General features: G+C 43.7%; 259 protein-coding genes, 1 other RNA gene, 4 pseudogenes and 3 riboswitches (1 of these 267 only partly in view). Of the genes and pseudogenes, 48 read left to right on the forward strand and 216 right to left on the reverse strand.

The annotated features are described in order from the left end of the window. The 13 genes from M1M80_RS10990 to cgeC all read right to left on the reverse strand — a co-directional run. On the reverse strand, positions 1 to 82 hold the start of the coding sequence (locus M1M80_RS10990; protein WP_003241576.1) for a hypothetical protein. 599 nt of this gene lie to the left of the window's left edge; the window shows 82 of its 681 coding nt (coding positions 1-82); its start codon is at positions 80 to 82; the stop codon falls past the left edge of the window. Between the two features lie 150 nt (positions 83 to 232). Continuing rightward, positions 233 to 457 (reverse strand): YozE family protein, encoded by a 225-nt coding sequence (locus tag M1M80_RS10995; RefSeq protein ID WP_003241575.1) that lies wholly within the window; start codon positions 455 to 457, stop codon positions 233 to 235. Between the two features lie 86 nt (positions 458 to 543). After that, the gene (locus tag M1M80_RS11000) at positions 544 to 822 is read right to left on the reverse strand and encodes a YokU family protein (RefSeq protein WP_060398846.1); all 279 of its coding nucleotides are present in this window, start codon (positions 820 to 822) and stop codon (positions 544 to 546) included. Then, complete coding sequence (gene kamA, locus M1M80_RS11005; protein ID WP_003241571.1) at positions 819 to 2,234, reverse strand: lysine 2,3-aminomutase; 1,416 nt, start codon at positions 2,232 to 2,234, stop codon at positions 819 to 821. The genes M1M80_RS11000 and kamA overlap by 4 nt, the downstream gene beginning before the upstream one ends. A gap of 12 nt (positions 2,235 to 2,246) precedes the next feature. After that, positions 2,247 to 3,074 carry a putative beta-lysine N-acetyltransferase gene (gene ablB / locus M1M80_RS11010; RefSeq protein WP_060398847.1) on the reverse strand — a complete coding sequence of 276 codons (828 nt, stop codon included), beginning with the start codon at positions 3,072 to 3,074 and terminating at the stop codon, positions 2,247 to 2,249. Then, positions 3,052 to 4,362: a peptidase gene (locus M1M80_RS11015; protein ID WP_080429027.1), complete on the reverse strand. Its 1,311-nt coding sequence runs from the start codon at positions 4,360 to 4,362 to the stop codon at positions 3,052 to 3,054. The genes ablB and M1M80_RS11015 overlap by 23 nt, the downstream gene beginning before the upstream one ends. A 7-nt stretch (positions 4,363 to 4,369) precedes the next feature. Beyond that, positions 4,370 to 5,023: a 3-oxoacid CoA-transferase subunit B gene (locus M1M80_RS11020; RefSeq protein WP_060398849.1), complete on the reverse strand. Its 654-nt coding sequence runs from the start codon at positions 5,021 to 5,023 to the stop codon at positions 4,370 to 4,372. Then, a complete protein-coding gene (locus tag M1M80_RS11025) occupies positions 5,008 to 5,697 on the reverse strand; it encodes a CoA transferase subunit A (RefSeq protein WP_060398850.1) in 690 nt (229 codons plus the stop codon). The genes M1M80_RS11020 and M1M80_RS11025 overlap by 16 nt, the downstream gene beginning before the upstream one ends. Before the next feature lie 6 nt (positions 5,698 to 5,703). After that, complete coding sequence (locus tag M1M80_RS11030) at positions 5,704 to 7,038, reverse strand: aspartate aminotransferase family protein (protein WP_060398851.1); 1,335 nt, start codon at positions 7,036 to 7,038, stop codon at positions 5,704 to 5,706. Positions 7,039 to 7,168: 130 nt separating this feature from the next. Further along, positions 7,169 to 7,282: a YjcZ family sporulation protein gene (locus tag M1M80_RS21710; protein ID WP_032732322.1), complete on the reverse strand. Its 114-nt coding sequence runs from the start codon at positions 7,280 to 7,282 to the stop codon at positions 7,169 to 7,171. A 79-nt stretch (positions 7,283 to 7,361) separates the two neighbouring features. Continuing rightward, positions 7,362 to 8,141 (reverse strand): GNAT family N-acetyltransferase, encoded by a 780-nt coding sequence (locus M1M80_RS11040; protein WP_060398852.1) that lies wholly within the window; start codon positions 8,139 to 8,141, stop codon positions 7,362 to 7,364. Positions 8,142 to 8,169: 28 nt separating this feature from the next. Then, positions 8,170 to 9,450, reverse strand: coding sequence for a glycosyltransferase family 2 protein (locus M1M80_RS11045; protein ID WP_060398853.1), 1,281 nt, complete (start codon positions 9,448 to 9,450; stop codon positions 8,170 to 8,172). 65 nt (positions 9,451 to 9,515) lie between these two features. After that, positions 9,516 to 9,821, reverse strand: a complete 306-nt coding sequence (cgeC, locus tag M1M80_RS11050; RefSeq protein ID WP_003218185.1) for a spore maturation protein CgeC — start codon at positions 9,819 to 9,821, stop codon at positions 9,516 to 9,518. 206 nt (positions 9,822 to 10,027) lie between these two features. On the opposite strand from cgeC, the gene cgeA reads away from it, so the two are divergent. Together cgeA and M1M80_RS11060 are read left to right on the forward strand one after the other, a co-directional pair. Beyond that, entirely contained in the window at positions 10,028 to 10,414 is a 387-nt protein-coding gene (gene cgeA, locus M1M80_RS11055; RefSeq protein WP_003241549.1) for a spore crust protein CgeA, read from the forward strand. A gap of 6 nt (positions 10,415 to 10,420) precedes the next feature. Beyond that, positions 10,421 to 11,374 (forward strand): CgeB family protein, encoded by a 954-nt coding sequence (locus M1M80_RS11060; protein ID WP_060398854.1) that lies wholly within the window; start codon positions 10,421 to 10,423, stop codon positions 11,372 to 11,374. A 70-nt stretch (positions 11,375 to 11,444) separates the two neighbouring features. Here the strand turns inward: M1M80_RS11060 and M1M80_RS11065 are convergent, their stop codons facing one another. Continuing rightward, positions 11,445 to 12,593: a phytase gene (locus tag M1M80_RS11065; RefSeq protein WP_060398855.1), complete on the reverse strand. Its 1,149-nt coding sequence runs from the start codon at positions 12,591 to 12,593 to the stop codon at positions 11,445 to 11,447. A gap of 422 nt (positions 12,594 to 13,015) precedes the next feature. Here M1M80_RS11065 and alr point away from each other — a divergent pair, with 422 nt between their 5' ends. Beyond that, a complete protein-coding gene (alr, locus tag M1M80_RS11070) occupies positions 13,016 to 14,200 on the forward strand; it encodes an alanine racemase (RefSeq protein WP_060398856.1) in 1,185 nt (394 codons plus the stop codon). Between the two features lie 471 nt (positions 14,201 to 14,671). Here alr and msrB read toward each other — a convergent pair whose 3' ends face one another. Continuing rightward, positions 14,672 to 15,106, reverse strand: a complete 435-nt coding sequence (msrB, locus tag M1M80_RS11075) for a peptide-methionine (R)-S-oxide reductase MsrB (RefSeq protein ID WP_060398858.1) — start codon at positions 15,104 to 15,106, stop codon at positions 14,672 to 14,674. Further along, on the reverse strand, positions 15,107 to 15,640 hold the full coding sequence (gene msrA / locus M1M80_RS11080; protein ID WP_060398859.1) for a peptide-methionine (S)-S-oxide reductase MsrA: 534 nt from the start codon (positions 15,638 to 15,640) through the stop codon (positions 15,107 to 15,109). Positions 15,641 to 15,771: 131 nt separating this feature from the next. Between msrA and M1M80_RS11085 the strand changes: the two genes are divergently transcribed. Continuing rightward, the gene (locus M1M80_RS11085; protein ID WP_003241533.1) at positions 15,772 to 16,197 is read left to right on the forward strand and encodes a MarR family transcriptional regulator; all 426 of its coding nucleotides are present in this window, start codon (positions 15,772 to 15,774) and stop codon (positions 16,195 to 16,197) included. A gap of 50 nt (positions 16,198 to 16,247) precedes the next feature. On the opposite strand, the gene M1M80_RS11090 is transcribed toward M1M80_RS11085, so the two are convergent. From M1M80_RS11090 to ilvA, 7 genes are all read right to left on the reverse strand, one after another. Then, on the reverse strand, positions 16,248 to 17,585 hold the full coding sequence (locus M1M80_RS11090) for an MATE family efflux transporter (RefSeq protein ID WP_060400034.1): 1,338 nt from the start codon (positions 17,583 to 17,585) through the stop codon (positions 16,248 to 16,250). Positions 17,586 to 17,655: 70 nt separating this feature from the next. Continuing rightward, on the reverse strand, positions 17,656 to 17,850 hold the full coding sequence (ypmT, locus tag M1M80_RS11095) for a protein YpmT (protein WP_003241529.1): 195 nt from the start codon (positions 17,848 to 17,850) through the stop codon (positions 17,656 to 17,658). A 12-nt stretch (positions 17,851 to 17,862) separates the two neighbouring features. After that, positions 17,863 to 18,426 carry a YpmS family protein gene (locus M1M80_RS11100; RefSeq protein WP_003241527.1) on the reverse strand — a complete coding sequence of 188 codons (564 nt, stop codon included), beginning with the start codon at positions 18,424 to 18,426 and terminating at the stop codon, positions 17,863 to 17,865. Between the two features lie 9 nt (positions 18,427 to 18,435). Then, the gene (locus tag M1M80_RS11105; RefSeq protein WP_060398860.1) at positions 18,436 to 19,203 is read right to left on the reverse strand and encodes an SGNH/GDSL hydrolase family protein; all 768 of its coding nucleotides are present in this window, start codon (positions 19,201 to 19,203) and stop codon (positions 18,436 to 18,438) included. Between the two features lie 77 nt (positions 19,204 to 19,280). Next, entirely contained in the window at positions 19,281 to 19,862 is a 582-nt protein-coding gene (gene scuA, locus M1M80_RS11110; RefSeq protein WP_060398861.1) for a cytochrome c oxidase assembly accessory protein ScuA, read from the reverse strand. A gap of 149 nt (positions 19,863 to 20,011) precedes the next feature. After that, positions 20,012 to 20,263, reverse strand: a complete 252-nt coding sequence (locus M1M80_RS11115; protein ID WP_003218212.1) for a YpmP family protein — start codon at positions 20,261 to 20,263, stop codon at positions 20,012 to 20,014. An 85-nt stretch (positions 20,264 to 20,348) separates the two neighbouring features. After that, positions 20,349 to 21,617: a threonine ammonia-lyase IlvA gene (gene ilvA, locus M1M80_RS11120; protein ID WP_003241521.1), complete on the reverse strand. Its 1,269-nt coding sequence runs from the start codon at positions 21,615 to 21,617 to the stop codon at positions 20,349 to 20,351. A 247-nt stretch (positions 21,618 to 21,864) separates the two neighbouring features. On the opposite strand from ilvA, the gene M1M80_RS11125 reads away from it, so the two are divergent. Next, positions 21,865 to 22,860, forward strand: coding sequence for a sigma 54-interacting transcriptional regulator (locus tag M1M80_RS11125; protein WP_060398862.1), 996 nt, complete (start codon positions 21,865 to 21,867; stop codon positions 22,858 to 22,860). Between the two features lie 20 nt (positions 22,861 to 22,880). After that, entirely contained in the window at positions 22,881 to 23,522 is a 642-nt protein-coding gene (trhA, locus tag M1M80_RS11130) for a PAQR family membrane homeostasis protein TrhA (protein ID WP_060398863.1), read from the forward strand. A 32-nt stretch (positions 23,523 to 23,554) separates the two neighbouring features. Here the strand turns inward: trhA and M1M80_RS11135 are convergent, their stop codons facing one another. From M1M80_RS11135 to M1M80_RS11185, 11 genes are all read right to left on the reverse strand, one after another. Then, positions 23,555 to 24,175, reverse strand: a complete 621-nt coding sequence (locus M1M80_RS11135) for a lysophospholipid acyltransferase family protein (protein WP_060398864.1) — start codon at positions 24,173 to 24,175, stop codon at positions 23,555 to 23,557. Beyond that, positions 24,176 to 24,682, reverse strand: a complete 507-nt coding sequence (dfrA, locus tag M1M80_RS11140; RefSeq protein WP_004397873.1) for a dihydrofolate reductase DfrA — start codon at positions 24,680 to 24,682, stop codon at positions 24,176 to 24,178. After that, the gene (locus M1M80_RS11145; RefSeq protein ID WP_060398865.1) at positions 24,679 to 25,473 is read right to left on the reverse strand and encodes a thymidylate synthase; all 795 of its coding nucleotides are present in this window, start codon (positions 25,471 to 25,473) and stop codon (positions 24,679 to 24,681) included. Before M1M80_RS11145 ends, dfrA begins: the two co-directional genes overlap by 4 nt. Positions 25,474 to 25,556: 83 nt before the next feature. Beyond that, positions 25,557 to 26,090 carry a phosphatidylglycerophosphatase A family protein gene (locus M1M80_RS11150; RefSeq protein ID WP_019258702.1) on the reverse strand — a complete coding sequence of 178 codons (534 nt, stop codon included), beginning with the start codon at positions 26,088 to 26,090 and terminating at the stop codon, positions 25,557 to 25,559. A gap of 17 nt (positions 26,091 to 26,107) precedes the next feature. Beyond that, positions 26,108 to 26,722 carry a YpjP family protein gene (locus M1M80_RS11155; RefSeq protein ID WP_060398866.1) on the reverse strand — a complete coding sequence of 205 codons (615 nt, stop codon included), beginning with the start codon at positions 26,720 to 26,722 and terminating at the stop codon, positions 26,108 to 26,110. Positions 26,723 to 26,981: 259 nt separating this feature from the next. Continuing rightward, on the reverse strand, positions 26,982 to 27,767 hold the full coding sequence (locus M1M80_RS11160) for a class I SAM-dependent methyltransferase (protein WP_060398867.1): 786 nt from the start codon (positions 27,765 to 27,767) through the stop codon (positions 26,982 to 26,984). 41 nt (positions 27,768 to 27,808) lie between these two features. Then, positions 27,809 to 28,243 carry a bacilliredoxin BrxA gene (gene brxA, locus M1M80_RS11165; RefSeq protein WP_004397896.1) on the reverse strand — a complete coding sequence of 145 codons (435 nt, stop codon included), beginning with the start codon at positions 28,241 to 28,243 and terminating at the stop codon, positions 27,809 to 27,811. Between the two features lie 106 nt (positions 28,244 to 28,349). Further along, the gene (ilvD, locus tag M1M80_RS11170) at positions 28,350 to 30,026 is read right to left on the reverse strand and encodes a dihydroxy-acid dehydratase (RefSeq protein ID WP_019258705.1); all 1,677 of its coding nucleotides are present in this window, start codon (positions 30,024 to 30,026) and stop codon (positions 28,350 to 28,352) included. Between the two features lie 286 nt (positions 30,027 to 30,312). Continuing rightward, positions 30,313 to 31,446: a conserved virulence factor C family protein gene (locus tag M1M80_RS11175; RefSeq protein ID WP_060398868.1), complete on the reverse strand. Its 1,134-nt coding sequence runs from the start codon at positions 31,444 to 31,446 to the stop codon at positions 30,313 to 30,315. A gap of 59 nt (positions 31,447 to 31,505) precedes the next feature. Next, entirely contained in the window at positions 31,506 to 32,123 is a 618-nt protein-coding gene (locus M1M80_RS11180) for an HD domain-containing protein (protein ID WP_060398869.1), read from the reverse strand. A 13-nt stretch (positions 32,124 to 32,136) separates the two neighbouring features. Next, positions 32,137 to 32,619, reverse strand: coding sequence for a glutathione peroxidase (locus M1M80_RS11185; protein ID WP_019258708.1), 483 nt, complete (start codon positions 32,617 to 32,619; stop codon positions 32,137 to 32,139). Positions 32,620 to 32,957: 338 nt separating this feature from the next. Between M1M80_RS11185 and metA the strand changes: the two genes are divergently transcribed. From metA to cspD, 4 genes are all read left to right on the forward strand, one after another. Then, a complete protein-coding gene (gene metA / locus M1M80_RS11190) occupies positions 32,958 to 33,863 on the forward strand; it encodes a homoserine O-acetyltransferase MetA (protein ID WP_060398870.1) in 906 nt (301 codons plus the stop codon). Between the two features lie 230 nt (positions 33,864 to 34,093). After that, positions 34,094 to 35,242 (forward strand): diglucosyl diacylglycerol synthase, encoded by a 1,149-nt coding sequence (locus M1M80_RS11195; RefSeq protein ID WP_060398871.1) that lies wholly within the window; start codon positions 34,094 to 34,096, stop codon positions 35,240 to 35,242. 99 nt (positions 35,243 to 35,341) lie between these two features. After that, positions 35,342 to 35,470 (forward strand): hypothetical protein, encoded by a 129-nt coding sequence (locus M1M80_RS11200; protein ID WP_142394361.1) that lies wholly within the window; start codon positions 35,342 to 35,344, stop codon positions 35,468 to 35,470. 15 nt (positions 35,471 to 35,485) lie between these two features. Next, positions 35,486 to 35,686 (forward strand): cold-shock protein CspD, encoded by a 201-nt coding sequence (gene cspD, locus M1M80_RS11205; protein WP_003153604.1) that lies wholly within the window; start codon positions 35,486 to 35,488, stop codon positions 35,684 to 35,686. A gap of 43 nt (positions 35,687 to 35,729) precedes the next feature. Here cspD and degR read toward each other — a convergent pair whose 3' ends face one another. Then, complete coding sequence (gene degR / locus M1M80_RS11210) at positions 35,730 to 35,912, reverse strand: transcriptional regulator DegR (RefSeq protein ID WP_004397939.1); 183 nt, start codon at positions 35,910 to 35,912, stop codon at positions 35,730 to 35,732. Positions 35,913 to 36,067: 155 nt separating this feature from the next. Here degR and M1M80_RS11215 point away from each other — a divergent pair, with 155 nt between their 5' ends. Beyond that, the gene (locus M1M80_RS11215) at positions 36,068 to 36,337 is read left to right on the forward strand and encodes a DUF2564 family protein (RefSeq protein ID WP_019258711.1); all 270 of its coding nucleotides are present in this window, start codon (positions 36,068 to 36,070) and stop codon (positions 36,335 to 36,337) included. Between the two features lie 28 nt (positions 36,338 to 36,365). Here the strand turns inward: M1M80_RS11215 and M1M80_RS11220 are convergent, their stop codons facing one another. Next, a complete protein-coding gene (locus M1M80_RS11220; RefSeq protein WP_004397944.1) occupies positions 36,366 to 36,548 on the reverse strand; it encodes a zinc-finger domain-containing protein in 183 nt (60 codons plus the stop codon). Further along, complete coding sequence (locus tag M1M80_RS11225; protein WP_004397945.1) at positions 36,541 to 37,221, reverse strand: ribonuclease H family protein; 681 nt, start codon at positions 37,219 to 37,221, stop codon at positions 36,541 to 36,543. The genes M1M80_RS11220 and M1M80_RS11225 overlap by 8 nt, the downstream gene beginning before the upstream one ends. 82 nt (positions 37,222 to 37,303) lie before the next feature. Between M1M80_RS11225 and M1M80_RS11230 the strand changes: the two genes are divergently transcribed. Genes M1M80_RS11230 through sspL form a run of 3 tightly spaced genes read left to right on the forward strand, consistent with a single transcriptional unit; the run spans position 37,304 to position 38,560 of the window. After that, entirely contained in the window at positions 37,304 to 37,993 is a 690-nt protein-coding gene (locus tag M1M80_RS11230) for a queuosine precursor transporter (protein WP_004397946.1), read from the forward strand. Beyond that, complete coding sequence (locus M1M80_RS11235) at positions 37,993 to 38,391, forward strand: reverse transcriptase-like protein (RefSeq protein WP_004397948.1); 399 nt, start codon at positions 37,993 to 37,995, stop codon at positions 38,389 to 38,391. The genes M1M80_RS11230 and M1M80_RS11235 overlap by 1 nt, the downstream gene beginning before the upstream one ends. A gap of 40 nt (positions 38,392 to 38,431) precedes the next feature. Next, positions 38,432 to 38,560 (forward strand): small, acid-soluble spore protein L, encoded by a 129-nt coding sequence (gene sspL / locus M1M80_RS11240; protein WP_004397949.1) that lies wholly within the window; start codon positions 38,432 to 38,434, stop codon positions 38,558 to 38,560. A gap of 8 nt (positions 38,561 to 38,568) precedes the next feature. On the opposite strand, the gene exnP is transcribed toward sspL, so the two are convergent. The 14 genes from exnP to kdgR form a co-directional block, all read right to left on the reverse strand. Beyond that, positions 38,569 to 39,459 carry a 5'-3' exonuclease ExnP gene (gene exnP / locus M1M80_RS11245; protein WP_060398872.1) on the reverse strand — a complete coding sequence of 297 codons (891 nt, stop codon included), beginning with the start codon at positions 39,457 to 39,459 and terminating at the stop codon, positions 38,569 to 38,571. A gap of 99 nt (positions 39,460 to 39,558) precedes the next feature. Next, a complete protein-coding gene (locus M1M80_RS11250; RefSeq protein WP_003230761.1) occupies positions 39,559 to 39,705 on the reverse strand; it encodes a hypothetical protein in 147 nt (48 codons plus the stop codon). A gap of 75 nt (positions 39,706 to 39,780) precedes the next feature. Continuing rightward, positions 39,781 to 40,038 (reverse strand): YpbS family protein, encoded by a 258-nt coding sequence (locus M1M80_RS11255; protein ID WP_004397958.1) that lies wholly within the window; start codon positions 40,036 to 40,038, stop codon positions 39,781 to 39,783. A gap of 64 nt (positions 40,039 to 40,102) precedes the next feature. Continuing rightward, positions 40,103 to 43,684, reverse strand: coding sequence for a dynamin GTPase (gene dynA, locus M1M80_RS11260; RefSeq protein WP_060398873.1), 3,582 nt, complete (start codon positions 43,682 to 43,684; stop codon positions 40,103 to 40,105). A 174-nt stretch (positions 43,685 to 43,858) separates the two neighbouring features. Next, positions 43,859 to 43,948, reverse strand: coding sequence for a Fur-regulated basic protein FbpC (gene fbpC / locus M1M80_RS11265; RefSeq protein WP_100069434.1), 90 nt, complete (start codon positions 43,946 to 43,948; stop codon positions 43,859 to 43,861). Between the two features lie 70 nt (positions 43,949 to 44,018). Then, positions 44,019 to 44,525, reverse strand: coding sequence for an alkylpyrone methyltransferase (gene bpsB / locus M1M80_RS11270; RefSeq protein WP_004397961.1), 507 nt, complete (start codon positions 44,523 to 44,525; stop codon positions 44,019 to 44,021). A gap of 3 nt (positions 44,526 to 44,528) precedes the next feature. Next, on the reverse strand, positions 44,529 to 45,626 hold the full coding sequence (locus M1M80_RS11275) for a type III polyketide synthase (RefSeq protein ID WP_060398874.1): 1,098 nt from the start codon (positions 45,624 to 45,626) through the stop codon (positions 44,529 to 44,531). Positions 45,627 to 45,698: 72 nt separating this feature from the next. Then, positions 45,699 to 47,015, reverse strand: coding sequence for a xanthine permease PbuX (gene pbuX, locus M1M80_RS11280; protein WP_060398875.1), 1,317 nt, complete (start codon positions 47,013 to 47,015; stop codon positions 45,699 to 45,701). Next, on the reverse strand, positions 47,012 to 47,596 hold the full coding sequence (xpt, locus tag M1M80_RS11285) for a xanthine phosphoribosyltransferase (RefSeq protein WP_004397964.1): 585 nt from the start codon (positions 47,594 to 47,596) through the stop codon (positions 47,012 to 47,014). The genes pbuX and xpt overlap by 4 nt, the downstream gene beginning before the upstream one ends. A gap of 90 nt (positions 47,597 to 47,686) precedes the next feature. Continuing rightward, positions 47,687 to 47,786, reverse strand: a riboswitch (purine riboswitch). A 141-nt stretch (positions 47,787 to 47,927) separates the two neighbouring features. After that, entirely contained in the window at positions 47,928 to 49,433 is a 1,506-nt protein-coding gene (gene ypwA, locus M1M80_RS11290; protein WP_019258718.1) for a carboxypeptidase, read from the reverse strand. 112 nt (positions 49,434 to 49,545) lie between these two features. Continuing rightward, on the reverse strand, positions 49,546 to 50,538 hold the full coding sequence (gene kdgT, locus M1M80_RS11295) for a 2-keto-3-deoxygluconate transporter (RefSeq protein WP_060398876.1): 993 nt from the start codon (positions 50,536 to 50,538) through the stop codon (positions 49,546 to 49,548). 44 nt (positions 50,539 to 50,582) lie between these two features. Further along, positions 50,583 to 51,173 carry a bifunctional 4-hydroxy-2-oxoglutarate aldolase/2-dehydro-3-deoxy-phosphogluconate aldolase gene (eda, locus tag M1M80_RS11300; protein WP_060398877.1) on the reverse strand — a complete coding sequence of 197 codons (591 nt, stop codon included), beginning with the start codon at positions 51,171 to 51,173 and terminating at the stop codon, positions 50,583 to 50,585. A gap of 1 nt (position 51,174) precedes the next feature. Beyond that, positions 51,175 to 52,149, reverse strand: a complete 975-nt coding sequence (kdgK, locus tag M1M80_RS11305; protein WP_060398878.1) for a 2-dehydro-3-deoxygluconokinase — start codon at positions 52,147 to 52,149, stop codon at positions 51,175 to 51,177. A gap of 37 nt (positions 52,150 to 52,186) precedes the next feature. Beyond that, on the reverse strand, positions 52,187 to 53,206 hold the full coding sequence (gene kdgR, locus M1M80_RS11310) for a pectin utilization transcriptional regulator KdgR (protein ID WP_060398879.1): 1,020 nt from the start codon (positions 53,204 to 53,206) through the stop codon (positions 52,187 to 52,189). 220 nt (positions 53,207 to 53,426) lie between these two features. On the opposite strand from kdgR, the gene kduI reads away from it, so the two are divergent. Continuing rightward, the gene (kduI, locus tag M1M80_RS11315; protein ID WP_004397970.1) at positions 53,427 to 54,254 is read left to right on the forward strand and encodes a 5-dehydro-4-deoxy-D-glucuronate isomerase; all 828 of its coding nucleotides are present in this window, start codon (positions 53,427 to 53,429) and stop codon (positions 54,252 to 54,254) included. Between the two features lies 1 nt (position 54,255). Continuing rightward, positions 54,256 to 55,020: a 2-dehydro-3-deoxy-D-gluconate 5-dehydrogenase KduD gene (kduD, locus tag M1M80_RS11320; protein WP_060398880.1), complete on the forward strand. Its 765-nt coding sequence runs from the start codon at positions 54,256 to 54,258 to the stop codon at positions 55,018 to 55,020. 42 nt (positions 55,021 to 55,062) lie between these two features. On the opposite strand, the gene M1M80_RS11325 is transcribed toward kduD, so the two are convergent. After that, positions 55,063 to 56,988: an ATP-dependent DNA helicase gene (locus M1M80_RS11325; RefSeq protein ID WP_060398881.1), complete on the reverse strand. Its 1,926-nt coding sequence runs from the start codon at positions 56,986 to 56,988 to the stop codon at positions 55,063 to 55,065. 103 nt (positions 56,989 to 57,091) lie between these two features. Next, a complete protein-coding gene (locus tag M1M80_RS11330) occupies positions 57,092 to 57,283 on the reverse strand; it encodes a hypothetical protein (RefSeq protein WP_004397973.1) in 192 nt (63 codons plus the stop codon). A 162-nt stretch (positions 57,284 to 57,445) separates the two neighbouring features. On the opposite strand from M1M80_RS11330, the gene M1M80_RS11335 reads away from it, so the two are divergent. Next, positions 57,446 to 57,598: a YpzG family protein gene (locus M1M80_RS11335; protein ID WP_010327933.1), complete on the forward strand. Its 153-nt coding sequence runs from the start codon at positions 57,446 to 57,448 to the stop codon at positions 57,596 to 57,598. Between the two features lie 52 nt (positions 57,599 to 57,650). Here the strand turns inward: M1M80_RS11335 and M1M80_RS11340 are convergent, their stop codons facing one another. The 9 genes from M1M80_RS11340 to M1M80_RS11380 form a co-directional block, all read right to left on the reverse strand. Then, the gene (locus M1M80_RS11340; protein WP_060398882.1) at positions 57,651 to 58,808 is read right to left on the reverse strand and encodes a THUMP domain-containing class I SAM-dependent RNA methyltransferase; all 1,158 of its coding nucleotides are present in this window, start codon (positions 58,806 to 58,808) and stop codon (positions 57,651 to 57,653) included. A gap of 100 nt (positions 58,809 to 58,908) precedes the next feature. Then, an RNA gene (gene rnpB, locus M1M80_RS11345) (RNase P RNA component class B) lies at positions 58,909 to 59,290 on the reverse strand. 65 nt (positions 59,291 to 59,355) lie between these two features. Then, entirely contained in the window at positions 59,356 to 59,652 is a 297-nt protein-coding gene (gpsB, locus tag M1M80_RS11350; protein ID WP_003225629.1) for a cell division regulator GpsB, read from the reverse strand. Positions 59,653 to 59,730: 78 nt separating this feature from the next. Then, positions 59,731 to 60,276, reverse strand: a complete 546-nt coding sequence (locus M1M80_RS11355; protein WP_060400035.1) for an SLOG family protein — start codon at positions 60,274 to 60,276, stop codon at positions 59,731 to 59,733. 89 nt (positions 60,277 to 60,365) lie between these two features. Continuing rightward, a complete protein-coding gene (gene cotD, locus M1M80_RS11360; protein ID WP_080010830.1) occupies positions 60,366 to 60,593 on the reverse strand; it encodes a spore coat protein CotD in 228 nt (75 codons plus the stop codon). Between the two features lie 83 nt (positions 60,594 to 60,676). Further along, positions 60,677 to 60,805, reverse strand: coding sequence for a hypothetical protein (locus M1M80_RS11365; protein WP_003230707.1), 129 nt, complete (start codon positions 60,803 to 60,805; stop codon positions 60,677 to 60,679). 100 nt (positions 60,806 to 60,905) lie between these two features. Beyond that, complete coding sequence (locus M1M80_RS11370; protein WP_060398883.1) at positions 60,906 to 62,159, reverse strand: ribonuclease H-like domain-containing protein; 1,254 nt, start codon at positions 62,157 to 62,159, stop codon at positions 60,906 to 60,908. A 15-nt stretch (positions 62,160 to 62,174) separates the two neighbouring features. Then, complete coding sequence (gene mrfA, locus M1M80_RS11375; protein ID WP_060398884.1) at positions 62,175 to 64,424, reverse strand: ATP-dependent helicase MrfA; 2,250 nt, start codon at positions 64,422 to 64,424, stop codon at positions 62,175 to 62,177. A 101-nt stretch (positions 64,425 to 64,525) separates the two neighbouring features. After that, positions 64,526 to 65,032, reverse strand: a complete 507-nt coding sequence (locus tag M1M80_RS11380; RefSeq protein WP_060400036.1) for a PTS sugar transporter subunit IIA — start codon at positions 65,030 to 65,032, stop codon at positions 64,526 to 64,528. 137 nt (positions 65,033 to 65,169) lie between these two features. Between M1M80_RS11380 and M1M80_RS11385 the strand changes: the two genes are divergently transcribed. Then, positions 65,170 to 65,589 carry an Hsp20/alpha crystallin family protein gene (locus M1M80_RS11385; protein WP_060398885.1) on the forward strand — a complete coding sequence of 140 codons (420 nt, stop codon included), beginning with the start codon at positions 65,170 to 65,172 and terminating at the stop codon, positions 65,587 to 65,589. 20 nt (positions 65,590 to 65,609) lie between these two features. Here the strand turns inward: M1M80_RS11385 and M1M80_RS11390 are convergent, their stop codons facing one another. After that, complete coding sequence (locus M1M80_RS11390) at positions 65,610 to 65,978, reverse strand: YppG family protein (protein ID WP_060398886.1); 369 nt, start codon at positions 65,976 to 65,978, stop codon at positions 65,610 to 65,612. Positions 65,979 to 66,164: 186 nt separating this feature from the next. Here M1M80_RS11390 and M1M80_RS11395 point away from each other — a divergent pair, with 186 nt between their 5' ends. Then, positions 66,165 to 66,353 (forward strand): YppF family protein, encoded by a 189-nt coding sequence (locus M1M80_RS11395; RefSeq protein WP_060398887.1) that lies wholly within the window; start codon positions 66,165 to 66,167, stop codon positions 66,351 to 66,353. Between the two features lie 38 nt (positions 66,354 to 66,391). Here the strand turns inward: M1M80_RS11395 and M1M80_RS11400 are convergent, their stop codons facing one another. Then, positions 66,392 to 66,763: a YppE family protein gene (locus tag M1M80_RS11400; RefSeq protein WP_060398888.1), complete on the reverse strand. Its 372-nt coding sequence runs from the start codon at positions 66,761 to 66,763 to the stop codon at positions 66,392 to 66,394. A gap of 45 nt (positions 66,764 to 66,808) precedes the next feature. Then, positions 66,809 to 67,054 carry a DUF5446 family protein gene (locus M1M80_RS11405; RefSeq protein ID WP_060398889.1) on the reverse strand — a complete coding sequence of 82 codons (246 nt, stop codon included), beginning with the start codon at positions 67,052 to 67,054 and terminating at the stop codon, positions 66,809 to 66,811. A gap of 198 nt (positions 67,055 to 67,252) precedes the next feature. Here M1M80_RS11405 and sspM point away from each other — a divergent pair, with 198 nt between their 5' ends. Next, complete coding sequence (sspM, locus tag M1M80_RS11410; protein ID WP_003225606.1) at positions 67,253 to 67,357, forward strand: acid-soluble spore protein SspM; 105 nt, start codon at positions 67,253 to 67,255, stop codon at positions 67,355 to 67,357. A gap of 25 nt (positions 67,358 to 67,382) precedes the next feature. Here sspM and M1M80_RS11415 read toward each other — a convergent pair whose 3' ends face one another. Next, complete coding sequence (locus M1M80_RS11415) at positions 67,383 to 68,345, reverse strand: DUF2515 domain-containing protein (RefSeq protein WP_004398006.1); 963 nt, start codon at positions 68,343 to 68,345, stop codon at positions 67,383 to 67,385. A 40-nt stretch (positions 68,346 to 68,385) separates the two neighbouring features. Between M1M80_RS11415 and recU the strand changes: the two genes are divergently transcribed. Continuing rightward, positions 68,386 to 69,006, forward strand: a complete 621-nt coding sequence (gene recU / locus M1M80_RS11420) for a Holliday junction resolvase RecU (protein ID WP_004398007.1) — start codon at positions 68,386 to 68,388, stop codon at positions 69,004 to 69,006. 22 nt (positions 69,007 to 69,028) lie between these two features. Further along, positions 69,029 to 71,782 (forward strand): transglycosylase domain-containing protein, encoded by a 2,754-nt coding sequence (locus M1M80_RS11425; RefSeq protein WP_060398890.1) that lies wholly within the window; start codon positions 69,029 to 69,031, stop codon positions 71,780 to 71,782. Between the two features lie 71 nt (positions 71,783 to 71,853). On the opposite strand, the gene M1M80_RS11430 is transcribed toward M1M80_RS11425, so the two are convergent. The 18 genes from M1M80_RS11430 to M1M80_RS11515 all read right to left on the reverse strand — a co-directional run bounded on the left by M1M80_RS11430 (position 71,854) and on the right by M1M80_RS11515 (position 88,078). Continuing rightward, a complete protein-coding gene (locus M1M80_RS11430) occupies positions 71,854 to 72,348 on the reverse strand; it encodes a YpoC family protein (protein WP_004398011.1) in 495 nt (164 codons plus the stop codon). Beyond that, on the reverse strand, positions 72,345 to 73,004 hold the full coding sequence (nth, locus tag M1M80_RS11435) for an endonuclease III (RefSeq protein ID WP_003225594.1): 660 nt from the start codon (positions 73,002 to 73,004) through the stop codon (positions 72,345 to 72,347). The genes M1M80_RS11430 and nth overlap by 4 nt, the downstream gene beginning before the upstream one ends. An 18-nt stretch (positions 73,005 to 73,022) precedes the next feature. Then, on the reverse strand, positions 73,023 to 73,721 hold the full coding sequence (dnaD, locus tag M1M80_RS11440) for a DNA replication protein DnaD (protein WP_004398016.1): 699 nt from the start codon (positions 73,719 to 73,721) through the stop codon (positions 73,023 to 73,025). Positions 73,722 to 73,814: 93 nt separating this feature from the next. Further along, positions 73,815 to 75,107, reverse strand: coding sequence for an asparagine--tRNA ligase (asnS, locus tag M1M80_RS11445; protein WP_029316846.1), 1,293 nt, complete (start codon positions 75,105 to 75,107; stop codon positions 73,815 to 73,817). 141 nt (positions 75,108 to 75,248) lie between these two features. Beyond that, entirely contained in the window at positions 75,249 to 76,430 is a 1,182-nt protein-coding gene (gene aspB / locus M1M80_RS11450) for an aspartate transaminase AspB (RefSeq protein WP_060398891.1), read from the reverse strand. Between the two features lie 22 nt (positions 76,431 to 76,452). Continuing rightward, positions 76,453 to 76,938: a cell wall elongation/penicillin-binding protein regulator TseB gene (gene tseB, locus M1M80_RS11455; protein ID WP_019258735.1), complete on the reverse strand. Its 486-nt coding sequence runs from the start codon at positions 76,936 to 76,938 to the stop codon at positions 76,453 to 76,455. Positions 76,939 to 76,946: 8 nt separating this feature from the next. Continuing rightward, complete coding sequence (locus tag M1M80_RS11460; protein ID WP_004398025.1) at positions 76,947 to 77,117, reverse strand: YpmA family protein; 171 nt, start codon at positions 77,115 to 77,117, stop codon at positions 76,947 to 76,949. A gap of 141 nt (positions 77,118 to 77,258) precedes the next feature. Continuing rightward, positions 77,259 to 80,054, reverse strand: a complete 2,796-nt coding sequence (gene dinG / locus M1M80_RS11465) for an ATP-dependent DNA helicase DinG (protein ID WP_060398892.1) — start codon at positions 80,052 to 80,054, stop codon at positions 77,259 to 77,261. A gap of 125 nt (positions 80,055 to 80,179) precedes the next feature. Next, positions 80,180 to 80,563, reverse strand: coding sequence for an aspartate 1-decarboxylase (gene panD / locus M1M80_RS11470; RefSeq protein ID WP_019258737.1), 384 nt, complete (start codon positions 80,561 to 80,563; stop codon positions 80,180 to 80,182). A 1-nt stretch (position 80,564) separates the two neighbouring features. Beyond that, positions 80,565 to 81,425, reverse strand: coding sequence for a pantoate--beta-alanine ligase (panC, locus tag M1M80_RS11475; protein WP_004398030.1), 861 nt, complete (start codon positions 81,423 to 81,425; stop codon positions 80,565 to 80,567). Position 81,426: 1 nt separating this feature from the next. Continuing rightward, the gene (gene panB, locus M1M80_RS11480) at positions 81,427 to 82,260 is read right to left on the reverse strand and encodes a 3-methyl-2-oxobutanoate hydroxymethyltransferase (protein WP_060398893.1); all 834 of its coding nucleotides are present in this window, start codon (positions 82,258 to 82,260) and stop codon (positions 81,427 to 81,429) included. 245 nt (positions 82,261 to 82,505) lie between these two features. Next, a complete protein-coding gene (locus M1M80_RS11485; protein WP_060398894.1) occupies positions 82,506 to 83,483 on the reverse strand; it encodes a biotin--[acetyl-CoA-carboxylase] ligase in 978 nt (325 codons plus the stop codon). Continuing rightward, positions 83,468 to 84,661, reverse strand: coding sequence for a CCA tRNA nucleotidyltransferase (locus M1M80_RS11490; RefSeq protein ID WP_004398033.1), 1,194 nt, complete (start codon positions 84,659 to 84,661; stop codon positions 83,468 to 83,470). Before M1M80_RS11490 ends, M1M80_RS11485 begins: the two co-directional genes overlap by 16 nt. A 4-nt stretch (positions 84,662 to 84,665) precedes the next feature. Continuing rightward, positions 84,666 to 85,799, reverse strand: a complete 1,134-nt coding sequence (gene bshA, locus M1M80_RS11495) for an N-acetyl-alpha-D-glucosaminyl L-malate synthase BshA (protein ID WP_019258741.1) — start codon at positions 85,797 to 85,799, stop codon at positions 84,666 to 84,668. After that, positions 85,796 to 86,506 carry a bacillithiol biosynthesis deacetylase BshB1 gene (bshB1, locus tag M1M80_RS11500; RefSeq protein WP_004398041.1) on the reverse strand — a complete coding sequence of 237 codons (711 nt, stop codon included), beginning with the start codon at positions 86,504 to 86,506 and terminating at the stop codon, positions 85,796 to 85,798. The genes bshA and bshB1 overlap by 4 nt, the downstream gene beginning before the upstream one ends. After that, positions 86,499 to 86,912 (reverse strand): methylglyoxal synthase, encoded by a 414-nt coding sequence (gene mgsA / locus M1M80_RS11505; RefSeq protein ID WP_019258743.1) that lies wholly within the window; start codon positions 86,910 to 86,912, stop codon positions 86,499 to 86,501. Before mgsA ends, bshB1 begins: the two co-directional genes overlap by 8 nt. Before the next feature lie 15 nt (positions 86,913 to 86,927). Next, a complete protein-coding gene (dapB, locus tag M1M80_RS11510) occupies positions 86,928 to 87,731 on the reverse strand; it encodes a 4-hydroxy-tetrahydrodipicolinate reductase (protein WP_004398043.1) in 804 nt (267 codons plus the stop codon). Positions 87,732 to 87,742: 11 nt separating this feature from the next. Next, complete coding sequence (locus M1M80_RS11515; protein WP_004398044.1) at positions 87,743 to 88,078, reverse strand: nucleotide pyrophosphohydrolase; 336 nt, start codon at positions 88,076 to 88,078, stop codon at positions 87,743 to 87,745. Positions 88,079 to 88,217: 139 nt separating this feature from the next. On the opposite strand from M1M80_RS11515, the gene M1M80_RS11520 reads away from it, so the two are divergent. After that, entirely contained in the window at positions 88,218 to 89,090 is an 873-nt protein-coding gene (locus tag M1M80_RS11520) for a YitT family protein (protein WP_004398045.1), read from the forward strand. A gap of 40 nt (positions 89,091 to 89,130) precedes the next feature. Here the strand turns inward: M1M80_RS11520 and ypjB are convergent, their stop codons facing one another. From ypjB to M1M80_RS11700, 36 genes are all read right to left on the reverse strand, one after another. Further along, positions 89,131 to 89,925, reverse strand: a complete 795-nt coding sequence (gene ypjB, locus M1M80_RS11525) for a sporulation protein YpjB (RefSeq protein ID WP_004398047.1) — start codon at positions 89,923 to 89,925, stop codon at positions 89,131 to 89,133. A 68-nt stretch (positions 89,926 to 89,993) separates the two neighbouring features. Next, complete coding sequence (gene lhaT, locus M1M80_RS11530) at positions 89,994 to 90,587, reverse strand: lipoprotein heptaprenylglyceryl N-acetyltransferase LhaT (protein ID WP_060398895.1); 594 nt, start codon at positions 90,585 to 90,587, stop codon at positions 89,994 to 89,996. A 111-nt stretch (positions 90,588 to 90,698) separates the two neighbouring features. Next, entirely contained in the window at positions 90,699 to 91,466 is a 768-nt protein-coding gene (locus M1M80_RS11535) for a menaquinol-cytochrome c reductase cytochrome b/c subunit (protein WP_004398051.1), read from the reverse strand. Between the two features lie 34 nt (positions 91,467 to 91,500). After that, entirely contained in the window at positions 91,501 to 92,175 is a 675-nt protein-coding gene (gene qcrB / locus M1M80_RS11540; RefSeq protein WP_003225560.1) for a menaquinol-cytochrome c reductase cytochrome b subunit, read from the reverse strand. A 1-nt stretch (position 92,176) separates the two neighbouring features. After that, positions 92,177 to 92,680, reverse strand: coding sequence for a Rieske (2Fe-2S) protein (locus M1M80_RS11545; RefSeq protein ID WP_004398062.1), 504 nt, complete (start codon positions 92,678 to 92,680; stop codon positions 92,177 to 92,179). A 142-nt stretch (positions 92,681 to 92,822) separates the two neighbouring features. Next, positions 92,823 to 93,269: a YpiF family protein gene (locus M1M80_RS11550; RefSeq protein ID WP_060398896.1), complete on the reverse strand. Its 447-nt coding sequence runs from the start codon at positions 93,267 to 93,269 to the stop codon at positions 92,823 to 92,825. Between the two features lie 54 nt (positions 93,270 to 93,323). Beyond that, entirely contained in the window at positions 93,324 to 93,863 is a 540-nt protein-coding gene (locus M1M80_RS11555; protein WP_003225551.1) for a ReoY family proteolytic degradation factor, read from the reverse strand. A 71-nt stretch (positions 93,864 to 93,934) separates the two neighbouring features. Continuing rightward, the gene (locus tag M1M80_RS11560; protein ID WP_060398897.1) at positions 93,935 to 95,206 is read right to left on the reverse strand and encodes a tetratricopeptide repeat protein; all 1,272 of its coding nucleotides are present in this window, start codon (positions 95,204 to 95,206) and stop codon (positions 93,935 to 93,937) included. A gap of 348 nt (positions 95,207 to 95,554) precedes the next feature. Further along, positions 95,555 to 96,841, reverse strand: coding sequence for a 3-phosphoshikimate 1-carboxyvinyltransferase (gene aroA / locus M1M80_RS11565; protein WP_060398898.1), 1,287 nt, complete (start codon positions 96,839 to 96,841; stop codon positions 95,555 to 95,557). 11 nt (positions 96,842 to 96,852) lie between these two features. Further along, positions 96,853 to 97,968, reverse strand: a complete 1,116-nt coding sequence (locus M1M80_RS11570) for a prephenate dehydrogenase (protein WP_060398899.1) — start codon at positions 97,966 to 97,968, stop codon at positions 96,853 to 96,855. A 48-nt stretch (positions 97,969 to 98,016) separates the two neighbouring features. Continuing rightward, entirely contained in the window at positions 98,017 to 99,099 is a 1,083-nt protein-coding gene (hisC, locus tag M1M80_RS11575; RefSeq protein WP_060398900.1) for a histidinol-phosphate transaminase, read from the reverse strand. Between the two features lie 11 nt (positions 99,100 to 99,110). Next, a complete protein-coding gene (trpA, locus tag M1M80_RS11580) occupies positions 99,111 to 99,914 on the reverse strand; it encodes a tryptophan synthase subunit alpha (RefSeq protein ID WP_060398901.1) in 804 nt (267 codons plus the stop codon). After that, entirely contained in the window at positions 99,907 to 101,109 is a 1,203-nt protein-coding gene (gene trpB / locus M1M80_RS11585) for a tryptophan synthase subunit beta (RefSeq protein ID WP_060398902.1), read from the reverse strand. Before trpB ends, trpA begins: the two co-directional genes overlap by 8 nt. After that, positions 101,090 to 101,737: a phosphoribosylanthranilate isomerase gene (locus M1M80_RS11590; RefSeq protein ID WP_060398903.1), complete on the reverse strand. Its 648-nt coding sequence runs from the start codon at positions 101,735 to 101,737 to the stop codon at positions 101,090 to 101,092. The genes trpB and M1M80_RS11590 overlap by 20 nt, the downstream gene beginning before the upstream one ends. A 4-nt stretch (positions 101,738 to 101,741) precedes the next feature. Further along, positions 101,742 to 102,494 carry an indole-3-glycerol phosphate synthase TrpC gene (trpC, locus tag M1M80_RS11595; RefSeq protein ID WP_060398904.1) on the reverse strand — a complete coding sequence of 251 codons (753 nt, stop codon included), beginning with the start codon at positions 102,492 to 102,494 and terminating at the stop codon, positions 101,742 to 101,744. Further along, positions 102,487 to 103,503, reverse strand: a complete 1,017-nt coding sequence (trpD, locus tag M1M80_RS11600) for an anthranilate phosphoribosyltransferase (RefSeq protein ID WP_060398905.1) — start codon at positions 103,501 to 103,503, stop codon at positions 102,487 to 102,489. Before trpD ends, trpC begins: the two co-directional genes overlap by 8 nt. Further along, complete coding sequence (gene trpE / locus M1M80_RS11605; RefSeq protein WP_060398906.1) at positions 103,475 to 105,022, reverse strand: anthranilate synthase component I; 1,548 nt, start codon at positions 105,020 to 105,022, stop codon at positions 103,475 to 103,477. The genes trpD and trpE overlap by 29 nt, the downstream gene beginning before the upstream one ends. A 214-nt stretch (positions 105,023 to 105,236) precedes the next feature. After that, positions 105,237 to 105,620, reverse strand: coding sequence for a chorismate mutase (gene aroH / locus M1M80_RS11610; protein WP_004398096.1), 384 nt, complete (start codon positions 105,618 to 105,620; stop codon positions 105,237 to 105,239). Continuing rightward, positions 105,617 to 106,705 (reverse strand): 3-dehydroquinate synthase, encoded by a 1,089-nt coding sequence (gene aroB, locus M1M80_RS11615; RefSeq protein WP_060398907.1) that lies wholly within the window; start codon positions 106,703 to 106,705, stop codon positions 105,617 to 105,619. The genes aroH and aroB overlap by 4 nt, the downstream gene beginning before the upstream one ends. Beyond that, positions 106,705 to 107,877, reverse strand: coding sequence for a chorismate synthase (gene aroC / locus M1M80_RS11620; RefSeq protein WP_019258758.1), 1,173 nt, complete (start codon positions 107,875 to 107,877; stop codon positions 106,705 to 106,707). The genes aroB and aroC overlap by 1 nt, the downstream gene beginning before the upstream one ends. A 74-nt stretch (positions 107,878 to 107,951) precedes the next feature. Continuing rightward, positions 107,952 to 108,722: a protein-glutamate O-methyltransferase CheR gene (gene cheR, locus M1M80_RS11625; protein ID WP_004398101.1), complete on the reverse strand. Its 771-nt coding sequence runs from the start codon at positions 108,720 to 108,722 to the stop codon at positions 107,952 to 107,954. Between the two features lie 237 nt (positions 108,723 to 108,959). Beyond that, positions 108,960 to 109,409 carry a nucleoside-diphosphate kinase gene (ndk, locus tag M1M80_RS11630; protein WP_010886554.1) on the reverse strand — a complete coding sequence of 150 codons (450 nt, stop codon included), beginning with the start codon at positions 109,407 to 109,409 and terminating at the stop codon, positions 108,960 to 108,962. Between the two features lie 115 nt (positions 109,410 to 109,524). After that, a complete protein-coding gene (hepT, locus tag M1M80_RS11635; protein ID WP_004398107.1) occupies positions 109,525 to 110,487 on the reverse strand; it encodes a heptaprenyl diphosphate synthase component II in 963 nt (320 codons plus the stop codon). Positions 110,488 to 110,512: 25 nt separating this feature from the next. Beyond that, on the reverse strand, positions 110,513 to 111,214 hold the full coding sequence (menG, locus tag M1M80_RS11640; protein ID WP_060398908.1) for a demethylmenaquinone methyltransferase: 702 nt from the start codon (positions 111,212 to 111,214) through the stop codon (positions 110,513 to 110,515). Positions 111,215 to 111,220: 6 nt separating this feature from the next. Then, positions 111,221 to 111,976, reverse strand: a complete 756-nt coding sequence (hepS, locus tag M1M80_RS11645; protein WP_004398111.1) for a heptaprenyl diphosphate synthase component 1 — start codon at positions 111,974 to 111,976, stop codon at positions 111,221 to 111,223. A gap of 163 nt (positions 111,977 to 112,139) precedes the next feature. Beyond that, positions 112,140 to 112,367 carry a trp RNA-binding attenuation protein MtrB gene (gene mtrB, locus M1M80_RS11650; protein WP_003225517.1) on the reverse strand — a complete coding sequence of 76 codons (228 nt, stop codon included), beginning with the start codon at positions 112,365 to 112,367 and terminating at the stop codon, positions 112,140 to 112,142. A 21-nt stretch (positions 112,368 to 112,388) separates the two neighbouring features. Further along, on the reverse strand, positions 112,389 to 112,961 hold the full coding sequence (gene folE / locus M1M80_RS11655) for a GTP cyclohydrolase I FolE (RefSeq protein ID WP_003225516.1): 573 nt from the start codon (positions 112,959 to 112,961) through the stop codon (positions 112,389 to 112,391). A gap of 187 nt (positions 112,962 to 113,148) precedes the next feature. After that, the gene (hbs, locus tag M1M80_RS11660; RefSeq protein ID WP_003153447.1) at positions 113,149 to 113,427 is read right to left on the reverse strand and encodes a non-specific DNA-binding protein Hbs; all 279 of its coding nucleotides are present in this window, start codon (positions 113,425 to 113,427) and stop codon (positions 113,149 to 113,151) included. 372 nt (positions 113,428 to 113,799) lie between these two features. Next, a complete protein-coding gene (gene spoIVA / locus M1M80_RS11665) occupies positions 113,800 to 115,278 on the reverse strand; it encodes a stage IV sporulation protein A (RefSeq protein WP_004398133.1) in 1,479 nt (492 codons plus the stop codon). A 182-nt stretch (positions 115,279 to 115,460) separates the two neighbouring features. Further along, positions 115,461 to 116,195, reverse strand: coding sequence for a hypothetical protein (locus M1M80_RS11670; RefSeq protein WP_060398909.1), 735 nt, complete (start codon positions 116,193 to 116,195; stop codon positions 115,461 to 115,463). 21 nt (positions 116,196 to 116,216) lie between these two features. Next, positions 116,217 to 116,420 (reverse strand): DUF2768 domain-containing protein, encoded by a 204-nt coding sequence (locus tag M1M80_RS11675; RefSeq protein ID WP_060398910.1) that lies wholly within the window; start codon positions 116,418 to 116,420, stop codon positions 116,217 to 116,219. 338 nt (positions 116,421 to 116,758) lie between these two features. Then, complete coding sequence (locus M1M80_RS11680) at positions 116,759 to 117,796, reverse strand: NAD(P)H-dependent glycerol-3-phosphate dehydrogenase (RefSeq protein ID WP_019258762.1); 1,038 nt, start codon at positions 117,794 to 117,796, stop codon at positions 116,759 to 116,761. A gap of 17 nt (positions 117,797 to 117,813) precedes the next feature. Then, on the reverse strand, positions 117,814 to 119,124 hold the full coding sequence (der, locus tag M1M80_RS11685; protein WP_003225506.1) for a ribosome biogenesis GTPase Der: 1,311 nt from the start codon (positions 119,122 to 119,124) through the stop codon (positions 117,814 to 117,816). Positions 119,125 to 119,277: 153 nt separating this feature from the next. After that, positions 119,278 to 119,472, reverse strand: a complete 195-nt coding sequence (locus tag M1M80_RS11690) for a capping complex subunit for YIEGIA (RefSeq protein ID WP_004398137.1) — start codon at positions 119,470 to 119,472, stop codon at positions 119,278 to 119,280. Next, positions 119,469 to 120,362, reverse strand: coding sequence for a YIEGIA family protein (locus M1M80_RS11695; RefSeq protein WP_060398911.1), 894 nt, complete (start codon positions 120,360 to 120,362; stop codon positions 119,469 to 119,471). Before M1M80_RS11695 ends, M1M80_RS11690 begins: the two co-directional genes overlap by 4 nt. Beyond that, positions 120,359 to 120,958 (reverse strand): YphA family membrane protein, encoded by a 600-nt coding sequence (locus tag M1M80_RS11700; RefSeq protein ID WP_004398139.1) that lies wholly within the window; start codon positions 120,956 to 120,958, stop codon positions 120,359 to 120,361. Before M1M80_RS11700 ends, M1M80_RS11695 begins: the two co-directional genes overlap by 4 nt. A gap of 77 nt (positions 120,959 to 121,035) precedes the next feature. Between M1M80_RS11700 and M1M80_RS11705 the strand changes: the two genes are divergently transcribed. After that, positions 121,036 to 121,167 carry a YpzI family protein gene (locus M1M80_RS11705; RefSeq protein ID WP_004398140.1) on the forward strand — a complete coding sequence of 44 codons (132 nt, stop codon included), beginning with the start codon at positions 121,036 to 121,038 and terminating at the stop codon, positions 121,165 to 121,167. Between the two features lie 41 nt (positions 121,168 to 121,208). On the opposite strand, the gene fni is transcribed toward M1M80_RS11705, so the two are convergent. The 17 genes from fni to M1M80_RS11790 all read right to left on the reverse strand — a co-directional run bounded on the left by fni (position 121,209) and on the right by M1M80_RS11790 (position 137,100). Continuing rightward, entirely contained in the window at positions 121,209 to 122,258 is a 1,050-nt protein-coding gene (gene fni / locus M1M80_RS11710) for a type 2 isopentenyl-diphosphate Delta-isomerase (protein ID WP_004398141.1), read from the reverse strand. A gap of 12 nt (positions 122,259 to 122,270) precedes the next feature. Then, positions 122,271 to 123,419 carry a 30S ribosomal protein S1 gene (rpsA, locus tag M1M80_RS11715; protein ID WP_003225495.1) on the reverse strand — a complete coding sequence of 383 codons (1,149 nt, stop codon included), beginning with the start codon at positions 123,417 to 123,419 and terminating at the stop codon, positions 122,271 to 122,273. 233 nt (positions 123,420 to 123,652) lie between these two features. Next, a complete protein-coding gene (gene cmk, locus M1M80_RS11720) occupies positions 123,653 to 124,327 on the reverse strand; it encodes a (d)CMP kinase (RefSeq protein ID WP_004398144.1) in 675 nt (224 codons plus the stop codon). Positions 124,328 to 124,405: 78 nt separating this feature from the next. Continuing rightward, positions 124,406 to 124,582 (reverse strand): YpfB family protein, encoded by a 177-nt coding sequence (locus M1M80_RS11725; protein ID WP_004398147.1) that lies wholly within the window; start codon positions 124,580 to 124,582, stop codon positions 124,406 to 124,408. A gap of 44 nt (positions 124,583 to 124,626) precedes the next feature. Further along, positions 124,627 to 125,283 (reverse strand): flagellar brake protein, encoded by a 657-nt coding sequence (locus M1M80_RS11730; protein ID WP_060400037.1) that lies wholly within the window; start codon positions 125,281 to 125,283, stop codon positions 124,627 to 124,629. A 95-nt stretch (positions 125,284 to 125,378) separates the two neighbouring features. Further along, complete coding sequence (gene ypeB, locus M1M80_RS11735) at positions 125,379 to 126,731, reverse strand: germination protein YpeB (RefSeq protein WP_060398912.1); 1,353 nt, start codon at positions 126,729 to 126,731, stop codon at positions 125,379 to 125,381. Positions 126,732 to 126,766: 35 nt separating this feature from the next. Then, entirely contained in the window at positions 126,767 to 127,678 is a 912-nt protein-coding gene (gene sleB, locus M1M80_RS11740) for a spore cortex-lytic enzyme (RefSeq protein WP_004398152.1), read from the reverse strand. Between the two features lie 153 nt (positions 127,679 to 127,831). Continuing rightward, positions 127,832 to 128,488 (reverse strand): glutamic-type intramembrane protease PrsW, encoded by a 657-nt coding sequence (gene prsW, locus M1M80_RS11745; protein ID WP_004398155.1) that lies wholly within the window; start codon positions 128,486 to 128,488, stop codon positions 127,832 to 127,834. A 119-nt stretch (positions 128,489 to 128,607) separates the two neighbouring features. Continuing rightward, positions 128,608 to 129,582 carry a YpdA family putative bacillithiol disulfide reductase gene (locus tag M1M80_RS11750; RefSeq protein WP_004398157.1) on the reverse strand — a complete coding sequence of 325 codons (975 nt, stop codon included), beginning with the start codon at positions 129,580 to 129,582 and terminating at the stop codon, positions 128,608 to 128,610. Positions 129,583 to 129,691: 109 nt separating this feature from the next. Then, on the reverse strand, positions 129,692 to 130,966 hold the full coding sequence (gene gudB / locus M1M80_RS11755) for an NAD-specific glutamate dehydrogenase (protein ID WP_004398159.1): 1,275 nt from the start codon (positions 130,964 to 130,966) through the stop codon (positions 129,692 to 129,694). Positions 130,967 to 131,122: 156 nt separating this feature from the next. Continuing rightward, entirely contained in the window at positions 131,123 to 131,707 is a 585-nt protein-coding gene (locus M1M80_RS11760; RefSeq protein WP_060398913.1) for a genetic competence negative regulator, read from the reverse strand. Positions 131,708 to 131,865: 158 nt separating this feature from the next. Continuing rightward, positions 131,866 to 132,645, reverse strand: coding sequence for a metallophosphoesterase (locus M1M80_RS11765; RefSeq protein ID WP_060398914.1), 780 nt, complete (start codon positions 132,643 to 132,645; stop codon positions 131,866 to 131,868). A gap of 83 nt (positions 132,646 to 132,728) precedes the next feature. After that, positions 132,729 to 133,172, reverse strand: a complete 444-nt coding sequence (locus M1M80_RS11770) for a YpbF family protein (protein WP_004398163.1) — start codon at positions 133,170 to 133,172, stop codon at positions 132,729 to 132,731. A 63-nt stretch (positions 133,173 to 133,235) separates the two neighbouring features. After that, complete coding sequence (locus M1M80_RS11775) at positions 133,236 to 133,979, reverse strand: LysM peptidoglycan-binding domain-containing protein (protein ID WP_060398915.1); 744 nt, start codon at positions 133,977 to 133,979, stop codon at positions 133,236 to 133,238. Beyond that, the gene (locus tag M1M80_RS11780) at positions 133,930 to 134,532 is read right to left on the reverse strand and encodes a CPBP family intramembrane glutamic endopeptidase (RefSeq protein WP_060398916.1); all 603 of its coding nucleotides are present in this window, start codon (positions 134,530 to 134,532) and stop codon (positions 133,930 to 133,932) included. The genes M1M80_RS11775 and M1M80_RS11780 overlap by 50 nt, the downstream gene beginning before the upstream one ends. Before the next feature lie 26 nt (positions 134,533 to 134,558). Then, positions 134,559 to 136,049, reverse strand: a complete 1,491-nt coding sequence (locus M1M80_RS11785) for a RecQ family ATP-dependent DNA helicase (RefSeq protein ID WP_060398917.1) — start codon at positions 136,047 to 136,049, stop codon at positions 134,559 to 134,561. Continuing rightward, the gene (locus tag M1M80_RS11790) at positions 136,042 to 137,100 is read right to left on the reverse strand and encodes a YpbB family protein (protein ID WP_060398918.1); all 1,059 of its coding nucleotides are present in this window, start codon (positions 137,098 to 137,100) and stop codon (positions 136,042 to 136,044) included. Before M1M80_RS11790 ends, M1M80_RS11785 begins: the two co-directional genes overlap by 8 nt. Positions 137,101 to 137,365: 265 nt before the next feature. Between M1M80_RS11790 and M1M80_RS11795 the strand changes: the two genes are divergently transcribed. After that, positions 137,366 to 137,614, forward strand: coding sequence for a ferredoxin (locus tag M1M80_RS11795; protein WP_003225461.1), 249 nt, complete (start codon positions 137,366 to 137,368; stop codon positions 137,612 to 137,614). Between the two features lie 38 nt (positions 137,615 to 137,652). On the opposite strand, the gene fmnP is transcribed toward M1M80_RS11795, so the two are convergent. Then, positions 137,653 to 138,225, reverse strand: coding sequence for a riboflavin transporter FmnP (fmnP, locus tag M1M80_RS11800; protein ID WP_004398177.1), 573 nt, complete (start codon positions 138,223 to 138,225; stop codon positions 137,653 to 137,655). 152 nt (positions 138,226 to 138,377) lie between these two features. After that, positions 138,378 to 138,512, reverse strand: a riboswitch (FMN riboswitch). 206 nt (positions 138,513 to 138,718) lie between these two features. Between fmnP and serA the strand changes: the two genes are divergently transcribed. Next, positions 138,719 to 140,296, forward strand: coding sequence for a phosphoglycerate dehydrogenase (gene serA / locus M1M80_RS11805; RefSeq protein WP_060398919.1), 1,578 nt, complete (start codon positions 138,719 to 138,721; stop codon positions 140,294 to 140,296). 42 nt (positions 140,297 to 140,338) lie between these two features. On the opposite strand, the gene aroD is transcribed toward serA, so the two are convergent. The 15 genes from aroD to scpA form a co-directional block, all read right to left on the reverse strand. Continuing rightward, a complete protein-coding gene (gene aroD / locus M1M80_RS11810) occupies positions 140,339 to 141,106 on the reverse strand; it encodes a type I 3-dehydroquinate dehydratase (protein WP_060398920.1) in 768 nt (255 codons plus the stop codon). Positions 141,107 to 141,218: 112 nt separating this feature from the next. Further along, the gene (locus M1M80_RS11815) at positions 141,219 to 142,328 is read right to left on the reverse strand and encodes a GerMN domain-containing protein (RefSeq protein ID WP_060398921.1); all 1,110 of its coding nucleotides are present in this window, start codon (positions 142,326 to 142,328) and stop codon (positions 141,219 to 141,221) included. Next, a complete protein-coding gene (gene sigX / locus M1M80_RS11820) occupies positions 142,264 to 142,848 on the reverse strand; it encodes an RNA polymerase sigma factor SigX (protein WP_004398184.1) in 585 nt (194 codons plus the stop codon). The genes M1M80_RS11815 and sigX overlap by 65 nt, the downstream gene beginning before the upstream one ends. 203 nt (positions 142,849 to 143,051) lie before the next feature. After that, complete coding sequence (gene resE, locus M1M80_RS11825) at positions 143,052 to 144,821, reverse strand: sensor histidine kinase ResE (protein WP_060398922.1); 1,770 nt, start codon at positions 144,819 to 144,821, stop codon at positions 143,052 to 143,054. Then, entirely contained in the window at positions 144,818 to 145,540 is a 723-nt protein-coding gene (gene resD, locus M1M80_RS11830) for a DNA-binding response regulator ResD (protein ID WP_060398923.1), read from the reverse strand. The genes resE and resD overlap by 4 nt, the downstream gene beginning before the upstream one ends. 81 nt (positions 145,541 to 145,621) lie before the next feature. Further along, positions 145,622 to 146,797, reverse strand: a complete 1,176-nt coding sequence (gene resC, locus M1M80_RS11835) for a cytochrome c biogenesis protein ResC (protein ID WP_060398924.1) — start codon at positions 146,795 to 146,797, stop codon at positions 145,622 to 145,624. Between the two features lie 19 nt (positions 146,798 to 146,816). Beyond that, positions 146,817 to 148,445: a cytochrome c biogenesis protein ResB gene (gene resB / locus M1M80_RS11840; protein ID WP_060398925.1), complete on the reverse strand. Its 1,629-nt coding sequence runs from the start codon at positions 148,443 to 148,445 to the stop codon at positions 146,817 to 146,819. After that, positions 148,442 to 148,981 carry a thiol-disulfide oxidoreductase ResA gene (resA, locus tag M1M80_RS11845; RefSeq protein ID WP_019258785.1) on the reverse strand — a complete coding sequence of 180 codons (540 nt, stop codon included), beginning with the start codon at positions 148,979 to 148,981 and terminating at the stop codon, positions 148,442 to 148,444. The genes resB and resA overlap by 4 nt, the downstream gene beginning before the upstream one ends. Positions 148,982 to 149,075: 94 nt before the next feature. After that, positions 149,076 to 149,810 carry a 23S rRNA pseudouridine(2605) synthase RluB gene (rluB, locus tag M1M80_RS11850; RefSeq protein ID WP_004398195.1) on the reverse strand — a complete coding sequence of 245 codons (735 nt, stop codon included), beginning with the start codon at positions 149,808 to 149,810 and terminating at the stop codon, positions 149,076 to 149,078. A gap of 90 nt (positions 149,811 to 149,900) precedes the next feature. Beyond that, on the reverse strand, positions 149,901 to 150,437 hold the full coding sequence (spmB, locus tag M1M80_RS11855) for a spore maturation protein SpmB (RefSeq protein ID WP_003223896.1): 537 nt from the start codon (positions 150,435 to 150,437) through the stop codon (positions 149,901 to 149,903). A 4-nt stretch (positions 150,438 to 150,441) separates the two neighbouring features. Then, positions 150,442 to 151,032 (reverse strand): spore maturation protein SpmA, encoded by a 591-nt coding sequence (gene spmA, locus M1M80_RS11860; RefSeq protein WP_004398197.1) that lies wholly within the window; start codon positions 151,030 to 151,032, stop codon positions 150,442 to 150,444. After that, entirely contained in the window at positions 151,020 to 152,168 is a 1,149-nt protein-coding gene (locus M1M80_RS11865) for a D-alanyl-D-alanine carboxypeptidase family protein (RefSeq protein ID WP_060398926.1), read from the reverse strand. The genes spmA and M1M80_RS11865 overlap by 13 nt, the downstream gene beginning before the upstream one ends. 121 nt (positions 152,169 to 152,289) lie before the next feature. Then, complete coding sequence (locus M1M80_RS11870) at positions 152,290 to 152,829, reverse strand: YpuI family protein (RefSeq protein ID WP_004398199.1); 540 nt, start codon at positions 152,827 to 152,829, stop codon at positions 152,290 to 152,292. Positions 152,830 to 152,883: 54 nt separating this feature from the next. Further along, the gene (gene scpB, locus M1M80_RS11875; protein WP_003223904.1) at positions 152,884 to 153,477 is read right to left on the reverse strand and encodes an SMC-Scp complex subunit ScpB; all 594 of its coding nucleotides are present in this window, start codon (positions 153,475 to 153,477) and stop codon (positions 152,884 to 152,886) included. Beyond that, entirely contained in the window at positions 153,467 to 154,222 is a 756-nt protein-coding gene (scpA, locus tag M1M80_RS11880; protein ID WP_004398201.1) for a segregation/condensation protein A, read from the reverse strand. Before scpA ends, scpB begins: the two co-directional genes overlap by 11 nt. 301 nt (positions 154,223 to 154,523) lie before the next feature. Between scpA and M1M80_RS11885 the strand changes: the two genes are divergently transcribed. Further along, the gene (locus M1M80_RS11885) at positions 154,524 to 155,048 is read left to right on the forward strand and encodes a DUF309 domain-containing protein (protein WP_060398927.1); all 525 of its coding nucleotides are present in this window, start codon (positions 154,524 to 154,526) and stop codon (positions 155,046 to 155,048) included. 13 nt (positions 155,049 to 155,061) lie between these two features. On the opposite strand, the gene ribT is transcribed toward M1M80_RS11885, so the two are convergent. From ribT to ribD, 5 genes are all read right to left on the reverse strand, one after another. Then, on the reverse strand, positions 155,062 to 155,436 hold the full coding sequence (gene ribT / locus M1M80_RS11890; RefSeq protein ID WP_003223910.1) for a GNAT family N-acetyltransferase RibT: 375 nt from the start codon (positions 155,434 to 155,436) through the stop codon (positions 155,062 to 155,064). A 112-nt stretch (positions 155,437 to 155,548) separates the two neighbouring features. After that, positions 155,549 to 156,013: a 6,7-dimethyl-8-ribityllumazine synthase gene (gene ribH, locus M1M80_RS11895; RefSeq protein ID WP_003223915.1), complete on the reverse strand. Its 465-nt coding sequence runs from the start codon at positions 156,011 to 156,013 to the stop codon at positions 155,549 to 155,551. Between the two features lie 32 nt (positions 156,014 to 156,045). Beyond that, positions 156,046 to 157,242: a bifunctional 3,4-dihydroxy-2-butanone-4-phosphate synthase/GTP cyclohydrolase II gene (locus M1M80_RS11900; RefSeq protein ID WP_004398206.1), complete on the reverse strand. Its 1,197-nt coding sequence runs from the start codon at positions 157,240 to 157,242 to the stop codon at positions 156,046 to 156,048. Between the two features lie 14 nt (positions 157,243 to 157,256). Next, positions 157,257 to 157,904, reverse strand: coding sequence for a riboflavin synthase subunit alpha (gene ribE / locus M1M80_RS11905; RefSeq protein ID WP_060398928.1), 648 nt, complete (start codon positions 157,902 to 157,904; stop codon positions 157,257 to 157,259). A gap of 10 nt (positions 157,905 to 157,914) precedes the next feature. Next, positions 157,915 to 159,000: a bifunctional diaminohydroxyphosphoribosylaminopyrimidine deaminase/5-amino-6-(5-phosphoribosylamino)uracil reductase RibD gene (gene ribD, locus M1M80_RS11910; RefSeq protein WP_060398929.1), complete on the reverse strand. Its 1,086-nt coding sequence runs from the start codon at positions 158,998 to 159,000 to the stop codon at positions 157,915 to 157,917. Positions 159,001 to 159,130: 130 nt separating this feature from the next. After that, a riboswitch (FMN riboswitch) is annotated at positions 159,131 to 159,275 on the reverse strand. A gap of 197 nt (positions 159,276 to 159,472) precedes the next feature. On the opposite strand from ribD, the gene M1M80_RS11915 reads away from it, so the two are divergent. Further along, positions 159,473 to 160,623 (forward strand): IS3 family transposase gene (locus M1M80_RS11915; protein ID WP_134981034.1). Its coding sequence is split into 2 segments (ribosomal slippage): positions 159,473 to 159,746 and positions 159,746 to 160,623, totalling 1,152 coding nucleotides; the frame shifts between segments, so codons are not numbered across the junction. A gap of 61 nt (positions 160,624 to 160,684) precedes the next feature. Here M1M80_RS11915 and M1M80_RS11920 read toward each other — a convergent pair. The 3 genes from M1M80_RS11920 to M1M80_RS11930 form a co-directional block, all read right to left on the reverse strand. Next, the gene (locus M1M80_RS11920) at positions 160,685 to 161,029 is read right to left on the reverse strand and encodes a hypothetical protein (RefSeq protein ID WP_003236697.1); all 345 of its coding nucleotides are present in this window, start codon (positions 161,027 to 161,029) and stop codon (positions 160,685 to 160,687) included. Between the two features lie 250 nt (positions 161,030 to 161,279). Then, positions 161,280 to 161,834: a signal peptidase I sipS gene (gene sipS, locus M1M80_RS11925; protein WP_060398946.1), complete on the reverse strand. Its 555-nt coding sequence runs from the start codon at positions 161,832 to 161,834 to the stop codon at positions 161,280 to 161,282. Positions 161,835 to 162,316: 482 nt separating this feature from the next. Continuing rightward, positions 162,317 to 162,523, reverse strand: a complete 207-nt coding sequence (locus M1M80_RS11930; RefSeq protein WP_003236703.1) for a zinc ribbon domain-containing protein — start codon at positions 162,521 to 162,523, stop codon at positions 162,317 to 162,319. A 299-nt stretch (positions 162,524 to 162,822) separates the two neighbouring features. Between M1M80_RS11930 and M1M80_RS11935 the strand changes: the two are divergent. After that, a pseudogene (locus M1M80_RS11935) lies at positions 162,823 to 163,034 on the forward strand (spore germination protein). Here the strand turns inward: M1M80_RS11935 and M1M80_RS11940 are convergent. Both M1M80_RS11940 and M1M80_RS11945 read right to left on the reverse strand, forming a co-directional pair. Further along, positions 162,991 to 163,143 carry a hypothetical protein gene (locus tag M1M80_RS11940; RefSeq protein WP_154599142.1) on the reverse strand — a complete coding sequence of 51 codons (153 nt, stop codon included), beginning with the start codon at positions 163,141 to 163,143 and terminating at the stop codon, positions 162,991 to 162,993. The pseudogene M1M80_RS11935 and the gene M1M80_RS11940 overlap by 44 nt on opposite strands. Before the next feature lie 42 nt (positions 163,144 to 163,185). Beyond that, entirely contained in the window at positions 163,186 to 163,617 is a 432-nt protein-coding gene (locus M1M80_RS11945; protein ID WP_003223931.1) for a peptidylprolyl isomerase, read from the reverse strand. Positions 163,618 to 163,874: 257 nt separating this feature from the next. Between M1M80_RS11945 and M1M80_RS11950 the strand changes: the two genes are divergently transcribed. Continuing rightward, complete coding sequence (locus M1M80_RS11950) at positions 163,875 to 164,747, forward strand: DUF1002 domain-containing protein (protein WP_019258801.1); 873 nt, start codon at positions 163,875 to 163,877, stop codon at positions 164,745 to 164,747. A 27-nt stretch (positions 164,748 to 164,774) separates the two neighbouring features. Here M1M80_RS11950 and lysA read toward each other — a convergent pair whose 3' ends face one another. The 23 genes from lysA to ansA all read right to left on the reverse strand — a co-directional run bounded on the left by lysA (position 164,775) and on the right by ansA (position 184,644). After that, positions 164,775 to 166,094, reverse strand: a complete 1,320-nt coding sequence (lysA, locus tag M1M80_RS11955; protein ID WP_060400038.1) for a diaminopimelate decarboxylase — start codon at positions 166,092 to 166,094, stop codon at positions 164,775 to 164,777. A gap of 106 nt (positions 166,095 to 166,200) precedes the next feature. After that, the gene (gene spoVAF, locus M1M80_RS11960) at positions 166,201 to 167,682 is read right to left on the reverse strand and encodes a spore germination protein SpoVAF (protein WP_060398948.1); all 1,482 of its coding nucleotides are present in this window, start codon (positions 167,680 to 167,682) and stop codon (positions 166,201 to 166,203) included. After that, a complete protein-coding gene (gene spoVAEA, locus M1M80_RS11965; RefSeq protein ID WP_060398949.1) occupies positions 167,627 to 168,244 on the reverse strand; it encodes a stage V sporulation protein SpoVABEA in 618 nt (205 codons plus the stop codon). The genes spoVAF and spoVAEA overlap by 56 nt, the downstream gene beginning before the upstream one ends. A 7-nt stretch (positions 168,245 to 168,251) precedes the next feature. Continuing rightward, on the reverse strand, positions 168,252 to 168,602 hold the full coding sequence (gene spoVAE, locus M1M80_RS11970) for a stage V sporulation protein AE (protein ID WP_003236718.1): 351 nt from the start codon (positions 168,600 to 168,602) through the stop codon (positions 168,252 to 168,254). Between the two features lies 1 nt (position 168,603). Then, the gene (spoVAD, locus tag M1M80_RS11975) at positions 168,604 to 169,620 is read right to left on the reverse strand and encodes a stage V sporulation protein AD (RefSeq protein ID WP_003236720.1); all 1,017 of its coding nucleotides are present in this window, start codon (positions 169,618 to 169,620) and stop codon (positions 168,604 to 168,606) included. A 12-nt stretch (positions 169,621 to 169,632) separates the two neighbouring features. Continuing rightward, a complete protein-coding gene (gene spoVAC, locus M1M80_RS11980; protein ID WP_003236723.1) occupies positions 169,633 to 170,085 on the reverse strand; it encodes a stage V sporulation protein AC in 453 nt (150 codons plus the stop codon). A gap of 12 nt (positions 170,086 to 170,097) precedes the next feature. Continuing rightward, entirely contained in the window at positions 170,098 to 170,523 is a 426-nt protein-coding gene (gene spoVAB, locus M1M80_RS11985; RefSeq protein WP_003236725.1) for a stage V sporulation protein SpoVAB, read from the reverse strand. Next, complete coding sequence (gene spoVAA / locus M1M80_RS11990) at positions 170,513 to 171,133, reverse strand: stage V sporulation protein SpoVAA (RefSeq protein ID WP_060398950.1); 621 nt, start codon at positions 171,131 to 171,133, stop codon at positions 170,513 to 170,515. Before spoVAA ends, spoVAB begins: the two co-directional genes overlap by 11 nt. Positions 171,134 to 171,259: 126 nt before the next feature. Continuing rightward, on the reverse strand, positions 171,260 to 172,027 hold the full coding sequence (gene sigF / locus M1M80_RS11995) for an RNA polymerase sporulation sigma factor SigF (protein WP_003236728.1): 768 nt from the start codon (positions 172,025 to 172,027) through the stop codon (positions 171,260 to 171,262). An 11-nt stretch (positions 172,028 to 172,038) separates the two neighbouring features. Next, positions 172,039 to 172,479 (reverse strand): anti-sigma F factor, encoded by a 441-nt coding sequence (gene spoIIAB, locus M1M80_RS12000; RefSeq protein WP_003236730.1) that lies wholly within the window; start codon positions 172,477 to 172,479, stop codon positions 172,039 to 172,041. Beyond that, the gene (gene spoIIAA / locus M1M80_RS12005) at positions 172,476 to 172,829 is read right to left on the reverse strand and encodes an anti-sigma F factor antagonist (RefSeq protein ID WP_003223957.1); all 354 of its coding nucleotides are present in this window, start codon (positions 172,827 to 172,829) and stop codon (positions 172,476 to 172,478) included. The genes spoIIAB and spoIIAA overlap by 4 nt, the downstream gene beginning before the upstream one ends. 95 nt (positions 172,830 to 172,924) lie before the next feature. Continuing rightward, the gene (gene dacF / locus M1M80_RS12010; RefSeq protein ID WP_060398951.1) at positions 172,925 to 174,094 is read right to left on the reverse strand and encodes a D-alanyl-D-alanine carboxypeptidase DacF; all 1,170 of its coding nucleotides are present in this window, start codon (positions 174,092 to 174,094) and stop codon (positions 172,925 to 172,927) included. A gap of 156 nt (positions 174,095 to 174,250) precedes the next feature. After that, positions 174,251 to 175,066: a purine nucleoside phosphorylase I, inosine and guanosine-specific gene (locus M1M80_RS12015; protein ID WP_060398952.1), complete on the reverse strand. Its 816-nt coding sequence runs from the start codon at positions 175,064 to 175,066 to the stop codon at positions 174,251 to 174,253. A 12-nt stretch (positions 175,067 to 175,078) separates the two neighbouring features. Further along, entirely contained in the window at positions 175,079 to 176,263 is a 1,185-nt protein-coding gene (gene deoB, locus M1M80_RS12020; protein ID WP_060398953.1) for a phosphopentomutase, read from the reverse strand. 160 nt (positions 176,264 to 176,423) lie between these two features. Further along, entirely contained in the window at positions 176,424 to 177,314 is an 891-nt protein-coding gene (gene xerD / locus M1M80_RS12025) for a site-specific tyrosine recombinase XerD (RefSeq protein WP_060398954.1), read from the reverse strand. Between the two features lie 7 nt (positions 177,315 to 177,321). Beyond that, positions 177,322 to 177,549 carry a YqzK family protein gene (locus tag M1M80_RS12030; RefSeq protein WP_003236745.1) on the reverse strand — a complete coding sequence of 76 codons (228 nt, stop codon included), beginning with the start codon at positions 177,547 to 177,549 and terminating at the stop codon, positions 177,322 to 177,324. 123 nt (positions 177,550 to 177,672) lie between these two features. Then, positions 177,673 to 178,122, reverse strand: a complete 450-nt coding sequence (gene fur / locus M1M80_RS12035) for a ferric iron uptake transcriptional regulator (protein WP_003236746.1) — start codon at positions 178,120 to 178,122, stop codon at positions 177,673 to 177,675. Between the two features lie 112 nt (positions 178,123 to 178,234). Further along, complete coding sequence (gene spoIIM / locus M1M80_RS12040) at positions 178,235 to 178,879, reverse strand: stage II sporulation protein M (RefSeq protein WP_060398955.1); 645 nt, start codon at positions 178,877 to 178,879, stop codon at positions 178,235 to 178,237. Between the two features lie 100 nt (positions 178,880 to 178,979). After that, on the reverse strand, positions 178,980 to 179,195 hold the full coding sequence (locus M1M80_RS12045) for a hypothetical protein (protein ID WP_060398956.1): 216 nt from the start codon (positions 179,193 to 179,195) through the stop codon (positions 178,980 to 178,982). 101 nt (positions 179,196 to 179,296) lie between these two features. Beyond that, a complete protein-coding gene (locus tag M1M80_RS12050) occupies positions 179,297 to 180,616 on the reverse strand; it encodes an NAD-dependent malic enzyme (protein WP_003236751.1) in 1,320 nt (439 codons plus the stop codon). Positions 180,617 to 180,633: 17 nt separating this feature from the next. Beyond that, complete coding sequence (gene mleN, locus M1M80_RS12055) at positions 180,634 to 182,040, reverse strand: malate-H+/Na+-lactate antiporter MleN (RefSeq protein ID WP_060398957.1); 1,407 nt, start codon at positions 182,038 to 182,040, stop codon at positions 180,634 to 180,636. A gap of 141 nt (positions 182,041 to 182,181) precedes the next feature. Beyond that, on the reverse strand, positions 182,182 to 183,609 hold the full coding sequence (gene aspA, locus M1M80_RS12060) for an aspartate ammonia-lyase (RefSeq protein WP_003236755.1): 1,428 nt from the start codon (positions 183,607 to 183,609) through the stop codon (positions 182,182 to 182,184). 45 nt (positions 183,610 to 183,654) lie between these two features. Continuing rightward, positions 183,655 to 184,644, reverse strand: coding sequence for an asparaginase (gene ansA / locus M1M80_RS12065; protein WP_060398958.1), 990 nt, complete (start codon positions 184,642 to 184,644; stop codon positions 183,655 to 183,657). Positions 184,645 to 184,825: 181 nt separating this feature from the next. Here ansA and ansR point away from each other — a divergent pair, with 181 nt between their 5' ends. After that, a complete protein-coding gene (gene ansR, locus M1M80_RS12070; RefSeq protein ID WP_003236759.1) occupies positions 184,826 to 185,176 on the forward strand; it encodes an HTH-type transcriptional regulator AnsR in 351 nt (116 codons plus the stop codon). 8 nt (positions 185,177 to 185,184) lie between these two features. Here ansR and M1M80_RS12075 read toward each other — a convergent pair whose 3' ends face one another. Both M1M80_RS12075 and nudF read right to left on the reverse strand, forming a co-directional pair. Then, positions 185,185 to 186,348 (reverse strand): TIGR00375 family protein, encoded by a 1,164-nt coding sequence (locus tag M1M80_RS12075; protein WP_060398959.1) that lies wholly within the window; start codon positions 186,346 to 186,348, stop codon positions 185,185 to 185,187. Next, positions 186,345 to 186,902 carry an ADP-ribose pyrophosphatase gene (gene nudF / locus M1M80_RS12080; RefSeq protein WP_003236762.1) on the reverse strand — a complete coding sequence of 186 codons (558 nt, stop codon included), beginning with the start codon at positions 186,900 to 186,902 and terminating at the stop codon, positions 186,345 to 186,347. The genes M1M80_RS12075 and nudF overlap by 4 nt, the downstream gene beginning before the upstream one ends. A gap of 73 nt (positions 186,903 to 186,975) precedes the next feature. Here nudF and mciZ point away from each other — a divergent pair, with 73 nt between their 5' ends. Next, on the forward strand, positions 186,976 to 187,098 hold the full coding sequence (gene mciZ, locus M1M80_RS12085; RefSeq protein WP_003236763.1) for a Z-ring formation inhibitor MciZ: 123 nt from the start codon (positions 186,976 to 186,978) through the stop codon (positions 187,096 to 187,098). Positions 187,099 to 187,161: 63 nt separating this feature from the next. Then, on the forward strand, positions 187,162 to 188,082 hold the full coding sequence (locus M1M80_RS12090) for an aldo/keto reductase (protein WP_060398960.1): 921 nt from the start codon (positions 187,162 to 187,164) through the stop codon (positions 188,080 to 188,082). A 32-nt stretch (positions 188,083 to 188,114) separates the two neighbouring features. Here M1M80_RS12090 and M1M80_RS12095 read toward each other — a convergent pair whose 3' ends face one another. Continuing rightward, entirely contained in the window at positions 188,115 to 188,339 is a 225-nt protein-coding gene (locus M1M80_RS12095; protein WP_003236765.1) for a YqkE family protein, read from the reverse strand. A gap of 163 nt (positions 188,340 to 188,502) precedes the next feature. Here M1M80_RS12095 and M1M80_RS12100 point away from each other — a divergent pair, with 163 nt between their 5' ends. Beyond that, complete coding sequence (locus tag M1M80_RS12100) at positions 188,503 to 189,420, forward strand: alpha/beta hydrolase (RefSeq protein ID WP_060398961.1); 918 nt, start codon at positions 188,503 to 188,505, stop codon at positions 189,418 to 189,420. Between the two features lie 40 nt (positions 189,421 to 189,460). On the opposite strand, the gene M1M80_RS12105 is transcribed toward M1M80_RS12100, so the two are convergent. The 7 genes and pseudogenes from M1M80_RS12105 to M1M80_RS12135 all read right to left on the reverse strand — a co-directional run bounded on the left by M1M80_RS12105 (position 189,461) and on the right by M1M80_RS12135 (position 193,649). Further along, on the reverse strand, positions 189,461 to 189,700 hold the full coding sequence (locus M1M80_RS12105; RefSeq protein WP_003236767.1) for a YqkC family protein: 240 nt from the start codon (positions 189,698 to 189,700) through the stop codon (positions 189,461 to 189,463). Positions 189,701 to 189,713: 13 nt separating this feature from the next. Then, a complete protein-coding gene (locus tag M1M80_RS12110) occupies positions 189,714 to 190,037 on the reverse strand; it encodes an iron-sulfur cluster biosynthesis family protein (protein ID WP_003226552.1) in 324 nt (107 codons plus the stop codon). Beyond that, positions 190,034 to 191,065, reverse strand: a complete 1,032-nt coding sequence (locus M1M80_RS12115; RefSeq protein WP_060398962.1) for a bifunctional GNAT family N-acetyltransferase/GrpB family protein — start codon at positions 191,063 to 191,065, stop codon at positions 190,034 to 190,036. The genes M1M80_RS12110 and M1M80_RS12115 overlap by 4 nt, the downstream gene beginning before the upstream one ends. Beyond that, a pseudogene (locus M1M80_RS12120) lies at positions 191,058 to 191,403 on the reverse strand (antibiotic biosynthesis monooxygenase family protein). Before M1M80_RS12120 ends, M1M80_RS12115 begins: the two are co-directional and overlap by 8 nt. A 10-nt stretch (positions 191,404 to 191,413) precedes the next feature. Then, positions 191,414 to 191,884 carry a GNAT family N-acetyltransferase gene (locus M1M80_RS12125; protein WP_060398963.1) on the reverse strand — a complete coding sequence of 157 codons (471 nt, stop codon included), beginning with the start codon at positions 191,882 to 191,884 and terminating at the stop codon, positions 191,414 to 191,416. Positions 191,885 to 192,075: 191 nt separating this feature from the next. Then, a complete protein-coding gene (locus M1M80_RS12130) occupies positions 192,076 to 192,414 on the reverse strand; it encodes a YolD-like family protein (protein WP_003236771.1) in 339 nt (112 codons plus the stop codon). After that, the gene (locus M1M80_RS12135) at positions 192,411 to 193,649 is read right to left on the reverse strand and encodes a DNA polymerase IV (protein WP_080429031.1); all 1,239 of its coding nucleotides are present in this window, start codon (positions 193,647 to 193,649) and stop codon (positions 192,411 to 192,413) included. Before M1M80_RS12135 ends, M1M80_RS12130 begins: the two co-directional genes overlap by 4 nt. Positions 193,650 to 193,816: 167 nt before the next feature. Between M1M80_RS12135 and M1M80_RS12140 the strand changes: the two genes are divergently transcribed. After that, a complete protein-coding gene (locus tag M1M80_RS12140) occupies positions 193,817 to 194,023 on the forward strand; it encodes a YqzH family protein (protein WP_003226541.1) in 207 nt (68 codons plus the stop codon). Positions 194,024 to 194,144: 121 nt separating this feature from the next. Here M1M80_RS12140 and M1M80_RS12145 read toward each other — a convergent pair whose 3' ends face one another. Continuing rightward, the gene (locus M1M80_RS12145) at positions 194,145 to 194,387 is read right to left on the reverse strand and encodes a hypothetical protein (RefSeq protein WP_060398965.1); all 243 of its coding nucleotides are present in this window, start codon (positions 194,385 to 194,387) and stop codon (positions 194,145 to 194,147) included. 238 nt (positions 194,388 to 194,625) lie between these two features. Here M1M80_RS12145 and M1M80_RS12150 point away from each other — a divergent pair. Together M1M80_RS12150 and M1M80_RS12155 are read left to right on the forward strand one after the other, a co-directional pair. After that, a pseudogene (locus M1M80_RS12150) lies at positions 194,626 to 195,858 on the forward strand (MDR family MFS transporter). A 51-nt stretch (positions 195,859 to 195,909) separates the two neighbouring features. Continuing rightward, complete coding sequence (locus tag M1M80_RS12155) at positions 195,910 to 196,068, forward strand: hypothetical protein (protein WP_003236781.1); 159 nt, start codon at positions 195,910 to 195,912, stop codon at positions 196,066 to 196,068. A gap of 25 nt (positions 196,069 to 196,093) precedes the next feature. On the opposite strand, the pseudogene M1M80_RS12160 reads toward M1M80_RS12155, so the two are convergent. From M1M80_RS12160 to M1M80_RS12180, 5 genes and pseudogenes are all read right to left on the reverse strand, one after another. After that, positions 196,094 to 196,204, reverse strand: a pseudogene (locus M1M80_RS12160) (VOC family protein); the annotation flags it as partial. A gap of 4 nt (positions 196,205 to 196,208) precedes the next feature. After that, positions 196,209 to 197,168, reverse strand: a complete 960-nt coding sequence (gene coaA, locus M1M80_RS12165) for a type I pantothenate kinase (protein WP_060398966.1) — start codon at positions 197,166 to 197,168, stop codon at positions 196,209 to 196,211. 71 nt (positions 197,169 to 197,239) lie between these two features. Further along, positions 197,240 to 198,574, reverse strand: a complete 1,335-nt coding sequence (gene dsdA / locus M1M80_RS12170; RefSeq protein ID WP_060398967.1) for a D-serine ammonia-lyase — start codon at positions 198,572 to 198,574, stop codon at positions 197,240 to 197,242. Between the two features lie 78 nt (positions 198,575 to 198,652). Next, the gene (locus M1M80_RS12175; RefSeq protein WP_019258824.1) at positions 198,653 to 199,432 is read right to left on the reverse strand and encodes an SDR family NAD(P)-dependent oxidoreductase; all 780 of its coding nucleotides are present in this window, start codon (positions 199,430 to 199,432) and stop codon (positions 198,653 to 198,655) included. A 5-nt stretch (positions 199,433 to 199,437) separates the two neighbouring features. Beyond that, positions 199,438 to 200,397, reverse strand: a complete 960-nt coding sequence (locus tag M1M80_RS12180) for an MBL fold metallo-hydrolase (RefSeq protein WP_060398968.1) — start codon at positions 200,395 to 200,397, stop codon at positions 199,438 to 199,440. Positions 200,398 to 200,798: 401 nt separating this feature from the next. Between M1M80_RS12180 and proC the strand changes: the two genes are divergently transcribed. Further along, positions 200,799 to 201,635: a pyrroline-5-carboxylate reductase gene (gene proC / locus M1M80_RS12185; RefSeq protein ID WP_060398969.1), complete on the forward strand. Its 837-nt coding sequence runs from the start codon at positions 200,799 to 200,801 to the stop codon at positions 201,633 to 201,635. A 48-nt stretch (positions 201,636 to 201,683) separates the two neighbouring features. Here the strand turns inward: proC and M1M80_RS12190 are convergent, their stop codons facing one another. Next, positions 201,684 to 203,318 carry a M20/M25/M40 family metallo-hydrolase gene (locus M1M80_RS12190; RefSeq protein WP_060398970.1) on the reverse strand — a complete coding sequence of 545 codons (1,635 nt, stop codon included), beginning with the start codon at positions 203,316 to 203,318 and terminating at the stop codon, positions 201,684 to 201,686. A gap of 172 nt (positions 203,319 to 203,490) precedes the next feature. Between M1M80_RS12190 and namA the strand changes: the two genes are divergently transcribed. Beyond that, the gene (gene namA, locus M1M80_RS12195) at positions 203,491 to 204,507 is read left to right on the forward strand and encodes an NADPH dehydrogenase NamA (protein ID WP_060398971.1); all 1,017 of its coding nucleotides are present in this window, start codon (positions 203,491 to 203,493) and stop codon (positions 204,505 to 204,507) included. A gap of 110 nt (positions 204,508 to 204,617) precedes the next feature. After that, positions 204,618 to 205,379, forward strand: a complete 762-nt coding sequence (locus tag M1M80_RS12200) for an alpha/beta fold hydrolase (protein WP_060398972.1) — start codon at positions 204,618 to 204,620, stop codon at positions 205,377 to 205,379. Between the two features lie 41 nt (positions 205,380 to 205,420). Here the strand turns inward: M1M80_RS12200 and rpmG are convergent, their stop codons facing one another. Further along, a complete protein-coding gene (gene rpmG, locus M1M80_RS12205; RefSeq protein ID WP_003226511.1) occupies positions 205,421 to 205,570 on the reverse strand; it encodes a 50S ribosomal protein L33 in 150 nt (49 codons plus the stop codon). 77 nt (positions 205,571 to 205,647) lie between these two features. Next, a complete protein-coding gene (gene rnz / locus M1M80_RS12210; RefSeq protein ID WP_060398973.1) occupies positions 205,648 to 206,571 on the reverse strand; it encodes a ribonuclease Z in 924 nt (307 codons plus the stop codon). Positions 206,572 to 206,796: 225 nt separating this feature from the next. Between rnz and zwf the strand changes: the two genes are divergently transcribed. Then, entirely contained in the window at positions 206,797 to 208,266 is a 1,470-nt protein-coding gene (gene zwf / locus M1M80_RS12215; protein ID WP_060398974.1) for a glucose-6-phosphate dehydrogenase, read from the forward strand. Between the two features lie 131 nt (positions 208,267 to 208,397). Here zwf and gndA read toward each other — a convergent pair whose 3' ends face one another. Next, complete coding sequence (gene gndA / locus M1M80_RS12220) at positions 208,398 to 209,807, reverse strand: NADP-dependent phosphogluconate dehydrogenase (protein ID WP_003236806.1); 1,410 nt, start codon at positions 209,805 to 209,807, stop codon at positions 208,398 to 208,400. A gap of 109 nt (positions 209,808 to 209,916) precedes the next feature. Then, positions 209,917 to 211,161 (reverse strand): DNA polymerase IV, encoded by a 1,245-nt coding sequence (locus M1M80_RS12225; RefSeq protein ID WP_060398975.1) that lies wholly within the window; start codon positions 211,159 to 211,161, stop codon positions 209,917 to 209,919. Positions 211,162 to 211,234: 73 nt separating this feature from the next. Between M1M80_RS12225 and mifM the strand changes: the two genes are divergently transcribed. From mifM to M1M80_RS12240, 3 genes are all read left to right on the forward strand, one after another. Next, on the forward strand, positions 211,235 to 211,522 hold the full coding sequence (mifM, locus tag M1M80_RS12230; RefSeq protein ID WP_080010842.1) for a membrane protein insertion/folding monitor MifM: 288 nt from the start codon (positions 211,235 to 211,237) through the stop codon (positions 211,520 to 211,522). A gap of 29 nt (positions 211,523 to 211,551) precedes the next feature. After that, complete coding sequence (locus M1M80_RS12235) at positions 211,552 to 212,379, forward strand: membrane protein insertase YidC (RefSeq protein WP_060398976.1); 828 nt, start codon at positions 211,552 to 211,554, stop codon at positions 212,377 to 212,379. A gap of 163 nt (positions 212,380 to 212,542) precedes the next feature. Further along, positions 212,543 to 213,271 carry a YqjF family protein gene (locus M1M80_RS12240; protein ID WP_060398977.1) on the forward strand — a complete coding sequence of 243 codons (729 nt, stop codon included), beginning with the start codon at positions 212,543 to 212,545 and terminating at the stop codon, positions 213,269 to 213,271. A gap of 48 nt (positions 213,272 to 213,319) precedes the next feature. Here the strand turns inward: M1M80_RS12240 and M1M80_RS12245 are convergent, their stop codons facing one another. The 3 genes from M1M80_RS12245 to mce are packed head-to-tail and all read right to left on the reverse strand — an operon-like array spanning position 213,320 to position 216,391. After that, on the reverse strand, positions 213,320 to 214,435 hold the full coding sequence (locus tag M1M80_RS12245) for a tripeptidase T (protein ID WP_003236816.1): 1,116 nt from the start codon (positions 214,433 to 214,435) through the stop codon (positions 213,320 to 213,322). Positions 214,436 to 214,452: 17 nt separating this feature from the next. Then, on the reverse strand, positions 214,453 to 215,976 hold the full coding sequence (locus M1M80_RS12250) for an acyl-CoA carboxylase subunit beta (protein ID WP_080429110.1): 1,524 nt from the start codon (positions 215,974 to 215,976) through the stop codon (positions 214,453 to 214,455). Further along, the gene (gene mce / locus M1M80_RS12255) at positions 215,969 to 216,391 is read right to left on the reverse strand and encodes a methylmalonyl-CoA epimerase (protein WP_003236820.1); all 423 of its coding nucleotides are present in this window, start codon (positions 216,389 to 216,391) and stop codon (positions 215,969 to 215,971) included. Before mce ends, M1M80_RS12250 begins: the two co-directional genes overlap by 8 nt. A gap of 89 nt (positions 216,392 to 216,480) precedes the next feature. Between mce and prli42 the strand changes: the two genes are divergently transcribed. Continuing rightward, positions 216,481 to 216,573 carry a stressosome-associated protein Prli42 gene (prli42, locus tag M1M80_RS12260; RefSeq protein ID WP_019258837.1) on the forward strand — a complete coding sequence of 31 codons (93 nt, stop codon included), beginning with the start codon at positions 216,481 to 216,483 and terminating at the stop codon, positions 216,571 to 216,573. Positions 216,574 to 216,593: 20 nt separating this feature from the next. On the opposite strand, the gene M1M80_RS12265 is transcribed toward prli42, so the two are convergent. The 6 genes from M1M80_RS12265 to brxB form a co-directional block, all read right to left on the reverse strand. Continuing rightward, positions 216,594 to 217,127: a L,D-transpeptidase gene (locus M1M80_RS12265; protein ID WP_003236823.1), complete on the reverse strand. Its 534-nt coding sequence runs from the start codon at positions 217,125 to 217,127 to the stop codon at positions 216,594 to 216,596. Between the two features lie 51 nt (positions 217,128 to 217,178). Beyond that, positions 217,179 to 218,147: an aromatic acid exporter family protein gene (locus M1M80_RS12270; RefSeq protein WP_060398979.1), complete on the reverse strand. Its 969-nt coding sequence runs from the start codon at positions 218,145 to 218,147 to the stop codon at positions 217,179 to 217,181. Between the two features lie 72 nt (positions 218,148 to 218,219). Then, on the reverse strand, positions 218,220 to 218,942 hold the full coding sequence (artM, locus tag M1M80_RS12275) for an arginine ABC transporter ATP-binding protein ArtM (protein ID WP_003236827.1): 723 nt from the start codon (positions 218,940 to 218,942) through the stop codon (positions 218,220 to 218,222). Continuing rightward, on the reverse strand, positions 218,935 to 219,594 hold the full coding sequence (gene artQ, locus M1M80_RS12280) for an arginine ABC transporter permease ArtQ (RefSeq protein WP_003236829.1): 660 nt from the start codon (positions 219,592 to 219,594) through the stop codon (positions 218,935 to 218,937). Before artQ ends, artM begins: the two co-directional genes overlap by 8 nt. An 80-nt stretch (positions 219,595 to 219,674) precedes the next feature. Further along, positions 219,675 to 220,442, reverse strand: coding sequence for an arginine ABC transporter substrate-binding protein ArtP (gene artP / locus M1M80_RS12285; protein ID WP_003236831.1), 768 nt, complete (start codon positions 220,440 to 220,442; stop codon positions 219,675 to 219,677). A 268-nt stretch (positions 220,443 to 220,710) separates the two neighbouring features. Next, positions 220,711 to 221,148: a bacilliredoxin BrxB gene (gene brxB / locus M1M80_RS12290; RefSeq protein ID WP_003226477.1), complete on the reverse strand. Its 438-nt coding sequence runs from the start codon at positions 221,146 to 221,148 to the stop codon at positions 220,711 to 220,713. Between the two features lie 160 nt (positions 221,149 to 221,308). On the opposite strand from brxB, the gene M1M80_RS12295 reads away from it, so the two are divergent. The 3 genes from M1M80_RS12295 (at position 221,309) to bmrR (ending at position 224,387) form a co-directional block, all read left to right on the forward strand. Then, a complete protein-coding gene (locus M1M80_RS12295) occupies positions 221,309 to 222,202 on the forward strand; it encodes a YegS/Rv2252/BmrU family lipid kinase (protein ID WP_003236833.1) in 894 nt (297 codons plus the stop codon). A gap of 106 nt (positions 222,203 to 222,308) precedes the next feature. Then, positions 222,309 to 223,478 carry a multidrug efflux MFS transporter Bmr gene (bmr, locus tag M1M80_RS12300; RefSeq protein WP_060398980.1) on the forward strand — a complete coding sequence of 390 codons (1,170 nt, stop codon included), beginning with the start codon at positions 222,309 to 222,311 and terminating at the stop codon, positions 223,476 to 223,478. Between the two features lie 72 nt (positions 223,479 to 223,550). Next, complete coding sequence (gene bmrR, locus M1M80_RS12305; protein WP_060398981.1) at positions 223,551 to 224,387, forward strand: multidrug efflux transcriptional regulator BmrR; 837 nt, start codon at positions 223,551 to 223,553, stop codon at positions 224,385 to 224,387. The last annotated feature ends 44 nt before the right edge of the window (positions 224,388 to 224,431 follow it).

Genomic DNA, 224,431 nt, shown 5'->3' on the forward strand with positions numbered 1-224,431 from the left:
CTTTTGTGATGGTGCCGACTGTTCCATACATAATGACGACTACGATATCCCCTACTTGGAATTTCGGTTTATTTTGCTTCACGGTGTCTCCCCCTCGCCGCAACATTTCTCATACGCTATCGTATGCCGGGTGACGCCAATTCGCATGGGCATGAAAACCAAAGGAAATATCCAATTCTGGTATGGGTGAGGACATAAAAAAATCCGCAGTGATCTGCGGATGAAACAGCTATTATCTGCCGTGCACTTCAGCCTCGTATTGATCCCAAGCTTCATCAAATGTAGCCATCGTGTGAAGGTAATCAGCGTTCAGCTCTAAATATGAACTGATTTCATGATAATCGGTTGAGGTTTTCGGAAAGCTGTGATCCTCATACGCCTGATTGGCAAATTCACTGATGCTGTCCTTCGGCTTAGGGTGCCTGTATTTCAATAAATAGTGATAAAAGGATTTCATGGGTTTCCCCTCCTGGTGTCTGTCTTTTGTTGTTCTATTATACAGTTCAAGTGTAAAATTACAACAAAAGAATACCGAAACATCATTCAGGAGAAGTCAAAATAGTTGCGTTTCAGAATCCTTTCTGTCTCCATGAGCTGCTGGTACGTCAGGCTTTCAGGCAGTTTTTTTGTTTGAATCAAAAGCAGCTGATCCTCAATCTCCTTAATCGTGGTTTCCTCTTGATAGGTCATTCCGCAGGAAGCACACACCATGGCGGGGGTGTCTGTCAGTTCTATGGCTCTTGTTCCGTCAGGGAGCTCCCAGTACACCGTGTTCCTGCCGGGTACTGCTTCAAGCTCGCCGCACCATTCGCATGTTTTCATGAAGAATCCCCTCCGATTTCAGCCTCTTTCTGTTTTTTCTGCTGCGCCAAAAATTTCTTTTCTTTTAGCTGGTCTCTTTTCTCACGCCGGTCTTTTAATGTTTCATGCTCGGGATTCGCTGTGTATGCCTCTCTCCTTTTGATTCTGGCTACATTTTCCGGTGTAAAAGAAACCTCTTTGTCGGCAAAAATGGCACTCAGCCCGATCGGTTCCTTTTTGTCAGCGATTTCAGGGAAAACGGACTCAAAATAGGCGTCAGCCTGGTTAGGGATATAATTCTCCGGTTCCGGATATGATGTAATGACGCCTTCAAAATTTCTTAAGATGACTTTGTCAGGGCTTTGCGACAGTACATAGTTTGGCTGCAGGGCGATTTTCCCCCCGCCGCCTGGCGCGTCAACGACAAAGGTAGGAACCGCATAGCCTGAGGTATGGCCTCTCAGCCCTTCAATGATCTCCAAACCTTTGGAAACGGGGGCTCTGAAATGTCCGATACCTTCTGACAGATCACATTGATAAATATAATACGGACGGACTCTGATTTTTACCAAGTCGTGCATGAGCTTTTTCATGATTGGAACTGAATCATTAATACCGGCTAACACGACTGCCTGATTTCCGACCGGCACTCCTGCGTTCACCAGCTTTTCACAGGCCTCAACGGATTCCTCTGTCATTTCGATGCTTGTGTTGAAATGAGTGTTCAGCCAGACCGGATGATATTTTTTCAAAATCTCGCACAGTTGATCGGTAATGCGCTGTGGAAAGACGACCGGCGCCCTTGTTCCGATTCTGATCACTTCCAGATGCGGAATGCTGCGAAGCTCTTTTAAAATGTATTCTAAAATTTGATCATTGATTAGCAACCCGTCACCGCCTGAAATTAAACAATCGCGGATTTCAGGTGTTTCCCGGATATAAGCAATCGCAGCATCAAGCTGTTTTTTGGGGACTCCCATTCCGATTTGTCCGGAAAAACGCCTTCTTGTGCAGTAGCGGCAGTACATGGAACATTGATTAGTGACAAGAAACAGCACACGGTCGGGATAGCGGTGCGTCAGACCGGGTACCGGTGAATCTTCATCCTCATGGAGCGGGTCTTCCAGATCGTATTTTGTTTTGTGCATTTCTTCAGAAAGCGGTACAGACTGCATGCGGATCGGGCATCTCGGATTATCGGGATCCATTAATGAAGCATAGTAAGGTGTAATATTTAGGGGGATCGTTTTGGTCGAAATTCTGACGCCTTCCTCTTCATCCTCGGTCAGATTAATGACTTTTTTTAAATCATCTACCGTTCTTACCGTATGTGTCAGCTGCCAAAGCCAATCGTTCCATTTCTCTTCCGGAACATCCTTCCATAACTCGATCTCCTTCCAATGCCGTTTCGGTTTATGCCATTTGTTTGCCAAATGAATTCCTCCTTACAGGTGCTTGCACCAAATATTCATGTTTTCAAGACCTTCGGCTATATAGCAATTGTTGATCAGTCTTCCGCCGTACTGATAGCCGGAATGGTACAACACAGCATTCATCCCAAAAGACGCAGCACGGGCGAGAGAAAATACATGAAAGATATCCTTCTCGGCCATTTCTTTTTCTAAAGCCTCGATTAAAATGCTTGTCAGCGAACGGCCCCGATATTCCGGAAGCACAGCGCAGTCGGTTATTTCCGCATGCCCCAGCCCTGGATTGCTATCTGCGCTTGCTGCACTGATCAGACGATCATGATCAAACATGACATAATACATCGTATTTTCATTCATCGTCTTTTCAATATAAGCAGGATCAAATACGGGGGTCGGGTACGTACGGAATACTTTTTTATACAGCATGGATAGCTGGTACATGTCGTTTGTTTCTGCTTTTCTCATCGTAAAAACGGGTGTAGTTTCGCTGCGGTGGTGAGGTGCTGTGCGATATAAGGCTTCGATGGTCTCCTGTTCTTCTATATAAGAATCTGTTTGTCTCCGTTTCTCTGTGAGGTAACGGACCATGAGGCAAGCCGGGTGGCCGAGATAATAGCCCTTGAGAAAACCCTCCGGCACAAATAAGTGTTTGGCAAGCACTGCCTCATCATGCTGTTTCGTATAGACGATGATTTTTTCCGCATCCTCTACTTTTGCCGCTGCCACGATATCAGGCAGCGCCTTCTCAATGGCTCCGTCATAACGAACTACTCTGATTCGTTTGTTAAAGTCGTCATGGTCCAAAACCGCTGTGACACCGTTACTCTTTATTGACTTGAGCATCCGCATCCTCCCCGTCTGTATGAAGCCCGCACCAATCCATAACAAAAAGTGCAATAATTTTAGCAGATTCTATCATGGCTTCAACCTCAATATATTCGTTTGCCTGATGAGCTGTTTTTGTTTCTCCAGGCCCGAAGACGATCACTGGCGTATCTCCTGCATGGTATAAAAGCCCTCCGTCTGTTCCCCATGGCGAGGCTTCGATCATTGGCTCTGTCTGTTTCATTTTTTGATAGGCTGATTGCAGCACTGAGATTAAAGGATGGTCATCTGGTAAATCATTCGGAAGCCATTGAGCGCCAAACCATTCTACTTTAATCGGATGATGTTTAAACCATTCGTCACGGTATTCTAAATCCCTCAGCCAGTTTTCCAATTCTATTTTTACAGCTTCAGGCTTTTCATGGGGAGCAATTCCGCATCTCCCTTCTATGACGACACGGTCTGCAACTGAAGATGGCCACGCACCGCCTGAGATGGTGCCGATATTCACCGGTACCGGTATTGGGACATTGTCATACAGCGGATCTGAAATTCTCGCATTGCGGGCTTTCTCCAGCTCTTGTATGGCTGTGATCACGTGCATGCTTTTTTCAATCGCGCTCACACCTTCATAGCGTGTGCCCCCATGTGCCGCTAATCCTTTCACTGTGATCCGAAACCACATCGAGCCCTGCTGCTTTATAAAAAGTTTCATATTCGTCGGTTCCGGAATCAGCGCGCCGTCAGCACGGTAGCCTCTCATAATGGCAGACAGTGTTCCAGCGCCGCCGCACTCTTCATCTACAACACTTTGAAACAATACATCTCCCTTCAATTTGACATCGCAAGCGTGCAGGGCTTCTAAAGCAAAAAGAAGGGCTGTATTGCCTCCCTTCATATCCGTTGAGCCGCGGCCGTATATTTTACCGTTTTCTTCGACAGCTTGAAACGGTTCATACTTCCAATCCTTTACGCTTCCTTCAGGCACAACATCGATATGACCGTTTAAAATCAGCGACCGGCCCCCGCCCGCTCCCGTTTTTTTTGCAACGATGTTCGGGCTCTCATGAAAATCGGAACGGTCTGATTTAAAGTAGGGATGCTGTTTTAATTGCTTTAGGCTTGGCTCCCACACGTCTATGTCCATATGAAATTGCCGCAGCTTTTCAAGCACAACAGCTTGGGCGTTAAATTCTGAGCCTAATGTGCTTTTTTCTCCAATCAGCCTTTTGAGAAGACGAATGGCTTTGGCCGAATGCTGATCAAGCCACTCGATTACTTTTCTCTCAATACCCTGCATCCTCATTCCCCCTTTAAGACAAAGGCATATCTATTTTGATTTCAGCTTCAGTCAACCTCGTCACCTCGTCGATTGTCGAGCCATTCATCAGCTCTTTTAATATGAAATGATGGCCGTCGACCTCAAGAACGGCTTTTTCAGTAATGATCATATCTACACAGCCTGCTGCAGTTAATGGAAGCGTGCAGGTTTCTGTTAATTTAGGCCTCCCCTTTTGATCTGTATGACTCATGACGACAACCACTTTTTTCGCTTTTTGGGCCAGTTCCATCGCACCGCCCATGCCCGGCACCTTTTTTCCCGGGACAAGCCAATTTGCCAAATCGCCTGACTGGCTCACCTGCAGGGCGCCTAAAATCGTAATGTCAATTTTGCCTCTTCTGATCATCGCAAAAGACATCGTTGTATCAAAATAAGACGCTCCTTTTACAGCCCGGACCGGAAATCCCGCTGCGTTGCATAAATTTTCATCCTCATCTCCCTTTTGAGGGCTTTCGCCAATGCCGAGCACACCGTTTTCCGCCTGCAGCATGACCTGCATGTCAGGCGGCAAAAAGTTCGGCACCAAGGATGGAATGCCGATACCGAGATTCACAATCATGCCCGGCTTGATTTCAGAGGCGGCCCGTTTTGCGATCTGTTCTCTCTCTGCTACTCCCAAGCCCATTTCCACTTCACTCCTTCGCTTCTCACAACCCCCTCGACAAAAACCCCCGGTGTAACAATCATTTCTTCAGAAATCTCTCCCATCGGGACGATCTGCTCAGCTTCGGCAAAGGTTCTACTGGCGGCCATTGCCATAAGCGGATTCATATTGCGCGCTGTTTTGTCATACGTTAAATTGCCGAATTCATCTGCAATGCGCGCATTGATCAAAGCAAAATCAGCCGTCAGCGCCTCTTCAACCAAATATCGCTTTCCAGCCACAGACACGATGCCCTTTTCCTCACAAACCATTTGATTATCAATACCGACGTCGGTTAAAATGCCGCCGAGTCCCGCTCCGCCGGCACGAATCCGTTCTGCAAGCGTTCCCTGTGGTGAAAATTGAACCTCTAACGTCCCGTCAGTCATCTGTTTACCTGCTACAGGATTGGAACCGATATGCGATGCGATCAGGGTTTTGACTCGTTGATTGACAATAAGCGGACCGATTCCTATTTCCGGAAACCCGGCATCGTTGCATATGACGGTTAAATCCGTTACACCGCTGTCCAATATAGCTTCAATCAATGATGGAGGCGATCCGACTCCGCCAAAACCGCCGAACATGAGGACCGATCCGTCCTGAATATCTGCAATTGCTGTTTCGATGCTGATTGTTTTTTGAAATGGCGCCATTTGATTTCAATCCTTTTTCAGTATTTTTTCGACCGCTACAACTGTTTCTGAAAAAATAGATATAAGCTCTTTAGCCTCACCGTCTGAAATGGTAAAAGGAGGAGCAATAATGACAGCATCTCCTTCCCCGCTGTCTATTCCCGCTTTGGCAGGATAAACAATCAGCCCGCGTTTTTTCGCCTCGCCGATCATGCGCTGGGTAACCGCCTGCTCTGGTGGAAAAACGTTCTTCGTTTTCTTGTCAGATACAAATTCAATGCCTAATAGCAGTCCTTTACCGCGCACATCACCAATGATCTCGCTTTGAGATGCTGCCTCAACAAGCTGCTTTTTCAGCGCCGCCCCCTTTTTTTCTGATTGCTTGATCAAGTCATGCTTTAACACATATCGCAAAACTTCAAGAGCAGCTTTGGCAGAATAGGGGTGTGCACTATATGTGTGGCCGCTCATAATCACACCTGAACCTTGTTTTATCGTCTCAATAATAGAGTCAGATACAACGGCAGCGGCAATTGGCGCATACCCGGCACCGAGGCCCTTCCCCAGTACAGCAATATCTGGAACGGTGTGCCAATGTTCTGTCGCAAGCATCCTTCCTGTTCTTCCAAGCCCTGTCATCACTTCGTCTGCAATAAAGAGCACTTCGTGTGTGCGGCATACCTCACTTAATCTTTCATAATATCCCGGAGGCGGAGTGATCGCTGCTCCTGCGGCTCCGATGATAGGCTCAGCCACAAAGCCGGCGATAAATTGGCTTCCGATTCTTTTGATGGCCGTTTCGAGTTCATCAGCGGCAGCCTGAACAAAATCCTCTTCCGTCTTATGATTCTGCCGATAAACATGAGGAGCTGAGATAGCGGGATATCGTTCAACTAGATGGGTGAACCGGTATCTCCTTTCATAAAAACCAGATAATGAAAGCGCTCCCAAAGTTATTCCGTGGTAACTGCTCCATCGCGACAAAAAGATGGATTTTTGCGTTTGTTTTTTTTCCTGCCAATATTGAATGGCGATTTTCATAGCGGTTTCTATTGCTTCTGAACCGCTGTTGACAAAAAAAGACCAATTCACATCTCCCGGAAGCTCCTGCGCCAAGAGAGCGGCTAATTGCTCGGCGGGCTCACTCGTAAACTGTGAGCGGTAAGCAAAAGACACCTGATCAAGCTGTTCTTTCAGCTTCTCAGTCACATCACGAACCCCGTGGCCGATGTTGCATGTCACCGCACCTGATGAGCCATCAAGATATCTTTTTCCAGTTTGATCATATACATATGAACCCCTCGCATAGCTGACAACCGGATAGGCCGAACTAAGCTCCGGCTTAATCAAATAACTGCTCATGCTCCCACCTCAAAAACCCATTTGCTATATTGTATGAGTGTTCAATTTGCGGCATGACGTTCCCCGCAAAAACTTTTTCACACAAAAAAGAGCCTTCCTGAACGGAAAGGCTCTTTTTGAATTTCACCTTCTAGCAAATAAAAGCGGCTCCGACAATAATTAATAAAATGAACAAGACAACAATCAATACAAACGTATTTTTCTCGCAACCAAATCCGTAACCGTATCCAGGGTATCTATGCATGCTGTTTTCATCCTTTCTTATCACGATATACGGCATTTTATGCGGGCCAAGTCCCAAATGGTTTGTGCGAACGCCTATTTCATGTAAGGAAATAATGAAAAACAGTATGCACCCGCTCATATTTTTTAAACGTCAGCTTTTCGTAAAAATGGGTTGCGCCGTCAATGCTTGTAGCCACTAAATAGGCCGCTTCCATTCCTAGTGATTTGGCGATGGACAGCATTTCTTTCACTAAGATACTGCCATAGCCCTTCCTTTGAAACTGATCCAAAATTGCCACTTCTTCGATTTTGGCCGTTTTCTCTTGCGGATGAATGAACAGCTCCCCGCACCCAATGGGAATCTTCTGTTCCTGGTCGCTGTAACAAACAACAAGGATAATCGTACCCGCTTTGTAAAAGGGATATTTTCTTTTTAGTTTTTGTTCAGCGATCGCTTCTCCAATATAAATGGAATCGTAAATTTTCATGATAGAAGATCCGTCGCTAAGGCTTTTTGCCGTCCCCCATGCCGTTAACGGATGTCCCGTCTGCCCCTTCCAGTCATCAAGCTTCATGTCATAAAACAGCTCATCCTCGACAACAAATCCGCTTTTTACAAGCGATTGCTTCAAAACGAGCGGAAAAACATGCTGCGGGGACGCTTTTAAATGAAGATAATTCGCATCAAGAAGCTTTGGTACGGATGGCAAAAAATCCAGTAACCGCTCCAATGGAAACGTATCATGGAGCTGAACAAAGTTATGAGAAAAAATTTGCGGAAGCTCCGGATCTCTATATACGCTGTAATGATCAAACGATGCTGATTCAGACGTTAACAATATATATTGATGTTCCGTTTTTGAATAATGTCCTGTCATGAACGTCTCCTTTTTATGACCTATACCTTTACTCAGTTGCAAGATTCAATTTCTTTATAATCTCATCGTACACCGGATAAAACGGCTTTCCAATTGGAAATTGCTGAATATTTCGGAAAGAAGCGGATATTGGCTTCTGATGTAAAAAGAATTTCCTTGCTACTTGCTCACTAATCGGGTGAAAAACGCCGTTTAGAAACAAAAACGGCTCACGTTCTATAAAAAACAGCCTTCGCCCAGGCGGATTTTCGATCCATCCAGATCGTTCCCGCGTAATTGGCAGCCCTTCTGGCAGCGCCTCCAGTTCTTCTTTTTCAATTGTCAATATGTCTTTTCTTTTAAATTGATAAAACTGAAAAGCATACTGGCCCTCAATCCGTCTTTTTTTTCCGGCTTCGATATAAAATATTGCTGGATGGTCAGCTTCCTTTACTAATATATAATTCGGAATGTTTAAAATCTTCCCAATGTTATATTGGAATAAATACGGGTCCGGAACAGCCACAGTCCGATTTAGATACAAAGAACCCCACCTTTCCCCGACAGGATGCCTTACACCCTGATCAAGAAAATACACGTTTTGATCTGAACCTTTTACAAATGAACCGTCAATCAAATCAGCGGGCAGAAACCGATATGCATTTTGAAATGAATCGGGGGTTTTATAGGTTGTATCTAATACTTCATTTATCGGCAGAAATGGGGCAAAGTTGTTGATCCTGGCCCAAAAAATTGAGTCGCCATGATTCCAATGCGTCATATCATCATCCCAATAGCTTCCATATTTATGTTGAATACGATCAAGTAGCGAACGGCGATGCATAACTGAACAATGATCAACTTGAAAAGCGGCCTGATCAAGCACTGCATTGGCATTTCTATAGAAATGGGAAATTTCCTCTCCCCTTTCGTTTACATGTACAACTTTTTGTTTTGAATAGACAGCCTGTGCCTCAGGCTTATGTGAAAACGTCTGCACCATACGGCTCAGCCGCTCAGGATGATAAACAGTGTCATCGGTGAGATAGGAAATGTAATCGCCGTCGGCATATGGGAGCGCGCTGTTAATTAATGTGGCATAACGGGTTGTTTTTAGTCGTTCTGCGGGATGTACGAAACTGTTTTGATAACGAATGCGCTGGTCATGAAGGTACTTTTGAATCACCGCAGTTGTTTCTTCATTAGAATGATCATCCATGATAAATAGCTCCCAGTGATCATATGTTTGCTTCATGACGCTTTCAATCGCTTTTTGCAGATAATTAGGTTTGTTGTAACTCGTTAAAATAATGGACACTTTCTCTCCCATCTATACAGCCCCCCTATCGTCAAACATAAAAACGGCTCCGCAGCAAGCAGAGCCTCTGTCATCATTTAAAAAGCACCCCAGCTTACAATACTTGAGAGTGCGACATTCGATCTCGTGTTATTTAACGGGTTTTGAAAAATAACCAAATCAGTCAGAACCTCTTTTACGATGACGTTTTGAAGCGTATCCCCATTCGACAGATGAACTGTTGAAACCGGTACGCCAAGCTCTTTTGCAAATACGAGCTGCCGTCTGAGATCAGATGGATTTCCTTCAGAAGATGATTGACGTATGAGCAGAATCAGCAAAAGCAGAATAAAATGCAGTTCATCTTGATTTTCTTCTTGATTCACGTGTTTCTCTAAATCCAAACAATCCCTCTCCCTTATCCTTATACTCTATTTCACAATATGAACTGACTTTGATTTATGGTATAGGCTATGTCCACTCATTTAAAAAATCAGCATTTTCCTTAAATGTAAGAAAAATAGATCAGGTACGGCGTTCGACTCATACCAATTGGCAATCCGAAGAATATGATTAACGTGAGTTCACTATTGGATAGGAGGTGTGTGTAATGAGCTCTGAAAATGCACAGTTAAAAAAGGATTTGATTAAAACCCTTTTAAGCCCTTTATTCTCAACAGAAGGAGGAGTAAACGTGGATAATAATCTTAAAGACATGCTTGAAGCTGCCATCGATCAAAAAGTAGATGAAAGTGATATGATTACGGCTGAATCTACTTCCCTTCCGGCAAGATGGATTTTTGCCAGAGTTACGCCAGGCACTACAATCAGTATTGTGACTGATTCCGGTGACATGATCGGCCCGGTTGTCTTCGTTGCTTTCGATCAAGTTCACGGTATCGTATTTGTAACACAGGAAAGCTCCGTCACTCCGGCAGGTCAAGCTACAACATTAATTGATGTAGACAAAGTAGAAAGCGTTACGTTCTTTTCGTAACATCTGATGAAAGTCTTGTATATCCAGTCGGGATACGGAGGAATATACAGTTATTTTGACCGCTGGGCTGAAGAATGTTTTCGGAACACTCATACAGAGTATATGTCTGCAGATACACCGGAGGCAGAATCTCTGGTGAAGATCGAAACGTTTCAGCCGGACTTCGCACTTATGATGGTAGGAGACCGCGTTCCTCACGACTGGCTGACCTGGTTAAAGGGTAAGGGTATCCCCGTGTATGTTTGGCTAACCGAAGACCCATTTTATATTGATATCAGTCTTCAGGTGATTAAGCACGCTGACGCCATATTAACGATTGAACAAAATGCCGCTCTCTATTACCGGGAGCTTGGCTGCCAGCACGTCTATTATGTTCCGATTCCAGTTAATCATCGGCTGTTTAGAAAAATGGACACAGAACATTCTTTTCATTCAAATCTGCTTATCATCGGCTATCCTTACCCTAATCGGGTTCAGCTTATGAAAGAAGCGGTACATCTGCCTTTCACGGTTCGAGTAATCGGAAAGGAATGGAGAAAATATCTGCCTAAAAAAGTGCTCAAACAGCCGCATATCGATGTCGTCAGCACGTGGGTTCCGCCCGAACAGGCCGTTCATTATTACAATGGGGCAGACATCGTGATCAATGCGCATCGGCCCTATCATTTTGCTTTCAACAAAAATCATATCCGCATCAAAAATGCCAGTTTTAATAACAGAACGTTTGATATCGCTGCATGTGAAGCATTTCAATTAACAGATTTACCCGCGGCACATCCTTTTTCATCCTTTATTTCTTATCACAACATCAACGATTTTAAGGAAAAAGCCGCTTTCTATATCAACCATCCTGAGGAACGGCATAAAGCAGCAGCAGCCAATTACAAAGAGACCGTACCCGCAAATACGTATGATGAGCTTCCTGCAAAACTAAAGGCGATTCATCTGGCGCTTTCTTGAAAAATCGTTCATTGATATGAACGATTTTTTGATCTGCAGAAAAAAGCAGCTTACTCAGCTGCTTTCTTTTTTAGCCGTCAGAACGGTCCTTCAGCTTCCTCGGATTCACCTGCTTATGAAGATCAGGCTTTCCGCCGAGATGCTTTGCAATCTGTTCCCACGACACAATTTTGAAGTTTTGATTGACGGCTTGTCCATTTTCAATATTTTCGCCGTCCTGCGCCACAAAAATCCCGTACGGATATTTTGGGCCAAGCCCGAAGCCGAGAACATCAATACCATCTGTATCACTAGTACCGTCTATCTTCTCGCCATCTGTAATGTCAAAGTTGGCTACATAGCGATTGCTTCCCTGCCGTTCATACATTGCATAGCTGTTACTTCCTTGACTTGAAGCCATGAGATATCCTTTGCCGTCTGGCGCATAATAGATCGTCAGTCCCTCAATATCAGCTGTCAAATGTTCTCCTGTCGCAACGTCGACAACCTGCCCCTTTGATCCTCCGCCAGGCTCAGCATTAAATTTCCAGATGGCTTCATCTTCCTCTGCTATGTACAGGTTCCCGTACTCATCATCCGCAACAAGGCCTTCGGTTTGAGAATTCAATTTAAATTCACGCACTTTTTTCCCTGTCACATAACCCTTTCCATTATCAACAATTTCATACTGCTCAAATTCTCCTTGTTTGCCTGTCACTAATGCGTAAAATGCTCCTGTTTTCTGGCTGTGATACAGGCTGAATCCGTATACCTCAGAAATATCAGTGGCTATAGGATAGTTCGGGTCTGTAATGCTTTTCAATATTCCTTTATCCCCGTCAATTGCATATACTTCAATTGTATTCTTTCCTTCAGACCGGTTGGAGGCGGCAGCTATGTCAATTTTTTCGCCGCTAAATGGAAAATCATAGCGCAGATCGACATTATTGAGTTTGCCAAACTCGAAAGAATGAATCTGTTTGCCGTCCAAATCATACACGACTAGACCTGATTTCTTATTTGTCGTGATCAACTTGCTTTTTTCCGGATGCTTTTCATTGACCCAAATGGCCGGGTCATCCGCTGCGTCATCACCAGAAGCGACTGGATCTGTCTCCGTTTGCGCCGTCACTTTAAAATGCTGTTCCTCATTCACATGATGTGCCGACACCGAGTTTGCTGTCAGGCTAAGAAATAAACCCGCGGCAGTGCTTAGCAGCATTGTTTTTGAAACCTTCATTTGAATACCCTCCTTTTTATCACTATCACTCTCTATTGTAAAATATATACAGGTCTTTAACTGTGAGGAAAATGAACCCTTTTTTTATAGTGTTTCTGACTCATAAATCGCTTTTCCTTACGATGTACGTGAAAATGACTCCGTCAGATTTGCTTTTGCGGCGCGAAATAAACCGAAATGAATAATTAGTACATTGTTTATTTAGTTAGAATATTCTCATGATCATTCCCCTAAATTTTTTTATTGGTTGCTTTCATTAACTCGAGCATCGATGAGCACCTTCTCGTAAATCCTGGATTTGCTGTTGAATGATTTCAGTTAAAGTTGAATAAAAATAAAATTGGAATCATCCAACAATTAACATTAAGATTATTGCGGCTAAATGCGGTTTGTACTATTCCATAAGAAGGAAGGAATCGTTGATGACAAAGCTTTGCCGAGAAGTTTGGATCGAAGTCAATCTTGACGCCATTAAAAAAAATTTGCGAGCCATACGCCATCATATACCAAAAAAGAGCAAAATTATGGCTGTTGTAAAAGCGAACGGTTATGGTCATGGGTCTGTAGAAGTAGCGCGCCATGCACTGGAACACGGGGCGAGTGAGCTCGCTGTTGCCAGCGTGGAGGAAGGAATCGTTTTACGAAAAGCAGGGATTACAGCACCTATCCTTGTGCTTGGTTTTACATCCCTTAGTTGTGTGAAAAAGTCAGCAGCTTGGAATATAGAGTTATCCGCATTTCAGGTTGATTGGATTAAAAAAGCTAGCGAAATATTGGAAAACGAAGCAAGTACTAACCGATTGGGTATACATATTAATGTGGATACTGGTATGGGCCGATTAGGTGTACGTACAAAAGAAGAACTTTTAGCAGTAGTGAAAGCACTAACAGCAAGTAAATCCCTAAGATGGGCAGGTATTTTTACACATTTCTCAACAGCTGATGAACCAGACACCACACTAACCAAGCTGCAGCACGATAAATTTGTCAGTTTTCTCAGCTTTTTAAAGAAGCAAGGCATTGAGCTGCCCACCGTGCATATGAGCAATACGGCTGCCGCTATCGCTTTCCCTGAATTTAGTGCTGATATGATTCGTTTAGGTATAGGCTTATATGGTTTATATCCTTCAGCATATATAAAAGAACTTAATCTCGTTAGGCTTACACCTGCATTAAGTTTAAAGGCGCGTATCGCTTATGTGAAAACCATGCGAACAGAACCGCGGACCATTAGTTATGGTGCTACATACATCGCGGAGCCTGAGGAAGTAATCGCTACACTCCCGGTCGGCTATGCTGACGGTTATTCCCGTGCACTTTCCAATCGCGGATTTGTTCTTCATCGCGGAAGACGAGTGCCGGTAGTGGGAAGAGTGACAATGGATATGATAATGGTTAGTTTAGGAGAGAGCGGTGAAGGTAAACAAGGAGAAGAAGTCGTGATTTATGGTCAGCAAAAGGGAGCTGAGATACCCGTTGATGAAGTTGCTGAAATGCTCAACACGATTAACTATGAAGTGGTGTCTACATTAAGCCGCCGCGTCCCTCGTTTTTATATAAGAGATGGCGAGATTTTTAAGGTATCAACTCCAGTAATGTACGTGTAGATGTTCACTTATTTTTTTACAAACACGAGGTTGTTCATCTTAAAATCTTCTTTTATGCAAAATCAAGGTTCCTCATATGAGAGATTTTGATGATGTATAGAAATCTTCGACAAATTTCGAAATCTATCCGCTGTCATCCAAGTTGTCCGACAATTGGACTAGACAGGGATTTGGATGCTGGTGGAAAGCCAGAAAAGAAGAACCTACAAAGTCAAATAAAAAAACCGAAATCATTGTTTATACAACAAAACCTAAAACAATTAACATCCCCTCATGAAATTGAATCACTGTATGAATGGGGCAATCTTATATGCCCCTTCCAGTTCGCAATGTCAGTCTGCCTGGGTATCAATCAGATCAAGCCCCACTTATTACAAAAGACAGAATTGCCCAGATATTGAAGATTTGCATCAAGAAAAAAAGGCATAAAAACAAGCCTGTCTATCCATTAGGCAGGCCTGTTTTTTTGATTTATTTATCAAAGAGATGCAGATAGCTTTCGTACCCTTCTTCTTTCAGTTTAGCCTTCGGCACAAAACGCAGCGCCGCTGAATTTATGCAGTAACGCAGCCCGCTTGGCCCCGGTCCGTCATTAAATACATGGCCAAGATGAGAATCAGCAGTGCGGCTTCTCACTTCTGTGCGAATCATGCCGTGGCTCGTATCTAGTTTTTCTTCCACTTCTTCTTCTTCAATCGGCTTTGTAAAGCTTGGCCAGCCGCAGTGGGAATCAAATTTATCCTTGGATGTAAACAATGGCTTGCCTGACACAATGTCTACATACAGCCCTTCCTCTTTATGATCCCAATATTCATTTTGAAACGGCGGCTCCGTGCCGTTATTTTGCGTCACCTCATATTGCATGCGATTTAGTGACTTCATTTTTTCTTCTTTATTGTACGCCATTTATTTCGCCCCCCAATGCTCGCTGATAAATCCGGCTCGTCCAGAACCTGTCCGGTAGCGCTGATAATGTCCTGGATTCTTTTTATAAAAATGCTGATGGTAGTCTTCCGCTTCATAGAAAGGTTCAGCTTTTAAAATGTCCGTTACAATCGGGTCTTTAAAGACGCCGCTTTCTGCCAGGCGCTGCTTAGAAGCTTCCGCAAGCTCCTTTTGTTTTTCATTATGATAAAAAATGGCTGCACGGTAGGAACTGCCGCGATCTGCAAACTGGCCGCCGGCATCTGTCGGGTCGATTTGCTGCCAAAATAATTCAAGCAGTTTTTCATAAGGGAACACATCAGGATGAAACGTGATTTGAACCGCTTCACGATGACCTGTCGTTTCACTGCACACCTCTTCATACGTAGGGTTTTCAGTATGGCCGCCTGTATACCCGGACACCACTTTTTCAATTCCCGGCTGTTCGTCAAAAGGTTTAACCATACACCAAAAACAGCCTCCTGCAAATGTGGCGATTTCTTTTTTTTCAGACATACTGGTGCCTCCTTTGTTAATACGTGGTATTATTATATTATAGCATGTAATAATAGAATGAAAATGATTCTGCTTTTCAATAAAATCTATAGGTTTTAAGCAATATGCTTATGTAATGGAGGTTCACAAATTTGAAAGTAAGAACACAGATGATGTACGATATGGAAACTTTACTCCGTAAAGTCTTTAAACAAATACGCAACGAAATCAATGAAATTCTAGATAAAGAGCTGTCACGGAATGAATTTACGATTCTGCGGATCCTCAGTGAACAAGGGCCCAAAAAAGTTACTGAATTTGCGCCTATTTTAGAGGTATCGGCAAGTCACATTACGGCTGTGACTGATGCGCTGGTAGAAAAGGAATGGATTACGAGAATCAGATCGAAGGAAGACAGACGCATCATCCGCATTCATATCACTGAAGCGGGTGAAAAAGTCCTTCAGCATTTCAACGAGAAAAAAACGGAATATTTCTTTAAACGCTTTGACTGCTACAGTGATGCCGAACTTGCCTCATTAATCGAGCTCTTCAGCAAACTTGATAAAAAACGGTGAAAAAAAGCACATACCGCTATATATGGGTATGTGCTTTTCACAGCGCTCACTTATTTTGCAGTGAACAGTTTCATTGTTTTCCAGCGGCCGTATCTGTAATACAAAAAAGCCGCACAGCTGCTTAATAAAAAACTCATTCCGATTCCGAGCCCGATTCCTTTCTGTCCAAGCCAAGCTGAAAATAGAGCTGTGAAAGGATATCTCAAAACCCAAAACGATATCAAATTTAAAACCAGCACCTGCAGCATCGCTCCCGCTGCCCTGACGATTCCGTTCAGTACGAAATTAATTCCGATAAAAGGATAGAAAAACGCGATCCAGCGCAAATATTGTTCACCAAACGCGACAGCATCAGGCTCGCTGATAAATAACCTCATGAGGTATTTACCAAATACCCAAAGTATAACTGCAATCACCAGCATGCAAGAAATAACAGCCATCACACCAAGCCTCGCAATGGTTCCCACTCTTTTAAAGTTTCCGACTCCGATATTTTGCCCTGCCATACTGTTGACCGCCGTACCGGCAGCCATAGCCGGAAGCGTGATGAGGCTGTCGAGCCGCTGCACCGCGCCGAAGCCTGACACAACGTGCTCTCCGTATGAGTTGACAACACTCATAATCGCCATCATGCCGCCTGTAATCACCATCATCTGCAGACCGGCTGGAATCCCGAGTTTTAAAATCAGCGCGGACTCTTCCCATTTAGGCATGCGCGGAATAGAGAACGGCACAAGCTTATGATTGATGACATAAAACAACCCATACAGAAACGCAATGCCCTGTGACAAAATCGTCGAATAAGCAGCTCCCGCTATTCCCATGCGGAACACAGAAATAAAGAGCGGTGCCAACACTGTATTCAGCACAACGGCAAACGCAATAAACCGGAGAGGTGTCTTGCTGTCGCCAAGCGCACGAAGCACAGTACTGATAAAGTTATAACCAAACAAAAATAAAATGCCGATAAATTGAATCTGTAAATAGGTCTCAGCAAGCGGAATCATCGACTCCGGCGTTTTTAGAAGACGAAGCAAAAGCTCTGACAGAAAAAAACCAGCCGCGCCGAATCCGATGCTTAGGCCTGTTAATAAAACAACAAATGCGTTAATATACGACGCCATTCCTTTTTCATCATCTTTTCCCTTTTGCTGTGACAAAATCGTTAACGTCGCATTGTTAAGGCCCAAAATAAAAGACAGCACGGTTAATACAATCGTGCTTGATACCGCGGCTGCCCCAAGGGCCTTTGCCCCCAGTAAATTTCCGATCCACAAACTGTCTATAAATTGAAAGGAAACCTGCAATGCGTTTCCGAGCATAATAGGCATTGAAAACAGCACAAGCTGTTTCAGCACGTTCCCCTGTGTAAAATCGTATGCTTTCATTTTTTCTCCTCGTGTTCTCAAATTTTCTTCAGGCGCACGAAAAAAGAGACGTTGTTTCATGTCTCTTTTTTCATGATTTATCGGTTTTTTTCCGGTCTCTCATACCAAATGTAAACACCATCACACTTAGGAACAAGGCACAATAGGAAACGTTCAAATACATTTGATCCATATCTTCAGTGGCCAGATGATGATAAGCAAGCCAGCCAAAATACAGGGAAAATATAAAGGATAATAAACTGAAATACTGGTAAATCCGTTTCATTTTCAGTCACCTCTATTGTTTAGGATGGTAATAGGAAAACTCAATTTCATCTTTTTCTAAATTTATTTTATCCGCTTTGACATACATTCCATTCGTTAAAGGCATTTCTGACAGACGCACTTCAATGCTTTTATCGCCGGGATGAACGTGGACAAATGACGGCAATTCGTAAAAGCTGTCCATATAATTTAACACAAAGCTAATCGGTATACTCAATTTCCCTAACGAAAATTTCGTGACATTCAACTCCACATCGCCATTTTTTTTCACAGTCGGTTCAAAAGCGACAAACGCATCAATGGACGTGGAAAAAGCCTTGATTTTCCCTGCGACATGAACATCATCATCTATCTCTACTTTATAATCAAGCTTGTTTGCTGCTTTGTCGTTTAAATATGAGTTGACAAACGCAGCTAATGATTCTTTTGTGCTTGTCACTTGAAATCCATACTCACTCTGAGATGAATCCTTCACCTGAGCTTGTTCTCCCGGCAGCATAACAAGTGTCACAAACCCAGCGGCGAGGACAATATTGATTGCAAGCAATATAAAAAACAGTCGTTTCCACTTATTCATGATGTCACCCTACTCTTTCGGTAATCCTTCTTTTTTAATGGCTTGATAGACCCGCTTCGCGATAAGGGAATAGCCCGTACCATTAGGATGAAAATCATCTTCCTCAGAAATTCGGTTGCTGTCACTTTTTTGATTGAACAAGTCTTCAATTTGAATGATTTTTGCATGTTTATCTTTTTTCAGCTCTTTTTCAGCAATATGGTTCCAATCAGTGACGACTCCGTTTATTTCATTTAATTCAGATAACGTGAACGTAAACGGATTATACATGCTGACATAAATCAGCTCAGCGTGATCATTCAGCTCCCGGATTTCAGAAATGATTTTTTCAAAACGCTTTTCATACGGCTTTTCCGCTTCCTGAAATGGTTCAACGGTTAATTGCAGAAAGTTTTGGCGAAGGACTTTCATCAAATCATTACCGCCAATGGTAAAAAAGACATAATCTGCGTCCTTTATGCCTTTTTGAACCTTTTTATCTTTTAGTTTCTCTAACAAATCATCCGAACGGTTCCCTTTCACGGCATAATTCTTTACGTCTACCGTTTTGACTTGTTTATCTGACCGGATAGAATCCGCCACCTTGCCGACGTATCCCTTTCCGTCAGGATCTCCGACACCTTCTGTCAGCGAATCTCCGACAGCCGCAATGACAATGTGCTCTTTCGTTTTCGTTTCATGGGTTTTTTGTTTTCCCTCAGATGCTGTACGTATGCTCGTACAAGCAGTAAGAAGCAAAATCAAACTGGCCATGAGTGAAAAAATGCGCAGCTTCAATCTTGTTGCTCCTTCCCATTCTACTAGTGGAAAGTGTATCATGTTTTAGAAGATTTGCAAATGCCCAGTCTCCTAGCTTACTTGAGTGTACTGGCTGTCTTCACATCCGCGATGATATCATCGTACGGTGTATTTTCCACTCCATTGTAATCTTTCAGCACCTTACCGTTGGGGCCTACCAAATAAAAAGAAGATTGATGAATGACTTGGTCCTCTCCCTCCGGTTTCTTCACAATTGCTTTAAAGCTCTTAAGCGTGAACGCTTCAATGTCACTCTGGCTGTATCCCGTGAGGAAATCCCAGTTATCAAAAGATAATGGATAATTTGCGGCAAATTTCTTCAGCTGTTTTGGCTTATCGTTTTCTGGGTCAACACTAAAGGATACGATGCGGACATCTATATTCTCAGCCTTCAGTTTTTTTTGCAGCTCGGTCATATGAGCGGTCATTGGCGGGCATATAGTTTCACAATTGGTAAAAATAAAATCCGCCAGCCATACTTCTCCTTTTAAACTCTCTAAAGAAACGTTCTTGCCGTCTTGGTTTTGAAATGTAAAAGGCTCCACCTCGTAATTGAGCGGATCTTTAATCTGTTGTCCTCCGCAGGCACACAAAAACAGAAAAAACAGCCCTGCCGTTAAACCCTTGATAACCTTCATGACTTTCACCCTTTCCAGCCAGCATAAAAACGCTTTCCAAAACAGTCCTTACCTGCTGCGTCCCATGTTTGTATTCGATACCGGTCAAAAAAAATCCTGCATGCCTCCCATACAAATACAAAGGGGGACACACAGGTATAAACACCATATCACGCGTTGTGCTTTAACACCTCTTGATGAAAAACAGCCTGATAATCTGCCCATTTCATCCGGCGCTTCATATAATGTCGGAAAGAATACACTTTTGCCCTGCTGTTTGATGAAAACACTTCTTTTAAGTAGAACTGCAAATGGTGATGTAACATAAAGAAATAGTGCTCATCTTCCTTTAAAACAGGTATTTCTGTCACTTTCACCTGAATCCCGTCACTGCGTTTGAACTCTAGGCTTTTGAGTAACAAGCTATCAATCCTCTTTTTTTGTTTTCTTCTATTATATACAATGCCAGCCAGGCTGTCTGTCATTTTGCGCGGTTGTGTGAAAAAATTAGATCAGCAAATGAAATAAGTCCTCATCCTTATTCACCTCTACATAATGAAACGCTTTTCTATTCATCCGTTCAATCAGCGGTCCATAGTCTGCCTTGTTCTGCAGCTCGATGCCGACAAGAGCAGGTCCGTTGCTTTTATTATTTTTCTTCGTATATTCAAACCTTGTAATGTCATCATTAGGCCCGAGGACTTCGTCAAGAAACTCGCGGAGCGCCCCCGCTCTTTGCGGAAAATTGACGATAAAATAATGCTGAAGTCCCTCAAAAATCAAGGACCGCTCCTTCATTTCCTGCATTCTTCCGATATCGTTATTGCCCCCGCTGACCACACACACTACATTTTTGCCTTTAATTTCATCCTTGTACAAATCAAGCGCGGCAACAGAAAGAGCTCCAGCCGGTTCAGCAACAATCGCACATTCGTTATATAATTCAAGAATGGATGTACATACTTTCCCTTCAGGCACAAGGAGGATGTCATCCACGACCGCTTCCAGCGTCTGGAACGTTTCCTCCCCAATTTTTTTAACAGCGGCTCCATCTACAAATTTATCAATTTTATCAAGTGTGATGACATGCCCGGCTTTGTTTGATTCAAAATAGGATCCCGCACCCGCCGGCTCAACAGCAATTACCTTTGTATCAGGGGACACATTTTTCAAATATGTACCTACCCCTGAGAGAAGGCCGCCGCCTCCGACACTTGCAAACAGAAAATGCGGTTCTGTATCAATGTCGTTTAAAATCTCGACTGCCAGCGTTCCCTGGCCCGCCATCACATCCGGATCATCGAACGGATGGATAAACGTCCGGGATTCCGCCTCACAGCACTCAACAGCGCTTTTATACGCATCGTCAAACGTATCACCTGTCAAAATAATATCGATAAATCCTTTTCCGAACAGTTCAACTTGAGACACTTTTTGTCTCGGTGTTGTAGACGGCATAAAAATTTTCCCGTGAATGCCGAGATGTTTACATGAGAACGCCACACCTTGAGCATGGTTTCCGGCACTTGCACACACAACTCCGTTCTCAGTCTGCTCGCTGGAAAGCTGTTTCATTTTATGATAAGCCCCTCTGAGCTTAAAAGATCTGACAACTTGCAAATCTTCACGTTTCAAATAGATATTGCATTCATATCTCTCAGAAAGTCTGTCATTCCTTTGCAAAGGTGTGTGAATCACAACATCCTTCACGTTTTGATGAGCCTTTAAAATGTCTTTCACTTGGATGAGAGAGTTTTCTTTAAGCAACGGTTTCATGTACAGATTCCTTTCTTGTTTTAAATCCCTATTTAATATGCCATTATAACACGAATATTCAAAAAATAAGACAATTATTTTTATTTAATAATTAAAAAAATACAGACTATATTCACCACATCCTGTTGTAACATCTGCGTCATCAGTATCCTGCTGACCCAAGAAAAAAGATGATCGTAAATAATAGGTGTTTTCAGCCAAAAGACATGATATAATAAAACCAATTAGAACCAAAAGGAGCCAATTGATGAATACCGCACCAACACTCAACACATTTCATAACCTAATCGGAGAACATCAAACATTTTTGGAAGCGAAGCGAATCGCTAAGCAGTTCTCATTATCGGAGCTTCCCGTCCTGATCACAGGAAAAATCGGAACAGGGAAAGATCATTTCGCACAAGCCATACACCAGAGATCTTCGAGAAACAACGAACCTTTTATTAGCGTCAATTGCAGCGCCCACTCGGAAGAAAGCCTTATGCATGAGCTTTTTGGTCCTAACGGAAACTCAGGAGCGTTTCAAAAAACGGCACGAGGAACCCTTTTTATTGATGAAGTATGGCGTATGCCTGCTTCTGTACAAGCTCAGCTGCTAAAAGCGCTTGATTCAGACACGGAAAAACCGCGAATGATCTGTGCTTCCGCAGACGGATGCGCGGAACATACATTCAGACAAGACTTATTCTACAGACTGAATATTTTAACGCTCACACTTCCCGAATTGTCTGAACGAAAAAGCGATATACCGCTTTTGACACAGTATTTTCTCTCAAATTCAGGTCAGCAATTGTTAATTGATCCCTCAGTCTTTCCGATGCTTGAGCAGCACACATTTGAAGGCAATGTCAGAGAATTAAAAAACGCCGCAGATTATATGGCAGCAGTGTCAAGCGGAGGAACAATTCATTCATATGACGTCCCGCCATACATTAGGGGCGCAATAGACGGAAAAGCGTCGAAGAAAAAAGCGAAGCTGCTGACTTTAATGGAAAAAGCGGAGTTTTTGTTTATTTTGGAAACAATAAAAGCGTTAAACGAAAAAGGAGAGCCAGCCAGCAGACGGATCATTTCCGAACACAGCAAAAACACCCAAACGTCGTTAACTCCTCAGCAGGTCAGAAGCCGACTCGACTATTTGGAGAAAAAAGATTATGTCACAAAAAGCCGCGGACGCGCCGGCACTAAAATTACGTTAGAGGGCTTGAGCTTTTTAGAAACGCTGAAAAATCAAATGATCTAGCGATCGAAAGGAGAATGCACTTGTTTACAATCAAAGAAGAGATCGCCAATGCAATTACACATGGCATCGGTGTACTCTTATCCATACCCGCACTAGTGTTTCTGATCATATTTGCAGCTAATTACGGCTCCGCATGGGATATTGTCAGCTTTACGATATTCGGTGTCTCTATGCTGCTGCTTTATCTAAGCTCCACACTGCTTCACAGCATCACACATAAAAAAACGAAGGATATTTTGGAGATTATTGACCATAGCGCCATTTACGTTCTGATCGCCGGAACCTATACGCCTTTTTTGCTGGGCCCGCTGAAAGGCACGCTCGGCTTCACCCTGCTGGTTATCGTATGGTCACTCGCCCTAGGCGGAATCGTTTTTAAAATTTTCTTCGTGAAACGCTTTATCCTATTGTCAACCTTAGTGTATTTGATCATGGGGTGGCTGATGATTATCGCGGTTAAACCTTTATATGCTTCGCTGAGCGGAGCGGGATTCAGCCTTCTTTTTCTCGGCGGCATTTTATACTCTGTCGGAACCATCTTTTACATTTGGAAAAAGATCCCCTTCCATCACGCCATTTGGCACAGCTTTGTATTAGGCGGAAGCGCTGCGATGTTCTTCTGCGTGCTGCTTTATTGTGTGAAGGTGCCGTTCATGTCGTAACAGAAAAGCGCAGTCTTAAAGACTGCGCTTTTTTATGCACGTAATTGCTTTTCATTTGCAGGTATATAAGCTTTTGAAAATGACAATTCAATGTCTGCCGGTTTTAAACGTTTAAAAATCGATCCCTTTTGCAGTTCATCTGTCCCTTTCGTTTCCACCATCACCAACGGAAGATGATAGCGGGCCGCAAGTTCAACAGGATCTATAGAACCATCTAATGAAAGAATCAGGCTTTGTCCTTTTTCAAGCTGTTTCGTCACATCTTCATATACCTTTTCTGAACTGCCGTCTGCAATCACATCCATCCGATTAAGCCATTGCCCGATAAAAGGCAAGCGAAATACTTTTGGATTAGCGATAAAGCCGGCCGGTTCCTCAATATATCCAGCAATTAAGGCCAGTTCAGCTAAACGCAAACGGGGATGCACATACAAAACAGGACCGCGCGGTATTGGTTCAAGCTGATGGATCGTCACAACTGAACCGGTGATGCCGATGCAGCCTTCCATAAACGCCTTTGGCTGTTCATAGACAAGAGTCATCTGTTTTTTGTATGACAGACGGGGGTCAAGCATCGTTTGATTAAATAATTGTTTCATATTTTTTAACAGCATATACACAATATAAACTACTAGCAAGCTGTAACGAACCAATTAAAATCCTCCCGCTTCAGAAGAATTCTTTTTTTCATACATTAGAAATTCGTAATCGTACGGGTTTTTTTCGTCCTTGATCCCCTGCTCAGAAGAAACCAGCTTCCAATTGGTTTCATCAAATTCAGGGAAGTGACGGTCACCCTCAAACTCGTGATGAATTTTGGTCATATACAGTCTGTCCGCATAAGGGAACAGCGCTGTATAGAGCTGAGCCCCTCCGATCACAAAGCATTCCTCAGAACCTGAACAAATGTCCAGCACATCCTTTAATGAACTGACAACCGTGCATCCCGGAAATTCTGAAGCCGGCGCTGAAGTGACAACAATATTTTTCCGGTTTGGAAGCGGACGTCCAATGGATTCATATGTTTTTCGGCCCATAATGATTGAATGGCCCGATGTTACTTTTTTAAAGTACGCAAGATCATTGGGTAAATGCCACGGCAAATCATTGTCTTTGCCGATAAGCCTGTTGGCATCCATCGCAAAAATGAACGAAATCATACGCTTACCGCTCCTTTGATATGAGGATGCGGATCATAATCCTCGATGATAAAGTCCTCAAATGCAAAGTTGAAAATAGAATCAATCTCCCTGGCGAAACGAAGCTTCGGAAGCGGGCGAATGTCTCTTGTCAGCTGCAAATTGACTTGTTCAATATGGTTTTGATAAATATGGACATCGCCAAATGTATGAATAAACTCTCCCGGTTCAAGCCCAGTCACATGAGCAATCATCATGGTTAGCAGGGCATAAGAAGCAATGTTAAACGGCACACCGAGGAAAACATCGGCAGAGCGCTGATACAGCTGACAGGACAGCTTGCCGTCAGACACGTAGAATTGGAACAGGCAATGGCACGGCGGCAACGCCATTTTATCAATTTCAGCAACATTCCAGGCACTGACGATTAAGCGTCTGGAATTCGGATTTGTCTTAATATCCTCAATAAGACGGGAAATTTGATCAACGGTTTCCCCGTCAGCTCCCCGCCAAGAACGCCATTGTGAACCGTATACAGGCCCGAGTTCACCGTTTTCATCAGCCCACTCATTCCAGATCCGCACTCCATTTTCCTGCAGATAGCGTACATTGGTATCCCCTTTTAAAAACCAAAGCAATTCATGTGCAATTGATTTAAAGTGGAGTTTTTTAGTGGTCAACATCGGAAAGCCTTCCTGTAAATTAAATCTCATTTGATACCCGAAGGTGCTAATTGTTCCGGTCCCTGTCCGGTCTCCTTTTTTTTCGCCATGCTCTAAAACATACCTGCATAAATCCTTATACTGTTTCATTTTTTTCATCCTTTAAAAGTAGTCTTCTAGTAGTGTAACACAATAAAAAATCATTTCTGAACCCAGAAATGATTTTTTTATAGTCAGCTGACGACAGGCTTTTCATCCTGTTCTTTTTCTTCATCTTGCAGATCCTGATGCGTATGGGCAATCCTGCTCGCCGCTGCTGCCGCAAGTGCTGCCACAATATCATCCAAAAAGGTATGGATACCGTCTGGACTTTCATCAAGTTCCTTAATAATTCCAATCTTCTCTTTATCTAGATAACCGAAGTTAGTCAAACCGATCGACCCGTACACATTGACGATTGAAAGCGGGATAATTTCATCTATGCCGTAAAGCGGTTCATCCGTTTCAACAAGGTGCTGCAGCGGTTCAGGAAGCAATTTCTGCTCAGCAAGCTGATCAAGCGCAAGTCCTGTTAATACAGCATGAATAATTTCACGTTTGTTCAGCACTTTTTCTACATTCTCCATACATACACTGAGCGGCAGATTTGGATTATATTTTTCCTGAAGCTTTTGAACAATCTGCGCAATATCTTCTATCATAACGCCCCGTTTGTTCAGCATATCTTTTGTTATATCGACCATTTCATTCATTGTGTACTTTTTCATGTCTAATGGCATCTCCTTTACGCACTCATCCAGTTGGGAGGCGTGTTGCGGTCCCAGTAAATGCTCCCAAGCTCATGATGTGATTGAAATCCATCTTCTGCTGTATGATAGTGAAAATTAAACCAGTAGCCGTCATGAGGCGGGTGGTCTCTTCGCACGTGGAATCTGAGGAGATCCTCTCCAGTCGTCCGATTGTAAACGTTGAAAATTTTTTCTGTTTTGCCCGCTGAAGGCTTGCTGGAGATCACAACATCTTGATACGCCTCATCATCTTGCAATGTTGCTAAAAATTCACTAATCACATTTTCGATTTTCGGCAGGATCTCATTCCGATAGTCATCCTCAATGACAGGAGCGATTTTGCTGCCGAATTTCAAAAAGGACTGATCCTCAACGCTGTCAAGGAGCTGTTCCCTGTACGATTGAAAAAGCAGTTCAGGATCGCGCCTGTCTTCCGACTCATAATCATCGTACAGGTCATGCTCATCATAAAAAGCGGTGTAATCATTCTGCTCAAGACTGCTCGGCTGTCCGGAGGGCTTGTCCGCCATAAGAGCAGCCGGAGGAGATACGAGCCCGAACGTTACGATGGTAAATAAAACCACAAGGGTCTTTCTCATCCACAATTTCATGACTGCTTATTCCTCTCTATTTTATTGTCATGTTTCTCTTATTTTAGCACACCCGAAACATGCAAGTCATGTACTATATGAAACTGATATGGAAATTAGGAGATTCGTTGCTTTGCCGCATGTGTAAAAACGCTTACAATATACTATGAAAGGAGGCTTTCCGCATGATTGACGCTTTGTTTGCCACAGTTTCACTCTTAACATTGTTATACTTTGTCGTCATGGAAGTCACCGATTAACAGAAAGCCCGTGAGAGTAATCACGGGCTTGTTTTACTTGCAGCTTGAATAACGCCATAATGAAACAGTGCTGTTTTTCTTTTCATGACGTGAAAACCAAACTGTTCAAATCGCGGGCTTTTCCAGTGGTCTTTAAGCACTACGCTTTTTCTGGCAACGCGCACCGCTTCTATGATACACCCTTCATGCAAAACTGAATCCTCTGCCAAATCCCGTAAAGGTGCGATGCCGTCAGATGTCTCTACAGGCTCATGAAACATTGGATCGAAATAAATTACATCAACAGAGTCGTCAGGAAGCTGCTTGATATATTCAAAGCAATCCCCATTCTCCACTTGGATTCTTCTCATTGCAGCTTGAAGCTCTTCTATGTCCGTTTCCCATGAATGCAGTCCCGTCCTCACCAAAACGGATACAAGATGGTTTTTTTCGATCCCAATCACAGAGCCCGTTTCGCCTACTGCCATACTTGCGATAATGGCATCCGAACCCAGTCCGAGTGTGCAATCTAAAAACGTATCCCCTTCCGATAAACCAGTTGCCTGAAGCATCGGCTCTTGCTCCCCCCGTAAGAAGCGTTTGGCTCTAAACATCGCTGTATTCGGATGAAAAAAGAATTTGGCACCTTGTTTCGTATAAAGTTCAAACCGCTCTTTGCCGACCACAAGCAAATCACGTTTAGCTGACTTCAGCAGGTTTTCAACGGTTTGTTTATTTCGGCCGCAATATGGCATGCCCAGCTCTTTAGAAAGCTGCTTTGCGGTTTTTATGGTGTGTTCAGTCGGTCTATAGCTTGTTGTTATCATCTTCTATACTCCCAAAAAGAAAATGCCCGGAAAACGGGCATTTAGCAGTGTGCATCGAAGGCAGAGGTCAGATTTTTCATGATCTCTTCCATATCGTGTCCTTCAATTTCATGACGCGGAATAAAATGTACGACTTCTTTGCCTTTCAAAAGAGCCATTGACGGTGAAGAAGGCTCCTGGCCAGTAAAATACTCACGCATTTTTGCAGTAGCTTCTTTATCTTGGCCCGCAAATACAGTCACTGTATTGTCAGGTGTTTTATCGTGCTGGAGGACTGCCTGTGTTGCCGCAGGACGCGCAAGGCCTGCCGCACAGCCGCACACAGAGTTAACCACTACAAGAGTTGTGCCCTCTGCCTTTTCCATAAAGTTTTCTACTTCTTCCGCTGTTGTTAATTCTTCAAAACCTGCTCCAGTCAGCTCGCGGCGCATCGGTACGACAAGCTGGCGCATGTATTCTTCATAAGCCATTGACATAAAAAAAGCCCCCTCTATTATCCTTCATCTGATGTAAAGGATACTATAGAGAGGGCCGGATTTCAAATGTTCACGACTTAAAATAGGAGAAAGTGATTCCCGCTGTCTAGATTTTCATGATACCGCCGGTGTTGGCGCTTGTCACCAGTTTAGAATAACGGGCCAAGTAGCCAGTTTTCACCTTAGGCTCAAAACCTTTCCAGTTCGCTTTCCGTTTTTCCCATTCTTCCTCTGGAACTTGTACATCCAAGATACGTTTTTCAATATCAACGATGATATGGTCTCCGTTTTCAACAAAGGCAAGCGGTCCTCCCTCTGCGGCCTCTGGTGATACGTGGCCGATCGAGAGGCCTCGAGAGGCTCCGGAAAAACGCCCGTCCGTAATCAATGCCACTTTTGGCCCGAGTCCCATTCCAACGATCTGGGAAGTAGGCGCCAGCATTTCCGGCATTCCAGGTCCGCCTTTTGGCCCTTCGTATCGGATGATGACGACGTCGCCTTCTTTTACTTTCCGGTTGATTATGCCGTCAAGCGCCTCATCCTGAGAATCAAATACGACAGCCGGACCTTCGTGTCTCGTAATTCCGTTCTGTACGCCGCCCGTTTTAATGATAGCGCCGTCTGGAGCCAGATTGCCAAATAAAACAGCAAGGCCGCCCTTTTCAGTGAATGGTTTATCCAGCGGATGGATGACGTCATAATCCTTCACTTCATGTCCGGCAATGGTTTCTCCAAGTGTTTTTCCTGTAACAGTCAGCGCATCTAAATGAAGCGCTCCTTCTTTCTTGGAAAGTTCATTCAGCGCCGCTGACACGCCGCCCGCTTCATGAAGATCTTCAATAAACACATCTGATGCAGGAGCCAGCTTGGCCAAATGCGGCACGCGCTCAGCGACTTCGTTAATGCGTTCTAAAGAGTATTCAACGCCGGCTTCGTTTGCTAGAGCAAGCGTATGAAGAACGGTATTTGTTGAACCGCCGAGCGCCATATCGAGTGCAAAGGCGTTATCAATCGCTTTTACTGTGACGATATCACGCGGTTTGATATCCTTGCGAATTGTTTCCATTAATTGCGCAGCCGATTTTCTGACAAACTCTTTTCGTTCCGGTGATGTCGCGAGAATGGTTCCATTACCCGGCAAAGCTAGTCCAAGTGCTTCGGACAGACAGTTCATTGAGTTTGCTGTAAACATTCCAGAGCAAGACCCGCACGTTGGGCATCCAAACTGCTCTAGTTCTTGAAGCTCGTTTTCATTGATTTTTCCGGCTTGGTAAGCGCCTACCCCTTCGAATACTGAGGAAAGGGAGATTTTGCGCCCGTCACTTGTTCTTCCTGCCGCCATCGGCCCCCCGCTGACAAAAATCGTTGGAATATTGATGCGCATTGCCGCCATAAGCATTCCCGGCGTGATTTTGTCACAGTTCGGAATACAGACCATTCCGTCAAACCAGTGCGCGGATACGACCGTTTCCACAGAGTCGGCAATGATTTCACGGCTCGGCAGCGAATACCTCATACCGATATGCCCCATCGCGATGCCGTCATCTACTCCGATGGTATTAAATTCAAACGGTACGCCCCCGGCTTCTCTGATTGCTTCTTTTACGATTTTCCCAAACTCCTGCAAGTGAACATGACCGGGAACGATATCAATGTATGAATTACAAACCGCAATAAACGGTTTGCCGAAATCCTCTTCCTTTACACCTGCTGCACGAAGCAAACTGCGGTGCGGAGCTCTATCGATTCCTTGTGTGATCATGTTACTGCGTAATTCTGCCATGGTGATCCTCCTAAATACTTTCAATTGTTAGACTGGATTTTATTTTAACAATTTTCAGTTTATTTGTGGGCTGTTTTTGCAAAAAGATAAAATACAGGCCGCCCTCGCCTTAATTGTTTCCTTCATGTTTTTATATTTATATAGTTTTCTGTCGATGTGAACCCTCCAACTATTAATATTGTTACTTACTATAAATAGTTTTCGGGCATTTTTCAACAATATTCGAAATAATTTTTATAAAAAGTGAATTCACAAAAAAAGGTGCATGATCTGCACCTTTTTCTTTCTAGTCTCCTTTTTTTCTGCTCTCTGTCATTTGTTTCCAAACCGAACCTTTTGCTTCTTCTCCATGCTCAATACGCTCAAGCGCCATTTTCACTTGAAGGCTGACCTCAAATTCGGGATCATCTTCGGCAGCGCGCAAAGCTTCAATTGCACTTTCATCGCCGACTTCGTACAGGAACATAGCCGCACGCCAGCGAACAAGCTTGCTGGAGTCGCTTAACGATTTGATCATAGCAGGAATAGCTTGAGGGTCGCCGATATCAGACAGGCAGTCTCCGGCCGTTCTTCTCACTGAGACAGCTTTGTCCTCAAGTGCCTTATACAATAAAGGAAGAACATCAGGTGTTTCAATCATTCCTAAATACACAACAGCCTGTCTTCTAATGGACACCTTGGGATCATCCAATGCCTTCTGTAAAACCGGGATATCCTCCTCTTTCGGATCCATCTGCTCGAGATGTGCATAACGCTTTTTCCAGTCCTCATCATCCAGCATATCAAGCGTTACTTTATACGCTTTGCGCTGTACAGCTTGTTTTGCTTCGCCCTTTCCCTGAGCGGCTGCTTCTGTCAGCCGTTTCAGCCGTTCATCACTGTATGCGGCCTGAAGCTCTTCTGTCACGTCATGACCGATTTCATTAAAGTCGCCGAATCTGACGCCTTGTTCTTTCCAGGCCCGCTCAAACACAACATTTGAAGCTTCAGATCTGAGTTTTAAGATCGCCTGCTGAAAGCGTTCAGGTAACCCGAAGCGCTCTTCACGCTCCCCATCCGTCAATTTGACCTGCATAGGAATGCCGCTGAACATCTGCACAAAAACTTTCACCTCTCCAAAAGACTCTTGATCAGAGCGGTTTTCTTCTGCACTTTCAGCACTTTCCATCCCAAATGCAGAGCGGACTTGCGGTAAAATGTCTTTCCAGTCGTATCTTGCGTTCCGTTCAACAGCAAGAAAATCAGCGACGTGGTAGACACCTCTAACCCCTTCTATTTTAAGGATTTCCGCTATAACAGGCGGTGCGCCTTCTGCTTGATCCGGTTTATAGTTATTGCTTTTGCCCGCCGGAAGCTCTTCCGTTAAGATGACCTTCATTGTATTCGGGCTTGGCGTAGGTTCAATTGATTTTATCTTCATGATCGTCCTCCTATAGCATATCTGTGACTTATTCTATCATAGTCACAGCAAGCCTTCTATTACGACGTTTTGGCATCAATCCCGGGTATGTCTTTTTCTAGTTGGCGGACAAAATGGATCATAAAATCATGTCTTTCTTCTGCCAGTTCCCGTGCAGTGTCTGTATTCATCATATCTTTCAGCCGCAGCAGCTTATGAAAAAAATGAGCGTAGGCGCTTTGATCATCTCCATAAAGGCTGTGGCCTTTTGCGCCCGCAAACATAAAAGTTCTCGCAATACCGACAGCACCGATCGCATCAAGCCTGTCAGCGTCCTGTACGGCTTTCCCCTCAATTGAGAGCGGCTCTTCCGCCAGCTTTTCCCTGTCCCGAAAGGACATCCTTGTGATAATATCAATCACTTTGTCAGTAGCCTCTTTTCCAACTCCGAAAAAAACGAGCTGTTCATAAACTTCACTCACTGAAAGCCTGACCGTGTCAGGCAGCTTGACATCAATTAAATCATGAACCAAAGCCGCCGTTTCAACAATGAACAAATCCGCATTTTCCTTTTCTCCAATATACACAGCAAGATCTGCAACTCTTGATACATGATGCCAATCATGTCCAGAGCTTTCGCCGGTTAGGACAGATTGAACCCATGTCCTGATTTGCTCTGTCTGCTTCAATTCCTTCACAAAAACACCCTCTTTATTGCCCTAATAGCTTCACGATAACGTCTTCCAGCTCTTTCGGATTTGTATTGGGAGAATATCGGCCAACGATTTCTCCATTTCTGTCCACAACAAATTTTGTGAAATTCCACTTGATCGCCTTAGTTCCCAGCATTCCTTTCGCATGCTCTGTCAAATACACAAACAGCGGGTGGGCGTTTTTCCCGTTTACTTCTACTTTTGAAAACATAGGAAACGTAACACCGTAATTTGTTTCGCAAAAATCCTGTATGTCTGCCTCGTCACCAGGCTCTTGGTTCATAAATTGATTGCAGGGGAACCCTAAGATCTCCAGGCCCTCCTGCTGATATGTATCATATAACTCCTGAAGCTGCTTCAATTGCGGAGTAAAACCGCATTTACTCGCTGTATTCACGATCATCAATACCTTTCCGGCAAAAGGCTGAAGTGTCATGTCTTTCCCTTTTATTGTACGTACCTTCATATGATATATAGACATGTAAGTCCCTCCTATGTCCCTGGTGCTGATTATTTTACCTTTTTTATATCTCAATTCAAAATGCAAACATCATTTATCACAACTCTTAAGAAAAGAGTCGAATGAACCTTAAAGTCAGGTGGCTCATTTTTTATCTTATCATTCTATAAAACATTACATTTACCTTCTGAGATACATCATGGAAAATCATTTTACAGTGAAACCAAAAGGCGTATCTATGCGTTTTATTTAAAGAGTTTTCCGTTGTTTCCCCATCAACCCTTATAGATAGATTGAAAATTGGCGTGAAAATTCCTATAATGAAGAAAATTAAACGGGGAAATGATGGAGGTGGCACGTTGCCTATTAATATACCAACACACCTGCCGGCAAAACAGGTGCTTGAGAGTGAACATATATTTGTAATGGATGAAAGCAGAGCATTTCATCAGGATATCCGGCCGCAAAAAATTATCATATTGAATTTGATGCCGAAAAAAATCCAAACAGAGACTCAGCTTCTCAGATTGCTTGGAAATTCGCCTTTACAGGTTCATTTTACATTTTTAATCCCAAGCACACACACGCCGAAAAATACTGCAAGAGAACACCTTGACGAATTTTACACGACTTTTTCCAATATCCGTCACAAGAAGTTTGACGGCATGATTATCACCGGTGCGCCGATCGAGCATTTGGCGTTTGAAGAGGTTTCTTATTGGGAAGAGCTCAAAGAGATCATGGAGTGGAGCAAAACAAATGTCACTTCAACCTTGCATATTTGCTGGGGCGCTCAAGCAGGTTTGTACTACCATTACGGTGTGGAAAAAATTCAAATGCCGAAAAAGATCTTCGGTGTGTTCGAACATTCCGTTCTTTCAAAACACGAAAGATTGGTAAGAGGTTTTGACGAGCTATACTACGTGCCGCATTCCCGGCATACAGATATAAATATGGAACAGCTTCAAGCAGTGCCCGAGTTAAATATTCTATCCGCATCAAAGGAAGCTGGGGTTTGCTTAATTGTGTCAAAAGACGAAAAACAAGTCTTTTTAACAGGGCACCCCGAATATGATACAAATACGCTTCTTCAAGAGTATGAAAGAGATCTGGAGCGAAACCTTTCTACTGTCGAGGCGCCTAAACATTATTTCGCAAAAGACAGCGAAGAGCCAGTGAATCGCTGGAAAGCGCATGCGACATTATTGTTTATGAACTGGCTGAATTATTACGTTTACCAAGAAACTCCTTACGAATGGGACTAATTTTTCTTTTTTTAGTGATACGCTGAGCAAAAAATATGATAAAATACATCTGATTCAGTCTGCGTATAACAAAAATTTAAAATACTGGAATCCAAATCATTTAAAATTAGCTTAATTTTTTCACTGCATTAATAATTCAATTATGTATTTGTGTTATGTTTATGTATAGACAATAACTCCTTACGATGCATGAAGCTTGCTTGTTGTTGATTACATTGAGGTGAATTTACTTGAATACCAATAAAAGAGTATTAATTTTGACTGCAAATTACGGAAATGGACATGTGCAGGTAGCCAAAACGCTTTACGAGCAATGTGTACGTCTCGGCTTTCAGCATGTAACAGTTTCTAATTTGTACCAAGAGTCAAATCCGATTGTTTCAGAGGTAACTCAGTACCTTTATTTAAAAAGCTTCTCAATCGGGAAACAGTTTTATCGTTTGTTTTATTACGGAGTTGACAAAATCTATAATAAACGTAAATTTAATATTTACTTTAAAATGGGTAATAAACGATTGGGCGAACTTGTCGAGGAACATCAGCCCGATATTATTATTAATACATTTCCGATGATCGTCGTGCCGGAATACAGACGCCGAACAGGAAGAGTCATTCCTACCTTCAACGTTATGACTGATTTTTGCCTTCATAAAATTTGGGTTCACGAAAACGTGGATAAATATTATGTGGCGACAGATTATGTGAAGGAAAAACTGCTGGAGATCGGCACTCATCCAAGCAACGTGAAAATCACCGGAATTCCAATCAGGCCGCAATTTGAAGAATCCCTGCCGGTGGAGCCGATATATAAAAAGTACAATCTTTCACCAAACAAAAAAGTGCTTCTTATTATGGCAGGCGCCCACGGTGTACTAAAGAACGTAAAAGAGCTGTGCGAAAATCTTGTCAAAGATGATCATGTGCAAGTGGTTGTCGTGTGCGGGAAAAATACGGCTTTAAAAGAATCTTTAAGCACGCTTGAAGCAGAAAACGGTGAAAAATTAAAAGTTCTTGGCTATGTGGAGCGCATTGATGAGCTGTTCCGGATCACAGATTGCATGATTACAAAACCTGGGGGCATTACTTTGACAGAAGCAACTGCCATCGGTGTGCCTGTCATTCTGTACAAACCCGTGCCTGGCCAGGAAAAAGAAAATGCAAACTTCTTTGAAGATCGCGGAGCTGCCATTGTCGTGAACCGTCATGAAGAGATTCTCGAGTCAGTCACTTCTCTTCTCGCAGATGAAGATACCTTACAGCGCATGAAGAAAAACATTAAGGAGCTTCATTTAGCAAACTCCTCTGAAGTGATCTTAGAGGATATCCTGAAGGAATCAGAAATGATGACATCCAAACAAAAAGCCAAAGCGCTATCTTAATGATGTTCATAGAGAGCACACGAAAATCGTGTGCTCTTTTTATTTATATTCACCCATCTATAAAAGCGGTTACATTTTTTTGCGAAATTTGCCCTTCTTTTGAAAAATAAGCAGTTTCGCAACTTGACGGGTGCTCCCAGATGGTGTATAGTTGAACCATCATTTAACAATGAATCAACGTTAAATGATGACAAAATTTTTTTTAGCACACGGGTGCTACAGTACTAGGAGGAATTAAGCAATATGCAAAACGGTAAAGTAAAATGGTTCAACAACGAAAAAGGATTCGGCTTCATTGAAGTTGAAGGCGGAGACGATGTATTTGTTCACTTCACAGCTATCGAAGGAGAAGGATACAAATCATTAGAAGAAGGACAAGAAGTTTCTTTTGAAATTGTCGAAGGTAATCGTGGACCTCAAGCTTCTAATGTTGTAAAACTCTAAACTCAATACATGACGACAAATAGAGGAGAGGCATTTGCCTCTCCTATTTGATTTTCATCTGAATTTCAATAGCCAAAATATTTTGTTTGCACCTCTGTTCAATCTCTGCAACATGCTTTTCCATTGACGGCTTCCCTTTTTTCGCGATATCCGCCAGTTCTTCTAAATCACTGTATATTTCTATAAATGTTTTGTGAAGGATCGACTTCAAGTCTTTATCATCCATAGCTGCGTTCCCCTTCTCTGCCAAGATACCTCAAATAGTAAAGCAGACCTATTTATTCTGGTTCAATAGTTATATCGGCTTATTTTCGTTTTATTTTCTATTTTGGTACATAAATTTCAAAAAAACTCTGCAAAATAGTTGCGGAGGTGTTTTTTGTGACATCAGAATTTCATAAAGAGGATCAGACTGGATTTACTGATAAGCGGCAGCTGGAACTAGCGGTGGAAACAGCGCAAAAAACGACAGGAGCTGCGACGAGAGGCCAAAGCACAACATTAGTCGATTCCGCATACCAAGCTATTGAGGATGCAAGAGAACTGTCACAATCTGAAGAGCTGGCAGCTCTCGATGATCCTGAATTTGTTCAGCAGCAACAGCAGCTGCTGGATGATAGCCAGCATCAGCTTGATGAATTCAAAGAATAAAAACCGCAGCTTCTGCGGTTTTTATTCTTTAGTGATTGGTTAAAACATCGCCGTATGCTTTCAGCTTTTCACCCACCGTACATTTATTAATGCAAAATGAATGCGCATAGGTTTTGCCAAATTCCTTGCGAAATTGCTTCTTAATAAAACAATCCTTGCAGTATTCATCGTGCAGTTCTGTCAGTTCTTTAAAAATCATTTTCTTATCCAATATCGTCATCTCCGTTACGGTCTAATTTCGTGTGGCTTTCTACGAATTGATGGGATAGAATTTTTTTAGCGAGGCCGTCAGCTTCCTGGTTGTCTTTCCGCTGTATGGTTTCGTAGGTTGGGGTAAGCTTCAGCGATTCAAGGAGTGCTTCTATTTTGTCCAGCCATTCATTATGCGACGGATCATAGCAAGGCCAGCTGCCGTCAAGCTGATTCAGCACAACAAGTGAGTCCCCTTTGATCGTAATTGAATTTCTGCTTGCCCCAAGCTCTCTTACTTCTCTTATTGCTTCATATAGCGCCGCGTATTCAGCTTCATTATTGGTTTTCAGCCGGAAGCTTTTATTTTTTCTCAAGCGATGCCGGATTCCTCCCAATGAATAATAAATGACGATTCCGAGTCCGGCCAGTTCGCTCTCCTTATCGAAACTGCCGTCAAAGTAAACAGTAATATCATCAGGCTCTTGAGCAAGCTCCTCGGTTAGCTTTTCCAATTCCTTCAGCGTCCAGCTGCCGCCTTTCTCGTCTTCAAACTCGAGCTCTTTCATGTATGGAAAACGGCTGAGTTCTCTGGCTAGCATACGTGCTTGCTGAGCAGTCAGCCAGTCTTCACCCAAAAATGAGACGGATCCCGTCCCTTTTGCTTCTATTTTCATATGCGGTCTGAGCTTCATTACGATCACCTTACCATTCATTAGTTGCCGGGCTTGTGCTATAATCAAACCAATCTAATCCCGGAAAGGAAGCTTTTTCATTTTGTTTAATAATTCGTTTTGGATCATTTTTGCGATCATTCATTTTATCATTGTTCTTTTATTTTATAAAGGATTTGGCAAAATGGGACTGTTTGTTTGGATCGGTTTTGCGACAGTCTGCGCCAACCTTCAAGTCGTCAAGACAGTCGAACTGTTTGGCTTAACAGCAACGCTCGGGAATGTGATGTACGGCACAATCTTTTTTGCGACAGATGTGCTGAATGAAAAATACGGACCGGCTGAAGCTAGAAAAGCGGTATGGCTCGGATTCTCAACGCTCCTGACGCTGACATTTGTCATGCAGGGCGTGCTGCTTTTTGAACCGGCTTCCAGCGACATATCACAAACTGCGCTGGAAACAATTTTCGGATTCCTTCCACGAGTCGCGTTAGGAAGTCTGCTTGCCTTTATCTTCAGCCAAACGCTGGATGTTTATGTATATTCGGCAATTAGAAGGATATTTCCTTCTGATCGGCTTTTATGGCTCAGAAACGGCGGCAGTACAGCAGTCAGCCAGCTGTTTGATACACTGATATTTACTGGTGTCGCTTTTTTCGGCATTTATCCGGCAGGCGTTTGGCTTCATATTTTTATTTCTACATATTTGATTAAGTTTGCGGTATCTTTGATTTCATTGCCTTATGCTTATGCAGCGAAAAAAATGATACCAAATGATGAAAGGAGTTCATAATGCCTACAGAAATTTATGTAGACGGCGCAAGCGCCGGTAATCCCGGGCCTTCCGGTGTCGGCATTTTTATCAAACATGAAGGAAAAGCAGAATCTTTCTCTATTCCAGTCGGAATGCATACAAACCAGGAAGCGGAATTTCTTGCATTAATTGAAGGGATGAAGCTATGTGCAGAGCGCGGTTATCAATCTGTTTCCTTTCGAACCGATTCAGATATTGTGGAACGGGCCGCTGAGTTTGAAATGGTCAAAAATAAAACATATCACCCGTATGTAGAAGAAATCATCCGATTAAAAGCGGCCTTCCCTCTTTTTTTCATCAAATGGATACCGGGCAAGCAAAACCAAAAAGCCGACCAGCTGGCAAAAGAAGCGATTCGGCTGAATGATAAGAATTAAATCTCGATCAATGGTCATCCTAATGACGAGGTGAACAAACATGAAAAAGAAAGATAAAGGCCGGCTGACCGGCGGTGTGACTCCGCAAGGCGACCTGGAAGGCAATACACATGATGACCCTAAAACAGAGCTTGAGGAAAGAGCCAAAAAAAGCAATACAAAACGCTAGAGAAGATCTTACACGATCTCTCTAGCGTTCAGCTTTTCGAGCATACGCTCAATTCCTTTGATTTGGTGGCGGCGAAGCATGTCAGCCGCCTGCTCCATTTGCAGTGTAAATAGAGCGTCTTTCAGTGTGCAGACCAGCGGCACAGAGCAATGAATTTCCGCAAGCTTCCTCGACATCTCCAAATCGCTCAAACCTTGCTGAATTTTCCCCTGCTGCCCCTTCGGAAGCAAAGAAAGATTTTCTAATAAACGGTCAATCGTTTCGTATTCACGAATCAGTTTGTAGGCTGTTTTTTCTCCAATCCCTTTGACACCAGGATAGTTATCACTGGAATCACCCATAAGCGCTTTAATATCAATCAAAGCTTTCGGCAGGACGCCTGTTTCTTCATAAAAAGTCTCTTTTGTATAGACTTTATAATTTCCGATTCCTTTTTGGAGCAAGGCCACACTCACTTCATCCGTTAACAGCTGAAGTAAATCTCTGTCCCCTGTTACGATTGTAATGTCAGCTTCATTTGCAAATAAACCGGCAAGAGTTCCGATACAATCATCCGCTTCATACCCGGCAAAGCCGATGTTCATAATCCCAAGCTCAGCGGCCGCTTCCTTTGCCAAATCAAACTGCGGAATAAGCTCTACAGGCGGTGCACTGCGGTTCGCCTTATAATCTTGGAACAGGTCATTTCGATACGTTTTGCTCCCCATGTCCCAGCAGCAGACGACATGTGTCGGCTGGAATGTTTCCACAGCTGTGATCAAATGCTTTAAAAACCCGTTGACGCCGTTCGTCGGCACCCCGCTGTCATTTATCATAAAGTTGCGATGCACGGCCGTGGCAAAAAACGCCCGGAATAAAAGAGCCATGCCGTCAACTAGCAATAGTTTATTATTATTCATAAGATAACTCCCTTTTCTTTCATTCTTTCTATTTTACCATAAAGCAGCCTAAAAATAAAAAACAGCATCTCTTCGATTAGAGATACTGTTTTAATAACATCAGTCGTTGTGTCTTTTGTTGCTGGCGATCAGCTTTTCAGCTTCGCGTCCTGCGTAAGAGTCAAAATGGGTTTGAAATCCGTTTTTCTTTTTGGCATTGTTATTCGCCTGTGCATTTCTGTTTCCCAGCTTTGTTCTGCCCAACATGAATCCCCCCTTACGTCGGATACACATAGTATATGCTTCCGGCAGGAGATTCACTCGCGACAGGATCATCCAGCTTTACATACGGCTTACGTATTCTCTGACCATTTCCGTTGATACAAGGCGTCTTGTCGGTACGATCCCTTTTTTGGCGAGCTGATTGATCTGCTCGGTAATTTCATTAATCGCATCTGTAGTAAAAGGCTCATCGTTTTTGCATTTTGAAACCGCTTCTTCAATGGCCAGTTCACGCATGTTTTCAAGACGCATAAATGCTTTGATATGCTCGTGCTGTTTTGATGAATGTGCTGAAATTGCTTTATGTACCTCTGACATGAATCGTTCATCTCGCTTTTTTCTATTTAGTCTATCATGACTTGAAATACAAGCCAACTGAATTTTACATTTTTATTGTATTGTCTGATCTTTTCCAGGAGATGCATGCTTGGTATGCCTTTTCAATTTCTTTCGCATGTTCCCCTTCCCCATATCCTCCTAAATACGTATCTTTTTGATCTTTTATTTGTGTCATTGCTTTTTCAGCCATATCTTCCTGCAAGCGCCTGAGGTGATCTGTGTAATGAGAGATAAGGCTTTCTTCTTCATTTTTCACCCAATCCTCTGTGATTTTCGTGAGCTTCATCCGTACAGCTTCGATGAAGGCCGCTTTTCCTTTTTGTTCAAAAAAGTGCTTCGGTGATTTGACCTCTTTTTGTTCCTGCTCGAAGGCACGTACATCTATTTTCGGTTCAACTTCCTTCAGCTGTATGCCGGTCGAATGCTGATCACCCGCATAAATGGAAAAATAACCGTCCGCGTTTAATGTTTTTTGAAAGCTTTCCAGCCACTCTTCGGTGATATGCCGCTCGATGAAACCGCTCATACGAACATCAAGTGTTTTGATTTCCTGAACATATTCAAACTGATACTCATGTAAGGCGATTTTCATTGCCTTCCCGACGTTCTTTTTCCAATCCCCGTTCTGAAGCCCCGGATGAAATGCTGATTTTAGTAAATCATTCGCAAAAAAAGATAGTCGCTGTGTTATGTGATAAAGCTGCTCTCTTGTATCTTTTTTTACCTTCTCAATGATGGTTTCTGAGTTCCGCCGTTTCTCGATTTCGGCTGCTGTCCGCTCAAATGACAGCATAAGGCGCTGTTTCTGCGCTTCCTTTTCTTCCTTGGACTGATGCTGTGATTGGTGAAGCTGGAAAACAGTTTCGCATAGTTTGTCTGCTTCCGAACTGAGTTGTGCAGCTGCGGCTTTTTTTACATCAACTTCGATAAACCGGTCTAAGTGCGTTCTTACTTTCGGGAACTGGTTATAAAATGATTCCGATTTTCCCAGCAGTTCCTCCTTACTTGATACGGTAAAGAGCTGCGGACTATGAATCCCTTCTTTTACAAGCTCTGTGCTGACATAATCGGTCACTGTTTCCAGCTCTGATTTATCTTTCGCAAGGTCTGATGCATTAATGACGAAAAACATTTTATCCATGCTGAGCGATTCTTTCACCAGCCCGAGCTTGCGCAAAAACGAACGGTCTCCTTTCGAGAAGGAGTGCTGATAATAGGTCATATAAAAAAACGCATCGGCATCTTTAATATATTGGAACGCCAGCTCTGTATGCCGTTTATTCATGCTGCTCGCGCCGGGCGTATCAACTATTGTAATCCCTTTTTCAGTCAGCGGGCATGTATAATAGACCGTTACCTCTTTCACAGCGCAGGCCGTTGCCTCCTCTGCCACATACGGCTTTAATTCAGACAGCGGAATCGTTAATTTCTTTTGTTCCTGTATATATTGGTGATACTTTTCGTATGCAAGCAGGAAGTTGCTGATTAATTTAATATGTTCTTCCTGCATCCGGCTTTTTTTGACTGCCTTTTCCCACTTCTCTGTGAAAGAACGGCCTGTCGGTTCTTCTTGTATCCCGGTGAGCTGCAAAATGTCAGCCGTTATGTCATCCTCCGTCTTAAACACCACATCCGCTGTTTTGTTGATGTTGCCATTGGCTGGTTTTGTGATTTTGTTAATTGTGGCTGTGGTTGGCGTTGGTGAGGACGGCAGCACCCTTTCGCCGACAAGCGCATTGGCAAATGATGATTTCCCCGAGCTGAATCCTCCAAAAAGCGCAAGTGTAAATTTCCGTTCCTCAAGCCTTTTAATCCTTTCCCGAAAGGCTGAGGTTTGCTTTGACAGCATACTGTACTCGCCTAAACGGTCAGATAATGTGTAAAAACGTTTGATCTGGTCTTGAAGCGGCAGTTCTTGTTCCATTTTGATTTCTGGTTTCTGTATTGGCTGCTGTGTCTGCTGGCCTTGACTTCGTTTCTGTTCTGGAGCCGCCACTGTTTTTTTCTTCGTTTTAAACCAGTCAGTGTCTATGTGCATTGGGCATGCTGACTCTTCTTCCCAAATGGCCCATAAGCGATCGGCTTTCTCGCGGGCATTATTCTCTAAACGGGCCTGTTCTTGGAGAAGGACAAGTTTTTCTGATTCCTGAATGAGCCGGCCATTGATCGTTTGCACGTCTTCGGAAACACGCTCTTTCAGCATCGCGGCCAGCGCCTTTATGATGTCTGCCGCTTCTCTCTTCGCCTCTTTGCGGATAAGCTCTGCCAAGTCTTTTGTATATTGCAATACATATTCAGAAGAAAAAGCTGCACCATGCTTGACCGCGCGTTCAATGATATCAATTTCAAGCGGAGTGCGATAGGCCTGAATCAGCTGTTCACTTTCAACTGTATGAACATCATATGTCTTGGCGAGTTTATGGAACGTGTCTATCATATGCCAATCTGCTTCGGCCTCTGTTCGTTTTGTCACATCAGAGAATAAAGCATTCCGTCTTCTATCTCTTTCCTGTGCAGTTTTTGCTTTAGAAAAGAAAAAGCCGGTTTTAAAAGAAGGCTCTCGCGATTCTAGAAATGCAGCTGCCAATTCACGCATTTCAAAAGGCGTCAGGTTGGCGTTTTTTAAAATTCGATTGATTTCTTCCTGCATCCTGTTTTCTGCCTCAGTCGCTTGTTTTGCCGCCTCATCCAATTGATTACCCAGCGATTGGACCAGATCAGTTTGTGTATCAAGCTGTTCAGCAAAGCTTGGACCGTCTGTTTCGTCTTTCAAAAGCATTTCGGTATGTTCCTTCAGCAGATTGCGGACTTTTTGTTCTGTTAAAGCCTGCAAATTGCTTTTTGATTGTTGTTTTATTCTTTTTAATTCTTCTCTCAGGCTCCCAATCTGATTGAACGGATGATTTGGTTCTGTTACTGACGTAAAATAAAGTGATTCCTTTGAAATGCCTTCATTGCAAAGCATCTCCTCTACCTGTGTTTTATAGTCTTCAAAGTGTGTCTCCTTCTCATCATGCCGGTCAATTTGATTAACGATAAAATACACATTCGGAATGCTTTCTTTTATCGACCTGAGAAACTTAACATTTTCCTCAGAGTGCACGTGATTATAGTGAACGACGTAAAACAGCGCATCCGCCTGATGGAGTATAGACGCCGCCGACAGAAAATGCGCATCATCTGTTGAGTCAATCCCGGGGGTGTCAATATACGCAACTCCGGAGTCGATCTCAGTATACCGGTCAAAAATTTCAACGCTTTCAATTTGCTCGCCGTCTTTGCAATATTGCTGCACCTTGTCTTTCTGATAAGCCCCCTTCAGCTCAGCGTATGCTCCGTCTGTTGTATGAAGCCGAACACGCTTTTCCCCGTTTCTGATCACAACAAGGTTAGCACTTGTCGGAATCGGGCTTGTCGGCAAAATATTCTCCATTAACAGGCAGTTCAGCAGTGAAGATTTCCCCGCTGAATAATGCCCGGTAAATGCGATATAAACCTCTTCATCAGCCGCTTTTTTCATGACTGCTGCCAGTTTAGCAGCCCTTTGTTCATCTTGATTCTCGATGAATTGCTTATAAATTTCACCTGTTTTGTGCAAAAGCTCTTTTCTGTTATGTTCTGTCATAAATCTGAACCCCTTTGTGCCGTTTCAATTGTGAATATTTTTCGAAAGATCTGAATACATTCCCTTTCATTTTACACAAGAATGAGCCAAATTTCTTTAAGAGAATAGAAAAAAGCCGCCATTACGGCAGCTTCTATAAAAGAAAATCTGCAACTTTGACAAGTTCCAGATTCATTAAACAGATTTATTAGAGATTCCTTTTAATACAAAACCAATTAATACACTATATGTACAAACCGCCCCAAGCAAAAACAGCATTGTCATTTGCTTCACCATCCTGATTGAGAATCTTTTTCAAATTCATTTTAACATGAATGAAAATGATTTTCAATCGCTATTTTATGCTGTATTCCTCTAATGCTTTGTCTTCTGCACGAATTCTGACGGTTAACAAAACGGCATTTAAAATGGAAAACAGACACATGGTGACGTACGCTTGATATAGCAGCGGAATCAATAAGATTTCTAGTATAACAACAGTATAGTTTGGATGCTTCATCCATTTATAAGGGCCTTTTTTTACAAGCTCCACACCTGGAACGACAAGGATTTTCGTATTCCAATATGCTCCTAAGGAACAAAGCGCCCAATACCGCACTGCCTGCACGATTAAAATAACCGCAGCGATACCGATCCACCAGCTTGACGGCTGTTTGTTCATCAGCAGCACTTCCGCAATTAAAGACAGGAAAAAAAGGATGTGCATGATGATGATATACGGATAGTGGCTCTCACCGAATTCGATCGCCCCTTGTTTCTTTACCTTTTGTTCGTTTTGTCTGGCTACTGCCATTTCAGCTGCTCTTTGAGCGATGAGAATGGCGATCAACAACCAAAACATAAATCAAGCCCCCTTTTCCCAGCTGAATAACAGCAGCTCTGATGAAAATCCCGGCCCTAATGCGCCAATCAGTCCCCGTTCTGCTTCCTTTTTATGTCCGTTCAGCAGATGGTCTTTGATCACATACAAGATTGTGGCAGAAGACATATTTCCGTGCTTTTGCAAAATGCTTTGTGCAGATGAAAGCTTTTCCGGTGAAAGCTCGAGACTTTTGATGTATGCTTCAATCACCTTTTTTCCGCCAGGATGTGCCAAAAAAACACTGATATCAGTAAATGACAGCTGATGTTTGTCTAAAAAAACCTGTAGATTTTTTTTGAGCCATTTTTCTACCAAAGTAGGAATATCTCTTGAGAAAATGACTTTGAATCCTTGATCAGTAAAGTCCCAGCCCATAACATCTTCTGATTGTTTCATCAAAACAGATTGGGAATCCATTAACTTCGGCACAAGCTTTAGTTTTGACATTCTGCGGTCTGCCTTCTCCCCACATAATAAGGCTGCAGCAATGCCATCGCCAAAAAGTGAGGTGCCGATAAGATTGCTTTTCGTTTTATCTTCCGGCTGGAATGTCAGGCTGCATAGCTCAGCAGCAATGACAAGCACGAAAGCCTCAGGATATGCTTTGCAGTATTCGGCTGCGCGTGCAAGTCCGCTGGCCCCTCCTGCGCAGCCTAGGCCCCAAATCGGAATCCGCTTCGTATATGGAGAAAATGGAAGTTCATTCATCAGCCGCGCCTCAATGCTCGGTGTGGAAAGGCCCGTGCTGGAGACGAAAAAAACAGCATCCACTTTCTCATAAGGGATGGCTTCTTGAAAAAATCCAGGATGAGAGAGGCACTCGCGAACAGCCTCTATGCTGTGCTTAAGTGTTTCTTCTATGTATATTTGATTTTTTTCTTCGAAGTTGTGACCCTCTTTATACCATTCAATCGGCTTGACAAATTGCCTCGATTGAATTTGCCCGTTTTTAAAGGAGGTTAACAGCCGGTCAATATCTTTAAAGGAATGCTGAAACATATACCGGGCAAACTCAGCCGCTTTCTCTTGGTTTACATCGTACGCAGGAAGACTTGTTCCGATGGATAAAATAAACGCCATGCGATCACCTCTTTGCATACATTGTTCCGCAACGATCTTTTTTATATGCAAAAAACTCCGCCGCGGCGGAGTTTAGACTGCTGTTTTTTGCTCAGTGATGTCAGCTGTTTGTTCTGTTTTTTTGGCTTTAGAAAATACGTTATATACAATATTTAGAACTACTGCAGTGAAGCTGCCGGCAACAATACCGTTTGTTGTAAGGAGCGTTAAGGCGCTCGGAAGCTGCTTAAAAATATCCGGCACAACTGTCACACCGAGACCCAGTCCCACTGAGCAGGCAACGATCAGCAGATTTTCCTGTTTCGCAAAATCAATGCGGCTGAGCATTTTGATTCCATAAGCGATCACCATTCCAAACATCGCCACCATTGCTCCGCCCAAAACAGCAGATGGAATAATGGTCGTAAAAGCAGCGATCTTCGGAAACAGCCCAAATGCCATTAAGATCACACCCGTGACAACAATTACGGCATTTTTCTTGATTCCTGTGAGCTGTACGAGCCCGACATTTTGAGAGAATGCCGTGTAAGGAAAAGCGTTAAAAATACCGCCCAGCAGCACAGCCACCCCTTCAGCGCGATAGCCTTTTGATAAATCTTTCTCTGTCAGACGGCGGTTCGTCAGGTCACCTAAGGCAAAGTAAACACCAGTTGATTCTACAAGGCTGACAATTGCAACAATGGACATCGTAATGATAGGCGCTGCGTAAAAAGACGGCGCTCCGAAGTAAAACGGCTGAATCATTTGAACAACTGCCGCGTCCGAAACGTTATCAAATTGAACTTTTCCCATAAAATAAGCAATGAAGGTGCCGATCAAAATACCGATCAAAATCGAGATAGATTTGATAAAGCCCGTTGTAAAACGGTATAGAAGCACAATAATACTCAAAACGATAAAAGCGAGAGCAAGATTGGAGAGATCTCCGAAATCTGCACTTCCTTCTCCGCCGGCCATGTTATTCATGGCTACCGGCATAAGTGTAATTCCGATAATCGTAACAACTGAGCCTGTCACGACGGGCGGGAAAAAAGATACGAGCTTCCCAAAGAAAAATGAAATGAGAATGACAAGAATACCTGACGAGATAATACTTCCGTAAACCGCTGAAACCCCGTACTCAGACCCAATCGCAATCATCGGCGATACTGCTGTAAATGTACAGCCAAGCACAACCGGAAGCCCGATCCCGAAAAATCGGTTGCTCCACACTTGCAAAAGTGTAGCCACGCCGCACATAAAAATATCAATCGATACTAAGTAGGTCAGCTGTTCGACAGTCAGGCCCATTGCTTTTCCGACAATCAGAGGAACGACAATGGCACCGGCATACATGGCGAGCACATGCTGTATCCCTAAAGACAGCGTTTTGCCAAATCCGTTTTTCATGAATGAACCTCCTGTACGAAGGACACTTTTCCTTCTTCTAATGATTGAATTCTTGCCAAAGATTCCACCCGGTAGCCTAGCTTCACAAGTTCATCTCTTCCCGGCTGAAACGACTTTTCGATGACAATGCCAAGTCCCGCAATAGAGGCTCCCGCCTGCTTCACAATCGACACGAGCCCGTGCGCTGCTTGTCCATTTGCCAAAAAATCATCGATAATCAGAACATGATCCTGATCCGACAGGTGGGTTCCTGAGACCGCAATTTGGCTTTCTGTTTGCTTCGTAAAGGAATAAACAGACGCTGTCAGCAAGTTGTCGGTGAGTGTTAAAGATTTATGTTTTCTCGCGAAGACAACCGGCACACCCAACTGCAAACCCGTCATCACAGCAGGAGCGATTCCAGATGATTCGATTGTCACAATTTTAGTAATACCGTCTTTTGCAAATCTGGCGGCAAATTCGTCACCGATTTTCTGCATAAGCAGCGGATCAATTTGGTGATTCAAAAAAGAATCCACTTTCAATACCTGATCAGATAATACGACGCCTTCTTCCTCTATTTTCCGTTTCAGTGCTTCCATCCTGTCTTACCTCCGTTATGAGAATAAAAAAAGCATTGCCCGCTCAAAAAAAGAGCAAGCAATGCTGATATAACAAAAAACCGTACACGTGCGGTCTCATTGCTCACTCATAGTCGAACATTTACGGTGTCCGGTAGAAACTTGCGTGCCATATCCACGCGATTATATGAGTGTTCCTATGATATTGTAATAAATTATATCAAGATTCTAATCTCTTGCATAGACAAAAAAACAAAATTTCCGAACTTTATTTTTATTTTCTTGATAATCATTCGTCTTTTATGTATTTTGATTCTAAAAAAGCCTGACGGCCGCACCGCCAGGCTTTTGATTACGACAGATAGAGATTTGAATATTTGTTTGACAAATAGTCAATCAAATAACGTACATTCAGCTCTTCTCCTGTTGCATCTTTAATAATGTCTAACGGCTTTTTCCGTTTTCCGTGAATGTGCACCTTTTCCGTCAGCCATTGTTTTATCGGATGAAATTCCCCTCTTTCCAAAAGAGTGTCAAACTCAGGCAGATCCTCGAGCATTTTTTGTTTCAGCTGAGCCGCATACATGTAGCCAAGCGCATAGGATGGGAAGTAGCCGAAATCTCCTCCTGCCCAATGGACGTCCTGTAAAATCCCCTCTGCGTCCGTCTGTGGTGTAATCCCTAAGTAATCCTGGTATTTTTGATTCCAAAGCGACGGCAGTTCTTCTACAGACACTTCATTGCTGAAAATCGCTTTTTCAATTTCATATCGGATGATAATATGAAGAGGATACGTTAATTCATCCGCTTCAACCCTGATGAAGGAAGGTTTTGATTCATTGATTGCACGGACAAAATCATCCAGTGAGATGTCCTTGAACTGTTTAGGTGATGCTTCTTGAATCTTCTTATAGTACGGTGTCCAAAAATGCTTGTTGCGGCCGATAAAATTCTCGTAAAATAATGATTGAGATTCATGGATTCCCATCGATGCACCGTCTGACAAGTTCGTGCCGCTCAGTGCTTCGTCAATATTTTGCTCGTATATCGCGTGACCGCACTCATGAATGGTGCCAAAGATCGCCGTACGGAAATCTTTTTCATCATATCTCGTCGTGACCCTAACGTCTCCGCGGTTCATCGTGGTCGCAAACGGATGAACAGTTTCATCAAGCCGTCCGCCATCAAAATCGTAGCCGAGCTCCTGTAAAAAATACAGGCTGAGCTCTTTTTGCTTTCCTTTAGGGAACTCTCTTGTGATAAAGCTTGTATCTGGTTTATTTCCGGAAGCTGTCACCTGCGCAACAAGAGGAATAATCGCTTCCTTGAGCTCGGAAAACAGCTGATCAAGCACCTTTACCGTGACACCCGGCTCAAACAAATCAAGCAATGCATCATAAGGATGCTCTTGATAACCCCAATATGTAATAAAACGTTTATTGAATTCAATCAGCTGCTCTAAATATGGGGAAAACAAGCTGAAATCAGATTTCCCTTTCGCTTCTTCCCACGCGGTTTCTGCCTTTGAACACAGAATTACGTATTCCTTGTATTCAGCCTCAGGGATTTTTTTATTCTCTTCATACTCTTTTTTCGCTAGCTCCACTGCCTTTTTCGTATCTTCAGATAAGTCATCAAATCGTTCATACAGGGCATCAATAAGCTCCTTCATCCGATCTGATGTTTGGATATTGAATATATCTGTTGAAAGCTGTCCGATACTTTCGGCACGGTCCTCTGAGCCGTTTTTTGGCGCACCTGTTCTGGAGTCCCAGTGCATTAACGCAACTGCTTCGCTGTAATGTGAGATTCTTTTTAAAAGATCAAAAAATTCCTTTTCATATGTATGTATCTCCATATCCATTCCCTCCCTATTCTAGCCGTTCCATTACAGGCTAATGGAAGGGGGTATGAAAGTCAAATTGTTTGTATAAGAGGCTGCCGGTATTTTTGGCGGCAGCCTTCTTTGTTCAGTTGATCGTCATTTGATTTTTTGGCGGCGGTGTTTTCCGCTTTTTCTCATTGATTTTTTTATCCACCCACACTGTTGCCAGCGGGGTTAGCAGCGAGGTGACAATAACGCTTGTCGCTATGATTGCCGTTGCTGATTCAGCAACTGGCGCAAACGAAGCATTCGCTTCCGCTAATGCGTATGGCACGGCTACAGCCGCCCCCGCCGTAGAGGAAGCTGCCACTCCCGCGACGCCGTCTCCCCGCGCGACAAAACGATCAAGCAAAAACAAGGAGCCGCCCGATAAAATAACGACAGAAACACCGATAAAAATGCCGAGCAGCCCTGATTGGATCAGCATTCCAAAATTCAAGGTGTTGCCGAGCGAAAAGGCAAAAAACGGGATGATCGCGGGTACAACCTTGCTGAATAAGTCTCTGAGATCATGATCAAGATTTCCAAGTATACAGCCGAGTAAAAACGGGATGACAGTCGCTGCCAGCGTTTCCCACGGGAATGCCGCAAGTCCTGTCACACCAAACGTCACCATGGTCATAAAAGGACCTGATTCTGTACTGATAAACGCGAAAGCGCCCGCATCCTCTTTTCTTCCCATATGGTTCATAAGCGCCAAATACAGGCCGCCGTTCGTTTCATTCATTACCGCGACAATTGCTAAAACAGAAAGACCTGCAAAAAAGCCGGATTGTATGCCTTCATCAGGTATAAATTGCGCTGCGATCACGCCAAGCAGCGCCGCAAATCCGACCTTCCCCAATAATAATGTGATTCCTTTCCTTGCGATATAGCCTGAAGAACGAAAATCAATCGTCGCTCCTACGCAAAAAATAAAAACACCCAGTATCGGCAGCGTTCCGGTAATCAAAGCACCCGTAAACCCTCCAAAGAACTCCGCTGTTCCAGGCGCAAACGTATTGAGCGCCGCTCCCAGAAACAGCGGAATAATCATCATTCCGCCAGGTACCCGTTCAATTGTCGCTTTGATTTTCATATGTGGATTCTCCCATCCTCCGGTTATGAAAAAAACAATACCCCTTACACTTGGAAAACAGCCTGCAAATCTTCTTTTGAACAGCTGCCCAGCTGGCTGCCGACACCGACGGCGCCAGCTCCGGCTTTGAGCCAATCCGGCACTTCAGACGGATGTATCCCGCCTGTCGGAATAAAGGTCACCTGCGGGAAAGGGCCCGCTAAATTTTTCATAAACGGGATGCCAAACACACCGCTAGGGAACAGCTTCAATGTAGTAAAACCGCATGTCAGCGCTTCCATAATTTCGCTCGGAGTCAATACGCCGGGGATATAATGTGTCTTTAAAAAAGAAAGATGTTCAGCAAGGTCTGCTGAAAAACCCGGACTGACAATAAACTGCGCGCCAGCCTCAGCAGCTTCTCCCGCTTGCTGCGCAGTGATGACCGTGCCCGCCCCGATTAAAATATCTTCTCTATTACGGAAGGATTCGATAATATCTGATGCCCCAGGCGTCGTATAAGTCACTTCAACCGCACGAACCCCTTTATCAAGTAAACTCTCAATCTGCTGACAGGCCTCCTGTTTATCCTTTGAGCGAATGACTGCAATCAGCCTTGCTTCTTTCAGACGGTTTTCAACGATTTTGGACTCCATATTAATAATCCCCTTTCTTTTGGTAAACCGTTCTTTGAGCAGATAAAAATGCAGCTAATTTCTCCCTGGTCGGCAGTCCGTCCATATCCCCCGGTGCCTGAACTTGCAAAGCGCCAATCGCATTTCCCCTTTGCACCGCATCCTTGTATGACAAACCGTCAAGGATGCCGCTGATCACACCGACTGCAAATCCGTCTCCGGCACCGACTGTATCAACCACCCGATCGACCCGGAAGCCTTCTGCAAATCCTTCACTTTCCCTCGTTTTAAAGTAAGCGCCTTCTTTTCCGAGTTTAATAGCGACAAAGCTGACCCCTTTTTTCAGATAATAGTCGGCAATGCCTTCAGGTGTTTTTTCTCCGGTCAATAGCTCCCCCTCTGCGATCCCCGGGAAAAACCAATCTGCAAGACCAGCCAGATCATTAATGGTATAGGCCATCGTTGCTTGATCTGGCCAAAGCGAAGGCCTTAAATTGGGATCTAACGATACCGTTTTCCCAGTATGTTTCATATCCTTCATTACGTGGTAGGTAAAATCTTTCATTTCAGCAGATAAGGCCGGCGGAATGCCTGTCACATGCAAATGGCCTGCGCCTTGAAAATACTCTCTCGGATATTCAGCAGAAGTTAGTGTGCTTGCAGCTGAGTTTTTCCTGTAATAGGTAACTTGCGGATCGCCTTCTTTCACTTTTGACTTCAGCAGAAGACCGGTGGGATTTCCGTCCTGCGATCGGATCACGCGGGACACATCCACTCCCTCTTTTTTAAGCGCCTCTAAAATAAATGTTCCGAGCTGATCATTACCGACCTTGCTCATCCATCCCATCTGAAATCCGAGTCTGGCCAGGCCGCAAGCAACATTGCTTTCTGCCCCGGCCAGCCCTTTAGAAAAAGTGGATGCTTCATGAAGGCCCCCGTACTCATTTGCGTAAAACATGGCCATCGATTCCCCGAATGTCACCGCATCAAGCTTCATCTTTTCCCAACCTCCTCTTAGTTGAGGGCACCTAGGATTAAAGTGACTTTCTCATGATGACTTCTGCCTCTAATTCAATGGTTTGAGGCGCTCCCTTGTCACCTTCAATCCTTTTTAATACACGTTCCATCGCCGTCCTGCCCATATCATGTGACGGCTGGGCGATCGTTGTAATGCCCGGACCGATCAGTTTGTACCATTCCGTATCGTCGAACCCTGCAATCCCTATATCTTGGGGGATGTGCAGTCCAAGCTCTTCCATACAGCTGATGATTTTCAGCATAATTAAGCCGTTCAAAGCCAGAATCGCTTTTTTTTGCTCTGGCATATCCTTTGAAAAAGAACGAAGCGCCGCCTTAAGCTGCTCCTTGTTTTTCACGTCAATTTCATACATTCTGACAAGCCCGTTCACATTTTGAGCCGAAGCCATTTCTTGATACACAGCTGCTCTTTCTGCACGAGGGCTGATAGATGAAATCGGTTCGGTAAACAGCGCGACATCAGTGTACCCTTTGCTGTAAATCTTCTGAAGAATCTCTTTTGTGATCCTTCTGTTGTCAGTCGTTACCGTATCCAGTTTCAGATCTGGAAGTTTCCGGTCAATTAATATCGTTGGAATGTGCTGTTCGGCAAAGGCGTTCAGTAGATCCTTATTTTCTCCGGTTGCGTTTAAGATCAGCCCCTCAACCGAATGGGCTTCAAGCTTTAAGAGCATTTCCCGCTCTTTTTCAGGACTGTTATCTGTGTTGCACACCATAATGCTGTAGCCATATTGATCACAAACCTCTTCGACTCCCCTGAAAGCCGCGACCGAAAAAGGATTTGTAATGTCAGCTACAACAAATCCGATTAATTTGCTTTTTTTTATTTTCAAACCTTGCGCCATTTTACTTGGCCGATAATTCAATTCTGCAATTGCCTTTTTAATATTTTTCACTTTTTCAGGAGAAATCGCATCAATTTTTCCGTTGATATAGCGGGAAACTGTCGATTTCGAAACTCCTGCACATTCAGCTACGTCTTTGATGGTCGTATGGCCTGTTGTTTTCTTTTTCATTCAAGTGCTCCTGTATCTCATATATTTGAAACCGATTTCAAAACCGTTACAACAAAAGAATACCATATTTTTAAAATTTGGAAAGAGTTTTTTTAATAATGTGCTTATTCACAATTTTTCCGTTGACTCTTTTCACTATTTATCCTAAAATTTTCTTTGAAACCGTTACCAAAATATTTTCATTCAAGTGAGCCGAAATCCTAACCAAGGGGGAAATATAATGGAAAATCGTTATTCTGTACACCCTGAACAAGTTAAACGCTTTACAACAGAGGAGCTTCGCAGCCATTTCTTAATGGATACTTTATTTACGGAAAATAAACTAACGATGTATTACTCACATGAAGACCGGGTTGTCATCGGAGGAGCAGCTCCGGGGCAAAGTGAACTGAAGCTTGATGCCGGGGATTTCCTTAAAACAGACTTCTTCTTGGAACGGCGTGAAATTGGGATTATTAATGTTGGCCAGCCTGGTGCTGTCAGAGTCGGCGATGATGAGTATGTACTTCAAACAAAGGATTTTCTCTATATTGGAATGGGCAATCAGGATGTAGCGTTTACAAGCCTGAACGGAGAAAAAGCTAAGTTTTACTTTATCTCCGCTTGTGCTCATCAAAGCTATCCGACGCAAAAAGCCGCTCTTTCTGAACTGACACCGGACCGCCTTGGTGATGATGCAGCGTCTAATGTCAGAAGCCTGTACAAAGTCATTCATCAAGATGGCATTAAAAGCTGTCAGCTTATGATGGGAATTACGATGCTTGATCAAAACAACAACTGGAACACCATGCCGGCACACGTCCATGATCGCCGGATGGAGGCTTATCTTTACCTTGATCTTGAGAAGGATTCGAAGGTGTTTCACTTCATGGGCCAGCCGGACGAAACACGCCATCTTGTTGTCGGAAATGAGCAGGCTGTCCTTTCTCCTGCCTGGTCTATTCACTCTGGCGCAGGAACATCAAACTACAGCTTTGTATGGGCAATGGCCGGAGAAAACTACACATTCACGGACATGGATGTCGTTCCGATGGATGGGCTGAAATAAGATGAGTTGTCTACATGATGCCTTTTCATTAGAAGGAAAAACAGCGCTGGTAACGGGACCGGGAACGGGAATCGGTCAAGGAATTGCCAAAGCACTGGCTGGGGCTGGCGCTGATATTATCGGCACATCACATAAAAGCAGTCTGTCTGAAACACAGCAGCTTGTCGAACAGGAAGGCCGAACGTTTACGTCTTTTACAATGGATATGAGCAAGCCGGAAGCGATAAAGGATACTGCAGCTGAGCTGTTCGAAAACCGGCAGGTCGATATCCTTGTCAATAATGCCGGCATTATTCACCGGGAAAAAGCGGAACATTTCCCAGAAGAGAACTGGCATCACGTACTGAATGTCAACCTAAACAGCTTGTTTATTCTGACACAGCTGGCAGGCGGACACATGCTGAAAAGAGGTTATGGAAAGATTATTAATATCGCCTCTCTTCTGTCTTTTCAAGGCGGGATCCTTGTTCCCGCATATACAGCGAGCAAACACGCTGTTGCCGGTTTGACTAAATCATTTGCAAATGAGTGGGCAGCGTCCGGCGTTCAGGTGAACGCAATCGCCCCGGGCTATATTTCTACAGCCAATACAAAGCCTATTCAGGACGATGAAAAGCGAAATGAAGACATTTTAAAGAGAATCCCTGCCGGACGGTGGGGCAAAGCGGATGACATCGGCGGGACTGCAGTCTTTTTGGCATCACGTGCTTCAGATTATGTAAATGGACATATTTTAGCAGTAGACGGCGGATGGCTATCCCGCTGACAAATAAAAAAGCTGACGAACACGATCGTCAGCTTTTTTCTATTACATCATATGCGGTTCAACAGGAAGTACCTTTTTGACCTCATCAATGATGCGTTGATTTTCTCCGCCAGCGTAAATGTGAATCGAGCCGCTGTCTTGATTCGAACGAATCAGACGCCCGATACCCTGCCGCACGCGTAATAACATATATGGCAGATCAACTTCTTCGAACGGATCTTTTTTCGCCCCGTTGCGTTTCGCTGTAAATACAGGATCATGAGGCGGGAATGGCAATGACCAAATGGTAACATTCTTCAATGCGTCTCCAGGAATATCGAGTCCTTCCCATAAGTGAACCGAACAAAGCACTGTTTCCTCTTCCTCTTGGAATTTCTCCACTAAGCTGCTGATTTCTTCATCACCTTCAAAGAAAATCGGATACGGCAGCTCCCAGGCCGCCGACAGCTGCTTAAACTCCTTTAATTCCTCAAAAGAAGGGAAAAGCACCAGCGTTCTGCCTTTATAACGCTTGATCGTTTCAATCGTTTCAGCTGTTTTTTGTTCAGCGGTCATTTCTGTTTTTGCATATAGATTAACGGTCATTTGCTCGTCATAATCATAAGGAGAATCAACGGTTAACGACAAATAATCATGAATCCCGAGACTGTCGGCAATATAATCAAATGAACCGCCTTCTGACAGCGTAGCAGAAGAGAAGATATAAGGAATTTTCTTAGAAAATACTTTTTCGCCAAGCACTTCTGCCACCGTTCTCGGCATTACAACAAAGGTTGATTCTGCTCCCTTTTTCTCCAGCCAGCTGATCGCATCCTTTTGATATAGAGATAATGAATACGCCATTTGTTCAACATATTCTTCCACAACTGACAGCTCGTATTGATCAATCGTGTACATCTCAGACTCGAACACGAGAGCCTCCCCGATTTTATCGAGCAAACGGCAAAGCTCGTCCGCCGCCTTTTTGACACGCTGGTCATTTTTTATTTCTAGACGGTGTGAACCGGCTACTTCTTTTGATTCTTCAGAAAGAACATAGAAAAATTCGTCGTTCGCAGCAAGCGCATCTTCAATCAGTTCAGCAAACTCTTCTCTGATGTCATTTTGAAGCAAACGTTCTAAAAACAATTCAAGAGTAGACTGCTTCACTCTGTAGGTTAACGCTTTTTGTGCGGCAAACTCTAACAGATGCCCTTCATCAAATACAACCGCACTATGATCAGGCAGCAGCGGCAGCTGGCCCTCTCGTTTGCGTGACTCTTCCGTCCACACATGCTCCATATAAAAATCATGGGAACAAATGATCAAGTCTGTAGACTTTCGGTAATAATCTCTGGAAAGCGTCAAACCGCATCTGTGTCTCATATCACAAGTCAGACAATCCTGAAACGAGTCGTAGCTTACTTCAGACCATTGTTCATTCGATAGATTTGCGTACTGCTTACGGTCGCCATACGGATAAAAGCGCTGCATCGCCTGTGATTCATGGACAAATGACGGTAATGACTCATAAAGATCCAGCCATTTATCATCATCAGAGCGCTGCATTGTTTTTTCAAGCTTCTTCAAGCATAAATATTGCTCATGTGACTTCGACAGCCTTGTATCTATTTTCAGATCCAAATGTTCCGCCAGCTTCGAAATATCGCCCTCTTTTTTCACAAGCTGTTCGATTAATGTTTCATCAGCACAAGCAATAATGGCGGGTTTGCCGACATATCTTGCATAGCTGATCGCGAAAAGAAGATAAACCAGCGTTTTCCCCGTTCCCACTCCAGCTTCGGCAAACATGACTTTTTTCTCTTTAAACGCCCGCTCCAGCTGAAAAGCCATAAATACTTGCTCATCCCGAAGATCAAACCCTTTTTCGGGAAGGATATCGTAAAACACGTCACCAATCCAATTGTTCAATTCTTCATAAAAATTCTTTGTTTTCGTTAAAGAAAAAGGCAAACGTGATGTTGTCACCTAGTTCCAACCCCCAACTATTCGACATTCAGACCACCAATAATATCATTTCCTACTGATGAATACAATAAAAAAACTTGGCAATGCCAAGTTTTTTTGCAGCTTACTTTCGATTGATCACATGCGACGATAAAAAAGGATGGTCTGTTGAATAAATATGTTCCACCGCTTTTTCTAAATCATTTTGCGCATGCGACATCACAGACGGAGACGAATCAGCCCCGAGCTCCTTCAGCTCGTTTGCTGTTGCGTCAAGCGCCCTTTGAATAAGATTAAAATGTTCGCTGTTTAGCATGAGATCACCTCTGATGGAAATAATCATCATTGTATGCGAACTTTTCATTTTATATACATGCTTTCCGCATGTTATTACCGAAACATGCACAAACTACATTCGATATTCCGTACCCGGATTATCCGTCTTATCAACAATATTCTATCAGGGAGTGATGTTGACATGAGTTATAGAAATCGATTAGATCAGCATTCTGAACTGTTTCATCACAATTGGACGCGGCCTAAACGTTCTAAGTCTCAAGTAAACGGTCACACTGAAATGTCCCAAACCAACATTATATTGAGAAGCAACGCGAAAGCTCACCGTTGGTAACGATAGAATATGGCTGAAAGATGAAAGAAGACGCATGCAGAGCGTCTTCTTTTTATGCGTTTTCTGTTTTCTTGCGCTGCGGTCTTACTTTTGACCAGTATTGATAATAATCCGTTTTAATAAATCCGTTAAAGAGCTTTCGTTTCTTCGTCGCTTTTCTGCCGTAAGCTTCCTCAAAATTCTCGTTTGATGTCAGCATATACACAGACCAGGTATCAAGCGGTTCGAACGCCTGTCCCATTTCTTTGTACATCTGCTCAACGGCTTTTTTCTCGCCGAGACGCTCTCCGTATGGCGGGTTACCGACAATTACGCCAAACTCCAGATTTGTCGTAAAGTCCTTGACCTGCATCTGCTTAAATTCGATTAAATCTCCCAAGCCTGCTTCCTCTGCATTCTCTTTTGCGATTTGAACCATGCGGTGGTCTATGTCGCTTGCGAAAATCGTAAGCGGCTGGTCATAGTTGGCCTTTTCTTCGACTTCAAGCCGTGCTTTGTCCCACAGATCTTTACCGATCCATTCCCAATCCTCTGAGACAAAATCGCGGTTAAATCCAGGGGCGATGTTTTGACCGATTAACGCGGCTTCAATCGCAATCGTTCCGGAACCGCAGAAAGGATCGACAAATGGACGGTCCGGGGTCCAATTGGTTAATTGCACTAAAGCGGCAGCAAGTGTTTCTTTAATCGGCGCGCCGCCCTGATCGACACGATATCCTCGTTTGTGGAGGCCTGTCCCCGACGAATCCAATGTAATAATTGCTTGATCTTTTAATAAAGAAATTTCCACCTTATACTCGGCACCTGTTTCTTCAATCCAGTCATTGGCTTTGCCTGACTGGAGCTTGAGCTTTTCGACAATTGCTTTTTTGACGATCCGCTGACAGTCAGGAACGCTTGCTAGTGTTGATTTCACCGATTTCCCGATGACAGGGAATTTCCCGTTTTCAGGTATAAATGAGCGCCAGTTAATCGCTTTCGTTTTTTCAAATAGTTCATCAAATGTTTTCGCTTTAAAAGAAGCAACCTGAACCTTTATGCGGTCGGCTGTTCTAAGCCAAAGGTTCGCGCGGCAAATGGCAAGCGCATCACCTTCAAAAATAACTTTTCCGTTATCAACCTTGCATTCGTATCCTAAATCTCGTACTTCCTTTGCGACAACAGCTTCAATGCCCATCGGCGCCGTTGCAATTAGTGTATACTTCTTCATCGTATCACCCTGTCTTTTAAAACTTTTCTTTTCTCAAGATAAAAGCTCTCCTTATACGGGAGAGCTTGTTTTCATCATTTTAAATGTAAGTGGTCTAACGTTCTGTAAGCCATGTTTTGTTCCGTCGTACTGCAAACGGCTCATCACCTCGTACTCAGGCGGCAATCATCTATCTACAGAAAGCATTCTGTCCTTCTCTCCGTTGAATTCCGTCAAGAAGGTTCCCCTACCAAAATTTGGGTTTCTCGCTCGAGGGGTTTACCGCGTTCCACTCTCACCATTTCTAGTGAGACTTCGTCACTGTGGCACTTTCAAGGATACTCAGCCATATCCAAAGGACGTAGGCTTTTTTCCTGCCGTCAGCCTATCAAGGCTGCCCTAGCTTATGACTTCGCTAGGCACGAACACTACGGGCATCTCAGCACCGTGCGAGCATGGACTTTCCTCTACAGATTCAAGATCTGCAGCGATTACCCGAACGTTAAGAACATGAATTATTATATAACAACTGATTGCAATTTACAAGCGCCATTTTTTTCAAGGGCAATCAATCATAAAGCTTGCTGCCAAACACGTGTTTTTCTAAGTTAGACAGCCGTTTTAAAATATCAAAGTTCGTTGTGTTAGATTGCACAGGCTGTTTTTTGCTGGCTTCTTCAAGCTGCTTTTTCAGCTGCAGATTTTCCTGCTGCAGTTCTTCGATTTCTTGATGGAAGGTTTCATAATCCTTAATAATCATATCTAAAAATTTGTCAACGTCTTCTTGCTTGTAGCCTCTAACGCCTGTTTTAAATTCTTTTTCCAAAATTTCTTTCGCAGAAAGCTTTACTTTATCAGCAAGCATCTTTTTCACCTCGTATCGTGAATCATCACCTTATATTTTTTCAGAAATCTGTACGGTTGTCAAATTTCTCTTTCTTTGTTACAAGTAGCTGTCTTCCTCTACCGTCACTCTCAGATCATCCATTGTAATAAAGTAGATGGGATAGCCATCCTGTTCGCGCCTTTTTTCCGCTGTCCCAAGCATATACTTAGGGGAGCCTTCCTTTTCCGGGTCATATAAAAGCAGAAGCCCATTGGACTTATCAATGAAGAACTGATTTTTTTGTTTAAATTGAAGCGGGCTTTCATACGGACGGTGAGTCAGGCTTGCTTCATAGTCTGCCTGAGCCAGAACTGCTTCATACAGTTCCTTATTCGGTTCTTTCCAGTTCTTTTCCTGCTCGTAAAATGGCGTAATGACAGCTACCTTTAAGTCAGGGTATTCTTCCTGCAAATCATATGCAGCTTCGGCAGCCCATAGTTCCGTCCCAAGCTGACCTGAAATTAAAATCCATTCTAATCCTTCATCCAAAAAAGCAATCAGCCGGTTCTTAATGGCTTTTTTTATGTAATACAGCGCCTTGTCATCCTGTTTAAATATCCCGAGTTCAAACGGTTTATAGCCCGTTATTGCCAATACTTTCATCATTTCACCTGCTTTAAAAAATGGGGCTCCCGTTGGGCCCCATTTGATGTGCTGCATTGTTTACACCATCAAGCTGCACGTTTTCCATACTAATAGTCGCAGCAAGGTTTTCCTGCTTGAAAATGCTGATGCGTAGCCGGATCAACATTTGAGAAAGTGTGTGGAAAGTAGTGAACGTGCTGAAAATGCTGGTGGTTTACGTTTGTTGTATGCTGTGGATGAATGTGCGGCACGATAGTCTTCGAAAACGTATGGTGTTCACAGCAATGAGTAGGATGGACAATTGGCGCCACCATATGCGGTCTGCAGTGATGCATGATAAAATCCCCTTTCCATAAACTTTATTACAATACTAAGCTATGAAAAATTAGGGGTACATGTTCTAATACAAAGACCTATTTTAAAAGTGTGCAATTAAGCTGTCTTTAAAGTTTGAAAACACAAAAGCAATCAAAAATACCACAACAAAGAACAAGTAAAAAACACCCTTATACATACCAACTCTCCCTTTAAAAATAACTAACGTCATTTTACAGGATTCGCCGCTATTCTACAACAAAATCGATGTGAATTCAGCAAAAAAAATTCATGGCGAAACAAGTCGTCTTTTGCGCTTTCCCGGGGAATATTTAAGAGGAATATTTCCTCTTCAGCCGGGCGATTCTCACATGCAGTTTTTCTGTTTCTTTTTCTGATAAGAATGCCACATCGCTAAGTAATTGTTCAGTTATATGCAATGCTTTCCCGAACGCTTTTTCCTTATGCTCAAAATATTTCGCAAGCTCTATCACAGCATCATATCTGCACTTCTGATTTTGGGAGCGGGACAGCTTTTCCCAAAGCGGCACTGCTTCTGCCAACCGGTTTTGTTTCTTGTACAGGAGCGATAAATCGAGCAGCGCTCTGTCCTGATCCTCAAACGGCTTTTCTTTAAGCGTTTCAAGCTGTTTGACCGCCTGATCCGTTTCTTTATGGGCCATAAACCATTTCGCCATTGCATAAGCTTCTCTGTGCTCTTTTGGCGAATGTGATTCTGAAAGAATTTTTTTAGACATATGAATGTACAATGAAATGAGCGATAGCACATCCATTTCATTATGATGCAGGACACCTTTTAGAAGATCCGGCTCTTGCGCCTTGATAAAATGAAAGTAAAGCATTGGCGCCAAATAGCCCGGTGTATCTTCTTGTCTGCGGATGCCGAGCTCCTCTTTTTCAACCGTGCCAAGTGATACACGGTCCATTTTGTGTTTCCACAGGCGTCTTGCCCCATGCAGAAGGTCAAAGTGGCCGAACTCCGGGAGCTTAGGAAGTCTGTCGCGGATCAATGTGTGCCTTGTTTTCACCTGTGGCCAATCGAAGGCTTTTCCGTTGTACGTAACAAGTGATGTAATGTCAACCTCGCTTAAAAAGCTTTGATACAAGGCGACTTCATTCCCCGGTTTGGGCAAAAGATGCTGTTTGACTGTCACTCGGTCTTCATATACTCTCGCATGACCAAGCAAAAAAATAGTATTTCCGGCTCCGCCTCCAAGACCGGTTGTTTCTGTATCAAAGAAAAAGAGACTGTTTTTCTTATACCCTTTTGCTGACAACGTATGCGACAGGCTGCTTTGATTCCACAATGTGATCACTTCATCAAGCTGAGAAAAACTGTACAACCCATGGCGGTGAGAAAGCGGATATTCTACTTCCCTGGTGAGGCAGTATTCATCTTCGAAGAAAAAAGGCTTCATGCCAAAAGCCTCCCACTCTTCTAAAAACGGAATTTCAGCATGGTTTTCAACGCGTTTGTTTTCTTGTTTACCCGCTTCTATTTTATGTTCCCCTTCATCAAGCATCATATGCTTTTTCATTCGCTGAAGTTTCCCTTTTAATGACATATCTGACCTCCCTCCTTACGACATTTGATCCAACAGCTGCAAAATTCTTTCCTTTGCTTTTATCCCGTCTATTTCGGTACCTATACAAGACGGACAGCCGTCATGGCAGGGACATTGTTTAATCAGCTGTTTCGCAGCTTCATTAATATCTGCAAATCGTTTGAAGACTTCATCCGCCAAACCGATACCGCCCGGATAATGATCATATAAAAATATGGTCGGCAATCCGGTATGGGCTGCTTTGATTTGAGAAACGACATGCACATCGTTTCGGTCACACATGATATACACAGGAACAATATGCTGCAGCACATTCGAAATGCCAAGAAGCAGCTGTTCCAGCGTCTTTTCCCCGATGTCTTCGTCTGCTGTTTTGATTTCGAGCCAAGCTGCACTTGTATGCAGTTCTTCTTCCGGCAAATGAATAGGACCAGAGCCAATATTTTCGAAAGTGGTCATTTTTATTTTTTTAAAAATGGTCGGCAGGGCATTGACAGTGACGTCACCATAGTGCAGTGACGTACGGCTGTTTTCTGTCGTTTTATCAACTTCTAATACTTTTAGCTGAACTGCCAGGTTGGCATCCGTATAATATTCAACATCGACTTTCCTGACATAAGCCTTTTTATGGTCCCAATCGAGCTTCTCTACTTGGTATTGGACCCCTTCATGCAAATAAATCGCTTCATCATGCAAAAGCGTCATCGCGCTAAATCGATCCATTTCACCGATAATCCTTACATTTGCAATATCTGACTGATCAACAATGACGACATTTTCTTGTGATGCGGAGCGCAAACTGATATTTGAAGCAGGGAACGATTCACTTGCCCAATGATACCGTTCGCCATTGCGGTGAAGAACAGCCTCTTCCTGAAGGTACTCAAGAATGTCACTGACATCCATCGGTCCAAACTCTTCATCAGCTCTAAAAGGAAGCTCATAAGCCGCACACTTTAAGTGGTCTACTAAAATAATCAAATTCTCAGGATTGATTCTTGCAGATTCCGGCGAACGGTTAAAGAAGTATTCTGGATGGCGTACAATATATTGGTCAATCGGCGTTGAATTGGCGACCATGATAATCAAAGACTCACCGTGTCTTCTGCCGGCTCGTCCCGCCTGCTGCCATGCACTTGCCACACTTCCAGGATAACCCGTCATCACACACACTTGCAGCTGTCCGATATCAACACCAAGCTCTAAGGCATTCGTACTGACAACTCCTAAAATCTCGCCTTCTCTTAACCCTCTTTCGATTTCTCTCCGCTCTTTCGGAAGATAGCCTCCCCGATAGCCTCTGATTGACTTTGTCCCGATCTCTTTTTTCACAAGCTCTTGAATATGGCTTAAAATAATTTCCACCCGGACTCTGCTTCTGGCAAAAACAATGGTCTGCACTTTGTTTTTCAGAAACTCTTTCGCCAGTTCATTCACTTCTGCTGTTGCACTCTTTCTGATATTCAGCGGTTTGTTCACAATTGGCGGATTATAAAACACAAAGTGCTTCCGTCCGCTCGGGGCACCGTTGTCATCGACCAGCCGCATCGGTTTGCCCGTCAGCTGCTCCCCCAATTCCTTCGGGTTGGCAATCGTAGCGGAAGTGCAAATAAAAATTGGATCACTTCCGTAAAACCGGCAGATACGCTTCAGCCGCCGGATCACATTCGCCACATGGCTCCCGAAAACACCGCGATACGTATGAAGCTCATCGATGACGATATACTTAAGGTTTTCAAACAAACTGACCCATTTCGTATGATGCGGAAGAATGGCAGAATGCAGCATATCGGGGTTTGTAATGACAATATGTCCTGCTTTTCTCACTTTTTGTCTGATTGCCGGAGACGTATCCCCGTCATATGTAAAGCTTTTAATATCAATGCCCATTTCATCAATGATTTCATTTAGCTCGCTCTTTTGGTCCTGTGCCAGCGCTTTAGTCGGAAATAAATATAGCGCCCGGTTTGTTTCGTCTTGGGCGATGGACTGCAGGACTGGGAGGTTATAGCATAACGTTTTTCCTGATGCGGTTGGCGTTACGGTAACGATGCTCTCTCCTTTTTGCACACATTGAAAAGCGGAATATTGGTGGGTATATAGTTCATCAATGCCCCTATTCGAAAGGGCTGTCTTTATTCTCTCGTCTATACTTTCAGGCATCGGCCTTGTTCTTGCTTCACGAGGCTCAATTTCATGCCAATTCACAACGTTTTCATTTCCTTTTAACTCAGAAATGAGCTCAGTTAGTGATTTCTTTTTCATACTTTACACCTCTTTGTCAAATACAGTTTACCGAATATTCGTTTGCATGGCTAGGTGCAAATTTTATACAATCAAACAAAAAAGCAAGGCATACGCCCTGCTTATTTCGCTTTTATTGTGAGGAGCTTTGTTTCACCTTTATGCGCAGCTTTTTCGCCTGCCGGCACAATTGATCCTACAGCTTCACCATTCATTATAACGATCGGGATGACTGTACTGCTCGCTTTTTCTTTTATTAATTCCAAATCACACGTAATCAGCGGGTCACCGACCTTCACTTTGTCCCCTTCTTTAATGTGGGCAGTAAACCCTTCTCCGTTCATATTGACCGTTTCCAGCCCGACATGAATTAACATTTCTATTCCCGAGCGAGTCCGAATGCCAACGGCGTGTTTGGTGTGGAAAATCTGAATCACTTCACCTTCAGCAGGTGAAACGATTTCACCGTTTGAGGGTTCCACCGCTATTCCCTCACCCATCATTTTCTGTGAAAAAACAGGGTCCGGCACATCCGTCAAGTCCATTACCGTACCGTCTGCCGGAGAATAAATAACCTCTTCTGTCACTTTTTCCTGAGTTTTGCCCATTCCGAATAATTTTTTCAGCAATGTGTTTTCTCCCTTCTCATTCACTTCAACCGCTATCCCTTCATTCATCACTATTTAACCACACTTTCAATTTTGCTTCAATTTATAACAACATCTGGCACAGGCGCATAATCTGGTTAAAAAAGGCGGTGGCAGATTTGGAATTCTTTGATGACAAAAAGAACGAACTGCAAAAGAAAGAAGAAATCATTACACAGGCAATAGACCATCTTTTTCAATCCTCAGCGTTCGGCAACCTTTTAAACGGATTTCAGAACCTGATCAACTCGAGTTTAAAAGATGTGCAGACGACCATACAGCTCAGAGAAAGAGATACAGGGCTGTATGTCGATATCACAATTCCGTCGACGTTTCGAGACGGCGACATCGTCGTTGATATTGAATCTAGGTATCTTCATGTCACACTTCAAGAAAAACAGCAACAGCAATATGAGGCCACTTTGACAACCATGACGAGAACGGTGCAGCTGCCTTATGAAGTTCGCCAAGAAGATATGGAAACATCTTGGAACGAGCAGACAATGACGCTTTTCTTTCCAAAAAATAAGCATGAATGAGCGATTCATTCATGCTTCTATCATTTGAAAAAGCTAGTAAATCCCTTTATTAAAGATCCGACCTGATTCATTGCACTCATCACTTGACCTGTCGTATCCATCATTTTATTAAAATCAAACTGCCCATTGTCTTTTTTGAACTGCGACATAATACTTTGAAATTGTGAGGGCTGCTGCTGATTTGGCCTTGGGATTGGATAAGGGTTGGAAAATACAGGCGGCTGCATTGGCATAGAATGGATCGGAGCATACGGCTGATAATAATCCGGCTGCCCATAATGCTGCTGCGGCAAGTATTGCCCAGGTGCAGCCTGCTGATAATATCCCTGCATTTGTTGAGGATAATAATAGCCCATTTGCCGAGGATAGCTTTGAGAACTCCAGTTCATTGCGATTCCCCCCAAACTCAACATGTTTCTCTTCTATATATGTATGAATGAAGTCTATTGTTTGTGTCACAGGTCCTGATCCGTGTTTGTCAAATTGTGTCGAAAGTTTAAATTTTTTAAAAACAGAAAAAAGTCGAATCATTGTGGTACCATTTCTTCAATACAGATGAGAGGGGATGCACCATAATGAACGTATCATACTTAAGCAAACGTTTTGCAGAAATGAAGAAATATGAAACAAACTGTATGAATAAACTGATGGACTTTGCCAAGTTCCTCTATATTCAAGGACATCTCAGCACAACTGAGTTTCGTAACAGTATGAAGGTTCTCGAAGCAAATGGAGCAGAAAGTCCGGCATATGAGCTGAATTAACGTCCGGCCCCCTATAACAAACGAAAAGAAGACAGCCTTTACCGGCTGTCTTCTCTTGCAATTTCATCCTTTACTGCGTGCAATGTGTAAAGGACTGACTCAGTGATATCCTTGAATCGTTTTTTATGAATATGATGAACATATGATTGAAGGACCAATTCCTGAAAATTATCCTTTGCGGTCTCGATCTGCTCTCTATGCACATATTTCGGGCGGCGGGCTTTTATCAGTTCAAGCGCCCCTTGCGCCCAGCGAGCTGCCAGAACATCATTCTCTTCAACTGCAGGCTTTATCGTCTCAAAAAAATCATAAGAAAGATCACTGTCTTTTCCTTCCTGATATCGATCAGCGCCTTTTTCAGCAGCTTCAATCATTTGCTCGGTCATTTCCAGTAATGTTTGTGATTGCAACACCCTTCACCTCAATGCATATCGTACCAAATTTTGCTCGCAAATTCAGCCGATGCGGTATACCTTTTCAAATGCATACCTGTGTTCAGGCGAGTGATACAGCTCATTTATACAAATATGAAGGTCCATGATTTCTTCTTCCAGCACACTCAGGCGCTCGTTTTCCGTTTCCCGCATCTCAGCCTCAAATGAGTTTAAAGAATAATTCAGGCTCTGCTCAGCTCGGGTTAATTCGTCTTCTATATCAGAAAGCATACGGAGAATATCTGTCTTGCTTACGTAACCGGACATTCGTGTACCTCCCTTTCCTCGTCTCTCCTGGTTAACATTCTTTGCTCTTCAGGCTCTTTCCTTCCTCATGACAAAACTAGAAGCAAATCGCCAAACAAACACGTATTCCACGAAAAGCTGAAGTTTTCGACAAAAACACCCGCAAAAATTGTATGATCCTCTCCCTTAATGCAAACGATACTTGTGAGGAGGTGCCGTATGAAAACAAGACCGAAAAAAGCCGGCCAGCAAAAAAAGACTGAATCAAAAGCAATCGATTCTTTAGATAAAAAACTAGGCGGCCCGAACCGCCCTTCTACGTAAGAAGCAAGGGATATCCCTTGCTTCTTTATTTTTTCAGCCAATGCTGCACCGCAAAAAGCGCATGAAGCTGGCGTTTTTTATGTAAATACCATTCTGTCAATTCAATCTGCTTCGGTAATTCCTCCCGCCTAAAGAACGTTTTCTTTATCTTTCCATGAAACCAATCTGTTTTCTTTCCGTCTAATGAGTGGATTAACTCAGGGTAGCATGTCCTTAGCATAGGAGATGTTCTTTTTGTAATCCCGATCATTTTTTCCATATCAAAACGGGAGCCTGTATGCGGCACTGTGTGCAGAAAGTGATAAAAAGAGGAGAACAATTCCGGACTGAACAGCAATTGAGACAGCTGCTTTCCAAGTCTTATCCTTTCCTCTGTCTTTGAAAAACGTTTCACTGAAATGCCGTAAAGAAACCCGTCTGCAGCTGGAAAAATAACGGTGTTGAAATGAAACCAGTCACTTAAATAAAAAGGAATCGTGTCAAAAACGTTCTTTTTAAACGAAGGATTTTGTATAATAGGTGTTTGGATAGTGTTTTGTTCATTTATAATGAGGGCATACATCAGCCGCTCCGTGTTTCGCTCATGCCAAAAACGGGCCCATTCTTCCGTCATAAATTGTGAGACGCCAAACACATGCAGATGATGAAACAGCGGTTTCCCGATTTTTTTTGACCAGTGATACAAAAGAAGCTGCGGATAGGCATCGGAAAAAATGAGCCAGTTCGCTCTTTCATAGGCTAAAAAGAACCACCTTTGCTGTCTCTCACGGAGTCCGAGCTGAAACAGACTGCCTTTTAAGTCAGTCATTGACCAGCCGGCATTGCGAGAAACGAAAGATGCCAAGAGCGACCATTTGATTTCCGGATGACGGTCATAAAATGATTTATACGCGTTCGTTCTTGAAATGTTATCTGCGTTTTTTGCTTTTGTCTGCCGCTCAATTCGGCTCAAAAGCTTTCTGATGGTCTGTTGTTCTTGCACGTTCATTCACTTCCGTCATGAATAGTTTAATAAGGAGGATGAGAAAGTGATTCGGTATCCTAACGGAAAAACGTTTCAGCCGAAACATTCGGTTTCATCCCAAAACAGTCAGAAAAGGGCCCCGTCTTACAGTAATCGCGGAATGACCCTCGAAGATGACTTAAACGAAACGAATAAGTATTATCTGACAAACCAAATTGCCGTCATACACAAAAAGCCGACACCTGTTCAAATTGTAAATGTCCATTATCCAAAAAGAAGCGCCGCAGTGATTAAAGAAGCTTACTTTAAACAATCATCGACAACAGATTATAACGGGATTTACAAAGGGCGGTATATTGATTTTGAGGCGAAAGAAACGAAAAACAAGACCTCTTTCCCCCTGCAGAATTTCCATGACCATCAAATCGAGCATATGAAGCAGGTAAAGGCTCAAGACGGTATTTGTTTTGTTATTATATCCGCTTTCGACCAGGTTTATTTCTTGGAAGCCGATAAGCTGTTTTATTTCTGGGACAGAAAAGAAAAAAACGGCAGAAAATCAATTCGAAAAGATGAGTTAGAGGAAGCTGCGTATCCGATTTCTCTTGGATACGCACCTAGAATTGATTATATTAGTATTATTGAACAGCTTTATTTTTCGCCTTCATCTAGTGCGAAAGGTTGATTAACGAAAGGTTGAGATGTTTATGTCAGATCAATTTAACAGCCGTGAAGCTCGACGAAAAGCGAACAGCAAATCGAGTCCTTCACCGAAAAAAGGCAAGAAACGAAAAAAAGGCGGATTGTTTAAAAAGACTCTTTTCACTTTACTCATTCTGTTTGTTTTAGGCGTAGTCGGCGGTGCCGTTACATTTGCCGTCATGGTTTCAGATGCGCCTTCACTAGACGAAAGCAAATTGAAGACGCCTTATTCATCAACAATATACGATAAAAATGGAAAAGAAATCGCTGAAGTCGGTGCCGAAAAACGGACCTACGTCTCGATAGATGAAATTCCCGATGTTGTAAAAGAAGCCTTTATCGCGACAGAGGACGCGCGTTTTTATGAGCACCACGGGATTGACCCTGTCCGTATCGGAGGCGCCTTAGTTGCCAACTTTAAAGACGGCTTCGGAGCTGAAGGCGGAAGTACGATCACCCAGCAGGTCGTCAAGAACTCCCTTCTTTCTCATCAGAAGACACTGAAACGGAAGGTGCAGGAAGTATGGCTTTCAATTCAGCTGGAGCGCAATTACTCTAAAGATGAAATTTTAGAAATGTATTTAAACCGGATTTATTTTTCTCCTAGAGCATACGGAATCGGAAAAGCGGCGGAAGAATTTTTCGGCGTCACAGATTTAAGCAAATTGACTGTAGAACAAGCTGCGACACTTGCGGGTATGCCGCAAAGCCCGACAGCGTACAATCCCGTTAAAAACCCGGATAAAGCGGAAAAAAGACGGAACATCGTACTCAGTCTGATGAAAAAGCAAGGATTTATTTCTGATTCTCAATATAACAAAGCGAAAAATGTAGCAATGAAAGACGAAGGCGTTGTGTCACAGAAGGAATATGAAAAAGCAAGTTCAAACAAATACAGCGCGTTTGTTGAAGAAGTCATGAAAGAAATTGATGAAAAATCTGATGTCGATCCATCTGCTGACGGATTAAAGATTTATACGACATTAGATACAAAAGCACAAGACAAACTAGATGAGTTAATGGACGGAGACACTGCCGGATTTACTGAAGGCATGCAGGGCGGCGTGACGCTTCTCGATACAAAAACCGGAGAAGTCCGTGCGATTGGTGCCGGAAGAGATTCTACGGTTGGCGGCTTCAACTATGCTACTCAAGGAAAAACTCAGCCTGGTTCTACTATTAAACCAATTTTAGACTATGGGCCAGTTATTGAAAACAAAAAATGGTCTACTTACGAGCAAATAGACGACTCGGCTTACACGTATTCAGATGGAACACCTATCCGTGACTTTGACCGCTCGTATAAAGGACTCATGTCTATGCGTGAAGCACTTGCCCAATCTCGTAACATTCCGGCTTTAAAAGCATTCCAAGCAGTTGGAAAAGATGCGGCAGTTGATTTTGCTAATGGATTGGGGCTCGGATTAAATAAAGAAAAAGTGTATGAATCGTATTCTATCGGAGGATTCGGCGACGACAACCCAGGTGTCTCTTCGCTGACTATGGCAGGAGCATACAGTGCATTCGGAAATAACGGAACTTATAATGAACCGCATTTTGTGAAGTCAATTGAATTCAACGATGGAACAAAGCTTGATTTAACACCTAAGTCAAAGTCAGCGATGAGTGACTATACAGCCTTTATGATTACAGATATGCTGAAAACAGCTGTTAAGACCGGTACTGGACAGCTTGCTCAAGTACCGGGAGTGGAAGTCGCAGGTAAAACAGGTACAACAAACTTTGATGAAGCGACTATACAAAAATACAATATCGCATCAGGCGGTGTACCAGATTCATGGTTTGTAGGATATACACCTCAATATACAGCTGCTGTATGGACAGGTGTAGATTCTCAAAATAAGATAGGAAAAAAATCTTTAAATCATACAGAACAGCAAGTTGCAAAACGTCTATTCGCCCAACTCATCGCCGATGTCGATGACGGAAGCGGATCATTCGAGAAGCCTGACAGCGTAGTGGAAGCCACTGTAGAAAAAGGCTCTAACCCTGCAAAACTGGCAGGACCTAATACGCCAAGCGATAAAAAGCTCACAGAGTACTTTGTAAAAGGCACAGCTCCTTCTACTGTTTCTAAAACATATGAGAAAGAAGAAAAAGAAGAAACAGAAAAACTGTCTGGTTTAAGTGTGAAATATGATAAAGACAATCAATCATTGACATTAAGCTGGAATTACGACGGAGATGCGACCTTTGCTGTTAAGCAATCTGTTGATGGCGGCAGCTACTCAGAAATTCAAAACAGCTCTGCAAAAGAGGCAGTCATTTCAGGCGTGCAGCCAGGATCTGTATACAAATTCGAAGTGACAGCCGTCAGTGATGATGGCAAAAGTACAGCTTCCACATCCTATGAAGTGCCGAAAGCTGAAGACGACGAAGATAAAGAAGATCAGCAACAAACGGATGATGAAAATCAAGATGATGAGAAGACTCAGGATGACACACAAACTGACGATTCTCAAACAGATGACAGCCAAACGGATCAAGATCAGACAGATGATTCAACAAACGATCAAGACAAAAAACAAGACAACACGAACACCAATCCGTCCGACAACAGTAACCAAGACCAATCTAACGATAACAGCAACAACAATAGCAACAATCAGGATACGTCGGATGATAATTCGAACCCAGATACAAATGATTCATCAGGTTCTGATCCAAATAAAAACAAAACAGACACTACCGACAAAACACAAACGAACTCATCATCAACAACCGAAAAAACAAATTAAACAAAAAGCCATCACCTTTAGGTGATGGCTTTTTTCTTTCAGAAAAAACCTCCCCTTTCAAGGGGAGGTTTTTATCGATTCATCGCATGATATTTATAAAAATGCTTTTTCATTTCAGTAAACAGCTCATCAAGCTGAATAAAGCAATGGTATTGAGTCGGCTTCAGGAGAATAAACTCCACCCGTTCAGCCCAATTGATCGGCTTTGCGGGAAATGATTTCTTCGTCAGTTCTGACCAATCGAGCGACTTCACCCGCTCGCCTGCTGTCCAGTGAAACGAAGCCAGCAAACACACAATGCCCTTTAGCATTTCGTTTTGGTCACATCTCGATTTTCGTGTTTGAAAGACTGGGAGAAGTGATGCTTTGATGTCATCCCACACTTCAAATAAATGCGGAACGTACTTGCCGCTGTCCTCCCATGGCAAAACGCCTTTAAATTCCGTGCAGAAATCAATATACACGGGGTTGATTCGCAAGGCTTCTTTCATATCCGAGGAGCTCATCTGGCCAAGACTGCGCAAGTATTGCTCATAGGAAGCCAACACTTCTTTTGCTTGCGTCATCGTTTCACCAGTCCTTTTTTATCTCTCTTCTGCCCCTCTCTGCACAGAGAAAGCAGCGGACATTCCGCACAGCGCGGAGACTGCGCCTTACAATGATATCTGCCGAAGAAAATAAGCCGGTGATGCGTAACGGACCAGTCTTCTTTTGGCACTTTGCGCATCAGCGTCTTTTCAACTTCCAGCACCGAGTCCTTCCACCGGCAGATTCCCAAACGCTTGCTGACTCTCTCCACATGGGTATCCACGGCGATGGCCGGCACGCCAAAGGCAACGGATACCACGACGTTGGCGGTCTTTCTTCCGACACCTGGCAGTTTGACAAGCTCATCACGGTCTCTCGGCACTTCTCCGCCGTAATCTTCAATAATCATTTTGCTCAGTTTTTGGATATTTTTCGCTTTATTACGGTACAAACCGATTGATTTAATATCCTGCTGAAGCTCTTCCAGTGAAACAGCCAAATAGTCTTCCGGCCGTTTATATTTTTGAAATAATGTTTTGGTCACTCTGTTTACAAGTGCATCTGTACATTGCGCAGATAAAGCGACTGCCACCACTAATTCAAAAGGATTGGAATGAACCAGTTCACACTCCGCGTGGGGAAACATGTCGCCTATTTTGTCTAAACAGAATTCAATTTGTTTTAGATTTAACACGATTGTCACCTTTTCACTTTATTGTTCAAGCCAATTGTAAAAAGGAACCTGCCTTTTATACTCTTTTTGCGGTTCATTCTGCTTTGCTTGTACCCGCCGGAATTTTTGGCTGTGGATTTTTGCCTGCTCCACAGTTTTCAGCCCGTTTTTCTTCCACTCAAACAAAATCCGGTCAATGTAGCGGAAACTGAGTTTTCCTGATAGTACAGCCTCTTTTAACGCGTGTTTAATCAGCTGTGCGTCATGCTGGTCCTGGTCCTGCCAGATAGCCAGTGTTTCACACTCTAAAGGTGATAGCGGTCTGGCGAACTCTTCCTCAAAAATGGTATAAAGGCTTTTTTGTTCCCCTTCTGCTTTTCTTTCCTGTGTTTGATTCTGTGCAAGCTGTATAAACTCGTACAGCTTCCCCCATAAAGGCTGAAGCGAATACTTCTCAAATTTGATGCCGTTTTGGTCTTCGCATTCTTCAATGAACAGAAAACCTTTTTGAATAAACATCCGTAATCTGTTTGTGCATTCCTCAACAGAAATTGACATACCTTCCTGCAGCTGATTCGGTGTAGGAAAATAAGATCCTTTTTCTAAATGCATTTTAATTTTTAGCAGCAGAATAAGTTCTGTTTCATTAAGCCCGAGCTGTTTATAATGCGTGAGCAGAAGATTGGGAATTGTTGACGTCCCCTGTTCCTGCATATCAATAAATTGATGTTTTTTCATCGTTACACCTCTTACTGTAAAGGATCGTGATATCCCCTTTACTGTAAAAAGTCTCCCTTGCAGGAGACTCTTTTTTTGTTTCATTTGAATGTATTACGGATACAGACGGTTTAATAGTCTTGGGAACGGAATGGTTTCACGAACGTGAGGCGCTCCGCTGATCCAAGCTACTGTCCGCTCTAATCCAAGGCCGAAGCCGGAATGAGGAACTGATCCATATTTTCTAAGTTCAGCATACCATTTATACGCGTCAGAATCCAGTCCATGTTCTTTAAGACGCGCTTCCAAAAGTTCCATATCGTGAATCCGTTCAGATCCGCCGATAATTTCACCATAGCCTTCCGGCGCAATCAGGTCAGCACAAAGCACGACATCCTCGCGGTCAGAAGCCGGCTGCATATAAAACGGTTTTAAGGAAGTCGGATAGCGAGTGATGAAAACCGGTTTGTCATAGTGTTCGGCAATCGCTGTTTCATGAGGCGCTCCGAAGTCGTCTCCCCACTCGATATCGTCAAAGCCTTTTTCTTTCAGAAAATCAATCGCTTCATCATACGTAATTCTTGGGAACGGAGCTTTGATTTGCTCAAGTTTTGACGTGTCTCTTCCTAATGTGTTTAATTCAATTTTGCAATTCTTAAGAACAGATTGCACAATGAAAGAAACGTAATTTTCCTGTACTTGAAGGTTTTCTTCAAATTCTACAAACGCCATTTCCGGTTCGATCATCCAGAATTCGATCAAGTGGCGCTTTGTTTTAGACTTTTCCGCTCTGAATGTCGGTCCGAAGGAGAATACTTTTCCTAAAGCCATTGCCGCTGCTTCCATGTAGAGCTGACCGCTTTGAGACAGGTAAGCATCTTCATCAAAATATTTTGTCGCAAAGAGCTCTGTTGTTCCTTCAGGTGCGCTTCCAGTCAGAATCGGCGGATCCACTTTTACGAAGCCTTCGTTATTAAAGAATTCGTAAGTCGCGCGAATGATTTCATTACGGATTTTCATGATCGCATGCTGGCGTTTTGAACGCAGCCATAAATGTCTGTGATCCATCAAGAATTCCGTACCGTGTTCTTTTGGCGTAATTGGATAATCAGTAGCTTCGTGAATGACTTCAATACCTGTCACAGCTAGTTCATAACCAAGCGGAGAACGCTCGTCCTCTTTGACAATCCCTTTTATATAGAGTGACGTTTCCTGCGTCACTGATTTAGCTGTTTGGAAAATGCTTTCTTCCACTTCCGCTTTTACTACGACACCTTGAATAAAGCCGGTACCGTCCCGCAGCTGTAAAAATGCGATTTTCCCGCTTGAACGCTTATTAGCGACCCAAGCTCCGATCGTTACTTCCTCACCTACGTGCTTGTACACCTGGTTGATTGTTGTTTTCAACATATTTCCCTCCAAAACAAGAAAGACATTCGGAAGCTCATTGCCCCGAACTCTATTATCATCACTTTATTATACCCGCTCTTAACTAACCGGGTCAATGCAGATAAAAAGCGGCTTTTCTGTCAGCCGCTTTTTGATCTGTTAGCTATGTTTTTCTACAAAACGTTTGATTCTTTCAACCGCTTTTTCAAGAAGTTCTAACGATGTTGCGTAAGAAAGACGGACATTATCAGGAGAGCCGAATCCAGACCCAGGAACAATCGCAACTTTTTCCTCCTCAAGAAGCGCTTTAACAAATTCATCTACATCTTTAAAACCGCAAGATTGAGCTGCTTCTTTTGCATTCGGGAACAAGTAAAAAGCGCCTTCCGGCTTCACACAGCTGAACCCAGGGATTTCTATGAGCTTTGCATAGATTGTGTTTAATCTATGTTCAAATGCTTCTCTCATTTCTTCCAGCGGCTCAGAAGGTCCGTTATAGGCAGCAATTGCTCCGTACTGGGCGATTGATGTCGGGTTTGACGTGCTGTGGCTTGCTAGGTTAGTCATCGCTTTAATAATGTCTTCAGACCCAGCCGCATAACCGATTCTCCAGCCCGTCATACTGTGTGACTTCGACACGCCGTTAATAATAACCGTTTGCTCTTTCAGTCTGTCAGACAGCTGTGCTATGGAAACGTGTTTCTTTCCGCCGTATGTAAGTTTTTCATAAATTTCGTCAGACACAATCAGGATGTCATGTTCAAGGCACACTTCACCAAGCGCAGACAGCTCTTCTTCGGTATACATGACACCAGTCGGGTTGCTTGGAGAGTTAATGACGATCGCTTTTGTTTTTTCTGTGATCGCATTTTTCAGCTGTTCAGGAGAAATTTTAAAATGATTTTCCTCAAGCCCTTCTACATAAACAGGATTTCCGCCAGCGAGTTTCACCTGCTCCGGATAGCTTACCCAGTAAGGCGTTGGAATAATGACTTCATCTCCTTCATCCAAAATCACTTGGAAAAGGGTGTACAGAGCATGTTTGGCACCAGTGCAGACAATAATTTGAGACGGTTTGTATTCAATATTCTGGTCACGTTTAAATTTCTCTGCAATGCTGTTTTTTAGTTCAGCCAGACCACCTGATGGCGTGTACTTCGTATGGCCTTCGTTCATTGAACGCACAGCCGCATCAATAATGTGCTGCGGTGTATTGAAGTCTGGTTCGCCGGCCCCTAGGCCGATGACATCATGGCCTGCCGCTTTCAGTTCTTTCGCTTTTGCTGTGATTGCCAGTGTGGTAGATGGTGTTAATGCGGATACTCTTTTTGCCAGTTTCAACTTGAACTCCCCCTAATTCGTCTTAAGGCGTGATATTTTTGAGAATCTTTCCAGTTGTAAAGTCCACATAACTTAAACTGTATTGACCTTCTTTGTCTAAGTACGTTACTTCCCAAAGCAGGACATTTCCTTCCCTTGCCAGGTGAACCTCTTTTTGCTTTGAAACCAGCCCTTCATCCTGTATGATTTTCGCCGCTTTGTCTTCCGAGATTCCCTCTTTTGCTTCTTTTGAGAGAATTTTTGCTTTTTTATCAGCAGGAACCCAGACATATAATTTGCTGCCTTTTTTGTCCGTTCCCTTTACGACATAATATTTTTCTTTTCCGACAAATGTTTCGACTTGATCAACGCTGGTGAGATCGGTTTCTTTTTTAGCTTCAGCAGCTGCTGCTTCGTGCCCCTCTTCCTTTTGTGCCATGGCCGATTTATAAATGCTTGCCGAGACAAGAAGTACTGCTAAAAAAATAATACCAAAAATGACGGTAAATATTAATGCTTTTTTTCTCATCTTCTCACCTACGTACGATAAATGGTAAAAACGGCTTGGTTTTTGTTTTCTTCATTCAGCGCAAGGCCGAACATCAGATTGTCTCTTTTCAGTGTCCGATTCAGTGTGTCTACAATTTTATACAGGTCATCAGAATGCTCTACATTAATTGTTGAAAGAATTTCGATTTTGCTTTCCATTATTTCATCCTCCAGTTTGAACAAATATTGTTAGTCATACTCCATTTCAGGACACGCCATACTAGTATCACAGAGCGGCAAAACCGCTTTTAAATAAAACACCATCCTACTCCCACACCGGAAAGCCGCTTTATGCGGCTTTTATTCATTTTTCCATGCAACATAAGCCTCAAGCTCGCTGTCAGTCATTTCAGATACGGAGGTTGTCGGCAGGGCATCAAGAAACAGCCGGCCGTAACCAGCCGTTTTAATCCGTCTGTCCAATATGACAATCGTCCCTTTATCCCCCGCTGTCCGCAGCAACCGGCCGATTCCTTGCCTAAAGGTCAGCACAGCTTCCGGAAGTGATACTGTTTGAAACGGATTCAGCCCTTTTTTGCGGGCAAGCTCACATTTCGCAGCATGAAGCGGATGATCAGGGGACCGGAATGGAAGCCTCACGATCATTACTGTTGTCAGCTCATCACCAGGGAAATCAACGCCTTCCCAAAAGTGATTTGTGCCAAGCAGGATCGCCTGATTGGATGTTTTAAAAGTTTTCATCAGCTTGCCGGGACTTCCGCCTGTAATTCCTTGTGCCAAGAGCTGAATTCCGGAAGCACTTATCGCTTGCTTAAGCACCTGATGAACTTTTTTCAGCATATCATGGGATGTAAACAGCACAAGGATTTTGGGCTGTTTTTCCTTTGCCATTAGCTCGATATAACGGGCCGTATCCTGTATAAATTCAATTTGCCCCGTATCTTGAATTGATTTCATTTCTTTTGGAATCATCACACGCATGCGCTCATCGTAAGAAAAAGGCGACTCAATTCTCATGGTCCGCGGGAAAAAGTCACCCAGTCCCAGTCGTTCAATCATAAATTGAAAAGAACCTTCGACAGTAAGAGTTGCAGATGTTAGCACCACACTATTTTTGCGCGCGAAAAACTGATCAGCCAGAAGTTCACCAGGTTCAAGCGGCTGTGCGTAAATGGCCACCGCATTTTTTGCTCCCTTTGCGTCTATTTCAATCCAAACCGCTTCATCGTCATCAGACTCAAAGAACAGCTTCTGCAACGTTTGACAGTAACGCTGCAAACCTTTCATGCTTCTTTGATATTCATCGGCTAAAAAGACGGTTTTGTTCTTCATACTAGTTAGGTGTTTTTCCATCAGGGCAGACTGTGCCTCAAAAAGCTGCTGCAAATGTGTCAGCATGGAACAAAGCCTCTCCGCTCCATCCGTTAAAATCGGCCAGCTTTTATCTTGGCTTTCTTTGTTCACCTTAAAGACTAGACGGTTTAAGTCTTCTTTAGGTTTTCTTCGTTTGACAAAAGAATGCACAGAGCTGAAGAAAGCATCACTTTCTGCTTGAATGTGCTGAATCCACTCTTCCAATTCGAAAAATGAATCAACCGGCAGGCTGTTTCGCTGAAATAGCTGTCTCATCTTTTTTAGAAGTCCCTGCTCCTTCAGAGTGCCGATTCTGCTCAATTTAGAATGCAATTCTATGTACGTGGCTCTTTTTCCTAAATGTTCGCTTGCAGCCCGTTCAAAATGATGTGCTTCATCGATAATAAATGTACCGCTTTCCGGTAGCCTTTTTTTCTGGCTGCCTTCATCGGTCAGCAAAAGAGAGTGGTTGGTGATCACCAAATCGGAACGCATGGCAATCTGTTTGGCCCGCTCATAAAAGCCGGTCACACTCTCATTGCGACTTCTTTTGTAGGAGTCATCGTCATAAGCCAATCTGTCCCACAGCAATTTTCCGCCTGAAGGCAAATTCAGCTCAGCTACATCTCCTGTGTTTGTCTCTGTCAGCCAAACGAGGAGCTGTGCCTTTGTCAATACGGCATCATAATTATCATCGTCTTCATGAAGAACCTGCTCGAATTTATACAGGCATAAATAATGCGATTGCCCTTTTAAAATTGCCGCTGTTACCGGAAATGGAAACAGGTCTTGGACAATCGGCAAATCCTTTGTCAAAATCTGCTGCTGCAAAAGCGTTGAATACGTGCTGATAATAACCGGCTTTTTTGATTTCTTGGCAAAAAGCGCAGCCGGAATAAGGTAGCCAATCGTTTTTCCAATTCCCGGAGGAGCTTCAATCAGCGCATGCTCACGATTAGCAAACGCTTCAGCCACCTCTTTCATCATCATCATTTGGCCGTCTCTTTTTTCATACCCAGGCATTAACTCAGACAGCGCTTTTTCATTTCCCGCTTCCCAATTTTCGATCTCAAATGAGAAGTTCCCGTCTTCATTGACACGTCTATCGATAGATTCAGGTTCTCTGACAGAAAAGGAAGAAAAGCGCACATAGCCCGTTATTTCGGTATGTCTGTTTTCATAAATGAACATATCCAACAAATGCGTCAGATCACTGATAAAATGCTGCGAAAGCCTTCTTAACTGTTTTAATGTCGGATAAGGAAGCTGCCGCAGCTTTTCAAGGATTTCCAAAAAAATAAGCCCTGTGACTTCAGCGTCGCTGTCAGCCCGATGCGGCTGATCGTGCCGCAGTTGAAGCTCCTCGCTTAATTCGGTCAGCTTATATCCCTCAAACCCCGGAAAAACAATCCGGGAGAGCTCGACAGTATCCAGCACTTCACAATCCGGAAGCTGAAAGCCCGCCTTATGTAACTCATACTTGACAAATCCAAGGTCGAAATGGATATTGTGGGCGACAAAATAAGCGCCGTCAAGCAAATGGAACACTTCTTCAGCCACAGCTTCAAACGGCTGTTCATGCTCTACCATTTGATTGGAGATTCCAGTAAGCTGCTCAATAAAAGCAGGAATGGATTTATTTGGATTAATGTATTTTGAAAACCGCTCAGTAATTTGTCCATTTTCGATTACAACCGCTGCGATTTGTATGATTTTATCGCCTTTCTTCGGCGAATTCCCTGTTGTTTCTACATCTATAACAACGAACCGTTGCTCATTCATTAAAATGGACACCTCAATTCTTGCATACGACAAAAGTGTAACACGTTTTGTGCGGAAATGGAGCGGCAAAACCGTTTTACTCTCAAAATCTTAAAAGAAAACCCCCGATAAAGGGGGCTTTTCTTCTACAAAATTGTGTGGGCTGGTTCATTCCCCAGCATTTGTTCAATTTTGTTTTGATCATTCAGAACAGCCACTTTCGGCTGGTGGCTTGCCGCTTCTTGATCAGACATCATTTTGTAGGAAATAATAATGACCTTATCACCTTCCTGCACAAGGCGTGCGGCTGCACCGTTTAAGCAGATGACGCCGCTTCCGCGTTTACCAGGAATAATATACGTTTCCAGACGTGCTCCATTATTATTATTTACAATTTGCACTTTTTCATTAGGAAGCATTCCCACTGCATCAATGAGGTCTTCATCAATTGTAATGCTTCCCACATAGTTTAGGTTTGCTTCCGTAACGGTTGCCCTGTGAAGCTTTCCGCTCATCATCGTGCGATACATATTATATTCTCTCCATTTCTCGAATATCAATAATGATATTATCTATTAAACGCGCTTTTGAAAAAGCAACTGCAACAGCCAGAATCATCTTTCCTTCAATGTTGTTCACAGGCTCGAGTTCCGGATAGGAATAAAGCTCTACATAGTCAATGGTGCCGCTTGTCGTTTCAATGATTTCTTTCGCAGCATTTATCACCGCTTCGGGATCTCTTTCACCGGCTCTGATCAGCTCCGCACTTGTTTGAAGTGCCTGATAGAGCTTAGGCGCTTCTTTTCTTTCCTCAGCTGTTAAGTATACATTGCGGGAGCTTTTGGCTAAGCCGTCTTCCTCTCTGACCGTATCGACAGCAACCAATTCAATATTCATGAAGAAATCGCTGATTAAGCCATCAACAACAGCCACCTGCTGTGCATCCTTTAAACCGAAATAGGCGCGGGTCGGCTGCACAAGGTTGAACAGCTTCGTCAGTACGATTGCAACCCCATCAAAATGCCCTTCTCTTGAGCGACCGCATAAAACGTCTGTGCGTCTTTCAACGTGAATTGTGACATTCTTTTCACCAGGATACATGTCATGAGCATCAGGCGTAAAAAGAATATCGACTCCGGCGTTTTCTGCAAGGGCCGCATCCCGCTCAATATTGCGCGGATATGCTTCAAAATCTTCATTAGGACCGAATTGCGCAGGATTCACAAAGATACTCATAACAACGGCGTCATTTTCTTGTCTTGCTTTGTCTGCCAAGGTTAAATGCCCCTCATGCAAAAACCCCATCGTCGGAACAAATCCGACTGACTTCCCCTCTGATTGATATTGTCTTATGGCTTCTTTCAGCTGTGAAATATCTGTAATCTGTCTCATCTTATTTTCCTCCATACAAGCCGTCAAGCACTGTCTGGTTCATTTGAAAGGAATGCTTTTGTTCAGGGAAAGCACGATGTCTTACATCATGGACATATCCGCTGATTGCTGTTTCGATTGTTTCGTCAATTCGCGTATATTGTTTTACAAATTTAGGTGTTCTTTCAACACCGTGGCCGATAATATCATGATAAACGAGAACTTGTCCGTCCGCTTTCACACCAGCCCCGATTCCGATGACCGGTATGCTTAGCATTTCGGCAATTTTGGCTGTGAGTTCTGCAGGAACACATTCCAGTACAAGCATCATAGCTCCTGCTTCTTCGCATTTTATACTGTCTTCTATTAATTTTTTAGCGCTTTGTTCGTCTTTGCCCTGTACTTTATATCCGCCCAATACACCGACTGACTGCGGTGTCAGGCCTAAGTGACTGACTACCGGAATGCCTCCGAGCGTCAATGCGCGAATGGATTCAAACACGCCTTCTCCGCCCTCAAGCTTCAGCGCGTCAGCTCCGCTTTCCTGAACGATCGCAGCCGCATTTTTCAGCGTATCTTCCTTAGACAGGTGATAAGACATAAACGGCATATCCGTTACGATAAATGTATTCGGCGCGCCCCTTTTAACCGCTTTTGTATGATGGATCATGTCCGCAACTGTCACACCGACAGTTGAATCAAGGCCGAGGACGACCATTCCGAGTGAATCACCGACTAAAATCATGTCGACTCCCGCTTGTTCAGCCAGCTTAGCCGCTGGATAATCATAAGCGGTCAGCATCACAATCGGTTCTTCAGACTCCTTCATTTTTAGAAAATCCAATTTTGTTTTCATGTTTTCTCCTCCTCATGTTTAGAGGAGATGAGCTGCCGTTTTCTTTTACAAGCCAAAAAACCTTCCGTTACAACGAGAAGGATTCTTCACTTTCTAAAGTTCGGCGAGTTTCATCCCTCTGTCCCAGTCCTTTTTTGGATCAAGGCAGACTGCTGCAATGTCTATCTATTTTTATAATAGGTGCAGTTCGCAGGCGATACTGCCCAATGGAAGTATACCAAAATCAACGGGCTTGTACCAACACATTAACCCAATTCTATATCGGCAGAATAGATTTTTTTAATGCCTTCCTTCGTTTCTAATAGAAGAACACCTTCATCATCTATACCTAGCGCCTTCCCGTAAAATGTTCCGTTTAACGTTCTGGCCCTCATATTAGTGCCGATTCCCAGCGCATAGCTTTCCCATAAAAGCTTAATCGGTGTAAAACCGTGATTCATATAATCCCGGTACCGTTTTTCAAAGCAAAGTAAAATATGCTGGATGACGCCGGCCCGGTCAATTTTTTCTCCGGCAGCTTGGCTGAGGCTTGTCGCGATGTCCTTCAGTTCATCTGGAAAATCGTCCGGCTGCTGGTTAACATTAATGCCCATCCCGATGATGACTGAACGTACGCGGTCTTCCTCGGCCTGCATTTCTGTTAAGATGCCGACTGTTTTTTTTCCGTTAATCAAAATATCATTAGGCCATTTAATGTCCGTCTGGATGCCTGCTGCCTCTTCTATTCCCTGCACAACAGCTATTGCAGCAAGCAGTGTGAGCTGCGGTGTTTTTTGGAGCGGAATGTCTGGCCGCAAAATCAGGCTCATCCAAATGCCGTTTCCCTCTTGAGAATGCCACACCCTAGACATTCGACCCCTTCCGGCTGTTTGTTTGTCAGCCACCACGAGGGTGCCTTCCGGTGCGTTATCATTCGCAAGCTCATGCGCCGTTTTTTGCGTGCTCGAAAGAACGTCATGATAAATAAGATGCTGGCCCATCACATCCGTTTTCAGTCCGAAGCGAATTTCGCTTTCACTGAGTTTCCCGGGCTTTTTAATGAGCCGATATCCTTTTCTTCTGACGGCTTCTACTTCATAGCCCTCTTTCCGAAGCTCTTCAATATGCTTCCACACAGCAGTTCTGGAACAGCCGAGGGCATCACTGATTTTTTGGCCGGAAATAAATTCATTTCCGGCCTGAGAAAATAATTCAATAAGATCTTTTCTTAATGTTGACCGCATGTCTTCAGCCACTCCTCTATGTGGTTCTTTTGATTGGAGAGCTTTCCCGTCACAACTGCCTGCTCGATCTGCTGTAATTCTTCCGACACCCATTTTCCAGCAGGCCGGTTTCGAAGCGCAAGCAAATCCTTACCCGTGAAATCAAGATCCTTGAGGCTTTTGATCGGCAGGCTTTGATAAGCGTTTTGAATGTCTTTCAGTTTTTCTTCATCCAGTTTTTCATTTTCCCGAAGCTGCGCTATTTTGGCTGCTGAAAGCAGTGCCTTTTCCCCAGCCTTGTACATTGACATATCGTCAAGGCTCTGGCCAAACGTATGGGCAATGTGAATGGCTTCCTTCATCACCTTTCCCGGGAGCTTCCAGGCTTTCAGGAAAAGCGGCGCATCTTTCAAGTCTATGTCAAGGTCAATTAAAAGCGCAGCCCAAAGCTCCTCACGGGATGTTAAAAAGAAAAATGGAAAGTTACTCGCCGCAATCAGGTTCTCTCGTTTATGGTAAAAACCAGGCAGTTCCTCATACAGCCCCGTTTGAATGAGCGTTTGAAGCGCTTGGCGGGACGCTCTTCCCTGCAGCAGCTTTTCGAACTCTATAGTTTTTCGCTCTACTGAAACATGGGATAGGAGTGTTTTTTCCTTCGTGATCGCTTCTTCTGTTTCAAGTGAAAGCGTAAAGCCAAGCTGACTCATAAAGCGTACGGCTCTCAGCATGCGAAGCGCATCCTCTTGAAATCTGTCCTCAGGCTTTCCGACGGTTCGAATCAGCCTCTGATCAATATCTTTCTTACCGCCAAAATAATCAAGCACCTGCCCGTCAGCTGTCATGGCCATCGCATTAATCGTCAAATCTCTGCGTTTTAAATCCTCTTCTAAAGATGTGATAAATTGTACATCTGATGGCCTTCTATAATCTTCATACTCTGATTCAGTCCGGAATGTAGTGACTTCATAGGTTTCATCTTCCCAGAGCACAATAATGGTCCCGTGCTCTTTTCCTACATCAACTGTTCGCTGAAACAGCCGTTCTACTTGATCCGGAGCCGCATCAGTCGCGATATCGACATCTCCGATCGTTCGTTTCATATAGCTGTCACGAACTGCGCCTCCGACAAAATAAGCCTGGTGGCCCGCTTCGAATAAAGTGCGGAGCACGGGAAGCGCTTTGATAAAAACTTGTTCCATGTGATCACTCCGGTTCTGCTAAATCGGCATAAATCTGTTCATACTGGCTGACAATTTTTTGTGAAGAAAATTCATTTTTGAGCATTTCCATTGCCGCCTCTGTAAACCGCTTGCTTAGCTGTTCATCTTCTAAAATACGCATCGCGCTGGCTGTTGCGGCTGCAACATCGCCGACATCCACCAAAAATCCGCTCACATTATTCTTAATAACCTCCGGGATACCGCCAATGTTTGTTCCGATACAAGGCACCCCGCAAGCCATCGCTTCAAGCAGGACAAGGCCAAAGCTTTCTTTTTCAGACAGCAGCAGCTTCAAATCGCTAATGGAATAAAGCTCCTCAACACGATCTTGATTTCCAAGCATTAAGACTTGGTTTTCCAATCCATATTTTCTGACAAGCTCACAGGCTGTCGATTTCTCCGGGCCGTCTCCGACTAAAAGCAATTTTGCTTTCGTTTTGCCGGCGATATTCCGGAACACACGGATGACATCCTGCACACGTTTGACCTTTCTGAAGTTAGACACGTGGATGACGACTTTTTCGTCTGGTAAAATACCATGTTTCTCTTTAATCACCGCTGTATTTTTCTTCAGATACACGCGCTCATCTATAAAGTTATAAATCGTTTCGATTTTTTTCTCCGGTTTAATTAAATCGTATGTTTCAGCTGCAAGCGCAGAGGAGACAGCTGTCACCCTGTCTGATGCCTCAATGGCAAAACGGATCAGATCTTTTAGAGACGGGTCATACCCTAACACCGTGATATCCGTACCATGCAAAGTGGTCACAATGCCGATATTGCGTTTTAGCATCTGCTTTGCAAGATAGGCGCAAACCGCATGCGGGAGAGCGTAGTGAGCATGGATAATGTCTAAATTCTCCCGTTCCGCCACCTCGGCGATTTTGCTTGCCAATGTCAAATCATACGGCGGATACTTAAAAACAGCATATTGATTAACCTCAACTTCATGAAAATGAATATTGGGATGATATGTATTCAGTCTAAACGGAATGCTTGACGTGATAAAATGGATTTCATGTCCTTTTTCAGCAAGCTGCTTCCCCAGTTCTGTCGCAATGATACCTGAGCCTCCGACGCTCGGATAGCATGTGATCCCTATTTTTAGTTTTTTCATTGTTCGCCCCCAAGCACATCATGATCAAGCATCAGCATCCGTTTGGAAAAGAAACCTTCGGCATACCCCACTCCCGCTTCTTTACCGTAAAGCTTTTCTCTCGCTTCAACGATCTCGATATAGCCATTTGTCAGAGGTGTTGAAACTGAATCCTTTGACGGTATAAACTGGCTTTTGTAGGCATTAAGGCTTTGTTTCTTGGCCTCTATTGTATCCGAGATATCAATGACAAAATCTGGCTGATGAAAACCATTTATCATATAATAGTAAACCTTGCTAACTTTATGCGCGGGAAGGCTTTTTTCGTCTTTATATTTATGGATTCCGGCGGAAAAGATTGCTTCTTCCACCAGTGCTGCCGCATTGCCGTGATCGGGATGGCGATCCTTTTTATACGGCATAAAGACTGCTTTTGGCCGGCAGGTCCTGATGACACTGACTATCGCCCGAATTGCCTGATCACTCATCATCAGACCGCGGTCTGGAAGCGTCAGCTGAATTCTTTTTTCTGCACCTAATATTCGGGCTGCTTCCGCTGCTTCCTCTTTACGTAAGCTGACCGTTCCGTTTGAAGAGAGTTCCGCTTCGGTCAAGTCGCATATAATAACTTTTTTCCCCTGTTTGACAAACTTCGCTATTGTGCCGCCCATTCCGATCTCGACATCATCACTGTGGGCCCCAAAAGCAAGAACGTCAGCATTATACATTCGGCTCTTCTCCCCGAAGAAGATTGCGGAATTCAAAAACACCTTCATCAAGTGTGCGGACAAGAATTTCCGCAGTACCCATATTTGTGGCGAGCGGAATGGAATACACATCACATAAACGGATTAATGCCGAGACATCCGGTTCGTGCGGCTGCGCGGTCAGCGGGTCGCGCAAAAAGATGACAAGATCGAGTGCATTGGCTGCGATCAGCGCACCGATTTGCTGGTCTCCCCCTAAAGGGCCGGATTGGAAACGTTCAATGTGAAGACCAGTCGCCTCTTGAATTTTCAATCCTGTTGTTCCGGTTGCGTATAGATCATGATGACTCAAAATATCCCGATAGGCAGTCGTGAATTGAACCATATCCTGTTTTTTCTTGTCATGCGCGATCAAAGCAATTTTCATCATTTCTCCCCCTGTCTAATCAATGATATTTTCCAGTCCGTACACAAGCTGATCAATCTTCATGACTTGTTCGACTGACAATTTAACACCTGACATGAAAGAAGCGCGGTTATAGGAATCGTGGCGGATCTGAAGCGTTTGGCCATCCATGCCGAACATGACTTCCTGGTGTGCAATCAGTCCCGGAAGACGGACGCTGTGCAAGCGGATACCGTTTTGCTCCGCTCCTCTTGCTCCTGGGAGAATTTCTTTTTCATCCGGATGTCCTTGCTGCTTTTCTTTACGAACCTCTGAAATCATTTCTGCTGTTTTAAGCGCCGTTCCACTTGGTGCGTCAAGCTTCCGGTCATGGTGAAGCTCAATAATCTCAACATCCTCAAAGTAGTTTGCAGCCATTTTCGAAAATTTCATCATCAGTACCGCACCAAGCGCAAAATTTGGAGCGATGATGGCTCCAATTCCCTTCTCTTCTGTTAAAGACGTGAGCTCTTTTAAATCAGCTTCTGAAAATCCGGTTGTTCCGACAACTGGACGAACTCCGTGCTCTAATGCAATTTTTGTATGTACTTTTCCGATTTCAGGCGTAGTCAAATCAATTAAGACATCCGGCTGTGTTTCTGTAAAACAGGCATGGATATCTGTGTAAATCAGGGCATCTGACTCAACAGACATCACATCAGATAATTTTTGCTGGTCGTATGTATGGTCTATGGCCCCGACAAGGTCAAAATGAGGTGTTCGTTCCGCCAATTTAACAGCTTCCTGCCCCATTCTTCCACGCGGTCCTGCAATGACTACTTTAATTGTTTCGTTTGACATCTTAATCTCCTCTACTTTCCTTCTTCTTTTCTGGTCCAGCGATCTTTATCTCTCGTATTAAATTTATGCATAACTCGATCGTGGGCTTCCTCTAAAGAGATATCTAAAGAGTTGGCTAAACAAACCAATACAAACAGCACATCGCCCATTTCCTCTTCCATGCTTTTATCATCTTCAGTCGCTTTTTTTGGTTTTTCTCCATAACGATGATTGACTTCTCTGGCAAGCTCGCCCAGTTCTTCGGTCAGCCTCGCCATCATGGCAAGCGGGCTGAAATATCCTTCTTTAAATTGGCCGATGTAACGGTCCACTTCAGCCTGTATGTCTTTCATTGTTTTATCACTCACTGCACGAAACCTCCTATCATCCTCTTACATGTTAGCTAATTCAGATACGTTTGACAAATGTTTAAGCACGTTTGCTGTTTTCTTTTTCATCCACTATAATATAAACGCTATCTAATGGAAGGAAAAGGGGTTTTGTGTGATGCTTGGAGAAATTAGATTAAAAAACATATTTTTTATTTTAATCGGAGCGGCGATTTTTTCATTTGGCTTGGTTCATTTCAATATGCAGAACAATCTGGCTGAGGGCGGTTTTACAGGTATTACACTTTTGCTTTATGCCCTTTTCCACATCAGTCCCTCTATCTCGAACCTGGTTTTGAATATTCCGATCTTTTTTATCGGCTGGCGTTTGCTTGGCAGGACAATGTTTGTTTACACCCTTGTGGGCACTGTAGCATTGTCTCTGTTCCTCAGCATTTTTCAGCGATATGAAATACATATGCCTCTTCAGCATGACTTAGCGCTCGCTGCTTTATTTGCCGGCGTGTTTATCGGAGCCGGATTAGGCATTATTTTTAAGTTCGGCGGTACGACAGGCGGAGTTGATATCATTGCCCGTTTGGTCAATAAGTATTTTGGGATTCCGATGGGCAGAACGATGTTTGCTTTCGATGCCTGCGTCATCATTTTGTCTTTGCTTACTTACCTCTCCTATAAAGAAGCGATGTATACCCTGGTGGCTGTATTTGTAGCGGCAAGATTAATTGATTTTATTCAGGAAGGCGGATACGCTGCTAAAGGGGCGACCATCATCTCTTCGAAAAACGACCTGATCCAGAAAAAGATTCTTGAAGAAATGGAACGGGGCGTCACCATTTTGAAAGGACAAGGTTCCTATACAAAAGAGGATATAGATGTACTTTATTGTGTGGTGCCGAAAAACGAATTGGTGATGCTGAAAAGTGTGATTAACTCCGTTGATCCTCATGCCTTTGTGGCAGTAAGTGATGTCCACGATGTACTCGGAGAAGGATTTACGCTTGATGAAAATAAAAATCCGCTTCCCCGCTGACATTTAATAGAAAAAAGGCGGCTGCCGCCGCCCCTCATGCTCATTTAGGGTAGTCCCGTTTTTTCAGCTTGTTTTTCTCCGCTTTGTACTTTCTGTAGCCGACATAGGTGAGAGCCGTAATGATAATACTGCCGGTTGTGATGATCACCCAGAGTAAAGACGGATCGGCATCATCCTCCTCCACCCTGTCAAATACATTTTTCAGATCATGCTGAAGAAGAGAAAGCCGTTCAAGCTTCGTGCTCTCAGTCATTTGCTGAAATTCCTCTTGCTCAATGACGTCTATATGTTTTCCCACTGTTTCAAGCTGATCCTCTGATACATCGATTGTAAGACTTGGATAAATCAAATCATATAAACTGATAAATTCATTCCATTTTTCATGAAAGCTCGTACTTTCATTTTTTTGGACATCCTGCTTCAGTTCAGCAAAGGCTTCCATAATCGGTTTTTCCAGTGATCCCCAAAGCGGATCAGACCGATTCTCCACCGCATCCATCAGCATTCTGAACTGCGCGGCTGCTCTGAGTTTTTGTGTATCTGATGTATCAGCTTGCTTTAAACTCCGTACCATATCGTTATAGCCCAGTGTGATTTGACGGATTTGGGCTCCGGTTAGCATGGGGTCTTGCTGTTTTTTTTCAGCGGATTTTAAAGTTTTTTCAAAGTAAGCAAGGACTTGCAGCGCCTCTTCATATTTCGACTGGCGGGTCATTTGAAAGACCGTATCGGATAAATCGTTCAATTCTTCGAGGCTTCCCCGCTCTGCAGCCTTGGCATTTCCATTATAAAAAATAAGAGCAAGCAACAAACAGATCGTCAGCTTTCGTTTCATGCAGGTCCCTCCCACTCTCTCTCCTTACAGAATATGAAGAAAGGGACAAGGATAGACCAACATTGTCTTTACATCAGCTCAAGCTTTGATTGCTTTTTCGAGACCACAAGAAAGTAAGCCAGCCCGATTGAAAAGATGCTCAGCCAAAATGTTCCGTACCCTATATCAGTCATATAATCAGAAAGCATAGAGTACTTCGGCATCATTTCAAACAAGTAATCAATGACATCGTTATGCAGCGTCCAGACGGCAGCAATTGCAAGATGCCAAAACGAAAAACGAAAATACGGACTGTACAATACGCCTTGGACTGCCATTGCAAAATGCGAGACAATCAGCATATAGCCCTCCCACGGCAAGTCACCTGTTACAGCCAGCACAAGAAAATTCATAACGACCGCCCATAGGCCATACTTTACGAGGGTGACTAGCGCAAGCGCCTCAAAGAGCGGGGCGTTCCGTTTCATGATAAAGGCGAGCATCACAAACAGAAAGAAAAACGTTGCTGTCGGACTGTCCGGAACAAAAACGAGGAAACGGGCCGGTGTCTCCAGAAGCTGCGGCAAATACCAGTAGTATCCGTAAACCGTTCCCAGAAAATTGATGGCTAAGACCAGAATAAGCACCGTCCGCTGTCCTAATACATATTGAAACCATTTCACATCATATCAACTCTCAGTCTGTAAAAAATAATATGTCCATATAAAAAAGCTGACGCCGGGTCAGCTTTTGATAATAAAAGTATATCCTTCCATTTCGCAATTCACAATACGTTATTTTGCAGTTGTTTCAGAAATGAATTTCGCAAGTTCTTCGAGCTGCTTATCATTCCCTTTAAACACACCCGCCGGCATTTTGCCTTTCCCTTCAACAGCGATTTTTTTGATTTCTTCCGGTTTCAGTCCGCTGTCAACCAATGAAGGCCCGGCCGCTCCCCCTTGGAGGTTATCCCCATGGCAAGAAATACAGCCCTGCTCCTTAAATACCTTATATCCCTCTGCATTGGTGTCAATGTCAGCTTCTTTTGTGATTTTCCCCTGTTCTTCTGCCTTGGCCCAGTCATGAGTAGCAACTGACTGCCACGTCAAAAACACAGCAGCAGAAATGGCCAAAAGCATCATACCGACAGCAACAGGACGCTTCCACGGCCTTCTTTCTGTTCCTCTGTCAAGGAATGGCGCCAAAAGCAGGGCGCCAAAAGCGAGTCCCGGCATAATCATGGCGCCGACGACTGTAAAACTCCCGGCGGCGTATTCATACTTCAACAGCTGGTATAAGAAAAGAAAATACCAATCCGGCAGCGGAATATAACCTGTATCAGTCGGGTCCGCCATCCGCTCCAAAGGCGGCTGATGCACAATCGTCAAAACAAGAAAACCGATCAGAAAGACAGCTCCAACCATCCATTCCTTCAACAAGAAATTCGGCCAGAAAGCCTCTGTTTTACCGGGATACTCCGAATAATCCTTCGGTATATTCGGCTTTTTTTCAGCCGGTATCCTTGAGTCGCCTACAAATTTCATCCCTTTGCCCCGGTGCATGTCATCCCCTCCCTTTTATTCGCAGATCAAGAGTTTAAAGCGGTCCTGAAATCCCCTGCTTCCGGATCATAATAAAATGTGCAGCCATCAGCCCGAACAATGCGGCAGGAAGAAAGAATACATGGATCGCAAAAAACCTAGTCAGCGTTTGGGCGCCTACAATATCCGGGTGCCCCGCAAGGAGTGTTTTGACTTGCGTCCCGATCAAAGGCGTGGCTTCAGCGATCTGCAGCCCGACTTTTGTTGCAAACAGAGCCTTCATGTCCCAAGGAAGCAAGTAGCCTGTAAAGCCAAGCCCGAGCATGACAAAAAAGATCAGCACACCGACAATCCAGTTCAGCTCGCGCGGCTTTTTATACGCCCCTTGGAAAAAGACCCTCAGTGTATGTAAAAACATCATCACAATGACCAGGCTCGCACCCCAGTGGTGCATTCCCCTGACGATCTGGCCGAATGCCACTTCATTTTGCAAATAATATACCGATTCCCAGGCATTTTTGATATCAGGCACATAGTACATCGTTAAAAACATTCCAGATAACACTTGGATAACGGTTACAAAAAACGTCAGTCCCCCAAAGCAATACACAAACGCAGAGAAATGATGGGCGGGATTCACATGTTCCGGTACTTCGTGATCGGCAATATCCCTCCACATCGGTGTAATATCAAGCCGCTCATCTACCCAGTCATAAATTTTGTTCAGCATGTCACCCTTCCCCCTTAGGCTTTGCTTTTCCAAGATACAGGAAGCCGTCTTTTACTTCTTGCTCATAATGATCAAGAGGCGAAAGCGGCGGCGTGCCCGGGACATTGGTGCCGTCCTTTTCATAGAGTCCGTAATGGCATGGACAAAAGAATTTATTCGGGTTTTTAGGATCACTATTCCAGTTCACCGTACACCCTAAATGCTTACAAATTGGCGAAAGTGCTACAATTTCATCCCCGTTTTTGAAGACCCAGGCTGATCTTGACTCTTCTGACTCATACCAGGCATCGACTTGATTAATTTTGAAATCAAAACGCTGCGGCTCTTTTGTCAGCTCATCTACGCTGACAACCTGAACCATGTCCTGCTTTCCTGTCGATTTTAATACCGGGTCGAGTGCAAAGCGAACCATAGGCATGAGCATACTAGCCGCCATAAAACCCCCTACGCCTGTGAGCGTATAATTCAAAAATTGACGTCTGGATATATCATGTTTTCCGCCCATCTCTTCTCCCCCCTCTAGGTCACCCCTGCAAACTGACTAAAATAGAAAATATTGCAATAACTCTAGACACCCTCATAATATATGAATCTCTCAGCAAGGTCAATATAGCCAAAATATTGTTCATAAGGAAATGTAAGTGTTTTTACGAGGTGCTCCACAACTGTAACAAAACGTTCAAAATTTCAGCAGTGCGTTCATCTAATATTTTTCTTTTTAAAGAGTCATTTAAATGCTCTAACGGAACAGACGGTGTCACAATGATTTTGCCTAACGCATCCTCACTATTCCAATTTTCGTCAGACGTGAGCAGTACAACATGCGGAAATTCTGATATAAGCTCTTCCCGCAGGTCCTTAAGTCCTTGAACGGTTTTTTCATTTCTATCAACATATGTATAAGGGGGCAGTAAATATACCCGTCCCTTTAACTGCCTTTCTAGTTCATCTGACAGAAGCTGTGTGAATTCTCCTTTCTCTGCCGTTATTTTGAAATGCGCACCTACTTTTATGTTAATTAATGGAATGACAGCGGTATCAATGTAATCTTTAGTTTGTAAATAGTCCTTGGCATCAGTGATTCTCCACCTCATCGTTCTCCCCCTTTACGACCACAAGCCTTGCAATACGCTGCAAGGCTGGTCATATTATGTGAGCTGATTCAATTGGCGCGATAATTGTTCAAATGCTTCTTTATCATGACGATCTAGCGCGTCGTCAATGTCTTTTAATAATTTTTCTCTTTGGAATGTGGAAATAGCGTGCTCTAAAATTTGTTCAGCCAACCCCTGATCTTTTTTGTTCTCAAACAGATCCTTCGGAATATGAGGGTTAGACTCCAGCACCGCCGCATACTCAGGTGAGCTGTAAGCTGAACGGAAATTAAGCTGGATAAACAAATCCTGCTGTTTATTTAATCTAATATCATGAAAAGATTTTTCCGCGTCGGTTGTCATGACATTCTCTTTATAGAACCGAAACGGAACTTCTTCAACACAATGTGTTGACATTATAATGCCTCTCGGGCAAAATTCTGCCTGCTCCACAAAATGAACTTTCTCCATGAGAGAATCATGGCTCATTAAGTAGTTCAAGATCCAAACGCACTCTCGGCGCTTTAACTGATAATGGTTTAAAAACCAACGGATAAAATCCTTTTTCTCATTGACAGAAACAGGGGTCTGCATGTAATTCCCTCCTCTATCGTTCGTATAATCTATATACTTATATGTTCCACACGAATGGTGAATATTCCTGCTTATCTAGAAAATTCATCCTCGATTCGCAAAATCGTTTCTTCCAGCTCTTCATTGGCTCCGTCAATTTCGAGAACCTTTTTCAAAAGCGGCAGTGCTTCTTTTTGAAGTCCTTCTTCCAATAGGAAGCTTGCGTATTCATATAAGAAATCTCTGTCCTCACGGTAGTGAAGAAAGGCAGCCTCAAAGGATTGTTTTGCTTCCTCGTATTGCTCTAATTCGGTATATGCGCTCGCAAGATACCAATTGTATTTCGGATCTTCTTCCCCGTAGCCGCGCACCTCTTGAATAAGATCAATGATCTGTTCATAATCCTCTTCTTTATGATACACGGCAAGAAGTGTATGAAGTGCCTCGACGAAGCCCGGATCAAGCGCAAGCGCCTCCTGAAGCAGCTGTTTCCCATCTTCTGACTTCCCGATTTTCAAGGCCATTTTTGCGGCATAGAGAAAAAGCTCTTTGTTATATTCATCATATCTGATACCCTCTTTTGCCGTTTTTAATGCCTCTTCATACATTCCTTCAGCTTCATAGCTTTTCGAAAGCGGCATATAAAGTGAAGAATAAGATGGATCAAGCTCCTTTAAATCAGACAGCTGCTTAATAGCTGTTTTAACAAGCCCCGCCTGTAGGGCTGTAAACCCATAGCCGAAAATCGTATTAGGATCAGGATTCTCATCAACAGCTTTCTCGTACCACGGAATGGCATCCTCAAATTCACCTGAGGCACTTAACGATTCTGCCAGTCTTTGATGGACATTAACGCCTCCGATCTCACTCTGCTCCTCAGCCGTTGTTTTAAAATATTGAACCGCTTTTGCATAAGCTCCCTGAGTAAAATAAAGTTCGCCCAGCGCAAAATCAATAACGGGTTCATTGTCCAGAATGGACTTTGCCTGTAAAAGCTTTTGCTCACTGACTTCGAATAACCCCTGCATTTGATAAAGATCCGCCATAAGCAGCAAACTTTCCGGGTATGATGGATCTGTTTCCGGAATGGTTTCCAGCACAGCAAGGGCTTTTTCTTCTTCGTCAATATCTATTAAAAGTTCAGCGTAAAAATTCGTCAGTTCTGTTTCATTTGGATATAAATCATGTAAATCACTGATCAGTGAAATTGCTTTTTCTACATTGCCCCACTCATAATAAAGCTGGGCAGCGATGGCTTTATCTTCATCATGGAGCTGTTTTTCAGCCTTCGAGAGAGTGTTGAGGCCTTTTTCTGTTTCACCTGCTTCAACTAATTTTATGGCTTCTTGAATCAATGTATTCAAATCGGACCGGTCCTTTCTTTTCCTATACAACATCAACCATACAAAAAAGCTTTATTTGTTCGGGTTAATCTTATCATAATTCAGACGAATGTCCCCGGCAAATAAGATGCTTGCTGTACGGCAGGGAATTATTGAGTCTTATTAGTTTACCAAAAGATCTTGAGATAGAAAATGAAAAAAGGAAGATCGCCCTCTGTACAGTAAAGCAGCTCTATGACCTGCCGGCTTGTAAGTAAAGCGCATCCCCCCTTTTCGTTTTTCTTTTCCCTCTTAAGACAAGCTATGTTTTTTTCCCTCGAATTATGATTCTTACAGTCAATCTGCACAACAAATCCTGAAGCAAGAGCTTCAGGATTTGTTTGAAAGCTTATTTAAATGCTCGAAGAAGGTTGGATAAGAAACATGAATGGCATCTGTCTGCTCGATTTCAATTGGCTCCTCCGTTATACAGGAAGCGATACCAAGCATCATTCCGATCCGATGATCTCCATGGCTGGACACTGTTGCGCCGCCTTTCAGTGTTTGTTTGCCATAAACCTTCATTCCATCTGCTGTCGGTTCAATCTCAGCACCCAGCTTACGAAGCTCGGAAACCACGGTGTCAATGCGGTTTGTTTCTTTTACTTTAAGCTCTGCCGCATCCTTAATAACGGTAGTTCCTTCCGCCTGAGTTGCAAGAAGCGCGATGATAGGGATTTCATCAATTAAACGCGGAATGATATCTCCTCCGATTTCAACCGCTTTTAGAGATGACGTTTCTATGACCAAATCTCCATAAGGCTCTGCACTGTCGGCAGCAGACGGTTTGACTTCAAGTTTTGCCCCCATGTTTTGAAGGACGTCAATGATACCTGTCCGAGTCGAATTTAAACCTACGTTTTTCAATACAATCTTGCTGTTTGGAACAATTGCGCCCGCAGCAAGGAAAAAAGCCGCTGAAGAAATGTCTCCAGGAACAAAAACATCTGCAGCTGTCAGTTTCTGGCCTCCTGCAATGGAAACACTCGTTTGATCTTCAGAAAGTTTAACGCCAAATGCAGAAAGCATCCGCTCAGTATGGTCCCGAGATTTATGAGGCTCTGTGACGGTTGTTGTGCCCTCAGCCTGTAATCCGGCCAGTAAAACAGCAGATTTAATTTGCGCGCTTGCAACAGGTGATACATAATCAATTCCTTTTAATGAAGAGCCGCTCACTGACAGCGGTGTAAATTCTCCGCCGGCTCTGCCGTCGATTTTAGCCCCCATTTGTTTCAAAGGCTCAGTGACACGTTTCATCGGGCGCTTCGCAATGCTCTCATCTCCAGCTACCGCGCTGTAAAATGGACGGCCCGCCAAAATGCCGAGCATCAGGCGAATCGTTGTACCTGAATTTCCGACATCTAAAAGGCTTTCTGGCTCGCTCAAGGAATCGATTCCTTTTCCGTGAATCACTACATCGCTGCCGTTTTGCTCAATTTCAACACCCATTTTTCTAAAGCAATCAATCGTGCTCAGACAATCCGCACCCGGCAGAAAGTTTTTAACAGTTGTTGTGCCTTTCGCTAGTGCACCGAACATGACGGAGCGGTGTGAAATGGATTTATCACCAGGAATGTGTATTTCTCCGTTTAAGGCCTGCACCTTTTCTATTTTCATTATTTTCCACCTCAATCAGCATAAAAAGTTTCATATTCCGCCCGGGCTTCAATGCATTGTTCAGCCCGTTTGCGGTCATCATCAGACTGAAAACTGATTCTTAGAATCCCGTTAATATCTTCTCGTGTTTCAATAATGCGGATATTCGTGATACTGATGCGCTCCGCAGCTAAGATAGCCGTTATCTCGGAAATCACACCCGGATGATCGGGAACATCCACGTATAAATCATAAAATGCAGGTATCGCGCCCTTCTGCCGAAGCGGCAGCCCGTCGCGATAATCCTTGGCCGTTTTAAAATAACGCAATAGATTTTCCGCATCTTCTTGTTCTACATATGTCCTAATCTTCTCGATTTCACGAATCCACTCATCAAAACGGTCCAAAATTTTATCTTTATTATGTAATAGAATATCCCGCCACATTGCCGGGCTGCTTGATGCAATCCTTGTAATATCCCTGAACCCGCCGGCAGCAAAACGCTTAACAAGCGGATAAAGCTCTTCCGAATGATGGGTTTGGTGAACAAGGCTTGCTGCGACAATATGCGGAAAATGACTGATCACGCTTGTAACGCCATCATGCTCTTCTGGTGACATTTCCACAAAATGGGCATTCGTCCCCTCCAGCAGGCTTTTTAACTGCTCTACCGCTTGTCTGTCCGTTTTATGGCCTGGCGTTAAAATATAAAATGCATTTTCAAACAGGAACTCCTTCGCAGCGGCCACTCCTGATTTGTGTGAACCTGCCATCGGATGCCCTCCGACAAATTGATAGCGGCTAGGCAGCACTTTGTCTGCGTAATGAACCACTTTTTGCTTTGTGCTTCCTACGTCGGTAATCAAAAGCTTATGTTCAATCCCTGAATGAGCCAGCTCATCAAGCATAAGTAGCGTTTGCGCGACAGGCGTCGCAATGATCACTGTAGCCGCCTCTTTCGCACCGCTAATAAACGAATCAGCACGCTCGTCTATCACACCTAATTTTAAAGCGGCAACCACCTGTTCATCAGAGATGTCGATTCCGATAATCCGTTTGCCGGGATGCTTTTTTTTGATCGCTAACGCAATCGAACCGCCTATCAATCCGAGACCGGCGAGCAATATTGTATCTTTGATTTGGTTCATATGTCATCACCTGATTTATAGACTAAAGAGGTGATATTTGATCACCTCTTACAAAATTTCAGCTAAAATTGCAAGAATTTCTTCATTTTGCTCTTTTGTTCCGATCGTAATCCGGAGTGATGTCGGGAAACCTAATGCATTTCCCGACCGGACAATATAGCCTTTTTCCAGCAGAGCCTGAAACAGTTCATCGGCCGGACGGTTAAAGTCAATTAACACAAAGTTTGTCTGTGAAGGGTAGCACTTTAAACCATGAGTCTTCGCAAAATCATAATATTGCTGGAGACCTGCTTTATTTTGCTCGATACAGGAAGCAATAAACGCTTGATCATCAAGCGCTGCGATCGCAGCAGCCTGGCCTAGACGGCTGGTGTTAAACGGCTCTCTTGCCGGCTCAATCTGGCGAATCAGGTTCTCGTCAGCAATTCCGTATCCGACTCTGAGCGCAGCCAGACCGTAAGCCTTTGAAAATGTCCGTAATATCATCAAATTGGAGTACTTGTTTAAGAGCGGCACAGTCTCCGGGTAATCCTCTGCTGTTACATATTCATAATATGCTTCGTCTAGAACAACGAGGACACGAGATGGAACGCGCTCCAGAAATGCGAGTAATTCCCCTTCTGATGTATAAGTGCCTGTCGGGTTATTTGGGCTGCATATCCAAACGACTTGTGTCTGTTCGTCAATCGCTTCAAGCATGGCGTCTAAATTATGTGAGCCGTCGGGCCGAAGTGCGATTTCACGAACTTCAGCACCTTCAATGACCGCATTATGTTTATATTGCGGAAAAGTCGGAGCAGCAGTAATCGTGTTCGTTTTCTCGTTTAAAAATGCCCGGCAGATGATCTGAATGATTTCATCTGAACCATTTCCGAAAATAAGTGATGTTTCGCTGACATTGAGGTGCTCACTGAGCCTTGTGCGCAAAGCGGCGCTATATCCGTCCGGATAAAGCGCAAGCTGTTGAATTTCGTGATGAAGCGCCTCTTTTGCAGCTTCTGAACAGCCGTATGGATTCTCGTTTGAAGCAAGCTTCACAACTTTATCCAAGCCATATTCTGATTTCACTGCTTCAATCGGCTTTCCAGGCTGATAAGGCTTCAGCTGTTTTAAATGTTCTTTGATACGCAAATCCAGTCACCTCATTTTAAACTGTACAAGCCGCCAAACGCCGTTGCGTAATCTTCAAACTCCTGCAGCGCTTGATCTCTCGTTTCAGCGCTGATGAGCCGGTCCTTTAATTCTTCTATTTTTCTGACGAGCGCACTTCCCACTACGACACCGTCACAAATTTCATTCATCTTCATGACCTGTTCGCGGTTTGATATACCGAACCCTACAGCAACCGGCACAGCGCTAAGATCCTTCACTGTCCGGATGAACGGATACACGGATGAATTGAACTCATTGCGGACACCGGTCACACCTAGAGAAGATACACAGTAGACGAAGCCCTCGGCTTGTTCAATAATGGTTTTCAAACGGCTTTCGCTTGTCGGCGCAACCAAAGAAATATACGTCACCTCATGGTTTTTGCATTCGTCTTGAAGGCTGGCGCTTTCTTCTAATGGCAGATCCGGAACAAGCAGACCGTCAATATGATTTTCCCGCAGTAAAGCGAAAAAGTATTCTTTGTTCAATTGTAACACAGGATTATAATACGTAAAGAGGATAATCGGAATATTCACTCCGTTTTTTTTCATTTCTCCGCCTAATTCGATTGCCTTTACGATATTCATTCCATTGTTAAGCGCCCGCTTCGAAGCCCGCTGGATCACCGGACCGTCTGCAAGCGGGTCTGAGTATGCAACACCAAGCTCCAGTGCCGTGGCACCCGCTTTTTGGAGAGACTTCGCCAGTTCAACCGAAACCTCAGGCAATGGATCGCCCGCCGTAATAAACGGGACAAACAATTTTTCTGACGCTTGAAGGTCTAATTTAAACATGCGCTTTCACCTCTTCTTCCAATACATTCATTAATGTGTTGACATCCTTATCTCCCCGTCCTGATAAACAGACGAGAATCATTTGATCGCGATCCATCTCTTTAGCAAGTTTGAATGCTTTTGCTAACGCATGGGCAGATTCGATTGCCGGCAAAATCCCCTCTTTTTCTGACAAGAGTTTTAATGCATCCACCGCTTCTTCATCTGTGATACTGTCATAAGTGACTCGGCCGCTCTTATGCAAATAAGCGTGCTCTGGACCGATTCCTGGATAGTCAAGTCCTGCTGAAATGGAGTAAGGCTCAATAATTTGCCCGAACTCATCTTGAATGAGATAAGTCAATGAACCGTGAATGACACCTACGGTTCCTTTCGAAATAGTAGCGGCATGAAGAGGGGTATCAATTCCTTTTCCGGCTGCTTCAGCGCCGATGAGTTCAACATCTTCATCCAAAAACGCCTGAAACATGCCCATCGCATTGCTTCCTCCGCCTACACACGCCACCACCTTATCTGGCAGAGCGCCTTCAATGCGTTTCAGCTGATTCTTCGCCTCCTCACCGATCATTTTTTGAAATTCACGGACGACCTGCGGATAAGGGTGCGGTCCGACAACTGATCCGATCATGTAAAAATGATCCTCACAATGCTGAACCCAGTACCGGATCGCCTCATTTGTGGCATCCTTCAATGTGCCGTTTCCGCTTGTTACAGGCACAACCTCCGCTCCAAGAAGCTTCATTCGGAAAACGTTAAGAGACTGGCGGGCAACGTCTTCCTCGCCCATAAATACAGTGCAGGAAAAGCCGAATTTAGCTGCGACTGTCGCAGCGGCAACGCCGTGCTGCCCGGCGCCAGTTTCAGCAATGATTTTCGTTTTGCCCATTTTTTTAGCAAGCAGCGCTTGGCCTAGTGCATTATTGATTTTATGAGAACCTGTATGGTTTAAATCTTCTCGTTTCAAATAGATTTTTGCACCGCCTAAGTATTCAGTGACTCGATCAGCGTATGTTAATGCAGTCGGCCTGCCGGAATAGTCATTTAACAGCTTGTAATATTCGTCACGAAAAGCGGGATCATCCTTGATCTCTTTAAATGCAGTTTCAATTTCTTCTAATGGCTGCATGAGTGTTTCCGGAACAAATTTTCCGCCAAAATCGCCGTATCTGCCTATTTCATTCGGGTATGGATACATATCGGTTCATCCTTTCTTCTAAAAGCCTCATCAGATTTTGATCTTTTTGTCCGTTTTTTTCGATTCCGCTGGCAAGGTCAATTCCTATCGGCTGCCATTTCAATAGGTCTGTGATGGTGTCCGGATTCACGCCACCTGCGATAAAGCAGCGTTTGCCCGCAGCCGCCTGCTGATATTCCGGCACACAGTCCCAAGAAAAAGCAACACCAGTGCCGCCTCTTTGCCCTTTTACAGATGAATCAATCACAAAGCCGTCCACACCAACTTTAAAACGGGCTATTTCTTGAATTGTGTTCTCATGATGGTGAAGCGCCTTCCATATTTCGCAACCTGTCAGCATGCGAAGAGCATCGGCATCCGCCGGTACCTCATCTCCGTGAAGCTGAATGACGTCGAGATTCAAGTCTTCGGCAATGCGTGACATTGTCTCTATCGATTCATTAACAAAAACACCCGCAACTTGTTTTTCGACATGAACTTGACTCAGCCACTTTTTCACATCTTGCGGAGATACTTTCCGTTTGCTTTCAGCAAAAATAAAGCCCAGATAATCAGCCTGTGAATCCGCTGCAAGCTGCAAATCCTGCAGTGACCGTATGCCGCAATATTTTAATGCAGGTTTCTTCACATCCTCACTCCCCAAACAAAGCATGGATTGCTTTTTGCTGTGATGTTTGTCTCATCAATGATTCACCGATAAGCACAGCTCGTGCTCCATGTTCTTTGACAAATGTTAAATGTTCTAAAGAACCGATTCCGCTTTCGCTGACAAGCAGGGATTCTTTCGGTACGAGAGATGCGATTTGTTCTGTCTGCATTATAGAGGTTTCAAATGTTTTTAGGTTTCGGTTGTTTATGCCGAGAATAGCAGGCATAAATACTTTCAATATTTGTTCAAGCGTTGAAGCATCATGAACCTCTACTAACACGTCCATCTCCTTTTCACCTGCTTCAAGATATAATTCATGGAGGTGTAAGGGATCAAGCACCTCGCCGATTAACAGTATGGCATCCGCTCCGATTCTTTTCGATTCCTCCACTTGAAGAGAATCAATAATAAAATCTTTTCTGAGTACAGGAATTGATACAGCACGCTTTACGTCCGATAAATAGCTGTTTTCCCCTTGAAAAAACGGGGTGTCTGTTAATACGGAAAGCGCATCTGCCTGCGCAGTTTCATAGTCTTTTGCAATCTGTACAGGGACAAAATCCTCTTTAATAAGCCCTTTTGACGGTGACGCTTTCTTCACTTCGGCAATCAATCCGATAAACCGATTCGGACTTGCCAGCGCCTCTTTAAATGAACGTTTTTCGAAAAGCTGCTCTTCCGGCAGTACCAGTGTTTTTACTTCTTCTTTCTTTTGTTTGATAATATTTTCAAGCATAGATCTCTTCCTCTTTCTGCTTTAGTCGTTCAAGCTGCGCGGCAGCGCCTCCGCTTGTAATCGTCTCTAACGCCAGCTCCGTTCCTTCCTTTAATGAAGCGGTTATCCCCGCCGTGTATATCGCAGCCCCTGCATTAAAAGCAGTAATAGATAAAGCGGAACTGCTGCTTTTATTTTCAAAAATATTCTGAATGAGACAGGCACTCTCTTTCGGTGACTGCACTTGTAAATCTTCAATTCTGCCATTTGCAAAACCGAAATCTTCGGGTGAAACGGTGTATTCCCGGCGCTCTCCGTCCTTTAATTCAATCACATCAGTCGGTGCCGTAATTGAAAGCTCATCTAAACCGTCGCGGCTGGATACGAACAGGACGTGCTTCGGCTGAAACATCTCCAGTGCGCTTGCCATCAGTCCCGCTTTTTCAGCGGAATAGACCCCGATCACCTGACGCTTCGCCTGCAAAGGATTGCTGAGCGGTCCAAGCAGATTAAATACCGTTCTGAAACCTAGTTCTTTTCTAGTACCCGCTACATGTTTCATAGACGAATGATAAAGCGGCGCAAAAAGAAATCCCATGTTGTTTGTTTCAATGCTGCTTTTGACCTTTTCGGGAGTAGTTTGAATTGGAACCTCTAGTTCCTCTAAAACATCAGCGCTTCCGCTTTTAGAAGAGACAGAGCGATTGCCGTGCTTAGCGATTTTCGCACCGGCTGCTGAGGCAACAATTGCAGATGCCGTTGAGATATTAAAAGTAGAAATACCGTCTCCTCCGGTTCCGCATGTATCTACAACATCAGGAAGTCCATCTACGGTAAGAGCGCGCGCCCGCATCGCCTTCACAAAGCCCGCAAGCTCTTCTGGCGTCTCTCCCCGATGAGCAAGAATAGACAATATACCGCCCATTTCAGAAGGAGTCATTTCCGCTGTCATCATCATATTCATCAGCGTTTCTGCCTCACTGGCAGTGAGTGTTTTTCCGTCAACGCACAATTGTAGAAATTTGTTCATCAGCTTTATCCTCCTTGCTATGGAACATGTCTTCTGCAATATGAATCGTTTTCAGCAGCGCACCGGCTTTATTACAGCTTTCTTCGTATTCGGCTTCCGGAACAGAATCCGCAACAATACCAGCACCTGCTTGTATCGATGCAACACCGTCCTTTACGCTCATAGTGCGAATCGTAATACAAGAGTCGATATTACCGTCAAATCCGATGTAGGCGATGCAGCCTCCGTATGTCTCTCTCGGTGTTGGCTCCAGCTCTTGCAAAAGCTGCATGGCACGGATTTTTGGTGCGCCTGTTAACGTTCCCGCCGGGAAAGCGGACATCAGTGCATCGACAGGATGAACCCCTTCTTTCAATCGGCCTGTAACCACCGAGATAATGTGCATGACATGTGAAAAGGAGACAATTTTTGTGAACTCCGGCACAGATACAGATCCATACTCTGCTACTCTGCCGATATCGTTCCGGGCAAGATCAACGAGCATGTAGTGCTCTGCTTTTTCTTTTTCATCCTTCATTAGCTCAACTTTGAGTTTTTCATCTTCCTCTTTGTCTGCGCCCCGTTTTCTCGTTCCGGCAATCGGATGGATTTCCAAGTGCCCGTCCTGAACGTGGATTAACCGTTCCGGAGAGCTGCCGACTATTTCTCTGTCTTGGAGTTTCATATAATACATATACGGAGAAGGATTGACGATCCGCAGCACTCGGTATAACTCAAAGGCATCTGCTGTTATCGGAATCTCAAATTTTTGTGACAAAACGCCTTGGAAGATATCGCCCGCTTTTATATATTCTTTGATTTTTTCTACATCAGCCATAAAAGCCGATTTTTCATAATTAGAAGAGACAGTCTCAAAGCTGGGCGTCTTATATGAATCAGCAGAGAGAAACAGCTCTTTTATGTTTTTTTGATCCATCATTTTTTCAATGAGGTCTTGGAGCTCTTGATGATTTTGATGAAACACATCGGTTTTTTCGTTTTCAGTTTCCTGGCCATTGAGTCTTGCATATTGGATAAAGTGGACATTTTTAGTTTCATGATCATACGCAATTATTGTCCGGCAAACAAACAGCATACACTTTTCCATTCCTGTTTCTTTTGTATGCGGAGGAACAGAAGGTTCAATCAGCGGGATCATATCATAGCTTAAATACCCAACAGCTCCGCCGACAAAAGGAATGCCAAGCTCTGGCGTTTTGATTTTGTACGTGGAATTCATCCAGTTCAGAACTTCTTTGAGTTCACTTCCTGTATAAAGAGCTCTGCCGTCCTGATCAGCGGCTGTAAAACGGCTCTGCTCTTCTTTAATTGTGAGAAATGGATTCAGGCCGACAAACGAATATCTCGACCAATTAGAAGTATCATCCTTGCTTTCAAGAAGATACGTAATCTCCCTATCGAGCTTCTCTACCATTTGAATGGGTGTCAGCGTATCGACTGTGAAGGTCTCCACAATCGGTATAGTGTGGTTGGACAAGCTGTCCTGTAAAAATGCAGAAATGTTTGATTGGAAATTCATTGCTCTCACTCCTTATGGCAAGGAGAATGAGAAGATGGCATGAGAGGATAAACTATTATATAACAAATAAACCCAAAAGAAAGGCTTCTTTTGGGTAGAATAAACATACATGTCTCAGCTCAACTAAACTCATTCTCTGCTACCCTATTCTCTAACTCAACTCATTCAATGCTTTATACACACTCTTGTGTATTTCTAAGCTGTTCCTATCGTATTACAATTCAGTATTTTTTGTCAATGATAAATCGGGTCTTAATACGACAGCTTTTTCTAAATATACATGTCTGATCTGATCCTGAGGAACATCTGTCTGGACGGTCATCATGACTCTTATGCACTTTTTCAGACCGCCGGTTACGTCCATTTCCTGCATACAGGTTACTGGCACGTACTGCCATCCTGAAAGCTGACGAACAGCTTTTGCCGGGAAAACGGAGTGCAAATCAGGTGTCGCCGAAAGAAGCATTTGAACAACATCTTCGGGCTTTGTTTTGTTTTCTTCTATGATTTTTTCTAACAGCTGTTTTGTTTTTTGTAAAATTTCTTCTTCAGTATCCCGTTCAACTGTAGTTGCTCCGCGAATTCCGCGAATCATCATGATGTCTCCTCCAATCGCCATTTGTTCAGCCAGCTCTCAAGTTCATTTCTGGAAAATGTGTGATCAGCAACTTTTCCTAATTCGTTGAGCACGATAAATTGAATCTTCCCGCCGCGGGTCTTCTTATCATTCATCATACGGTCTAAAAGAACCGAAGTTTCCGTCTCTTTTTTGATTTGACTTGGATAGCCCAGGCTTTTTAGCCAGCTGACCAAACGTTTTCTGTCCATTTCACAGCCCACTGTCTTTTCGCTTACATATAAAGCAAACTGCATTCCGAGGGCTACGGCATCACCGTGAGTGATCTGTCCGTATCCATATTCCGCCTCAACGGCATGGCCGAGCGTATGTCCAAAGTTTAAGTAGGCTCTTATCCCCTCTTCTTTTTCATCCTGCTGAACGACAGACGCTTTAATTGAAATGCCTTTAAAAATCATGTCATTCAGCTGATCACTTGTGATATCGTGCAGTGAGCGGATATTCAGCAGCTCTTCCAGAAACGCTCTGTCATAGATAAAAGCGTGTTTAATCACTTCTGCCATTCCGGACCGAAGCTCTTTTTCTGGGAGAGAACGCAGAAAGTCTGTATCGTAGAGCACGGCTTTCGGCTGATAAAACGCACCGATTAGATTTTTTCCGAGCGGATGATTCACGGCTACTTTTCCTCCGACTGCGCTGTCATGCGCCAAAAGCGTCGTAGGCATTTGAATGAAATCAATGCCGCGCATAAAAGTGGCAGCCACAAAACCGGCAAGATCTCCTACAACACCGCCACCGAATGCGATGATGCATGAGGAGCGATCCATATGAAAACGAATCGCTTCACTCTGCAGTTTTGTGTACATGTCCATGGATTTCGCCTGCTCTCCGCTCGGCACCGTCACTTTTTTCACAGGCCATTTTTCTTGCAGCAAATGAAGCATTTCATCACCATACAGGCGATCCACCTCTTCATCCGTGACAAGCATAATCCGTGTTAAAGGCCTGTTTAGAGAGGTTAATAGTTCGCAAGCCTCTTGTCTGATGCCTTGCCCGATAAAAACAGGATACGACGAGGAAGCGGTTTGAACATGCAGTGTTTTCATTAAAATTCCCTCGACAGTTTTCTCATATTCTCCACATTTTCTCTAATGCGGTCGATTTGATCTAAACCGAATTGTTCAACGACTGCGTTCGCAATTTCCCATGCAACAGCTGCTTCAGCTACTACACTTGCCGCAGGCACTGCACAGCTGTCTGAACGTTCAATACTGGCAGAAAACGGTTCTTTCGTTTCAATATCCACACTCTTCAACGGTTTATATAAAGTCGGAATCGGCTTCATAACTCCGCGGACGACAATCGGCATTCCTGTCGTCATGCCGCCTTCCAGTCCTCCAAGTCTATTTGTAGCGCGAGTATAGCCCTTTTCCTCATCCCAAATGATCTCGTCATGGACTTCGCTTCCATTTCTGCCGGCCGCTTCAAAGCCGATGCCGAATTCCACACCTTTAAATGCGTTAATTGACAGCACTGCAGCAGCAAGCTTACTGTCCAGCTTGCGGTCATAATGGACGTAGCTGCCCACGCCTACCGGCATTCCCTCGACAATGACTTCTACAATTCCGCCGATGGAATCTCCGTTTGTCTTCGCTTCATCAATGGCAGCCATCATTTTTTTGCCTGCTTCTTCATCGTAGCATCTGACCGGAGACTCCTCCGTTACACGCTGCAGGTCTTCAATTGACGTATATTCTGTTTTTTCAGCTTTAACTGCGCCAATTTGCAATACGTGGCCTGCTACCTTAATGCCAAGCTCAGAAAGAATTTTTTTAGCGACAGCCCCTGCTGCCACTCTGACAGTTGTTTCCCTTGCTGAAGAGCGCTCAAGCACATTTCTCATATCACGATGATTATATTTAATCGCACCGTTTAAATCAGCGTGACCAGGTCTCGGTCTGGAAATTTGGCGTTTCATTTCCTTTTCTTCATCTTCTGTAATCGGAGCTGCGCCCATGATTTTTGTCCAATGTTTCCAATCGTTGTTTTCTACAACGAGAGCAATTGGCGAACCGAGTGTGCGGGCATGGCGCACCCCGCTCATAATTTTGGCCTGATCTTTTTCGATTTGCATGCGGCGGCCGCGGCCGTGGCCTTTTTGGCGTCTGGCAAGCTCAAAATTGATATCTTCCTCCGTTATGTAAAGCCCGGCAGGCACACCTTCAATAATGGTTGTCAGTTGGGGGCCGTGTGATTCTCCGGCTGTTAAATATCTCATGACTTCTTCTCCCTTCATCGCATTAACGCTTTTAAGTAAAACTACTATAACATATTTTTCAGCAAAAAGTCAGTCTATCTTTTTTGATAAAAGAATGTATCGGCTGGAGCCAGGCCAAATTTCTCAGGATTAAAGATTTGCTCAGTGCTGCCGACAAAGAGAACTCCATTCTTTTTCAGGCTATGTGCCATTTTCAAATAAAGTTCTTCCTTCGCGCTTTCTGTAAAATAAATAAATACATTGCGGCACACGATTAAGTCAAAGTCTTGTTCATAACGATCCGCCAGCAGATTATGCTTTTTGAATGTAATATTTTTTTTGATTTCTGCTTTTACTTCATAGCTTCTATTTGCGTTTTGAGTAAAATAACGATCCTTCACAGATGATGGAACTTCCTGTAAAGACCGCTCCTGATAGATGCCTTTTTTCGCTTTCTCCAATGCTTTTTCATCAATATCAGTCGCCAGAATCTGAAAGCCGGGAAGACTTTTTTGCTGATCCAAAAGCATGGCAAGCGTATAAGGCTCCTCACCCGTTGAGCAGGCGGCACTCCATATCTTTAAAGGCTTAGAGTGCTTGATTAACGGCAGAATAGCAGTCTCAAGAACTTCCCATCTTTTATAATTACGATAAAATTCTGAAACATTGATCGTCATTCTGTCCAATGTTTCATTTAAGAGAGCTTGATCCTTTTCCAATGCCGCCGCAAACTCCTTAAAGCTCTGATACCCCTTTTTCTCATAAAGCGACGTCAGCCTTCTTTTCATTTGTGCTTCTTTATATAATGTCAAATCGACTCCGGTTAATTGCTTCCATTTTGTTGTAAATACGCTGTATGTATCCATCTCTACTCTCCCAGTCTCGCTGTCTTTTTGTCCTAGTATAGCTTGTTTTATCAGGAAATTGTATTGTTTCAATAAAAAAATCAGCTTTTCAGCTGATTTTAGATCGGTTGGGAAAGGCAGGAGTCTGATGCACACTGCCGTTTCACCCTTTATTCACTTTAATGTAAACCTTTACAAAACAGAATGAAAACCGGCGGCATTACATGGTGCCGGCTCTGTTACTTATTTTCATAATGATTAATAGATCCAGCCTGCCATGAGCTGTTGATATGATACTAATTCTTCATTCTTAAAGAAAATGTTAATCTCGCGTTCAGCACTTTCGAGAGAATCAGAGCCGTGGATGATGTTTTTCCCGACAAACATGCCATAATCTCCCCGAATCGTACCAGGCAAAGCTTCTTTTGGATTTGTCTTTCCGATCAGCTGTCTCGTCACTTCAATGACATTTTCGCCTTCCCAAACCATTGCGAATACAGGTCCTGAAGTAATAAACTCAACGAGCTCTCCGAAGAAAGGCTTCCCTTGATGTTCGGCGTAGTGTTTCTCAGCCATTTGTTCTGTCACTCTCATTAACTTGGCGCCAGCTAATTGTAAGCCCTTACGCTCGAATCTGGATAAAATATCACCAATGAGCTGACGTTGGACACCGTCTGGTTTCACCATGATAAAAGTCTTTTCCATCACATTCTCCACCCCATCATTATGTATGTATAGGCTTTCACACTGCACACCGAAATCGTAACATCTTTCTGATAATTAATCAATCCGGGGCGGAGAAATTTCTTAATATCTACAAAAATTAAAATTTTCTTTTACCGATATATTTTGCGATGGCCGCAAGAGACGAACGTGCACGTCCTCTCGGAAGCGTGTTTAATTTCTGGAAAGCTTTCTGCAGATACATTTCGCTTACTGCCATAGATGCTTCAATTGCATCTGTTTTTTTGATTTCTTCAATGATTGGTTCAAGCTGTTCCTGCGTAGTCTCGCTGTTAATCAATTTAAGCTGGTTTCTTAATGCTGGATTTTTCAGGGCATACAGCACTGGCAATGTGACATTCCCTTGAAGCAAATCTCCTCCAACAGGTTTGCCCAGCTCTTCTTCAGTTGAAGTAAAATCAAGAATATCATCAATAATTTGATAAGACATGCCGACGTAATACCCAAACCAATACAGCGCCTTATGAATCTTTTCATCAGCTCCGGACGCAATGGCACCGAGCTGGCAGCTGACTGCGATCAGGAGCGCCGTTTTTCTTTTGATGCGGCGGAGATACGTTCTGAGATTTTGTTCCATGTTGTATTTGTCTTTGATCTGCTCGATTTCCCCAAGACAAACTTCAACAATAGTCTGTGACAAAATCCTATGGGCTTTCGGTTCGTTAATTCTCGTCATCATTTCAAGTGATCCCGCAAGCATATAATCGCCTGTGTACATCGCAATGCGATTGTCCCACTTTGCTTTGATTGTCGGCTTCCCTCTGCGAAGCTCGGCATCGTCAATAACATCATCATGAACCAAAGATGCCATGTGAATCATTTCCAGAGTGACGGCGACATATTTAATCTTATTAATATCGTAATCGCCAAACATGCCGGAAAGCAGCACGAAAACAGGCCGAATGCGCTTCCCTCCTGCCTGCAGCAGATGAAGACCCGCCTCGCTTAAAAGCGGGTAATCGGAACGTACGGTTTGTTCAAGTTCTCTTTCGATTACATCAATATCGTCATTTAAAAAAGAGTAGGCCATTTTAAATTTCATATCATTCACCCAAACATCTGTGTTTTCATTTCCATCCGATATGCGTGGCAGCGACTCCGCCAGTAAACGAATGATATTTGACATTTTTCAAGCCCGCCTCTTCAAACAGGCCTGCCAGTTCCTTCATTCCAGGGAATTCTCTGGCTGATTCTTGAAGCCAAGAATATTCTTTATAGCTCTTTGCAAACAGTTTCCCGAAAAACGGCATAATATACTTAAAGTACATAAAGTAAGCCTGTCTGAATCCGAACATTTCCGGCTGGGACGTTTCCAGACATACGACCTGGCCGCCCGGCTTCACCACACGTCTCATCTCTTTCAGCACAGTCAAGTAATCAGGGACATTGCGGAGTCCGAAGCCAATCGTGACATAATCAAACGTATCATCATCAAAAGGAAGCTCCATCGCATTTCCGTGCAGCAGTTCAATTTGGCTGAATCCGCCGTCTTTTACTTTCTGCTGGCCGACACTCAGCATATTTTTACTGAAATCCAAGCCCTTGATCTCGCCGTTTTTGCCGGCTGCTTTTGCAAGAGCGATCGTCCAGTCAGCCGTTCCGCAGCAAACATCAAGCGCTTTGGCACCTTCTTTCACATCCATGATGCGCATCGTTTTTTCGCGCCATTTTTTATGCTGCTGAAAACTGATGACAGAGTTCATTTGGTCATAGTTTTTAGATATTTTTTCAAATACTCCATGAACGCGCTGTTCTTTTGATTCCTGCATAATGGTTTACCCTTCTTCCACTTTCTGATGATAGGTTTGATCTTGGCTGATTGTCTTCAGGCGGTTTAATAAAGCATGCTGAATAGGTGAATTTAGAGGCAAAAGTGACTCAATGCTGTTTTTCGCTTTTTTAAAACAATCTTCTAATATCTCTTCTTTTGTTTTTCCCAGCTGTATAAAACTGCCGATCACATCCAGAAATGTATCATTTCCGTTTATAAGCCGCTTAAATACAAAAAAATCACTCGACAGCTTTTTCCAGCGCGGGAGGTTGAAGTGTTCCGCCACCCGATGGAATAAAGCTGATTCAACGATGCCGACACTTTCGAAAAAATCGTGTTCATCCTTGAAAGAACGGTCATAGAGACGAATTTTATGTTCATTGATTTCTTTGATAGCTGTAGCAAGCGTCCGAATCATGTAGATATCCTTCATTTCAGATAGCAAAGAGTAGTACAGCCCGCTGAAATAATCGCCTGCGAGAACAGTCAATTGGCGGTTTTTGTTTTCGTCTCGTTTTATGACTCTGGCTGTCGTCACTTCATCATGGGTATCAAGGGCGCTTTGTACAAGCATCGCTGTTACAATATAATTTTCTCTGTCGTTGTTTTTTATGTCGGCTTCCTCAAATAAAGCATGAAAAAGAAGAAGCTTATCCTCATCAATCTTTGGCGCAGAAATATGCTTCGCTAAATAAGGATGAGACAGCTTTTGTTTTAATTTCGTGTTCAGATTGGCTAAAGTTCCGTAGATGTCTTGCAAAAATATCACCCTTGTCCCCAAATTCACATTTATTTCTTAATCTATGTATGAGTTTTATCTTTTCATTCGCTTACGCAGGTATCATTATAGCATAAAAAAAAGAAATTGGCTGTATTCACCCGCTGTTTGCGAGCATTTGCGTTGAACAGCGGGAACAGCCAGCTTATTTTTTTTCGCTTTTCATTTCTCCGTATGCGGTTTGAATGAGTGCCTCTCCTCTGACCTTAATGGCAGAAGTATGCTCTGTAAACTGAGCGATGATTACTTCTCCCTTGTCGAGTTTTTCGGAATGGTGAAACTTTGTGTCTGTTCCTCTTGTCAGGCCGATCACATTCACTCCGTCCTCAACCGCTTTAATGACGACAAAATCACTTGAATGCTTTTCGTTCATTTATAGCACCCTCTATCTTTATTAGTCCTGGCGTTTAATATGTTCCAATACTTCAGCACGGGCAGCAGCATCATCTTTAAAAACGCCTCTGACTGCTGAAGTAACAGTTTTTGCACCCGGTTTTCTTACTCCGCGCATCGTCATGCACATGTGTTCTGCTTCAACCACTACCATTACGCCGTGCGGGTCAAGCGTTTCTACGATGCTTTCCGCAATAGTAGAAGTGATGCGTTCCTGAAGCTGCGGGCGCTTTGCAACAGCTTCAACGGCACGTGCCAGTTTGCTGAGGCCTGTGACCTTTCCGCCTCGCGGTATATATGCAACGTGTGCTTTTCCATAAAAGGGAACAAGGTGATGCTCACACATAGAATGAAACGCGATATCTTTTACAAGAACAAGCTCCTCATGGTTTTCACCGAAGATAGTCTGGAAATGTTCTTTCGGATCTTCATTCAAGCCGGAGAATACTTCGGCGTACATCTTTGCGACTCTTTTCGGAGTATCAAGAAGCCCTTCTCTATTCGGGTCTTCTCCGATCGCTTCTAAAATTTGACGAACAGCTTGTTCGATTTGCTCTTTATTAACTTCTTTCATGTTCTATGTCCTCCACCAATGAATACATTTAATTTCGATTCTAGCACACATGCCCCGCTAAAAGCAAAGTGAATGCCCTGCCAGGAAGCCCATGCTCTTGAAATATGAAAAGCCCCTTAGAAAGGGGCTTTTCTGTGAAGAAATAAAGTGTATGTAAGCTAGATGCATACACGATCTATATTCACAATTATTTTCCGGCAACTGCGTCTTTAAGCGCTTTACCTGGTTTGAAAGCAGGTACTTTGCTTGCTGGAATTTCGATTTCTTCACCTGTTTGAGGATTGCGTCCTTTACGTGCAGAACGTTCACGCACCTCGAAGTTACCAAAACCGATCAGTTGAATTTTATCACCGTTTTTAAGTGCATCTAAGATCGTATCAAAAACAGAGTCAACTGCTTTTGTAGCGTCTTTTTTAGACAATTCGCTTGCTTCTGCAACCGCATTGATAAGTTCTGTTTTGTTCATGCCTTTCACCTCCTCCCAAAAGGAATACATTCAGTTCGTTTATTATCATTTCTTCACAGTTCAGTCTGATTCTAAACCTGTCTCAGAAAAAAATCAGAGCAGGCAAGAAAGACAATTAAACGGCTTTTTACGAAAAACTGCACTCTGAGGAATGTTTGTCCAACAAAGTGAAGAATTTCTGTATGTAGAGTAACACATATAAAAAGCCATATCAAGCATTTTAAAGCGTCAATCCCTTGCTCGTCAAGGATTTAACGTGATTTATCGAACAAATATTCCTTTTTTTACTTTTTTCATCCTATTCTTTGATCCTTTTCCATTATTAAGAGCAAAGAAAAAAGACCTCCCATTCTATAAAGAGGTCTTGCGGTATTACAGGATGATGGCGATTAAGCCGCCTGAGCCTTCGTTTATAATTCTTTCTAACGTTTCTTTTAATTTGTACCGTGCGTTTTCAGGCATTAATGACAGCTTTGCCTGAATCCCCTCTCTTACAATTGAGCTCAGCGATCTTCCGAAGATATCGGAGTTCCAGATGGAGAGCGGATCATCCTCAAAATCCTGCATTAAATAGCGTACAAGCTCTTCGCTTTGTTTTTCCGTTCCGATAATCGGCGCGAACTCGCTTTCGACGTCTACTTTGATCATATGGATCGACGGAGCGACAGCTTTCAGCCTCACACCGAATCGTGAGCCCTGCCGTATAATTTCCGGCTCATCGAGACTCATATCTGTTAAAGCAGGCGCTGCAATGCCGTATCCCGTCTGTTTGACCATTTTTAAGGCATCGGACACTTGATCATATTCTGTTTTCGCATGGGCGAAGTCCTGCATGAGCTCAAGCAGATGGTCTCTTCCTCTGATTTCAACGCCCACCACTTCTTTCAGGATTTGATCATATAATTGGTCCGGCGCGTACAAATCAATTTCAGCCACCCCTTGGCCCAGCTCGATTCCGGCTAACCCGGCACTTTCAATGAACTCAAACTCGCTGAATTGGCCGACAACCCTGTCTACATCCCTGAGACGCTTAATATCCTTAACGGTTTCCTTCACGGATTCCTGATAGCTTTCACGCAGCCAATGGTTTTCTTTCAGCACCATTACCCAGCTTGGGAGATTGACATTCACTTCAAGCACCGGAAACTCGTAGAGGGCCTCTCTGAGCACATTCAGCACATCTGTTTCCCGCATGCTTTCTACGCTCATTGCCAATACCGGGATATCATATTTTTCGCTTAAATCCTGGCGCATGGCTTCTGTTTCCGGGTGATACGGCCTCACTGAGTTGATGACCATAATAAAGGGTTTGCCAACCTCTTTCAGCTCTTCAATAACTCTTTCTTCAGCCTCTATATAGTCACTTCTGGCGATATCCCCAATGGTGCCGTCTGTCGTAATGACAACTCCGATGGTCGAGTGTTCCTGAATGACTTTTCGTGTGCCGATTTCAGCAGCCTCATGAAATGGGATCGGTTCTTCGTACCAAGGCGTATTAATCATCCGCGGCCCGTTTTCATCTTCATATCCTTTTGCACCGGGAACTGTGTAACCTACACAATCTACTAATCTTATATTGACATCGAGTCCGTCTGACACATGAACAGACATCGCCTGATTCGGAACAAATTTAGGCTCTGTAGTCATAATCGTTTTGCCGGCTGCGCTTTGCGGCAGTTCATCCTGCGCACGTGCCCGGTCTGCTTCGTTACTGATATTCGGGAGCACCACAAGCTCCATAAATTTCTTAATAAACGTGGATTTTCCTGTACGGACAGCACCTACGACTCCTAAGTATATATCGCCTCCTGTTCGTTCAGCGATATCCTTGAAAATATCGACCTTTTCCAAGTGATCCCCTCCCGGACTTCCTATCCTTCTCAATTTTATTAAGCTCTTTCAATCAAACACAGGACACTATATGTGTATGACGTTGTCCTATTTCAATATGACATCTTTAGAAAATTTCCCATCCACAATCTATTAAAGTATAAAAAAACCTTTCTCCCTATTTGTATGCAAGGGAGAAAGGTTCATTCCTTTTTCATATCATTTTCTAAAAAAACAGGTTCCTGTTTGTCATTTACCGTATATTTCACAGAAAACGCGGGGACAAAGGGGGTTTCTTGCCAAATCATATCCTGGATTTCAGAACCGGGTTGAAACGTTTTTTTGCTTTTTTTGAGGCAAGAAGCCAGCTCAGTCCGGTAATCGGCATATATTTCTCCGTCTCCGTCAATCATAAGCGGCAAGGAATCTCCTGAGATTGGGCTTGTCACTGTAAGAGAGCTTCCATCCCCAAGCTTCTTCCCATCGAGTGTAAATAAATCACGTGATAGCACGTCCTTGTAAGGCGGATATTGATGCTCCTGGCGATACATTTGGACGCGCAATTTCACATCGCGGATTTTTTCAGCCATCTTTAGATCAATCAATTTAACAGTCGGATCGTTCTCTACGTCAACAAGCACATATTGATAGTCTCCTCCGCTTTCATATGCCGTGCTTGGAGGTTCGGCTATATATCTCGGGGCTAAACGGTTAAAGTCTATCGGATACTTTTGATATAGCGGTGTCGACATATCTTTTGTTTGAATGGGAAGCAGCCCTCCATTAGCCTTTTGAAATTCATCAACAGCAGACTGAACCTGCTTTAGCTGGTCCTGATAAGGAATGGCATGTACACTGCTTTTCCGCTCATTCGGATATAAACACCCCGATAAAAACACGACTGCCGCAAAAATTATAGCGCACTTCAGTTTACCCATACAGCACTTCCTTTTACAGCTTTATTCATTGACGGGGCCGCTGAATACCACGAAAAACACAATAATTCCAGATATGAGCATACACATGTAAGCAAAAGACGATACCGCAATCTTCAGTAACCGATTTTGAAACTTAAACCGGCTTAAATAGATGGAAGCTACAGCCAGAAACATCAGACCCATGGACCCCAGTGCAAACCACATTTTCATCAATGCCAGACTCAATGACCTGCGCCTCCCCGATATGTATGATGTAAGCGTTATATTTTAATTTTAATATACAGCCCCGGAAAAGATCAACCAGATTTTCCATCCTTTGATAGAACAAAAAAACTGAAGCAAAGAGGGGGACCTTCACTTCAGTCAAATTGACTATATTCACCTGCACGTTTAAGAAACACTCTCTTGGACTTCGATGCTATAGTATGCGACTTGACACACAGATGCATCCTCTATTGCCTAAATCGGCAAAATGTTTCAGGAGATCCCAAGACTTGGGTGTTCTTCTGTTTTTCGAGCTTTCGTTCAATTAAGATATGCGGTCTTCAATACGATTGACACTTTTACTTCACTTGATTTTCAAACGTATTGACCAGATCCTCCATCTCGTGGGTTTTGCCCCTCGCCATTAAAGATTCAACAGCAGTTTCCACTTTTTGTCCGTTAAATAGAACTTGATGGAGTGCTTCTGTAATCGGCATTTTCACATCATATTTCTTCGAAAGCTGGTATGCCGCTTTTGTCGTGCGGACGCCTTCGACTACCATTCCCATCTCTTCGAGTACGTCTTCAAGCTTGTAGCCCTTTCCAAGCAAATTGCCGGCACGCCAGTTTCTGGAATGTACACTTGTGCACGTAACAATCAGATCGCCTACTCCTGTCAATCCGGAAAACGTCAGGGGATTCCCGCCCATTTTCGTTCCGAGTCTCGCGATTTCGGCAAGTCCGCGTGTAATCAAAGCCGCTTTGGCATTGTCGCCATACCCTAAACCGTCTGTAATTCCTGCGGCGAGGGCAATAATATTTTTTAAAGCCCCCCCGATTTCAACTCCGATAATGTCAGGGTTTGTGTACACCCGGAAATTGTGATTAATAAATAAATCCTGCACCTCTTCTGCTGCCCGCATGCTCTTTGAAGATGCAGTAACGGTCGTCGGATGCCGCAGCCCCACTTCTTCCGCATGGCTTGGTCCGGAAAGAACAACAATATCCTTTCTGGCATCGCTCGGGAGCTCAATTTCCATAATCTCAGAAATGCGCAGGAGCGAATCAGGTTCTATGCCTTTGCTGACATGAACAAAGACTGCCTTTTTCGTTATAAAAGGCACAGCCTGTCTCAGCACTTCCCGAATCGCTTTTGTCGGAACCGCAACGATAATGAAATCTGCATCCGAAACAGCTTTCTCGATATCCGTTGTTGCCTCTATTGATTCAGGAAGCTTGACGTTCGGCAAATAATCCTTATTTTCATGGAGATCATTGATTTGATGAATCAGATCTGCACGGTGCCCCCACATGGTTACATTGTGATGATTATCAGCTAACACTAAAGCCAGTGCCGTCCCCCAGCTTCCCGCTCCGAGCATAGTGACTCTTTTCATATTTGCTTCACACCTTTTTATTTTCTAGCTCTTGCAAATATTTTAATTGGTGTCCCTTCAAAACCGAACGCATCTCTGATTCGGTTTTCTAAAAAGCGTTCGTACGAAAAATGCATCAATTCCGGATCGTTTACAAACACAACGAAACTCGGCGGCTTCACCGATACTTGAGTCGCATAATAAATCTTCAAACGAGAACCGTTATGAGTCGGCGTCGGATTCATTGCCACAGCATCCATAATGACATCATTTAAGACATTCGTTTGAACTCGAAGTGAATGGTTTTCGCTCGCTTTAATAATCGCAGGCATCAGCGTATGGATCCGTTTTGTCGTTAAGGCTGACATGAATAGGATTGGCGCATAATCAAGAAATTGAAAATGATCACGGATATTTTCTTCAAATTCTTTCATCGTGCTTTCATCTTTGTCAACAGCATCCCATTTGTTTACGACAATTACGACGGCCTTGCCCGCTTCGTGTGCATAACCGGCGATGCGCTTGTCCTGTTCAATAATGCCTTCTTCGCCATCCAGCACAACCGCAACGACTTCGGAGCGGTCGATTGCTTTCAGCGCGCGCAGCACACTGTACTTTTCAGTCGTTTCATAGACTTTCCCTTTCTTTCGCATACCGGCAGTATCGACAATGACAAACTCCTGCTGGTTGTACGTAAATGCCGTATCAACAGCATCTCTTGTCGTTCCCGCCACGTTGCTCACAATAACGCGCTCTTCGCCGAGCATCGCATTCACAAGTGAGGACTTTCCGACATTCGGGCGCCCGATCAGGCAAAATTGAACAACTTCTTCATCATATTTCGTTTCAGGAATGTTTTTAAAATGCTCTGCAACGGCATCCAGTAAATCACCCAGTCCGAGTCCGTGTGTTCCCGAAATTGGATACGGCTCGCCAAAGCCAAGCGAATAAAAATCATAAATATTCGCTCTCATTTCTGTGTTATCCAGTTTATTAACTGCCAAAACCACAGGCTTTTTCGTGCGGTACAAAATTTTTGCTACTTCTTCATCAGCAGCTGTTACGCCTTCACGGCCATTCACCATAAAAATAATGACGTCCGCTTCATCCATGGCGATTTCAGCCTGCTGGCGAATTTGCGCTAAGAACGGCTCATCACCGATATCAATACCGCCAGTATCAATCAAATTAAAATCATAATTCAGCCATTCAGCCGAGCTGTATATCCGATCCCTTGTCACACCAGGGGTATCTTCTACTATTGAAATTCTTTCTCCCGCAATCCGGTTAAAGATTGTGGATTTTCCTACATTTGGTCTCCCGACAATGGCTACGACAGGTTTACCCATAGTACCCTTCCTTTCGATCCAGCCGCTTTCATTTTTACATAAATTTCCAACCGGTTATTAAAATCATTTCATTCACTTTTATGAAAAGAAACCCTTCAGAGGAAGGGCTTAACTCATTTATTATATCAGTTTTTACTGGGATCACAACTATTCTTAGAAATGTTTCACGATCAAATACACGTCATCCCCAATTCTATGCGCTATTCCATCAAGGATCGCCTCAAGATTTTTAGCGAAAAGCTCCATCTCCTTTTGGTCATTGCAAAAAAAGACAGGCGCTCCCCCCGCAGCCCGGTTTCGGTTAGTCGTGATCACAGACAAAATCACTTTCGTGAGAGATTCGCTCATCCTATCACCTTATCCTGCTTTTTGATAAATTCCGTCGGCATTCTGATCGCGTTTTCCAAGGTTGGAACATTGCTGATGATCTGAACAGCCGTTTCGGGGTGGTTAATTTGCGGCAGAACAAAGACTGCCACTCTCCCGTCATTTAAATCCCGTTTTGCAATGGGCGTCAGAGACGGCTCGCCTGAGTCCCGATAAACCCCGAGCACATTGGAAACATCAAATAAAATCGCCTGGCGCTGCCCTAAGTTGGCAATCGTCGCTGCTGAATTAAAGTTTTTCGGCGTTAAAATAAAGCCCATGCCATGCTTTAAAATCAGCTCCTGTTTCTCCGGAAGCCCGATATTCATCATATAGATATTATCAACAAACAGTCCCGGACCGTCAAAGTGAGGCTTTATGTACTCGATGTCTACAATATCCTTCAATACACTGCCCGACATAAATTTCATTGCCAGCAAAAAACAAACAATAGCCGCTATAATTGCAGCCCAAATGGATAAAAACACATACGCAGAGGTTGTCAAAAGCGCTGTAAAGATCACAATATAATTTCTGCTTTCAAACGCAATGGCAATTCCCTCAATATATGTGCTTCCCCTTGAGACAAGTTCATACGAATCCATTTGCGTCAGCGTGTTCCGCTCCATGTTTCGGACATCTCTAAATTGCGTCGCGGCTAACGTTAAAAATGTGATGGCCGTAAATTCCTCCTGCAAAAGCGCCGGCATAATAATTGCCCCTAAACCAGCCGCGATCAGCCCTAGTGCAATATGAATGACTTTCCCATGAATATAGGTCGGATACTGGCGGTAATCCGTTTTCAGCATATAAAGCCGTGTTGCTACTCCGGCAATGACCCCAGCAATAATCGGATAGATGTAATCACTCATGACATTTTGGTAGCTCCTTTGTTTGATCTTTTGCTTTTTTGACCAATCTGGCTTGCGAGCTGTTCGTATTTGGATATGCCAAACAGCAATATCATGCCAGCAGAACACGCATTCAGCCATTGAAAGCCGCCGACAGCCAATCCCCCAGCCAACTTCTGAATCACAAACGAATACACCAGTTCGCCTTGGCACATCCCTAGGACAAATAAGGTAAGCTGCTTCTCGAAATCCCTTTCAACTGAAGCTGTCAAAAGCACTAATAATATAACGGCAACCCACTCAGGTTTTATGATGAACCAAACCGGATCATATAATGCAAAAAGATAGACAAACGCATACCCGCCAACAAGCGTCAGAAAGACCATGAGATAACGAAAACGATACATTCCCAAATACCCGGCATAGACACACCCGCAGACGAAAAACATCATATAAGCAGCATTCAGGGAAAAATATAAAGTAATGTCATGTATGCTTAGGATTATATTAGTCAAAATAAAGACAGAGACGGCAAATCGTCTTTTCGTCTTTTCAAAAATAAATGTTGTCAGGACCCACAGAAACCACATTGACCAATAGTAATAAAATTGTTCCATATTGCTTCCTCCATACTCCCAGTATGGAACCCAAGCGCTTTTTTTAAACAATCCATCTCACATTAAGGAGCATGATCATGGGAAAAGACAGACAGGAGAAAAAACTCAAAGCTTCTGGCAGAGTCGAATCAGACCGAGACCAGTCCATTCACTATGACGGAGCGACAAGCCTTGAACAAAACGGAAGCTTCAAAAAGCGAAAATCATAAAACAAAAAGCCCAAAACTCATAAGGTTTTGGGCTTTAATATTTATCGCACACTATAGCTGGACGTATCGATCCCTCTCTCTGTAAGCCAATGATGGGTTTCACCTTTGATCACAAGAGGCGCCTTTTGCAAATCAGAAATCGTTCTGGCGCCCAGCACGGTCATAATCATTTTCAATTCCTCAAGGATCAGCTGAATCTCCTCAAGCAGTCCTTCCTCGCCGCTGTCAGTCAGCGCTTTTAAAAAATGTCCTGCCATTCCGGTGCAAGAGGCCCCAAGCGCAATTGCCTTCGCCACATCAAGCGCATCCTGCAGGCCGCCGGACGCAATCATTGTGCTTGCGGGAAACGAAGAGCGGATTTCCGCCAAACTTGCGGCTGTCGAAATGCCCCACGAGTCAAAAAAAGTAATTTGCCGCTGTCTTCGGAGATTTTCGATTTTCGAAAAATTTGTACCCCCGTAACCGCCAATATCAACAGCTGCCGCTCCAGCTTCATACAGCTTCCCTGCTGATTCTTTGCTCATACCGAAGCCGACTTCTTTCACAATGACTGGTACACTGACCTGGCTGCAAATTTGTTCAATGCGGTTCAGAGCGCCGCTAAAGCTTCGGTCTCCTTCAGGCATCACAATTTCCTGAATCACATTTAAGTGAATCTGCAGCGCATCCGCTCCAATCATATCAACTGCTTCCTTTGCATGATCAGCTGTCGCCTCGCTCCCCAGGTTGGCAAAAATCAGCCCGTTTGGGTTTTCCTTTCGAACGATTTCATACGAAACACGCTCTGAGGGATCTTTTAATGCGGACATTTGCGATCCGACAGCAAGAGGTATTCCAGCCTGACGAGCCGCTCGTGCAAGCGATTTATTTATTTCATATGTAAGTTGTCCGCCGCCGCCAGTCATTGCATTGATAAAAATCGGCGAACTGCTTGAAAGTTCGCCGATTTTTGTGGAAATATCTACTTGTTCTAATGCAAGATCGGGCAGACTGACATGAACAAACGTAATATCATCAAGACCCGTTTCCCGCTTTTGGCCGGTGGACAGGGCATGATTGATGTGTTGTCTTTTCCGTTCTGCTCGAGTCACGTTTATCACCAATTATTTTAGTTTATTCAGCTTATCTCCGATCAGATCTCCAAGCTGGAAGCCAGTGCTTGTTTCTTCCTTCGCCTGATATTGACGGTAATCTTCCTGATCGGCTTTAGGCGCTTCTTCAAGTTCACGCATGCTTAATGAAATGCGCTCCTCATTTTCATTCACATCAAGAACCTTCACTTTTACAGTCTGTCCTTCTTCAAGGACTTCATGCGGCGTGCCGATGTGTTTATTAGAAATTTGAGAAATATGAACGAGACCTTCAACACCTGGAAGGATTTCAACAAAGGCACCGAAGCTTACTAGACGCTGCACAGTTCCTTCAAGCACATCACCAGGTTTCACTTTCTCGCCGATTTGGCTCCAAGGTCCAGGCAGTGTATCTTTGATAGATAAAGAAATACGTTCATTATCACGGTCAACCGATAATACTTTCACTTTTACTTCCTGTCCCTCTTCGACAACGTCAGACGGCTTCTCTACATGGGAGTGGGAAAGCTGTGAAATGTGTACAAGTCCGTCGATACCGCCGATATCAACAAACGCGCCAAAGTCAGTCAGGCGCTGTACTTTTCCATCCAGTACACTTCCAACTTCAAGAGACTGAAGAAGTTCTTGTTTTTTATTCGCTTGTTCACTTTCAACAACGGCACGGTGTGAAAGGATCACGCGGTTTTTATCACGGTCAAGCTCTACAACGAGCAGAGACAGTGTTTTCCCTTTATAGTCAGTAAAATCTTCAACGAAATGCGCTTCAACAAGTGATGCCGGGATAAAACCTCGAACGCCGATATCAACGACAAGGCCGCCTTTTACGACATCTTTTACTTCAGCTTCAAACACTTCTTTTGTTTCAAATTTTTTCTCAAGGTCTTCCCAAGCGCGGTCTGCATCAACAGCACGTTTAGATAAAATCAAAGCATCGTCTTCCACTTTTGTTACTTTCAGGTCAAGCTCGTCGTCTACTTTTACAACATCCGATGCTTTCTCTACATGAAGACTTGATAATTCACTGATTGGAATAATGCCGGACTGTTTGACATTAATAATTTCTACATCCACATGCTTGTCCTCTACCTTTGTCACAATCCCTTTAACTACATCTCCAACCTCTGGCACTTGAACATCAATTTGATTCATTTCCTCTGTCATTTGAATAACCTCCTTGGTCCAAACCTACACAGCTTAATTAAAACGGTTTGAAAGCTGAACATATAAACATGCCCGCTTTTAGCCGAATATGTATTAAAGAATCATCCAAAAAAGTTTTTTGAATGATCAATAAAAAGTTTTATTAGTATTAACTTCTAATAAAAGGACATGTTTGTCAAGCAATAACATTCTTTCTTCGTTGAAAAATTCAAAAAAAGTGGCATTCGCCTTAATCAGCGGGACTTTTGCTCCACTGCCTCAAGGATTTTATCAGCTACTTCCTGAATAGAAAGAGATGTCGTGTCGATTTCAAGAGCGTCTTCTGCTTTGCGCAGGGGAGATACTTCGCGCTCTGAATCAAGCTTGTCTCTTCTTGCAATTTCCTCAATTAATGTTTCGTAGTTGACATCGAAGCCTTTTTTCACATTTTCTTCATAACGGCGTTTTGCTCTCTCTTCAACAGATGCCAAAAGAAAAATCTTCACTTCTGCATTCGGCAGCACGTGAGTCCCGATATCACGTCCATCCATGACGACGCCGCCTTTTTCCCCAAGCTGCTGCTGGCGCTTCACCATTTCTTCTCTGACGCTTCTATGCTTGGCCGCAATTGAAACTTGGTTGCTGACTTCATCTGTTCTGATCGCCTCGGTTACATCGGTGCCGTTAACGAGTACTTTTTGTCCTTCTTTTGTTGTAATCAGTTCAATGTTTGTCCGCTTTAGCAGCTCAGCCAGTTTTTCTTCATCTGTCAGATCAACGTTTTCCTGTAAAGCCGCGTACGTTATCGCCCGATACATCGCTCCTGTATCAATATATATGTACGATTTTTTCTCAGCCACAATTTTGGCAACGGTGCTTTTCCCCGCAGCTGCTGGGCCGTCGATTGCAATCGATAATTTCTTTTCCATAATTCCTCTCCTTGCTCTTTTCTCCTCTATGGATTGTATCACGAACTTTATGAAAAAGGGTGAAAAATTGATGAATAATTAATGTTTGAAGGTTTCAATCTTATTGTCCCCCTCCATGTTATCCACCCCTTCATATTGAATCACTTTTGATACATAAGGTTCAATATGCTGATAGTGAAAAAGAAATTGGACACTAAGTAAAATGATGGCCTGAATAAACAATATTTTAATTAGCAGCCGTTCAAATGTTTTCATCGGAGCACCTCCATCACAAATAGTATGGAAGTGTTTGCCGATGTTTATTCCATCCGGGCCTTTCTTCTCTTATTTAACTGGCGCCGGATGCAATATTGAAGCAGGAACTGCTGGTCACTTGCTGCGATTCCCGTATACTCAATGGTCATTTTACGTTTCCTGGATTTTGGATCATCAAAGATTCGTCTGACAACGGCTGCTGTTTCTATTTGACGTGTGTTCTCCTCTTCAGAAAGACTGATGATAAGGCGCAATGATTCTCCGGATTGAAAAGAACGGCCATCAGCTAAAATCACGGCGATGCCGCCTGCACTGATGTTATAGGAAAGTGTGTGGAACCCTTCTTTTTCATCTGCCGGCTTAATTTGCACATCCAATACCGCATCAGACCTTACATACTGGCGGCGCTGGATTCGTTTCATTTTTTCACGGGGAGGCACTTCAAGACAGATCATTTGAAGTTTGTCCTTCACTTTACCTTTTATGCGGCTTGTAAAGCGGTAAGGAACTTCGTCTTTGCCCACAAACTCTACCATTACTTCCATATCGTTATGTAAAATCACAGTTCGCCCTGTAACTACATCAACAGGGTACGCAATCAAAAGCTCATTGTTTTCGATGCTTACTGCCTTGCTCTTTGCCTTTTTCAATTCATTTTCTTCTATATATTCTAAATGTACATTTTCCCCAATCTCTATCATCATTGACTTCACTCTTTCGTATTCAAATATACTCACTTTTTATTAAAGCATGTAATGAAAAAAAGGAAAAGACATTTAGTCCTTTCCTCCTGTTTTTATAGGTCTTTATATATAGGTTCGGCATTTTTTAGTTTTTCAACCTTTTCTTCCGATCCGTCTTTAGCATTAATATACATCCTGAATGTGTCGTTTTCAATGGTTCCGAGCATTTCATAGCACAACACTTCTTGCCCAACTTCATTTGTAATCAAAGCGAGCCTTGTTTCCCTCACTTGTACATTTTTATTTAATTTGGATTTTGCTTCTTCTTCAGTAATGGCTGGCTTAGCTATGTTTCTTTTTCTGTGGGATGTTAGGAAGTCTCTTGCTGAAAAGCCGACAACCTCACCGTCATCCAAAGCCACTTTCATGCGAATCGCTTCTGGGTACATCCGGACTTTATTTTCAACAGGAACATATGAAAATACGCCGATTTTATCATATTGGGCACTTTCATCAATTTCCAAATCATCTGTTTCAAATCCGTTTTTCTTTAAAAAGGCGAGCGCGCGGTTCGATCCGTCATTCAAACTGATTTTCTGATTTTTCACTTCTCTGTTTTGGATCAAATATACCGGATGCCCGCCCTTTTTCGTAATATCCATATAAATCGCTGCTTTATGGTCTGGGTCTTTCATGCTGATGCTATATACGTCGCGATTTGTTTTTTTTCCGCTCTTTACCACTTTAATTGAATAATTATCATCGGGGGCAAATCGCTCAGCAATTTGTTTTGCTTCCTGTTCGGAAATTTCTTTTCCTTTCAGATGGCCAAAGCCTTTCTCTTCTTTTTTTGTGCTTGTGAAACTCGGGCCTAGATCAGTTCCAGTGGAAAATGCACCGACATTTTTTTCGACAGTTTTAAAGCTGTTGATAATCGTATTATCACTTTGTTTTTCGTCAGAAGCCAGCGCCATCTCTACGTCCATCCAGCGAAGGTTTTTGCTCATGACAAGATGCTGAACATGGCGCAGTTCATTTTGTATATCTTCGGATTGCTGATATAGCTTATTTAGTGATGTATACTCTTTTTTATCAAGCGGCTTTTGGTCCAAATCTCTGACTGACGTTTTATAACTGAAATCGCCGATCTTTGATAATAGCTCTTCTGTTTTGTTAAACGGCATTAATGTAAGCGGCAGCTGACTGACACTGTTATGAGCTTCAGATGTAATCCTCCACACATCTACCAATGCAGGTGATAGTGATTTTTGGCTGTTCATGGCAAGTGTTGTTCCGATTTTATCATGAAGCTGATCCATCTGATAGGTAAGTTCATGAAACGCCCGCTGATAGTTATTTTCAGCATGAAGAAGAACTGCGTCTTTTTCCTGGTGCTCTTTGTATCCCCAGTAGCTTGTACCGACAATTGCAATACCGAGCACGGCGATTAAAATTCCTCTGATCATTTATCACACCTCTTTTTATGCTTTCTCATGTCCTGCTACTCACAGAAAATGTGTTTACCGATTCTTTTAATCTGCGGACGCCCCCAAATCCACGGACTTGTAGCTGTATCCGGGTTAAAGTAGTACAGTGCTTCCTCTGATGGGTCCCAGCCATTGATGGCATCCAATACTGCTTCTCGGGCCGTTTCATTAGGCTGCATGTAAATTTGCCCGTCGGCTACTGCTGTGAAGGCAAGCGGCTCAAAAATAACCCCGGCCACAGAATTCGGAAATAACGGGCTGTTCAATCGGTTCAAAATGACTGCTGCAATGGCAACCTGCCCCTCGTACGGCTCGCCCCGGGCTTCGCCATAAACTGCCTGAGAAAGCAGCCTGATATCATTGTTGGAAAATCCGCCAGGCATGTTGGCAGCGACCGCATCCTGTTTTCTTGCTTTTGCAGGTGTATTGTTTTGCTGTTTATTCGCTTTAGGCTGCTGCGTTGTTTTTTCCGCAGGCTGTTTCTGCCGCGCCTCTGCTTGCTGTCTTGCTTTTTGTGTTGCTGCTTTTGATGGTTTCGTCTGGTATTTCAGCGGAATTTTTCCGTAATGCGTGAATGTATTCCCTTTTTGAAGCTGCTGCATGACATATTCACGATAGTATTTAGATTTAGATATTAGGGTTTGCTTTGTTTTAGCTCCGACTAGGCCGTCAACCTCTTTTAACCCGAATTGATCCTGAAAATTTCGAACTGCCCAGTACGTTCCCCATCCATAAACCCCGTCAATTTTTCCGTTATAGTATCCATTGTATTGAAGGCGCGCCTGGAGTTCGACCACATCGTCTCCTGTTGCCCCTCTTTGAATGACCTGATTCGAAAAGGCAGCGATGGTTTCAGTATTGATAAACGTCGTTATTGTAAAGGAAAAAAGGATGAGACATGCCATAATCGATCCTTTGGACTTCATCTTTTTCAAGCCTCCTACAGCAAATTTTTAAGTGTAATCGTATTTTCTGTAACGAGGTTATTTTTATACACTCTTTCCTTGTTATCCCTCAAAACATAAAATCTCATTTGATAAATCGGCACATAAAAAAGCCGCACGGTTTCTGTGCGGCTTCTATATTTGCATCATATTGACGGAACGGGCTTTTTTCGCTTTGCGTAAACCAAACCACCATAAAAATAACATAAATGGAAGCATATAATAAATCCAATTGCTGAGTGCTGTGAGGATAAAATCATACGATCCATGCAAAAGTGACGGGACTGCTAAAGAAAGAATAAGCCACTTCACACGCGTCTTATCAGCGGAAAAACGGGCTTTCCCAAGGTAAAATCCCATAATAACGCCTATCAAGGCATGGCATGAAACGGGCAGCAGCGCCCTGACGAACGCATGCTCCACGCCGTGACCGATTAAGTATAGAATATTTTCGAGGGTTGCAAAACCGAGCGATACACTGGCCCCGTACACAATCCCGTCATAATGCTCATCAAAGTGGGCATGCGGGTAAACACTGACCATCAAAATAAACCATTTTAATGATTCCTCCAAAAACCCCGAAGATAAAAAAGAAACGAAAAAGCTTCCGCCTCCCACATTCTCTTTTTCAAGCACGTACTGGATAAACATCGTGGGAAATACAAGAACAACCCCTAGAAAAAACGACCGAAGCACCATATGTACAGGTTCATTATCATACTGATCTTTTAAATAAAAATAACTTAACAGCGCGATGCCAGGGGCAATTCCTGCAGAGATGATTGCAAACATCAGGCAACCTCTTTCCTTTATATTCCTAAGTCTATCCTACCATGTTGTTTATGATTTTACATCTGTCTACACTTAAAAAAACAAAAAGAGCATACGAATTCATCATATGCTCCCTTTCTTTAATGATTTTCTCTTTTTGCGATTTCCTCTGCGATATGTCCTCCATGAAACCTGCCGTTTTCAATAAATATTTCATTTGCATTGTTCCCCGCAGCAATAACCCCGGCAATAAAAATACCTTCAACGTTTGTTTCCATCGTTTCTTCATTGAAAAACGGACGTCCTGTTTCTTTATCAATTTCAACACCCATTTTTTCAAGGAATTGATGGTCGGGATGATAGCCTGTCATGGCAAATACAAAATCATTTTTAATGGTGATGATTTCCTTCTCGCCGGAGCGGAATACAACTTCATCCTCGGTGATTTTTTCTACACAAGCGCCAAATTCCATACGGATTGTTCCGTTTCTGACTAGCGATTCAAACTCAGGCAGAATCCAAGGCTTAATGCTTGGCGAATACTCATTGCCCCTGTATAAAACTGTGACACGCGCTCCAGATTTCACGAGTTCAAGCGCAGCGTCTACACTTGAGTTTTTCCCGCCGATGACGACGACATCTTTGTCAAAGTACGGATGGCCTTCTTTAAAATAATGGAATACTTTCGGCAAATCCTCACCGGGTACGTTCATATAGTTTGGATGATCATAATAGCCTGTTGCAATAATACAATATGGCGTCGTGTAAGTTCCTTTTGACGTCTCTATAACGAATGTATTGTTTTCTGCCTTCGTCACTTTATGAACCATTTCAAACGCATTTACACGGATGTTTTTCCGCTTGACCACTTCCCGGTAATACGACAAAGCCTGAATTCTGACAGGCTTTCTGTTTTCCGTAATAAATGCCACGTCTCCGATTTCAAGCTTTTCACTTGAGCTGAAAAAGGTTTGATGCGTCGGGTAATTGTAAATGCTGTTAACGACATTGCCTTTTTCGATGACGAGGGCATCAATGCCAATTTGTTTTAGGTGAATGGCAGCAGATAATCCGCAAGGTCCTCCGCCTATAATTATTGCTTTTTCTTGAATCATTTCCGTCAACTCCTGCGATTGGCATTTCACTTCATATTTTTCTATTTCCGAATAAAAAAATCTCCTATTTTATCATAGGAGATTTTTTATTTTTATGCAAATCATCAACTTATATCCAGCCTCTAAAACGCGAAGCTTCAGCCATTTTGCGAACGCCGACCATATAAGCAGCGAGTCTCATGTCAATTCTTCGGTTTTTAGCCATTTCATAAATATTGTTAAATGATTTGACCATCATTTTTTCTAATTTTTCTTCTACTTCTTCTTCACTCCAGTAGAAGCCTTGATTATTCTGAACCCACTCAAAATAAGAAACCGTTACGCCGCCGGCACTTGCCAGCACATCTGGTACAAGCAGAATGTCCCGGTCTGAAAGAATTTTTGTTCCTTCAAGCGTCGTTGGCCCGTTTGCCGCTTCAACGACAATTTCAGCCCGGATATTATGGGCATTTTCTTCTGTAATTTGATTTTCAATCGCAGCAGGAACGAGGATATCACAATCCAGCTCCAGCAGCTCTTGGTTCGTAATGGTATCATTGAAAAGCTTTGTTACGGTACCGAAGCTGTCGCGGCGGTCGAGTAAGTAATCGATATCGAGTCCTTCTGGATCGTAAAGTCCGCCATATGCATCTGAGATGCCGACAACCTTTGCCCCTGCATCGTGCATAAATTTCGACAAATAGCTTCCCGCGTTTCCGAAGCCTTGGACAACGACACGCGCACCTTTAATATCGATGCCTTTTTTCTTAGCCGCTTCTTTAATACAGATGGTTACACCCTTTGCTGTCGCAGATTCTCTCCCGTGAGATCCGCCAAGCACAAGCGGCTTGCCTGTAATAAATCCAGGCGAATTAAATTCATCAATTCTTGAATACTCATCCATCATCCAAGCCATGATTTGTGAGTTTGTAAATACATCCGGCGCCGGCACGTCTTTCGTCGGGCCGACAATTTGGCTGATTGCTCTGACATACCCTCTGCTCAGACGCTCCAGCTCTCTAAACGACATATCCCTTGGATCACAAACAATTCCGCCTTTACCACCGCCATATGGAAGATCAATTATGCCGCATTTTAAACTCATCCAAATAGAAAGCGCCTTCACCTCTTTTTCTGTTACGTTCGGGTGAAAACGTATCCCGCCTTTCGTCGGACCGACAGAGTCATTGTGCTGCGCACGATAACCTGTGAAAATTTTTACTGAACCGTCGTCCATACGAACAGGTATTTTTACCGTTAATAATCTCATCGGCTCCTTTAACAGTTCGTACACTTCTTCAGGATATCCCAATTTCTCCAGAGCCTTATGTATTACGGTTTGGGTTGATTTTAATACATCAAGTTTGTCCTCTTCTGTATGACCGGTGTTTCGATCGGCTGCCATTTGAGTTAACCTCCTAGAATCTTCTGTTTCTCACATGCTCCCTTTCAGAGAATAGTATACACCTTCATATGATCTGTGCATAGAATAAACGTTATGTTTTTCCATGTTTTTTAACGAAAAAAAACTGCTGTGAAATCAGCAGTTTTTCGTGCGTTCTTATGAAAAATGAGTCTGTATCGTCTCGACGGCATTACCGTCCATAATGATTTTACCATACTCTTGCAAGCGATAAATCGTTAAAGTTGTCGGATTGCCGTATTCAGCCAGAACCGCCACAACCCCCTCAGCCGTATGTGCTCCCAGGTCTTCAAGGCTTAAAAAGTACTGTCCGTCATAGTGGTAGACAGTTCCCCCTGTGATACCGATTCGCTGTAAGCTTTCTGAAAGCTGAATGATATCTTCGAAGGAATGGAATTGATAAATGATGTCCGCGCTTTCATCAAGCTTGACTTGCATTTCGATGTAATCATCATCATACTCATCGTCTTCTGAATCGGCGTCTTGGTTCTTTGTTACGATCACTACCATCCCTTGTGCTTGGAGAGAATACACTTCCACTGCAATCGGTCCATTCGCTTCAAAGCCGAGCTCTGTATTAGCTTCATTCATCATATCTTTAAATAACTGGTGGACTTTAAATGAGTCCTTCCAGAGGTCTTCTTTTGTCAATCCCCGGTCTGTCAAATCATCGAGGGTTAAAAAGATTTTGATCTTATTATAATTCAGACGCTCAAGCCGCATAACGTTCCCTCCTGCCTCTACTTGCACACAAATCATATAACACATTATATGAGATGATGAGTCATAGGTTCTTAATTGTTATCAGTTTACACTGAGTTCACTAGTAAGACAAGCACAATGCAGTTTTTATTGCCTTATGGATTTTTGCTTTTGAGAAGTTATTCTGGCGCGCAAAGAGTCACAATGTGCGTTTCCGGCTCAGCACCTAAACGAAGAGGCACTTTTGTTGTGCCATATCCATTGCTGATCAGGTACGCCGCATTTTTAATCATGCCTGTTTTTCCAAGTTCATACGGGCCGAATTTTCCAAACCTGATCTGACCGCCATGGGTATGTCCGCTGAATATCGCATCAATACCATCAGCTTCATTGATTTGTTCATGGATCTCCGGGTTATGGCAAACCAGAATATTCAGCTGGCTTTTATCGAGTTCTTTAATGGCTTCCTCATAATGATCCATCTCCATCCTGATATCATCAACTCCGGCAATGCCTATCGTATGGCCGTTGTACGAAAACGGAACTGACTCATTCCTCAGAGTGATGACACCATGCACTTTGAATATAGAATACAGTTCATGCTGCCTGACTTCATAATCATTATTCCCCCACACAAATACGACAGGGACCCCGATAGCCGCGAGCCTTTTGATGTTTTCCTCGATTCTCGTACTAGACACTCCGCCCTCAGCTAAATCACCGCCGATGATAACAAGGTGAGGGGCATGGCTTCGCGCTTTTTCTAAAAGATCTTGATCGATGAGACGCTTGTGAATGTCTGAAATAAAAAAGATTGTAAGAGGCGGCTTGCCCTTCATTTTTGATAAAGGAAATGTATGTGTTTTCAGATGGTTGCCTTTTGCTGTTGAGTACATTTTTGCCGTCATTGCCGCTGCCGCCACAGTTAGCACACCGGCAATTTTCACTGATAGCTTCATAAAAACTCTCCATTCTTTTAGAACTTATCAATAAGACGGACAATAAAAAAAGACGTTTCTATCGTTTGAGAAAACGCCCCATTTTATTTACTTTCAAAATATAGATTTATGTCATATTTGTGCTTCATCATTTGAAAGACAGACTCTCTCGCCTTCCATTTATCCGGCTGCGGCCAAAGGTCAGTGCTTTTCTGGATAATTTCGCATCTCAGTTTATGGAAATCACCCTCAGCTTTTTCTTCCTTTTTCTTAAAATAATATGAAGTGCAGTATGCAAAAGCGGTTGCCATCATCCAAAATAAATAAAAAGTATGGCTAAGCATTTCTTGAAGAACGAGCTGAGGCGCCGGGCTTTTGATCATGATCATCAGACATAATAAACCCAGGCAAATGAGTGAAGTCCATCGCCACCTGCGGCACTGTGCTGCATAATTTTCAAATTTTCGTTTTCGTTTCACCAGTGCTTGGAGCATCTGTTTGGTCGGCGCGTCTGTAAACTGATCCAGCTGATTCCATAAAGATTCCATACGCTTCACACCTTGTCCATTTTCATTGCTACAATATATGTGCGTAAAATAAAAAAATGCCCTTTAATCCACCAAGGGGATGTCCAATACTTGTCCGGTGTAGACATCATTTCCATTTAGATGGTTATACGCGCGAATTTTTTCTTCTCCTGACCTGCTTTTATAATACTTCATGGAAATGCGGTACAGCGTTTCTTTCTTCTGGACGGTGTGCTTGACAACGCGTTTCGGCTCGGGTTGAACTGGTTCAGCCGGCTGTTGTTCTTGCCGGGCTGCTGTTTGTTGGGAAGAGGAAGCAGCCGCGGCGGTTGCTTCCTCCTTATTTGCTGAGTCTTCTTTTTCCGCTACAGCAGGCTGTTTCTGATCAGTTGTTGTTTTTGCCGGCTCTTTTACCTTTGTATCCTCAGACTTTTTTTTTGACTCTTGCTGCAGTGCAGCCTCTTTGGTCACTTTGGTGTCTTCGTTATCCTTTTTTTCCTCTGATTTCGGCACAATCTCATATTTGCTTTGGCTGCTGTCGATAAAAACATCTTCATAATCATCATGATTATCCGGGTGGCTTTTGAGATAAAATAAGGTCACTAAAACGATAACCGGCACAAATACAAATAATACAGCGAGTACAGTGAATAATGGCGTTTTTGTTTTGCCTTGCTTTTTTTTCTGTTCTTTTTGATTTTTTACAGATTGTCTTGTCGGAAGGCTTTCTCCATCATCATCGACATAATCGTCCGCCAATGCGGCGGCGTTTTGATCTTCATAAAGATTCTGGGCTTTTCTTCTCTCTACTCTCGACATGTTCGTCATGTATATCCCTCCTCACATGTTCAAAACGAATCTGACAGGCAAACACGGCATCAATGATAAAATGTGCCGTCACCGGAACAAATAAGTTACCGGTCCATTCATATATCAGACCGAGCAAAAAGCTGATTGCTGTCACCATGATAAATAACAGCCATTTTGACAAATATCGAAAGTGCAGAACGGCAAATACAATGCTGGCCGCCCATAAACCGATATGAGTCTGAAGCACTCCTCTGAATAACATTTCTTCCGCGAAAGCAATCAGAAGCGTTAAAAATATAATATGAGGGATTGACCTCTTACTGAATATTTTTTTATTGATTCCGCCGTCATCATATAAATGAGGCGGACACCATTTCATTACTGCCATATCGGCTAAAATAACAATAACCGCAACAGAAACACCATACCATATGATTCGCATATCGCGAATATTCCAGAGCTTTAGTACGTCCCTTGCATCCTCAAAGAAGAACAATCCCGCTCCTGCTGCGACGATGATGATCAAAAGCTGCGTCAAATATAACTGCTTCAGCATATCACGGTCAGACATATACTGAATGAAATCCTTTTGCTGTTTCAGTTCAGCTCACCTACAGTCTGCAAGCTGAATATCCGTTGCAATTCCGAACTCCAGCTGTCTAATGGCGACTTTTTACTCCGTTCTCCTTTTTGTTCATACAAGGATAGATCAAAACCGCAATGTGAACAGCATGGGAGGTTTCCGTCATCAGGCTCGTATGATTCATCAAAATAGGTTAACATAGATTGCCTTAAACAGCCATCACGCTGAAGCAGAAAAGATACGCGGCGCATTTTTTCCAGCTTCAGCTCCATGCGATATGAAATCTCCCGCTTTATCAGTTCAATTGATGTTTTCCCCTGCATAAAGAGATGAATCATCATACGGGCTTGTGTCTCTCCGACACCATACTGCATTAATATATCACGCAGCCTTCTCTCATCCCGCTCCTCCGTCTCCTCAAGCACACGGATCACATTGGCGATTTCTTCATCTGTAACACTCTCCATTTGAATAATCTGCTCCTGCAATTCAAAATCCCCTGGCGCCCGCAGCAAAATGCTGACACTAGGTTTTCCATCGCGTCCCGCTCTGCCGATTTCCTGCATAAAAGCTTCAGCCGTCTGCGGGAGGTGAAAATGAATCACATATCTGATATCAGGTTTATCGACACCCATTCCAAACGCATTCGTACAACATATCACATCAAGCTGGTTATGAATAAACTGCTGCTGAATTAAAATCCTGTCGCCAGACTCCATACCGCCATGGTAAAAGTCGGCTCTGCTGCTCGTTTTGCTTTTAATTTCACCCGCTAATTCCTCAGCCCATTTCCGTGTCGGGCAATAAACAATTCCCGGACCTTGCAGGTTTTCAACCAGCTGAATGACCCTATTTATTTTTTCGGCAGTATCTGCCGCATTTTCCACCCTGAGCGCGATGTTTGGGCGATTGACTGAGTTGAGATGCCGTTCGGCATGCTGCAGCTCTAGCAGGTTCATGACATCTTGCAGCGTATCCTTTGTAGCTGTAGCGGTCAATGCCAGAACGGGCGGGTGCCCAAGTTTTTTTCTCAGCTGCCCGAGCTTTGAATAGTCAGGTCTGAAGTCGTGTCCCCATTCAGATATACAATGCGCTTCATCAATTACGAATAAGCTGATCGGGACACTTTTCAATTTTTCCAATACATATGGCGACCGCAAAGCCTCAGGAGACAAGTACAAAAATTTATAGCGATGAATATGCTCCAAAACGAATTGTCTTTCCTGCCTGCTAAGCATGCTGTTCAAAGCGGCCGCACGCTTCTCACCACGTGCTTTCAGCTGCTGTACCTGATCCTCCATTAAAGAAAGCAATGGAGAAACGATTAATACCATGCCGTCAAGCATATAGCCAGGCAGCTGGTAGCAAAGCGATTTTCCTCCCCCAGTCGGAAGCATCGCAATGGTATCCTTCCCGCTAAGTATGCTTCTAATAATGTCCTCCTGCCCTTTTTTAAAGGAAGTAAAACCAAAAAACTGATATAACGTTTGCTGTAATTTAGTCATATTGCTGCACCTGCTTCGTCAATGCCAGCCTGATTTGAAAGTAGCTGAATTGCTGCTCCAGGCCGTCGCGAATTTGTTTGATTTTGTTCGTCCGCATCCGCTTGGCAAACGCTGCAATGTGGAGCTGGTCTTCCGCTGATACATAGTCATCAATCATAAACGCAGGCTCATGGAGAGAAATCTCGACAATATGGTCTTCGATTGTCGCTGTTTTCAGCTTTCTGATTTCGGCAATTCGCTGTATCGGGATCCCTTGTTTGACCATCTGCCATGTTTTCCTCGTTGACTCTGTCAGGGCATTCTCTAAATACACATCAGAGAGGAGATCCTTTAACAGAGAATGTTCACACTCCGGAAGAGAATGAATAAAATAATGTACTGAAGCCCAAAACATGACATAAACATACCATTCATCTTCTTTCAGCGTGTCAGCAAGCTGCCTGCTCGTATAACCGATCCTATCGTGCGAGGTTAAGGAGTAGACAAAAATTTGCGCTGCTTTGTCATCAATCTTATGCAAATTCTCCTCCAGCATAGCAAAAAGGCTGTTTGCCATCTCTATATGATCCGTATGCCGGGACAGGTATTTCTTTACCCAGTGAAGTGTCTTATAATCGTTTGTGACAGGGATATACTGCCTGCTCCCTCGCTGTTTATGAGATAAGACTTGCACAAGCAGCGAAAGCCTTTTCCAAAGTACGCCGGCAGCCTGCTGGTAATAAGCGCCGTGGCAGTGAGCGGGCCAGGGGCGTTCACTGAGAGCATGCCTCAATGCTGCTTCGCCGCTGGCTGTCACCTTGTATGTATCTGTTTCAGGCATTGGTTCGAGATATGAATGCTGTTCAAGCTTGGTGAGTGACGCTGAAATATCGCTTCTTGAACATTGCTGAGCCATTCCAAAGTATTTTGCAGTCTGAAATAAGCCGGCATCTTGAATGGTTTGTGACGATCTTTTGCCTTTGAATAGGTGAAAAACAGCACTTCCCGACCGTTCTCCGTTTATTTTGCAAAGGCAATCGAGAACCATAATATCGAAATAATTTAATGACAACCTATCCACCCACATTCTTCCTGACAAAAATCGTTGATTTGCTCTTTTTATTTTAACAGATTTTAAACAGAAATCGACGTTTAAAGTCATCATTAAGGGGGATGTTATGTAGATAACCCCTTATGTGATAAGCATTCTCAATCATTTTTCTGTTGAAATGTGGCAGCAACATCATTACAATAAGTAAGAGGAATAGGTGTTAAATTGATTAAATATAAAGATTGATCCATTTGTTCCACCAAGAACAATCTGGGAGGTTTTATTCATGGCAAAGTACACAATCGTAGACAAAGATACATGTATTGCATGTGGCGCTTGCGGAGCTGCTGCACCAGACATTTACGATTACGATGATGAAGGCATCGCGTTCGTAACGCTTGATGAAAACAAAGGCGTTGTCGAAGTTCCTGAGGTACTGGAAGAAGATATGATTGACGCATTTGAAGGATGCCCTACTGATTCCATCAAAGTGGCGGATGAGCCATTTGAAGGCGACCCGCTTAAATTTGAATAGAAGTAACAAAAAAGCTCCCCTGCGGGAGCTTTTTTTATTTAATGGATATGCGCGCTTCGCTGCTGTTCAATCCATGGCTTAAGCTTGATGAAAATAAGTGAGAATACTATTGTAATCACAATGCCTTTTATGATGTTAAACGGCAGGATACCTGCGACGACCGCTGTTTTCAGCGCGCTGTCAGATAATGCCGGTGAATGTAAAAACCACGTGTACGCCGGAAGAATCAGAACATAATTTAAAATACTCATTAAAATTGTCATCGCTGCAGTTCCCAGAAGCAGACTGACAGCCAAGCCCTTTGCTGAGTTCAGCTTTTTAAATAAGAAAGCAGTCGGCAATATAAAGAGTGTTCCTGCGATAAAATTCGCAATTTGTCCTACAGGAACTCCGGCCATGCTTCCTTGAATGATATATTGAAGAACGTTTTTTATCGCTTCTACGGCAATACCCGCCAAAGGTCCGTAAATCAGAATGGCAATAATAGCGGGCACATCGCTAAAATCAATTTTTAAATAATCCGGAAGACCCGGAAACGGGAAATTTAACAGCATCAAAACAAATGCAATGCTGCTCAGCATACTAATCACAACTAATTTTTTTACTTTCACTTTACTCTCTCCTTTTCGATCACATCTTACTCGAAAACGGAAAGGTTCTTTTCCAGCCAATAAAAAAACCGCTTCATATATAAAAGCGGGGTTTCGAAAATTAGGCTAGGCAAAGAAACGTTTGAAAATCTAATTTCAAAACGCTTATGAACCTCCATCTTCTCCCATCCAGACTATACTGTCGGCTCCGGAATTTCACCGAATCCTGCTGTAAAAACAGCTCGCGGGCTTAGAGCCATCGGCTCATCACCGCCGGTAGGGAATTTCACCCTGCCCCGAAGATTGATCATATGAATTTAGTTCCATTATAAACGATAACTGGTTGGCTGTATAGAGAATTGCTTCAAATTATATATAATACTTGAAAGCTGTAAAAACATTGATTTTCAAGCTTTCCTTTTATCCTTTACTGCGTCAATACACGTTGACACTCTATTGAGAATATGTTAAATTATCAGATATTTAGTTTGTCAATTTAGGAGGAAATCTAACGATGTTTCGAGTATTGGTCTCAGACAAAATGAGCAACGACGGCTTACAACCACTTATTGAATCAGACTTTATTGAAATCGTTCAAAAAAACGTAGCAGATGCAGAGAATGAATTACATACTTTTGATGCTCTTTTGGTGCGGAGCGCGACAAAAGTAACAGAAGACCTTTTCAAAAAAATGACTTCTTTAAAAATTGTCGGAAGAGCCGGTGTCGGTGTAGATAATATCGACATTGACGAAGCGACTAAACACGGGGTAATCGTGATTAACGCTCCAAACGGCAACACCATTTCGACAGCTGAGCATACATTTGCGATGATCTCTTCTTTAATGAGACACATTCCTCAAGCTAATATCTCAGTGAAATCCAGAGAGTGGAACCGCACAGCTTATGTCGGTTCAGAGCTTTACGGAAAAACACTTGGGATTGTCGGATTAGGCCGAATCGGAAGCGAAATCGCACAGCGTGCGAGAGCGTTCGGTATGACCGTTCACGTTTTTGATCCCTTCTTAACTGAAGAAAGAGCAAAAAAAATCGGCGTAAACAGCCGTACATTTGAAGAAGTGCTTGAAAGCGCGGATATTATTACCGTACACACGCCTTTAACGAAAGAAACAAAAGGCTTATTGAATAAAGAAACGATTGCAAAAACGAAAAAAGGTGTTCGCTTAATTAACTGTGCGCGAGGCGGTATTATCGATGAAGCAGCACTTCTCGAAGCTTTGGAAAACGGGCATGTTGCCGGAGCGGCGCTTGACGTTTTTGAAGTTGAACCGCCAATTGACAATAAACTCGTTGATCATCCATTAGTCATTGCCACTCCTCACTTGGGAGCATCGACTAAAGAAGCTCAGCTGAATGTCGCGGCTCAAGTGTCAGAAGAAGTTCTGCAGTTCGCAAAAGGTCTTCCTGTGATGTCAGCTATCAACCTGCCTGCCATGACAAAAGATGAATTCGCTAAGATTAAGCCTTACCATCAAATCGCAGGAAAAATTGGCAGCCTCGTATCCCAATGCATGAAAGAGCCGGTACAGGATGTTGCCATTCAATACGAAGGCACAATTGCCAAACTTGAAACATCGTTTATTACAAAAAGCCTACTGTCAGGCTTTTTAAAACCGCGCGTTGACTCAACTGTTAACGAAGTCAATGCCGGGGGTGTCGCAAAAGAACGCGGCATCAGCTTCAGTGAAAAAATTTCCTCTTCTGAATCTGGATACGATAACTGCATCAGCGTAAAAGTGACAGGAGACCGCAGCACCTTTACTGTGACGGCTACGTATATTCCACATTTCGGAGAGCGTATTGTCGAGATCAACGGATTTAATATCGATTTTTATCCGACGGGTCACTTGGTATATATCCAGCATCGGGATACAACAGGTGTCATCGGCCGAGTAGGACGTATTCTCGGAGATAACGATATTAACATTGCAACCATGCAGGTTGGCCGTAAAGAAAAAGGCGGAGAAGCCATCATGATGCTTTCCTTTGACAGACATCTGGAAGATAAAATTGTGAAAGAACTAACAGATGTTCCTGATATTGTGTCTGTAAAGCTCATTGACCTTCCATAATCAAAAAAACTCAAGCTGTATAGCTTGAGTTTTTTTATTGTTCTATACTCGTATGTTTTTGTGCAAAATGTCTAAGACACTCCTCAGCTCAGAAACAGGTATCTGACCAGGTGCCGACGCCTCTTCTCCCGCCCCAAAAGTGCAAGCTGATCCAAAAACCTCACCGCTCAGCCTGCTGATCAGTCCTGTTCCAGCCATTGACATTGTAATGATTGGACGGTCTGCATATTTTGTATTCATTGTATACGTCGCATCAAGCAGCGTTAAGAGATCTCCTGTATCATTCGGCATGACAGCCATTTTTGGAATATGCGCCCCTAAATCCTGCATTTTCCGAAGTCTCGAAAGAATCTCATCTTTCTCAGGCGTTTTCTCAAAATCATGATTCGACATCACCACATAAACATCGTTTTCTTCCGCCAGCGATACTAACGCTTTCACATTTGCATCTCCTGAAAATAATTCAATGTCAATAAGATCGATGTTTTTTGTTTGGACTGCCGCCTCCAGCAAAGCAAGATAGGAGCTTTCGTCCATTTCCATGCTCCCTCCTTCTTTATGGGTTCTGAATGTAAATAGAAACAGCTTGTCCGCTAAAGACTCCCGAAGCTTAGAAATCATTTTTGTGACGGCTTCTACGTCATTTGCTTTTTCAAAAACGTCGACTCGCCACTCCACTATGTCCGGATTCAGCAATTTTACAGCTTCTGCTTCATTCAAAATTTGTTTTTCCGTTTTTCCCATCAGCGGAACGATAATTTTCGGCATCCCTTCTCCGATGGAAACTCCTTTGATTGTTAACACGTTCACTCGTCTCAAATCCTTTCAATCGTTACCTTGTTTTATTATACACGCACAACTATTTTTTGAAAATTTCTATTATATGCAAAGCAACTAAAAAAGAGCCTGAAAGGGCCCTTTTTTAGTTTATGGAAATCGGATTTGGAGCAGCTGGTACCGGAATAGCATCTGATACGTCATATCTGCCGATTTTTTTTGTTCTGGTTTCCGTAAAGGTCACTTCTGTAAAACCAAACTCCTTTGCTGTTAAAAGTAGTCCCTCAAGCATTAAAATACCGGCAATAGAATCCTCAACTTCTGATTCTTTTGAGAAGTGGATATATAAGTGTTTCTGTTTCTTCGTTACAGATTGAACAGCACCCTCCTGAATAAGAGGAGTTGTATCTTTTTGGCTGCTCGATTCCATTTCCTTAACCGCTTCTTTTACTGTATCAAACGTTTTTTCTGACGGAACGAGAAAGTCTTGTCCTTGTTTATTTTGGTACAAGTAGTAGGCTCTTTTCGACTGTTTTGGAATAGGAATTTCCGTAAAAGTGCCATATGAACCAATAACGGCACCGTCCTCATTTTTTTGATCCGATAAAAATTTTATTTTTTCATAAGGACTCCACTTTAAGGATTCTTTCAGCAGTTTTTTTAACAGTGTATCATCTTTTACAGAAAAAGCCGTAATGAGCTGATGAACTCGTATACTTAATTCCTTTTGCTTTGGTTTTTCCTTTATCTCTACTTCATCTATGAAGGATGGAATCGTAATAGGATGATCAAGGATATCCAATTCACTACTTTTAGACAGCATATCCTGTATCGTTTGGTCTGCGTTTGTTTTTTTGATGCTGATGGGTATAATTGCGGATGTTTCGGCATCAGCAATCGCTACAGTGGTGTAATTGTTCTGTTCCTTTTCAGGAACAACAAACGATGTCTGATCCAGGGATGATGCAGCTTTTGGGCTGTCTGCTGTCTCAGTTTTCGTCACAGCGTTCTCTTGGGACGCATCTTTTTGTTGAGGTTGTGCCTGATCAAAGAAATGAGGAGAAATAATGAAGGCGATATAAACCGCAATTGCAGTGGCACACGCGGGGCCAATCCACCTAACAGCGGGCTTTTTTTTGCTTTTAGCCATCGTCAGCAGCTTGTAAATATCCTGAGGCGAACGATGGTCTTTAACTGCCGGAAGTTGACTTAACAACTCCTTTATCTGTTCTTCGTTCCAATCTGACTTCATCATCCATTAGCTCCTCCCTCAAAAGCTCCATATGTTTCCGAAGTACTTTGAGCCCTCTGTGTTGGGTCGTTTTTACTTTGCTTTCCGAGAAGCGCAGAGCATTGGCTGTTTCCTGAATTGAATATCCCTGAATAAACCGCAAGATAATCACAGCTCTTTGATCGATCGTGCATTGATCAAGCGCAGCATAAATTTCCCGGACGTTTTCATGTTGAACCGCAAGTTCGTCCGGAAGCAATTGCTGATCTCTGACATCCTGTGTATCCCAATCAAACGTGCCGAGTATACGCTGTCTGATCGTCTGCTGTTTACGGAACCAGTCTATCGCAACATGGCGTGCGATCGACAAAAGCCATGTTTTTTCACTGCTTCTTCCTTCAAACGTATGGTAAGAATTTAATACCCGGATATAAACCTCCTGAAGAAGATCTTCTGCCTGGCTTTTATCCTTTACCATATAAAATAAAAATTGATACAAATCTTGATGATATGTTTCATATAACAATTGAAAGGTTTCTTCCATTTGAAACCCCTCCGTTCACTTTTTTGTCGTATTAATAGCTTGAAAAGTTACATTACAACTATATTACGAGAAACTGGAATTTGGAAGGGAATTTATATTAACATATCCTTAAATTTTATTAATATTGGCTTTTAAAAAAACACCCGCTTAATCAGCGGGTGTTTCTTATGGAACAAGATTCTTCGGCAAATTCAGACCGAATTTTATAGTTTTGTCGGAATATAAAATGTAAATGTCGTTCCTTTATCCATTCGGCTGTGCACCGTAATCGAACCGTTGTGGGCTTCTACGATATTTTTAACGATAGCCAGCCCAAGCCCGGTTCCTGCTCTGCCTCTTGTCCGCGCTTTATCTGCCTTATAGAACCGCTCAAAGATAAATGGCAGGTCTTCTTCCGGTATGCCGGATCCAGAGTCTTTGATATCAATTTTCAATCCATCCTTCACAGAATGGACTGCAATGGAAACACTGCCCCCGGATGAAGTATGCCGTAGCGCGTTATCGATCAAATTGGTAAATACCTGCTCCATCTTGTCTTCATCAAACATAAACTCTTCTTCTGTGAGAGAAATATCTTGATGTAAAGCAATATTTTTTTCTTTAGCAACGCCGGAAAATTTCCGAATGATCTTCTCTAAAAATTCATTGACGTTGATATTTTCGTAATGCAAGCCTGTATGGCCTGATTCCATTCGGGCTAAATCAAGCAAATCATTGACTAAGCGGCCCATTCGCAGCGATTCATCATAAATGATTTGGGCAATTTCTTTCCGGTCTTCCTCGGAGCTTGCAATGTCATCGACAATTGCTTCACTGTATCCCTGAAGCATGGAAATCGGTGTTCTCAGCTCATGGCTGACATTTGCGATAAAATCTTCACGCAGCTTATCAAGGCGGCGTTCTTCAGTCATGTCGCGCAGCACGGCAACCGCTCCTCTGACATGCGATTCCGCATAAAGGGGCGACATCAAGAGCACCCATGATCTGCCTTGCAGCGTCATCTCAATCATTTGTTCTTTTTCAGTGCTGACAGCGTTTTGGAACAGCTCTTTTGCTTCAGGCGGAAGGTTATCGCCTTCTTTGATATTCATATTCTGCTCATAATACCAAGCCTGAAGAAAACGTTCAGCCGGCGGGTTTGTCACAAGAATCGTACCGTCAATATTAATGGTAATAACCCCGTCAGCCATACTGCTCAAAATGTTAGAAAGCTGTTCTTTTTCTTGATTGAGCGCATTAATATGAAAGTTAAGCTGCCGGCCCATTTGATTAAAAGCGGTTGCCAGTTCACCGATTTCATCCTGAGTTAAAATCGGGATTTTTGTATCGAACTTGCCTTTCGCCAAGTCTTGTGCGCCCTCTCTCATTTTTCGAAGCGGATACGTGACCCTGCTTGATAAAAAGAAAGCGAAAAACGTTGTCAGTACAATTGCAATCCCCGCGGCCAGAAAGATATAGCGGGTCGTGTGTTTTGTTGTATCTTTAACGGCAAGCAAAGACTGGGATAAAAAGACCATGCCTTTCTTTCCGTCTTTTTCATACGGGACACCTACAATCAGGCGTTCATTATCCGTGTCTGTATTGCTCAGCACCGTTCGTTTGCTTACTTTTTTATGATCTTGGAGAGCATTATTTAAATCTTTGTCATGCTGTATTTGCTCAACCGTAATGGACGACAGGCGATTTTTATCATTCGGAGAATACCAATACTTTTTCTCATCCTGAATGATGGCAATGCTTGTTAAGTTATCAGCGAGCTCCCAAGTGATTGATCTTGCCAGTGCCTGGTCCTCGTGATTTTCTATGATGACAGCAACTTTATTCGCAAGCTGTGTTAAATCATTCTCGGCCTCTTCCACATGGTAATTTTCAATAAATTCGAGCAAAAGAACCGTCAAAATGAATAATACGATCAAGACGAGTGAAAGGATCGTAAACCACAGCTTGCCTACTACGCTTTTCCAAAATTTCATTCAGCGCCTACCTCAAATTTATAGCCTACACCCCATACGGTGACAATTTTTTTCGCAGCTTCCGGAGATACCTTATTCAGTTTTTCTCTCAAGCGTTTAACGTGAGTGTCTACTGTCCGCAGATCACCAAAAAACTCATATTGCCACACTTCTTTCAGCAGTTTTTCCCGATCATACACTTTATCAGGTGTTTTCGCTAAGAAGTATAGGAGCTCATACTCTTTCGGAGTCAGACTTACTTCTGTTCCATCAGCCGTTACACGGTGAGCATCATGGTCAATGGACAGATGTGAAAACACGAGCACATTTTTCGTCGGTGTATTGGCATTGATATAAGAGGTTTGGGATGCTCTTCTCAAAAGGGCCTTTACCCGCAGCACGACTTCTCTCGGGCTGAACGGCTTGACAATATAATCATCTGTTCCCGCTTCAAACCCCTGCACCCGGTTTGCTTCTTCTCCTTTTGCGGTCAGCATGATAATTGGTGTCGCTTTTTTTTCACGAACTTGCCGGCACACTTCAATTCCGTCAGTCCCCGGCATCATCAGATCAAGCAAAATTAAGTCATAATTGGCTTCAAGCCCTTTGGCAATGGCTTCATCACCATTTTCCGCTTCGTCTATGACATAATTTTCACGTTCAAGATACATTCTTAAAAGGCGGCGAATTCTGGCTTCGTCATCAACTACTAATATTTTGGTTTCGTTCGTTTGGTCCATCGTTTTCCCCCTGCTTTCCTTCTGTTACTTTCATTTTATCAAATCGTGAGAAAGTTTGAGAATTGTGTCGCTTTCTTAGGACTATGCATAAGAATGAAGTCCGGCAAGCACTAGATTTACGAATATTAAATTAAACATTATAATAGCAAAACCGATTACGGCCAGCCATGCTGACTTCTCACCGTGCCAGCCTCTTGACAGTCTTAAATGCAAGTAAGCGGCATAGAACAAAAACGTGATCAGCGCCCATACTTCCTTCGGGTCCCAGCCCCAAAATCTGGTCCACGCGAGCTGAGCCCAAATCATCGCAAAGATCAGCGCCCCGAGCGTAAAGATTGGAAATCCGATCGAAACGGCCCTGTAGCCAACTTCATCCACCAGATCAAGATTGACGTTTTTCACCAGCGGATGTAATAGAGCGCTGATTCTTTTTCTGATGATCAGACGAAGAACTCCGTACAAAACAAGGCCTGCTCCAAATGACCAAATGACGGTGTTCACCTTTCTGCCTGAGAAAAGGGCGGGAAGCTCAGCAAGCGGCTCCATTCTCCCCTCGGTCAAAAGCTCTCCCTGATGCGGGCCGACAAGTGCAGGCATTTCGTACACCATCACACTTTTTTCTTTATTTTTATCCACCCAGTTAAACTCCGCTTCATAGCCTGCAAGACGAAATGCCGATGTGATCGCAATAAAGGCGACGGTTGTGACCAGGATAAACATAATCGCTTCAAGCCAGAACGTTTTTTTGCTTGGTTTTGTCTGGTCTACATGCTTCAAAAGAAAGATGACACCTGCGACAAAGCTGATAGCAAGTATAGCTTGCCCAAGCGCTGCTGTTGTTACGTGAATATACAGCCAATTGCTCTGCAGCGACGGAATTAAGGGCGAGATATCCCTCGGAAACATGCTGGCGTAAGCAATCAGCAATAAAGCGATTGACAGCGTAAACAGACCTAATGAAGGCAATCTGTAGATAAAATAAAGAATAATAAACGCCAAAACAAGCATCATGCCAAAGGCGGTGGTGAATTCAAACATATTGCTGACTGGTGCATGGCCGCTGGCATCCCACCTTGTGATGAAATATCCCAGATGGCAGAGAAAACCGATAATAGTAAGGGTGATTCCAATGTTGGCCCATCGGTTAGGCTTGCCCTTTTTACCTTTATTTCCGCGTATGGCCCCGCCGAAAATCGGGACAGCGATTAAATACACAAGAAAGGCCGCATAAAGAAAATTTCCGCTCAGCTCCGCCATGACATCACTCCCTTTTCGCCTATTTCTGTGTTTTGATTAATTCTTTTTGGTCCTCCGGTTCAGTCAGTCCGGAATCAGCCAATACAAAGGCTAAATCCTTCTTCAGGCCATACCAGTTTTTATTCGTATGCCCTGCCACCATGACTGCGCCATCCTGTGAGTGAAGCCAGATTCTTCGGTGCTGCCAGTACATACCCTGAATAACACCGATCATAAAAATGGCTCCGCCGACAGCAAGCACCCAGAGTGTCAGATCCTTTCTGACTGTGAGTCCGGTAATGTTTTTCGTTTCGACATGGTCAAATTTCAGCTTATATTTATTGCTGTCTGAGCCTTCGATTGTTTCTTGGATGGCGACAAAGCTTTTCTCACCCTTCGGTTTGTCCGGCGTTATGATATTAAAGACAAAAGCCGGATTGTTAGGGATCTTTGTTTTCGTGCTCGGCTCTCCGTCCTGATTAAAATAGAAGTCTGGCAGGTAGCTGGCGATTTCCACTTTGTAACCGTTGCCAAGATCATAAACCGAATCTGGATCCAGAAGGTTGACCTTTAAGCTCCCAAAGGATTTTTTTGTTTTTTTGTCTATCAGCTGAAACACCATTTGATCAAGCTGATTCTCTTTATAATCCACCTGGTAAACGGAAAAAGAATCAAAACGCAGCGGCTGATTGACACGAATGTCCTCTTCTGTTACTTTTTTCAGCTTCGGCTTCTCACCATAAACAATTTTTCCTTCTCTCTTGTAGAGTACGGCATCTGTTTGAAAGTTCTTTGCCACTTTCCCGTCCCCGACTCTGTCAATCGCATCTGCGAATACCTTTTTTTCCGTTTTGCTGTTATAGGTCTCTACGCTGAATTGATTGTTTTTCAAATAATATTTTCCGTCTGTTCCCGGAATGGCTGCGGTTTCGCCTTCTCTGACCCAAAGCGTCTCATCGACGTACATGCCAGGCACAAATCTCAGCATTGCACCGATCAGAAAGATAATCAATCCAATGTGGTTGACATACGGGCCCCAGCGGGAAAAACGCCCTTTTTCGGCAAGAATGCTGCCCTCTTTTTCTCTGATTCTATAATGCTTTTTCTTTAAGAGAGCAACAATCTTTTCTTTTGCTTCTCCGTTAAGTACAGTATCCGTTTCACTGAACAAGCGCTGCCTTCTTAAAAAAGCAGGACTCCTGCGGACACCTTGGTTTTTTAACGCTCTGTACAACGGAATGACCCGGTCGAGGCTGCAAATCACGAGTGAAATGCCGATCGAGGCAATGAGCAGCAAATACCACCAGGAGCCATATAAATGATGAAACCCAAGCAAATAATAAAGCTGGCCGAACGTGCCGTACTGCTCTTTGTAATAGGTATCAGCCTGTGCGCCCGGAGGCAAATAGGCTTCTTGGGGAAAAATGGTGCCGAACGCTGATGCGGCAAGGGTTATGACGATAAGCCATATTCCCACCTTAACCGAAGAAAAGAAATTCCAAATTTTATCAATGATCGTTTTGTTATAGGTTTGTGAACGCCTTGCGCTTCCGTCATATCTCATATCAGCAAGCGGAGGCTGGGTTTCCTGGAGAGCTCTTCCGCACGATTCACATAGAACGGTTCCGACCGGGTTTACATGTCCGCATTCACATTTAACTTGCTTCATCCCGAAGTCTCTCCGGGTTTTATCAGATTCATATAATCATGGATCATGCTTTCTGTCATAGTGCCGGTCACCACCTTGACAACTTTTCCTTCCGGATTGATTAAAAAGGTTGTCGGAAGCGGAGATACGTCATAGGCATCAAGCACTTGGCGATCTGTATCCAGAACAACCGGAAAATTGACTCCGTAGGATTTCATAAAATTATGTACTGCTATCTTTGACTCCCCAACATTTACCGCGACAACTTCAATACCTTGGTCTTTAAAATGCTTATATTGGTTCGCCATATAAGGAAATTCTTTCTTGCACGGTTCACACCATGTACCCCAGAAATTCAAAAAAACGCCTTTCCCTTTTAAGTCACTGAGCTCGATACGTTTCCCATTCGTATCTTCAAGGACAAAATTCGGTGCGTCGGACCCTTCGGATATACTCTCTTTGCCGGCAAATACAGCGTTGTAAATTGTATAGCCAAGTGCACAGATTAAAACGAGAAGGATGCCGGTCCGAATGAATAAACGCCTTTTTTTCTTCATTGTCCACTGCCCCCTTCCCCCTATTGCAGATCCATTCAATTATATCATTGCACGTTCATTTCACATTTCTTACTTTTTGAAGGTTATGTGAAATTTAGAAAGCGTTTTTACCGTGCTCCGCCAGCGCTCTAAGTCTTTTAACTTCATGCGGCGTCAGCTCTCTGGCATCTCCCGTGTGCAAGCCTCGCAGGTTTAAAAACGCGTATTCTTCACGCTTCAGCTTGATTACTTCATGCCCGATCGCTTCGAACATGCGGCGCACCTGTCTGTTGCGTCCTTCATGGATGGTCAGCTGAATAATGCTTGTTTGCTTTTTCTTATCCAAAGACAGCAGCTTCGCTTTAGCAGGAGCCGTTTTGCCTTCTTCAAGCCTAATTCCGCGCTCCAGCTTTCTGAGAAGCTCTTTAGGCGGGATGCCTTTCACCTTCGCCACGTATGTTTTATCTATTTCATACTTAGGGTGCATCAGTTTATTGGCAAACTCGCCGTCATTGGTTAACAGCAAAAGACCGCTCGTATCATAATCCAGACGCCCGATCGGGTAAATGCGCTGCGGGATTTCTTTAAAAAAGTCCGTCACGACTTTGCGCCCTTTGTCATCTTGGGCTGCAGAAATAACGCCTCTTGGTTTATATAAGAGAAAGTAAACCGGCTCTTCGCGTTCAACCTTTAACCCGTTTACCTCAATCTGATCAGAACCGGTGACCTTAACACCAAGCTCTGTTATTACTTTGCCGTTCACCTTTACTTTTCCTTCTTTAATCAGCTCTTCTGCCTTTCTGCGCGATGCAACACCGGCATGAGCAATTACTTTTTGCAGTCTTTCCATGTCTTTCACCTCAAGTATTATCTTACTTTTTTCAACCTTAACAAACAAGCTTTTTCAAATTTCTGTGCCAAATCCAAAAAAACGCCGTTTTCAGGCGCTCCCAAATAATAACGTAACGATGATGATAGATGCAACTACACCGATTAAATCAGCAAGAAGTCCCACCTTTAACGCATCACCCATTTTTTTAATGCCGACCGCTCCGAAATACACAGTCAGTACGTAAAGCGTGGTATCTGTTGATCCCTGCATGACGGAAGCCAGCCTGCCGATAAAGGAATCGGGCCCGTATACTGCAATTAAATCTGTCGTCATGCCGAGTGCGGCCGTACCAGAGATCGGGCGGATCAGCGCAAGCGGAACCACCTCAGCAGGGATGCCGATAGCGGAGAAAACCGGTTTTAAAAGGTCCATTATAAAATCAAGCGCGCCTGATGATCTGAAAACTGTAATGGCGACAAGCATTCCGACTAAGTAGGGGATAATGGAAAAAGCGATTTCTATCCCTTCTTTTCCGCCTTCAACAAACGACTCATATGTGGGAACCTTTTTGATTGTTCCATAAAGAAGAATTCCGGCAATAATGATCGGAATCATGGCTAAAGACAGCCAGTTGATGATTTCCATCCGCTCACCTTCCCTTCTTTTTGCGGCGGTAATAAAAATACCGGTCAATGATAATGGCGCCAATTCCAGAAATGAGTGTCGCTAAAATGCTCGGTCCGACAATATCTGTCGGCGTTTTGGAGGAATAGGCCATTCGAACAGCAATCACCGTTGTCGGAATGAGCGTGATGCAGGACGTATTGACAGCTAAAAAAGTAATCATCGACCGGCTTGCTTCCGATCGGTTTCCATTCAGCTTTTTCATTTGCTCCATTGCTTTAATGCCAAGCGGAGTTGCCGCATTCCCGAGGCCGAAGAAGTTCGCCATGAGATTAGATAAAATGTAGCCCATCGCCGGGTGATCCGGCGGTATATCAGGAAAAAGCTTAGATATAAAAGGCCTGCACATCCGGCTGAAAATATCCAAAAGCCCCGCCTGCTCGGCTATTTTCATTAAGCCAAGCCAGAAAACAAGCACGCTCATCAGTCCGAATGAGATTGTAACGGCTTCCTTCGCACCCTTAAACACGGCTTCATTTACATCTTGCAGAGTTCCGTTGCACATCGCAAAAACAAGTCCGATCACAGTTAAGCTGACCCAAATTATATTGACCATTTTGCCCCGCCAGCCGCATTCAGAAAGATGGATTTAAACGTTTCAAAAAATTGTTTTTTCGGTTTTTGATGTTGTTCATTTTCATAATAGATCGGCACTTTTGCGATGGTTTCATCGTTGAACATGATCTTCATGTGTCCTACGATGTCGGGAATTTTTGATACATCTTTCTCCCATGCTTTTTTCGGCTTAAGCAGCGTGGTTCTAATTTTGACATCTTCTTTTTCCTCTTCGGTTAGCAAGTAGGTGATGTCACGTTTGATAAAAGCCTTAGATTCATAAAATGTGCCTTTCAGCTTTGGAATGTCCCCTTTTTTCGCGATTAAATAGGTTTGATAATGATCAAACACATAGTTAAACATATTCATATGATCATCCCAATCGTCAGGGTCATTTATGGTAACGGCGATCAGGTCAATGCCGTCCTTTGAGGCTGTTGAGACCAGTGTCCGTTTTGCAAGTTTTGTATAGCCTGTTTTTCCTCCTGTGCTGTATCGATAAAGCATGGTCAGCAGTTTATTTTTGTTTTTCCAGACACTTTCCATCGTTTCTGCTTTGTATATTTTTGTGCCTGAAATTTTTTGATAGTCTTTCAACTTCATAGCGTATTTTGTTAAGATGGCCATGTCATAGGCTGTTGAATAATGGTTTTCATGGTCGTCCAATCCGTGCGGGTTTTGAAAACGGGTATTCTCCATACCAAGCTGCTCGGCTTTTTGATTCATCATATAAACAAATCCATCGAGGCTGCCCCCGACATGCTCGGCAATCGCAACAGCGGCGTCGTTTCCTGATCTCAGCATCAGGCCATACACAAGATCTTTTAATTTCACTTTTTGCCCTTCCGTTAAATAAATGGCAGAGCCTTCTGTTCTGACAGCATTTGCCGAAACCGTCACAGTTTCACCCATTTTGCCGGATTCAATGGCGAGAACGGCCGTCATGATTTTTGTGATGCTTGCAATCCGCCTTTTTTCATGCTCACCCTTGGCAAATAACACTCTGCCTGAATCTCCATCAATTACTATCGCGCTTTTTGCACTAACATCTATAGCCGCATGTGCTGTGTTCACATTTACATTTGCAAATAGAAAAAAAATCATGACCATGAAGACTGCTTTTTTGAAAATGCGCATGTTTGCTCACGTCCTTGTGTGGTTTGTACAAGTTTATGCGCATGTCCATCAGTTATGAATAACAATTATATAACGGCGGACAAACATAAAAAAACTCTCCCTGAAAAAGGGAGAGTAAACGTTATCTGATTGGCGCCATGCTTGATCCGGACGCTTCGTAATGAGCCAGCTCTTCTCTCATCTTCAGAAAGGCTGCGCTCAACGGCAATAATAATTGCTCAAGCGACGCAGGAACAGCATGGTAAAACTCAATTGCACTGACCCCCGTATAAGACGCCCGGCTATTTTCACACCACGTGTCTTTTTTCGGCATAAAGAACTCTTCAATGCATTGGTGATACACATTGTACAGTGTTTTCTCCGCTCTGGCATCCTGAAAAGGCTCCTGCATCAAGAGACGGCGGCACGCTTCTGCGCCTCCTTCACAAAATACTGCCATTCTTCTCAGAGTGCTCAGCACATCACAGCAGTATCCTTTCTCAATAGGCAATTCAGCCTGTAAGGACTCCAGCGTCGTTTGATTTAGATAATCGTTAACGGTATTGACAACCATTGATAAGAATTCGCCTGTTTTTTGAGTCTGCACTCGCACAATCGAATGTCCCATTTCGTTTGGTATCTTCCCCTCATGTCTTTGTCTCTCACATTTTGCTTCTTTCATGATAGCTTCTTCCTTATATCTTATGATGATGAAAAAGCGCGATTCATTAAACTTCTATTTTATATCTTCGAAGGTTTGGTTAAAGTTTTCAAAAAATAAATCTGCTTCTTCTTGAAGAACGTCTTCTTCCGCATTTTCAGGAAGCGGCGGAAGCTCGTCCAGCGTTTTCAGACCAAATTGCTCAAGAAAAGTCGGCGTTGTGCCGTATAAAATAGCCCTTCCCGGACCGTCAGCCCGCCCGACTTCACACAATAGCGCCTTCGCAACGAGGCTGTGTAAAATCCGCTCTGATTTCACGCCTCTGATTTCTTCAATTTCTGCTCTTGTAATCGGCTGTTTATATGAAACGATGGCCAGCACTTCTAAAGATGCTTGAGAAAGGCCCTTTGACGGCACTTCAATCAGTTTTTTCAAGTACGGGGCAAAGTCTTTTTTGGTAGAGAGCATATACGTATCTGCATATTCAATAAGTTCAATGCCCCTTGTATCCCCGCGGTATTCATCTGCTACATCCGCCATAATGGTGTTCAGTTCAGGCTCTTCGATTTCAAGCACTGTTAACAGCTGCTTTTTTGTGAGCCCTTCATCGCCTGCCGCATAAAGAAGGGCTTCCACTATAGCTTTCCAATTCACGATATCAAGCCCCATGAATGGATTCACTCCCCGTAATGTAAATATCTGAAAAATTGTGCTCCTGTTCAATGAGAACCAGCTGATTTTTCATCAGCTCGAGAACGGCTAGAAAGGTCACTACCAAATGTTCTTTTTGCTCATACGGAAACAGATCCATAAAGTTGATTCTCGTTCCTCTTGATTTCAGACTGTGCACGATTTCGTTCATTCTGTCTTCGATTGGTATTTCCTGTCTTGTAATTGTTGTTTCCATCGGCCTTGTTATTTTTTTGCGTTTGAGCACTTTTTGAAAAGCCCCGATCATATCATAGACCGTGACAGAGAGCTTTTGCTCAGACTGCTTTACTTCTTTTGCATATTCGCTCAAATCACTCGGCGGTTTCGTGAACGATTTTTGTCTTTCTTCTTCCCGTTCTTTTAAATCCTTCGCCGCATCTTTATATTTTCTATACTCAATCAGCTTTTCAATCAATTCTTCCCGCGGATCTTCTTCTTCAAGTAATTCATCTTCAAAAAGCTCCTCCTCTTGCTTCGGGAGCAGCATTCTGCTTTTAATGCTGAGCAGCGTGGCAGCCATGACCAAATACTCGCTGGCAATATCGAGCTCAAGCACACGCATCGTATGTACATATAATAAATATTGTTCAGTGATCTTCGCCACAGGTATATCATATATGTCAATTTCAAGACGATTGATTAAATGAAGCAGCAGGTCCAATGGGCCCTCAAACGTATCAATTTTCACTTGATATTCTTCCATCATCTCACCATTTTCAAGTATCACTCTCATTGCCGGATAAACTGGCTACCCTTTAGTATAAGCCACCAAAAAGCTCTCGTCCAATACTATTTCATTTCCTGTTTTGAAGCGATTTGTACAGAATATTCAAAACAGGAAAGTATTCGCTCAGACCATAGCAAAGGAGGTAGGAGAAAAAAGACTTAGCGGCGGTTTCCCTTTCATTGTCGTGCTAAAAACAAAGAAGCAGCCAGGGCTGGGCGTTCTTTTTCCTTTTAACCTTCCTGTGTTACACTAAGGGCAGATTAAAGGAGGAAGCATCTTGTACCCGAAAGCTTATATTGATTATCTCGTTGAATTTCACGCGACGCGGGATTATTTTGAATGCCATGAAATATTAGAAGAATATTGGAAGGAAGATCCTCCAAACCAACGAAAAATGTATTGGGTCGGTTTCATCCAGCTTGCGGTCGCTTTGTATCATCACAGAAGGAAGAATACTGCCGGGGCAAAAAGACTGATGGCGAACAGCATCCGGATTCTTCAAGCGGAAAAACAAGCGGTCGAATGCTTGGGGCTTGATCATAGCCGTTTACTCGAGCTTATGCAGTCGGTTTACGAACAAATCGAAACGGGCTCTTCCTATAAAAGCATCATGCTGCCGATCAAAGATGAGAAGCTTGAGGAAGCATGCCGCGTTGAATGCAAGAAAAAGGAGTACACATGGGGGCAGCCCAGCACACTCACTGATACATTTCTTATCGACAAGCACCGTTTGCGGGATCGGACTGACGTCATCCTTGAACGTGAAAAAGAAATAGAACGGAGAAAAAAAAGCAGAGGCTGATTACAGCCTCTGCTTAATTATTGTATGAAATGTCTTGATCCTGCTGACCTTGACAACGTTCGAAAAAGCTCTGCGTTAATTCATTCGGAACCAGTACCTGCGTTTTGAATAAATGCTTTAGAGCATCCATCATCTGTTTTCCGATTCCTTGATGGCGATGAGAAGGATTCACACTGATATGCCGGATTTCAACCTCAGAATCCTTTTTTTCGACTCCGATTGCTCCGACGATATCCTCGTCCTCTTTCCAAAGAAAGAGCTGGCGGTCTGTATCCGTTTCGTAGTCCTTAATTGTCTGCTGAAGCTGCTTAAGGTCTTTTTCATTCGGCATGAACGAAAGAAGTCCCATCGCAATCTTTTCAAACGATTTTTTATAACGAATTAACATAAAAACCCCTCTATATCCAAAATGTCCAGTCTGCTATTAACGGATACGAATAGGTGATCCGTTTTCTCACATTATATCATTTTCGCCATATTTTTAAACTGTTTTCAGCAAATTATTCAAATGAACGGTTTAAATTTGCCATTTCTATGGCAGAAACAGCACAATCTACACCTTTGTTGCCCGCTTTTGTGCCGGCACGCTCAATTGCCTGTTCGATGTTTTCAGTTGTCACAATTCCAAAGATGACAGGTACGCCTGTAGTGTTTGCTGCTTGCGCGATGCCTTTGGCAGCTTCATTGCAGACATAATCGTAATGTGTTGTCGCGCCTCTGATGACAGTGCCCAATGTGATGATGGCGTCATATTTTTTTGTTTCCGCCATTTTTTTCGCAGCAAACGGAATTTCAAATGCGCCTGGAACCCAAGCCACATCGATATCATTTGTGTCTACGCCATGTCTGAGTAACGCATCTTCTGCACCGCTCAGCAGCTTACTTGTAATAAAATCATTAAATCTTCCTACTACGATTCCGATTTTAAGACCTGTACCAACTAAATTTCCTTGTATGATATTCATATGATTCCCATCCTTTTTTGTGATATTTGTGATTAGAAATGAAGTAAATGACCCAGCTTGTTCATTTTGGTTTGCAAGTACTTTTTATTGTGTTCTTTTGCCTCCATTTGAAGCGGCACTCTTTCTGAAATACTGAGTCCGTAGCCTTCAAGGCCGGCAATTTTGCGCGGATTATTCGTCAAAAGCTTCATATTCCGCACACCGAGATCGCGTAAAATTTGTGCACCGATGCCATAGTTGCGAAGGTCAGGCAAGAAGCCGAGCGCTTCGTTGGCTTCTACGGTGTCATAGCCTTGTTCCTGAAGCTTATAAGCTTTTAATTTATTGATTAAACCGATGCCTCGGCCTTCTTGGCGCAAGTACAAGAGCACCCCCCGGCCTTCTGCGGCAATTTGCGTCAGCGCGGCGTGCAGCTGCGGGCCGCAGTCACAGCGATGAGACCCAAACACGTCACCTGTGAGACATTCTGAATGCACCCGGACCAATACCGGTTCTTCTCCGAACGGCACATCTCCCATCACAAATGCGACATGCTCTTTTCCGTCTACCTCATTTGTGTAACCGTAAACCTTAAATGTGCCAAAATCAGTAGGGAGCGTAATGTCGACTTCACGCTCGACTAGTGTTGTTAGATTGTAACGGTATTGAATCAAATCTTTAATGGTGATCATTTTTAATTGATGCTTTTTCGCAATTTCAATAAGCTCAGGCACTCTTGCCATTGTTCCGTCTTCATTCATAATTTCACAAATGACGCCGGCTCCTTGAGATCCGCAGGCTTCGGCAAGGTCAACAGCAGCTTCTGTATGGCCCGCTCTTTTCAGGACACCTCCTTTTTTCGCAATCAGCGGAAAAATGTGCCCCGGACGCTGAAAATCAGACGGCACGGATTTACTGTCCAGCAATGCTTGAACGGTAAAAGATCTTTCTTGAGCACTGATACCCGTTTTCGTATTACGGTGGTCAATACTTACCGTAAATGCAGTATGGTGAGAATCTGTATTATGCTCAACCATGGGGTGAAGATCCAGCTTGTCTGCGATTTCCTCACTAAGCGGCGTGCAAATCAGCCCTCTTCCGTGTGTCGCCATAAAGTTAATGACTTCTGGAGTTGTATGCTCGGCAAGAGCCACAAAGTCTCCTTCATTTTCTCTGTCTTCATCATCTACAACTATGATGACTTCGCCTTTTTTTAAAGCGTCTAGTGCTTCTTCTATCGGATGAAACATGCAAATCTTCCTCTCTAAAAGCCGTTTTCGCTTAAGAAGGCTTTTGTAATGGTTTGTTGGGTCTTATTTTCATTGGCTTTATCCAAAAATCGATACATATATTTTCCGATCATATCGCATTCGATATTCACTTTAGAGCCGATCGTTTTTTCTGAAAAAATCGTTTCGCTGATGGTATGCGGTATTAGAGAAATTGTCACTGTATCTTCTGTCAGGCCGAATATTGTTAAGCTCACGCCGTCCACGGTAATCGATCCCTTTAAGACCAATGTTTTTGTTAAAGACGGGTCCATTTTTAAATCATAGTAAACTGCGTTGCTTTTTTCTTCAATTCGTGTAATTTCAGCAGTTCCGTCGACATGGCCTGAGACAAAATGGCCTCCGAAACGGCCGTTTGCCGCCATCGCTCTTTCCAGATTTACTTTGCTTCCTTTAGATAGATCATTCAGTGATGTAGCTTTGACTGTTTCAGGCATAACATCCACTGTGAATTGATTCTTTGTAAAATCAGTGACAGTCAGACAAATGCCGTTAACTGCAATGCTGTCACCCAGATGAACATCCTCTAAAATTTTTGAGCATTTGATTGTTAAGGCCATTGAATGCCCTGCTTTTTTCATGGATTCGATTGTGCCTGTTTCTTCAATTATTCCTGTAAACATGGTCACCATCCTACTCGTTTATCGGTTTTGCCGTCAGTTTGATATCACGGCCGATTTGGGTTATATCAGTGAATTGTAATAAGGGGACATCTTTCATTGATTGAAAACCTTCACCGGAGATTAAGCTGGGAGCATGCAATCCTCCGATTAGTTTAGGGGCAAAATAGAAGATGATTTCTTGAAAACAGCCTTCTTTGACAAAGCTTCCGTGAACAGCTGATCCGCCTTCCACATACACCGACATGATACCTTCTTCTGCAAGGATTTTCAGCACATCGGGAACTTGAATGCCTTCAGTTTCAAGCGTAAATATGTTCACACCGAAAGCTGAAAGCCGTTTTTTCTTTTCCTCGTCTGCTCGTGCCGTTGTAAAAATCCATGTCGGTGCTGCTTGATCGCATATCACTTGAGCGTCCTCATGAATCGAGAGTGCGGTATCAAGTATTACCCGAACCGGCTGTTTTGTCACATTCGGCAGCCTGCAGGTTAAGCTTGGATTGTCAGCTATCACCGTGCCAACTCCGACTAGAATGCTTTGGTGTGTTTTCCTGTACTGCTGAGCATCCTGTCTCGCGGCCTCTGAGGTGATCCATTTGCTGTCGCCCGTGCTGGTAGCTGTCTTTCCGTCAAGGCTTGCAGCAGCTTTTAGAGTGACGTAAGGGAGGCCTGTCCTCATGAAGTGCAGAAATTTTTCATTCAGCTTCTCCGCCTGATCTGCCAGAATGCCTTCCTTTACTTCAATACCGGCTTCTTCAATCATGCTGATCCCTCTTCCAGCCACAAGCGGGTTAGGATCTCTCATCGCCACAAACACTCTTTTGATGCCAGAGTTGATAATCAGTTCTGCGCATGGCGGTGTTTTTCCATAATGGCTGCACGGTTCGAGTGTAACGTAAATATCTGCCCCCTTTGCATGGGATCCGGCCATATGGATGGCATGAACTTCTGCATGAGCTTCGCCGTATTTTAAATGGGCGCCCATACCGACAATTTGTCCGTCCTTTACCACAACAGCGCCAACGAGCGGATTGGATTCGGTCTGTCCTTCGCCCTGCTTCGCAAGATCTAATGCGAACTTCATATAATTCTCTTCCATTTGTTTCCCTCCCCTCTTTTATTGATTTACCGTCAAAAAAGCCCCGAATTTATAAAAAATCCGGGGCTTTAGGTATTTTACGCAATAGGAAATAACACTATGCATATTTAAACTTTTTGCATAGCGGCTCATCATCCTTCTCCCATCCAGACTTTCACTGTCGGCTTCAGCTTAAACTGAATCCACCGCGCGCTTATGCACACGGGTCACGGGCTCTAAAGCGCATTCGCTTTACCACCGCCGGTCGGGATTTCCACCCTGCCCCGAAGGATACAATCTTTATTCATTTGTCCTTAATGGCTATTATAGCGATCCTTTTTAAAGGACGCAATGAAATAAACTTACAATTTGAGAAAAACAAAAAACACCCTTCGATCGGGACTGACCCCATAAGATGAGACAAATAAAAAACACCTTCAAGTTTGAAAATGGATAGTTGTTATCCGAAATAAGACTTGGAGGTGTTTTTTGTATGGGAACAAGAGTGAGTTATCCGATTGAAGTCAAACAGAAGGCTGTAGAAATGAGATTGGCAGGCGTGCCTATGAAAGAGATCATGCAGGAATTGAATATCAAGAATAAGACGCAGGTTCAGACATGGGTTAGGTGGCATAAGGCTGGGGATACACATCGATTCGAACAACCTGTTGGTAAGCAATACACTTACGGAAAAGGTCCGGAGTATGCTTCCGAATTAGAGAAACTGCAGGCAGAGAACCGTTATCTGAGACAACAGAATGAAGTTTTAAAAAAGTACAACGAATTGGAAAGGAAGTTGATAGCCAAACGTCAGTCGAACTTGTAGAAGTATTGCACAGCACAATGACCGTACAGGATATCTGTGTTCATTTAGGTATCTCACGAGCGTCTTATTATCGTTGGAAGAAGAACCTGACGAAAGATCATCCCAAGTGCCATTTGAAAAAACAAATCGGCACGTTGTGCCGAGAGCACAAGTATCGATATGGATATCGAAAAATTACAGCTATATTAAAAAAGGGAATGCGTATTAACCATAAAACGGTTCAGCGTATCATGCAGAAAAATCAGTGGCAGTGCCGGGTTAAGGTGAAAAGGCGCAAGAAGAATGGGCAGCCATATGCCGTGGTCGATAATATATTAGATCGGAACTTTCAGTCTGATCATCCTCTTGAAAAACTAGTAACGGATATCACGTATTTGCCTTATGGACAGAAACAATTGTACCTTTCCAGTATATTGGATGTATACAATGGAGAAGTGATTGCTTTCACGATTGGAGATAAGCAGGACACAGACTTTGTCTTAAACACACTTGATCAGCTGCCAACACTGCCTCAGAACTGCGTGTTACATAGTGACCAAGGATCTGTGTATACATCTTATGAGTATCAGAAAGCTGTTAAAACAAAAGGCATTACCATGAGCATGTCCCGCAAAGGGACGCCCGCTGATAATGCCTCCATCGAATCGTTTCATTCCTCACTAAAGTCTGAAACGTTCTATCTTAACAGCATTGATCGAACCACGACCGCCATCGTAGAACGCACTGTCAAAGAATACATTTATTATTATAACAACATTCGTATTCAAACGAAACTAAACAGCCAATCACCGATAAGCTATCGGCAATTGGCTGTTTAAAAGGTGTTTTGATCCCTGTCTCAAAAACGGGGGTCAGTCCCATCCGAAAGGTGTTTTTTTGTTAATCATTCACTTTGGCAACCTTGATTAATCCGTCGATTCGCTTTGATTTGCTGAAGTATGCTTTAATCTTGTCGCCTTCTTTTATATCAGACAAATCCTGATTTAATTTTTTTCCGTTGAAGATGATTTTCGTGCCGTTTTCTGCTTCTCCATGATACTCTGAACCGTCAATTTCCGTCACTTTATATTCCTCGATGGTGTATTCCTCTTCTTCCGAGGACAAGGTTTGTCCAATTGCTGTCGGAACATCCTTCAGCTCAAGATCATTTATATACATATAACCGCCTGCAAGTAAAAGCAAAAGCACTAACAGAATGGTAATCTTGGTTTTTATTCTTCCCATTTTTAAACCTCCAGCCAATATGAATCTATTCATTCATATGAGTTATTCCTTTTTTTCATGAATAAAAAACCGTAAATTCTCGTAAATTATTAATATAACGATGCATAACGGGAATATGTTTCACATTTCTGCAAAAATTTCTTTTCTATAGATATACGAATTTATGTTCTGGTTTTGGGGGATGAACATAAAAAAGATATAAAAAAGCAGCCTCCTGTTCAGGAAGCTGCTTTCAGGAAGCTGCTAAATCCTAATTCGTTTTTCGCATTTCGTTAAACGGGAAGAAAACAAACTTTGACGTACCCGCAATTTGTTTTTTCGTGAAGAGGCCAAGCCCGTTTCGGCTGTCCATTGAATTCCGGCGGTTATCACCCATCACAAAATACTTGTCATCAGGCACTTTAACCGGGCCGAAATCATCGGTCAAACGGTCATAGCCATCCTGCTTCGCTCTCTTTTTATTAGCTGTCAAATAAGGCTCGTCCACCTTTTTCCCATTGATATAGAGCTGGTCGTTTTTCATTTCAACCGTATCTCCAGGCAGGCCGATAATACGTTTGACATAGTGAACATCATCCCCGTTTAAAACGACGATGTCTCCTCTATCAAACTCGCCGATATATTTGACTGTCATATTGACAAAGACCCTTTCCCTGTTATGAAGTGTAGGATACATAGAGTCACCATCAACGACATACGGCGCAAAAATAAAATTGCGAATGAGCAAAGCGAGAACGACAGCAATCACAATTGCTTTTGCCCATTCTAACATTGATTTTTTCTTCGAAACATTTTCTGATTTCAACTGATTTCCTCCAATAAACAACGGTCTTCAATTTATGTTATCACGAATCGAAAAGAAATCCCATCAGGACCATTGAAGTGATTTTACAATCTATTAATCCTCATCTTCCACCCAAATCATACCTATCTTTTTCTTGTCGATCACAGCTAGCCCTGCATCAAATGTTGCTTGAGAAATTGGACTCCAGCAATCGTATAATACACAGAGACATCCGAAAAGTAATGAAAGAAATAATCACATAATTTCAGCAGAGATGGGCTTAGAAGAAAGACAGCTCGTATGCTAATCTTTAGATAATATATAAAAGGTTACGAGCAGCTCTTTTCATCTACTGCATTCTATTGATCGCCCAGTCCCATGGTGCTTGACAAATTGATTCACATCATGAAGGGCGGCAGCCCATTTCACAGGTGACATATCCGGCCTGCATCCCGTTTTGCTTTCAAGATATTTTAAATATCATTGAAGCTCGAAAACATGGATCAGCCTCCAAAAAATAAATCCAATATATTGCCGGCAGTTGAAGATTCTTTATTATAAAACTCCGAATATCCACAATTCTTGCAGTAAACCACGAGAAAACGGTTATTCTGAACGTCAAACAACTTCGATAATCCCGTACCGGTTGTGGCTATTTCTTTTTGGCCCGCTTCAGTGCTTCCGCATTTTATACAGCCTTTATTGTTCATATCGTCAAGCTCCCTTTCACAACATCACGTTTGTTTTGATTTATTTTACTACAAAATACCATTTTGATGAACCATGCAACTTTAAAGTTTTCTTAATTTTATATATGAAATCCACAGAAATAAAAGCCGATTTTGCTGCTTAACTCGAGTGACTGGCTAAAAAAGATGCAATGATTGAAGAATCCCCCCCTTTTTGCGACATCATAAAAAACATAAGTATTTTTACCAATAAGTTTACGCTTATTGACTCTAGCAATAATACATATAAAAAATAGAGAATTTGAAAGGAGACTCCGTGAATGATTGATTATCCATTAATATAAACAATGTTTCCGGGAACAGTGTAGTAAACGTAGGCGGCGCTTTTACGATAAGACCATTAACTGTGTCCAAATCTGTGTTTGGTTCCGGCAGCTTGAATACTGGAATTGTCATTGAGAACAATTTTGTAAGCCAGTCCAAAATGATTAACAGTCAATTTTCCGATCAGCATGTGACCAAAACATTGTAATTTCTGTCTGCTTTAAGCAGATACAAAACTCCTCGTTAACCGGATAAACGTCTTTTTGTTCACCGCCTCCAGCACTCAGGCGGTTTTCTATTGGATCATTTTTTTGCAAATAAAAAAGCTCCCCCGAGATGAGGAAGCCTTTTGCTGCCTATTAGCCTTCTACGCGAACTTCTTTCATGACGTCGCCATTAGACATGTTTTTCGCGAATTCTAGTCCGCTTGTTACTTTACCGAATACAGTGTGAACACCGTTCAAATGTGGCTGAGGTTCATGCACGATGAAAAATTGGCTGCCGCCAGTGTCTTTTCCTGCGTGTGCCATAGAAAGTGCACCCGCTTCATGTGTATGCGGGTTTCCTTCTGTTTCACATTTGATTGTGTATCCTGGGCCACCTGTGCCAGTTCCGTGAGGACATCCGCCTTGGCTGACGAAGCCTGGAATCACTCGGTGGAATGTAAGCCCGTCATAAAAGCCTTCGTTCGCAAGCTTTTCAAAGTTTGCGACAGTGCCCGGTGCAGCTTCAGGGTAAAGTTCAAATTCAATTTTGTTACCGTCTTCTAATAAAAAGTAACCTGTTTTCAATTGTATGCCTACTTTCTTTATTTTAATTTTCAAAGGAGATTATGTATGATAGGTTATAGCCTGTCTCTCCTTGTCGCGGCTATTATACCACACCTTTCGGGGGAAAACGAATCTCCCGGCTTTACAAAAAATAAAAATGAAACCTGGATCTCTTTATCTCCGTCTAACCTAACGGAACTGTATTTTCATTATGATCACAGGTCCTCGCAAAGCCGCTCTATCCAGCTGCTTGTGAAATTGAAGGAGGTCAAACTGCTTTGAAAAAAATATGGATTGGAATGCTGGCAGCGGCCGTTTTGCTGCTGATGATTCCGAAAGTCAGTCTCGCGGATGCCGCAGTTGGAGATGTCATTGTAACTCTGGGTGCTGATTTATCAGAATCTGATAAACAAAAAGTGCTTGATGAGATGAATGTCCCTGATAATGCCACAACGGTAACCGTGACCAATAAGGAAGAACATGAATATTTAGGAAAATATATACCGAGCGCTCAAATCGGATCAAGAGCCATTTCTTCATCGTCAATAACCATTGCCAAAAAAGGCTCTGGACTGAATGTTGAGACGCATAATATCAGCGGCATTACAGATGAAATGTACCTAAATGCCCTGATGACAGCAGGTGTTAAAGATGCGAAGGTGTATGTTACAGCACCATTTGAAGTATCTGGGACTGCGGCTTTAACTGGATTGATTAAGGCGTATGAAGTTTCTTCTGATGAAGCGATCTCGGAGGATGTGAAGCAAGTAGCTAACCAAGAGCTTGTCACGACATCAGAGCTTGGGGACAAAATCGGTAACGAAAATGCAGCTGCGCTGATTGCAAAAATCAAAGAAGAGTTTGCTAAAAACGGTGTGCCTGACAATAAAGCTGACATTGAAAAACAAGTGGACGACGCAGCTTCTGATTTAAACGTCACACTTACAGACAGCCAAAAGGATCAGCTTGTATCCTTATTCAATAAAATGAAAAATGTTGACATCGACTGGGGACAGGTCGGTGACCAGCTTGATAAAGCGAAAGATAAGATTACGAAATTCATAGAATCAGATGAAGGCAAAAACTTCATCCAGAAAGTCATTGATTTCTTCGTATCTATCTGGAATGCGATTGTTTCTATATTCAAATAAAAAAAGCGCCGAGAAATCGGCGCTTTTTTATTGCTTTACACTCGTTTTAAAGGGCAGGTCAAGTTTGACAATATCCTCGTAAGTTTCTCTTTTCACGACTAAATGAGCTTCGCCGTTTTCTACAAATACAACTGCAGGTCTCGGGATTCGATTGTAATTGTTGGCCATGCTGTATCCGTATGCGCCTGTACAAAAAACAGCAAGAAGATCGCCTTCTTTTACTTCCGGCAGGTCAATATCCCAAATTAACATATCCCCGCTTTCACAGCATTTTCCGGCAATCGATACCGTCTTATTATGCGCTTCTCCGATACGGTTGGCTGTTGCAGCTTCATATTTAGCCTGGTAGAGTGCAGGACGAATATTGTCGTTCATGCCTCCGTCTACCGCGACATACTGGCGGACACCCGGCACTTCTTTTTGAGAGCCAACCGTATAAAGGGTTGTGCCTGCATCTCCCACGAGAGAACGGCCCGGTTCGATCCAAATTTCCGGAATGTCAAAACCGTGACGGGCAGCATTTGCTTTCACAGCTTCGATAATTTTTTCAACGTATTCAGTAGCGTGAAGCGGTTCATCTTCCTCCGTATAACGGATGCCGAAACCTCCTCCAAGATTCAAAACCTTGGATACAAACGAGTATGAATCTCTCCACTCGTCTAGTTTTTTGAAGATTTTTTCCGCTGCTAACACAAAACCGGCCGTATCAAAAATTTGCGAGCCAATATGGCAATGGACACCCAGCAGCTGAATGTGTTCTGATTGTAATACTTGCTCAATCGCCCGTTCAGTTTGCCCGTTATGAAGGTCGAAACCAAACTTTGAATCTTCTTGACCTGTTGTAATATAGTCATGCGTGTGCGCTTCTACTCCGGGTGTGATCCGAAGAAGAACATCGATGGAGTGTCCCGTTTCTTTACATAAGTCTTCCAAAAGCGAAATTTCATAGAAATTATCCACCACAATGCAGCCGATGTGATGCTCAAGTGCCATTCGCAGTTCTTCCCTGCTCTTGTTATTCCCATGAAAGTGGATGCGTTCTGCCGGAAAGCCTGCGGCAACAGCTGTATAAAGCTCTCCCCCGGATACGACATCTAAAGAAAGTCCCTCTTCTTCAGCAAGCTGAATCATTGCAACTGATGAGAACGCTTTGCTCGCATATGCCACCTGTGCTTTCAGCCCTGCAGTAATAAATGCCTGCTTAAAGCTTTTAGCACGCTCACGTATTAAAGCCACATCATATACGTAAAGAGGCGTTCCATATTTTCCCGCTAAATAGAGAGCGTCCACACCTCCGATTTCTAAATGCCCATGTTGATTTTGTCTGCTTGTGCCATGTAAGAACAATGTCATTCCCTCTTTCTCCGCTTATGGGTGAAAAGGACAGTTTTATCGACTGTCCCTTCATAATTAAGACATACATTATCATACTCTTCAGTCAGTTTCAATGCGATTATGAATTGGTAGGTTGTCTTAAGCGATTTCTTGGGTGAACGATACTAGGTCTTACTTTTGCACCAGGTTTTGCAGTGCGGATCAGTACCTGCCACAGCGCCTTGCCGTTAAAGGGAATCAGCGGCCATAAGTACGGTGTCTGGAGAGATTTGATGCTGGCCATGGCAATAATTAGCACTGTAAATCCGATTACTAGCCCTTTTATGTGAAATATGGCAACGAGTATCATGAGAGTAAGCCGGCCCATTTTGTTCGCCAAGCTTAATTCATAACTAGGCGTCGCAAAGGTTCCAATTGCCGCAAGTGAGACGTATAGAATCACCTCTGGTGAAAACAGGCCGACTTCAATGGCAATTTGTCCAATCAGCACAGCGGCAATGATGCCCATGGCTGTCGATAAAGCGGTCGGGGTATGAATGGCAGCCATTCTGAGAAACTCGATTCCTAAGTCAGCTAAGAATATCTGCAGGATGATCGGGATATGCGTATTCTTATTTAAACCGATAAATTTCATATTCTCGGGCAGCAGGTCCGGCTGCAGCACAAAGAGAAACCAGATCGGGAGAAATATAGTGGATGCAATAATACCGAAAAATCTGACCCATCTTAAAAAAGTACCGACTGCAGGCGCCTGCCTGTATTCTTCAGCATGCTGGACATGATGGAACAAAGTCGTCGGGGTGATAATCACACTCGGCGATGTATCAACCATAATGATGACATGGCCTTCAAGTACATGATTAGCCGCCACATCCGGCCTTTCTGTATAGCGGACGAGCGGATACGGGTTGTAGCCTTGTTTAATGATGAATTCCTCTACTGTTTTGTCTGCCATTGTTAATCCGTCGACATCAATAGCGGCAATTTCTTTTTCGACGATGTCAACCAGATCTGGATCTGCAATATCTTCTATATAACAAATGCTCAGATCCGTTTTTGATCGCTCACCGACCTTTGTCATCTTGATGCGAAGACGTTCGTCTCTGATCCGCCGTCTGAGAAGAGCCGTATTGACGACGATATTTTCTACAAATCCGTCTCTTGCTCCCCTGACGACCTTTTCCGTATCGGGCTCTTCAGGGTTTCTGCCCGGATAGCTTCTAACGTCAATAATAAATGCGAAGCCTGCGTCTTCAACAATGACTGCGACTAGCCCCGACAGCACTTGATCAGTCGTTTCATCCAGCGTTTTTACTTTTTCAACCTGGGCGTTAAGCAGCCTGTTTTCGACGATATCGACCAGGTTATCAGCGTCCTCTTTCCGATTGTTAATGGCGACAAGCTCTCTCATTAAATGAATGATATAGGCGGTATCAGATAGTCCATTTAGATAGTAAAGCTGTATTTCCTTGTCTAAAATGTTAAGCTTGCGAACCCCTACATCATAGCTGGTTCCCATTCCGACCCGATTTTTAAAATACGCTTCATTTTTGGCTGGATTTCGATAAACCCGGATTTTCTCTTCCTTGTGACCCGGCATGATACCCGCTCCTTTCTAAAATAAACTCGACCGCTTTCATGGTGATTGGCGACCCTTTTGAGATATCGTCTTTTCTGCCCATTTTGCCGATATCCCCGATGCCGACAATAAGCGGAAGATCAAGTTTATCAAGGCAATAGACTGTGTCTCCGCTCATTCTATGTTCATCAAACTCCCTTTCTCCGCCTTTATCAACGCCGTATTCTGTTATTTCTCCATTGCGGTCAATGCTTACATCAACTCTGGTCCATTCAGCCTGATGGGTTTTTGACGCGACCGCAATCACACCGAGCACTTCAATTGAAGGATGGGTGGCGACATAGGTAAGAGCGGCTTCTCCCGGACCCTCTCCTTGAAGGCCTGAGTCGTCAAACATGACAAATACGGGATCATACTGCGCTGAGGTGATTAGCTTGACAAGCTCCGCGCCGCTGCGAATGGAGGGGTTCCCTTTTGATTGTGAAATACATCGCCCCCCCACTTGGCTTGCGGCGTATTCAATTGTTTTAGCGGCATACACGTCACCGTCTGTTACCAGTATGACCTTTCGCTTTGTCGTCATGTTGACATTATCCTTTCGGTTTGAAAATAACAGCTACGAGAAAGGCGAAGAGAATGGCGGCTGATATACCGGCAGATGTCAGCTCAAAAATCCCCATGCCGATCCCGATAAATCCGTGTATATGCGCCTGATGCATGGCACCATGCAGAAGACTGTGGCCAAAGCTGACGATCGGAACAGTGGCGCCCCCTCCGGCAAATTCAATAAATTTATCGTAAATGCCGAAACCATCTAAAATCGCTCCTATAACGACAAAGGACGTCATGACGTGGGCTGGCGTCAATTTAAATACGTCTAACAGCAGCTGGCCAACAATACAAATAGCCCCGCCGCATACAAAAGCCAAAAGGTAGTCCATGTTAAGATGCACCTCCTGCACGCTCAAATACAACCCCGTGGGCGATGGTCGGGATGGTTTCTTTTTGCTGGACCATTGTCGGGCTTAACAACGCCCCGGTCGCCACGACAAATACACGGTTTAATTTTCCTTCTCTCAGCTGCTTAAAAATGTGAGAGTAGGTAACGACCGCTGAACATGCGCAGCCGCTCCCTCCGGCAAAGACCTGCTGATCCGGCGTATAAACCAGAAGCCCGCAATCATCATGCTTTGTGCCGACCGGATAGCCATCTTCTTTTAAGATGTCTTTTACGATGGGAGATCCGACGCCGGATAGGTCACCTGTCAGGATCAGATCATAGTCATCCGCTGTCCGGTTGAGGTCTTTAAAGTGCTGTTTAATCGTATCAGCTGCAGCCGGAGCCATGGCCGATCCCATATCAAACGGATCTGTAATTCCTAAGTCAGAAACCTTTCCGACAGTCGCGCTTGTGATTTGGATATCACCCGGTGTCTGACTGATGACAACAGCTCCGCTTCCAGTTACAGTAGACGTTGCAGTGTCCGGTTTTTGGCCGCCGTATTCCGTCGGATAGCGAAACTGTCTTTCCGCTGTGGCATTATGACTGCTGGTGGCAGCGAGAGCCCTCTTGGCAAACCCGCCGTCAACTAAGGCTGATGCGACAGCCACCGTTTCCATTGATGTTGAACAAGCGCCAAACATACAAAGAAACGGAATTTTCAAGTGCCTTGCCACATAATTGGCCGTCACGTTTTGATTCAGCAAGTCGCCTGCCAGCAATAGATCAATATCATCTTTTTTTAGATTACTTTTTTGAAGCGCTGCGTTTACAGCGTCTTCCATCAGCTGCCGTTCAGCCATTTCCCAGCTTTTTTGATTACAGTGCATTTCGTCATAGGTTTTATCATATAAGGAGCCGAGCGGTCCGTCTTTTTCCTTTGGCCCAGCTGCTGTTCCCGCTGAGTTGACAAATAAGGGATTTTCAAATACCCAGGTTTGCTTTCCTGTTAATTTCATTTCCTTCTCCTCCTACGACATCAGTTTCTCAAAAGCAAACCGAATCATTCCGACGATGTAAGCAGCCACAACACCAAAAACGATGACATTTCCCGCCAGTTTAAACATGTTTGTCGCTACTCCGAGCACAAACCCTTCGCTTTTATATTCAAGAGCCGCGCTTGCCATGCTGTTGGCGAAACCTGTGACCGGTACGGCTGAACCGGCGCCTGCAAACTGCCCGATTCTGTCATAGATGCCGAACCCGGTAAGCAGGGCTGATAATAATATCAGCGTTGCCGCCGTTGGATTTCCCGCTGTTTTTTCATTAAAATCAAAAAAATGGATATAAAAATTCTGCAGACCTTGCCCGATCATACAGATCAGACCGCCTACCAGAAAGGCTTTTACACAGTTCCAGACGTAAGGCGGCTTAGGCTGATACGTTTTTACTTTTGATTTGTAGTTTTCTTTTATGTTTGTCATCTTGAAACCTCCTTATGAATGATCAATAAAATATAGCCAGTGGAATAAAGATCCCGCGATTTTCCCAATCACGATGGCCATTAACAGAATAATGATTTTACTTCTGAGCCCGATTCGTTTTGCCAAAATCGGCAGGACATTTAAAACCTCTGTAAGGGCAGCCGCAAGCATCCCGACAAACACACCTGCCAGCAGCCCGACCGGTACGGCAATCCATTTTGTTAAAAAAAGATGGTTCATATGAAGCGTCTCCCATCCCCCGCAAACCGCGCCAAGAATAACAGCCGCTTCATAAGCCTGAACGAATCTCATCGTTTTGGTGAGCTGCATCAGCCGCGGAATGATCCCCATTACGGTTAAAAAAGCAACGAAGCCAGCCCCCACCGTGATGCCTCCGCCGAGCCCGACAAAAATAATGAACAATACACTAGCGATCATGCAGGTCCTTTATTGTTTCTTGATTCTCATGCATGGCCACATATTGGTCGAGATCAAGCTGATAGTTAAACATCTCAACCTCCAGCGGGCTGGGCTCTTCATTAAGGCGCTTTTTAAATATGTGGTTAAAAAACACGATCATCCCAAGTCCCAAACCGATGCTGTACGGGATTTGCAGCAAATATGGATAGTCATTCCTCTCTCCAGTTATGATTTCATAAAGTGCAATATGAACATCTCTCATGCTTACATCCTCATGAAAGTTCATGATGGCAAGACACGATCCGATAAACAAAAGCAGCCAGACACCAATAAACAGAACCGTTGATATTTGCCGTTTCCGGTACTGAATTTCAACAATGGTTTCTGCTCCGCCTACCGTTTGAACATCTAGTGCCGGATCTTGTAAATGAATGGCTTTGAGGACTTGTATGATATCCAGAATTACGATATTTTTATCTTTTTCGCTCACCTGATAGAGCGGCATAGCCGAAAGTTTCTTTTTCAGCTGAAGCTGTCCTTCAATTTGCGCGGCATCTCCAACCGTGATGATATCCCCCGGATGTGCCAGCACCCTGTGGCGAAGTCGGATAAATATACGTCGTTCCATCTTTGATCACCATCTTTCGGTGGTTATATATGTAGTATGTGGTTCGATTTTGTTCTCATTCATCCGCTTGAAAAGACCATAAATTACCACGCTTTTGCACACAAAAAAGCCAGCCTGCATCGCAGACTAGCTATCCGTATGATCCATTTGAACCTTGATCTGTTTTAATATTTTCTTTTCAAGCCTGGAAACCTGAACTTGAGAGATCCCGAGCCGCTCAGCAACCTCGGACTGCGTCTGGTCTTTATAATATCTGAGATAGACGATTAGTTTTTCCCTTTCCTCCAAATCGCTGATCGCTTCTTTCAGCGCAATCTTTTCAAACCACTTTTCTTCAGAGTTGTCAGCGATTTGATCAAGCAGGGTAATCGGATCTCCGTCATTCTCATAAACGGTTTCGTGAATCGAAGACGGAGCCCTTACTGCCTCTTGAGCGAGTACGACATCTTCTGCTTCAATCTCCAAATGATCGGCGATCTCCTGCACTGTCGGCACTCTGCCTAATGTTTTTGAAAGTTCATCCTTCGCGCGCCTGATTTTGTTTCCAAGTTCTTTTAATGACCTTGACACCTTTACGGTTCCGTCATCACGGATAAAACGCTGGATTTCACCAATAATCATCGGCACTGCATACGTTGAAAAACGCACATCATAGGTTAAATCAAATTTGTCAACAGATTTTAACAGCCCGATGCAGCCGATCTGGAAGAGATCGTCAGGCTCATAGCCTCTGTTTAAAAACCGCTGTACGACTGACCAAACAAGACGCATGTTTTTTTCTATGAGGAGGTCTCTTGCCTGCTGGTCGCCATTTTGGCTTTGCTTGATTAATTCCTTTACTTCATGATCCTTCAGCTGAGCGTTTTTGCCGTTCTTCTTAACCTCCACATCCATAACAAATCTCCTTAATTACAAAGCGCTTTGCTTTTTGATAAGTGCTTTGTTAAGCGAATCGTCGTTCCCATCTCAGGCGATGAATCGATACTGACATCATCCATGAAATTTTCCATAATGGTAAAGCCCATTCCAGAGCGCTCAAGCTCAGGCTTCGTCGTAAATAAAGGCTGGCGGGCTTCTTCAAGATCTGTAATGCCCATGCCTTCATCACGAATAGTCAAATATACGACATGATCTTCCAGCGTCACTGAAATGTAAACTTTTCCGTCACAGTTCTCTTCATATCCATGGATAATGGCATTCGTCACAGCCTCTGACACGACTGTTTTGATTTCGGTCAGTTCGTCCATTGTCGGGTCTAGCTGGGCAATAAATGAAGCAACTGTCACACGGGCGAATGATTCATTCTGGCTAAGGGCAGAGAACTCGAGATGCATTTCATTTTTCATGATGCCACCCCCAGCGTCAGCAGCGCCTGCTGCTCGGATTGTTCAAATCGGATAATTTTAAACAGACCCGACATATCAAACAGCCGTTTCACCGCAGGAGAGATAGCGCAAACGACCATTTCCCCGCCAATTTGCTTAATTTGCTTGTATCTGCCTAAAATAACGCCAAGCCCCGAGCTGTCCATAAAGGAAAGGTCCTCCAGGTTCAGCACGATATGGCGAATATCATCCTTCTCCAATGATTGAGTCACTTTTTGTTTCAGGGTTTCAGCCGTATGGTGATCGAGTTCGCCTGTTAATCGAATACAAAGCACAGATTCTTTGACATGCATGTCAATTCCAAGGCTCATGCTCATTCCTCCTTGATATGATCGGATAATGAGTGTTTCGATTTCGACGGAATGAATTCCTTCACCGTGACAAAACTAGTGGTCATTCGGCATAATTACTTAAATTTTGTCCAGTCTCCCATCGTCCGCTTCAAGAATGTTATGAACCCGGCTTTCTTCATATCTTCTTTAGCAGCAACAGGACTTTCAGCAAGCACTTCTCCATCCTTTTTCAGAACGAGAGTGCCAAGCTCTTGGCCTTTTTGAATCGGAGCAGTTACATTGTCATTCATTTTGATTTCTTTTTTCACATTGTTCATATCCTCGCCTTTTTTCGTCAATATTGAAATCGGCTCAGATGTAGTGAGTTCGACAAATTTTTGTTTTCCTTTTTTGACCTTTACTTTTGCTACTGTTTCATTTCGTTTATATAAAGGATGCGTTTCATATTGACTAAAAGCGAAATCAAGCATCTTTGTCACTTGCGCGTTTCTATCTTTAGGTGTGCTCGTTCCGAACACAACCGCAATGGCCCGCATGTTTCCTTTTTTAGCTGAAGCTGTCAGACAATATTTGGCCTCTCCTGTATAGCCTGTTTTTACACCGTCTACGCCAGGATAAAATTTGATAAGCCGATTCGTATTGACAAGCCAGAACTTTTTATCTGTATTTTCGCGCAGATAATCCTCATACGTACCGGTAAACTTCGTGATTGATTCGTATTTCAATAATTCCTTAGCCATGATTGCCATGTCATAAGCAGAGCTGTAATGCCCTTCCTCGGTCAGTCCGGTCGGGTTTTTGAAGGATGTGTTTTTCAAGCCAAGCTCTTTTGCTTTTTTATTCATTTTCCTAACAAATTCTTCTTCAGAGCCGGAAATGAATTCAGCCATTGCTACGGAAGCGTCATTCCCTGAAGCGATTGCGATGCCTTTCAGCATTTCTTCGACAGTCATTTCCTCACCGGGTTCAAGGAAAATCTGTGAGCCGCCCATTGAAGCCGCATGCTCGCTCGTACGGACCTTATCACTCATTTTGATTTTGCCTTCATCTAAAGCTTCCATAATCAAAAGCATCGTCATAATTTTCGTCATGCTTGCAGGCGCCAGTCTCTCATTGCTGTTCTTGTTGTAAAGCACTTTTCCTGTGTCACGTTCTATCAGCACCGCAGACTTCGCTTCATGAGCAAGCTCCGATGTACGTTTTCCGTCTTGTTTTGCAAATGCAGACGGTGCAAATGTAAGCAGCATTATACCAATCAACAAAGTGGATAAAAGACGTTTCATCTCAAAAGCCCTCCATTTCATAATCCTTTTTATTTTTTCCAAGCGGGATGGTTTTATACCCCACTGATGGAAAATGTTTCGTATCTTTTTTGGCATAAAAAAGAGAGCTGCGTCCATGGGACACAGCTCTCTTTTGATCTTGCTCTGATTCAATTTTTATTCGTACTGAGCGACAACCGCTTTCACAAGCTGCAAGAATCCAGCTTTTACTTTTTCCGTCACTTCCATTACTTCATCGTGGCTTAAAGGCTGATCCAAAATGCCGGCTGCCGCATTAGAGATGCAGGAAATGCCAAGGACACGCATTCCCGCATGATTCGCTACAATGACTTCCGGAACAGTAGACATACCGACAGCGTCAGAGCCCATTGTTCTTAAGAAACGGACTTCTGCCGGTGTTTCGTAAGAAGGTCCTGTCACAGCGGTATACACGCCTTTTTGAATTGGAATGTTAAGGTCTTTCGCAATCTTTTCAGCCAGTCCGGATAGGTCTTTGTCATAGGCTGACGACATATCTGGAAATCTGGCGCCGAAATCGGCTTCGTTTGGCCCGATCAGCGGGTTCGTTCCCATAAAGTTAATATGATCGGTAATGATCATTAAGTCTCCCGCACGGAATTCAGTGTTGACGCCGCCAGCAGCATTAGTTACGATCAACGCTTCCACGCCGAGCGCTTTCATCACGCGTACAGGGAAAGTGACTTTCTCCATTGAATAGCCCTCATAAAAATGAAAACGGCCTTGCATCGCAATGACGGAAACTCCTTCAAGAGTCCCAAGCACAAGCTGTCCGGCATGTCCTTCAACAGTGGATACCGGGAATTCAGGTATGTCCTCATATTTCAGCTTGACCGGGTTTTCGATTTCGTCTGCCAAAATGCCAAGACCTGAGCCTAGAATAAGGCCGATCTTCGGAGATTCCGGCAGGTTTTTTTTAATAAAAGCGGCTGCACGTTCGATTCTGTCTTTCAAGAAACAGTCCCCCTATTGTAATAAAGATAAAAAGCTTTTTCCGTATTTCGGTTTAGTCGTTTGGAAATTATCAGCGATCGTTGCGCCGATATCAGCAAATGTATCTGCAAGCGGCAGCATTTGCGCATTCTTATGTTTTTTGCTGTAAGCGAGAATCGGCACGTACTCGCGTGTATGATCGGTTCCATGGTGAATCGGATCATTGCCGTGGTCGGCTGTAATGATTAACAGATCGTCCTCTTTCATTTTCTCAAACACTTCCGGAAGCCGCGCATCAAATTCTTCAAGCGCGCGTCCGTATCCTTCCGGGTCACGTCGGTGTCCGAATAAAGCATCAAAATCAACAAGGTTCGCAAAGCTCAGACCTGTAAAGTCTTCTCCCAGCGTATCAATCACCTTGTCCATTCCGTCCATATTGGAAACCGTTCTCCGTGAAGAAGTAATGCCTTCTCCGTCATAAATATCAGAAATTTTTCCGATTGAGATCACATCTAAGCCGCTGTCTTTCAATTCATTCATAACAGTGCGGTCAAACGGCTTAAGTGCATAGTCATGGCGGTTTGGCGTCCGTTTGAATTGTCCGGGCTCTCCGACGAACGGCCGTGCGATAATGCGGCCTACCATATACTTCGGATCAAGCGTCAGCTCTCTCGCCGTTTCACAAATGCGGTACAGCTCTTCAAGCGGCACAACCTCTTCGTGAGCGGCAATTTGCAGAACAGAGTCAGCAGATGTGTATACAATTAAAGCCCCTGTCTCCATGTGCTCTTGTCCAAGTTCATCCAAAATCGCTGTGCCGGAGGCCGGCTTGTTTCCGATAATTTTGCGACCAGATCTCTTTTCCAGCTCCTGAAGCAGTTCATCTGGAAAGCCTTCAGGGAACACTTTAAACGGTTTATCAATGTACAAGCCCATGATCTCCCAATGGCCGGTCATCGTATCTTTGCCGTTTGACGCTTCTTGCATTTTTCCATAATACGCAAGCGGATGTTCCGTTTTTTCTACACCTTTGATATCTCCAATGAGACCAAGGCCGAGTTTTGCCATATTCGGCATATGTAATCCATTCATATGCTCGGCAATATGCCCGAGCGTATTTGCGCCTTCGTCATTAAAGTCAGCGGCATCCGGCGCTTCGCCGATTCCGACTGAATCCATTACAATTAAAAACACACGATTATATTTGTATGCAGGCATCTTGAAAGCCTCCTTTTTTTCTATACGTCTATTGTATCGCTAAGAGGTCTGACAACTCAAGTATAAACCGTTTTCATTCTCGTTGACAATGCATTCGGAAATAATGAAAAACTTCAGTATTTTCTGTCGTTCTAAACAAAAAAGCCGCAGCCACCTGCGGCTAGGCGCGCGGATGAAACTGCTTGTACACATCCTTCAGCCTTGTTTTCGTCACATGCGTATAAATTTGCGTCGTGGATATATCCGCATGGCCGAGCATTTCCTGCACCGCTCTTAAATCAGCCCCGTTCTCAAGCAGATGCGTCGCAAAGGAATGCCTGAGCGTATGCGGGGTCAGCTCTTTTTTAATCCCAGCTTCCAGCGCGATTTTCTTCAGGTTTTTCCAAAATCCCTGGCGGCTGATTTGTTTGCCGTGATGATTTAAAAAGAGAGCGTCAGACACATTGTTCTTCAGCAGTTTCCCCCTGGCTTTTGTCATATATTCCTCAATGGCAGAAGCGGCTGCTTCACCGATTGGCACAATCCGTTCTTTTCTTCCTTTCCCGAAGCAGCGGACAAAACCCATAGATAAATGAACATCTGCCGTTTTCAATTCAATCATTTCACTGACTCGTATGCCTGTCGCATAAAGCAGCTCCAGCATCGCTTTATCCCGATAGCCGAAAGGGCTCGTCAGCTTAGGCGTGTCTAATAATCGCTCGACCTCATTGAGCGCGAGCACCTTCGGAAGCGCCCGCTCGGTCTTTTGTGTTTCGATATGAACGGAAGGATCCTTGTCCGTCACCTTTTCCCTGAGCAGAAATTGGTGAAAAGAGCGAATGGATGCCAAATGCCGTGCTGAAGTCTTGCCGGATTTCCCCGAGTCCTTCAAGTGCTTTAAATATTGAATAATATGTATACGGGTTACATGATTCCAATCCGTAACATGAAGGGTTTCTGTTAAATAAAGAGAATAGCTTTTCAAGTCACGTTCATAGGATATCACCGTGTTTTGGGAAAGCCCTCTCTCTACCATGACGTAGTGGATGAAATCCTTTATTTGATCTTTCACTCTTGATCTACTCCCCGTTTTGGTAAAAAAAGATCAACCGGTCAAACCATCCGCCTTTTTCATCCTGATCCATTTCAACAACTTTTACAGCGGAGCCTTCCGGTTTATCGTACCGATGATAGTTTTCATATTCTTGATTTACCCATATCATAGCATAATAGAACAGAGCGGTAAAACCGGTAAACAGGATGAAAACTTTCAATGCATCGAGAGTTGTTTTTAGGAATCTTCCCATGTCCTAATCGATCCTTTCCCTATGGTTCCAGTTATTTAACCATATGCCAAATCAGAAAGGTTTTATACATGGAAACAGCAAAAAACCCTTTCCCCAGGAGAAAAGGTTCGCGCTCGGCACCGTCTATTCAGCATCTTTTCCGTTACAGCGGTGGCAAATGCCGTGAAACGTCAATCTATGATCTTTAATCTTAAATTTCCAATCACGTTCAATGATTTCTTCCACGTCTTCTAGTAAATCTTCTTCAATTTCATCAACGGCTCCGCACTCCATGCACACCAAGTGGTGATGAAAGTGAGCTGCACCCTCTTTACGAAGATCGTAACGGGACACGCCGTCTCCAAAGTTAATTTTATCAACGACTTTTAATTCAGTTAATAATTCAAGCGTACGGTATACTGTTGCGAGACCGATCTCAGGAGATTTCTCTTTTACGAGGAGGTATACATCTTCTGCGCTTAAATGGTCTTCTTCATTTTCAAGCAGCACTCTTACTGTCGCTTCACGCTGAGGCGTAAGTTTGTAGCTGGATGAGTGCAACTGTTTCTTAATTCGATCAATACGGTTTTCCATGTCTTTCCCTCCTACGCCGCATTCCATGACTCATTATAACAAAATACGCGCAGAGTTCCAACTATAATTATTATAAACTGATAAATAAAACGATTTTTTCTTAATAATTATTTTAAAAAAGTCTCAATGTAAGCTTTTCCATTAATACAGGAGATAAATATGCTTCAAAGAGGGATGAGATCAGCGCTAAAAACAGAATGACCAGAAGCACAAAGGCATACCGTCCGAACCAATGAATCGGCGCGTCATGCAGGCTTCGTTTAACGAACAGCTGCCTGATTAACTTTAAAGAAAACGCAATCGCACACGTGCCCATAATGAGATAAGCCGGAATAAGCAGTACATTTTGCGGCAAAACGGAGACAAAGGATAAGAAAAAACCGCTGATTCCCATCTGATTGACGAGAAATCCGACAGTAAAACCGACGACGATTCCTTTTAGAAAGATCATGATAAAAATAATCGGCATCCCAATGACGGAAATCCCCAATATCCACATCAGCCCTAAATACTTTACATTATGAAAGATACTTTGCCCAAACATATCAGATGAACTTGCCTGTTTTCCATCCGAAAGCTGTCCGAAAAATTGGCTTAAATAGTAATATAAATCTTCCTTCTGGCTGATGGTCATGCTGTTGACAATAATTGCGCCAAAAATGACACCCATGAAAAACAGCACTGAGACAAATATATAAAGAGAGAGATGATCTTTGACATGTCTGAGAAACATGTCTTTATAAGAGATTTTTCGCATACCGTTTCCTCCCGCCCGTTCTAGTGATTTGATTTAATAGATTGTATGAAAGAAACGGAAAAACATGCTCTTTTTCAAAAAGAAACGATAGAGAAGGATGCTAGGCGGCTTTTGTGGGCACAAAAAAATCCTTATCATCAAATGCTGTATGATCATAAGGATTCCTATGCTTTTTCTTATTTAAAATCTCTTTTTTGCTTTTTGTCATTCTTTCATGCGTACTGAACGATGGTGCGCTTCCTCTTGATAATAAAACGTCACGTCCGCCATTTCTCAGCAGATGCTCCCGCTTCTTTTTCGATCGGCTTTTTGCCATGCTGATCACTCCCTTATTTATTTTCACAGCAATTATAGCAAAAATGAACACATGATGAGAAAAAAACAGCACCTGTTATGCCAGGTGCTGTTTGACTTCATTTATTTAACTGCTGTAAGAGCTGCGTGCTCGACCGCAGCTGCTACCTCATGATGGACTTTTGAATCAAGCGGCTGAGGGACTACATCGCCTTGTTTTGTGCAGGCTGCGATGGCCTCTGCTGCTGCGACAAGCATATCATGATTGATCTCCTTGCTTTTTGCGTTGAGCGCTCCTCTGAAAATACCCGGGAAGCCAAGCACATTATTAACAGAACGTCCGTCCGCTGCATATGCGGCGCCAGCCTGCAGCGCGGCCTCCGGTTCAATTTCCGGCTTCGGATTTGATAAAGCCAAAATCACCTGGCCAGAGCGTACAAATGCTGGTTTTATTAACCCTGGAACTCCCGTTGTTGCAACGACAATGTCACATACTTCCATGAGCTCCTCGATGCTGGAAACTGCCTGTCCGCCGTATTGTTCGAGACGGTCCATTGCTGCCTCTGATTTGTCTGTGCCGTAAACAGCTTTCACGCCATAGGCCATAAACATCCGGCAGATGGCAACGCCTGCTGCGCCCAGACCGATTTGCCCCACTTTCGCTTCTTTCAGGTCAACACCCGCACTCCTGCATGCCGAGATGGCAGCTGCCAGCGTCACAACAGCTGTACCATGCTGATCATCGTGCATAACAGGGATGTTCAGCTCCTCTTTTAGGCGGTCCTCGATTTCGAAGCAATGCGGCGAACCGATATCCTCAAGCAGGATGCCGTTAAAACCTGGAGAAATATGCTTTACCGTTTTGATGATTTCTTCAGGGTCACTCGTATCAAGCAATATCGGAATGCCGCTAATACCCGCCAGCTGATCAAATAAAGCAGCCTTTCCTTCCATGACAGGCATGCCTGCGACAGAGCCGATATTCCCAAGACCGAGAATTGCCGTTCCATCTGTCACAATCGCAACAGAGTTGCTGATCGTTGTATAAATAGAAGCTTTTTCAGGTTCTTTTTCAATCAGACGGCACACGTCTGCAACACCTGGTGTATAGACACGCCCGAGCTCTGCCAATGAACGGATCGGCATTTTGCTTTTCATTTGGATTTTTCCGCCTTCATGTGCGGACAGGACTTCATCAGATACGGTGTGAAGCCTGATCCCTTCTCCCAGGGCCTGTACAGCCGCGATCACTTCCTGAAGCTGTTCTTCATTCTCCACTTGAACGGTAATATTCCGCATTGTGTAATTGGGTCCGACTTTTACCGTCTCCACTTCACCAATATCCCCGCCCAGAAGGCCGATTGCCGTAGCCACCCTTCCAAGATTTCCGGGAACCGAAGGCGTTTCGATCATCAGTGTCCGAATCATGTGTTTCGCTATCATTCAGTGATCCTCCCCTATTAGCCTAGTTTTTCGGCTTTAACTGTATTGTTTTTCGTATACCATATAAATTTTCCTGTATAACCATAGATAATTGCAAGACCTATTGCAACAAAACTGAGCCACATAAACGGCAGATAAGAGAAGGTAGAAACACCTAAAATACCAGCCATGTAAATACCGTTATCAGACCAAGGAACCATACCTGAAGTCAATGTTCCCCCGACCTCTGCATTACGCGACAACACTCTTCTGTCCAGATGTAATCGATCATAGCTGTCTTCCATAATCTTCGGAGTCAAAATAAGGGATACATACATCGCACAGCCGAAGATGTTCGCTAAAAACGCTACAATCAGCGTAGACAAAGTGACATTGCCCGGTGATGTTAATTTCTTTTCAAACATAGAGACAATGACTTTTAGCACGCCGAGTTTCTCAAGCAGTCCGCCAAAACCAAGGCCAAAGATAATCACGACGAGAGAATCAAGCATACCGACAATTCCTCCGCGGTTTAACAGGCCGTTCAAAAATTCAACATCTGTTTTAATAGAAAATCCGTTGTACGCTGTAGCAATCGCATCGGCAATATTCATGCCTTGGAAAACAGCTGCCCAGATTGCGCCAAGCAAAGCACCGATCACGATAACCGGCATAGACGGCTTTTTCAGCGCCAATAAGACAATGACGACAACAGCCGGGATCAGCATCCAAATATGAATGTCAAACGTATTTTGCAAAGATGATTTCAAGAATTCCACTTTGTCAAGATCAATATTTTTTCCGCCGTACATAAATCCAACAACTGTAAAGAGAATAGCTGTAATCACATATGCAGGTATTGATAAATAAAGCATCGCTCTCACGTGAGCCAATACATCGACTTTTGATAGTGAAGAAGCCAGAACTGTACTGTCAGACAGCGGAGACAGCTTGTCCCCGAAATAAGCGCCGGAAAGAATAGCTCCCGCCACAAGAGGAAGCGGAATTCCCAATCCTTCTCCAATTGCGATCATGGCGATGCCGGCAGTTCCGACTGTTCCCCAAGACGTTCCTGTAGCTACAGACATGATTGAACAAATAATTAACGTGGCCAGTAAAAAGATACTAGGGTGAATAAATTCTAATCCGTAATAAATCAGTGTCGGCACAACGCCTCCGGCAATCCATGTTCCAATGAGCGCCCCCACTGAAACGAGAATCAGAACGGCTTCAAGGCCGTTTGATATTCCATGCAGAATTGCATTTTGCATATCTTTATAAGAATAACCGAGTCTGATACCGAGAATCATTGCAATAAACCAGGAAATGAAGAGCGCAAGCTGTATCGGCAAGTCTAAAAAGACTGTAAACGACATGACAAGTGCTAAAAATGATCCTAGTACAATAATAATTTCGAATAGTGTTGGCAGTCTTACATCCTTCAAAAGAAGTCCCCCTTCATGTAAAAAGCTAAAACGCTTTCAATAAATAGTACAACACGTATACTATACTTCCTCATCCCTATGTTGTAAACAGCTTATTCATCCGACTATCCGGAGATGAATAAGCTGTATTTTGTTCAAATTTTATTTTTCTAATAGTTCTTTCCCTGCAATCCCTGGTTTTGTCATCTCATATGGATTTAAAATAATATCCAATTCTTCTTCTGTCAGCACATCATGCTGCAGGCAAAGATCACGGACTGATTGGCCTGTCATAATCGCTTCCCTTGCGATTCGGGCAGCCGCTTCATATCCAAGATGCGGATTGACTGCAGTGATCACTCCTGCGCTTTTTTCCACGTATTGCTTCAAGCGTTTTTCGTTGGCCTCGATGCCTTTTAAGCAATAGTCAGTGAACGAACGGAAGCCGTTGTTCATGATGCTGATGGATTGAAGCAAATTAAAGACAAGCACTGGCTCCATGACGTTCAATTCAAGCTGGCCGGCTTCAGAAGCAAGGCAGATAGTATTGTCATTTCCAATGACCTGGAACGCAATTTGGTTGATCAGCTCCGCCATCACCGGATTGACTTTGCCCGGCATAATGGATGATCCCGGCTGACGTGCTGGCAGAGTAATTTCCGCAAGTCCGGCGCGCGGGCCTGATGCCATTAAGCGAAGGTCGTTTGCGATCTTCGACATGTTCATCATGCAGACTTTTAATGCTGCTGATACCTCTGTATAGGCATCCGTATTTTGTGTGGCATCAACAAGATGATCAGCTCCGACAAGAGGAAGCCCGCTGATATCAGCAAGGTGCTTCACAACCTGTTTGATATATTCAGGATCTGCGTTCAGGCCTGTACCGACAGCAGTTGCGCCCATGTTGACTTCATACAGGTGCTGGCGCGATTGCTTGATCCGTTTAATATCACGCTCCAGAACACGGCTGTACGCTTCGAATTCCTGGCCAAGACGAATCGGAACAGCGTCTTGCAGGTGTGTCCGTCCCATTTTTATAACAGAATCAAACTCCTGTGCTTTTTGTTTGAACACACTATGCATGTCTTCCATTGTTTTCAGCAGTTTTTCCAAGAGATTCAATGTGGAAATATGAATCGCAGTCGGGAACACATCGTTTGTCGACTGTGACATATTCACATGTGTGTTTGGGCTTAAATGGATATAGTCTCCCTTTTTATGCCCCATGATTTCAAGCGCCCGGTTTCCGATAACCTCATTCGCATTCATGTTCATAGAAGTTCCGGCACCGCCCTGAATCGGATCAACGATAAACTGATCGTGCCATTTGCCTTCCAGAATCTCGTCAGCGGCTTGTACGATAGCTTGGCCAATTCCTTCATACAGCCGTTTCACGTCCATGTTGGCAAGAGCCGCAGCTTTTTTTACAATCGCCAGCGCGTTAATCATTTCTTCATGGATCTTGTATCCCGTAATCGGGAAGTTTTCAGAAGCACGGAGCGTCTGGATTCCGTAATAAACATCTGCTTCAATTTGTTTTTCCCCAAGGAAGTCTTTTTCCACGCGGTATTCTTTTTGGCCGTTTAACATAATCTTTAACCTACTTTCTCTTTGTTGGTTATCGTTTCTGACATTTTACAGGACAACGTCATCAGCAATCGGCGTTTCCATAATTCTCTTGACGACAGGAAGATCCGAAGACTGGCCGAGTGCCCACATCAATTTTGGCACGATTGCTTCTGTGTTCATATTTCTGGATCGGATAATTAAGTCTTGGTTGACTCTGCGGCCGACCTCGTAAATGCTCATGTCTTCCCCTTCTTCCAGACATTGAGTCGTGATCACGACGACGATGCCGCTTTCAATCAGCTCATTCACTTTTGACAAAATGTCTCTGCCTTCAAACGGCACGCCTCCGCTGCCATAGCTCTCAATGACAATTCCTTTGTACATGCTTTTCAGAGCATCAAACATTTCAGGCTTTAAGCCCGGATGCAGCTTCAGCAGACATACATCTGTGCATAGTGAAGTATCAACTGTGAAAGTGTCATTCTCAGGTTCCGTTACTTGTTTGTTGTATTCGATCCCGTCTTCATTGATAAAAGCGATATATGGGTAATTGATGCTTTCAAATGCGTCGTAGCTTTTCGTTCTTAATTTGATCGCACGCGTTCCTTGAATGACTCTGCCGTCAAACACAACATATACGCCGCCCACGCCTTCACAGGCAAAGCGAATGGCGTCTGTGATATTTTTTTTGGCGTCCGTTTTTTGGAACGTGATCGGGATCTGCGAGCCAGTGATGACAATCGGTTTTTTGGCATGCTGCAGCATATACGATAATGCGGCAGATGTGTAGGCCATTGTATCTGTACCGTGAGTAATAACAAATCCGTCATAGGCATCATAATTTTCCTTAACGGCATCTGCTATTTCCACCCAGTATTCAGGCTGCATATTGGTGCTGTCTATATTCATAAGCGACTGAGTTTCCATCGTGTAATCGTTATCAAGTTTTGATACGTAACTTAATAATTCATCAGCCTTGACTCCGGGAGCCAGCCCATTTTCCCCTTCAACTGAAGCAATCGTTCCCCCAGTTGTCAACATCAATAATTTTTTCATACCATGCACCTCTTCACTGTATCTAAAGATGGGTTGCGAGAAGGTATTCGCTTTTCGCATACTTTTAATGCAATTATAGACACGGAAAATAAAATACGCAAGACATTATTATTCAATTCGCGTACACTTCCTAATACCTATATGATATAATCAGCTCAAGGTGAAAAAGGAGCGGAAGTTCATGAATCTAGATCGTTTAACTGAATTGAGAAAAAAGAAAAATTGGTCGCTTCAATATACAGCTGACCTTCTGGGTATCGCAAAAAGCACATATGCCGGCTACGAGTCAGGGTACCGCCGGCCTTCGCTTGAGGCACTTGCCATGCTGGCTGATCTCTTTGACACAACGTGTGATGAACTTTTGGGCCGCGAGAAACAAAAGCAGACTGCCCCTCAGACCATTGAATTGACCACGTGGAGCAGTCTTGACTTTCACATTTCTGTTGATGGCAAGCCGCTGAGTGAAGACGAAATCATCCAGCTGATCACCTTTATCCGGACAAAAAGAAAAGTACAGGAGGAACTGAGTTAATTTTTAACTCACGGTTTAATTTTTCCGTAAGTTCCTCCTCCTCCGGCTTTCAATTCCAGCTTTCCGGATCTCGCTTTTACAATAAGCGCCGCGGTTTTCGGCGGGACAACGCGAGCCAAATCTTCTTCTGCAGCCTCATGAAGAACAGCCATTTCTGTTCCGAAGGCTTTTTTTAGTTTGTCCAGCGTTTTCGGACCGACACCCGGAACAAATTGCAGCGGAATCTGATGAACATATCGCGGACGCGAGACGCGAACTTCAGCCTGATCACTCAATTCACGCAATCTTTCGCTGACTCCCTTGGTAAATCTGGAATTTCCGCAATTCGCGCACGCCGTTTCCCCGCTCACCGCAGGTTCTCCGCACGCTTCACAAGCCGTCTGATAATATTTCCCCAGTAACGGGTCCAAGCCGTAATTTGCGGCAATTGTTCTGTCACCCTGTCCTCTTAATGCAAGAGCAAATTCAGTAAAATCAGCTGACTGTACATATAGTTCATTATATTCTCTGCCGATTTTCCCTAACGAATGCGCATCAGAATTTGTTAAAAAAGGATACTGATTCAATTCAGATACGTGGGAAGCCATGTCTGTATCACAGCTTAACCCAAGCTCCACCGCATCTATCATAGAGGGATCAAAAACCTCGGTTAAGCTTGATTTAACCCCTTTTCCATATAAGCTTTTATGCGGTGTAAAGATATGGGCGGGGATAAACAGCCCGCCCATTTCCTTCACTTTTTTTTGCAGGTTCAAGCCCGTTTCATATATCCGCTGCGAGCTTAAATGAATATTTTTCAGCCGCGCTGACAGCCAGTTTGAAAATTGTTTCATATCAGCCAGCGTCGGCAAAAAGACGAGCACATGGATTGGCCCGCTGCAGGCTTCATCATAGATCTCCAGCTCGCTCCCCATCAAAAGAGTCGTGCTGCGGTAGCGAATCCCACCGCCGTCAAGCTCGCGATATTTTCCGGATGAAATGCCTTCCTCAAGCTCCAGGATGACTTCCGGAGAATGACAGTCGATAATACCAAGAAGTTCAATCCCTTTATGTTCACTGGCTTCAACCAAAATTCGGTCCAGCGTCAGTGTTTTGGCGCCTGTTATTTTGACAGCCCTTCCCGTAAAGGTCCGGCCGATATGAATGTGCAAGTCCGTGTAAATCTTTTTCATTTTTGTGCTTGGAGCGCTTCTTTCAGTTGAAGATACTGAATCGCATAGGCTGTTTTAGCATCATATACTTCACGCGATTCAACCAGCTTCAGCGCCTCTTCAAGCGTCACCTCCATCACTTCAACAAACTCGTCCTCATCAAGCTCCCGTTTTTCTTCGAGTGCAGAAAGCTCTTCAGCAAGAAACACGTGAACGATTTCATCAGCAAAGCCAGGCGAAGTATAAAACGCAGTGATTTTTGTCAGTTTTTTCGCTGTATAACCCGTTTCCTCTTCAAGCTCCCGAAGTGCCGTATACTCCGGCTCCTCCCCTTTTTCAAGCTTGCCGGCCGGAATTTCAACGATCGTCCGCTCAAGCGGCTTACGGAATTGTTTCACCATGACGATTTTCCCTTCATCCGTAACAGCTAATATCGCTACAGCTCCAGGGTGTTTCACAATTTCACGTTTACTCGCTTTGCCGTTTGGCAATTCGACGTCCTCTACATAAAGATCAATGACTTTACCTGAAAAAATTTGTTCTTTGGCAATTGTTTTTTCTTCTAATGGTTTCATTTCTCCATCTCCCGTTCTGTCTCTATATGATGCCCCATACATTTTATCATACTAGAGAAAAGGGGGCTTCTTCTTGAAAGTGCATCGTATGGCAAAAGGTGTTATCTTAGTCGGAAAAGCATGGGAGATTCGGGCAAAGTTAAAGGAGTACGGACGCACATTCCAATATGTGAAAGATTGGGTCTCTAAGCCGTAAAAGTTGAAACTTAAGCTCCTTTATATTACGGTCAATACAAAGCCTAAAAAAAGGAGTGTGCACATGAGAAAGCGCAAACTGGGTACATCTGATTTAGAAATAAGCGAAGTCGGACTCGGCTGTATGTCTCTTGGAACTGACAAAAACAAAGCCTTGTCCATCCTGGATGAAGCCATCGAGCTTGGGATCAACTATTTGGACACAGCAGATTTGTATGATCGCGGACGCAACGAAGAAATCGTCGGTGATGCGATCCAAAACAGACGCCAGGATATTATTTTGGCAACGAAAGCGGGAAACCGCTGGAATGACGAAAGCGAAGGCTGGTATTGGGACCCTTCAAAAGCTTACATAAAAGAAGCAGTAAAAAAGAGCCTTGCGCGGCTGAAAACGGATTATATCGACCTTTATCAGCTTCACGGCGGGACGATAGAGGACAACATTGATGAAACAATTGAAGCGTTTGAGGAATTAAAACAAGAAGGCGTGATCCGTTACTACGGCATTTCTTCCATCCGCCCGAATGTGATTAAAGAATATGTGAAAAAATCAAACATCGTCAGTATTATGATGCAATACAGCCTGTTTGACAGACGCCCCGAGGAGTGGCTTTCACTTTTAGACGAACACCACATCAGCGTAGTCGCCAGAGGCCCGGTTGCCAAAGGGCTCTTAACTGAAAAACCGCTTGATCAAGCGGCAGACAGCATGAAACAAAACGGGTACTTGTCCTATTCATTTGAGGAATTGACAAATGCCCGCAAGGCGATGGAGAATGTTGCTTCCGATCTTTCCATGACAGAAAAATCACTGCAGTATCTATTAGCACAGCCGGCTGTCGCCTCAGTAATTACAGGCGCCAGTAAGATTGAGCAGTTACGGGAAAACGCTCAGGCTGCAAACGCACGGCGTTTAAGCGAAGAGGAAATCAAAGCGCTCCAATCTCATACGAAACAAGACGTTTACGAAGCGCACCGCTCATAACAGAAAAACCAGCACCCTGTATGGGTGCTGGTTTATTTATATTGATGCCAATCCATTTGGCTTTCATTAAGGAGTTCTTCAAAGCTTTTGTTTTTTTCGATCTCTTTTTTCTTTCTGATCTGTTCTGCTTTTTCTCTTTCCTGCCTCTTTTCATCCTCTTCCTTCAATTGGCTCTTCATCTCCATCAGCTTTGCTTTGATGTCGGATTGAAGGTCGTCTTTTAACTGGTGTTTGTCAGCGGATTTTTGTTTTTTCATGTACGCTTCCCCCGTATTTTGTTTTGAGGCCAGTTTATCACGGAGCATAGAGACTGAACAAGCGGACTCTCTTCTGAAAACTTTTTTGATCAGCACAGCACTGTTTAGGTATAATGATTTCAAATATAAATTTCCTGTATTTAGTTGAAAGGTGCTGTGACTTTTGAAGAAAATCCTTTTGGCCATTGGCGCTCTCTTAACCGCTGTTATTGCAATCGGAGTTGTTTTTTCAAATATAATTCTGTTTATCAGGAAAAAGACAGATGAAGACATTATCAAAAGAGAGACAGACGACGGACATGATGTGTTTGAATCATTTGAACGAATGGAGAAGACCGCTTTTGTGATACCATCCGCTTACGGGTATGATATAAAAGGATACCATGTCGCACCGCATGACACACCAAACACCATCATCATCTGTCACGGGGTGACGATGAATGTGCTGAATTCTCTTAAATATATGCATTTATTTCTTGATCTCGGCTGGAATGTGATTGTTTATGACCATCGCCGGCACGGACAAAGCGGCGGAAAGACGACTAGCTACGGGTTTTATGAAAAGGATGATCTCAGCGAGGTTGTCAGCTGGGTCAAGAACAAAACAGATCATCGCGGATTGATCGGAATTCACGGCGAATCAATGGGAGCTGCAACTGCCCTGCTTTACGCTGGTGAACACTGTGATGATGGGGCTGATTTTTATATTGCCGATTGCCCATTCGCACGTTTTGATGAACAGCTTGCCTATCGGCTGAAAGCGGAATACAGGCTCCCGGCTTGGCCGCTGCTCCCCATCACCGACTTCTTTTTAAAGCTGAGGGGCGGCTATCGCGCACGCGAAGTTTCTCCGCTTGCTGTCATTGATAAAATTGAAAAACCGGTCCTCTTTATTCACAGTAAGGATGATGAATATATTCCGGTTTCTTCAACCGAACGGTTGTATGAAAAGAAACCCGGACTGAAGACGCTGTATATTGCCGAGAACGGCGAACACGCCATGTCGTATACAAAAAACCGGGACACATACCGAAAAACGGTGAAGGAGTTTTTAGATAAAATGAAAGATTCAACAGAATAAAAAAGCGAAAGGCCCCTTCGGCTCTTTCGCTTTTTCCATTTCATAAAACGTCGGTAATACCATCCATATTTTCTCTAATCCATTCAATCGCAAGATCTATCGTTGTAAACTCCTGCGTTTCGAATGTCATTTCATCCTGCAATAGCCAAACATCTTTCTTGATGGATTCTGCTCCTCCGATTGACCAGTGGAGCAAGGTATAAGGATGGTTTTGATTCAGGAAGGATACCCACGTTTTATTCTGTGCTGTGTTCTTCATTGACTTCAGCTTTTGTTCCACGTTTCGTGTCTCCCTACTTTACTAATATGCTCATTCTGGGGCTGAGCATTTCAGCCGGGCTTTTCAGCGCCAGCGTTTTGGCTTTTTCATTGTAATCGATCGTCATTTGATCGTCAAAAAACACTTTTTGCGACGATTGGATATAAAGCGGAATGCCGTTCGTTTCCAGCTGCTCGCACTGTCCTGTTAATTCTTCTGCCAGCCAGATTGTCGGTACACCGCTTACCGCGCAGCCGCATCCTTCTGCATCGTAACGAAGCTGGGCTTTTTTTCCCGGGTTGGCGTCAAACGCCTGCTGCAGTGCCTGTTTTGCTGCATCTGTCACATGTATGTTCATAAGGTGAGACCCCCGTTTTCATCATTTTCGCTATTGTAGCATACAACGCTTCCATTCGCATTGTTTCTGCCCTCTTTCCAGCGCTTCGCATTTTCTTCTGCAGTCTTGATCCAATCATCTTTCCCTTGTATGTACTGATGGATGCTGTCCGGATGCTGGGCCGCTAGCCGTTTTTTGAGAACGGCGTATTCTTTCGCTATTTCTGGATGAGCTCTGAGATAATCTCTGAATAATAGGTGCCTTTCAATTGCAGGATTCCCCTTTTCGTACATATGGACATGATGAGTGCGTTTATTTCCGCCCTTTTGGAAATAACGCCTGCCAGCTATGCCGTTTTCTCCCTTCGGTGTATAGCCGATTGACTTCATTTGTGTATCATATTGGCTCACAGCTTCAATGCTTCTGACTTCAATTAACATATCAATGATTGGCTTTGCCGCCATATCCGGTATCGATGTGCTTCCGATATGATGAACAGCAATGATCTCCGGTCCGAACACAAGCTTCAGCCGCCCCTTTTCTTCACTGAAAAGTTCCGCCCATTTTTCATTGTAGTGAACGACTTTAACATTTCTTTTCGGATACAAATAAAAGACAGACAGCAAAAGATCCTCCGTCGCTTTCACAGTTTCGACCTTTTGAAATCCCGCCTGTGTATAGAGCGACACGGCTGGTTTATTTTTCTCGGCTGTGACTACCTCGATTTTCTCAGCGTCTTCGTTTTGAGCAATGACAAATTGCAGAAGTGCTCGTCCAATCCCTTTTCTGAAACCGTCGGGATGCACAACAAGCCTGCAAATCGTTAGATGATGCATGTTTTTCTCATATGAAATGACACCGATCAGTCTGCCGTCTTTCCGATATCCCGCAAACTGTTCATGAGATGCTTGAATATCCTTTGCCTTCTCTTGTAAGGCGGGAATACCGTCAAAACCGATTAGCTCTGCTTCTTTTATGTAGGCGGGCTGCTGTACGGCAATAATCTCACGCGCTGTGATGTCTTCCTTATGCTGAAGAAATTCAATCATTCGTGATCTCCTGAAAACAGCCGCTGCCTCTCGACTTTTGTGACGCGGACTGCATACGACTCGTACCAAACGCTTTTTCCTTTTTCTTTTGCCGCTTGATGTTCAGTGTGATGCTTCCAGTGGTTAATTGCATTCATACTGTCCCAGTAGGAAACCGTTATGCCTCTTCCATCCGCTTCACGAACGCTTTCGACGCCTAAAAATCCGGGCTGACCCGCCGCAAGTGATACCATCCGTTCCGCTGTTTCTCCATATCCTGTATCATTTTCACTTTTGACAGAAGAAAAAATGACCGCATAGTAAGGAGGCTCAGGTGTTTTTGATAAAAAATCCATCATATTTCCCCCCTCATATGGTTTTGACAAACAGTACCCTGTCTTGGCCCGGGCCATCGTAGTTTGCAAACACTGAGATGCCATTTACCGTTTTGGTGCCCTTTTCAATGTCAAAACCCAATTTTGTGTGATACGCGATTGATACCTTATTCACCGGTGAAGTGACGCACTTTACCCGGGTGCAGCCTCTTTGTTTTACTGTTTCAATAAATACATCGTATAATTGTTTACCAATTTGCATTTTTCTGAAATCCGGATGCACACCGGAAAAATGGATGTATGCCGTTCCAGGGTCCGATTGCGATTGAAATCCGATTAAAAATCCGGTCATGCTGTTATGTTCAGATGTGATAAAGCTTGTGTCCTGAAAATGCTCAAAAAATAATCTCGGCAATTTTTCTTTCAGCTGTCTGCCGCCCCACCATTCATTCATTACAGACGTTACCATTTCATAATCTGAAGACGTGATTGTTCGAATATCCATTACGATTTGATCTCCCTCCGTCTGGCAAAACGAATGTCAGCTCTTTTTTTCTCACAATATAAAAATTATATTTTGCCTGACTGGAATTGTAAATGCCTTCTTTCCTGCATCATACGTTTCCAGACTGCCGAGGGAACAATGTTTGATATTTTTACACATATTTCTCCCCCCCAGTGCAGGAGGGAGAGACTTCACAGCACAATATCAAGCACTTGATCAAGCTTCAGCTTATACAGCTGATCCTCGTCTCCTTTTATCCATACTGTTTTTTCAAACTCTTCATACCGGCAGATTTTTCCGGTGCAGCGGACAATTTCACCGTCCTGAAAGCAGCTGACAGTGATATCCTGAGCAAACTCCATCGCGGCGCAAAGCGTTTGATTCATCTCCTCCAGCTTATCAGGATCAAGGATCGGCTTTGGCAGCTTCTGTTTATGGCGCTTTCTCTCAAGCAGGCTTTGTTTATGTTCCGGCAGAAACATCCTGCTTCCTTCCCACAGCAGGTTGCCTCTTTTTAAATGGTCGTTCATTTATAGTGACCTCCTATTTTAGCCGCACGTTCAAATGCCTGGCCTGCCGCTGTCAGTGACGCCGCCCGGATGATGGCTGTGTCGCCGAACCGGTTCTTAATGCCGTCCATCACATAGCCGAGGTTCATTTTCTTTGCATAATCCTGAAATAAATTGAGCTGCCATATGTCATCAGATGAGAGCTGAGACAGATTGACCCCGAGGCGGCGGACAGGCTTCCCGTCCCAAAACGTAAGAAACAGCCGGCATACAGCCTCATATACATCCTGCGTAGAATTAGTCGGCTCCGCCAGCTTCACTTGCCGGTTGAAGCCCGTCGGCCAATCAAAATCAGCCCCCCGGCAGCTCACTGATACCGTCTGCCCCATTACTCCGGCGTTTCGGCTTCGCCTGCACACTTCTTCACTCAGCTCCAGCAGCACGACTTTGATTTCTTTGTCAAAGTGTTCGTAGTCTTTTGGGAGAGTCATTCCATGGCCAATCGCCTTTTGCCCGTCCAGAGATGAAGTTGATACAGGGGAATAGTCGATCCCGTTCGCCGTCATCCACAGCACGTGGCCGTTAATGCCCCATTTCTTTTTTAAAAGATCGAGCGGAAAAGCCGCGAGCCCGCCGATCGTACTGATGCCCATTCGGTTTAAATGATGCTTCATTCGGCTCCCGACGCCAAACATGCTGCCCACCGGGAGCGGCCACATATCAGTTTTCATATTTTCTTTCGTTAAGGTAAAAATACCGTTCTTATTCTTTTTGGCAAAATTGTCGCACGCGATTTTGGCTAGCGCTTTGTTAGGGCCGATTCCGACCCGCGCATAAACGCCGATCTCCCGCATGATTCTGCCCTGAATGCTTGTCGCGATCTCCTCCGGCGTCCCAAACAGCTTCTGGCTGCCTGTAATGTCCATGAATTGTTCATCGATGGAATACGGCTCCACAAGGTCTGTATATTCCTCTAAAATGGCCGTGATTTGCAGTGATACATCAATGTACCGCTGCATACGGGGCCGGAGCACAACAGCTTCAGGGCACTTTTCCTGCGCCTCCCACAGCCGCGAAGCATTCGCCACCCCCTTTTGTTTCGCCAGCGGGCAGGCAGCCAATACGACTCCGCCCCTTCTTTCAGGATCACCCGAAACAATGACGGGCCTATTTTTCAAATGTGGATTTTCCGCTTTCTCTACAGATGCATAAAACGATTGCATGTCAACGAGAAAAATCACTTTTTCTTTCATCATATACACCTCTAAAAAGAACTTACGTTCGCCTTTTCTATTATATGCGAAAATATGTTCGTTTTATACTGGTAAATGATTCTTGTCTGACAGAAAATATGATCCAAGGGTGTGAGAGAAGAAAAACATTTAGTAGAATAAAAGCGAAGCATAAGGATAGGAGAGTCATAATGGAGAAATTTGTTGAAAAAATGATGGGGCAGGCACTGCGTCAATACGGCAGAAATGTTGCCATAGATCCGTTAAGCCCGTACGAAAAACAAAGCCTGAAAGCCGCCTTAGAAGAGAGACGGAATGAAGAACCCGATGAGGATCTGCATGCACATATAGAAGATATCATTTATGACTATGTCACAAATCAAGGACTGTTCTCTTAAACGCTGGTCAAAAGAAAACAGAGGCGCACAGCGCCCCAATCAGACTGTCAGTTCTTTCAGCCGCTGATGCGGCTTCCCTTTGAAAACACCGCCGTGATAACAAATAACAGTCTCAAGCGTGTCATACTGCAGAAGGGCTTGCAAAGAAAAGCAGGCTTTTCTCACGCTCCATAGATTGATATGGCCTGACAATCCCCGGCGTAAAAATCACCCGAATGCCCTTCAAAATAAGGCAGCCGCTCCAGTTCGCGTATATCTTGATCTCATGTCCGGCATCACTGAGCATTTTCGGAACTTGATCCACATCATGATGGGTTAAAATCACTGCCTTTAATGTTTCAAACGGACCTCCGTATTCTTCCATGCCCTGCCGAATCGTTTTAAAATGTCTAGCATTCCAGCATCAATTCATATTGTCCTTTTACCCCAGATAAGCGTCAGACATATCGTCATTTTCCTTCCGAATGCTTTAACCTCAATTTCAATGATGTCCACACATGGTAAAATGTCAATAACAAAATATTTTGAATTCTCTATTGGAGAAGGGAATTTTTTCATATATGATAGGAAAAGATTCTTACATACAGGAGAGAATACGATTTATGAAGAAATGGAAAAATATCCACCCGATCAGCTGGACAATTATAATCGGAACCATTTTCGGCAGAATGGCCACATCGATGAGTATCCCTTTTTTAGCGATTTATTTAACAGCCATCCAGGGCGCATCAGCGTCCTATGCAGGGCTGGTCATTGCCGCAAGCTCATCAGTCGGCATCCTTGCAAGCTTTTACGGCGGATATATCTCGGACAAATTTGGCAGAAAAAACATGATGCTTGTGTCCATTTTCGGCTGGATGCTGGTATTTGCAGGATTTGCGGCGGCATCTCATCTCTGGGTGTTTTTTGTGGTAAACGCATTAAACGGTCTTTGCAAATCACTGTTTGAGCCAACTTCAAAGGCTTTGCTGTCTGATATGGCAGAAGAAAAAAACAGACTGCTTGTTTTTAATTTACGCTATGCAGCTATTAATATCGGCGTTGTCTTCGGACCGGTACTCGGCCTGTATTTCGGCTCATCTCAATCGACCGCACCCTTTTTGGTGCCCGCAGTCATTTACGGACTATACGGACTCGTGCTTGCCATCCAATTTAAAAAACATCCATCCTCATCAGCATCAGGCCAATCCCGAAATATGAGCGTGCGGTAAGCATTTATGGTGACGCAAAAGGATCATCTTTTTACAATTGCTTTGGTCGGCATTACACTATGCACCTTTGGCTACTCACAATTCAGTTCAACATTTCCGCAGTATATGGCGCAGAACCCCTTGATCGGCAATGGAACGAAGCTGTACGGGTTGATGCTGACATTAAACGCAATCGTTGTGTTGGCAACGCAGTTTCCCATCGTCCATTTTGCAAAACGTTTTTCGCCGCTTCGCTCCCTGATGCTCGGTAATGTGATGGTTAGTGTCAGCATGGCCATTTTCACCATATCACACGGTGTTTCATCCCTTGTTATAATCGTGGTTACATTTACAATCGGCGAAGTGCTTTTATTCTCTATGATGGATTTGTTTGTAGACCAGATTGCAAAACCAGGATTAAAAGGCACTTATTTCGGGGCAATCGGTTTTTCACAGCTCGGAAACGTCATCGGCCCCTGGGTCGGGGGTATATGTATAGACCTATTTGGCGCTGGCCGGCCGATTTTTATTTTTTCTGTCCTGAGCGGCATCACCCTGCTCGGCCTGCCATTTTTAGCGTTTGCCTATCGGCAGATGAAAACGGAAATGACAAAACACCGGTCCGCGCTGGAAAAGCCGCTTTAAACAAAAAAACGGGAGAGAACCAATCTCTCCCGCAAAAATGAGGTGATGCACATGAATATAGGTGATGTGATGTTTCAGTTTTTCGTATTTATCGTGTTTGCCGCTGTCATCTTTGCAGCTGTTACAGGCTTCAAGTATGCGAAGAACCGAAAAGCGCAGCTGGATCGCATTGAGAAAAAGCTTAACAGCCTGCCCGAAGATCACGATTAACCGCTTGGGGCAGTGAGCTCTACCTTAATCCGATCCGGCCTTTTTGAAACTCTTTATAGCCAAGTTCTTTTAAGAACCATCCCCAAAACCGTCGAGACGTTTCCAAATCAGAGACATACAGTTCAATATAATGCACGATATCATACCCGCCTTACCAGCACTTCTTCAACCTTATGCCCGTCTCCCTTACGCAAAATGAGATCTGACCTGAATTTAGTCGGCAAGATATTTTCATATAAATTCGGCCGGTTGACACTCTCCCAAATCGAGGCCGCCATCTCGTCAGCCTCCTGATCAGACAAGTCTTTAAATTTATGAAAATAAGAATCGGGATTTTGAAAAGCTGTTTCCCGAAGCAGACGAAAACGCTCTAAATACCAAGTGAAAATCCGGCTTTCTTCCGCATCCACATAAATCGAAAAATCAAAGAAATCGGAAACAAAAATACGCGGATTTTCCCGGTCATCCTCCAAGGTGGGCGACTGAAGAACATTAATACCTTCAATAATCACAATATCGGCCTGCTCCACAACCTCGAACATACCTTCCTCGCGGTCATAGGTGAGATGGGAATACACCGGAGCCTTTACTCTGTCTTTTCCTGATTTTAAGTCATTCAAAAATTCGAGCAGCGCCTTTACGTCATAGCTTTCGGGAAACCCTTTTCGTGACATCATATTTTTCTTTTTCAGCTCGGCAGTAGGAAATAAAAAACCATCTGTCGTGATAAGGCTCACTTTAGGACGATCCGGCAAACGCGAAAGCAGCTTCTGCAATATCCGCGCCGTCGTGCTTTTCCCGACTGCCACACTGCCGGCGATGCCGATAATAAACGGAATTTTGGCTGAATGAGGGTGCTTTAAAAAAACATTGACATGCTTATTGCGTTCGGCCGCAGACTTAACATGCAAATGAAGCAGGCGAACAAGCGGAATATAGATCGTTTCCACTTCTTCAACAGATAGATAATCATTCAGCCCTTCCACGGCTTTTGCCTCTTCTTCAGAAACAGCAATCGACAAATGTCCCCCAAAACCAGACCAAGACTCACGATTGTGCTTTGTATATAAAGTATGTAAGTTAAGCTCTTTATTTTTCACTGTTTACACCTGACTCTCTGAAGGTTAAAACCCTTACAAAGATTGTAACGGAAAACCCTTTCACTGTCTGCTTATTTTTTCAGCAAATCCGCACCGATTCGGTTATACGCGGCCATTTCTTCTTTTGGAACCATGCTCCCTCCCGTTCCCCAGACGACATGTACGGCATGTTCCATGTTATATTTCTGACTATAGCGCCTTCCCTCTTCTGTCGAAAAAAGCTGAATCGGCCCGAACATGCCGGCAAGACCAGAGGGCTCTAAATATTTATTTTCAGATACAGCCAGCATATGAAGCAAGGTATAAAGCGTATTGTCCTTTACCGTATAACAGCCGCTCAGAAGAGGTTCGATCAGCTTGCCGACAAATCCTGACGGCCTCCCTACGGCAAGCCCGTCAGCAGCCGTCCGATTATCCAGGCCGATATCCTGGACAGAAATCTTCTCGTGAAGGCCGGAATAAAGCCCCAACAGCATACACGGTGAATGAGTCGGCTCCCCGAAAAACACATGAACATGGTCTCCATATAAAAGCTTCAGCCCGAATGCCACACCACCCGGCCCTCCGCCGACGCCGCACGGCAGATACACAAACAGCGGCGTCTCAAGACTCGGTTGTATATTCATACAGTCAAGCTGGGTTTTTAATCGGCTTGCAGCAACAGCATATCCTAAGAACAGCTGACGGGAATGTTCATCATCAATGAAATAACAAAATGGATCTTGTTCCGCCTGCCGTCTCCCTTCTTTCACCGCTTCACTGTAATCTGATTCATACTCCATGACGGTGACACCCTTTTGGCGAAGGAGATCCTTTTTCCACTGCTTAGCATCGGCGGACATATGCACTGTCACACGAAACCCGAGTTTGGCACCGATGATGCCGATGCTTAACCCCAGATTTCCTGTCGAACCGACAGCAATCGAATAGCGCGAGAAAAACGCGGCAAACCGCTCTTCATGTAAGATGCGGTAATCATCGGTTTCCTGAAGCATTCCTTCTTGAAGTGCCAGCTTTTCAGCATGCTTCAGTACTTCATAAATCCCGCCCCGCGCTTTAATCGATCCTGAAATCGGAAGCTCATGGTCGCACTTTAAAAGCCATCTTCCCGGAAATGGCTGCTGGTATGCCGCTTCCAGATTTTCCTTCATATGCTGCATCTCAAAAAGCGGAGACTCGATCATTCCTTTGGCATCTTTCGTCTCAGGAAACACCTCAGCAATATAAGGAGCAAACCGCCGCAGCCTTTTTTCCGCCTCTGCTATCTCACTTCCCCACTCATCTGCATCGAATAACGGGCCCTCTTTCTTGCCCGGATTTGCCCAGAATACAGGCTCTGCATTAATCAGTTTCTGAATAAACGGATCTTTGAGCAGAACATGAAGGGCTTCTTGATTGATTGACATCCAATGGTTTCTCCCTTCCTCTATAAAAACTGCCTGTGACTATGCCAACAAACCAACTCGCTACAGGCAGTTCCATCGTTATTTTTTCATGAGTACCCGTCCTGCCAGCTTTTCAACGAGAGCTGGAAACAACTGATACAGCTTGGTGCCGGCATTCATTAAACGCGGAAGATTGATCTCCCGTTTGTTGGTTAAAATAGCAGCTGTAATTTGAGCTGCCACGTCATCAGGATCAAGCATCCACCGGCCCACATTTTTGACGTAGTCCCCGTCTTTATCAGCAATGGAAAAAAAGTCCGTCTGAATCGGTCCCGGATTGACTGTTGTCACATAAATGCCGGTTCCCGCCAGCTCCATCCGCAAAGCGTTTGAGTAGCCGAGCACGGCATGTTTTGTCGCAGAGTAAAGACTCGACTTCGGTGTTGCAATTTTCCCTGCTTGAGAAGCGATGTTGATGATATGGCCCTTTTTTTGCTCAAGCATATGCGGAAGCACCGCTTTTGTACAGGCGATCAAGCCAAAGACATTCACATCAAACATCGCTTTCATGTCATCCAGTGTCGAGTCTAAAACCGTTTCAAATATACCGAAGCCCGCATTGTTGATCAGTACATCAACCGAGCCGATCTGATTGCGGACGCGGTCGATATCCTCTAGGCGGCCGACATCCAGAGGAAAAATCTCACACTGTCCGCTCCATTCCTCGGTTATTTTCCTTTTGATTTCAATCAAACGATCCTCACGTCTTGCCGACAGCAGGACATGGGCTCCTTCAGCAGCGCATAAATATGCAATTCTTTCACCAAGCCCTCCTGAAGCGCCGGTTATCCAAATCCGCTTTCCCGCTATATGTTTCATCCATTTCACCTCTTCATTGTTCTAAAGTATGCAGTATTTCCTTCCCAATATGACGTGATGGCTTCTTCAGCCGCCAACACATCAAGATGCCCTGCTGTTTCTGACATCGTTAAAAATAATTCCTTTTCATACACAGCAGGAAAAAGCTGCTGGCAGACCTGAAAAGCAGTCATCGGCTTTTCATCCAGCATGCGCCGCACACCCTCCGTCCTGTTCCTCTGTTTGTCAAAACGCTTCTCAATCAGCGCCTGAACGCTGGTGATTGTCTCGCCGTGACCGGGAAACACGATTGTTAGATCAAGTTCAGACAGCCTTCCCAACGACCGCTGATAATCGACTAAAGGCTTTGACCTTATGTCTCCCGCTTTCGGCGCTTCCAGAATCGGGTTAGACGAGCTGTTGGCCAGCAGAAGATCGCCGCCAAGCATTCTCCCGCTTTTTTCATGGAAAAGAACGATATGCGATTCAGCATGTCCAGGCATCTCCAAAACCGACCAGCCCTCAAGCCCATCAATACTCATACCTTCTCTGACTGTTTTCGTCAGGGATCTCGTACAGGAAAATGCGTACGCGGACCGAATGAGCTTTTCTGCCTTTTCCATATCAAAAGGAACGCCTAATTCTGGCAGCAGCTTTTGAAAAAAACGTTTTTGCCAATCCATAAAAGCCTGATCTCGGCTGATATAAGGTTCGTTAAACGGATGTCCGATCACTTCGATTTCATCAGAAAAGACATCAAGCAGGCCTGCATGATCAGCGTGATGGTGAGTCAGTACAACCTGCTCGATATCTGACATTTTCACATTTACAGCGGCAAGCTGCTCTTGAAGGGCTCTGACAGCCTCCTTTGTATTCGGCCCGGCATCGATAAGTGTCAGCGCATCGCCTTTTACTAGATACACGAGAACATCGCCGACAGCAAATGGCGTCGGGACGCGGATCGCAATTACATCTGCAGTTGTCATCCTTTTGCTCCTTGTCTTCATTCATTATTCATATTTTAGCTTTTTCTCGGTCTTGTGTCATTATTGCCGAATGAGAACGGCCCTTTTTGAAAAAGCTATTGACATTAGCTTGTCCGCCATTGCATAATGAACAACAAACTAAAACGAGAACCATTGGAACGCTATGACGAGGAATAGTATACAAGGCAATGGCCAAAGAGAGCGATATCCCCGGCTGAAAGATATTGCGGCCCGCTTGTTTGTAGAACCTGCCCTCAGAGCGGTTAGGAAAACCTAAACGTTTCCCGCGTTACGGGATTTGAGCTGAGCATAATCTGTGCTAATGAGGGTGGTACCGCGAACCTTTTCGTCCTTTACGTGATGAAAAGGTTTTTTGTTGTTCTAATAGAAGGAGGATATCAATGAAAAAGATAGGATTTGTCGGCGCCGGGTCCATGGCAGAAGCAATGATCAACGGTATTTTGCAAAGCGGCATCACAAAACCAGAACATATCTATATCACAAACCGCTCAAATGACGAGCGTCTGATTGAATTAAAGGAAACGTACGGGTTGCGTCCATGCAGAGATAAAAATGAGTTTTTCACTCAAACCGATATCATCATCCTCGCTTTTAAACCGAAGGACGCGGCGGAAAGCATTGACAGCATCCGTTCGTACATCAAGGACCAGCTTGTGATTTCAGTACTTGCAGGCCTTACAATTGAAGCCATTCAGCACTATTTTGGCAGAAAGCTCGCGGTCATTCGCGTCATGCCTAATACTTCAGCAGCCATCAGAAAATCAGCAACCGGATTTTCCGTAAGCGCTGAAGCAAGCCAGGATGATATCACAGCAGCACAGGCTTTATTGGAAACAATCGGTGATGCCACACTGGTTGAGGAACGGCATCTTGATGCTGTCACGGCGATCGCCGGCAGCGGTCCGGCCTACGTGTACCGTTATATTGAGGCAATGGAAAAAGCGGCGCAGAAAGTAGGATTGGATGAGGAAACAGCAAAAGCACTCATTTTGCAGACAATGGCAGGGGCAACAGATATGCTCCTTCAAAGCGGCAAACAGCCCGCACAGCTCCGCAAGGAAATCACAAGCCCGGGAGGCACAACAGAGGCAGGTCTTCGCGCTTTACAGGACTCCCGCTTTGAAGAAGCGATTATTCACTGTATTGAAGAAACTGCTAAACGCAGCGCTGAAATCAAAAAGCAGTTTGCCGGTGCCGCCTTAGAGAGGCATTCATAGTGTAAGCACAAAGACAGAAGGCACAATGCCATCTGTCTTTTGTTTTTCCTAAAACAGCTTACCGGCAGTTTCTGATTGTTTTAATAGGGCAGCGATCGTAAACGAAAGCAAGTCGGGAAGCACTTCAAAGGAATAAGGCAAATACAGTCTTTCCGTCCATTTGTGCGGGTCTTTTCCCGCCGGGCCAACATTTAAAACCGGTACATATAAAGCCTGGTCTTTGCCGCTTGGCAGCGAATATCCTCTGTTAAAGAGCGGCATATTGCTTGTGTACGCATCAACCTCCTGCTTTTCGAGCTGCAGATAGCTTAAGTCTGAAAGTCCGGGAAAATATTGAACCTCCCGTAACGCAATGCCGTATCTGTCAGCCGCATATTGCCTAAGCTGGTCAGCTGTATTCCTGATCAACTGATCGTCCTTTGAAGAAACCGCCGGATAAAACGGCGGGCTGTAAAAAAGAACAATAAGCGGCGCATCCTCCTTACAAAGCGCAGCAAGCTCAGATACAATTTTCGTCGAAAAATCCCTGTCTCCAAGATCTCCCCTGTTGGCAAAGGCATAATTCAGAACCCGCTCGGTTTCAGAATTTCCAGCACGCTTTTTCGCACGCGCGATCAGCTCATCAAATGTCAAAACAGAGACAGCACGTTCCATCGGCGTAAATGACTCAAATTGCTGAAAATCCTGTGTTTTCTTTCGGATGTTCGCAGTTATTTCCTCCGCCGCCTGTTCGGCGGTTTTAAGCAGCATCTGATGCAGTTCACTGGCCGATCGTTTCATTGACAGCACATTAAATAACGTGACAGCTGTATGCGGTGTCTGAACAGAATACGCCTCTTTCAAGTCCTTTTGCATTAAGTTTACCGGCGGCGGAGTGACTTCACCATCAACCTTTTCGCAATAATCCGCATTCAGCTCAAGCAAGCGGTTAATCTCAGATACCATTAAATTGGCATTTATGCCTGAAAACGGCTCTCCGACATGAGTTTCAATCCCCTTGCAGAAAAATCCCGCAAGCACCTTGCCAATGCTTCCTGAGTAAAAATATTGCTGCTGGTCGCCGGGAAATTTTTCAAACATCGGTTCAGCATTCAGGCAAGCTGTTAATGTGATATCATACTTTTTCTCCATTTCCTTCAGTACAGGAACCGCTTCAATCATGCCTCTTGAATTCACTTCCTCATCAGGAACCGTAATCAACAGCAGATTGCCTTCAAATTGGCCGTTCATTGCCCGCTCCAGCATCGACAGCTGAACCGAAAGCCCTGCTTTCATATCCATCGTCCCTCTTCCGAACAGCCAGTCGCCGCTTTCAGCGTCTGTTCTCACACGCTCCGGAAGCAGCTCTTTTTTCTCTAAAAAGGAGCTCAACAGCTCAGCAGGCTTACATGCCATATGTTTGAATTCTCCGTAATCCTCTATGTCCACGACATCAAAATGACTCAGCAAAAGCACTGTCTTTTTGACATTCTTCTTTTTGACAAGAGCCGTAAGAAAGGATCTGCCGTCGTCCATCGTATGAAGTGTTACATCATCTGGATGTTTTTGAAAATAAGGCTTGTCCTTCAAAATAAAATAAAGATATTCTGCAAGCGCTGCCTCTCCCTTCGAACCGGTGATGCTTTCGTATTGCACAAGAGAAGTTAAAAGGGTCAGCAATTCGTCCTTCGTCTGCCAATTCATCGATTTCCGCCCCCTCCTATGTATAAAAACGCTTCTAGCTTGAAAAATAAGATGATTCCCTGTCTATTATACAGAAATGTTTGACAAAAACGGATCTTTTGAGCAGTTTATATGACGGGAAAGAAATGACCTGATATAATCAATCTCTAAAACCTTACGGGAGGCGAAAGAAATGGCCAGAAAATTATTCACACCTATTACAATTAAAGATCTGACGTTAAAAAACCGCATCGTCATGTCGCCAATGTGCATGTATTCTTCTCATGAAAAGGACGGAAAATTGACGCCGTTCCACATGGCACATTACATATCACGTGCAATCGGCCAGGTCGGACTGATTATTGTGGAGGCATCAGCGGTTAATCCTCAAGGGCGAATCACAGACCAAGACTTAGGAATTTGGAGTGACGAGCATATTGAAGGCTTTGCCAAACTGACTGAACAGGTTAAAGAACAAGGCTCAAAAATCGGCATTCAGCTTGCCCATGCCGGCCGTAAAGCAGAGCTTGAAGGAGATATTTTCGCTCCATCGGCGATTGCGTTTGACGAACAATCAGCAACACCTGTAGAAATGTCAGCAGAAAAAGTAAAAGAAACGATCCAGGAATTCAAACAAGCGGCAGCCCGCGCAAAAGAAGCCGGCTTTGATGTAATTGAAATTCATGCGGCGCACGGATACTTAATTCACGAATTTCTATCTCCGCTATCCAACCATCGTACAGATGAATACGGCGGCTCACCAGAAAACCGCTATCGTTTCTTAAGAGAAATCATCGATGAAGTCAAACAAGTATGGGACGGCCCTTTATTTGTCCGTGTATCTGCTTCTGACTATACAGACAAAGGCTTAGACATCGCCGATCACATCGGTTTTGCAAAATGGATGAAGGAGCAGGGTGTTGACTTAATTGACTGCAGCTCAGGCGCCCTTGTTCATGCAGACATTAACGTATTCCCTGGCTATCAGGTCAGCTTCGCTGAGAAAATCCGCGAACAGGCTGACATGGCAACTGGTGCTGTCGGCATGATTACAGACGGTTCAATGGCTGAAGAAATTCTGCAAAACGGACGTGCCGACCTTATCTTTATCGGCAGAGAGCTTTTGCGGGATCCATTCTTTGCAAGAACTGCTGCAAAACAGCTTAATACAGAGATCCCGGCCCCTGTTCAATACGAAAGAGGCTGGTAATGTCCAAAAGAGATATCCTCAACCGGATATCTCTTTTTTTATTTTTTAGAGAAACGATCAGCTCAGGTTCTCCGTCTCCCTAGTAGAACCAATTAGAGGAGATGACTCCAATGAACTCAGCTTGGATAGAAAAGACATATACAATTGACGGATGTGCGTTTCATACACAACACCGGAGAGGATCAAGCGGTGTAACGATTGTCTTTGAGGCCGGCTACGGTACTTCTTCTGAGACGTGGGAACCATTAATGGCGGACATTGATGATGAATTTGGCATTTTCACATATGATCGGGCAGGAATAGGGAAAAGCGGACAAAGCAGCACTAAACGAACAGCTGAACAACAGGTGAAAGAATTGGAGAGTTTGCTTAAAGCAGCAGATGTAAAACCTCCTTATTTGGCTGTTTCTCACTCATACGGAGCTGTGATCACCGGTTTATGGGCCTGCAAAAACAGGCGCGATATTATCGGCATGGTCCTCCTTGATCCAGCTTTAGGAGATTGCACAAGCTTCTCCTTTATTCCTGAAGAAATGCACAAAGCATACACAAGAAAGATGATGCTTGAGGGCACACATGCAGAATTTTCAAAAAGCCTGCAGGTACTCAAACAACAGCAAGTCCATTTAGGAAACATGCCTCTCCTTGTGTTGTCATCAGGTGAACGGACTGAGAAATTCGCTGCTGAACAGGAGTGGCAAAACCTGCACAGCAGCATATTGTCTCTATCTAATCAAAGCGGCTGGATTCAAGCTAAAAACAGCTCGCACAACATCCATCATGATGAACCTCATATCGTGCATTTGGCTATTTATGACGTATGGTGCGCAGCGTGCCAGCAGGCCGCTCCTCTTTACCAGGCAGTCAATTAACATAAAAAAAGACCGGGCTGTAAGACGCCCGGTCTTTTATGTTATTTTGTTTCACGATGAAGGGTATATTTCTTTAAACGCGGTGAATATTTTTTCAGCTCTAAACGGTCTGGGTTGGTGCGTTTATTTTTTGTTGTGATGTAGTTTCGGTCTCCCGTTTCAGTGCAGGCTAAAGTAACATTTACTCTCATATTAACATCTCCTTATAAAGCGTAATGATTACGTTTTATTATACAACGTAATCTCAGATTGTCAAATAAGAGTTTTTTCAGCCGCGCGGGATGTTTACCTCTAAGAAATCATACGCCGCCACGCTGTTTGGGAAAACGTCTGCCGCTTCTTTTTGAAGCTCCAGAGAGGCATCTCCCTGATATCTGGCGCTGATATGGGTTAAAATGAGCTGCTTCGCCCCGGCTTCTTTCGCTGTTACAGCAGCTTGTTCCGTTGTACTGTGAAAATAATCATAAGCAAGTTTCCTATCTTCCTTAGCAAATGTCGCTTCATGAACAAGCACATCACAATCCCTTGCAAGCTCTTTTAGTTTGTCACTTACTCTCGTATCTCCTGAAAACACCACAGCCCTGCCCTTTTTAGGAGGCTCCAGAAAATCATTTCCATTGATGATGCGCCCGTCTTCAAGCGTTACCGTTTCGCCTTTTTTGATTTTTTGATACACAGGTCCGGGCGGGATGTTCATTTCCTTTAATAAATCCGCCTTTAAGGAACCAGGCACGTCTTTTTCCTGTACGCGGTATCCGAAGGCTTCCACTCCATGAATAACAGATACTGCCGTGACAATAAACTGATCGTCTTCAAACACGATTCCTTCTTCGATTTCCTTGATCACAAGCGGATATGTCAAATGGGTTTTAGTGACGGCAAGGCTTGTTTCAATAAAAGCCTTGATGCCTTTTGGCCCGTACACCGTCAGCTCGTCTTCACCGCCTTGAAAGGAGCGGCTCCCCAGAAGCCCTGGAAGCCCGTATACATGATCGCCGTGCATGTGGGTAATGAAGATTTTTTCTATTTTACGAGGTTTAATCGTTGTATGTAAAATTTGATGCTGTGTGGCTTCCCCGCAGTCAAACAGCCATATCGAACGCCTTTCTTCAAGCAATTTTAATGCCACCGACGTTACGTTTCTCGCCTTGGCGGGAATGCCCGCTCCCGTCCCTAAAAAAAGTAATTCCACATTTCCTTCCTCCTACTAGAACTAGTTACCTACAAGAATACAGGATCATGCGACAAATGTGAATCTTGCCTCTGAAAGGAACAATCCTTTCGTTCTAGAAACATTTTTACGGCATTCAGCAAAAAATGGGCTGAAATGTTTGCTTTCGTTGAATTTTAGATTTAAAATGAAGGAAATATACGGGGTGTACTAAAATAAAGCTTCGAATAAAGTGAGGTACTTTTAGTGAAAACAAACCAACAACCAAAAGCAGTAATTGTCATATTCGGTGCAACGGGAGATTTAGCAAAACGAAAACTGTATCCGTCTATTCACCGTTTATATCAAAACGGACAAATCGGAGAAGAGTTTGCAGTTGTAGGAGTTGGAAGAAGACCTTGGTCTAATGAAGATCTTCGCCAAACCGTTAAAACATCCATATCCTCATCTGCAGATAAACATATAGATGATTTCACGTCTCATTTTTACTATCACCCGTTTGACGTGACAAATCCCGGCTCTTATCAAGAGCTTAACGTATTGCTTAACCAGCTGGAAGATACATATCAAATTCCGAACAACAGAATGTTCTACTTGGCAATGGCTCCTGAATTCTTCGGGACAATTGCAAAAACATTAAAATCAGAAGGTGTTACAGCAACAACAGGCTGGTCCCGCCTTGTCATTGAAAAGCCGTTCGGCCATGATCTGCCAAGCGCACAGGCACTAAACAAAGAAATCCGCGAAGCGTTTACAGAAGATCAAATTTACAGAATCGACCATTATTTAGGCAAACAAATGGTTCAGAACATTGAAGTCATTCGATTTGCCAATGCGATTTTCGAACCGCTTTGGACAAACCGCTATATCTCAAATATTCAAATTACATCAAGCGAATCACTTGGCGTTGAAGACCGTGCAAGATATTACGAAAAATCAGGCGCTCTGCGCGACATGGTGCAAAACCACATTATGCAAATGGTTGCCCTTCTTGCAATGGAGCCACCGATCAAATTGAACACAGAAGAAATCCGAAGCGAAAAAGTGAAGGTTCTGAGAGCTCTGCGCCCTATTGCAAAAGAAGAAGTGGATGAGTACTTTGTGCGCGGACAATATCAAGCCGGTGAAATTGACGGTGTATCGGTTCCTGCTTATACAGATGAGGATAATGTCGCTCCTGACTCAAATACAGAAACGTTTGTTTCAGGCAAGCTCTTGATCGACAACTTCAGATGGGCTGGTGTTCCATTCTATATCCGCACCGGAAAACGAATGAAAGAAAAGTCCACAAAAATCGTGGTTCAATTTAAGGACATTCCGATGAACCTGTACTACGGTAATGAAAACAATATGAATCCGAACTTGCTCGTCATCCATATTCAGCCTGACGAAGGCATTACGCTTTACTTAAACGCTAAAAAGCTTGGGGGGGCAGCACACGCGCAGCCAATCAAACTGGATTACTGCAGCAATTGCAATGACGAGATGAACACCCCTGAAGCATATGAAAAATTAATTCACGACTGTCTTCTTGGCGATGCAACAAACTTTGCTCACTGGGATGAAGTTGCCCTATCTTGGAGCTTTGTCGATTCCATTTCTGAAACATGGGCAGCAAACAAAACCTTGTCTCCTAACTACGAATCAGGCTCTATGGGACCGAAAGAATCAGATGATCTTTTGGCGAAAGACGGCTTGCACTGGTGGAATATATAAAACGAGAAAAGCCGAAAATGCTTGTGAGCATTTTCGGCTTTTTTTGCAGCTGTCAAGACTGCCATATCCCTTAATACATTCTTTAATAACAAAAACCCCCGAAGCCTAAAGACTTCGGGGGTTTTTATTGATCACTTCATCCATTCAGTATGGAAGATACCTTCTTTATCAGTACGCTCATAAGTATGGGCGCCAAAGTAGTCACGCTGTGCTTGGATTAGGTTTGCAGGCAGTACGGCTGTACGGTAGCTGTCATAGTAAGCTAATGCGCTTGAGAATGACGGCACCGGCACACCTTGGGCAACTGCAAGTGAAATCACTTGGCGAAGCGCTCCTTGGTAGCTTTCTACAATATTTTTGAAGTAGCTGTCAAGAAGCAGGTTATCAAGCTCAGGTTCGCGATCGTAAGCTTCTTTAATCTTTTGAAGGAATGCTGCACGAATGATGCAGCCGCCGCGGAAGATCATAGCGATTTCGCCATATTTCAGATTCCAGTTATATTCTTCAGAAGCAGCTTTCATTTGGGCAAATCCTTGCGCGTAAGAACAAATTTTACTCATGAACAGCGCTTTTCTGACTGCTTCAATCAGCTCTTCTTTATTTTCTGTAACAGGCTTCACTTCTGGCCCTGAAAGAATGCCGCTCGCTTTCACACGTTCTTCCTTCATAGCTGAGATAAAACGTGCGAATACAGACTCAGTAATAATCGGAAGCGGAACACCTAAGTCAAGCGCGCTTTGGCTTGTCCATTTTCCTGTTCCTTTTTGGCCTGCTTTATCAAGAATCACATCAACAAGCGGTTTGCCTGTTTCTTCGTCTTTTTTCGTAAAGATGTCAGCTGTAATCTCAATCAGGTAGCTGTCAAGCTCACCTTTATTCCATTCAGCGAAAACTTCGTGAAGCTCATCAGCTGAAAGGCCGAGCACCTGTTTCAGAATGAAGTAAGATTCAGAAATCAGCTGCATATCTCCGTATTCAATACCGTTGTGGACCATTTTCACATAATGGCCGGCACCGTCTGGACCGATATATGTGGTACAAGGTTCTCCGTCAACTTTTGCAGAAATCGCTTCAAGAATCGGCTTCACAAGCTCATGTGCTTCTTTTTGTCCGCCTGGCATGATAGAAGGCCCTTTAAGCGCTCCTTCTTCTCCGCCGGAAACGCCTGTTCCGATAAAATGAATGCCGCTTTCAGCGAGCTCTTTGTTACGGCGCTGTGTATCTTTATAGTATGTATTACCGCCGTCAATTAAAATATCATCCTTTTCTAGATGAGGAAGAAGAGATTGAATTGTCGCATCTGTTGCAGTTCCCGCTTTAACCATTAATAAGATTTTGCGCGGTGTTTCCAAGGATTGGACAAACTCTTCAATGCTGTATGTGCCAACAACATTTTTGCCTTTTGCCTCCTGCAGAAACTCCTCAGTTTTACTGCTTGATCTGTTGTAAACAGAAACAGAAAATCCCCGGCTTTCGATATTTAAAGCCAGATTTTTACCCATGACCGCAAGACCGATAACTCCGATTTGTTGTTTTGACATATTCTAACGTCCCTTCTGCAAACGTTTAATCATTTTAAAATTTAAATTAAAATAAAATGATATTTATAATAAAGAAATTACCATACTTCCACCCTTTTTTTCAAGCTATTCAACTTTTCTTTTCATCCTGAAAAAAATCTTTATTAAAGCTTGTTCCCTTCGTTTTGCTCTCCTCTTTTTTTATCCTTGCCCCTTTTCTGATCAGTTTGGAGCCGTACTTATCATTCAGCTTTTCCATCATCTGCTGAATTGGTTCATCCTTCGCATCTTCATTAAAACTGAACAAATCGAGCTGCTTATAGGCCTGCTCTTTTTCTACTAAATCCGTTCCGGTAATGCCAAGCAGCCTGACAGGATTTTTATTCCAATGTTTAAAAAAGAGGTGCTCCGCTTCTTTCATAATTTCATTTTTTTGATCGATCGGATTTTTCAGCGTGATGCTTCTCGTGATGGTTTTCCAATCTGCATATCTAATCATAATAAAAAGCTTCGAAGCCATGACTTCCTTGCGCTGTAAGCGGTCACTGACGGAAGCGGCCAGTTTTCTGAAAACGCCTAACAGCTCTTCTTCATCACTGGAATCATGTGAAAGTGTCGATGAGTTGCCGACGCTTTTAAATTCGTAAATGCGCTCCGGGTCAACTGGCGCATGGTGAATGCCATTTGCTTTATTTTTAAGGCGCGGCCCGTTGATGCCAAGCAGGCGCTTCAGCGAGTGTATATCAGCTGCCGCTAACTCTCCAATCGTATGAATGCCGAGTCCCTTCAGCTTTTCCGCTGTCTTTTTGCCAACTCCGTGCATCTCTCCAACAGGAAGCGGCCAAAGGATATCAGGCACTTGTCTCTTTCTTAAAATCGTGATGCCAAGCGGTTTTTTCATATCAGACGCCATCTTAGCGAGAAATTTATTCGGCGCGATCCCTATGCTTGACGGAAGCAGCAGCTCTTTTTGCAGCCTGCTTTGGATTTCTTTTGCCGTCTCCAAAGCGCGGCTGCTGTATGGTGTATCGGTCATGTCCATATAGCCTTCGTCGATGGAGACAGGCTCCACCAGGTCAGTATATTCACGGAGGATGTTAAACATCGCTCTTGAAGAGCTTCTATAGCGGTCAAAATTCGGCGGAAGAACGATAAGTTCAGGGCAATTGCGCTTCGCTTCCCAAACCGGCATCGTTGTTTTGACGCCGCGCGCTCTTGCTTCGTAGCTGCATGTCACCACGATGCCCTTTCGCTCCTTTACGTTTCCGGCAACTGCAACCGGCTTCCCTCGGAGGGCCGGGTCATATGCCATTTCCACCGATGCGTAAAAACTATTCATATCAATATGGAAAATAATTCGGCCCTTTCCCGGCATAAAATAAATCTCCTTTTCGTTCATTAGACAACGGCTTGTACATATAGTAAAATGAAGGTATTGAATGGATGTGATTACAATGTTTGTGGAATCGATAAATGACGTTTTATTCTTAGTCGATTTTTTCACAATTATTCTTCCGACTCTGACGGCAATCGGGATTGCATTCCTCTTACGAGAGTGCCGTGCCGGCGAGCAATGGAAATCAAAACGAACAGATGAACATCAGACGGTCTTTCAAATTAACCGAACAGACTTTCTTATTATTATATATCATCGCATTACAACTTGGATACGTAAAGTCTTCCGCATGAATTCGCCTGTGAACGATGATGAAGACGCCAGTTCTCTTCTTTTATAAACCGCATTTATAAAAAGGAGGAGAACAAATTGTTAAAAACATATCAAAAACTTTTGGCTATGGGTATCTTTTTGATCGTATTATGCTCGGGCAATGCTGCATTTGCCGCGACTAATCAGGTGGGAGGCCTCAGCAACGTCGGTTTTTTCCACGACTATTTAATCGAACCGTTTTCTGCTCTGCTTAAGGGTGTTGCCGGGCTGTTTCACGGAGAATACGGACTGTCTATTATTCTCGTCACCATTATTGTTCGTGTCGTTGTACTGCCTTTGTTTGTCAATCAGTTCAAAAAACAGCGCATATTCCAAGAGAAAATGGCAGTTATTAAACCTCAGGTTGACAGCATTCAGGCCAAATTGAAAAAGACGAAGGACCCGGAAAAGCAAAAAGAACTGCAAACGGAAATGATGAAGCTGTATCAAGAGCACAATATCAATCCGCTTGCCATGGGGTGTCTCCCAATGCTGATTCAATTTCCTATTGTGATTGGGTTTTATTACGCGATTCGCTCTACACCCGAAATTGCGTCACACTCGTTTTTATGGTTCAGTTTAGGACAATCTGACATTCTCGTGTCTCTTAGTGCGGGAGCGATGTACTTTATCCAAGCCTATGTCGCTCAAAAACTGAGCGCGAAATATTCCGCTGTCCCGCAAAACCCGGCGGCGCAGCAATCTGCAAAACTGATGGTGTTCATCTTCCCTGTGATGATGACGATTTTCTCGCTTAATGTTCCGGCAGCCCTTCCGCTGTACTGGTTCACAAGCGGGCTGTTCCTGACAGTGCAAAACATCGTCCTTCAGATGACGCATCATAAAAGTAAAAACGCCGCTTCTCTTACTGAGACGGTAAAATAGCGTAACAACCCCGAGCGAAAAGCCGGGGTTGTTTTTTGTTTCACCGCACCCTTTTCGGTCATGGCAGAGGCGAAAATGGCAACCCTAAAAAACAGCCGTATCGTTTAAAAAGAAGGAAACCGGGAATACCTTATACTCACATCTAACTGAAAGGAGCATGTATGTGACGGAACGCTCTCAGCAAAAAAACATTTCTGTACCTGAAGGAATCTGGATCATGAGGCAAACTTGGAATGATGTCTTATTTGCCCACTGGCCTGTTGATGCTTCTAACCTTCGGGCGATGATTCCGCCGGTTTTAGAATTAGATACATATAACGGGCAAGGTTGGATCAGCATGCTTCCCTTTATGCTCACGAATCTGAGGGCGCGTTTTCTTCCTGCCCTTCCCGGTGCGCGTGCATTTCCTGAGCTTAACCTTCGCACCTATGTCACTTATAAAGGCAAGCCCGGCATTTATTTTTTCAGCTTAGATGCTGATCATCGGCTGGCAGTCCTGGGCGCTCGCACGTTCTTTCATTTACCTTATTTTTACGCGGATATGAAAGCTGAAAAAAACGGTGATGGCATTGACTATGTCAGCAAGCGGAGAGACGACGGAGAAGCAGCATTCCGCGCCGCATACCGGCCCATTTCAGCTCCTTTTACAGCGGAAGAGGATTCGCTCGATTATTGGCTGACGGAACGATACAGACTCTACACCACTTATCGAAACAAGCTCTATTACGAAGACATTCATCATCATCCTTGGCTTCTGCAACATGCCGAGGCCGAGTTTTCGGTCAATACGGTGGCTGAAGCTCACGATATATCATTGCCAGATTCAGACCCTTTGCTTCATTACGCTAAAAAACAGGACGTGTTATTTTGGCCGCTTAGGCAATGGCGCTGAATGCAAGAAAAAACCCGATGCGGGCAAGCGCACTCGGGTTTTCCTTTTTTATTTCGCTGCCTCTTCAATAATGGCAACAACCATTTCTGCCGTTTTAACGAGTTCTTCGATCGGCATTTTTTCATTCTTTGTATGAATTTGCTCGTAACCGACAGCAAGGTTGACCGTCGGAATGCCATGACCTGCAATAACGTTCGCGTCGCTTCCGCCGCCGCTTGTTTGCAGCTCGCTTGGCCGTCCGATTTTAGCAGCCGCTTTTTTCGCGATTTCAACTACTTGGTCGCCGTCTTGATATTTGAAGCCCGGATACATCACTTCAATTTCGACTTCTGCGCGTCCGCCCATATCAGCAGCAGCCTCTTCAAATGCAGCTTTCATTTTTTGAACCTGAGCTTCCATTTTCTCAGGAACTAAAGAGCGTGCTTCAGCAAGAATATGGACTTCGTCGCATACAATGTTTGTTTGTGTGCCGCCTTCAAACCGGCCGATATTTGCTGTTGTTTCTTCATCAATACGGCCCAATGGCATTTTTGAAATGGCTTTGCTAGCGATTGTAATCGCTGAAATGCCTTTTTCAGGTTCAACCCCGGCGTGTGCGGTTTTCCCGTATATTGCCGCTCTTACCTTCGCTTGTGTCGGCGCGGCCACAATGATATTTCCGACTTTTCCGTCTGAGTCAAGGGCATAGCCGTAGGATGCCGTGATCATAGAACGGTCAAGCGCCTTCGCTCCGATCAGGCCTGATTCCTCACCTACAGTGATGATGAATTCAATCGTGCCGTGCTCAATGTTTTCTTCTTTCAGCACTTTAATCGCTTCAAACATAGCAGCCAGCCCTGCTTTATCATCAGCACCTAAAATCGTAGTGCCGTCTGTTTTGACATAGCCTTCCTCAACAACCGGTTTTACGCCGTTTCCGGGTACAACTGTGTCCATATGAGATGTAAAATAGATCGTATCTGCTTGTTTTGTCCCTTTTAATGTGCAGATCAGGTTTCCCGCTCCGTGGCCAGTGATATCCATTGTATCGTCTTCTTTAACGTCCACACCTAAATCAGAAAATTTTTGTTTCAGCACTTTGCAGATTTCTGCTTCGTGTTTTGTTTCTGAGTCAATTTGGACAAGCTCTAAAAATTCTTCCAGCAGGCGTTTTTCATTCACCATGTGTAAGTCCCTCCATGTTAAAGCGGTATGTTACCGTGCTTTTTTTTCGGTCTCTCTTCTGTCTTATGTGCAAGCATGTGAAAAGCTTGAATCAGTCTTTTCCTTGATTCTTCCGGCAAAATGATGTCATCGACCATTCCGCAGGCCGCTGCTTTATATGGCCCGGCGTTTTGCTTTTTGTATTCAGCAGTTTTTTCGCGTTTTGTCTTTTGCGGGTCGGCTGAAGCTTTTATTTCTTTTTCATACAAAATCGATGCCGCACCTTCTGAACCCATCACTGCGATTTCAGCATTCGGCCATGCAAACACAAGGTCCGCTCCGATTGCTTTGCTGTTCATAGCGACATAGGCGCCGCCATACGCTTTTCTGATAATGAGCGTGACTTTTGGGACGGTCGCTTCTGCATAGGCAAACAATAATTTTGCTCCGTGCCTGATAATTCCGTTATGCTCCTGCTGAACACCGGGCAGAAACCCCGGAACATCCTCGACAGTTAACAGCGGTATATCAAAGGCGTCGCAAAAACGGATAAACCTCGCTGCTTTATCTGCAGCGTCAATCGTCAGGCTTCCCGCCAGATGTTTCGGCTGGCTCGCAACGATGCCGATCGTTTTTTCACCCAGCCTTGCAAACCCGATAACAATGTTTTTCGCAAAAAACGGCTGAATTTCAAAAAAAGACTGCGGATCAGCCAACTCCTTAATTACCGTCCGCACATCATACGGCTTTGTCGTGTCGGCGGGCACGAGACGGTTTAATAATGGTCTGGAGGCCTCTTTCTTGGGTAGCGGCGCTGCTGTCTGGCCATTCAGCGGCAAATAAGACAGCAGTTTTTTCACTCCTGTCAGAACCTCCTTCTCCGTATGTCCGGAAAAGTGGGCGTTTCCGCTGACGGCATTATGTATTCCCGCTCCGCCTAAGCTCTCCGCATCAACCTGTTCTCCTGTCACTTTTTCAATTACCTTCGGCCCGGTAATAAACATCCGGCCGGTCTGTTCAGCCATAAATATAAAATCTGTGAGTGCCGGAGAATATACAGCGCCTCCAGCGCACGGCCCTAAAATAACCGATATTTGCGGAATGACTCCGGAGTATAAGACGTTTCGGTAAAATATGTGACCGTATCCATCTAATGATACCACACCCTCTTGAATTCTCGCACCACCTGAGTCATTCAGCCCGATAATCGGCGCCTTATTTTTCGCAGCCAGATCCATCAGTGCGCAGATTTTTTTGGCGTGGGTTTCGCCAAGCGCCCCGCCGAACACTGTGAAGTCTTGCGCAAATACATATACAGAGCGGCCATCAATTGTGCCGTACCCTGTCACGACTCCATCCCCTAACATACGCTGTTCTCTTGTTAACACTTGACTTTCCATGAAGGGATTCAACTCGATAAAGCTATCCTGATCAAGAAGAAACGTGATCCTTTCCCGAGCGGTGAGCTTTCCCTTTTGCCGCTGCTGAGCCAGCTTTTCATGTCCTCCGCCTTGTTCTGCCTGCCTGCGTCTCGTGTATAAATGATCAATATGCTCATTCATGTTCAACGGTTTGGACTCCTTTCGGCTCGCATAGCTCTACAAGAATGCCATTTGTTTCCCGCGGAGAAAGAAATGCGATCTTTTTCCCATTAGCTCCCTGTCTTGGATACTTGTCAATCAATTGAACTTGCCGGTCAGACAATGCTTGCAGCTGTTCAGATAAGCCGGTGCACAAAAACGCAACATGATGCAGCCCCTGCCCTTTCTTCTCCAAAAACAAACGGACGGGGCTGTCAGGTGTCAACGGTTCTATCAGCTCCAGCTTGACGCTTCCCGCTTGAAAAAAAGCAACATTCACCTTTTGCTCTTCAACCGTTTCTTGATGAAGAAACGCAAGCCCCAATATATCTTCATAAAAGCTTCTCGCTTCTTCTATCGAAAAAACAGCTATCCCAATATGGTCAAGCCTGTTCATTTTCATCCCTGCCTTCCGTCAATAGATATCGCTTGTCCGCCCTTTCAAAACACGCTAAAATATAGACAGATTGTCTAAGGAGTGAAATCATGTCTCAAAAACTGATGAAAAGCGTTTTAATCGTGATTTTGGGAGTTTTTATTCTTTCAACTGTACTCTCAGGAATCGTCATGTTTTTCTAACGATAAAAAAGCAGGCAACCTTATTGATTAGGAACATCCTGCTTTTTTATCAGAGCTTTATGCTCGATAGCAATCTCTTCAAAAGAGCGGGAGTCGTCCGTAATCAGCACTCTCGTACCCACCGGAATCGTTCGAAACAGATGAACGACCTCATCGTTATGCATACGTATACAGCCGTTAGACACAAATTTCCCTATTGATTCTTCCCGGTTTGTCCCATGAATTCCGTAAATCCGCCCGTCTGTTCCTTTCGCGTCAAATCCGATCCATCTTGCCCCAAGAGGGTTGTCAGGAGATCCTCCTTCTATATTTTTCTTTCTGTAGTAAGGATTCGCCGCTTTAACTGTTACCGAAAATTCCCCTTCAGGCGTCAGATCGTCTGTTTTTCCGGTCGCCACGCTGTACACCCCTTCTACTTTGTTGTCCAAGATGACAGCCAGTTCGTTTGTTCTCTTGTTGACAATGACATAAGGATCCCCCGGCAGCGGGTTTTCGCCAAGCGGCCAAATCGGTGAAATCATCATCATAAAAATTGAACATAAGAAAAAACGCATAATCTCCTCCTTTTTCATTAGGTTGACCAATGAAGGAAGAGCTCATGCGAATCAGCCGAGTGATTTTTGCGCTTTTATTCCTTTAAAATAGCTTTTGATCACTAAATATTGTTCCATTTCGCCGAGAAGATGGAAGAGGGCGGCTCGTGCTTCAAATTCCTCTCTTGTCGCCGGAAGCGGCATCTCCTCAAATTCTTTTCTCATGTCAGCAAGTCTTTTCAGAAATTTGTACGCCGTATTTCCCGGGTGTATCGCTTCCCGCAAATCATGAATAAATTCAGCGATCATTTTTCCCTGATCTACTGTAATGGAGATGGAAGTCACTTTAGGGAGAAGGCGTTCAATAATTTCAAATTGCTTTTCTCTCATTTTAAAATAATGATAATGCAGATTTTCGTAGCGCAGAATGTGGTTTTGCACATCTCGGTACGCCAGGTTTTTCGCCTCCGTGATGAGCTGGTGTGTTTCCGGAATTTCCTTTCCAGTCCAATCTTGCTCACCAGTTAACAAATACCGCTCTATTTCTGCAAAAATGACAGCAAAGTTATCCTCTATCTTTTTGCGATAGGCAATCAGCTTCCGGTCAAGGCTCGGCATATACAAGTTCATCAAAAGAGCGACACCGATACCAACCGTAATTAACTGAACTTCATTCCAAATGAAAGCAAGCGTAATGCCGCCGGACATGTATAAATGAAGGATAATAACGGAACTGGTAACGATCCCCTCGTTAATTTTTAACAGGACCGTTATCGGAATGAATATCAAGAGAAGCGCTCCGATAACAAACGGATGATAGCCAATCAGCTCGAAAAAGAGATAAGAAAAAAGAATTGCCAGACAGCATGCGGCAAAGCGGGCCCACGACGCCTGAAGCGACCGTTTTTGTGTGATTTGAATGCACAAAATGGTGATGATTCCTGCTGATGCGAAGTTTTGCAAATGCAATAGCTGGCTTATATAAATAGCCAAAGCTGTTCCAAGCGCGGTCTTTATTGTGCGGTAACCAATTTTAAACATGTCGGACTCCATTTCTATTTGTTTCTTCAATAAAAAAGAAGAAGCTTTAGCCTTCTTCTTTTTTTCTATATTCTATAATATTTTCTCTAAAAAGTCCTGCGCTCTTTTGGATTTTGGCGAAAGAAAAAATTCTTTCGGATTGCCGTCCTCGACAATCATTCCTTGGTCCATAAACAGCACTCGGTCTGCCACTTCTTTTGCGAAGCCCATTTCATGTGTGACGATCACCATAGTCATGCCGGTTTCGACCAGCTCTTTCATAACCTGAAGCACTTCCTTAACCATCTCCGGATCAAGTGCAGAGGTCGGTTCGTCAAACAGCATGATTTCCGGATTCATCGCAAGTGCCCGGGCGATGGCGACACGCTGTTTTTGCCCGCCAGACAAGCGGTTTGGATAGTCATTTTTCTTTTCAAACAAACCGACTTTGCGAAGCAGCTCTTCAGCTTTTTCCTGTGCAGCCTGTTTTGATTCTTTTTTGACATTAACAGGCGCGTACATGATATTTTCGAGAACCGTTTTGTGCGGAAAAAGGTGAAAATGCTGAAAAACCATCCCGATGTTTTCCCGCACCTTTAATGTGTTGGTTTTCGGCTTCGTGATCTCGTTGTCTTTGATTGTTATGGTTCCGCCGTTAGGTTTTTCCAACAGGTTTAAACAGCGAAGGAACGTTGATTTACCTGAGCCTGAAGGGCCGATGACGGCAACAACCTCACCTTCAGCGATTGTTGTTGAAATGTTTTTTAATACTTCGTGTTTCCCAAATGATTTTGACAGCTTTTCAACCTTAATCATTGGATTTCAGCTTCCTTTCTACAGCCTTGCCGATAAACGTTAAAATCAGGACAAGCACATAATAAATCAATCCGGCGATAATGAGCGGCTCAAGGTAATTGTAAGTGGCGGCGCCAGCTTGATAAGCGCGTCTCATGACATCACCAAGCCCGATGACGGTGACGATCGCCGATTCTTTTGTTAACGTGATTAATTCATTCACAATTGCAGGTGATATATTTTTGAAGGCCTGCGGCAACAGCAGATCCTTCATCATTTTGCCGTACGGGACACCCAGTGCGACAGCCGCCTCTTTTTGCCCTTTATCAATGGCGTTGATTCCGGCTCTGATAATTTCCGATACATAAGCGGCGGAATTCAATGACAATGCGACTACCGCAGCCCAAAACTGGTCAATTTGAAAGCCGAGCAGCTGAGGAAGCCCGAAATAGACAATCATAAGCTGCAGCACTAAAGGCGTACCGCGGAACACTGATGTATAAAAATCAGCGATCCAGATCAGAGGGCGGAACGTGCTGATCTTGCATAAGCTTAGCACAATACCCAGTATAAGTCCGATAATGGCTGATACGATGACAATTTTCAAAGTAATCGCTAAGCCTTCTAATATAAAAGGAATTTGGGGGATCGTTGCTGAAAAATCCAAATTCATAGTCTTTGTCTCCTTTTCTTACAGGAAAAAAGATTTCCTATTCAATAAAAAGGCTCAACGAAAAGTTGAGCCGCTTTTTTTTACTTCTCGCCAGTGAACCATTTCTTCTTCAATTTCTCGAGCTCTCCGTTATCTTCCATTTCCTTGAGGGCTTTATTGAATTTGTCTGTCAGTTCACTGTCCTTTCTGAAAGCAATCGCTGAACCGGCTTCCTCCGCTTTCGCATCAGGAATCACGAAGCCTTGCAGGTCGTCATTTGATTTGAAATACCCTTCTGCTACCATGTCTTCGATAATCGCGGCATCAAAGCGGTCAGATTTGATTTCCTGCACCAAATCAGAAATTCTGTTGCGGTCTTCTGTTTTAAAAGCATATTCCGGAGAAAGCTCTTTCCCCTTCTCTTCCTGAATGGAGCCAAGCTGAACGCCGACTGTTTTTCCTTTCAGATCTTTTAAAGACTTAATGCCGCTGTCTTTTTTGCTGACAATCATATGGTTCGCTGTGTAGTACACATCGGAAAAATCAACTTGTTTTTTACGATCAGGCGTCGGTGTCATTCCGGACAGAACCAGATCCACCTGTTTTGATTTCAGCGCTGTGATTAAACTGTTGAAGTCCATATCCTGCACTTCAATTTCGTAGCCAGTCTTCTTCGCAAGCGCTTTTGCCAAATCTACATCAAAGCCGACAATATTATCGCCTTCCTTATATTCAAACGGTTTGTAATCCGCCGAAGTGCCCATAATTAACTTTTTCTTGCCGCCTTCAGAACCTGAATTGCTTGAGCCGCAAGCGGATAGTGCTAAAGTGATGCAGGCAGCTACAAGTAATAAGAGCCATTTTTTCATGATCCATTTCCCCCATATTCATTACTTTTAGTGTATTTGAATATTTATTCGTTAATTTGTATTTTAAACAGTTTCTTATTTTTATGCAATACTATTTTTGAAAATTATCTTCAAGCTTATTTTTCCAGCGATTTCTTTTTGATATTACTAGATAAACATAGATTTACTGTACAACTGGATTGAATAAACTTTTAATATTTATTCATAACCCTTTGGAATTTTATGCATAAAAAAAACCGGGGCCGTTTAGGCACCCGGGGTGTTCGTCTTATACTTCTTCACAATATTCTTCAAAGGCTTCCTGCAGCTTTGCCACAACTGCCATCGGCTCATGGCCTTCAATTTCATGGCGTTCCACCATTTTCATGATTTTTCCATCTTTCAAAATCGCAAAGGACGGAGAAGATGGCGGATATCCTTCAAAATAGTCACGAGCACGCGCAGTCGCTTCTTTATCCTGTCCGGCAAAGACGGTAACGAGCTGATCAGGTCTTTTATCATAGTGAACGGAATGGTATGCGGCCGGTCTTGCAATTCCCCCGGCGCATCCGCAAACAGAGTTTACCATGACTAACGTCGTTCCTTTTTTCGTAAGTGCCTCATCCACCTCTTCAGCAGTTTTCAGCTCGGTATATCCGGCAGCTGTAATTTCTTGTCTCGCTTGGCGGACAATGTCATTCATAAATAAATTAAAGTCCATGTTCAATGAAGACCTCTCCTTTTTCATCATCTGTTCTTATGATAGCAAGGAAACGTCCATATCGGCAAATGACATTGCTTGGCCGCACACTTTTTTTGCTCTCCGTTTACAGCTTACAGAAAAAGGGGATTATATAACCAGATGTAAAATAAAGGAGCAGTTTTGTATGAGCCACCGGAAAGCATTACTGATTCATAACGGAAATGCCGGCAACAAAAATATAGAAAAAGCATTAGGGGCTGTGGTGCCGGTTTTATCACAATCTTTAGATGAGGTGATCATTAGACAAACAAAGAAAAAGGATGATGCGTATCATTTTTGCCAATCCATTGATGATTCTGTAGACACCGTCTTTATTCTCGGCGGCGACGGCACGGTTCACCAATGCATAAACGGCATCAGTGCTTTAGAAAGAAAGCCCGCGGTCGGAATTTTGCCCGGCGGCACGTGCAATGACTTTTCAAGAGTGCTGGGCATCCCTCAAAATCTCGCAAAGGCGGCGGAAGCGCTTGTGTCAGGAAAAAAAACAAGCGTAGATGTATGTCAGATGAACGATCGTTATTTTTTAAATTTCTGGGGGATTGGCCTGATTACAGAAACATCGAATCAAATTAACGAAACGGAAAAAGCATTATTGGGAAAAATCAGCTATTTTACAAGTGCATTGCGTACCGTCTCATCTGCCGGATCGTTTCCGATGACCTTAAAAATTGATGGAAAAGAAATTAAAGAAGAAGCCGTTATGCTGCTTGTCATGAACGGACAATATATTGGTACAAACCGAATTCCCCTGCCGGATGCCAGTATAGAAGACGGCTTACTCGATATCCTCATTTGCCGCAACACCAACCTCTCCGCATTGCGGGAGCTGATGAGCATGGAACAGGGCACAATTGATCGTTTTACCGGAGAGCTGTCCTATATTCAGGCCTCCCGTATCGAAATTGAAACAGACACTGTCAAAAAAGCTGATACAGATGGAGAAGTCTATACTCATACGCCTGCGGTGATTCAAGTGCTGCCGCAGCACATTGATATGCTTGTCCCGTCCAATGAATAACGATAAGGATCGAACACTGTTAGAAAGATTTTGCAAATCCGTTGACTCTCCCCTAAGAGGAGGGCTTACAGTATAAGAGATACACTTTCGAAAAAGGGGAAGTCACATGGAGAAACAAAATATCACTTTAATGATATTATTAACAAATTTATTTATTGCTTTTTTAGGAATCGGGCTTGTGATTCCGGTAACGCCTACCATTATGAATGAATTGCATTTATCGGGTACCGCGGTCGGCTATATGGTTGCCTGCTTTGCTGTTACACAGCTTATTGTATCGCCAATAGGCGGACGATGGGTTGACCGCTTCGGACGTAAAATCATGATCGTGATCGGTCTGTTGTTCTTTAGTGTTTCGGAGTTTTTATTCGGCATCGGAAAAACAGTTGAGATTTTATTTATATCCCGTATGCTTGGCGGAATCAGCGCAGCCTTCATTATGCCCGGGGTCACGGCTTTTATTGCAGATATCACGACCATTAAAACACGTCCGAAAGCGCTCGGTTATATGTCAGCTGCTATTTCTACAGGCTTTATTATCGGCCCAGGCATCGGAGGATTTTTAGCGGAAATCTATTCCCGCCTGCCATTTTTCTTTGCGGCAGCCTTTGCATTGTTAGCAGCCATTTTATCAATGCTCACGCTGCGCGAGCCGGAACGAAACCCTGAAAATCAGGACATAAAAGGGCAGAAGACAGGCTTCAAACGGATTTTTGCCCCTATGTATTTCATTGCTTTTCTCATTATCTTGATTTCATCTTTTGGTTTAGCGTCATTTGAATCGTTATTTGCGTTATTCGTTGACCATAAATACGGATTTACAGCCAGCGACATTGCCGTCATGATTACAGGAGGAGCGATTGTTGGCGCCATTACGCAAGTCGTCTTATTCGACCGCTTTACAAGGTGGTTTGGCGAAATCCACTTAATTCGGTATAGCTTAATTCTCTCGACGAGTCTTGTATTCTTGATGACAATCGTGAATTCTTATGTTTCAATTCTGCTGGTTACAGTCACCGTATTTGTCGGATTTGATCTCATGCGGCCGGCGGTAACGACTTATCTGTCAAAGATTGCGGGAAATGAACAGGGGTTTGCCGGCGGTATGAATTCAATGTTTACAAGTATCGGCAATGTTTTCGGGCCTATTATCGGCGGAATGCTGTTCGATATCGATGTAAACTATCCATTCTACTTTGCAACGGTAGCTTTAGCCATAGGCATTGCGCTGACCATTGCTTGGAAAGCGCCTGCACATCTTAATGCCAGCACGTGATAAAAAGCGTATTCTTTGTGTACTGCAAAGAATGCGCTTCTTTATTATACTGATCATAGAAGGAGTGATGGCATGAAGGAGTCGTATTACTCAATTGGAGAAGTTTCAAAACTGGCAAACGTGTCGATTAAAGCGCTCCGTTATTACGATAAAATTGATTTATTTAAACCCGCCTATGTCGATCCGGATACAAGCTACCGCTATTATACAGATTCCCAGCTCATTCATCTGGATTTGATCAAATCATTGAAATATATCGGCACACCTTTAGAAGAGATGAAAAAGGCACAGGACTTAGAGATGGAAGAACTGTTTGCTTTTTATACAGAGCAGGAGAAGCAAATCAGGGAGAAATTAGACTTTTTATCAGCATTGGAGCAAACCATTTCGTTGGTGAAAAAGCGGATGAAACGGCAGATGGAATATCCCGCGCTCGGCGAGGTGTTTGTTTTAGATGAAGAAGAAACCCGCATCATTCAGACAGAGGCAGAGGGAATCGGGCCTGAAAACGTGCTCAATGCCTCCTACAGCAAATTAAAAAAATTTATCGAATCAGCAGATGGATTTACGAACAATAGCTACGGCGCTACTTTCTCGTTTCAGCCGTACACCAGCATTGATGAAATGACTTACCGTCATATCTTTACGCCTGTATTGACGAATAAACAAATTTCTGCCATTACGCCAGATATGGAAATCACAACGATCCCTAAAGGCAGATATGTTTGTATCGCATATAACTTTTCACCTGAGCATTATTTTCTCAACTTACAGAAGCTTATCAAGTATATCACAGACCGCCAATTAACAGTTGTCAGTGATGTTTACGAGTTAATCATACCGATTCATTACTCACCGAAAAAACAAGAAGAATACCGGGTCGAAATGAAAATTCGAATCGCTGAATAATGTTGCATAGAAAAAGAGCATTTTTTGAAGTTATGTGTCAAAAA

Source organism: Bacillus inaquosorum, from assembly GCF_023238325.1.
In the GTDB taxonomy this organism is placed as follows: Bacteria; Bacillota; Bacilli; order Bacillales; family Bacillaceae; genus Bacillus; species Bacillus inaquosorum.

Excerpts from the sequence above, each read along its gene's own strand:
- artP (WP_003236831.1), bottom strand. The coding sequence starts at position 220,442 with ATGAAAAAATGGCTCTTATTACTTGTAGCTGCCTGCATCACTTTAGCA.
- aroC (WP_019258758.1), bottom strand. The coding sequence starts at position 107,877 with ATGAGATATTTAACAGCCGGAGAATCACACGGCCCCCAACTGACAACC.
- M1M80_RS11815 (WP_060398921.1), bottom strand. The coding sequence starts at position 142,328 with ATGATGAAGTCAGATTGGAACGAAGAACAGATAAAGGAGTTGTTAAGT.
- M1M80_RS11700 (WP_004398139.1), bottom strand. The coding sequence starts at position 120,958 with ATGGAACAATTTTATTACTATTGGTCAATGTGGTTTCTGTGGGTCCTG.
- M1M80_RS12095 (WP_003236765.1), bottom strand. The coding sequence starts at position 188,339 with ATGAAAAAACAAAAATCCGCTGACAAACACCAGTTAAAAGACGACCTT.
- M1M80_RS11145 (WP_060398865.1), bottom strand. The coding sequence starts at position 25,473 with ATGAAACAGTATAAGGATTTATGCAGGTATGTTTTAGAGCATGGCGAA.
- M1M80_RS12155 (WP_003236781.1), top strand. The coding sequence starts at position 195,910 with ATGAATATAGGTGATGTGATGTTTCAGTTTTTCGTATTTATCGTGTTT.
- scuA (WP_060398861.1), bottom strand. The coding sequence starts at position 19,862 with ATGAAGGTTATCAAGGGTTTAACGGCAGGGCTGTTTTTTCTGTTTTTG.
- M1M80_RS12190 (WP_060398970.1), bottom strand. The coding sequence starts at position 203,318 with ATGAATTGGCAGACGAAGGACGAATTGCTGACCCTTTTAACTTCTCTT.
- M1M80_RS11150 (WP_019258702.1), bottom strand. The coding sequence starts at position 26,090 with ATGAAAAAGTACACAATGAATGAAATGGTCGATATAACAAAAGATATG.
- dnaD (WP_004398016.1), bottom strand. The coding sequence starts at position 73,721 with ATGAAAAAACATCAATTTATTGATATGCAGGAACAGGGGACGTCAACA.
- M1M80_RS11090 (WP_060400034.1), bottom strand. The coding sequence starts at position 17,585 with ATGAAAGCATACGATTTTACACAGGGGAACGTGCTGAAACAGCTTGTG.
- cmk (WP_004398144.1), bottom strand. The coding sequence starts at position 124,327 with ATGGAAAAGAAATTATCGATTGCAATCGACGGCCCAGCAGCTGCGGGG.
- M1M80_RS11370 (WP_060398883.1), bottom strand. The coding sequence starts at position 62,159 with ATGTCATTAAAAGGGAAACTTCAGCGAATGAAAAAGCATATGATGCTT.
- kdgK (WP_060398878.1), bottom strand. The coding sequence starts at position 52,149 with ATGAAGCTTGATGCGGTGACATTCGGGGAATCGATGGCCATGTTTTAC.
- M1M80_RS11680 (WP_019258762.1), bottom strand. The coding sequence starts at position 117,796 with ATGAAAAGAGTCACTATGCTCGGAGCGGGAAGCTGGGGGACGGCACTG.
- M1M80_RS11100 (WP_003241527.1), bottom strand. The coding sequence starts at position 18,426 with ATGAATAAGTGGAAACGACTGTTTTTTATATTGCTTGCAATCAATATT.
- gndA (WP_003236806.1), bottom strand. The coding sequence starts at position 209,807 with ATGTCAAAACAACAAATCGGAGTTATCGGTCTTGCGGTCATGGGTAAA.
- M1M80_RS11155 (WP_060398866.1), bottom strand. The coding sequence starts at position 26,722 with ATGAAATTGTGGATGAGAAAGACCCTTGTGGTTTTATTTACCATCGTA.
- M1M80_RS11330 (WP_004397973.1), bottom strand. The coding sequence starts at position 57,283 with ATGCTAAACAGCGAACATTTTAATCTTATTCAAAGGGCGCTTGACGCA.
- kduD (WP_060398880.1), top strand. The coding sequence starts at position 54,256 with ATGAGTTGTCTACATGATGCCTTTTCATTAGAAGGAAAAACAGCGCTG.
- M1M80_RS11250 (WP_003230761.1), bottom strand. The coding sequence starts at position 39,705 with ATGTTGGGCAGAACAAAGCTGGGAAACAGAAATGCACAGGCGAATAAC.
- msrB (WP_060398858.1), bottom strand. The coding sequence starts at position 15,106 with ATGGCGTACAATAAAGAAGAAAAAATGAAGTCACTAAATCGCATGCAA.
- ribT (WP_003223910.1), bottom strand. The coding sequence starts at position 155,436 with ATGTTAATTCGTTATAAAAAATCGTTTGAAAAGATTGCGATGGGACTT.
- M1M80_RS12030 (WP_003236745.1), bottom strand. The coding sequence starts at position 177,549 with ATGGGAAGATTCCTAAAAACAACTCTCGATGCATTGAAAGTTTTCATC.
- M1M80_RS11060 (WP_060398854.1), top strand. The coding sequence starts at position 10,421 with ATGAAAGTCTTGTATATCCAGTCGGGATACGGAGGAATATACAGTTAT.
- nudF (WP_003236762.1), bottom strand. The coding sequence starts at position 186,902 with ATGAAACCATTAGAAGAAAAAACAATTGCCAAAGAACAAATTTTTTCA.
- M1M80_RS11705 (WP_004398140.1), top strand. The coding sequence starts at position 121,036 with ATGGGAAAAGACAGACAGGAGAAAAAACTCAAAGCTTCTGGCAGAGTC.
- tseB (WP_019258735.1), bottom strand. The coding sequence starts at position 76,938 with ATGAGAAAAAAAGCATTAATATTTACCGTCATTTTTGGTATTATTTTT.
- M1M80_RS11030 (WP_060398851.1), bottom strand. The coding sequence starts at position 7,038 with ATGAGCAGTTATTTGATTAAGCCGGAGCTTAGTTCGGCCTATCCGGTT.
- M1M80_RS11340 (WP_060398882.1), bottom strand. The coding sequence starts at position 58,808 with ATGAAGAAGTATACACTAATTGCAACGGCGCCGATGGGCATTGAAGCT.
- artM (WP_003236827.1), bottom strand. The coding sequence starts at position 218,942 with ATGATTAAGGTTGAAAAGCTGTCAAAATCATTTGGGAAACACGAAGTA.
- M1M80_RS11865 (WP_060398926.1), bottom strand. The coding sequence starts at position 152,168 with ATGCGCATTTTCAAAAAAGCAGTCTTCATGGTCATGATTTTTTTTCTA.
- M1M80_RS12045 (WP_060398956.1), bottom strand. The coding sequence starts at position 179,195 with ATGGCAAAAAGCCGATCGAAAAAGAAGCGGGAGCATCTGCTGAGAAAT.
- M1M80_RS11365 (WP_003230707.1), bottom strand. The coding sequence starts at position 60,805 with ATGACGTTAGTTATTTTTAAAGGGAGAGTTGGTATGTATAAGGGTGTT.
- M1M80_RS11390 (WP_060398886.1), bottom strand. The coding sequence starts at position 65,978 with ATGAACTGGAGTTCTCAAAGCTATCCTCGGCAAATGGGCTATTATTAT.
- ablB (WP_060398847.1), bottom strand. The coding sequence starts at position 3,074 with ATGCTCAAGTCAATAAAGAGTAACGGTGTCACAGCGGTTTTGGACCAT.
- M1M80_RS12200 (WP_060398972.1), top strand. The coding sequence starts at position 204,618 with ATGAACTCAGCTTGGATAGAAAAGACATATACAATTGACGGATGTGCG.
- ypmT (WP_003241529.1), bottom strand. The coding sequence starts at position 17,850 with ATGAAACGGATTTACCAGTATTTCAGTTTATTATCCTTTATATTTTCC.
- alr (WP_060398856.1), top strand. The coding sequence starts at position 13,016 with ATGACAAAGCTTTGCCGAGAAGTTTGGATCGAAGTCAATCTTGACGCC.
- M1M80_RS11045 (WP_060398853.1), bottom strand. The coding sequence starts at position 9,450 with ATGGGAGAGAAAGTGTCCATTATTTTAACGAGTTACAACAAACCTAAT.
- aspA (WP_003236755.1), bottom strand. The coding sequence starts at position 183,609 with ATGTTAAACGGCCAAAAAGAATACCGCGTGGAAAAAGACTTCCTTGGG.
- hbs (WP_003153447.1), bottom strand. The coding sequence starts at position 113,427 with ATGAACAAAACAGAACTTATCAATGCGGTTGCAGAAGCAAGCGAATTG.
- M1M80_RS11020 (WP_060398849.1), bottom strand. The coding sequence starts at position 5,023 with ATGGGCTTGGGAGTAGCAGAGAGAGAACAGATCGCAAAACGGGCCGCC.
- M1M80_RS11695 (WP_060398911.1), bottom strand. The coding sequence starts at position 120,362 with ATGAGTGATTACATCTATCCGATTATTGCTGGGGTCATTGCCGGAGTA.
- mce (WP_003236820.1), bottom strand. The coding sequence starts at position 216,391 with ATGAACAGGCTTGACCATATTGGGATAGCTGTTTTTTCGATAGAAGAA.
- dapB (WP_004398043.1), bottom strand. The coding sequence starts at position 87,731 with ATGTCAAACGAAACAATTAAAGTAGTCATTGCAGGACCGCGTGGAAGA.
- spmA (WP_004398197.1), bottom strand. The coding sequence starts at position 151,032 with ATGGTCAATATAATTTGGGTCAGCTTAACTGTGATCGGACTTGTTTTT.
- spmB (WP_003223896.1), bottom strand. The coding sequence starts at position 150,437 with ATGGAAATCATCAACTGGCTGTCTTTAGCCATGATTCCGATCATTATT.
- bshA (WP_019258741.1), bottom strand. The coding sequence starts at position 85,799 with ATGAAAAAACTAAAAATAGGGATCACATGCTATCCGAGCGTCGGAGGC.
- M1M80_RS12140 (WP_003226541.1), top strand. The coding sequence starts at position 193,817 with ATGGAGAAATTTGTTGAAAAAATGATGGGGCAGGCACTGCGTCAATAC.
- sigX (WP_004398184.1), bottom strand. The coding sequence starts at position 142,848 with ATGGAAGAAACCTTTCAATTGTTATATGAAACATATCATCAAGATTTG.
- spoVAC (WP_003236723.1), bottom strand. The coding sequence starts at position 170,085 with ATGACAAACATAAAAGAAAACTACAAATCAAAAGTAAAAACGTATCAG.
- brxA (WP_004397896.1), bottom strand. The coding sequence starts at position 28,243 with ATGTCAATGGCTTATGAAGAATACATGCGCCAGCTTGTCGTACCGATG.
- M1M80_RS12075 (WP_060398959.1), bottom strand. The coding sequence starts at position 186,348 with ATGAAAAAGATTTACACGGACTTGCACATTCATATCGGCCGGACCTTT.
- scpA (WP_004398201.1), bottom strand. The coding sequence starts at position 154,222 with ATGGAAGAATATCAAGTGAAAATTGATACGTTTGAGGGCCCATTGGAC.
- degR (WP_004397939.1), bottom strand. The coding sequence starts at position 35,912 with ATGGATGATAAAGACTTGAAGTCGATCCTTCACAAAACATTTATAGAA.
- rluB (WP_004398195.1), bottom strand. The coding sequence starts at position 149,810 with ATGGAAAGACTGCAAAAAGTAATTGCTCATGCCGGTGTTGCATCGCGC.
- M1M80_RS12145 (WP_060398965.1), bottom strand. The coding sequence starts at position 194,387 with ATGGAAGAATACGGAGGTCCGTTTGAAACATTAAAGGCAGTGATTTTA.
- panB (WP_060398893.1), bottom strand. The coding sequence starts at position 82,260 with ATGAAAACAAAATTGGATTTTCTAAAAATGAAGGAGTCTGAAGAACCG.
- sspL (WP_004397949.1), top strand. The coding sequence starts at position 38,432 with ATGAAAAAGAAAGATAAAGGCCGGCTGACCGGCGGTGTGACTCCGCAA.
- panD (WP_019258737.1), bottom strand. The coding sequence starts at position 80,563 with ATGTATCGCACGATGATGAGCGGAAAGCTTCACAGGGCAACCGTTACG.
- trpD (WP_060398905.1), bottom strand. The coding sequence starts at position 103,503 with ATGAACAAATTTCTACAATTGTGCGTTGACGGAAAAACACTCACTGCC.
- M1M80_RS11920 (WP_003236697.1), bottom strand. The coding sequence starts at position 161,029 with ATGGGAAGAATAAAAACCAAGATTACCATTCTGTTAGTGCTTTTGCTT.
- M1M80_RS12110 (WP_003226552.1), bottom strand. The coding sequence starts at position 190,037 with ATGAACATACATGTGACAGATGCAGCAAAACAGGCACTGCAGCAGGCG.
- M1M80_RS12225 (WP_060398975.1), bottom strand. The coding sequence starts at position 211,161 with ATGCCGGGAAAGGGCCGAATTATTTTCCATATTGATATGAATAGTTTT.
- M1M80_RS12250 (WP_080429110.1), bottom strand. The coding sequence starts at position 215,976 with ATGAATGAGCATATTGATCATTTATACACGAGACGCAGGCAGGCAGAA.
- kdgR (WP_060398879.1), bottom strand. The coding sequence starts at position 53,206 with ATGAAAAAGAAAACAACAGGCCATACGACCATCAAAGACGTAGCTGAA.
- M1M80_RS11795 (WP_003225461.1), top strand. The coding sequence starts at position 137,366 with ATGGCAAAGTACACAATCGTAGACAAAGATACATGTATTGCATGTGGC.
- M1M80_RS11225 (WP_004397945.1), bottom strand. The coding sequence starts at position 37,221 with ATGAAGCTCAGACCGCATATGAAAATAGAAGCAAAAGGGACGGGATCC.
- M1M80_RS11175 (WP_060398868.1), bottom strand. The coding sequence starts at position 31,446 with ATGAAGATAAAATCAATTGAACCTACGCCAAGCCCGAATACAATGAAG.
- fur (WP_003236746.1), bottom strand. The coding sequence starts at position 178,122 with ATGGAAAACCGTATTGATCGAATTAAGAAACAGTTGCACTCATCCAGC.
- deoB (WP_060398953.1), bottom strand. The coding sequence starts at position 176,263 with ATGCCTGCATACAAATATAATCGTGTGTTTTTAATTGTAATGGATTCA.
- M1M80_RS11775 (WP_060398915.1), bottom strand. The coding sequence starts at position 133,979 with ATGACGAACATGTCGAGAGTAGAGAGAAGAAAAGCCCAGAATCTTTAT.
- M1M80_RS12115 (WP_060398962.1), bottom strand. The coding sequence starts at position 191,065 with ATGATTGAATTTCTTCAGCATAAGGAAGACATCACAGCGCGTGAGATT.
- artQ (WP_003236829.1), bottom strand. The coding sequence starts at position 219,594 with ATGAATTTGGATTTTTCAGCAACGATCCCCCAAATTCCTTTTATATTA.
- serA (WP_060398919.1), top strand. The coding sequence starts at position 138,719 with ATGTTTCGAGTATTGGTCTCAGACAAAATGAGCAACGACGGCTTACAA.
- ilvD (WP_019258705.1), bottom strand. The coding sequence starts at position 30,026 with ATGGCAGAATTACGCAGTAACATGATCACACAAGGAATCGATAGAGCT.
- aroH (WP_004398096.1), bottom strand. The coding sequence starts at position 105,620 with ATGATGATTCGCGGAATTCGCGGAGCAACTACAGTTGAACGGGATACT.
- eda (WP_060398877.1), bottom strand. The coding sequence starts at position 51,173 with ATGGAGTCCAAAATCGTTGAAAACCGTCTGAAAGAAGCAAGGCTGATT.
- spoVAB (WP_003236725.1), bottom strand. The coding sequence starts at position 170,523 with ATGATCGCTAGTGTATTGTTCATTATTTTTGTCGGGCTCGGCGGAGGC.
- M1M80_RS11750 (WP_004398157.1), bottom strand. The coding sequence starts at position 129,582 with ATGATTCAAGAAAAAGCAATAATTATAGGCGGAGGACCTTGCGGATTA.
- pbuX (WP_060398875.1), bottom strand. The coding sequence starts at position 47,015 with ATGAAAAACGGATTTGGCAAAACGCTGTCTTTAGGGATACAGCATGTG.
- M1M80_RS12270 (WP_060398979.1), bottom strand. The coding sequence starts at position 218,147 with ATGTTTAAAATTGGTTACCGCACAATAAAGACCGCGCTTGGAACAGCT.
- M1M80_RS11405 (WP_060398889.1), bottom strand. The coding sequence starts at position 67,054 with ATGTCCGGTTACGTAAGCAAGACAGATATTCTCCGTATGCTTTCTGAT.
- M1M80_RS11000 (WP_060398846.1), bottom strand. The coding sequence starts at position 822 with ATGAAAACATGCGAATGGTGCGGCGAGCTTGAAGCAGTACCCGGCAGG.
- M1M80_RS11415 (WP_004398006.1), bottom strand. The coding sequence starts at position 68,345 with ATGAACGTGCAAGAACAACAGACCATCAGAAAGCTTTTGAGCCGAATT.
- dynA (WP_060398873.1), bottom strand. The coding sequence starts at position 43,684 with ATGACAGAACATAACAGAAAAGAGCTTTTGCACAAAACAGGTGAAATT.
- M1M80_RS11570 (WP_060398899.1), bottom strand. The coding sequence starts at position 97,968 with ATGAACCAAATCAAAGATACAATATTGCTCGCCGGTCTCGGATTGATA.
- cspD (WP_003153604.1), top strand. The coding sequence starts at position 35,486 with ATGCAAAACGGTAAAGTAAAATGGTTCAACAACGAAAAAGGATTCGGC.
- trpB (WP_060398902.1), bottom strand. The coding sequence starts at position 101,109 with ATGTATCCATACCCGAATGAAATAGGCAGATACGGCGATTTTGGCGGA.
- spoIIAB (WP_003236730.1), bottom strand. The coding sequence starts at position 172,479 with ATGAAAAATGAAATGCATCTCGAGTTCTCTGCCCTTAGCCAGAATGAA.
- resD (WP_060398923.1), bottom strand. The coding sequence starts at position 145,540 with ATGGACCAAACGAACGAAACCAAAATATTAGTAGTTGATGACGAAGCC.
- M1M80_RS11015 (WP_080429027.1), bottom strand. The coding sequence starts at position 4,362 with ATGAGGATGCAGGGTATTGAGAGAAAAGTAATCGAGTGGCTTGATCAG.
- spoVAA (WP_060398950.1), bottom strand. The coding sequence starts at position 171,133 with ATGGAACGACGTATATTTATCCGACTTCGCCACAGGGTGCTGGCACAT.
- panC (WP_004398030.1), bottom strand. The coding sequence starts at position 81,425 with ATGAGACAGATTACAGATATTTCACAGCTGAAAGAAGCCATAAGACAA.
- M1M80_RS11335 (WP_010327933.1), top strand. The coding sequence starts at position 57,446 with ATGAGTTATAGAAATCGATTAGATCAGCATTCTGAACTGTTTCATCAC.
- M1M80_RS10995 (WP_003241575.1), bottom strand. The coding sequence starts at position 457 with ATGAAATCCTTTTATCACTATTTATTGAAATACAGGCACCCTAAGCCG.
- ypeB (WP_060398912.1), bottom strand. The coding sequence starts at position 126,731 with ATGATCAGAGGAATTTTAATCGCCGTGCTCGGTATTGCAATTGTCGGT.
- ypwA (WP_019258718.1), bottom strand. The coding sequence starts at position 49,433 with ATGGAGATACATACATATGAAAAGGAATTTTTTGATCTTTTAAAAAGA.
- mtrB (WP_003225517.1), bottom strand. The coding sequence starts at position 112,367 with ATGAACGAAAAGCATTCAAGTGATTTTGTCGTCATTAAAGCGGTTGAG.
- M1M80_RS11040 (WP_060398852.1), bottom strand. The coding sequence starts at position 8,141 with ATGACAGGACATTATTCAAAAACGGAACATCAATATATATTGTTAACG.
- dacF (WP_060398951.1), bottom strand. The coding sequence starts at position 174,094 with ATGAAACGTCTTTTATCCACTTTGTTGATTGGTATAATGCTGCTTACA.
- sleB (WP_004398152.1), bottom strand. The coding sequence starts at position 127,678 with ATGAAGTCCAAAGGATCGATTATGGCATGTCTCATCCTTTTTTCCTTT.
- aroA (WP_060398898.1), bottom strand. The coding sequence starts at position 96,841 with ATGAAAATAGAAAAGGTGCAGGCCTTAAACGGAGAAATACACATTCCT.
- gudB (WP_004398159.1), bottom strand. The coding sequence starts at position 130,966 with ATGGCAGCCGATCGAAACACCGGTCATACAGAAGAGGACAAACTTGAT.
- M1M80_RS12090 (WP_060398960.1), top strand. The coding sequence starts at position 187,162 with ATGAGAAAGCGCAAACTGGGTACATCTGATTTAGAAATAAGCGAAGTC.
- dsdA (WP_060398967.1), bottom strand. The coding sequence starts at position 198,574 with ATGTCAATCAATCAAGAAGCCCTTCATGTTCTGCTCAAAGATCCGTTT.
- rpsA (WP_003225495.1), bottom strand. The coding sequence starts at position 123,419 with ATGACAGAGGAAATGAATCAAATTGATGTTCAAGTGCCAGAGGTTGGA.
- M1M80_RS11730 (WP_060400037.1), bottom strand. The coding sequence starts at position 125,283 with ATGATAGAGATTGGGGAAAATGTACATTTAGAATATATAGAAGAAAAT.
- M1M80_RS11545 (WP_004398062.1), bottom strand. The coding sequence starts at position 92,680 with ATGGGCGGAAAACATGATATATCCAGACGTCAATTTTTGAATTATACG.
- M1M80_RS11160 (WP_060398867.1), bottom strand. The coding sequence starts at position 27,767 with ATGATAACAACAAGCTATAGACCGACTGAACACACCATAAAAACCGCA.
- resA (WP_019258785.1), bottom strand. The coding sequence starts at position 148,981 with ATGAAGAAAAAAAGGCGTTTATTCATTCGGACCGGCATCCTTCTCGTT.
- M1M80_RS11785 (WP_060398917.1), bottom strand. The coding sequence starts at position 136,049 with ATGACTAAATTACAGCAAACGTTATATCAGTTTTTTGGTTTTACTTCC.
- M1M80_RS11520 (WP_004398045.1), top strand. The coding sequence starts at position 88,218 with ATGCTTGGAGAAATTAGATTAAAAAACATATTTTTTATTTTAATCGGA.
- M1M80_RS11025 (WP_060398850.1), bottom strand. The coding sequence starts at position 5,697 with ATGGCGCCATTTCAAAAAACAATCAGCATCGAAACAGCAATTGCAGAT.
- namA (WP_060398971.1), top strand. The coding sequence starts at position 203,491 with ATGGCCAGAAAATTATTCACACCTATTACAATTAAAGATCTGACGTTA.
- spoVAF (WP_060398948.1), bottom strand. The coding sequence starts at position 167,682 with ATGCCGGGTCACAAGGAAGAGAAAATCCGGGTTTATCGAAATCCAGCC.
- kdgT (WP_060398876.1), bottom strand. The coding sequence starts at position 50,538 with ATGAAAATCAAAGCGACAATTGAACGGGTACCTGGCGGAATGATGATT.
- M1M80_RS11670 (WP_060398909.1), bottom strand. The coding sequence starts at position 116,195 with ATGGGTAAACTGAAGTGCGCTATAATTTTTGCGGCAGTCGTGTTTTTA.
- M1M80_RS11725 (WP_004398147.1), bottom strand. The coding sequence starts at position 124,582 with ATGAAAACATTTGAACGGCTGCTAATTAAAATATTGTTTATTCAGGCC.
- hepT (WP_004398107.1), bottom strand. The coding sequence starts at position 110,487 with ATGAAATTTAAAATGGCCTACTCTTTTTTAAATGACGATATTGATGTA.
- aroB (WP_060398907.1), bottom strand. The coding sequence starts at position 106,705 with ATGAAAACACTGCATGTTCAAACCGCTTCCTCGTCGTATCCTGTTTTT.
- M1M80_RS11900 (WP_004398206.1), bottom strand. The coding sequence starts at position 157,242 with ATGTTTCATCCGATAGAAGAAGCACTAGACGCTTTAAAAAAAGGCGAA.
- M1M80_RS21710 (WP_032732322.1), bottom strand. The coding sequence starts at position 7,282 with ATGCATAGATACCCTGGATACGGTTACGGATTTGGTTGCGAGAAAAAT.
- M1M80_RS11870 (WP_004398199.1), bottom strand. The coding sequence starts at position 152,829 with ATGAAAGAAGCAAAATGTGAGAGACAAAGACATGAGGGGAAGATACCA.
- M1M80_RS12245 (WP_003236816.1), bottom strand. The coding sequence starts at position 214,435 with ATGGTGAATGAAAAACGCCTGCTGGAAGAATTTTTAGAGCTTGTCCAA.
- resC (WP_060398924.1), bottom strand. The coding sequence starts at position 146,797 with ATGGCGGAGCTGAGCGGAAATTTTCTTTATGCGGCCTTTCTTGTGTAT.
- M1M80_RS11490 (WP_004398033.1), bottom strand. The coding sequence starts at position 84,661 with ATGGAACAAGTTTTTATCAAAGCGCTTCCCGTGCTCCGCACTTTATTC.
- spoIIM (WP_060398955.1), bottom strand. The coding sequence starts at position 178,879 with ATGCGAAAAATCTCTTATAAAGACATGTTTCTCAGACATGTCAAAGAT.
- spoIIAA (WP_003223957.1), bottom strand. The coding sequence starts at position 172,829 with ATGAGCCTTGGAATTGACATGCATGTCAAAGAATCTGTGCTTTGTATT.
- M1M80_RS11555 (WP_003225551.1), bottom strand. The coding sequence starts at position 93,863 with ATGCAGACCCCTGTTTCTGTCAATGAGAAAAAGGATTTTATCCGTTGG.
- M1M80_RS11355 (WP_060400035.1), bottom strand. The coding sequence starts at position 60,276 with ATGAAAGTATTGGCAATAACGGGCTATAAACCGTTTGAACTCGGGATA.
- qcrB (WP_003225560.1), bottom strand. The coding sequence starts at position 92,175 with ATGCTGAACAAAATTTATGACTGGGTAGATGAGCGGCTTGATATTACA.
- scpB (WP_003223904.1), bottom strand. The coding sequence starts at position 153,477 with ATGGGGCTTGATATCGTGAATTGGAAAGCTATAGTGGAAGCCCTTCTT.
- menG (WP_060398908.1), bottom strand. The coding sequence starts at position 111,214 with ATGCAGGAATCAAAAGAACAGCGCGTTCATGGAGTATTTGAAAAAATA.
- fbpC (WP_100069434.1), bottom strand. The coding sequence starts at position 43,948 with ATGACAATGCTGTTTTTGCTTGGGGCGGTTTGTACATATAGTGTATTA.
- M1M80_RS12175 (WP_019258824.1), bottom strand. The coding sequence starts at position 199,432 with ATGAAACATATAGCGGGAAAGCGGATTTGGATAACCGGCGCTTCAGGA.
- M1M80_RS11770 (WP_004398163.1), bottom strand. The coding sequence starts at position 133,172 with ATGGAATCTTTATGGAATCAGCTGGATCAGTTTACAGACGCGCCGACC.
- kduI (WP_004397970.1), top strand. The coding sequence starts at position 53,427 with ATGGAAAATCGTTATTCTGTACACCCTGAACAAGTTAAACGCTTTACA.
- M1M80_RS12050 (WP_003236751.1), bottom strand. The coding sequence starts at position 180,616 with ATGATAGCGAAACACATGATTCGGACACTGATGATCGAAACGCCTTCG.
- mrfA (WP_060398884.1), bottom strand. The coding sequence starts at position 64,424 with ATGAAAAAGAAATCACTAACTGAGCTCATTTCTGAGTTAAAAGGAAAT.
- trpE (WP_060398906.1), bottom strand. The coding sequence starts at position 105,022 with ATGAATTTCCAATCAAACATTTCTGCATTTTTACAGGACAGCTTGTCC.
- M1M80_RS11690 (WP_004398137.1), bottom strand. The coding sequence starts at position 119,472 with ATGAGCGAATCTCTCACGAAAGTGATTTTGTCTGTGATCACGACTAAC.
- M1M80_RS11275 (WP_060398874.1), bottom strand. The coding sequence starts at position 45,626 with ATGGCGTTTATTTTATCCATCGGAACAAGTCTTCCTGCGTACGATGTA.
- cotD (WP_080010830.1), bottom strand. The coding sequence starts at position 60,593 with ATGCATCACTGCAGACCGCATATGGTGGCGCCAATTGTCCATCCTACT.
- bmrR (WP_060398981.1), top strand. The coding sequence starts at position 223,551 with ATGAAGGAGTCGTATTACTCAATTGGAGAAGTTTCAAAACTGGCAAAC.
- exnP (WP_060398872.1), bottom strand. The coding sequence starts at position 39,459 with ATGAATAATAATAAACTATTGCTAGTTGACGGCATGGCTCTTTTATTC.
- trpA (WP_060398901.1), bottom strand. The coding sequence starts at position 99,914 with ATGTTTAAATTAGACCTTCAAGCGTCAGAAAAATTGTTTGTCCCGTTT.
- M1M80_RS12265 (WP_003236823.1), bottom strand. The coding sequence starts at position 217,127 with ATGCGTTTTTTCTTATGTTCAATTTTTATGATGATGATTTCACCGATT.
- resE (WP_060398922.1), bottom strand. The coding sequence starts at position 144,821 with ATGAAATTTTGGAAAAGCGTAGTAGGCAAGCTGTGGTTTACGATCCTT.
- spoVAD (WP_003236720.1), bottom strand. The coding sequence starts at position 169,620 with ATGAAATTAACAGGAAAGCAAACCTGGGTATTTGAAAATCCCTTATTT.
- proC (WP_060398969.1), top strand. The coding sequence starts at position 200,799 with ATGAAAAAGATAGGATTTGTCGGCGCCGGGTCCATGGCAGAAGCAATG.
- M1M80_RS11425 (WP_060398890.1), top strand. The coding sequence starts at position 69,029 with ATGTCAGATCAATTTAACAGCCGTGAAGCTCGACGAAAAGCGAACAGC.
- M1M80_RS12180 (WP_060398968.1), bottom strand. The coding sequence starts at position 200,397 with ATGACAACTGCAGATGTAATTGCGATCCGCGTCCCGACGCCATTTGCT.
- M1M80_RS11185 (WP_019258708.1), bottom strand. The coding sequence starts at position 32,619 with ATGTCTATATATCATATGAAGGTACGTACAATAAAAGGGAAAGACATG.
- M1M80_RS11485 (WP_060398894.1), bottom strand. The coding sequence starts at position 83,483 with ATGCGGTCAACATTAAGAAAAGATCTTATTGAATTATTTTCTCAGGCC.
- gpsB (WP_003225629.1), bottom strand. The coding sequence starts at position 59,652 with ATGCTTGCTGATAAAGTAAAGCTTTCTGCGAAAGAAATTTTGGAAAAA.
- M1M80_RS11255 (WP_004397958.1), bottom strand. The coding sequence starts at position 40,038 with ATGTCAGAGGTACATAAAGCAATTTCAGCACATTCATCAAAACAGCAC.
- bmr (WP_060398980.1), top strand. The coding sequence starts at position 222,309 with ATGGAGAAACAAAATATCACTTTAATGATATTATTAACAAATTTATTT.
- M1M80_RS11765 (WP_060398914.1), bottom strand. The coding sequence starts at position 132,645 with ATGAAGCTATCAGTGAAAATTGCCGGTGTGCTAACTGTGGCGGCAGCG.
- M1M80_RS11065 (WP_060398855.1), bottom strand. The coding sequence starts at position 12,593 with ATGAAGGTTTCAAAAACAATGCTGCTAAGCACTGCCGCGGGTTTATTT.
- resB (WP_060398925.1), bottom strand. The coding sequence starts at position 148,445 with ATGAAGCAAGTTAAATGTGAATGCGGACATGTAAACCCGGTCGGAACC.
- M1M80_RS11535 (WP_004398051.1), bottom strand. The coding sequence starts at position 91,466 with ATGCACCGGGGCAAAGGGATGAAATTTGTAGGCGACTCAAGGATACCG.
- dfrA (WP_004397873.1), bottom strand. The coding sequence starts at position 24,682 with ATGATTTCGTTCATTTTTGCGATGGATGCCAACAGGCTTATCGGCAAA.
- ribD (WP_060398929.1), bottom strand. The coding sequence starts at position 159,000 with ATGGAAGAGAATTATATGAAGTTCGCATTAGATCTTGCGAAGCAGGGC.
- sspM (WP_003225606.1), top strand. The coding sequence starts at position 67,253 with ATGAAAACAAGACCGAAAAAAGCCGGCCAGCAAAAAAAGACTGAATCA.
- M1M80_RS11780 (WP_060398916.1), bottom strand. The coding sequence starts at position 134,532 with ATGTCTGACCGTGATATGCTGAAGCAGTTATATTTGACGCAGCTTTTG.
- dinG (WP_060398892.1), bottom strand. The coding sequence starts at position 80,054 with ATGAATGAGCAACGGTTCGTTGTTATAGATGTAGAAACAACAGGGAAT.
- ilvA (WP_003241521.1), bottom strand. The coding sequence starts at position 21,617 with ATGAAACCGTTGCTTAAAGAAAACTCTCTCATCCAAGTGAAAGACATT.
- ribE (WP_060398928.1), bottom strand. The coding sequence starts at position 157,904 with ATGTTTACAGGAATAATTGAAGAAACAGGCACAATCGAATCCATGAAA.
- ansR (WP_003236759.1), top strand. The coding sequence starts at position 184,826 with ATGAATCTAGATCGTTTAACTGAATTGAGAAAAAAGAAAAATTGGTCG.
- der (WP_003225506.1), bottom strand. The coding sequence starts at position 119,124 with ATGGGTAAACCTGTCGTAGCCATTGTCGGGAGACCAAATGTAGGAAAA.
- bshB1 (WP_004398041.1), bottom strand. The coding sequence starts at position 86,506 with ATGTATAATGCTGACGTTCTTGCTTTTGGGGCCCACAGTGATGATGTC.
- M1M80_RS11460 (WP_004398025.1), bottom strand. The coding sequence starts at position 77,117 with ATGGAAAGCAAAATCGAAATTCTTTCAACAATTAATGTAGAGCATTCT.
- mgsA (WP_019258743.1), bottom strand. The coding sequence starts at position 86,912 with ATGAAAATTGCTTTGATCGCGCATGACAAGAAAAAACAGGATATGGTT.
- M1M80_RS11430 (WP_004398011.1), bottom strand. The coding sequence starts at position 72,348 with ATGACGCAAGCAAAAGAAGTGTTGGCTTCCTATGAGCAATACTTGCGC.
- M1M80_RS12295 (WP_003236833.1), top strand. The coding sequence starts at position 221,309 with ATGAGCCACCGGAAAGCATTACTGATTCATAACGGAAATGCCGGCAAC.
- M1M80_RS11125 (WP_060398862.1), top strand. The coding sequence starts at position 21,865 with ATGAATACCGCACCAACACTCAACACATTTCATAACCTAATCGGAGAA.
- spoVAE (WP_003236718.1), bottom strand. The coding sequence starts at position 168,602 with ATGGACTACCTTTTGGCTTTTGTATGCGGCGGGGCTATTTGTATTGTT.
- M1M80_RS11395 (WP_060398887.1), top strand. The coding sequence starts at position 66,165 with ATGAACGTATCATACTTAAGCAAACGTTTTGCAGAAATGAAGAAATAT.
- M1M80_RS11930 (WP_003236703.1), bottom strand. The coding sequence starts at position 162,523 with ATGAACAATAAAGGCTGTATAAAATGCGGAAGCACTGAAGCGGGCCAA.
- trpC (WP_060398904.1), bottom strand. The coding sequence starts at position 102,494 with ATGCTTGAAAATATTATCAAACAAAAGAAAGAAGAAGTAAAAACACTG.
- M1M80_RS12125 (WP_060398963.1), bottom strand. The coding sequence starts at position 191,884 with ATGGATATTCGAACAATCACGTCTTCAGATTATGAAATGGTAACGTCT.
- prli42 (WP_019258837.1), top strand. The coding sequence starts at position 216,481 with ATGTCTCAAAAACTGATGAAAAGCGTTTTAATCGTGATTTTGGGAGTT.
- rpmG (WP_003226511.1), bottom strand. The coding sequence starts at position 205,570 with ATGAGAGTAAATGTTACTTTAGCCTGCACTGAAACGGGAGACCGAAAC.
- sigF (WP_003236728.1), bottom strand. The coding sequence starts at position 172,027 with ATGGATGTGGAGGTTAAGAAGAACGGCAAAAACGCTCAGCTGAAGGAT.
- ansA (WP_060398958.1), bottom strand. The coding sequence starts at position 184,644 with ATGAAAAAATTATTGATGTTGACAACTGGGGGAACGATTGCTTCAGTT.
- prsW (WP_004398155.1), bottom strand. The coding sequence starts at position 128,488 with ATGTTTGCAATCATCTCTGCAGGAATTGCCCCTGGCATCGCGCTGTTA.
- spoVAEA (WP_060398949.1), bottom strand. The coding sequence starts at position 168,244 with ATGACGACAAAGCGAAAGGTCATACTGGTAACAGACGGTGACGTGTAT.
- cgeA (WP_003241549.1), top strand. The coding sequence starts at position 10,028 with ATGAGCTCTGAAAATGCACAGTTAAAAAAGGATTTGATTAAAACCCTT.
- M1M80_RS11760 (WP_060398913.1), bottom strand. The coding sequence starts at position 131,707 with ATGCGGCTTGAGCGTCTGAATTATAATAAGATCAAAATCTTTTTAACC.
- M1M80_RS12130 (WP_003236771.1), bottom strand. The coding sequence starts at position 192,414 with ATGAACGACCATTTAAAAAGAGGCAACCTGCTGTGGGAAGGAAGCAGG.
- M1M80_RS12135 (WP_080429031.1), bottom strand. The coding sequence starts at position 193,649 with ATGATGAAAGAAAAAGTGATTTTTCTCGTTGACATGCAATCGTTTTAT.
- cheR (WP_004398101.1), bottom strand. The coding sequence starts at position 108,722 with ATGGATACATACAGCGTATTTACAACAAAATGGAAGCAATTAACCGGA.
- folE (WP_003225516.1), bottom strand. The coding sequence starts at position 112,961 with ATGAAAGAAGTTAATAAAGAGCAAATCGAACAAGCTGTTCGTCAAATT.
- M1M80_RS11235 (WP_004397948.1), top strand. The coding sequence starts at position 37,993 with ATGCCTACAGAAATTTATGTAGACGGCGCAAGCGCCGGTAATCCCGGG.
- msrA (WP_060398859.1), bottom strand. The coding sequence starts at position 15,640 with ATGTCTGAAAAAAAAGAAATCGCCACATTTGCAGGAGGCTGTTTTTGG.
- xpt (WP_004397964.1), bottom strand. The coding sequence starts at position 47,596 with ATGGAAGCACTGAAACGGAAAATAGAGGAAGAAGGCGTCGTATTATCT.
- M1M80_RS11550 (WP_060398896.1), bottom strand. The coding sequence starts at position 93,269 with ATGAGGTGGAGAATCACTGATGCCAAGGACTATTTACAAACTAAAGAT.
- bpsB (WP_004397961.1), bottom strand. The coding sequence starts at position 44,525 with ATGTTTTGGTTGTTGATCGCCATTCTCATCGCTCAAAGAGCAGCTGAA.
- ypjB (WP_004398047.1), bottom strand. The coding sequence starts at position 89,925 with ATGAAACGAAAGCTGACGATCTGTTTGTTGCTTGCTCTTATTTTTTAT.
- ribH (WP_003223915.1), bottom strand. The coding sequence starts at position 156,013 with ATGAATATCATACAAGGAAATTTAGTTGGTACAGGTCTTAAAATCGGA.